General features: G+C 37.6%; 139 protein-coding genes, 4 tRNA genes, 1 other RNA gene and 21 pseudogenes. 92 read left to right on the forward strand and 73 right to left on the reverse strand.

Going from position 1 to position 230,686, the window contains the following annotated elements:
- Window positions 1–11: 11 nt before the first annotated feature.
- The 9 genes from dnaA to gpsA all read left to right on the forward strand — a co-directional run bounded on the left by dnaA (window position 12) and on the right by gpsA (window position 10,718).
- On the forward strand, window positions 12–1,583 hold the full coding sequence (dnaA, locus tag NMK50_RS00175) for a chromosomal replication initiator protein DnaA (RefSeq protein WP_254770407.1): 1,572 nt from the start codon (window positions 12–14) through the stop codon (window positions 1,581–1,583).
- A gap of 185 nt (window positions 1,584–1,768) precedes the next feature.
- On the forward strand, window positions 1,769–2,884 hold the full coding sequence (gene dnaN / locus NMK50_RS00180) for a DNA polymerase III subunit beta (RefSeq protein ID WP_254770408.1): 1,116 nt from the start codon (window positions 1,769–1,771) through the stop codon (window positions 2,882–2,884).
- 20 nt (window positions 2,885–2,904) lie between these two features.
- Window positions 2,905–4,038 (forward strand): DNA replication/repair protein RecF, encoded by a 1,134-nt coding sequence (gene recF, locus NMK50_RS00185; protein WP_254771245.1) that lies wholly within the window; start codon window positions 2,905–2,907, stop codon window positions 4,036–4,038.
- Window positions 4,039–4,089: 51 nt separating this feature from the next.
- Window positions 4,090–4,533, forward strand: coding sequence for a type II 3-dehydroquinate dehydratase (locus NMK50_RS00190; RefSeq protein ID WP_254770409.1), 444 nt, complete (start codon window positions 4,090–4,092; stop codon window positions 4,531–4,533).
- A gap of 146 nt (window positions 4,534–4,679) precedes the next feature.
- Window positions 4,680–5,651, forward strand: a complete 972-nt coding sequence (gene cyoA / locus NMK50_RS00195; RefSeq protein ID WP_254770410.1) for a ubiquinol oxidase subunit II — start codon at window positions 4,680–4,682, stop codon at window positions 5,649–5,651.
- Between the two features lie 73 nt (window positions 5,652–5,724).
- Complete coding sequence (gene cyoB, locus NMK50_RS00200; RefSeq protein WP_254770411.1) at window positions 5,725–7,743, forward strand: cytochrome o ubiquinol oxidase subunit I; 2,019 nt, start codon at window positions 5,725–5,727, stop codon at window positions 7,741–7,743.
- Window positions 7,740–8,405, forward strand: coding sequence for a cytochrome (ubi)quinol oxidase subunit III (locus tag NMK50_RS00205; RefSeq protein ID WP_254770412.1), 666 nt, complete (start codon window positions 7,740–7,742; stop codon window positions 8,403–8,405). Before cyoB ends, NMK50_RS00205 begins: the two co-directional genes overlap by 4 nt.
- Window positions 8,405–9,241: a cytochrome o ubiquinol oxidase subunit IV gene (gene cyoD / locus NMK50_RS00210; RefSeq protein ID WP_254770413.1), complete on the forward strand. Its 837-nt coding sequence runs from the start codon at window positions 8,405–8,407 to the stop codon at window positions 9,239–9,241. Before NMK50_RS00205 ends, cyoD begins: the two co-directional genes overlap by 1 nt.
- A gap of 454 nt (window positions 9,242–9,695) precedes the next feature.
- The gene (gpsA, locus tag NMK50_RS00215; protein ID WP_254770414.1) at window positions 9,696–10,718 is read left to right on the forward strand and encodes an NAD(P)H-dependent glycerol-3-phosphate dehydrogenase; all 1,023 of its coding nucleotides are present in this window, start codon (window positions 9,696–9,698) and stop codon (window positions 10,716–10,718) included.
- 258 nt (window positions 10,719–10,976) lie between these two features.
- On the opposite strand, the gene fabI is transcribed toward gpsA, so the two are convergent.
- Genes fabI through fabA form a run of 3 tightly spaced genes read right to left on the reverse strand, consistent with a single transcriptional unit; the run spans window position 10,977 to window position 13,617 of the window.
- Window positions 10,977–11,795, reverse strand: a complete 819-nt coding sequence (gene fabI, locus NMK50_RS00220) for an enoyl-ACP reductase FabI (protein ID WP_254770415.1) — start codon at window positions 11,793–11,795, stop codon at window positions 10,977–10,979.
- A gap of 51 nt (window positions 11,796–11,846) precedes the next feature.
- The gene (gene fabB / locus NMK50_RS00225; protein ID WP_254770416.1) at window positions 11,847–13,067 is read right to left on the reverse strand and encodes a beta-ketoacyl-ACP synthase I; all 1,221 of its coding nucleotides are present in this window, start codon (window positions 13,065–13,067) and stop codon (window positions 11,847–11,849) included.
- Between the two features lie 40 nt (window positions 13,068–13,107).
- Window positions 13,108–13,617 (reverse strand): 3-hydroxyacyl-[acyl-carrier-protein] dehydratase FabA, encoded by a 510-nt coding sequence (gene fabA / locus NMK50_RS00230; RefSeq protein WP_254770417.1) that lies wholly within the window; start codon window positions 13,615–13,617, stop codon window positions 13,108–13,110.
- Window positions 13,618–13,847: 230 nt separating this feature from the next.
- Here fabA and irrA point away from each other — a divergent pair, with 230 nt between their 5' ends.
- Window positions 13,848–14,342: an iron response transcriptional regulator IrrA gene (gene irrA / locus NMK50_RS00235; protein ID WP_309486017.1), complete on the forward strand. Its 495-nt coding sequence runs from the start codon at window positions 13,848–13,850 to the stop codon at window positions 14,340–14,342.
- Window positions 14,343–14,406: 64 nt separating this feature from the next.
- Here irrA and NMK50_RS00240 read toward each other — a convergent pair.
- The 4 genes and pseudogenes from NMK50_RS00240 to NMK50_RS00255 form a co-directional block, all read right to left on the reverse strand.
- A pseudogene (locus NMK50_RS00240) lies at window positions 14,407–14,933 on the reverse strand (SH3 domain-containing protein).
- A 1,869-nt stretch (window positions 14,934–16,802) separates the two neighbouring features.
- A complete protein-coding gene (rpsU, locus tag NMK50_RS00245) occupies window positions 16,803–17,027 on the reverse strand; it encodes a 30S ribosomal protein S21 (protein ID WP_254770418.1) in 225 nt (74 codons plus the stop codon).
- A 196-nt stretch (window positions 17,028–17,223) separates the two neighbouring features.
- Window positions 17,224–18,897: a formate--tetrahydrofolate ligase gene (locus NMK50_RS00250; RefSeq protein ID WP_254770419.1), complete on the reverse strand. Its 1,674-nt coding sequence runs from the start codon at window positions 18,895–18,897 to the stop codon at window positions 17,224–17,226.
- 685 nt (window positions 18,898–19,582) lie between these two features.
- Entirely contained in the window at window positions 19,583–19,837 is a 255-nt protein-coding gene (locus tag NMK50_RS00255) for a hypothetical protein (protein WP_254770420.1), read from the reverse strand.
- Between the two features lie 122 nt (window positions 19,838–19,959).
- Between NMK50_RS00255 and NMK50_RS00260 the strand changes: the two genes are divergently transcribed.
- The 3 genes and pseudogenes from NMK50_RS00260 to NMK50_RS00270 form a co-directional block, all read left to right on the forward strand.
- A complete protein-coding gene (locus NMK50_RS00260) occupies window positions 19,960–20,124 on the forward strand; it encodes a hypothetical protein (protein ID WP_254770421.1) in 165 nt (54 codons plus the stop codon).
- Window positions 20,121–20,426, forward strand: a complete 306-nt coding sequence (locus NMK50_RS00265) for a GNAT family N-acetyltransferase (protein ID WP_256481586.1) — start codon at window positions 20,121–20,123, stop codon at window positions 20,424–20,426. Before NMK50_RS00260 ends, NMK50_RS00265 begins: the two co-directional genes overlap by 4 nt.
- A gap of 659 nt (window positions 20,427–21,085) precedes the next feature.
- Window positions 21,086–21,338 (forward strand): annotated as a pseudogene (locus NMK50_RS00270) (integrase); the annotation flags it as partial.
- A gap of 577 nt (window positions 21,339–21,915) precedes the next feature.
- Here NMK50_RS00270 and NMK50_RS00275 read toward each other — a convergent pair.
- Window positions 21,916–21,992, reverse strand: a tRNA-Arg gene (locus NMK50_RS00275).
- A gap of 370 nt (window positions 21,993–22,362) precedes the next feature.
- Between NMK50_RS00275 and NMK50_RS00280 the strand changes: the two genes are divergently transcribed.
- The 3 genes from NMK50_RS00280 (at window position 22,363) to pgi (ending at window position 28,497) form a co-directional block, all read left to right on the forward strand.
- Window positions 22,363–23,505 carry an efflux RND transporter periplasmic adaptor subunit gene (locus NMK50_RS00280; protein ID WP_254770423.1) on the forward strand — a complete coding sequence of 381 codons (1,143 nt, stop codon included), beginning with the start codon at window positions 22,363–22,365 and terminating at the stop codon, window positions 23,503–23,505.
- Complete coding sequence (locus tag NMK50_RS00285) at window positions 23,502–26,636, forward strand: efflux RND transporter permease subunit (RefSeq protein WP_254770424.1); 3,135 nt, start codon at window positions 23,502–23,504, stop codon at window positions 26,634–26,636. The genes NMK50_RS00280 and NMK50_RS00285 overlap by 4 nt, the downstream gene beginning before the upstream one ends.
- Window positions 26,637–26,832: 196 nt before the next feature.
- Window positions 26,833–28,497, forward strand: coding sequence for a glucose-6-phosphate isomerase (gene pgi / locus NMK50_RS00290; protein WP_254770425.1), 1,665 nt, complete (start codon window positions 26,833–26,835; stop codon window positions 28,495–28,497).
- Between the two features lie 32 nt (window positions 28,498–28,529).
- Here pgi and NMK50_RS00295 read toward each other — a convergent pair.
- Window positions 28,530–28,619, reverse strand: a tRNA-Ser gene (locus tag NMK50_RS00295).
- A 288-nt stretch (window positions 28,620–28,907) separates the two neighbouring features.
- Between NMK50_RS00295 and rplU the strand changes: the two genes are divergently transcribed.
- The 5 genes from rplU (at window position 28,908) to NMK50_RS00320 (ending at window position 35,103) form a co-directional block, all read left to right on the forward strand.
- Window positions 28,908–29,399 (forward strand): 50S ribosomal protein L21, encoded by a 492-nt coding sequence (rplU, locus tag NMK50_RS00300; protein WP_254770426.1) that lies wholly within the window; start codon window positions 28,908–28,910, stop codon window positions 29,397–29,399.
- Window positions 29,400–29,411: 12 nt separating this feature from the next.
- Complete coding sequence (gene rpmA, locus NMK50_RS00305) at window positions 29,412–29,681, forward strand: 50S ribosomal protein L27 (RefSeq protein WP_254770427.1); 270 nt, start codon at window positions 29,412–29,414, stop codon at window positions 29,679–29,681.
- Window positions 29,682–30,990: 1,309 nt separating this feature from the next.
- Window positions 30,991–33,504, forward strand: a complete 2,514-nt coding sequence (ptsP, locus tag NMK50_RS00310; protein ID WP_254771247.1) for a phosphoenolpyruvate--protein phosphotransferase — start codon at window positions 30,991–30,993, stop codon at window positions 33,502–33,504.
- Window positions 33,505–33,821: 317 nt separating this feature from the next.
- Window positions 33,822–33,911 (forward strand) — tRNA-Ser (locus NMK50_RS00315).
- Between the two features lie 214 nt (window positions 33,912–34,125).
- Window positions 34,126–35,103, forward strand: a complete 978-nt coding sequence (locus NMK50_RS00320) for an MFS transporter (protein ID WP_254770428.1) — start codon at window positions 34,126–34,128, stop codon at window positions 35,101–35,103.
- A 329-nt stretch (window positions 35,104–35,432) separates the two neighbouring features.
- Here NMK50_RS00320 and NMK50_RS00325 read toward each other — a convergent pair whose 3' ends face one another.
- On the reverse strand, window positions 35,433–35,702 hold the full coding sequence (locus NMK50_RS00325; RefSeq protein WP_254770429.1) for a hypothetical protein: 270 nt from the start codon (window positions 35,700–35,702) through the stop codon (window positions 35,433–35,435).
- Window positions 35,703–36,943: 1,241 nt separating this feature from the next.
- Here NMK50_RS00325 and NMK50_RS00330 point away from each other — a divergent pair.
- Window positions 36,944–37,108, forward strand: coding sequence for a hypothetical protein (locus tag NMK50_RS00330; RefSeq protein WP_254770430.1), 165 nt, complete (start codon window positions 36,944–36,946; stop codon window positions 37,106–37,108).
- Window positions 37,109–37,484: 376 nt separating this feature from the next.
- Here NMK50_RS00330 and rimL read toward each other — a convergent pair whose 3' ends face one another.
- Window positions 37,485–39,260 (reverse strand): 50S ribosomal protein L7/L12-serine acetyltransferase, encoded by a 1,776-nt coding sequence (rimL, locus tag NMK50_RS00335; protein ID WP_254770431.1) that lies wholly within the window; start codon window positions 39,258–39,260, stop codon window positions 37,485–37,487.
- A 791-nt stretch (window positions 39,261–40,051) separates the two neighbouring features.
- Here rimL and NMK50_RS00340 point away from each other — a divergent pair.
- From NMK50_RS00340 to NMK50_RS00450, 24 genes and pseudogenes are all read left to right on the forward strand, one after another.
- Window positions 40,052–45,526: a Vomp family autotransporter gene (locus tag NMK50_RS00340; protein ID WP_254770432.1), complete on the forward strand. Its 5,475-nt coding sequence runs from the start codon at window positions 40,052–40,054 to the stop codon at window positions 45,524–45,526.
- 405 nt (window positions 45,527–45,931) lie between these two features.
- Complete coding sequence (locus NMK50_RS00345) at window positions 45,932–50,035, forward strand: Vomp family autotransporter (RefSeq protein ID WP_254770433.1); 4,104 nt, start codon at window positions 45,932–45,934, stop codon at window positions 50,033–50,035.
- Window positions 50,036–51,531: 1,496 nt separating this feature from the next.
- Entirely contained in the window at window positions 51,532–59,466 is a 7,935-nt protein-coding gene (locus NMK50_RS00350) for a Vomp family autotransporter (RefSeq protein WP_254770434.1), read from the forward strand.
- A 1,293-nt stretch (window positions 59,467–60,759) separates the two neighbouring features.
- Window positions 60,760–63,225, forward strand: a pseudogene (locus NMK50_RS00355) (hypothetical protein); the annotation flags it as partial.
- Window positions 63,226–63,600: 375 nt separating this feature from the next.
- Window positions 63,601–64,092 (forward strand): annotated as a pseudogene (locus NMK50_RS10680) (YadA-like family protein); the annotation flags it as partial.
- A 1,079-nt stretch (window positions 64,093–65,171) separates the two neighbouring features.
- Window positions 65,172–77,687 (forward strand): Vomp family autotransporter, encoded by a 12,516-nt coding sequence (locus NMK50_RS00360; RefSeq protein WP_254770436.1) that lies wholly within the window; start codon window positions 65,172–65,174, stop codon window positions 77,685–77,687.
- 1,390 nt (window positions 77,688–79,077) lie between these two features.
- The gene (locus NMK50_RS00365; RefSeq protein ID WP_254770437.1) at window positions 79,078–79,260 is read left to right on the forward strand and encodes a hypothetical protein; all 183 of its coding nucleotides are present in this window, start codon (window positions 79,078–79,080) and stop codon (window positions 79,258–79,260) included.
- A 3,263-nt stretch (window positions 79,261–82,523) separates the two neighbouring features.
- Window positions 82,524–91,463, forward strand: coding sequence for a hypothetical protein (locus NMK50_RS00370; RefSeq protein WP_254770438.1), 8,940 nt, complete (start codon window positions 82,524–82,526; stop codon window positions 91,461–91,463).
- Window positions 91,436–96,241, forward strand: a complete 4,806-nt coding sequence (locus NMK50_RS00375; RefSeq protein ID WP_505531713.1) for a Vomp family autotransporter — start codon at window positions 91,436–91,438, stop codon at window positions 96,239–96,241. Before NMK50_RS00370 ends, NMK50_RS00375 begins: the two co-directional genes overlap by 28 nt.
- Window positions 96,238–96,834, forward strand: a complete 597-nt coding sequence (locus NMK50_RS00380; protein ID WP_254770440.1) for an invasion associated locus B family protein — start codon at window positions 96,238–96,240, stop codon at window positions 96,832–96,834. The genes NMK50_RS00375 and NMK50_RS00380 overlap by 4 nt, the downstream gene beginning before the upstream one ends.
- An 847-nt stretch (window positions 96,835–97,681) precedes the next feature.
- The gene (locus NMK50_RS00385) at window positions 97,682–98,986 is read left to right on the forward strand and encodes a Ppx/GppA phosphatase family protein (protein ID WP_254770441.1); all 1,305 of its coding nucleotides are present in this window, start codon (window positions 97,682–97,684) and stop codon (window positions 98,984–98,986) included.
- A 32-nt stretch (window positions 98,987–99,018) separates the two neighbouring features.
- Window positions 99,019–99,747 carry an RlmE family RNA methyltransferase gene (locus NMK50_RS00390; protein WP_254770442.1) on the forward strand — a complete coding sequence of 243 codons (729 nt, stop codon included), beginning with the start codon at window positions 99,019–99,021 and terminating at the stop codon, window positions 99,745–99,747.
- A gap of 173 nt (window positions 99,748–99,920) precedes the next feature.
- On the forward strand, window positions 99,921–100,943 hold the full coding sequence (gene obgE, locus NMK50_RS00395) for a GTPase ObgE (RefSeq protein ID WP_254770443.1): 1,023 nt from the start codon (window positions 99,921–99,923) through the stop codon (window positions 100,941–100,943).
- Window positions 100,943–102,088, forward strand: coding sequence for a glutamate 5-kinase (proB, locus tag NMK50_RS00400; protein ID WP_254770444.1), 1,146 nt, complete (start codon window positions 100,943–100,945; stop codon window positions 102,086–102,088). Before obgE ends, proB begins: the two co-directional genes overlap by 1 nt.
- A gap of 49 nt (window positions 102,089–102,137) precedes the next feature.
- Entirely contained in the window at window positions 102,138–103,394 is a 1,257-nt protein-coding gene (locus NMK50_RS00405; protein WP_254770445.1) for a glutamate-5-semialdehyde dehydrogenase, read from the forward strand.
- A gap of 29 nt (window positions 103,395–103,423) precedes the next feature.
- Complete coding sequence (locus tag NMK50_RS00410) at window positions 103,424–104,017, forward strand: nicotinate-nucleotide adenylyltransferase (RefSeq protein WP_254771248.1); 594 nt, start codon at window positions 103,424–103,426, stop codon at window positions 104,015–104,017.
- Window positions 104,018–104,058: 41 nt separating this feature from the next.
- Window positions 104,059–104,502, forward strand: coding sequence for a ribosome silencing factor (rsfS, locus tag NMK50_RS00415; protein ID WP_254770446.1), 444 nt, complete (start codon window positions 104,059–104,061; stop codon window positions 104,500–104,502).
- A gap of 1 nt (window position 104,503) precedes the next feature.
- On the forward strand, window positions 104,504–104,986 hold the full coding sequence (rlmH, locus tag NMK50_RS00420; RefSeq protein WP_254770447.1) for a 23S rRNA (pseudouridine(1915)-N(3))-methyltransferase RlmH: 483 nt from the start codon (window positions 104,504–104,506) through the stop codon (window positions 104,984–104,986).
- Window positions 104,987–105,082: 96 nt separating this feature from the next.
- Window positions 105,083–106,366: pseudogene (locus NMK50_RS00425) on the forward strand (murein hydrolase activator EnvC family protein).
- Window positions 106,356–107,666 carry a S41 family peptidase gene (locus tag NMK50_RS00430; RefSeq protein WP_254770448.1) on the forward strand — a complete coding sequence of 437 codons (1,311 nt, stop codon included), beginning with the start codon at window positions 106,356–106,358 and terminating at the stop codon, window positions 107,664–107,666. Before NMK50_RS00425 ends, NMK50_RS00430 begins: the two are co-directional and overlap by 11 nt.
- 31 nt (window positions 107,667–107,697) lie before the next feature.
- On the forward strand, window positions 107,698–108,222 hold the full coding sequence (locus NMK50_RS00435; protein ID WP_254770449.1) for an RNA pyrophosphohydrolase: 525 nt from the start codon (window positions 107,698–107,700) through the stop codon (window positions 108,220–108,222).
- A gap of 110 nt (window positions 108,223–108,332) precedes the next feature.
- On the forward strand, window positions 108,333–108,893 hold the full coding sequence (locus NMK50_RS00440; protein WP_254770450.1) for an invasion associated locus B family protein: 561 nt from the start codon (window positions 108,333–108,335) through the stop codon (window positions 108,891–108,893).
- 353 nt (window positions 108,894–109,246) lie between these two features.
- Window positions 109,247–109,540 (forward strand): YggT family protein, encoded by a 294-nt coding sequence (locus tag NMK50_RS00445; RefSeq protein WP_254770451.1) that lies wholly within the window; start codon window positions 109,247–109,249, stop codon window positions 109,538–109,540.
- Window positions 109,541–109,564: 24 nt separating this feature from the next.
- The gene (locus tag NMK50_RS00450; RefSeq protein WP_254770452.1) at window positions 109,565–109,885 is read left to right on the forward strand and encodes a DUF167 domain-containing protein; all 321 of its coding nucleotides are present in this window, start codon (window positions 109,565–109,567) and stop codon (window positions 109,883–109,885) included.
- Between the two features lie 40 nt (window positions 109,886–109,925).
- On the opposite strand, the gene ppa is transcribed toward NMK50_RS00450, so the two are convergent.
- The 3 genes from ppa to mgtE all read right to left on the reverse strand — a co-directional run bounded on the left by ppa (window position 109,926) and on the right by mgtE (window position 114,581).
- Complete coding sequence (ppa, locus tag NMK50_RS00455) at window positions 109,926–110,456, reverse strand: inorganic diphosphatase (RefSeq protein ID WP_254770453.1); 531 nt, start codon at window positions 110,454–110,456, stop codon at window positions 109,926–109,928.
- A 66-nt stretch (window positions 110,457–110,522) separates the two neighbouring features.
- Window positions 110,523–112,349, reverse strand: coding sequence for a translational GTPase TypA (gene typA, locus NMK50_RS00460; protein ID WP_254770454.1), 1,827 nt, complete (start codon window positions 112,347–112,349; stop codon window positions 110,523–110,525).
- Window positions 112,350–113,204: 855 nt separating this feature from the next.
- The gene (mgtE, locus tag NMK50_RS00465) at window positions 113,205–114,581 is read right to left on the reverse strand and encodes a magnesium transporter (RefSeq protein WP_254770455.1); all 1,377 of its coding nucleotides are present in this window, start codon (window positions 114,579–114,581) and stop codon (window positions 113,205–113,207) included.
- 346 nt (window positions 114,582–114,927) lie between these two features.
- On the opposite strand from mgtE, the gene NMK50_RS00470 reads away from it, so the two are divergent.
- The 3 genes from NMK50_RS00470 (at window position 114,928) to NMK50_RS00480 (ending at window position 117,879) form a co-directional block, all read left to right on the forward strand.
- Entirely contained in the window at window positions 114,928–116,952 is a 2,025-nt protein-coding gene (locus NMK50_RS00470; protein ID WP_254770456.1) for a M3 family metallopeptidase, read from the forward strand.
- A gap of 324 nt (window positions 116,953–117,276) precedes the next feature.
- Entirely contained in the window at window positions 117,277–117,534 is a 258-nt protein-coding gene (locus NMK50_RS00475) for a hypothetical protein (RefSeq protein WP_254770457.1), read from the forward strand.
- 24 nt (window positions 117,535–117,558) lie between these two features.
- On the forward strand, window positions 117,559–117,879 hold the full coding sequence (locus tag NMK50_RS00480; protein ID WP_254770458.1) for a hypothetical protein: 321 nt from the start codon (window positions 117,559–117,561) through the stop codon (window positions 117,877–117,879).
- A 30-nt stretch (window positions 117,880–117,909) separates the two neighbouring features.
- On the opposite strand, the gene NMK50_RS00485 is transcribed toward NMK50_RS00480, so the two are convergent.
- A complete protein-coding gene (locus tag NMK50_RS00485) occupies window positions 117,910–118,965 on the reverse strand; it encodes an SGNH/GDSL hydrolase family protein (protein ID WP_254770459.1) in 1,056 nt (351 codons plus the stop codon).
- Window positions 118,966–118,980: 15 nt separating this feature from the next.
- Entirely contained in the window at window positions 118,981–120,237 is a 1,257-nt protein-coding gene (locus NMK50_RS00490; RefSeq protein ID WP_254770460.1) for a lytic murein transglycosylase, read from the reverse strand.
- A gap of 275 nt (window positions 120,238–120,512) precedes the next feature.
- Here NMK50_RS00490 and galU point away from each other — a divergent pair, with 275 nt between their 5' ends.
- Window positions 120,513–121,403, forward strand: a complete 891-nt coding sequence (galU, locus tag NMK50_RS00495) for a UTP--glucose-1-phosphate uridylyltransferase GalU (RefSeq protein WP_254770461.1) — start codon at window positions 120,513–120,515, stop codon at window positions 121,401–121,403.
- A gap of 40 nt (window positions 121,404–121,443) precedes the next feature.
- On the forward strand, window positions 121,444–122,436 hold the full coding sequence (locus tag NMK50_RS00500; RefSeq protein WP_254770462.1) for a KpsF/GutQ family sugar-phosphate isomerase: 993 nt from the start codon (window positions 121,444–121,446) through the stop codon (window positions 122,434–122,436).
- 261 nt (window positions 122,437–122,697) lie between these two features.
- Here NMK50_RS00500 and omp10 read toward each other — a convergent pair whose 3' ends face one another.
- Window positions 122,698–123,060 (reverse strand): outer membrane lipoprotein Omp10, encoded by a 363-nt coding sequence (gene omp10 / locus NMK50_RS00505; protein ID WP_254770463.1) that lies wholly within the window; start codon window positions 123,058–123,060, stop codon window positions 122,698–122,700.
- Between the two features lie 255 nt (window positions 123,061–123,315).
- Between omp10 and NMK50_RS00510 the strand changes: the two genes are divergently transcribed.
- From NMK50_RS00510 to guaB, 3 genes are all read left to right on the forward strand, one after another.
- A complete protein-coding gene (locus NMK50_RS00510) occupies window positions 123,316–124,713 on the forward strand; it encodes a sigma-54-dependent transcriptional regulator (protein ID WP_254770464.1) in 1,398 nt (465 codons plus the stop codon).
- Window positions 124,714–125,126: 413 nt separating this feature from the next.
- Window positions 125,127–126,698: a phospholipase D family protein gene (locus tag NMK50_RS00515; RefSeq protein WP_254770465.1), complete on the forward strand. Its 1,572-nt coding sequence runs from the start codon at window positions 125,127–125,129 to the stop codon at window positions 126,696–126,698.
- A 149-nt stretch (window positions 126,699–126,847) separates the two neighbouring features.
- Window positions 126,848–128,347 (forward strand): IMP dehydrogenase, encoded by a 1,500-nt coding sequence (guaB, locus tag NMK50_RS00520; protein WP_254770466.1) that lies wholly within the window; start codon window positions 126,848–126,850, stop codon window positions 128,345–128,347.
- A 598-nt stretch (window positions 128,348–128,945) separates the two neighbouring features.
- On the opposite strand, the gene NMK50_RS10410 is transcribed toward guaB, so the two are convergent.
- Complete coding sequence (locus tag NMK50_RS10410) at window positions 128,946–129,077, reverse strand: hypothetical protein (RefSeq protein WP_256481479.1); 132 nt, start codon at window positions 129,075–129,077, stop codon at window positions 128,946–128,948.
- 345 nt (window positions 129,078–129,422) lie between these two features.
- Here NMK50_RS10410 and NMK50_RS00525 point away from each other — a divergent pair, with 345 nt between their 5' ends.
- The 3 genes from NMK50_RS00525 to NMK50_RS00535 all read left to right on the forward strand — a co-directional run bounded on the left by NMK50_RS00525 (window position 129,423) and on the right by NMK50_RS00535 (window position 133,297).
- Window positions 129,423–130,709, forward strand: coding sequence for an RsmB/NOP family class I SAM-dependent RNA methyltransferase (locus NMK50_RS00525; RefSeq protein WP_254770467.1), 1,287 nt, complete (start codon window positions 129,423–129,425; stop codon window positions 130,707–130,709).
- A 133-nt stretch (window positions 130,710–130,842) separates the two neighbouring features.
- Window positions 130,843–132,396, forward strand: a complete 1,554-nt coding sequence (gene guaA / locus NMK50_RS00530; protein WP_254770468.1) for a glutamine-hydrolyzing GMP synthase — start codon at window positions 130,843–130,845, stop codon at window positions 132,394–132,396.
- 178 nt (window positions 132,397–132,574) lie between these two features.
- Window positions 132,575–133,297: a glycerophosphodiester phosphodiesterase gene (locus NMK50_RS00535; protein ID WP_254770469.1), complete on the forward strand. Its 723-nt coding sequence runs from the start codon at window positions 132,575–132,577 to the stop codon at window positions 133,295–133,297.
- A gap of 102 nt (window positions 133,298–133,399) precedes the next feature.
- On the opposite strand, the gene NMK50_RS00540 is transcribed toward NMK50_RS00535, so the two are convergent.
- The 7 genes from NMK50_RS00540 to NMK50_RS00570 form a co-directional block, all read right to left on the reverse strand.
- Complete coding sequence (locus NMK50_RS00540; RefSeq protein WP_254770470.1) at window positions 133,400–134,446, reverse strand: sn-glycerol-3-phosphate import ATP-binding protein UgpC; 1,047 nt, start codon at window positions 134,444–134,446, stop codon at window positions 133,400–133,402.
- A gap of 2 nt (window positions 134,447–134,448) precedes the next feature.
- Window positions 134,449–135,300, reverse strand: a complete 852-nt coding sequence (gene ugpE / locus NMK50_RS00545; RefSeq protein ID WP_254770471.1) for a sn-glycerol-3-phosphate ABC transporter permease UgpE — start codon at window positions 135,298–135,300, stop codon at window positions 134,449–134,451.
- A gap of 10 nt (window positions 135,301–135,310) precedes the next feature.
- A complete protein-coding gene (gene ugpA, locus NMK50_RS00550) occupies window positions 135,311–136,195 on the reverse strand; it encodes a sn-glycerol-3-phosphate ABC transporter permease UgpA (protein WP_254770472.1) in 885 nt (294 codons plus the stop codon).
- A 101-nt stretch (window positions 136,196–136,296) separates the two neighbouring features.
- Window positions 136,297–137,628, reverse strand: a complete 1,332-nt coding sequence (gene ugpB / locus NMK50_RS00555; protein WP_254770473.1) for a sn-glycerol-3-phosphate ABC transporter substrate-binding protein UgpB — start codon at window positions 137,626–137,628, stop codon at window positions 136,297–136,299.
- 511 nt (window positions 137,629–138,139) lie between these two features.
- Window positions 138,140–139,066 (reverse strand): metal ABC transporter solute-binding protein, Zn/Mn family, encoded by a 927-nt coding sequence (locus NMK50_RS00560; RefSeq protein ID WP_254770474.1) that lies wholly within the window; start codon window positions 139,064–139,066, stop codon window positions 138,140–138,142.
- A 1-nt stretch (window position 139,067) separates the two neighbouring features.
- Window positions 139,068–139,949: a metal ABC transporter permease gene (locus NMK50_RS00565; protein ID WP_254770475.1), complete on the reverse strand. Its 882-nt coding sequence runs from the start codon at window positions 139,947–139,949 to the stop codon at window positions 139,068–139,070.
- Window positions 139,950–139,952: 3 nt separating this feature from the next.
- The gene (locus NMK50_RS00570; RefSeq protein WP_254770476.1) at window positions 139,953–140,705 is read right to left on the reverse strand and encodes an ABC transporter ATP-binding protein; all 753 of its coding nucleotides are present in this window, start codon (window positions 140,703–140,705) and stop codon (window positions 139,953–139,955) included.
- 690 nt (window positions 140,706–141,395) lie between these two features.
- Here NMK50_RS00570 and nrdH point away from each other — a divergent pair.
- The 4 genes and pseudogenes from nrdH (at window position 141,396) to nrdF (ending at window position 145,137) form a co-directional block, all read left to right on the forward strand.
- Complete coding sequence (gene nrdH, locus NMK50_RS00575) at window positions 141,396–141,620, forward strand: glutaredoxin-like protein NrdH (RefSeq protein WP_241438092.1); 225 nt, start codon at window positions 141,396–141,398, stop codon at window positions 141,618–141,620.
- Window positions 141,620–142,018 carry a class Ib ribonucleoside-diphosphate reductase assembly flavoprotein NrdI gene (gene nrdI / locus NMK50_RS00580; RefSeq protein WP_254770477.1) on the forward strand — a complete coding sequence of 133 codons (399 nt, stop codon included), beginning with the start codon at window positions 141,620–141,622 and terminating at the stop codon, window positions 142,016–142,018. Before nrdH ends, nrdI begins: the two co-directional genes overlap by 1 nt.
- The gene (nrdE, locus tag NMK50_RS00585; RefSeq protein ID WP_254770478.1) at window positions 142,000–144,150 is read left to right on the forward strand and encodes a class 1b ribonucleoside-diphosphate reductase subunit alpha; all 2,151 of its coding nucleotides are present in this window, start codon (window positions 142,000–142,002) and stop codon (window positions 144,148–144,150) included. The genes nrdI and nrdE overlap by 19 nt, the downstream gene beginning before the upstream one ends.
- An 11-nt stretch (window positions 144,151–144,161) precedes the next feature.
- Window positions 144,162–145,137: pseudogene (gene nrdF / locus NMK50_RS00590) on the forward strand (class 1b ribonucleoside-diphosphate reductase subunit beta).
- On the opposite strand, the pseudogene prmC reads toward nrdF, so the two are convergent.
- The 4 genes and pseudogenes from prmC to secA form a co-directional block, all read right to left on the reverse strand.
- Window positions 145,134–145,999, reverse strand: a pseudogene (gene prmC, locus NMK50_RS00595) (peptide chain release factor N(5)-glutamine methyltransferase). The pseudogenes nrdF and prmC sit on opposite strands and share 4 nt — an antisense overlap.
- Window positions 145,996–147,075, reverse strand: a complete 1,080-nt coding sequence (prfA, locus tag NMK50_RS00600; RefSeq protein WP_254770479.1) for a peptide chain release factor 1 — start codon at window positions 147,073–147,075, stop codon at window positions 145,996–145,998. The pseudogene prmC and the gene prfA overlap by 4 nt, the downstream one beginning before the upstream one ends.
- Before the next feature lie 181 nt (window positions 147,076–147,256).
- Window positions 147,257–147,750 (reverse strand): annotated as a pseudogene (locus tag NMK50_RS00605) (Fur family transcriptional regulator).
- Window positions 147,689–150,406 (reverse strand): preprotein translocase subunit SecA, encoded by a 2,718-nt coding sequence (secA, locus tag NMK50_RS00610; protein ID WP_254770481.1) that lies wholly within the window; start codon window positions 150,404–150,406, stop codon window positions 147,689–147,691. Before secA ends, NMK50_RS00605 begins: the two are co-directional and overlap by 62 nt.
- Window positions 150,407–150,834: 428 nt before the next feature.
- Between secA and NMK50_RS00615 the strand changes: the two genes are divergently transcribed.
- From NMK50_RS00615 to NMK50_RS00625, 3 genes are all read left to right on the forward strand, one after another.
- A complete protein-coding gene (locus NMK50_RS00615) occupies window positions 150,835–151,788 on the forward strand; it encodes a peptidylprolyl isomerase (protein ID WP_254770482.1) in 954 nt (317 codons plus the stop codon).
- 142 nt (window positions 151,789–151,930) lie between these two features.
- Entirely contained in the window at window positions 151,931–153,163 is a 1,233-nt protein-coding gene (gene argJ / locus NMK50_RS00620; protein WP_254770483.1) for a bifunctional glutamate N-acetyltransferase/amino-acid acetyltransferase ArgJ, read from the forward strand.
- 131 nt (window positions 153,164–153,294) lie between these two features.
- Entirely contained in the window at window positions 153,295–153,720 is a 426-nt protein-coding gene (locus NMK50_RS00625; RefSeq protein ID WP_254770484.1) for a (deoxy)nucleoside triphosphate pyrophosphohydrolase, read from the forward strand.
- A 1,396-nt stretch (window positions 153,721–155,116) separates the two neighbouring features.
- On the opposite strand, the pseudogene NMK50_RS00630 reads toward NMK50_RS00625, so the two are convergent.
- From NMK50_RS00630 to NMK50_RS00645, 4 genes and pseudogenes are all read right to left on the reverse strand, one after another.
- Window positions 155,117–155,968, reverse strand: a pseudogene (locus NMK50_RS00630) (C40 family peptidase).
- A gap of 150 nt (window positions 155,969–156,118) precedes the next feature.
- The gene (locus NMK50_RS00635) at window positions 156,119–157,492 is read right to left on the reverse strand and encodes a leucyl aminopeptidase family protein (protein ID WP_254771249.1); all 1,374 of its coding nucleotides are present in this window, start codon (window positions 157,490–157,492) and stop codon (window positions 156,119–156,121) included.
- 13 nt (window positions 157,493–157,505) lie between these two features.
- Window positions 157,506–158,450 (reverse strand): type I pantothenate kinase, encoded by a 945-nt coding sequence (coaA, locus tag NMK50_RS00640; RefSeq protein WP_254771250.1) that lies wholly within the window; start codon window positions 158,448–158,450, stop codon window positions 157,506–157,508.
- A gap of 147 nt (window positions 158,451–158,597) precedes the next feature.
- A complete protein-coding gene (locus tag NMK50_RS00645) occupies window positions 158,598–159,590 on the reverse strand; it encodes an asparaginase (protein ID WP_254770485.1) in 993 nt (330 codons plus the stop codon).
- Window positions 159,591–159,810: 220 nt separating this feature from the next.
- On the opposite strand from NMK50_RS00645, the gene hslV reads away from it, so the two are divergent.
- Both hslV and hslU read left to right on the forward strand, forming a co-directional pair.
- Window positions 159,811–160,392, forward strand: coding sequence for an ATP-dependent protease subunit HslV (gene hslV, locus NMK50_RS00650; RefSeq protein ID WP_254771251.1), 582 nt, complete (start codon window positions 159,811–159,813; stop codon window positions 160,390–160,392).
- Window positions 160,393–161,703: an ATP-dependent protease ATPase subunit HslU gene (gene hslU / locus NMK50_RS00655; protein WP_254770486.1), complete on the forward strand. Its 1,311-nt coding sequence runs from the start codon at window positions 160,393–160,395 to the stop codon at window positions 161,701–161,703. It begins immediately after the preceding gene.
- 17 nt (window positions 161,704–161,720) lie between these two features.
- Here the strand turns inward: hslU and NMK50_RS00660 are convergent, their stop codons facing one another.
- From NMK50_RS00660 to rpsO, 3 genes are all read right to left on the reverse strand, one after another.
- Window positions 161,721–162,719, reverse strand: a complete 999-nt coding sequence (locus NMK50_RS00660; RefSeq protein WP_254770487.1) for a class I SAM-dependent methyltransferase — start codon at window positions 162,717–162,719, stop codon at window positions 161,721–161,723.
- Window positions 162,720–162,792: 73 nt separating this feature from the next.
- Window positions 162,793–164,928, reverse strand: a complete 2,136-nt coding sequence (gene pnp, locus NMK50_RS00665; protein WP_254770488.1) for a polyribonucleotide nucleotidyltransferase — start codon at window positions 164,926–164,928, stop codon at window positions 162,793–162,795.
- A gap of 256 nt (window positions 164,929–165,184) precedes the next feature.
- A complete protein-coding gene (rpsO, locus tag NMK50_RS00670) occupies window positions 165,185–165,454 on the reverse strand; it encodes a 30S ribosomal protein S15 (RefSeq protein ID WP_019219947.1) in 270 nt (89 codons plus the stop codon).
- Window positions 165,455–165,774: 320 nt separating this feature from the next.
- Here rpsO and NMK50_RS00675 point away from each other — a divergent pair, with 320 nt between their 5' ends.
- Complete coding sequence (locus tag NMK50_RS00675; RefSeq protein WP_254770489.1) at window positions 165,775–167,403, forward strand: MFS transporter; 1,629 nt, start codon at window positions 165,775–165,777, stop codon at window positions 167,401–167,403.
- A 249-nt stretch (window positions 167,404–167,652) separates the two neighbouring features.
- Here NMK50_RS00675 and NMK50_RS00680 read toward each other — a convergent pair whose 3' ends face one another.
- From NMK50_RS00680 to NMK50_RS00805, 26 genes and pseudogenes are all read right to left on the reverse strand, one after another.
- A complete protein-coding gene (locus tag NMK50_RS00680) occupies window positions 167,653–167,820 on the reverse strand; it encodes a helix-turn-helix transcriptional regulator (RefSeq protein WP_254770490.1) in 168 nt (55 codons plus the stop codon).
- A 242-nt stretch (window positions 167,821–168,062) separates the two neighbouring features.
- A pseudogene (locus NMK50_RS00685) lies at window positions 168,063–169,199 on the reverse strand (tyrosine-type recombinase/integrase); the annotation flags it as partial.
- 402 nt (window positions 169,200–169,601) lie between these two features.
- Window positions 169,602–170,561 (reverse strand): tRNA pseudouridine(55) synthase TruB, encoded by a 960-nt coding sequence (gene truB, locus NMK50_RS00690; RefSeq protein WP_254771252.1) that lies wholly within the window; start codon window positions 170,559–170,561, stop codon window positions 169,602–169,604.
- A gap of 4 nt (window positions 170,562–170,565) precedes the next feature.
- Complete coding sequence (gene rbfA, locus NMK50_RS00695; protein ID WP_254770491.1) at window positions 170,566–170,973, reverse strand: 30S ribosome-binding factor RbfA; 408 nt, start codon at window positions 170,971–170,973, stop codon at window positions 170,566–170,568.
- A 125-nt stretch (window positions 170,974–171,098) separates the two neighbouring features.
- Window positions 171,099–173,615: a translation initiation factor IF-2 gene (gene infB / locus NMK50_RS00700; protein WP_254770492.1), complete on the reverse strand. Its 2,517-nt coding sequence runs from the start codon at window positions 173,613–173,615 to the stop codon at window positions 171,099–171,101.
- Window positions 173,612–174,247 (reverse strand): RNA-binding protein, encoded by a 636-nt coding sequence (locus NMK50_RS00705; RefSeq protein WP_254770493.1) that lies wholly within the window; start codon window positions 174,245–174,247, stop codon window positions 173,612–173,614. The genes infB and NMK50_RS00705 overlap by 4 nt, the downstream gene beginning before the upstream one ends.
- A pseudogene (nusA, locus tag NMK50_RS00710) lies at window positions 174,248–175,877 on the reverse strand (transcription termination factor NusA). It lies immediately after the preceding gene.
- Between the two features lie 67 nt (window positions 175,878–175,944).
- On the reverse strand, window positions 175,945–176,571 hold the full coding sequence (rimP, locus tag NMK50_RS00715; protein ID WP_254770495.1) for a ribosome maturation factor RimP: 627 nt from the start codon (window positions 176,569–176,571) through the stop codon (window positions 175,945–175,947).
- Window positions 176,572–176,722: 151 nt separating this feature from the next.
- On the reverse strand, window positions 176,723–177,424 hold the full coding sequence (locus NMK50_RS00720; RefSeq protein ID WP_254770496.1) for a tRNA (guanine(46)-N(7))-methyltransferase TrmB: 702 nt from the start codon (window positions 177,422–177,424) through the stop codon (window positions 176,723–176,725).
- Window positions 177,417–178,688, reverse strand: coding sequence for a methionine adenosyltransferase (gene metK, locus NMK50_RS00725; protein WP_254770497.1), 1,272 nt, complete (start codon window positions 178,686–178,688; stop codon window positions 177,417–177,419). The genes NMK50_RS00720 and metK overlap by 8 nt, the downstream gene beginning before the upstream one ends.
- Before the next feature lie 130 nt (window positions 178,689–178,818).
- Window positions 178,819–179,232 (reverse strand): helix-turn-helix domain-containing protein, encoded by a 414-nt coding sequence (locus NMK50_RS00730; RefSeq protein WP_254770498.1) that lies wholly within the window; start codon window positions 179,230–179,232, stop codon window positions 178,819–178,821.
- A gap of 146 nt (window positions 179,233–179,378) precedes the next feature.
- Window positions 179,379–180,995: an apolipoprotein N-acyltransferase gene (gene lnt / locus NMK50_RS00735; protein ID WP_254771253.1), complete on the reverse strand. Its 1,617-nt coding sequence runs from the start codon at window positions 180,993–180,995 to the stop codon at window positions 179,379–179,381.
- Window positions 180,976–181,998: a hemolysin family protein gene (locus NMK50_RS00740; protein ID WP_254770499.1), complete on the reverse strand. Its 1,023-nt coding sequence runs from the start codon at window positions 181,996–181,998 to the stop codon at window positions 180,976–180,978. Before NMK50_RS00740 ends, lnt begins: the two co-directional genes overlap by 20 nt.
- An 81-nt stretch (window positions 181,999–182,079) precedes the next feature.
- Complete coding sequence (gene ybeY / locus NMK50_RS00745; protein ID WP_254770500.1) at window positions 182,080–182,565, reverse strand: rRNA maturation RNase YbeY; 486 nt, start codon at window positions 182,563–182,565, stop codon at window positions 182,080–182,082.
- Between the two features lie 12 nt (window positions 182,566–182,577).
- Window positions 182,578–183,687, reverse strand: a complete 1,110-nt coding sequence (locus tag NMK50_RS00750) for a PhoH family protein (protein ID WP_254770501.1) — start codon at window positions 183,685–183,687, stop codon at window positions 182,578–182,580.
- A gap of 162 nt (window positions 183,688–183,849) precedes the next feature.
- Window positions 183,850–185,226, reverse strand: coding sequence for a tRNA (N6-isopentenyl adenosine(37)-C2)-methylthiotransferase MiaB (gene miaB, locus NMK50_RS00755; RefSeq protein WP_254770502.1), 1,377 nt, complete (start codon window positions 185,224–185,226; stop codon window positions 183,850–183,852).
- Between the two features lie 31 nt (window positions 185,227–185,257).
- The gene (rimI, locus tag NMK50_RS00760; RefSeq protein WP_254770503.1) at window positions 185,258–185,749 is read right to left on the reverse strand and encodes a ribosomal protein S18-alanine N-acetyltransferase; all 492 of its coding nucleotides are present in this window, start codon (window positions 185,747–185,749) and stop codon (window positions 185,258–185,260) included.
- Window positions 185,749–186,432 carry a tRNA (adenosine(37)-N6)-threonylcarbamoyltransferase complex dimerization subunit type 1 TsaB gene (gene tsaB, locus NMK50_RS00765; RefSeq protein WP_254770504.1) on the reverse strand — a complete coding sequence of 228 codons (684 nt, stop codon included), beginning with the start codon at window positions 186,430–186,432 and terminating at the stop codon, window positions 185,749–185,751. The genes rimI and tsaB overlap by 1 nt, the downstream gene beginning before the upstream one ends.
- A gap of 527 nt (window positions 186,433–186,959) precedes the next feature.
- On the reverse strand, window positions 186,960–187,988 hold the full coding sequence (locus NMK50_RS00770; protein WP_254770505.1) for a YeiH family protein: 1,029 nt from the start codon (window positions 187,986–187,988) through the stop codon (window positions 186,960–186,962).
- 60 nt (window positions 187,989–188,048) lie between these two features.
- Window positions 188,049–188,654 carry a recombination mediator RecR gene (gene recR, locus NMK50_RS00775; RefSeq protein WP_254770506.1) on the reverse strand — a complete coding sequence of 202 codons (606 nt, stop codon included), beginning with the start codon at window positions 188,652–188,654 and terminating at the stop codon, window positions 188,049–188,051.
- Window positions 188,655–188,690: 36 nt separating this feature from the next.
- Window positions 188,691–189,014 (reverse strand): YbaB/EbfC family nucleoid-associated protein, encoded by a 324-nt coding sequence (locus NMK50_RS00780; RefSeq protein ID WP_254770507.1) that lies wholly within the window; start codon window positions 189,012–189,014, stop codon window positions 188,691–188,693.
- A 14-nt stretch (window positions 189,015–189,028) separates the two neighbouring features.
- Window positions 189,029–190,951 carry a DNA polymerase III subunit gamma/tau gene (locus NMK50_RS00785; protein ID WP_254770508.1) on the reverse strand — a complete coding sequence of 641 codons (1,923 nt, stop codon included), beginning with the start codon at window positions 190,949–190,951 and terminating at the stop codon, window positions 189,029–189,031.
- Window positions 190,952–191,177: 226 nt separating this feature from the next.
- Window positions 191,178–191,275: signal recognition particle sRNA small type (gene ffs, locus NMK50_RS00790), an RNA gene on the reverse strand.
- A gap of 705 nt (window positions 191,276–191,980) precedes the next feature.
- Complete coding sequence (locus NMK50_RS00795) at window positions 191,981–192,388, reverse strand: hypothetical protein (protein WP_254770509.1); 408 nt, start codon at window positions 192,386–192,388, stop codon at window positions 191,981–191,983.
- A 376-nt stretch (window positions 192,389–192,764) separates the two neighbouring features.
- Complete coding sequence (locus NMK50_RS00800; RefSeq protein ID WP_254770510.1) at window positions 192,765–193,640, reverse strand: prephenate dehydratase; 876 nt, start codon at window positions 193,638–193,640, stop codon at window positions 192,765–192,767.
- On the reverse strand, window positions 193,637–194,368 hold the full coding sequence (locus NMK50_RS00805) for a 3-deoxy-manno-octulosonate cytidylyltransferase (protein WP_254770511.1): 732 nt from the start codon (window positions 194,366–194,368) through the stop codon (window positions 193,637–193,639). The genes NMK50_RS00800 and NMK50_RS00805 overlap by 4 nt, the downstream gene beginning before the upstream one ends.
- A gap of 104 nt (window positions 194,369–194,472) precedes the next feature.
- Here NMK50_RS00805 and NMK50_RS00810 point away from each other — a divergent pair, with 104 nt between their 5' ends.
- From NMK50_RS00810 to NMK50_RS00825, 4 genes are all read left to right on the forward strand, one after another.
- Window positions 194,473–195,060 carry a c-type cytochrome gene (locus tag NMK50_RS00810; RefSeq protein WP_254770512.1) on the forward strand — a complete coding sequence of 196 codons (588 nt, stop codon included), beginning with the start codon at window positions 194,473–194,475 and terminating at the stop codon, window positions 195,058–195,060.
- Between the two features lie 1,212 nt (window positions 195,061–196,272).
- Window positions 196,273–197,049 carry a ThiF family adenylyltransferase gene (locus NMK50_RS00815; protein ID WP_254770513.1) on the forward strand — a complete coding sequence of 259 codons (777 nt, stop codon included), beginning with the start codon at window positions 196,273–196,275 and terminating at the stop codon, window positions 197,047–197,049.
- Window positions 197,046–198,281, forward strand: a complete 1,236-nt coding sequence (locus NMK50_RS00820) for an MFS transporter (protein WP_254770514.1) — start codon at window positions 197,046–197,048, stop codon at window positions 198,279–198,281. The genes NMK50_RS00815 and NMK50_RS00820 overlap by 4 nt, the downstream gene beginning before the upstream one ends.
- 729 nt (window positions 198,282–199,010) lie before the next feature.
- Window positions 199,011–199,163 (forward strand): hypothetical protein, encoded by a 153-nt coding sequence (locus tag NMK50_RS00825; protein ID WP_254770515.1) that lies wholly within the window; start codon window positions 199,011–199,013, stop codon window positions 199,161–199,163.
- Between the two features lie 405 nt (window positions 199,164–199,568).
- Here NMK50_RS00825 and NMK50_RS00830 read toward each other — a convergent pair whose 3' ends face one another.
- Complete coding sequence (locus tag NMK50_RS00830; RefSeq protein WP_254770516.1) at window positions 199,569–200,357, reverse strand: molybdopterin-synthase adenylyltransferase MoeB; 789 nt, start codon at window positions 200,355–200,357, stop codon at window positions 199,569–199,571.
- 87 nt (window positions 200,358–200,444) lie between these two features.
- Here NMK50_RS00830 and gshB point away from each other — a divergent pair, with 87 nt between their 5' ends.
- The 6 genes from gshB (at window position 200,445) to phoU (ending at window position 206,947) form a co-directional block, all read left to right on the forward strand.
- On the forward strand, window positions 200,445–201,383 hold the full coding sequence (gene gshB, locus NMK50_RS00835) for a glutathione synthase (RefSeq protein WP_254770517.1): 939 nt from the start codon (window positions 200,445–200,447) through the stop codon (window positions 201,381–201,383).
- Window positions 201,384–201,528: 145 nt separating this feature from the next.
- A complete protein-coding gene (locus NMK50_RS00840; RefSeq protein WP_254770518.1) occupies window positions 201,529–202,572 on the forward strand; it encodes a substrate-binding domain-containing protein in 1,044 nt (347 codons plus the stop codon).
- Between the two features lie 63 nt (window positions 202,573–202,635).
- A complete protein-coding gene (gene pstC, locus NMK50_RS00845) occupies window positions 202,636–204,096 on the forward strand; it encodes a phosphate ABC transporter permease subunit PstC (protein ID WP_254770519.1) in 1,461 nt (486 codons plus the stop codon).
- Window positions 204,093–205,385 carry a phosphate ABC transporter permease PstA gene (pstA, locus tag NMK50_RS00850; protein ID WP_254770520.1) on the forward strand — a complete coding sequence of 431 codons (1,293 nt, stop codon included), beginning with the start codon at window positions 204,093–204,095 and terminating at the stop codon, window positions 205,383–205,385. Before pstC ends, pstA begins: the two co-directional genes overlap by 4 nt.
- A gap of 59 nt (window positions 205,386–205,444) precedes the next feature.
- On the forward strand, window positions 205,445–206,203 hold the full coding sequence (pstB, locus tag NMK50_RS00855; RefSeq protein WP_254770521.1) for a phosphate ABC transporter ATP-binding protein PstB: 759 nt from the start codon (window positions 205,445–205,447) through the stop codon (window positions 206,201–206,203).
- 21 nt (window positions 206,204–206,224) lie between these two features.
- The gene (gene phoU, locus NMK50_RS00860; protein ID WP_254770522.1) at window positions 206,225–206,947 is read left to right on the forward strand and encodes a phosphate signaling complex protein PhoU; all 723 of its coding nucleotides are present in this window, start codon (window positions 206,225–206,227) and stop codon (window positions 206,945–206,947) included.
- A 225-nt stretch (window positions 206,948–207,172) separates the two neighbouring features.
- Here the strand turns inward: phoU and NMK50_RS00865 are convergent.
- Window positions 207,173–207,465, reverse strand: a pseudogene (locus NMK50_RS00865) (tyrosine-type recombinase/integrase); the annotation flags it as partial.
- A 1,383-nt stretch (window positions 207,466–208,848) separates the two neighbouring features.
- On the opposite strand from NMK50_RS00865, the gene NMK50_RS00870 reads away from it, so the two are divergent.
- Window positions 208,849–209,250, forward strand: coding sequence for a hypothetical protein (locus NMK50_RS00870; RefSeq protein WP_254770523.1), 402 nt, complete (start codon window positions 208,849–208,851; stop codon window positions 209,248–209,250).
- A 234-nt stretch (window positions 209,251–209,484) separates the two neighbouring features.
- On the opposite strand, the gene NMK50_RS00875 is transcribed toward NMK50_RS00870, so the two are convergent.
- Together NMK50_RS00875 and NMK50_RS00880 are read right to left on the reverse strand one after the other, a co-directional pair.
- Window positions 209,485–209,688 carry a helix-turn-helix transcriptional regulator gene (locus NMK50_RS00875; protein WP_254770524.1) on the reverse strand — a complete coding sequence of 68 codons (204 nt, stop codon included), beginning with the start codon at window positions 209,686–209,688 and terminating at the stop codon, window positions 209,485–209,487.
- A gap of 217 nt (window positions 209,689–209,905) precedes the next feature.
- A pseudogene (locus tag NMK50_RS00880) lies at window positions 209,906–211,074 on the reverse strand (tyrosine-type recombinase/integrase).
- A gap of 181 nt (window positions 211,075–211,255) precedes the next feature.
- On the opposite strand from NMK50_RS00880, the pseudogene NMK50_RS00885 reads away from it, so the two are divergent.
- The 7 genes and pseudogenes from NMK50_RS00885 to ttcA all read left to right on the forward strand — a co-directional run.
- Window positions 211,256–211,588 (forward strand): annotated as a pseudogene (locus tag NMK50_RS00885) (hypothetical protein); the annotation flags it as partial.
- Between the two features lie 86 nt (window positions 211,589–211,674).
- Window positions 211,675–211,890 (forward strand): phage capsid family protein, encoded by a 216-nt coding sequence (locus NMK50_RS10480; protein ID WP_309486018.1) that lies wholly within the window; start codon window positions 211,675–211,677, stop codon window positions 211,888–211,890.
- Window positions 211,839–212,072 carry a phage capsid family protein gene (locus NMK50_RS10550; protein WP_254770525.1) on the forward strand — a complete coding sequence of 78 codons (234 nt, stop codon included), beginning with the start codon at window positions 211,839–211,841 and terminating at the stop codon, window positions 212,070–212,072. Before NMK50_RS10480 ends, NMK50_RS10550 begins: the two co-directional genes overlap by 52 nt.
- Window positions 212,069–212,371: a hypothetical protein gene (locus NMK50_RS10555; protein WP_254770526.1), complete on the forward strand. Its 303-nt coding sequence runs from the start codon at window positions 212,069–212,071 to the stop codon at window positions 212,369–212,371. The genes NMK50_RS10550 and NMK50_RS10555 overlap by 4 nt, the downstream gene beginning before the upstream one ends.
- Window positions 212,368–212,578: pseudogene (locus NMK50_RS10560) on the forward strand (hypothetical protein). The gene NMK50_RS10555 and the pseudogene NMK50_RS10560 overlap by 4 nt, the downstream one beginning before the upstream one ends.
- 143 nt (window positions 212,579–212,721) lie before the next feature.
- Window positions 212,722–213,119: pseudogene (locus tag NMK50_RS10565) on the forward strand (XRE family transcriptional regulator).
- A gap of 346 nt (window positions 213,120–213,465) precedes the next feature.
- Entirely contained in the window at window positions 213,466–214,344 is an 879-nt protein-coding gene (ttcA, locus tag NMK50_RS00905; RefSeq protein WP_254771142.1) for a tRNA 2-thiocytidine(32) synthetase TtcA, read from the forward strand.
- A gap of 38 nt (window positions 214,345–214,382) precedes the next feature.
- Here the strand turns inward: ttcA and rimO are convergent, their stop codons facing one another.
- Both rimO and lexA read right to left on the reverse strand, forming a co-directional pair.
- Window positions 214,383–215,696 carry a 30S ribosomal protein S12 methylthiotransferase RimO gene (gene rimO, locus NMK50_RS00910; protein WP_254770527.1) on the reverse strand — a complete coding sequence of 438 codons (1,314 nt, stop codon included), beginning with the start codon at window positions 215,694–215,696 and terminating at the stop codon, window positions 214,383–214,385.
- A gap of 163 nt (window positions 215,697–215,859) precedes the next feature.
- A complete protein-coding gene (gene lexA / locus NMK50_RS00915; RefSeq protein ID WP_254770528.1) occupies window positions 215,860–216,573 on the reverse strand; it encodes a transcriptional repressor LexA in 714 nt (237 codons plus the stop codon).
- A gap of 932 nt (window positions 216,574–217,505) precedes the next feature.
- Here lexA and NMK50_RS00920 point away from each other — a divergent pair.
- A tRNA-Lys gene (locus NMK50_RS00920) sits at window positions 217,506–217,581 on the forward strand.
- 75 nt (window positions 217,582–217,656) lie between these two features.
- Here NMK50_RS00920 and NMK50_RS00925 read toward each other — a convergent pair.
- Window positions 217,657–218,501, reverse strand: a pseudogene (locus tag NMK50_RS00925) (tyrosine-type recombinase/integrase); the annotation flags it as partial.
- 33 nt (window positions 218,502–218,534) lie between these two features.
- On the opposite strand from NMK50_RS00925, the gene ssb reads away from it, so the two are divergent.
- The 4 genes and pseudogenes from ssb (at window position 218,535) to NMK50_RS00945 (ending at window position 220,124) form a co-directional block, all read left to right on the forward strand.
- The gene (ssb, locus tag NMK50_RS00930; protein ID WP_254770529.1) at window positions 218,535–218,939 is read left to right on the forward strand and encodes a single-stranded DNA-binding protein; all 405 of its coding nucleotides are present in this window, start codon (window positions 218,535–218,537) and stop codon (window positions 218,937–218,939) included.
- A 53-nt stretch (window positions 218,940–218,992) separates the two neighbouring features.
- A pseudogene (locus NMK50_RS00935) lies at window positions 218,993–219,505 on the forward strand (hypothetical protein).
- 38 nt (window positions 219,506–219,543) lie between these two features.
- Window positions 219,544–219,801 (forward strand): AbrB/MazE/SpoVT family DNA-binding domain-containing protein, encoded by a 258-nt coding sequence (locus tag NMK50_RS00940; RefSeq protein ID WP_254770530.1) that lies wholly within the window; start codon window positions 219,544–219,546, stop codon window positions 219,799–219,801.
- A complete protein-coding gene (locus tag NMK50_RS00945; RefSeq protein WP_254770531.1) occupies window positions 219,798–220,124 on the forward strand; it encodes a type II toxin-antitoxin system PemK/MazF family toxin in 327 nt (108 codons plus the stop codon). Before NMK50_RS00940 ends, NMK50_RS00945 begins: the two co-directional genes overlap by 4 nt.
- 90 nt (window positions 220,125–220,214) lie before the next feature.
- Here NMK50_RS00945 and NMK50_RS00950 read toward each other — a convergent pair whose 3' ends face one another.
- Window positions 220,215–220,793, reverse strand: a complete 579-nt coding sequence (locus tag NMK50_RS00950) for a hypothetical protein (protein WP_254770532.1) — start codon at window positions 220,791–220,793, stop codon at window positions 220,215–220,217.
- Between the two features lie 783 nt (window positions 220,794–221,576).
- On the opposite strand from NMK50_RS00950, the pseudogene NMK50_RS00955 reads away from it, so the two are divergent.
- Together NMK50_RS00955 and NMK50_RS00960 are read left to right on the forward strand one after the other, a co-directional pair.
- Window positions 221,577–221,891, forward strand: a pseudogene (locus NMK50_RS00955) (hypothetical protein).
- A pseudogene (locus NMK50_RS00960) lies at window positions 221,872–222,042 on the forward strand (PBSX family phage terminase large subunit); the annotation flags it as partial. The pseudogenes NMK50_RS00955 and NMK50_RS00960, both read left to right, overlap by 20 nt.
- A gap of 678 nt (window positions 222,043–222,720) precedes the next feature.
- Here NMK50_RS00960 and NMK50_RS00965 read toward each other — a convergent pair.
- From NMK50_RS00965 to NMK50_RS00975, 3 genes and pseudogenes are all read right to left on the reverse strand, one after another.
- Entirely contained in the window at window positions 222,721–223,377 is a 657-nt protein-coding gene (locus NMK50_RS00965; RefSeq protein ID WP_254770533.1) for a hypothetical protein, read from the reverse strand.
- An 84-nt stretch (window positions 223,378–223,461) separates the two neighbouring features.
- Window positions 223,462–224,187: a hypothetical protein gene (locus tag NMK50_RS00970; RefSeq protein ID WP_254770534.1), complete on the reverse strand. Its 726-nt coding sequence runs from the start codon at window positions 224,185–224,187 to the stop codon at window positions 223,462–223,464.
- A 1,437-nt stretch (window positions 224,188–225,624) separates the two neighbouring features.
- Window positions 225,625–230,593 (reverse strand): annotated as a pseudogene (locus NMK50_RS00975) (DEAD/DEAH box helicase).
- Between the last annotated feature and the right edge of the window lie 93 nt (window positions 230,594–230,686).

The raw sequence follows: 230,686 nt of genomic DNA on the forward strand, positions 1-230,686 counted from the left end.
CAGGATGAAAGATGGTGGATAAGTTGAACTCTAAAGCTAGTTCCTTTAAAAGGGTTGCGGTGAATATCCTGTCGGCAGAAAAAGTAATAAAGAGTCATATGACGGATAGTGGTAGGGCAGTGAGCAATAATGCTCCTGTTAATTATCCTGTTGTATCAGAGGAGGAAGGCACAGCGGCTTTTACGCGTGTGATGGCGCAATTAAAAGCACAGGTTGGTATTGAGGCTTATACGAGTTGGTTTGGGCGTGTAAAGCTTGCGGAATATAGCCGTAATCTTGTAAAGCTTTCTGTCCCTACAGCGTTTTTGCGGTCATGGATTAATAATCATTATGGCTCTCTTTTGACCAATTTATGGAAGCAAGAGAATTCAGCGATTCTTCGTGTTGAAGTTATCGTTCGTGGTATGAAGCGTGTTTCAAGAGGTATCGTTTGTAAGACAAATGTCGCTCCTGTCGTTTTAGAAGAGCAGGTGGCACCATCTTTTGTTGAGACTTACCCAGAGCATTCAGTAAAGAGTGTTCAAACAGGTGTTTTGGGTTCACCACTTGATTCTCGTTATACTTTTGAGAGTTTTGTGGAGGGTTCTTCTAATCGTGTCGCTTTGGCTGCTGCACGTTCGATTGCAGAAGGACACAAAAGTGCTTTAAGGTTTAATCCTCTTTTTATTCATGCATCTGTTGGCTTAGGAAAGACGCATTTACTCCAAGCGATTGCGGCTGCAGCGTTGCAGCGTTTAATGTCTGCGCGGGTTATTTATTTGACTGCTGAATATTTCATGTGGCGTTTTGCGACGGCTATTCGTGATAATGACGCTCTTTCTTTTAAAGAACAGCTTCGTGATATTGATCTTCTCATTATTGATGATATGCAATTTTTGCAAGGAAAGTCGATACAGCATGAATTTTGTCATTTGCTTAATATGTTGCTAGATAGTGCCAAGCAAGTTGTTGTGGCTGCGGATCGTCCACCAGCAGAATTAGAATCGCTAGATCTTCGGGTTCGATCTCGTCTTCAGGGAGGAGTCGCCCTTGAAATTGAATCACCAGATTATGAAATGCGTTTGAAAATGTTACGTCAACGGTTAAAGTTGGTGCAACGAGATGATAGTATGGTTTCAATTTCTGATGATATTCTGGATTATATTGCGAGAACAGTTTTAGGATCAGGACGTGATATTGAAGGAGCATTTAATCAGTTATTGTTCCGTCAGTCTTTTGAATCTGATTTATCTTTAGAACGGATCGATGAATTGTTAGGTCATTTGACACGTTCCGGCGAGCCTAAGCGCATTCGCATTGAAGAAATTCAACGCACAGTTGCGCGTCATTATAATGTTTCTAAGCAGGATTTGTTGTCTAACCGTCGGACACGTACAGTTGTGAAGCCGCGACAAGTTGCAATGTATTTAGCCAAGATGTTGACACCCCGTTCATTACCAGAAATTGGCCGTCGTTTTGGTGGACGTGATCATACAACGGTTTTACACGCTGTACGAAAAATTGAAGATTTGCTTTGTGGTGATCAAACATTGGCCAAAGAGCTTGAATTGCTTAAGCGGTTGATTGGAGAGCAGACAGCGTAATGGTTTTGCTTCTCTTTAAAGAAGTATCATAGAGAAGTTAATAACAAAAACTATTTTTTTCTTGTACAGGGGGCACTTGCCGTCGTAAAAGAGGTTGAAGAGAATTCAGTAGATGATTCTTAAAGAAATAGGTTTTTTAAACTGAAAGAGTTTATGTAGTTTTGGTAATTTGTAACGGAGATTTTATGCGTATTACAGTTGATCGCAGTCAATTCCTTAAATCTCTAGGACGTGTTCACCGTGTGGTAGAACGTCGTAATACTGTTCCTATTCTATCGAATGTATTGATTGATGCAGACAATGATAGTGTACAATTAAAAGCAACAGATCTTGATTTAGAAATTACGGAATCTTTTAAAGTCAATGTTAAACAAACTGGTGCAATAACTGTTCCAGCACATTTGTTGTATGATATCGTTCGAAAATTTGCTGATAGGAGTGAAATTACATTATCAGTTGATGAGAATCAAGCAAATACGATGTCTGTTGTTTCCGGTTGTGCGCACTTTCAGCTTCAGTGTCTTCCGAAAGTCGATTTTCCAGAGTCGCTTCCAGGGCAGTTTGGTTATCGCTTTTCTTTACCGGCATCAGGATTGAAACATTTACTTGATTGTACGCAATTCGCTATTTCTACGGAAGAGACCCGTTATTATCTTAATGGTATTTATTTTCATGTTATTAATGATGGTGTTTTGAAGCTGCGTTTGGTTGCAACCGATGGCCATCGTTTGGCACAAGTTGATATGGAGGCACCCTCAGGTGTTGATGGTATGCTAGGTGTCATTATTCCTCGTAAAACTGTAGGAGAGTTGCAAAAGCTTCTTTCAGAAGAAATGGATGGTGATGTATGTGTCGAACTCTCAGAGACAAAGATTCGTTTTTCTGTAGGTTCTGTGGTTTTGATATCGAAGTTGATTGATGGAACATTTCCAGATTATCAGCGTGTTATTCCTCTTGGGAATGATAAGAAGTTGGTTGTCAATAGGCAGGATTTTTCTTCTGCGGTTGATCGTGTTTCAACAGTTTCAAGTGATCGTGGTCGTGCGGTAAAGTTAACGATTGAACAGGGGCAATTGAAGCTTGTCGTTAATAATCCCGATTCAGGGCGTGCGGAAGATCAATTATCCGTAACTTATTCATCTGATCCGCTTGAGATAGGTTTTAATTCACGTTATCTTTTGGACATTGCGGGACAACTTTCGAATGATGAAATGGTTTTTATGTTGTCCGATTCTGTAGCTCCAGCGCTGATTCGTGATAATGCAGATGCGCTTTATGTGCTGATGCCCATTCGCGTTTAGGGGCGATTATTTTGCAAGACATAGCTTGTCATGTGCACAAAGTGGCAGTGAGACAGCTAAAGCTTGTACGTTACCGCAATTATCCTTCTTTTAATCTTCATTTTTCAGGTCAGCATGTGGTTTTTACGGGCTATAATGGTGCTGGTAAGACAAATCTTTTAGAAGCGTTATCTTTTCTTTCTCCTGGTCGTGGTTTACGGCGTGCGGCTTATTCTGATATTAGCCTTAAAGATGGTGGTGGTGGAGGGTTTGTTGTTTTTGCGCGTCTTAAATGTGCCCTTTATGATGAAGTGAATATTGGTACAGCTTTTGAAGTTGGTGGTAACAGCCGAAAAGTTCATATTAATGGTGTAAATGAGACAGGTGATTGCCTAACAGATTATTGTCATATGAGTATTCTAACGCCTTCTATGGATAGTCTTTTTACAGGACCTTCAGTTGAACGCCGTCGTTTTTTGGATCGTATGGTTTTAGCTATTGATCCTTTGCATAGTCGCCGCATAGTAGATTATGATAAAGTTATGCGCGCACGTAATCGTTTATTTTTAGATGGAAATGAAGATGATGTTTGGTTTGATTCTTTAGAAAAGCAAATGGCGGAGTTGGCGACAGCTATTGCAGCGGCGCGTATCGATGTTATACGTCTTTTAAATGACATGTTTGCACAAACACCATCACAGATACCTTTTCCACGTGCTTTTTTACAAATTGATGGTTTTTTAGAAACAGCTTTGAGGACACAGTCAGCGGTTGAAGTTGAAGAGCAATTTTGTAATCGGTTACGACATAACCGTGCAATAGATCGCGCTGCTGGTCGGACATTAGAAGGACCGCATCGCACAGATTTACAGGTTTTTTATGCTGATAAAAACGTGGTGGCAACATCTTGTTCAACAGGTGAGCAGAAGGCGCTTTTGATAGGTTTGGTTTTGTGTCATGCGCGTTTAACAGGCATGATGTCAGAGAGAGCTCCTATCCTTCTTCTTGATGAAATGGTTGCACATCTTGATCTTCATCGGCGTACGGCTTTATTTGATATTCTTGATGATTTAGGTGGACAAACATTTATGACAGGAACGGATCGCGTTTTATTTGATTCCTTAAAAGGACGAGCGGAGTTTTTTGAGATTAGGGATGGAGCTTTATTGCGATAAAAAACATGCTAAATTTTTTATAAAGCAATAGTTATACAGAAGGGGTTTATTATGTCTGCAATTATAACGATTTTAAATGGCCCTAATTTAAATTTTCTGGGTCAACGAGAGGCGGAAATTTATGGAACTGAGACTCTAGAAGAGATCGAAAAATTTTGCAAGGAATGGGCAACAAGGGCTGGTATAATCATTCATTTTCATCAAAGTAATTTTGAAGGCCAATTGGTAGAATGGATACAGGCGGCTATTGGCGAGAGTGCTGGATTGATCATCAATCCAGCTGCTTATAGCCACACATCTGTTGCAATTCTTGATGCCTTAAAAATGTTTACAGGGATAAAAGTAGAAGTTCATTTGTCTCACATTTATCAGCGTGAAGTTTTTCGCCATCATTCTTATACGTCGACAGGTGTGGATGCGATCATTGCTGGTTGTGGGAGTGATGGATATTGGCTTGCGCTTGAATATGTTGCTAAAAGGATTAAATTGGCATAAAAGGGTCAAAAGTTGTATAATGTTGTATAATATTGATGTGGGGATTTGAATTGACTTGATAATTCTTTCTAAATAGGTAAGCATAATATTAAAATTTTGTCATTTTTGGATGATAACTTCTATCATGTATGGATGGGGCAGGTGGAATGAGAAACTTTGTTAAACATATAAAGATGTTCGTAATTTTAGGGGTGGTGTTGCTTTTATCTGGCTGTAAGTTTGATGTTCTTCATCCAGCAGGGTATGTTGCACGGCAACAGCTTATTTTAATTGTTATTTGTGTTGCTGTTATGCTTTGTGTTGTGATTCCAGTTATGGTGAGTGTGGTGTTTTTTGCCATTAAGTACCGTGCCTCGAACACTGCGGCAGAATATTTACCTGAGTGGGGGCATTCAAATAAGATTGAAGCATTCATGTGGGGTATTCCAATTGTTATTGTAATGGTTTTAGGTGCGTTGACAGCTTATTACACCTACCAACTTGAACCAGAGAATCCTCTTCCAATAGAGGTTGTTGGTGAAGGAAAACCGTTACAAATAGATGTGGTGGCTACTGATTGGAAATGGGTCTTTTTTTATCCTCAATATGGTATTGCATCGATCAATGAAATTTATGCACCTAAAGATCGTCAAGTTTTGTTGCAGTTGACATCAGAGAATTCTGTGAATGCCTTTTGGGTAGCGAGGCTAGGAACGGTTCTTTACGCTATGCCGCAGATGAATTCTAAGTTGCATTTGGTAGCGGATGAGTACGGAATATTCGAAGGATCTTCGGCAAATTACAGTGGTGATGGTTTTGCACAGATGCGCTTTAAATGGCATTCTGTGTCTCAGCAAGATTTTGATAATTGGATTGCTAAAGCTCGATCTCATGGACAAGCTCTTGATCGTGCATCTTATCGTCAGCTTTCTATTGCGCCTCGTATGGGTGATATTGCTGCGAAGGAAAAAGATGCTGAGGTACGTTATTTTGCACCCGTTGAAGAGCGGCTTTATTACCGGATTGTAAATCGATGTGTTGATGAAAATACGGTATGTAATGAGAACTTAATGAAGCGTGCTGCGGCTCAGACGCTTTGGGGTGCACTTTGTTCTGTTTTTGATCCTGATGTTCTTTAGAACATCAATCGAGAAAGAAATCTTTTAAAAGCAGATTTCTTTTAACTGAAATTCATTTGATATGGGTTGAGAAATGTTTGGAAGACTTACAGATCCTACGGCAGGTGCTTTTCATGCACTTGCACATGAGCCGATCGTTTTATACACATGTATTGCGATTGTTTTAGGTGGTTTAGCTGCTGTTATTGCTTTAACAGTCCTTCGATGGTGGGGAGTTTTATGGCGAAATTGGATTACAACAGTTGACCATAAACGCATTGGTATTATGTATATTGTTCTTGGTATTATCATGCTTGTTCGTGGTTTTGCTGATGCGATTATGATGCGAACACATCAGGCTATGGCGCTTGGGAGCGAAACGGCGGGGTATTTACCACCTGATCATTTTGATCAGATTTTTTCGGCTCATGGCACTATTATGATTTTCTTCATGGCTACGCCTATTTTATTTGGTCTTTTCAATTATCTGATACCACTTCAAATTGGCGCGCGTGATGTTGCCTTTCCCTTTGCGAATAATTTAGGGTTTTGGATTACTGCTGCGGGAGCAATATTGATTAACATATCCCTAGGTGTTGGTAATTTTGGTCGTGGTGGTTGGTTGATGTATCCACCTTTTACCGAATTGCAAGGAAGTCCAGATACAGGGGTCGATTATTATTTATGGTCACTTCAGCTTTCTGGTATTGCGACGACGATGGGGTCAATCAATTTTGTTGCAACCCTTATTAAAATGCGTGCTCCTGGGATGACATTGATGAAAATGCCTGTTTTTTGTTGGAGCGCTTTTGTTAGCAATGTCCTTATTCTAGTGATTTATCCTGTTTTGGCTATCGCTTTTGCGCTTTTGGCATGTGATCGTTATTTAGGTATGAATTTTTTTACCAATGTTGGTGGTGGAAATCCGATGGTATGGATTAACTATGTTTGGATTTTTGGTCATCCTGAAGTTTATGTTTTGGTTGTGCCTGCTTTTGGGATTGTTTCTGAGGTTGTCTCGACTTTTTCTTCAAAGCGCCTCTTTGGTTATACTTCAATGGTATGGGCAATGTTGGTTATTTTGATTCTTTCCCTTTTGGTTTGGGGACATCATTTCTTTACAATGGGTGGAGGTGAGGCTGTCAATACCTTCTTTGGTATTGCAACGATGATCATCGCGGTTCCAACAGGTGTTAAAGTTTTTAATTGGTTGCTGACAATGTACAAAGGCCGGATTCGTTTTGAGCCTCCAATGCTTTGGTGTATGGGAATGATCTTTACGTTTGTTGGTGGTGGATTAACGGGTGTTTTGCTCTCTATTGTGCCTGCTGATTGGCAGTTTCATAATTCGCTCTTTTTGGTAGCGCATTTTCACCATACAATTATTGGTGGTGTTGTTTTTGCATATTTAGCTGGGATTGCTTTTTGGTTTCCAAAGGTTTTTGGTTATAAACCGAATCGCGTATTAGGTATTGCATCTTTTTGGTGTTGGTTCATTGGTTTTTATCTTGCATTTTTTCCAGTGTATGCGCTTGGGCTCATGGGAGCAACGCGTCGTCTTCAACATTATATGGAACCGAGTTGGCAACCAATGTTTATCATTGCCGCATTGGGTGCCTTTATTATTTTGCTTGGTATTCTTTGCTTTGTATTGCAAGTTGTTTTAGCAATTTGGTACGGTATTAAGCATAAGGGGCACTTACCAGTAACGCTCAATGATTCTTGGGGTGATGGACGAACACTTGAGTGGTCTATCTCTTCGCCACCTCCTTCTTACAATTTTGCAATAATTCCAGAAGTGCAAACTGACGATGCTTATTGGAATATGAAGAAGAATGGTTATAAACGTCCAATAAATGGGTTTTCAAGAATTCATATGCCTTCAAATACAGCAGCAGGGATTATTGCCGGATTCTTTTCGTTAGTTGTTAGTTTTGCGCTTGTTTGGCATATTTGGTGGCTCGTTGCTCTTGGATTAATTGGTTTTATTGCAACGATTGTGTGTCACTCTTTAACGGGTGATCATCATGGTTATTATATTCCAGCTGAAGAAGTTCAAAAAACAGAAGATGCTTTTACAGCTGTTCTTAAAGAACAAGGAGCAACAGTATGAGTACAATGGCAATGAATAATATGCACATTGATGGGCATCATCACGATAGTAGTTCAGTAATGACATTTGGTTTTTGGGTCTATATTCTTTCAGATTTGATCCTATTTTCGACACTTTTTTCAACTTTTGCTGTTTTTTCTGCTTCTTATGGGGGAGGAAAAGCAGGCAATGAGTTTATTGATTTAAAGTTTGTTTTGGTTGAAACTGCCATTTTATTACTGTCATCAATTACTTATGGATTTGCCATGGTGCAAGTCCATAAACGTAATCTCAGTAGTGTGCGTTTCTGGATGGCTTTTACCTTTGTTCTTGGGAGCTGCTTTATTGGAATGGAAATTTACGAGTTTCATGAGCTTTTAGGTGAGGTCTTTTATTACGATCCTGGTGCTTATGCTGGTATTGATCCTACAACAGGTTTACAGCTTTTTGGAAAAGAAGTTTTGTCTGCTTATTGGTCAGCGTTTTTTGCTTTGGTTGGTACCCATGGTCTTCATGTGAGTGTTGGTCTCCTCTGGATGATCGTGATGTTTTTTCATCTTCATCGGAATGGCTTGGATGAGGACAATAAGACGCGTTTGACATGCCTTTCAATTTTTTGGCATTTGCTTGATATCGTATGGGTTGGTGTTTTCACTATGGTTTATCTATTAGGAGCATTGTAATGAGTGTGCATAACGAAACACATGGTCCCAGTACTGGTTCCTATTTAATCGGTTTCATTTTAGCTGTATTTTTCACGATGGGTTCTTTTATTCCTGTGATGTATGGAATGATGGAAAGTTGGGCAATTAGCACAAAGGTCGTCTATCTTATTGGGATGGCAATTATTCAGATTATCGTGCAAATTGTTTTCTTTTTGCACTTGAACTCTGGTCCGGATGCCAAATGGAATTTAAGTGCTTTATGGTTTGCCGTTATCTGCGTTTTTATTATTATTGGGGGCACGTGGTGGGCTATTTCTCATTTGAATTATAATATGATGGGTGGTTCAGGACGTGTTATTGAGCCGGAAATATTAAGTAATTCTGTAACAGTGCCAGAGCAATTACCAGATACGAAAACACCTATGGAACAGCAGGCACCTATAGAGCAGGCACCAGGTGTGGAAATGCCTGTGGGGCAAACGCCTGTAGAACACGCACCAGGTGTGGAAATGCCTTTGGGACAAACACCTGTAGAGCAGACGCCGAGTGTGGAAATGCCTGTGGGGCAAACGCCTGTAGAACACGCACCAGGTGTGGAAATGCCTTTGGGACAAACACCTGTAGAGCAGACGCCGAGTATGGAAATGCCTTTGGGACAAACACCTGTAGAACAGACGCCGAGTGTGGAAATGCCTGTGGGACAAACACCTGTAGAGCAGACGCCGAGTATGGAAATGCCTTTGGAACAAACACCTGTAGAGCAGACGCCGAGTATGGAAATGCCTTTGGGACAAACACCTGTAGAACAGACACCAGGTGTGGAGATGCCTATGGAGAAAGAACAAAATATGTAAACTCCTGTAAGGTGGTGACAAAGAATAAAGAATTTGTGGGGCCAATACGAAAACATTGGCCCTTTTTATAAATGGCAACAAAAAATGCTTATAGGAAGTTAGATAAGATGTTGATACGAAGTATTAGTGGAACAATTGTTTAGGGGGATATTATAATTTTGAATGTACTTTTATTTTGCAATGAGCAATTTCATAGATAATATGGTGCTGCCTTAATTCTTGTTTGATACAAATATCTATTTATAGAATAGAATAGACAAGAACGACATTTATACAATTCAGTACGGAAAAAATATGAGGAACTTTAAAAGATCTCAGGTTTTATGAGACGAAGCCGTGAAGGAATAGAGTTTTCAAGTTCAGTGAATTTATATTAAAAATATTTCATTTTAGTATCTTTACAGCAATAGTGTACAATGAGAACTGAAGATTGAGAAAATAAGCAGAAAATTTAATGAAAGCAGTTTCAACGACAGTGATTGGTGCCGGTTCTTTTGGCACTGCTTTGGCTATAGCTCTTGCCCGTAACGGTCGTCGTGTTTTACTTTGGGGATATAATCCTCAACATATCGAAGAATTGCAGAAATACCGTTGTAATCGGGCATTTTTACCCGATATTCAATTTCCTGAAAATCTATTGCTTGAAGCTTCGCTTGAGACAGCAATAATGGCAAGTCGCAATATATTGATTGTTGTTCCAAGTCATGTATTTCGTCAAGTATTGTGTAATATCCACCCCTATTTGGATCAGAATTCACGTATTATTTGGGCAACCAAAGGCTTAGAACATGGTACAGGGCGTCTTTTGCAAGAAGTTGCTTGTGATGTTTTGGGTGATAAAATTCCTTTAGCCGTCTTTTCTGGACCAACTTTTGCTAGAGAACTTGCTATTGGCTTGCCTACGGCGATTACGGTAGCAGCCTCTGATGCTGAATTTAGTGAAGAACTACAGCAACTTTTCCATTGTAGCAAAAATTTTAGAGTTTATAAAAATTCAGATATGATCGGTGTTCAATTAGGTGGAGCAGTCAAAAATGTCATTGCTATTGGTGCAGGTATGTCAGATGGTATGGGATTTGGAGCAAATGCTCGTATCGCTCTTGTCACACGAGGATTAGCTGAAATTAGTCGTTTAGGTGTTGCTATGGGTGCTGAACTTTCCACATTTATGGGTATGACAGGGTTAGGGGATCTCGTTTTAACATGTACGGATAATCAGTCGCGTAATCGTCGTTTTGGAATGCTGCTTGGAAAAGGAATAAAGAGAGAAGCAGCAAAAAAACAGGTTGGTCAAGTTGTTGAAGGTTATTTAAATACGAAGGAAGTCCATACATTAGCACAACGTATCGGAGTGGAAATGCCAATTACAGAGCAAATTTATCAAGTTCTCTTTTGTGATAAAAGCGTAGTTGAAGCAGCCAATGCATTACTCAGCCGGACGTTTAAAAATGAGAGTGATGGTACAGTATATTTTTAATGATTCAAATAGACAAGATAATGCAATTACAAAAAAACTTAATAATGAATTGTATTGATCATTAACAAACCAATCATCTTAACGGATTATATGTGCATGAGGTCGTTTTTTGTATAGTATGAGCTGTTATCTTAGTCGTATATTCTAAAAACAAAGAATCTCTCATTATTTATAGCGTTTATGTTAGAAAAAGCATGCAATATACTTTTAAAACGTCATATACATGATGAGTTTTTACACTTTTAACAATGTTAATAGTCATTCTCCTTGCGTTTCTTCACTTTGTTTCAGTTCTTCAAGTGTTGGCATAGACATAATGTTATAACCTGAATCAACGTAATGAATTTCACCAGTAACGCCTGATGATAAATCAGAAAGTAGGTAAAGAGCAGATTTTCCAATTTCTTGAATGTTCACGGTACGGCGCAATGGTGCATTACGGCGTTGATAGGAGAAGATTGCACGTGCAGATGCGATACCATTCCCCGCTAATGTTCTCACAGGTCCCGCTGAAATTGCATTGACGCGAATATTCTGAGGGCCAAAATCCGCCGCTAAATAGCGTACCATAGCTTCTAAAGCCGCTTTAGCAACGCCCATAATATTATAATTAGGAACAACCTGCTGTGAAGCACCATAAGTGAGCGTTAAAAGTGCACCTCCATTGGGCATTAGTTTACCGGCACGTTGGGCAATTTCGGTAAAGGAATAAGCTGAAATAACCATTGTGCGTTTAAAATTTTCGCGCGTTGTGACATCAACGTAACGCCCTTTTAGTTGATTTTTATCTGAAAAACCAATGGCGTGAACAATGAAATCAAGAGTTCCCCATTCTTTTTCAAGATGTTCAAAGACATAATCAACATTTTCAATTTTTTCAACGTCGCATTCAAGCAACAATTTGCAACCGAGTTTTTTTGCTAGTGGTTGAACGCGTTTTCCAAAAGCCTCACCTTGATAGGTAAATGCCAATTCAGCACCGGCTTGTGCGAGTTGACAGGCAATCCCCCAAGCAATTGAATGGTCATTTGCAACCCCCATAATAAGGCCACGTTTGCCCTCCATCAAACTTTTCATATTATTCTCCATAAAACTATGCCTTTTTTCAATTCGCTAAAAACTCTTATGTTACACATAGCGTTGGAAAACGAGCGTTGCATTGGTACCACCAAAGCCAAATGTATTTGATAATACAGTATTAAGTTGTTGGTGATCACGACGTTTACGAACAATCGGCATATTGCTAAAAGCTGGATCCAGCTCTTCAATATGGGCACTCTCACAAATAAAATTATGATTCATCATTAACAGTGTATAGATTGCTTCTTGAACACCAGCAGCTCCCAAAGAATGACCAGTCAAAGATTTTGTAGCAGAAATTGGAGGACATTGATCACCTTCTCCAAAGACACGGCGGATTGCTTCTATTTCGGGAGGATCACCAACAGGTGTTGCTGTTGCATGGGGGTTGATATAATCAATTTTATTATTTACCGTTGCAAGGGCCATGCGCATGCATCGTTCTGCTCCTTCGCCAGAGGGAGCCACCATATCATGTCCATCGGATGTCGCGCCATATCCAACAATTTCTCCATAGATTTTTGCACCGCGTGCTTTAGCAAGTTCTAATTCCTCAAGAACCAAAACACCCGCTCCACCAGCAATAACAAATCCATCACGATTGATATCATAGGCACGTGAAGCTTTTTGGGGTGTGTCATTATATTTGCTGGACATGGCACCCATAGCATCGAATAAAACAGATAACGTCCAGTCTAGATCTTCGCAACCACCAGCAAAGATACGATCTTGCTTGCCATATTGTATTAATTCGTAAGCATTGCCAATACAATGATTGGAAGTAGCACACGCTGAAGAGATTGAATAGTTCACACCTTTAATTTTAAAAAAAGTTGCGAGTGTTGCGGATGCTGTCGAACTCATTGCTTTAGGTACAACAAAGGGACCAATACGCTTTGGACCTTTTTGGCGCGTAATATCAGCGGCTGCGACGATAGATTGAGTTGAAGGTCCTCCAGAACCCATAATAATACCTGTGCGTTCACCGGAAACTTCATGAAGTTCTAAACCCGCATCAATGATTGCCTGATCCATGGCGATATGATTCCAAGCTGTACCACGTCCATGAAAACGCAAAGCACGCCGATCAACCAATTCTTCTATATTAATATCAGGTTTTCCATAAACTCTGCTACGAAAGCCTAATTCGGCATATTGTGGTGCGTAAGAAATTCCAGATTTTGCTTCATACAAACTGGTTAAAACAGCTTTAGGGTTATTTCCAATTGCGGAGACAATTCCCATTCCAGTTACAACAACTCGACGCATTCATACCTCCTTGTTTATGTCTCTTCTAATGGAAATAGTTTCAGTCTTCTTTAAATAAAGCAACACGTAAATCACTTGCTTTATAGATGGCTTCTCCATCTGCTTTTACCCACCCATCTGCTATTCCTAAGACCAGATTTCCACGTCGGATACGTTTAAAATCTATCCCATATTCAAGAAGTTTAGTTTGCGGGGTTACCATACCTGATAATTTTACTTCTCCTGTTGAGATAGCTCTTCCTTTTCCTGGTTCTCCTAACCAACCGAGAAAAAAACCTGTTAATTGCCACATACCATCTAAACCGAGACATCCTGGCATAACTGGGTCACCTATAAAGTGACAGTCAAAAAACCATAGGTCTGAAGTAACGTCAAATTCGGCACGAACCATTCCTTTATTGTATTCACCACCCGTTTCACTAATTTGAGTGATTCGATGAATCATTAACATAGGTGGTGCAGGTAATTGTGCATTACCCTTACCAAACATTTCGCCGCGAGCGCAGCTTAGAAGTTCTTCATAAGTGTAGCGAGACTTTTGTTCAGTCATTATTACTCCATTTATTTGCGTATATTTTTACTTCTGCGCTTTTCCCAATATACTTTTAGAGCAAATTTTAAAGAGAGGGAAATGATTTTATATCATTTTTAATGACAAAAGCCCTTTTTTATGTATCCTGCGTAGATGGTTATTTAAAAAGTGAAGTAAAAATTATACCAGCTTGTTCCTATTTTTTGTATTTTAACCTTCTTTGAATGAAAAGACAGTGTGGTTTTAACATGACAGTGAGCGCAGATAATGTGAGTTTGAATGAAGGGCAACAGTCTGTAAAAGATTGTGAGAAGGTTGTGGGTTATTATTCTATGCTTATGCTAGAAAGATGTTTGCGTCAAAATGGTTTACGGCCAACACGCCAGCGATTGCAACTTGCGAATATGATTTTTTCTCAAGGGAATCGCCATATTGCTGCTGAAGAGCTCTATGAAGAGGCAATAGCGTTGGGTGTGCCTGTGTCTTTAGCAACGGTTTATAATACGCTTCATCAATTTACGGAGGCGGGGTTATTACGGATTATTGCTGTAGAAGGTTCAAAAACTTGGTTTGATACCAATACATCTGATCATTATCATTTTTATATAGAAGGCGAAAACCGTATTCTTGATATTCCTTGCAATTTGGAGGAGGCTCCGATCATTGCAAATTTGCCTCAACCGCCTGAAGGTATGGAAATTTCTCATGTTGATCTGATTGTTCGGTTAAAACCAAAAAATTAACCTAATGATGACAGTGAAAGTGCAACAAGCAGTGAGATTTAAACGTATTAGATTTGAAGATTCATCAATTTTTTAGTTGTTCATCAGGATAGATTCCCCATAACTGGGCTTGATGAAGCCATCCGCGGATATTATTAATGCTCAGTTCACACCAATGTCCATCACATTGGCGAATATTGACAATGACGTTGGGTTCTACTTCTGCGACAAGTTCTGCGTCGTCTGCTGGATTTTTGCGTAACATGAGTCTTTTCGTTTTATCTTTTTGCCATGGAACAGTTATAGCGGTTCGTTTGCCTGATAAGAGTGATTGATATACCCACCCCTCATCACCTTCGGCATCACGAATTTTTCGCCATTGATCATATTCTTGGATGATTTCAATCGGCAAACCCTTTTTTTATAGGTAAACATGATAGAGTAATTGCTCCCTGGCCCGATGCGTACATTAACACGGGTAGGTTTAATGGAAGCAAACCGCGGAAGTGGTAAACCACTTGGCCCTAAATTTTGATTAAGTGTTTGGGCATGCAAAAAATGGGATGAATTGAATACAAAAACGCCTGCTATTAGAACATATAATGCAAGCATTAAAGATCGAAACAAACGAAGATGTTGCACACTTAAACCTATTTATCTTTTCGTTTTATATATTGGTAATCTAGGAATCGAAAGATAAGATCGAGAATTGATTAAAGCTATGACATACGGCTGGTTAAAGAGATCTAAACAACAAAGAAATTGTTACAAAAATTATGGGATAAGGAATATAAAAACGTGCACTTTTTTAATGCAGATTTTTTTATGAAAGATAGCTTTACATCAACGTCTAATGCTCATGGAGGTGTATGCTTGAGCTAAATATTGATTATTGACGGTTAAATATCTTGTAAGCTGTATTATCTTTTGTATGATAGATAAAAATATTGTCTCACATTTTTCGTTTTTACATTCTTTAACGACGTTATCTTCTTCACGAAACAAACAATATTATTATGCTATCATTTCGTACGTATTTCACAAAGCTATTCCTCATTGTTGACAGACTTATTTTACTACAACATCTATGAATGTTACAATACGAAATCAATTGGGGACTGCTATATAAGGTATAAACGCGTATTATCGTTTTATTTATCCGCTCATAATATGGCGAACTGCTCTTATATTAAATAATTACATGAGAAACATATTCATTTCTTTTTTTAATAGTTTTATTAACTTATTATAAGAAAGTTTGAAACACACACACTTCTTGAGAGCAAGCCAATGTAATGAACGAGTTTATAATTCCACAGATCGTAAAGATGGTGGTTTTCGGTGTCAATGTTTTGTAGAAGCTTTATAGCTTGGGTAGTACTACGATTTGATGAATTAAAAATGCTATAATATGCTAAACAAAGAAATTATGCTATGGGGGTATGTATAAATTTCGGTTCATAATCGCGGCAAAACCAGAGCACATTGTCCTACAGTATGGTGATATAATATACCATCTATGTATATTAAAAATATAATGGCCGTTTATGCCTAATTTCGGTTTTTTGTACCAACAAGATAGAGAAATATGAAATTCAACGAAAGATTCTGTACAGAACTTGCTCATAAAATCTATAAAATGAATTATAGAAGTGATCAGCAGAAAAAACTTATTTTTAAGAAAAATCAATCTATTAATTAGACTCGTGGTGGTTAGGAATCTTTATTCTTTAAAATAGGGGGGACATAATAAGCCAGAATATCATTATATTTACTAGCTCTCAAGGTTGCGATAATTCTCGCATTTAGACGGTTTATAAGAGTTATTTTCATTATTTTTTAAGAATTTTTGCCCATACACTACTCAACTTGGAAGCTACAAAGGAATTGCTTTTTTTGATTCAACATGATTTGAAATGAGAGAAGCTTACGATATTCGATGGGTTAATTGAAGTTGCAAAACAGTAAAATATCATTTTAGACCAATATGTTATTTTAAAAAAGCCGCAAGTTTTATCGCTTCACTGAACAAGTGAAAGGAAGAAGATTGTTTATTTTTTATAAAGCAATGACATACTATGAGAATAATTTATATTTCGTAGTCTAATAGGTTCAAGAAATGTAAAAGATGCTGCATATCTGATGTCCATAAACAAATCTTACAAGATTTGTTCGTAAGGAAAAATGATATTGAGAAATATTGCTCCACACTCGATGTATTCTAACACCAACGACCTTTAACAATCTTAAAAAACACTTATATCTTATCACTTAAAAAGACAAGCGCTCGTGAGATTCTTATTGCAAGAAAACTATTGCTTCTAAAAGAATCTCTAACCTATCTCTATTGAGAAAATAAACAAAAAACAACAAGAAGAGTAAAAATTACCGCTCACACCAGCAGAACACTCCTGAGATGTTACACAGATACCATTGCAGATGCAATTTTAAGAACGTTTAAACAAAAACATACTATTTTATTTAAGCATTCCGACCGTTAGTGATCAAACCTTCTCTTTGCGCACGTTTACGAGCAAGCTTACGTGTACGACGAACAGCTTCAGCTTTTTCACGAGCACGCTTTTCAGATGGTTTTTCATAATACCCACGCATCTTCATTTCTCGGAAAATGCCTTCACGCTGCATTTTTTTCTTCAACGCACGCAGCGCTTGATCAACATTGTTATCACGAACGAGTACTTGCACGATCTATCCTGCTTTGTTTCATTGTCACAAATAATAGGTAAAAACCCAGCCCTTTTTAAAGTCATTCTTAAAAGGACATACGCTGAAAAACATATATCACATAAATAAGGTACTTGTCTACATTGCTTTTTAAAATTCTATTCTTCTCACTAGGAAATGTTGTTTATAATACATGATTAAGTTTACAAATATATGCTTATGAAAGTCCCTGTATCTGATCATTTTTGTCAAGATGAATTTTTTCAGCGGCAGGAAAATGTGGTAAACCAGGCATGGTCATGATATCTCCGCAAATGACAACAATAAAGCCAGCGCCTGCTAAGAGGCGGACTTCTCGTATAGGAATTTCAAAATCAACAGGAGCACCGTATTGAGAGGGATCAGAAGAAAAGGAATAGGGTGTTTTTGCCATACAAATAGGGTATGTGCCATACCCTTCTTTTTCCCAGGATTCTAACTGTTTGAGAATAGGAGCAGGGATGATAGCGCTACGTCCACCATAGAGTTTTGTGATAATGCAATTAATTTTCTCAACAAACGGTAGATCATCTTGATACAGAACTTTGAAATGGGAATTTTTTTCTTCAATCAATGTAACGAGTTCTTGTGCGAGTTCTAGAGCGCCTTTTCCCCCTTTTTCCCAATGTTTGCAAACAATAGCCTTATGTCCAGTTGTCGCAACTATTTTTTGTAATGTATTTATTTCAGCATCGCTATCGGTATTAAAATGATTAAGGGCAACAATACAAGGAATGCCATAATGTTCCATATTTTTGATATGCCGTAAAAGATTAGCTGCTCCCTTTTGTAGGGCAGGAATATTTTCTTGTGACAGATTATTTTTGTCCACACCACCATTCATTTTTAATGCGCGAATTGTTGCAACAATCACTGTAGAATCTGGTACAATATTGGCTTGTCGACATTTAATATTGAAGAATTTTTCTGCTCCAAGATCAGCTCCAAATCCTGCTTCTGTGACAACATAATCTGCGAGTTTTAAAGCAGTTTTTGTTGCTATAACTGAATTACAGCCATGAGCAATGTTGGCAAAAGGCCCTCCGTGAACAAGAACAGGGTTATTTTCAATTGTTTGTACGAGATTGGGTTGCATGGCATCTTTAAGAAGAGCGGTCATTGCACCTGCTGCATTGAGATCAGCAGCTGTCACGGGTGTTTTATCATAACGATAGGCGACAATAATTTTTTTAAGTCTTTGCGAAAGATCTTCCAAATTTTGAGCAAGACAAAAAACAGCCATAATTTCTGATGCAACAGTAATATCGAAACCTGTTTGACGTGGAAAACCGTTTGTGATTCCACCCAATGAAATAACAATATCACGCAACGCGCGATCATTCATATCGAGAACACGTTTCCAAACAATGCGACGTGGATCAATATTCAGAGTGTTCCCCCAGTAGATATGATTATCGATCATTGCGGCAAGAAGATTATGGGCAGCTGTAATGGCATGGAAATCACCAGTAAAATGTAAATTCAGATCATCCATCGGTACAATTTGAGCATAACCGCCTCCAGCAGCACCACCTTTTATACCAAAACAGGGACCTAGAGACGGTTCTCTCAAAGCAGCGATTGTTTTTTTTCCGATGAGATTGAGGGCATCGTTGAGCCCAACAGTTGTTGTTGTTTTTCCCTCTCCAGCAGGCGTTGGATTAATAGCCGTGACGAGAATAAGTTTACCATCCGGATTTTCATTGAGTGATTTTATATAGGTAGAAGAAATTTTAGCTTTGTCATGTCCATAAGGAATGAGATTTTCGTGCGCGATACCAATTTTTTGTGCAATTTCTGTAATATGTTGTTTCTGAGCAGCGCGAGCAATTTCAATATCTGTTTTAGGCATGGAAAAGTTCTTTACTTAAGTTTTGTTGACATGAAGATTTGTACTGTAATCGGATGAGAGAACCTATAGCATAGATGGGGAAGATAGGGTATTATAAAAGTTGACAGACTGTGCAAGAGAGAGTGCTCTGTTGAGTTTTTTGATTCTCTAAACAGTTTATTTTATTGAGATTTTCTATATTTTGCTAAGAAGGAATGTTAGAGCTCTAACCATTTTATGGTAGAGGTTTTTGTTAAACTAATAAAGATTTTTCAGAAGAAAATATTTTTTGCATTTTAAGAGGTGAAAAAGATCTTCAAAGATTGCCCTTTAAAGGAGTAAGTACGTACGCCTTAGATATCAGATGCATCTAAACAATATCTTGGAGAGAAGTTCTGATTCGTAATCAGAAGAAGCAAGTACAGTGCCATCTAGCAACGCTACGAAGTATATAATTGCGTATCAAGAGAGATTCTGATCTGTGTTTTTCCGTCACAAATTGATTTATTGCTATTTTTAATGGGTAGGAGGCTTTTCATAAGGTTCAAAAAATTGAGGAGAAACAATAACAATATTGTCTTCGAAGATAATTTTTTACTATGGGCGGTGGATTTCTTCGGACTTGCAGATTATAGAGGCTTCTTTAAAAGGATTTGGTATTATTTTTGATCTGACGAATTTTTTTTACAGCCCCAGTATTAAAAGATCAATTTAATATGATGAGCAATGATAAGAAAAAATAAATGTTAAATAAATCAAAAATTGACGTATCATTAGAGAATAATTTTTTTTCAAAGGTGTGTTTTTTACCAAAACTGTGTTCCAAAATGAAGGTTGTTGATTTTTCAAATGGGGTGTCTTCTGTTAATTCAACATTTTCTTCAGATATATTCAATATTACATCTACTATATCTACTAAAAATTTACAAGAAACTATACCTGTAGACCAAGCAAAGTCCATAATTGATTCCTTTAATGTACAGAAACTACCTTTAGTTTGGTGGGTTGGACCTTGTTCGTCTCATTATAACGTCGATGAAGTTCTCTTATCGATCGGCTTAGCATGTTGAGACAAAGGTGAGAATGGCGGCTTTAGCTCAAGATATAGACGCACGTATTCCTTTTATGCTGGATAATTTCAAAATTAAGGAAGTTGAATCACTTCAAGATTTTAGAGATTATGGAAATGTTATGGCATCAATATTTGAGCCTTTTGATGAGAAGGCGATAATATTTATGAAACAATAGGTGGCTGTTATAAAAAAGATTCTAATGTAGGTATGTTCGTTGGTTATATAAATAATAATCCTGTGGCAATATGTTTTTGTATTAAAGTGGATGGAGTTGGTAGGGTCTATGATATTGTCACCAATCCAGATTTTCAGAAAAGAGGGGTTGGGACATTCATGACAAAAATTGCTATTGAGCATTTAAAATGTCACGTTATTGGCATGCAAGCCTCTAATGAGGGAATTGGCATTTATAAAAAACTGGGTTTTAGAAACTTTGGTGAATGCAAAGTTTATTCCAATAAACATATGGTAGTTTAGCTATGGACTCTTTTTTTGCTCATTTATATGATTTTTAGCAGAACTTAAATAGAGTCGACCAATCCATACAATTAAGGAAACTTGGCCAATTCCTTTTAATACTGATATAGAAAACGAAAATCAGTTATTACAAATATAATTGTTTCAAATGACTCGCTAAGATTTTTTATGATTTTTCAATCATTGTCTCAAAAAAAGGTATCTATCGTAGATCCAATTTGGACAAGTGAAAATTTTTTTTGATGTAATTGATAATTTACGGTTTATTGCTGGTCTTTATGAAGAGCTAGAAAGAAAATATTTAACACGACAGTTTCATCATAGTGTATTAGAGAGTTGTCCTGTTAGTAAATTTATAAACAAGATATTGATTTATAAAGATTAATAATTGTTTTCCCACTTGTATCATAATCCAAAACATTGTAAAATTTTCTCATCTCATCTCATCTCATCTCATCTCATCTCATCTCATCTCATCTCATCTCATCTCATCTCATCTCATCTCATCTCATCTCATCTCATCTCATCTCATCTCATCTCATCTCATCTCATCTCATCTCATCTCAAATCCCCTTATGTTGAACCAAGTGAAATTATGTTTCTGCACATCATAAGCGGGGTTGGAGTATGGGGTGAAAACTGTTTAGAAAGGAGAAAAAATGCCTTTAATGAATCGTCTCAATACCAAGGGCTGTTGCAACATTGGGGGCTGGCAAAGAGTATGATGGCGCCAGCTTGCACCTTCATAAGCGTAAAGATGGTGATGCTCAACGGCTTTTACGTCATATCATTCACGGGCGGCGTCGTGAAATGGGCTTGGGTGCTCTTTAAGAGATGTCTCTTTAAAACAAGCCTGTGAATGTGCAACTGGGTGGCGTTCTGTTTTATGTGATGATCGTGACTCCATTATACACAATAACCCAGCTGTTAACCCAGTTCTTGAAGACATTATATACGATGAGCCTATGTTTTTCTCTTCAAATAAAAAGCATATCAAAACCGCTGTTTTTTATCTTAAGAATAGTCATCAAAATTTTGCTTACACTCGCCAGCTCATTTGAATAAACGAAAAAAAGCTCACTCATATTATGAAATATGCGCGTTTAAATAAAGTAAGTTTATTCTCTATTTTAATTTATAGAGTTAATTAATTCATTCAAGTTTTTTACAATCTAGATGGTATAGATTTTGCTATACCACTTTCCTCAAGAACCACTGACAATTTAGAAAAGTAAGAATGCTTATTTGACACGCAGTTATTATCATTAAACACAAGCCGAGATAATATTTCACCATCAATCGTTCAAAACTTTTTATTAGAATGATGAAAAACGCCTAAATCATGAAACGATTATCATAACACTCCAAAAAAATTGTATTGGGGCTAAATGATCAAAAAACTACAAAAAAGTTCAGGATAGATAAAAAATAAGCTCAAAGAATCAAAATTCCTGAACTTTTAGAGAGCCTATTTACTTTAACTGATATATGGCGCACCCGAAGAGATTCGAACTCCTGACCCCCAGATTCGTAGTCTGGTGCTCTATCCAGCTGAGCTACGGGTGCATAATTTATCATTAAGATAAGGGGTTTCCTAATCGTTTCCTTAAGGAATTGCAAGTGAAACTTGGTGAAAATAGAAATTTTGTCTTTATGTTTTTATACACTTTAAAAAAGGTTGTAGTATCTTTCTGATTTCAGATGGTTTTGTGTAGGATTCTTTTTGTTCTGTAAATAGGATCATTCAATATGGATGATAGTTAACTTGACGCTTTAAGTTACACAAGATAATCAGATGCGGGTAAGATATGTTTTTCGCGGTGGGGAGCAAGTTACACTGCCTGCAATTCGGTTTTTATTTTCAAACTCGAATGTGACTGTTGAAAACTGTTTTGGACAAATTTACGCATTATAATGATACAGTAAGGGTAGATGTATGGAGTTGTCAAAAAAGATTTTTCCACTGGCGTTTTTCATTGTCGTTTTGATGGTTACTTATTGGGTAGGAAAACAGAGTTCAAAACACCCCATTCCTATAGTGGATAAAACAACAACTACATCGAATAAAACTTTAAAAGCATCAATGGGAAGGCCACCAACAAAGGTTGTTGTTGATCTTGTAAAAGTTCAAGGTTTTTATGAACAGTTGAATGCACTTGGAAGTGGAAAAGCATTCGCTGCGGTAGAGTTAACCCCTTGGTCATCAGGCGTTATTGATAAGTTTTTTGTACCAGCTGGTACAAAAGTACAAGAGGGTGATGCAATTGCGAAACTTGATTCTAAAAAAGAGGAAATAACAGTTGAAAAAGCAAAAGTTCAACGTGATAATAGTGCATTAACATTTTCGCGTATTCTTAAATTACGCTCCAGCAAGACAGCAACAGAAGTTCAAGAAATTACGGCACGCTTGGAGTTGGATAACGCAAATTTGGTTTTGCGCGATGCGACTTTAGCACTTGATCGGCGAACAATTCGCGCACCAATCAGCGGCGTTGTTGGTATTTGGCTTGTTGATAGAGGGAATGCTGTTACTTCTAACACGATAATAGGCCGTATTGAAAACAGAGAACGTATTTTAGTCGATATATGGGTTCCTGAACGGTATACATCGCATATTCATAAAGGAGATGAAGTAAAAGCAACATTAACGGCACAGCCCGATAAAACGTTTGTTGGTCATATTTATGCAATTGATAATGTCATTGATCCAGAAAGCCGCACACTTCATGTTCAGGTTGAAATCAAGAATGAAAAAGATACGCTCCTTTCAGGCATGTCTTTTTCTGTTGCCTTTCAATTCTACGGTGGTGCTTTTCCTGTCGTTAACCCTCTTGCGGTTCAGTGGAACAGTAAAGGGTCATTTGTTTGGTGTGTGAGAGAAGGAACAGTAGAAGCGATTCCAGTATCCATTATTCAGCATAAAGCAGATCAGGTGTTTGTGAAAGCGCCTTTAAAGAATGGTGATCAAGTTGTTATTCAGGGAGTACAGATGCTTCATCCGGGGAGTAGGGTTACTTTTGATGATTTAAAGTCCCATCAACAGCAATTATCAGTGCTTCATGGGCAGGATGTACAATGAGTCAGGAATTGAGCACGAAGCAACCTATGACACAGGTAGAGCAAGGCGGTTTCATTGCCTTATTTATTCGCAGGCCGGTTTTTACCTTTGTTGTAAATGCCATGATCATGATTGCGGGGTTTTCTGCTTGGTTGAACGTTGATGTCCGCGAATTGCCAGATGTTGATATTCCTGTGCTAACAATTATGACGATTTTTTCTGGTGCATCAGCAGAAACAATTGATCGTGAAGTTACAAAAAATATCGAAGATGCTGTTTCTCGTGTTTCAGGTGTTAAAACAATTTCTTCAAGTTCTTCTTTTGGTCGTTCCCGTGTAGAGATTAATTTTAATGTCGGTATTGATTTGAATGTTGCAGCATCTGATATTCGCGATGCCCTTTCTCGTATTGCTTATTCTTTACCCAAAAACGCCGATACCCCTTTGATTATTAAAGCAGACTCGAATGCTGCTGCAATGATGTATTTAGTTGTCACTTCACCAACGATGAGTATTGATGATTTAACAGAAGTTGTAAACGATCAAATTGTTAATGCGCTTTCTGCTGTTGATGGTGTTGGTGACGTGCAGGTTGATAGTGCACGCACGAAGATTTTTCAAATTGATGTCGATCAAGCAAAGCTTGCCAGCTATGGATTAACTGTAGCGGATATTTCACGTGTTCTTGCGGATATGACAACGGATGTACCAGTAGGGTCATTACGCAATTCTAAGCAAACTTTAATTGTACGTGCTACTGCGCGTTTAACAACACCAGAATCTTTTGAGGAAGTTGTTTTAAAACCGAATGTGCATCTTGGTGATGTTGCGCATGTTACTTTATCACCCGATGTGGAAACGGTTATTCTTCGTGTCAATGGAAAGACAGGAATCGGGTTGGGAATTGTGCGTAAAGCACAATCCAACACCCTTAATATTTCTCAAGGAGTTCGAGAAGTTGTTAGTCACCTCAAAAGTATTGTTCCTTCTTCTGTTCATATGGATATCATTAGTGATGATGCAGTTTTTATTAAAAGTGCACTTCATGAGGTTGAGGTAGCATTGGTTATTGCTATTCTCAGCGTTATTTTGGTTATTTTTCTTTTTTTAAGAGATATGCGTGTAACGCTCATCCCCGCATTATCTATTCCTGTCGCTTTAATTGGTACAATTGCTGCTATCTACCTTGTTGGATTTTCGTTAAATATTCTCACATTTTTAGGTCTTGTTTTGGCAACAGGGCTTGTGGTGGATGACGCGATTGTGGTTCTTGAGAATATTGTTCGGAGGCGTAATATGGGCTTAGGTCCTAGAGCAGCAGCGGTTCTAGGAACACGAGAAGTTTTTTTTGCTGTTGTAGCAACAACATTGACTTTAGTTGCTGTTTTTGTGCCTATTTCTTTTCTTCCTGGGCAAGTGGGAGGACTATTTAGAGAATTTGGTTTTGTATTGGCAATTTCTATTCTTCTTTCTTCTATTGTTGCTTTAACACTTTGCCCTATGTTGGCTTCGCGTTTTCTCAAAGGACATGTGGAAAGCGAGAGGGAAGGGGCGCATTATCTTACTTTTTTGCATAAGTTAGGTTCTTTTTTTAGCAAAGGATATGCTTATAGTTTGCATAAGTGTTTGCAAAGACCTTGGGCTGTTATTTTGGCTTCGTTGATTTTTGCAGGTCTTTGTCTTGGAGGCTATACAAAATTACAACAGGAGTTGACGCCAGCAGAAGATAGAGCGTTGATCTTTTTGGTTATTACTGGACCACAAGGTATTTCAACACAATATTTAAATGAGCAAGTGAAGCAGATTGAAACGCGTTTACAGCCATTACGTGATTCTGGAGAGATTGCGAATAGTTATTCTATTGCCGGCATTGGTGGTTCATCAAATACAGCTTTTTTGGTTTTGTTGCTTTCTTCTTGGGATAAGCGCGTGCGCTCTCAACAAGAGATTGTAGAGGATGTTAATGCAAAGGTGAGACAGTTTCCAGCCGTTTTTGTGTTTGCTGTGCAGGGAAATTCTTTAGGCGTTAGAGGAACGGGACAAGGTTTACAATTTGCAATTCTTGGCAATGACTATACCAAATTACAGCCGATAGCTAATAAGCTTGTGAGTGCTTTGCAAGCTGATCCGCATTTTATTCGCCCACGGCTTACTGTTGATGAAACACAACCACAGTTTTTTATTGAAATTAACAGGGAAAAAGCCTCTGATTTAGGGATTGATATCACCAATTTAGGCAATAAATTGCAAGCAATGTTGGATGGTAAAAAAATTGGTTCCGTTTATGTCAATGACCATTCTTATGATGTAAAACTAACTTCGCGTCACAATCCACTTAACAATCCTCACGATTTGGAAAATATTTTTTTAAAAACCAAGAGCAATAAATACGTTCCTTTATCAGTTATTGCACATTTACAGGAAAAGGCCATTGCACCTCAACTAAAACGAGAAAAACGCATGAGTGCTGTTATTTTAAGCGCAAATCTTGCTCCAGGTGTCGTTTTAGGGGACGCTTATCAGACTGTACAAAAAATTGCTACTCCTTTATTATCAGGGGAAAATTATATTGTTCCTTTAGGGGAAGCCGCTACCCTTGGTGAAACATCCTCCAATTTTGTGATTGTCTTTGGAATAGCCTTTGTAATTATTTTATTGGTCTTAGCTGCTCAATTTGAGAGTTTTATTTCAGGATTTATTATCATGGCGACTGTACCACTAGGGATTGGTTGTGCGGTCATTGCTATGCTTTTGAGTGGAGTGAGTCTGAATATTTACAGTCAAATTGGTTTAATTTTGTTGGTGGGGGTTATGGCTAAAAATGGTATTCTTATTGTCGAGTTTGCAGATCAGTTACGTGATCAAGGAAGAAATGTGCGTGAAGCTATCGAAGAAGCGGCAAATATTCGTCTGCGTCCAGTTTGTATGACGATGATTTGTGCTCTTTTAGGGGGTATTCCTTTGGTTTTAGCCAAAGGTGCTGGAGCAGAGGCACGTGTTGCTTTAGGTTGGGTTATTGTTGGTGGTTTGGGCTTAGCAACTATTTTTACGCTTTATGTCACACCAGTTGTTTATCTTTTTCTCGGACGTTTTGTAAGACAAAAAGCAGAAGAAGCTGTACGCTTAACAAAAGAACTCAGCCAAGTTGAATGATGTATCTGGTAAAGAAACGTTTGGAAGTTTTCAATTTTTGTTTTAAAAATGCCATTATCGAATTTTACCTTCCTGCTTTCATATCCCTTTATTTTGCAAATGAATAGTAAAAATAGGTTAATAATAAAGGATCTCCCCGCTGTTTCATTATTTTTTGGGGAAGAGTGCGGTATCAATAATTATATGAGATGCGTTCATGGAAGATAGTGTTCCACTTCGAAATGAAAAAGCTTTTGAGCGAACTTTGAAAGCTTTAAGGAAGCATGCAATAAGGGATAGGGTCTATGATATTCGCCGGCATTTTGAAGGAGATGAGCAGCGTTTTTGCCATTTTTCTTTGAGGCTTGATGACCTTCTTTTTGATTTTTCAAAATGTGGTGTAACATTTAAAACATTGCAACTTTTAGATAATTTAGCAATTGCGGCAGATGTATTAGGCAGGCGTGAGGCAATGTTTTTAGGTCAGGCTATTAATACAACAGAAAAGCGTGCTGCTCTTCATATTGCGTTACGTTTGCCTGCTGACGAAGTTTTTATGTTAAATGGTCATGATGTTATTCAGGACATTCAGGCTATTCTCAATGATATGGAAAGATTTTCTGAAAGTGTGCGAGATGGTAGCTATAAGGGAAAAAATGGTGAGAAGATAACCGATATTGTCAATATTGGTATTGGCGGTTCTGATCTTGGACCGGCAATGGTTACATATGCTTTAAAACCTTATCATGATGGTCCGCATTGCCATTTTATTTCTAATGCTGACAGTGCACATATTTCTGATATTCTCTCTGTTTTGAATCCAGCAAAGACGCTGTTTATTATTGCCTCTAAAACCTTTACAACGACTGAAACAATGGTAAATGCTCAAGTTGCTCGTCAATGGATTTGTTCACATTTAGGGGAAGAAGCTGTTTGCACCCATTTTATTGCTGTTTCAAGTGCGCTTGATAAGGTAGCAGAATTTGGCATAGATTTTTCAAGAGTATTTGGATTTTGGAATTGGGTTGGAGGGCGCTATTCGATTTGGTCTGCTATTGGTCTTGTTGTTATGTTGGCAATAGGTGGTCAGAATTTTCGCCAGTTTCTTAACGGCGCTTTGCAGATGGATCAACATTTTAGAGCAGCGCCTTTAAATAAGAATATTCCTATTCGATTTGCGCTTTTAGGTTTTTGGCATCGCGTCATTTGTGGTTATTCATCGCGTGCTGTTATTCCTTATGAACAGCGTTTAGCGCAATTTCCAGCTTATTTGCAACAACTTGATATGGAATCGAATGGTAAGCAGGTTTCATTGAGTGGTAAGCCATTAACTTTTTCAAGTGGTCCGGTTGTTTGGGGTGATGCAGGGACAAATGGTCAACATGCTTTTTTTCAGCTTTTGCACCAAGGAACAGATGTTATTCCCGTGGAATTTATTTTATTTATCAAAGGGCATGAACGTAATTTACATCATATGCATGACATGTTGGTAGCGAATTGCTTGGCGCAATCAAAGGCCTTAATGAAAGGACGTAGTGTTGAAGACACTTGGCGTATTCTTGTAAAAAATGGAATTGATGAAGGTGAAGCAGAGAATTTAGCATGTCATAGAAGTTTTGAGGGAAATCGCCCTAGTATTATGTTGGTTCAGGATTTACTAACACCTTTTTCACTTGGTCGCCTCATTGCACTTTATGAGCATCGTATTTTTGTTGAAGGCATTTTGATGAACATTAATTCATTTGATCAATGGGGTGTTGAACTTGGTAAAGAATTAGCCAATGAATTGTTAGCAATACTTCGTGGAGAAAAAAAAGTTGATAGACGCGATAGTTCAACATTGGGATTATTGGCACATATTCAAGCAAAACGTGCAGAATAAGGTGTTCTCATGAAGTTCACTTCAAGAGAATTTGGCGGAGAGAGAGGGATTTGAACCCCCGATAGAGTTGCCCCTATGCCGCATTTCGAGTGCGGTGCTTTCAACCACTCAGCCATCTCTCCATAGAAAAGTACGATAAATTTCATACTCTTTAAGTATATGGCGGGTAGATAACCTTCAATTGCTTTTAGTACAACTCTTTTTTGCTTTTTTATAGGACTTTATTGACAGAGAATAGAAATTCCGTCATATACGAAAATGCAAGCGTGGAAAGGTCTGCGCCTATTTGTGTTGGAGAAGGGTGTTTATCCTTCTTTTTAAGTGAATTACGACTGATAAAAAGCAGCCTATTTCCCTTATTGATTAAGGAAAAAATGAAATAAGAGCTGGAATGAACGGAAGGATAAGAAATGTTCGCAGTCATTAAAACCGGTGGTAAGCAATACCGCGTTGTTGCTAACCAAGTGGTGAAAGTGGAAAAAATTATTGGCAATGCGGGTGATGTTGTTGAATTCAATGATATATTAATGACTGAGCAAGAGGGTAATACCATTATTGGTGCGCCTACTATTGTTGATGCTTTGGTTACTGCTGAGATTATAGAGCAAGTCCGTGGGCGTAAGGTTATCGCGTTTAAGAAGCGTCGTCGTCAAAATTCGAAACGTACACGGGGTCATCGCCAAGAGCTGACAACCGTTCGTATTTTAGAAATTTTAATGGGTGGTGCAAAGCCTAAAAAAGCAGTTGCAAAACCAATTAAAGAAAAAGCAGCTGTATTAAAAGAGCAAACAAAAGAAACGGAAGCAGCTGCTTCTGTTAAGAAAACGGTTAAAAAAACTGCTGAGAAAAAGACTGCACCGAAAAAGAAAGCGGCTGTAGCAGTAGAGAGTAAAAAAGATTAAAGGAGAACGTCCATGGCACATAAAAAAGCTGGTGGTTCCTCACGGAATGGTCGCGATTCAGAATCGAAACGTCTTGGTGTTAAAAAATTTGGCGGTGAGGCTGTTATCGCTGGAAATATTATTGTTCGCCAACGCGGTACGCGCTGGCATCCTGGTGACAATGTTGGTATTGGAAAAGACCACACCCTTTTTGCGTTATCAAATGGAACGGTTTCTTTTCAAAGGAAAGCGAGTAATCGTTCCTATGTCTCGGTCATTCCCATTGTAGAGACACAAAAGTAATATAGTATTCTACCAATAAGCCGTTGTTTCGTTGGATTTCGGTTGTGAGGTTATGGATTTTAGAAAGGGAAGATAGGAACGCTATCTTTCCTTTTTTTGTGTTGATCGATATAATAATTTGGCGGTACGCGAACAATGAAAAAACCGAATCTAGGATAATCTTTCTCTTAAATAACCCCAAAATTGATGTTATACTTCATTTGCACTGAAAATATACCTTATGAAGGAGTCTACCGCGCATTTTGTTGACGATGAGGGAGTTTATGGTTGTTTGTGATAGTTATCATATTCTTTAAATGATTATGGAGTTTCGTGAGACTATTCGATTAGATGAGAAAGAATATGTAAAAAGGCTGTAGAAGTTTTTATCAAAATTATTGTGAAGTATGTGTATTGAGGGATTTTAGTTGCTAGAGTAGAATTTATACCTGTTGAGAGGATTTAGTTTGATAAAGTAAAATGACTGATTTGCAAACAACGATGTTAAGAGTTTTTGACCTACTCTTTTATGAAGCATTATGAAAACAAACTTATAATTATAAGATCAGAATTTTGTTTAAGATAAAAGCACTTCTCACTTTACATTTTTATTAATTTTGTTTTTCAAAATCTTTAGAAATGAGGGTTGCATATGGGGATTTATTTGATTTTCTTTCTCAAGAGAGAATATTGTTTTTAGATGTACATATTGGATGAACGATCAAAGAAAGAAAATTTTATGGTTAAAATATTCATTAAAAAAGAACGCTATAATGGAGTCAAAGTCGTATCTTGAGAATTTTATGTTGTGAGATATTTATCACCCTGTAATCTTAAAAAGGGGGGCTAGATTTGTTCATTGGTGATCATTTAATGTGTAGAGGAAAGAAAGTAGAGGTTGCTCAATCTTTAGGGAGGTTTAAAAATGAGATAAAGTTGAAGGTATTGGCGATATTCTGTTTTCTTATATAAGTGGTAATAACAAGTTATACCGGATAACTTAAGAAGGTAGGGTTCTTTTAAAAATAGTTTTTCAAGCGATTTGGTGTGCAAAAATTAGGCTATTTCTCTTTGTGAAATCAAAGAGGGGGAGTCAGATTGACTATGGTACTTTTAGGAATTTGATAGACGCGTGATATCCAAATTATTTACTGGGTCACATAGGAGAGACATGCCGTTCAATTGTCTTTTGTATAACAAACAAAAGTTTCAGTGTTATTTATATGTTGTATATTGGAAAATACAGCGTTGAAATAGAGTTTCTCAAAAATATTCATGCTCAAACGTGAGGGAGTTTAAGTTCATCATGAGATGTGAGGAAGTAGAAGCAATGAATACAGATTTTAACGAGGATGCAATCTTGTCTGTAAAATCTGTACAACTGGCTGCTGCTTTTGATCATAAAGATGATGTCATTCGTGCTGCTGTTGAATTGCTTGTACAGGTTGGTGCAGTTGATAAACGGTATCTGGCAAGTATGCTTCAACATGAGGTCATCATGAATACTTGGCTTGGAAATGGTATAGCAATTCCCCATGGAATGGTTGAAAATAGTCATTTGATTATGAGAGATGCTGTTGCGGTTATACAGATTCCGGCTGGTGTTGAGTGGAGGAAGGGAAAGAAGGCGCATTTGGTTATTGCCATTGCTGCTTGTCCAGATCGATATAGAGAGATTTGCAGACAATTAACGCTTCTTTTATTTGATAAGGAACGGCTTGAAGCACTTTCAACAACGACAGATAAACAACAGATTGTTACAACTCTATTTGGTCAGGATATAAAGATGGGGAAGACTTTTATTGGTGATCTTTCAGTTTGCCAAGAATGGACTTTAGATTATCCAAGTGGTCTTCATGCTCGACCAGCTTCTCTTTGGGCTGATTTTGCAAAAAAAGCTCAGAGCTCTATTAGAGTCCGCCATGGCCAGTATGCTGTTGAAATGAAAAATTTAGTTGGTTTATTGCAGTTAGGAGCAAAAAACGGTGATGTTCTGATTTTTTCGACGGATGCTGTGGAGGGGGCGCAACTTCTTAACGATGCAATTTCTGTTGCGAAAAAAGTAAGCATAAGTGAAAAGTGTATGATGAGAGAAATAGAATCTCAATCTAAGATTTTTCATAGTTGGTATCCATGTTCTGGTCAAAAAGGTATTTCTGGTGTTGGGGCAAGTTCAGGATTAGCGCTTGGTAAGATTTTTGTTGTAAGGCAAAATAATATTTCCATAACAGATCAGCCAGTTGATTTTGCAATTGGAACTGCGTGTCTTGAAAATGCTCTTACAAAAACAAAACATAAAATGGCATCAGTTATTACTGATATTACAACGCGTATGGGAGCAGATTCTGCCGCGATTTTTTCTGCACAAATGGTTTTGCTTGAAGATGAAAACCTGATAGCGCAAGCTTTTCGTTTCATCGCAGAAGGTCATGGTGTTGCTTGGTCTTGGGATAGAGCGGTTCGACAGTTTGCAGATATGTTTTCTAAGGTAGATAACGCTTTATTAGCGGCGCGTGCTATGAATTTAATTGACGTTGGCCGTCGTGTTCTAGGCGAAATTAACCCATCATATAGAACATTTTATTTAAATGATATTCCACGTGGTATTATCCTTGTTACAGATGATCTGTCTCCTTCTGATGTCGCTCAGCTTGATTGTACAAAAGTGCAAGGGTTAGCAACGGTATGGGGAGGTCCTCTGTCTCATACAGCTATTTTAGCGCGCACTCTTGGTCTTCCAATGATTGTTGCTATGGGTGCTGATGTTTTATCACTTGAATGTGATGTTCAGGCTATTATTGATGGTGATAACGGGTTCATTTACCTTAACCCTGTTCCTGAAGATGTTGAAGATGTTCAAAGGCAAATGAGCATTGTTACGCAAAAGCGTGATAGTGAGAAACGCGTATGGAGATTACCAGTGCAAACGACAGATGGCCAAAGGATTCGTATCATGGCTAATGTCAATTATGCACATCAGGTTCCCTTTGCCTTGGATTTAGGAGCAGAAGGTGTTGGCCTTATGCGTACAGAATTTTTGTTTTTAGAGAGTCCACATATTCCAAGTGAAGAAGCACAATTTGATGTGTATAGAGCAATGATTGCAGCGGTAGGAGATAAGCCGTTGATTATCCGTGCGCTTGATATCGGTGGGGATAAACAGGTTACGCATTTGCATTTATCGAAAGAGGACAATCCTTTTTTAGGTGTTCGGGGAACGCGACTTTTATTACGTCGACGTGATCTTTTGGTTCCTCAGTTACGTGCTTTGTATCGAGCAGCAAAAGAGGGTGGAGATTTATGGATTTTGTTTCCGATGGTTATGTCTGTTTCAGAGATTTTTGCGATGAAAAAGATTATGGAAGAAATTCGCAATGATATTGGTGCACCAAAATTAAAGCTTGGTATTATGATAGAGGTTCCGGCAGCAGCCATTATGGCAGATATTTTGAGCGCTCACGTTGATTTTTTCTCAATTGGAACGAACGACTTAACGCAGTATACAATGGCGGTTGATCGACAAAATCCTTATCTTGTATCTGAAGCTGATAGTCTTGATCCAGCAGTTTTACGCATGATACATTACACTATTCAGGGTGCAGAAAAAAACAATTGCTGGGTTAGTGTTTGTGGCGGTATGGCTGGAGATCCTTTTGCCGCGATGATTTTAACGGGATTGGGAATTAATGAACTTTCTATGATATCCAGTGATATTTTTTCAGTAAAATCGTGTTTGCAAACCCATAGTTTTGCAGACATGAAGATTTTAGCAAAAAAGGCATTACAGTGTGAAACTGTACACGCTGTACGTGCCCTTAGTAATGATATAGAAACTTTAAGGTGAGGAGAGTTAATCCATTCTTCAATTTATAAAGAATTTATTGACATCCATTTTATTATCTTCATGAAACGCGATGTCATATTGATTGACAGAAAGGTTTATATGATTGCTCATCCTGCTGACTATTGAATATCAGAAGGAATAAGAGGTTAATGATAAAGTCGCCTATCCACGAAAAGAAATTGCTTCTTAAAGAGAGAATGTATTTATTATTCAATCATTGTCTTACCTTGTTTTGATCAATAAAGTTGTTTTTTTTGAATTTTGAGTATGAGTTTAAGCTTGCACGTTATTTCTTTCTGGGTATAGTGCGAACTTCTGGAGAGGTGGCCGAGTGGTTGAAGGCGCACGCCTGGAACGCGTGTATATGGGAAACCATATCGAGGGTTCGAATCCCTCTCTCTCCGCCATTTTCATTAAAATCAATAGGTTATAGAGAAGTTAGGGAATTTTGAATCCTTTGTTCAATTGTTTCATTTTTGACTTATCCCGAATCTTTCTTATTACTTTTGTTGCTAGTCGTTTTCTATCGGTAGCTTTAATGTAGAGCGATGCTATTTTATCTTCTGTTCAGCCAAAAAGCGTGTTCATTTACAAAACTTTAAGATCTACATTGATTGTATCGTGCGTAAAATACAAATTATTATTTCAAATTTTGGCAGAGGGTTACTCATCGTGGGTTGGGTGATACTTTGGCAATTTGGCATAAAAATTGAGTTGATATTCTTATCTGCTCTTTTGGGTGTTTTGATTTCTTTTTATATGCCATCAGTAGTGCCCTTGATTCAAAGTGTTGTTCCGAAAGAACAACTGCTCAATGCAAATGCAACCATTGATATGGTTTATGAACTTGGCACTATCTTTGGTATGGGATTAAGTGGATTTATACTGACCTATACAGGAATAAAAGGAACTCTTCTGATAGGTGGCATATTATTTATTATTGCTGGTTTGTTTAATTTTGCCATGAAGGTCCCAAAAATCCAAAGATCTAACAGTTCAAATCAGCAAAATTGGTGGAAAAATTATACATCATCACTGCATTATTTTAAGCAGAATCCAGTTCTTTTTATGCCATATATAAGCCAGATGATCATTTTGACTCTTTTAATGACTATCCCTGTTATTCTGATTCCTTATACACAAGAAATTTTGAATGCGGATAGCAGTATCTTTGCAATATTTGAAACGCTTTATTCATTAGGCGTTTTTACTGGGGCGTTTCTTTCTCCACTTTTATGTAAAGTTCTATCAATAAGAAAAACACTAGCACTTTTATTAGCTTTTATGGCGATCGGTCTTATCATATTGTCTGTTAATACGCATACTTTTATTGTTTTCCCTGTTTATTTCATAATCGGATTTGGGCTTGCGAGTTGGGCTCTTTCAGTTTCTTTGTCACAACTCCACTGTGATCCTGAATATCAGGGAAGATTGCAGGCAAGTTTTAATGGTATCTCTGGATGTTTTATTCTTGGAATCTATCTATTTATGGCAAGAGATACCGCAGGCTTTTCATCTCAGTTCATATACTTTCTTCAAAGTATCATTGCGGTTGCTGGAATGTTCATTGTTCTGTTTTACAAAAATGAGAAAAAATAATTCGCATCTAAATTCTTTAAGATCTATGTGATTCTATCAATATTACGATGCATGATATAATATGCTGTTTTAAAAGGTAGATGCGTGAAGATTCAGGTTAAAGTTCCTAATAACTAAAGCATAAATCTGATATGCGCTATAAAATGCTCGTTTTGTTATGATAAATTCACGCGAAAATGTTGATGTGTTCCTGCTTGTAACCTCATTCTTGTAAGAGGCTAATAACATACAGTATTTGTAGACTTTTTAAAAGTCCTTTATTTCATATTTAAGCAAAGCAGGGCATAAAGCAATAAGACAATCCCTTATCATAGAGAGGCTGTATTCCGTTATTTGCGTTCTTCAAAATCCATATGCATAACGGTATTTGCTTCTTCTTCATTGGAAAGAGGCATTCTGTGACGATGTAAAGTCTGTACGATTTCTTTTTTCAAAACTGCATCTGCTTCGCTTAAACGGTGAATACTCAATTCTAATTCAAGAGATAACGCTAAATCCACACATAATTTAAGTTGTTCTCCAATATCAAAACCGCGTTGATAGTCGTCATAAAGACCAACAAGCGTATCGGATAATTCTTTATCGCATAAAGGGGGCATACCAATGTCTCCACATCACGGTTTTTCATACAGCTTTGGTAGGTACTCTTTCATTATCATCATCAAAAATTATTACGCATATCAATATCATAGTTTTATAAATTTTGGCAAAAAACACTAACTTTTAAGCCAATATCTGTAAACGTTATTGTTCCAAAGCGTTTAATTTCCTCATTGTCTATGCGTATTGCACTATTTTTACTATAAGGTCTACGATATTTAAAACGCCTTTTTGCCAAAAGGCTTTTAATTTTTGTGTAAGATGGGCTATTTTGATGATAAAATGCCTTACAATTTCATCATTATCAACCAAATCCAAACCTTATTAATATCAATGAAGTGATATAATTGCTTCATTGGTGCGTTTAATAATGAGCAGCTTCTCCTTTTTATCCGCTTTCTTTTATTATCGATGGTGTGGATTGAAAGAGCTTGTAAACATTTCACCTTTGGATTAGTAATCCCATTTTTTGTAGAAAAATCATGCATTTTATTCATTTCATATTGATTTTTAGATATTGATAGACTTTTATCATTATGCAAATGAGAAAGCTATAGCAAATGCGTTTAACACGCATATCCTGCGGTTTAAGCAATGCTATCGCATAGCATAGAATAAACAATATAAACCGTATGAAGCTTCTTACGACCTTGATAATGTAGAGGTAACTTTAGAGAGAGCAGTCCACAAAAGTCTGTGTAACGGGTAAGTCAACAAATCAACAGTGATGTGTTTAGTTTTTATTGGTCCATGTTCAGATGTTTTTGACACTGGATGATGGTATTTGGTAGCCTTTTATGAATTATACCAAGATTATATTCCTGTGGTATGGTTCGAAAAAATACTATTACAATCGCATGTTTGTGTGGTTGTCATAACTTCCACTTCCACTTCCACTTCCACTTAAACGGATACTGTAACATCTCTTTGGTATGGGATTTTATGTATAATAACTGCCTTTTAAAGGGGTGTAAGAGGTGTGTTTCAAGTATTACAAGTATATCAATGCAATATTTGTATTCATTATTGTAGTCGTTTAGCAAAAAAAGAAATTGAACCAGAAACAGAATAGGCGAAATGGCTACATTCGATACGAAAAAGTTTACAAATTCATTGTGATCAGAGTGCTACTCGTTTATGTATTAATAACGCAATTTATGACTACGCTGAAAGAGGCACAATTTTCCTAATATAGGATTTTTAGCTGTTTTATCGCAGAAATTAAAGGTTGACTTGGCTAATGACAGGTGATGGTAGAATATTGACGGATATGGTAAAAGCCAAAGCAGTGGCTTTTACACCACAAGCTCTTCCTGCTGGGCTGATGAAAAAGCTTATATATTTGGTGTATACACCCTATTGTGAGAAAAAGATAACAATTCTTCCTGAAGATATAGCAGAATGAGTGATAGGACTTTATAGAAAGTTGCGGAGCTTATTCATCACAACCAAAGGAATGTGAAGCAGTTTGACCACTTTATAAAATTGCATTTAAAACATCAAGTTGAAACTGAAAAAGCATAACGAGCGACTACACAAGGTTCTGATGAGCAGTTTTCTAAAATGAAAGTATTGTTTGATTTTCTATTGTGAAAACCTCATTGATACAACAGCACACACATCTCTTTTGCTTTGTCCCATTGAGTACAAAAATGAATGTCAAACAATCATTTTGATTTACTTAATTTATTTTTGTCTCTTGGGCATATTTTTATAGTTTTTGGATGCAGAAAAAGGTTTGCACAACACACAGAGTCATGTACATAGTTGCGACGTATGCATTAGTTATCAGACGAAATCCAGCTATAAATATTCTGATCATGAAAAACACTATTTAAATATTCGGCTTGTTTAAGTGTGCCTTCGAGTTCGAAGCCGCAACGCTTGGCAACAGCATTACTCTTCTGGTTAGCCGTAGCACATTTGATGACAAATCGTTTGAGAAGATGATGTGAAGAGTAATGCTTCACAAGAGCTTTTATCGCTCGTGTAATAATACCATTACCTTGCGCTTTTCTATCAAGCCAGTATCCAATATATCCGGTTTTATTTTCATGATCGATGTTATTGAAAGAAAGTAAACCTACAGGATTTTCCTTAAACAAAATAACATAAGTTTTTCCTTCGTCCTTTTGATGTGCCAGAAAACAGGAGTCAAGAAAATTGGCTGTATCATTTTCATGGTTAACAAAACGTGGCCATGCCATAAATTGGCTGAAGTATTCTCTGTTGCAATGAATGCTTTCATAGAGAGCAGGAGCAAATTTTCTTGATGGTGTTGTAAGCCGGATATTATCATCGACATAAAGATTTTCTTCTTTGTGCAGTAAATCTTTGGAAAGAGCGGATAAAGCGGAGGAAGGCATTCTCGCTGTGAGTACATTTCCTTTTAACCAGACGTAGATTGGCAGTCTTTTGCATAACCATTCGTTAGCAGTTTGCATATCATAAGAACGACATCCCTTTATTAAAAAATGCTGACCTTCTTTTAAACCATGATTTTTTTCTAAACACAGATAGTTATTTTCACAACAGCTAAATCTGGTCAGAATTTGTTCATTATCACTTGGATTTTTATTCAAATCATCCAACAATGTGAGAGAAGGAGGCAGATTATGTAGTGAAGGGATCTGGTTGATGTTGAGATTAGTCTGTATGACTTGAACACCTTCATGGCGCTTATAGCCAATGGTTTTTCCCACGACATAACTATTTTTTTCGCTCAAGGAGCACCTTGATTTAAAAATCAACTTCCATTTTTTAAGCAGATCTGGATCATAACTCTTCAGTACATCATGAATATTACAGAACATAGATTCTGTATTGCAGACTTCATGTTCTGGAGCAGATGTAACACAATCAGAAAGCAAATCGTTATTTATATAGAGATATCCTGATAGTGGCATATATTCGACAAGAAAGGAAAGCCAATCCCTCAGAGGATTCAAGCTTATTGCAGAATGTTCCAAGTTGGAGCCAATGCGAATTTGAAATACTTTCAGATCAAGATGCTCAGATTTGGATAACAAAGGCAAAATATCTCTGATATATTCTTCTTTTGTGATCCCAAAACAAGGGCTTTTATCCTCTCGGTAAGAATGAGAGAGTTTAATACTAACACCATAGCATTTACCCTTTCGTGCAGCCAAGGTCATAAGTTTGTGAAACGCGTTGACGCTCTCTACATGAATGGGTGCGTTTTTTTCCAATGCAAGAGCCATATCTTCAGTCGTTTTGAAGGAGTCATCTAAAATAATGTGATCATCGGGAAACCCTACCGCTGAGGCGATTTTCCATTCATCAGCAGAGCAAACTTCAACGTTCAATCTTTTTTCTGCCAACAATCGGCAAAAAATTCCAAGTGAACAGGATTGCAGAGAGATAACAATGCTAGCACTCGCAAAGTATTTTTTACTGGCTAAGATGATTTTTTCCATTTGCACTAAAGCATTGTCGGCATCAAAAAGAAAAAAAGGAATATCACGGTGCTCTGGACGATTGATAATTTCTTTTGCAGATTGAATGATATGTTTTGAAATTATTTTTTGTGTCGTCATTAAACGATTCCCCCTGAAAACGACGTTCACTATTCATCAACAAATAAAAACCACTCGCACAATACATTATATGTAACAATAGTTTATTGAATAGATAAATACGTGCTACTTCTGATAGAGATAAGACTACTCGTCTTTAGAATATGTATCAAGCATTCTTATTCAAAAAAGTAACGGCATCTCACATGCTAAAATTGTATAGATCTTATAAGAAAAAGTTATACATTTTTCCACAATCTATTCGATAAACTTTAAAAAAATACAATATTTTTTTCATACTTTATCTTTTTTAAGAAAATTCAAAATTTGTATTTATTAAAGAAAATTTAGGAATATAGCATTCCATGAAATTATACATGTCATTTTATTTATATCAAAATGTATTTTTCTATTTTATTAAATATCATTTTTTAAAATCAATAAAAAATATTTAATTTTACTCTTGCCATTTTGTTTGTGCGCTTTATCTGAAAAATAGATTGTTCTTTAATTAAGAGCCCGTTTTTTACAAAAAGCGAATATGCTATTTATTGATGGAGGTTACACCGTAGTTTACCAGTAGAGTGCCATTTTGGGTTTGAATTCCTTTTTACAGGGGGGCATCCAACATCTATCTTTTCAAAGATTTTGAGACGACACTGAGATCATTCTGAGTGTTGAGGTGATATCTTTTGTTTTTTTAATTTTTTAGCGCGCAAAGGTGATTTTGCGAAGTGTTTTTTATTGCCTGTTGTGGCGGAGCTGAACTCTGTTTTGGCATTTAAAGTATTCTCTATATCAAGGGGTTTTTTATGAAAAAATATTCAACACCAAATTTGGTTAAAGCTGTTTCTTTAGGAACAGCAATAGCGGCATTGTTATCTAGTGTTTCTCCTGTTTTTGCTGCGGGTGTTTCCACGACAGGAGCCGTTGTTAGAAATTCAAGTGGGGCAGATGTTCCTTACCCATATGGTAGTCATGGCAGTATTGTCTTTGCCGGTGATGATGATTATTGTGGTGTGGATAATGTTAAAGATCGTGGTGGTACACAGCAGGCGTCAGTTACCACTCGAATAACTGCAAAAGAGCAATATAAGAGGTTTGTTGAAAATAAAGCGTTTGGGGGGCGTAATCCTTATGGCATAACATCTCAGAAAGTTACTTGGATTTCTGAAGGTTTGACGACTAACAACGGCGCTTATATGGGGATACAGACTGGTGGTGTTGCAAATGCCATGCCTGAGGCTTATGGTATTCATTCTTTTGCTACGGGTTGTGGTTCTGCTGCAATGGGTAATTATTCAACAGCTTTTGGTGCAGGGGCGACTACAAGAGCTGGAGGGGCGCAAGCTTATGGTGTTTCTGCACTTGCAAATGGGCGAGCAAGTATTGCTATGGGTATAGGCTCTGAAGCATGGGACATATCTGCAGTTGCTGTTGGTGGGCTTGCCAATGCAAATGGTAAAAAGAGTATTGCTTTAGGTGCTGAAGCAATAGCACAGAAAGATTATGCGGTTGCTTTAGGTGCAGAGACTTTAGCTTGGGGTGATGGTTCTATAGCAATAGGGAGTAAGGCGCAAAGTACTAAAGAAGGTCCAGGTGCTCCAAATAAAAATGGAGCAAGAGCGTATGCTAAAAATGCAATTGCTATAGGAGCTCAATCTTATGTTCAAAACGATGCTAACAATGCAGTTGCTGTTGGTCAAAATGCACAAGTACTGGTATTAGATGGTGTTGCTTTAGGTAGAGGAGCTCTCGTTGTGTCAGCTGCTAATGCCGCAGTTGCTATTGGTGCGGGTTCGCGGGTAAAGGTTAGTGATGGTGTTGCTTTGGGTGCTGCATCTATTGCTGGTACTGTAGCGAGTGTTGCTGGGTATGATCCTAAAACTGGTCAGAATAAACAAGATGGCGACTATATATGGGAAAGTACAAAAGGAGCTATTAGCGTTGGTGATACTACGAATAATATAACACGCCAGATTACAGGTATTTCTGCTGGAACTCAAGATACTGATGCAGTGAATGTTGCACAGCTAAAGTCTTTGAAAGAATTGGCGGAAGAAGGTTGGAAGCTTTCTGTTGATGGCGGAGATGCTTCTCCTATTGGTTTAGGAGATACAGTTAATTTTGTTTCTGTTGAAAAAACAGATAATTCTGGTGCAACAACAAAAAACATCAAGATTGTAAAAAGTGATCAGAATGATGTAAAATTCGATCTGGCTGATAATCTTAAAGTGACGAGTGTTACTACAGGAAGAAGCGTTTTGAGTGATGATGGTTTTATATTCACTAATGGGGCAAGAATAACTGTAGACGGTATTGATGCTGGTAATCAAAAGATTACAGGAGTAGCGACTGGTGAGCAAAATAACGATGCAGTCAACTTTGCGCAGTTAAAAGAGGTAAAAGGCTTAATATCAGCAGCAGGAGGTTGGAAGCTTTCTGTTAATAGCGGTAATGCCACAGATGTTAATCCTGGTAGTGTTGTAGATTTTGTAGGTATTAATGCAGAGGATGGTAATGATGAAAGTAAAAATATAAAAATTACCAAAGGCGAGAACAACACTGTGGAATTTGCTTTGAATGATATTATTAGAGTTAAACGTGTCATAGCAGGTAAAGCGAATGTAAGTGATAATGGTTTTGTGATTACTGATGGTCCTAATATGACGACTGGTGGTATTAATGCTGGCAATAAACAAATTAAGGGAGTGGCAGAGGGTACTTTAGATGAAGACGCAGTCAACCTTGCACAGTTAAAAGAGGTAAAAGGATTAATATCACAAGCAGGAAGTTGGAAGCTGTCTGTTGAGGAGGAGGATGCTACAGATGTTAAAGCAGGTAGTACTGTTAATTTTTCTGCAGTTACAGGGGAAGATAACCATAAGAACATTAAAGTTCAGAAAGATGATGAAAATAATGTAAAATTTGATTTAGCTGATAATCTTAAAGTAACGAGTGTTACTGCAGGAAGGAGCGTTTTGAGTGATGATGGTTTTATATTCACTAATGGGGCAAAAATAACTGTAGACGGTATTGATGCTGGTAATCAAAAGATTACAGGAGTAGCGACTGGTGAGCAAAATAACGATGCAGTCAATTATGCACAATTGAAGGAGTTAGGGAAAACGATAACAGATAATAGTCTTGTTAAGCAGGAAGAAGGGAATTCTCTTATCACTATTGGTAAGGCAACAGGTGGAACTGAGGTCAGTGTTGTCAATAATGAAAATGAAGATCGGATAATTTCTGGTGTAAAAGATGCTGTAAATGATAATGAAGCTGTCAATAAAAAGCAACTTGATATCCACATTGCAGATATTAACAGTGTTATTAACAATATTAAGATAAAGAACGCTTTTGCTGTTCTTTATGATAAAAATTCAGATGGTAACGTTAATTATAACAGTGTGACTTTGGGTGGTGAAAAGAATAAAGAGCCAGTTGCACTTCATAATGTTAGAGATGGTACAATTTCTGAGGATTCGCACGATGCCATCAATGGCAGCCAAATTAATAAGATATCACAAGATGTCGCAAGCTATTTTGGTGGTGGTACTACATTTAGAGATGGTGAGTTTGTAGGGCCACAATATAATTTATCTTTTGTTTCTGCAGATGGTACAGTTCAACAAAAAATTTTTAAAGATGTTGGCTCAGCTTTGACAGGGCTTGATGCAAACGTAAAGAATGTAAATAGCCGCCTAACATATGTATCCAATGATTTTACTCAGAAAATTGGTGATCTCTCTAAAGATGCCTTATTGTGGAGTGAAAAGGAACAAGCATTTGTTGCACTTCATGGAGCAAATGGAGAGAAGGCAAACAGCAAGCTCACCTTTCTTGAGGATGGAGAAATTGATGTTAATTCAACTGATGCCATAAATGGTTCCCAGCTTTTCAAGGTTGCTCAAAATATATCGAAATATTTTGGCGGTGATGCGGATGTGTTAAAAGAGAAAGCACCAACTTATATAATCAATGGAAAAGAACATCATGACGTTGGTTCTGCTTTTAGTGAAGTTGATGCTTCTATTACGAATATTTCTAATCAGATTAATAATGTAACGGGTAATATTCTTGTTAAGCAGGAGAATGATTCTGAAGGTATTATTACTGTCGGTAAAGCAACAGGTGGTTCTGAAATTAATATTGCAAACCAATCAGGTGAAGACAGGACAATTTCTGGTGTGAAGGACGGGAAAATCTCTAGAACATCAACTGAAGCTATAAATGGTTCCCAGCTCTTTACTATTAATGAAAATGTTAACACTGTTACCAATAATTTGAATACAGTTGCTCAAAATACATCGAAATATTTTGGTGGTGGTGCAGATGTACTTGAAGGTATAGAGCCAAGCTTTGTTATTGGTAAAGAAACGTACAAGAATGTTGGTGATGCTTTCACTGGTGTCAATATTTCTATTAAAAATATTGATGATAAGATTATTGAAATGAAAGAAAATAATCTTGTGCAGCAAGAGAGAGGGAACACAGGCATTATCACCATTGGTGCGAAAACGGCTGGTACTGAAATCAATATTGCGGGTGTTGGTGGTTTAGGACGCAAGATTTCTGGTGTGCAAAAAGCAGAGAATGGTGATGAAGCTGTTAACAAAGACCAACTTGATGAAAGCATAGAAAAAATTTCTAAAGATATTGAAACAGCGAGTGCTGCAGCAGTTCTTTATGATAAAAGTGAAGATGGGGTCGTTAATTATAATAGTGTGACTTTAGGTGGTGATAAGACTACGGCACCAGTTGCTCTCCATAATGTACAAGCTGGTACAATTGCTAAAAATTCGTATGATGCGATCAATGGCAGTCAGATTAATAAAATATCTGAAGATGTAGCGGCCATTTTTGGTGGTGATGCAGAATTTAGCGACGGTATCTTGTTTGGTCCGCACTATCATTTGTTAAAAATTTCTGAGGATGGGACATCAGAAACTCTTGACGCTTATGATGTTGGTTCGGCTTTGTCAGGGCTTAATAATAATGTCAAAAATGTAAATAATCGTCTGACAAATGTCACCAATGAATTCAATCAGAAAATTGATGGTATTTCTAAAGATGCTTTACTTTGGAGTGAAGATGAACAGGCATTTGTTGCACTTCACAAAAAAGACGGAGAGAAGACGAAGAGCAAGCTTAAATTCCTTTTGGATGGAGATATTGCTGAGGATTCAACAGATGCCATTACGGGTAATCAACTCTATCTTATGAGCAACCAATTGGCTGCCTATTTTGGTGGTGGTGCTAAATATGAGAATGGTACATGGACAGCACCAAGTTTTAAGATTTCTCAAATTGATGCTGATGGAGCTGTTAAAGAGCAAACACATCATAATGTTGCAGATGCTTTGGGTGATCTTAATGGCGGTATGGTCAACATCAATAACCGGATTGATGAAATTAAGGACAAAGTTACTTCGGATGTGATACATTGGAATAAGGATGAAAATGCTTATGATGCTAGTCATGATGGTCAACCAGGTAAGATTATCAATGTAGCCGATGGTAAGATTGCACAAGGCTCGAAAGATGCGGTCAATGGTGGGCAACTTTGGGAGACCAATGAACGTATTGACGGTGTTGAAAAACATATGAATCATATTGAAAACAGAGTTGATAATATTTCCACTACAGTTACGAATATTGGTGAAACGGTTAACAATATTGACAATAAAGTTGATCACATCGATAATAAGGTTAACGATCTTGTTGATGGAGTTGTTCTCTATGACAGAGATGAAAATGGCAAAAAAAACAATAAAGTCACTTTGGTAGGTGGCAATGAGAGTGAACCTGTTACGATTGATAATGTTGCGGATGGTCGCATTGAGAAAGGTTCGAAAGAAGCGATTAATGGTGGACAATTGCATGATTACACTAAAGAACAAATGAAAATCATTCTTGATCAATCAAAGAACTATACAGATCAACGCGTAAATAATATTGTTATAGATGCTATTGATGATGCTGTTGAACGTGCGAACAATTACACCAACATGAAGTTTGAGGCTTTAAACTATAGCATTGAAAATGTTCGTAAAGAGGCAAGACAAGCGGCAGCTATTGGGTTGGCAGTGTCTAATTTACGCTACAATGATACACCTGGAAAATTAAGTGTTGCATTTGGTAGCGGTTTGTGGCGGAGCCAATCAGCCTTTGCTTTTGGTGCTGGTTATACGTCTGAAAAAGGAAACATTCGTTCTAATTTATCGGTAACGAGTTCAGGTGGGCATTGGGGTATCGGTGCAGGATTTAACATGACACTGAACTGATAAAAAATTTTCTTAAACATGCTCCTTGCCCCTGCTTAATCAAAGCAGGGGCATTTTAGTAAAAAGCTTTTAAAAATTCTCCTCGGTGGAAATAAATATCTTCTTTGAAGGATCATAAAAACATAAAAATGAGATCAATTTTAAATACGTCAAAGTTAAAAATCATAGACCATTATGAATAAAAAAAGCCGGAACTGTTCTCATAATGAGATACAATTTTTTTTATGTTCCTCAAATTGACTTTCTTAAAGCTGCCCCTAATTACCCCTTCAAAGCATGCAGCGATAACAGCTTATATCTTGTTTTATTTATGATTTAAAAGCACTGACACATAAAAGAAAATAAGAAAGTTGTACAACATTACGTTGTGCTTGTTTGGTATTTTTTATTAGAAGGGAGGGGTATATGAAAAAGTTATATACTACACTGGCGATGCGTAATGTGCGTTTTTTTCATTCACTTTATCGAGTGTCGTTTTTAAAAGTAGCTTCGCTGGGAACTGCGGTCGTTTTATTTTTGTCAAATACTTTTCCTGTTTTTTCAGCAAATCTCGATTTAACAAAAGTGTCTCTTGGAAGTATGAAGAACGCTGCTGTAGTTTATCAGCAAAGTACTATTTTTGAGTATAATGATTATACCAGTGGTATGGGTGGTTATCACTCTGTAATAAATGTTTTAACTGCTGACAAAAGGTCTGTAGGGGAAGATATGCAAAATATCTTCACAGCGAGTGGCGCAGCCGTTTCTGATTCAGGGAGAGAAAAGAGTGCTGAAAACGTAGTTATTTCAGATTCAAAGAAATATACGGCAAAAGAGAAAAGTGTTGCTAAAGGTTTTATGATTAGCGCTTTAGGATTAGACAATATTGCGATAGGCTCTGAATATGATAACCAAAAAAACATTGAGGAATATATATCCGCAAAAGGTTATGATTCAGAAATAATGCCTTATGGTAATGAAGCTATTATTAGAGATAAGAAAGCTGAAACACGGCTTGAGAACAATATTATTCTTGGGGAAGATTCTGGAACTGAGGCAGCTGTTGGTAATAGAGATCATGATTCTATCGCATTAAGCAATCAAGATAAAGAAAGTGCGACATGGAAAAGTATTGCGAAGGCAGCAGCGGCAATTGGTTATAATCAAAAAAAGGTCATGCGCCAACTTGAAGGGGAGGTCGCTGATACTGACTCTTCTGATGCCATTAATGTTGCACAGCTAACAGCTTTACAATCATATGTAGAGAAAGGTTGGATGCTGTCCGTTGGAGGTAAAAGTACCACAATAATTGGTACAACGAGCGTAGTAGATTTGTCAGCAGCAAGTGACAATTTGAAGATTACAAAAGACAATGGAGACAACAATGTAAAATTTGACCTAGCCGATAATGTTAAGGTAACAAGTATCATTGCAGGAAACAGTTCTATGAGTGGTGATGGTTTTTTTATTAATGAGGGGCCAAGAATAACTTTAGATGGTATTGATGCTGGCAATGAAAAGATTACAGGAGTTGCAGAGGGGACTGAAGATACTGATGCGGTCAATTTTGCCCAGTTACAAGCTGTAAAAGAGGCAACAAAAACAAGTTGGCAGCTTGCTGTTAATAGTGGAGATGCTACAGCTATTGGCCAAAATGGCACAGTAAATTTACAAGCAGCCGGCAGTGAAAATAAAAAGAATATCAAAATTGAAAAAGATGAAAATCACAATGTAATATTTGATCTAACCGATGATATTCATGTGACAAGTGTCACTGCTGGTCAAAGTGTTATGAATGGTGAGGGTTTTCATTTTGCGAAAGGGGGGCCAGAGGTAACTTTAGATGGTATTGATGCTGGCAATAAAAGGATTAGAGGAGTTGCAAAGGGGATTAAAGAGACTGATGCAGTCAATTTTGCGCAGTTGAAAGAAATAGGAAATCAAATAGCAGTAAGCAGCCTTGTTCAGCAAGAAGCAGGCAATAATCTTATCACTATTGGTAAAGCAGTAGGTGGTACTGAAATCAGTCTTTCAAATAATGATGGTGAAGATCGTAGAATTTCTGGTGTGAAAGCTGCGCAGGAGGATACGGATGCTGTTAATAAAAAACAACTTGAAGATAGTATAGCAGATATTACCGATAGCATTGAGAATAATATCCTTGTCAAACAAAATAAAGGAGAGAATGCTTCTATTACTGTTGGTAAAGCTACTGGTGGTTTTGAGATTAATATTGCAAACAAATCGGGTGAAACGCGTACAATTTCTGGTGTGAAAGCTGCTACGAAGAATAATGAAGCTGTTAATAAAGAACAATTGGATGGTGAAATTGCGGATATCACAGACAGTATTAATGTTATAAAAGAAGCAAATAACTTTTCGGTTCTCTATGATAAAAAGAATGATAATTCTGTTAATTATGAGAGTATCACTTTAGGAGGGGATAAAACGACGGCACAAGTTGCGCTCCATAATGTAAAAGCGGGTACAATTGCAGAAGATTCGCATGATGCAATCAATGGCAGCCAGATTAATAAAATATCTGAAGATGTAGCAGCTATTTTTGGTGGTAATGCAGAATTTAAAGACGGTATCTTATTTGGTCCGTATTATCATTTGTCACAAATTTTTGAGGACGGGACATCGAAAAATCTTGCTTCTTATGACGTTGGTTCAGCGTTGACAGGGCTTGATAAGAATATCAACAATGTGAATAACCGCTTAACACATGTAACGAATGAGTTTACTCAAAAAATAGATGGGGTTTCTAAAGATTCTTTGTTGTGGAGTGATCAGGAAAAGGCATTTGTTGCTCTTCATGGGGAAGGGAAAAAAGAAAATAGCAAACTTACATTTCTTGCGGATGGAGAGATTTCTGTTGACTCCACTGATGCTATAAATGGTACACAGCTCTTCAAGCTTGCTCAAAATACATCGAAGTATTTTGGTGGCAGTGCAGATGTACTTGAAGGTATAGAACCAACCTTCGTTATTCAAGGGAAGAAACATCATAATGTTACGGATGCTTTCACTAGTGTAAATATTTCTATTAAGAATATTGATGATAAGATTATTGAAATGAAAGCAAATAATCTTGTGCAGCAAGGGGGAGGGATAACAGGCATTATCACGATCGGTAAGGAAACAGCTGGTACTGAAATCCGCATTGCAGGCGTTGGTGGTGTAGGACGTACTATTTCTGGTTTAAAAGAAGCAGAAAGGGATGATGAAGCTGTTAACAAAAGTCAACTTGATAAAAGCATAGAAAGGATTTCTCAAGATATTGAAACAGCAAGTGCTGCGGTGGTTCTTTATGATAAAAATGATGATAACACCATTAATTATAACAGTGTAACATTAGGTGGTAAGAAGAGCCTTGGACCCGTTGCTCTTCTAAATATCAAAGATGGTAAAATTGCTGCGAATTCAACAGATGCCATTACAGGCAATCAACTTTATCTCATGAGTAATCAGCTTGCTGCATATTTTGGTGGTGGTGCTGGCTATAAGGATGGAATTTGGGCTGCTCCTCATTTCAAAGTTGCGCAACTCAATGCTGATGGCACTGTTGGTAAAGAGAAAAGCTACGATAATGTTGCTGAAGCGCTTGGTGGTGTTAATAATAATATAGTGAGTATGAACAATCGTATTGATCATGTCATCAGCAAGGTAGATTCTGATGCTTTAAAGTGGAATGATCGGAAGAAAGCTTATGATGCTGATCATGATGATCAGCCAAATAAGATTATCAATGTCGCTGATGGTAAAATCGGACAAGATTCAAAAGATGCGATTAATGGTGGACAACTTTGGAAAACCAACGAGCGTGTTACAAATGTTGAAAAAGATATTAAGCATATCAAAAACAGGGTTGATAATATTTCAAATACGATTGGAGATATTGGTAATACAGTTCTCAATATTGAAAACAAAGTTGATAATATTGAGAACACGGTTCATAACCTTTCTGATGGGGTTGTTAATTATGACAAAACTGAAGATGGCAAGAAAAGCAATAAGATCACTCTAAAAGGTGGGAATGAAAGTGAACCTGTTGTGATTGATAATCTCGCTGATGGTCGTATTGAAAAGGGCTCGAAAGAGGCGATTAATGGTGGGCAATTGCGTAGTTATACAGAGCAGCAGATGAAGATTGTTCTCGATGATGCCAAAAACTACACAGATCAACGGGTAAATAATATTGTTATTAATGTCATTGATGATGCTGTTGAACAGGCTAATCAATATACAGATATGAAATTTAATATTCTAAATTACGGCATTAAGAGTGTACGCAAAGAGGCAAGACAAGCGGTAGCTGTTGGTTTAGCGGTCTCTAACCTACGTTATTTTGATACACCGGGCTCTTTGAGCGTCTCATTTGGTAGTGGTGCGTGGCGTGGACAGTCTGCATTTGCTCTTGGTGCTGGTTATACATCTGAGAATGGCAAAATCCGTTCTAATCTCTCTGCGACAAGTGCTGGTGGTCACTGGGGGGTAGGTGGTGCAATAACCTTAAAAATAAAATAATGCAAAAACTATAACTGAATAGAATTTTCGCTTTTGTTTGAAGCAAGGGCGAAAATTTTATAAATCAAAACGGTATGATGGTTAAAGTATAAACTTCACCAAAGCATGCTTCAATAAATATTGAAGTATGCTTTTTATTCGCAGAGCTAAGAAAGTTCATTTTTTGTTATTTTCTATTGTTCTGTAGCTAATAGATTGCGTAATAAGACTGCTGATAGTAAAAGCGAAGCAAATTTACCCTTCACAAGAGCACATAATTATTGAAGAGAGTTTCATGTTTTTGGTTGAGAGGTTAAATGAAAGCAATATTAACTTTTTTAAGGATACGATTTTATTAACAGTTAAGGGAATCTGAGTTCTTTTTAAAAAAGATTGTATTAGTTTTACAAAATAAAAGAATAATGAATATACGAAATTTTGTTTGAAAATTTTTAGCAGGTTAACTTTTTTCGAACTGAATATGTTCTCAAATATACAAACTGAGTCTTAATTTTAAAAAAGATAATCCCTCTATTTGATAAGAGCGTTTAAATATGTCTTTATCAACCTTCATTCTCTAGGGGGGGTATACGTTTCAAAGTGGTAGCTTTTTTTCTAAAATTTTGGCATTTCAATTTATCTTTAGGATCGGGAGAGTTGCAGAATTTGTGTGCAGTATCTCATAAAGTATTGAATCGATTCTGAAAACCAAATAGTTTAATGAAATTCTTAAACACTCTGATTTTGTTAGGGAAGTTTGTAAGTTTTATAGATAAAACAATATTTATTGAAACATAAATCAGTATAACACTTAAATCAGCTATAAACTTCGCTGTTCCATAGGAGTATTATTAATCTGTTGAAAAAATAACACACTATAGATTAAAGAATAACTTTATTAAGAAAAGATTTACTTTTTTCTTGCTATTATAATAGAGGTTTTATAGATCTACAAAAGGTGCATTAGTAAGAATCATTTTGTTCAATAGAGATCTCAATTGAAGAGATCTCTATTGATAAATCGAGATATAACAAAGCGGGGTAAATGTGATTAATCTAAAAAAAGAAACAGCACAAAACCAAAATACAGCTTCATTGTTATTGTTAACAAAAAACATTACGAGAGAAAGACTCTCAGAAAGCTCTGTTCATATCAAAACTTATAACATCTCAGTTTACTGATTATTAAGGCACACAATCTTAACAAAGAAAAATTTAACAGTAAGCAAAATAGATTGACGGTACCAAATCAAAACGTTTTATCAAGCAAATTAATCCACCTAAAGAAAACCTTTCTACCACTTAAAATGTACATTTAAAAACACCACCCACACCCCTTACGAGAATCTAAATATGTCATTTACAAAGCCCATTAATATGTTTCTCAATTTTTTTGTAAAGCGCATTATAAAAAGCACACGTAAAACAACATTAAATCACAATCAGACACTCTCCACAACATCTAATGCAGAAATGTGTCTTTTTTATGTTTTTATTTTTTCATTGGAGAATTTGTTATGAAAAAATTCTATCCCACACGAGCCGCGAGTAATTTAAGTTATTCTCGTTTGTCTGATCAGCGGCCTTTTGTAAGAACGCTTTCATTGGCTGGAATGGTTGTATTTTTATCGAATATATTTCCAGTAAGCGCTGGGGTAGCAGGGAATTCTTCAGATGGAAAGCCTCATACTGTTGAAACAGCATCCATAGCAGCAAATAATGATCCCACAACATCACCCATTAATGTGACTGAAAGTCATGTTAGTGGAGGAGAGCCATTTTCAAGATTTGCTGTATCTACGATGCAGCCAGTGTTGGTCTCAGCGTTGGAGAGCAACCCAGCAGCGTTGAGAGTGGATGTATCGGCACACACTGAAACTCTAGCAGAAAATAATGTTAAGCAAAGTCCTCGATTAAGAAGCTTCTCTCTACCTGACCTTAGGCAGGTTTCGGCATTAGAGAGTGATCCCTCGGCATTGAATGGAGACATATCAGCAGAGGATGAAACTCTAGGAGCAAATACTGTCAATAAAAGAGCTCTTTCGAGAAGTTTCTCTATGCCTGACTTGAATCAACCAATGGCAAGAGGCTTTACGCCCTTTAGTGCAAGGGTGGGTGAAACAGGAATTACATTAGGCTCTAAAGCAAAAGCTCCAAGACCGGGAAGTATTGCGATAGGGCAGGAGACTACACTCCCTGATGATACTTCTAAGTTCTGGAACGCTGCAGAAACAAAAGCAATATTGTCAATAGCTATAGGGACAAGTGCTAGCATTCAAGAAGATGCTGAACGTGGAGTGGCTATTGGTCCTTTTGCAAAAGCAGTGGTTAAAGGTGGTATTGCTTTAGGTAGTAATAGTTTTGCTATAATTGCAGGTAAAATTGTAGGTTATAGCCCTAAACTTGGCGCAAATTCAACATTAGAAGATGTCACATGGAAATCTGGTGAATTTGGTGCAATGAGTATTGGTGTGTTTGATAAAGGTAAGCCTTGGGCTACACGACAGCTTGTAGGTCTTGCTGCTGGAACTGAAGATACCGATGCGGTCAATGTTGCGCAGTTAAAAGAATTAAGAGAAATGGTAGTAGGAGGTTGGAACTTCACTATTGACGGTGAAAATTCCACGAGCGTTAGCTTAAACTCAGAAAATACGATAGATCTTTCTGCTGGAAGTAAAAATTTCAAAATTGCAAAAGGAGAAAAAGGCAATAAAGTCACATTTGATCTAGCGAAGGATCTTACGCTTGATAGCATAAAATTAGGGGCAAGTGTTCTAGATGCCACAGGTCTTATAGTTACTGATGGCCCAAAGGTAACGAAGGATGGCATCTCAGCTGGAAATAAAAAAATTACAGATGTGGCAACCGGAACTGCAGATACCGATGCTGTAAATGTTGCGCAGTTAAAAGCAGTACAAGAGGCAGTAGCTATAAAAGGTTTAAAAATTAACACCACTGGTAAAGATTTTGCAGATGCTATAGCTGCTGCAGAAAATTCAATTGCTATTGGTAGCAAAGCTAGCATTAGTGAATTATCCAAAGGCGCGATTGCTTTTGGCCATGGTGCATCTGTAAAGGATCAGACTAAAGATTTAGGGTCATTCGGTGCAATTGCCTTAGGTGAAAATGCAACAGCATCAGTTTATGATGGTATTGCTTTGGGTTCTAATTCCATAGCTGATGTTGCCGCTGGTGTTTCAGGTTACGATCCTAGTATTAGAGAAAACGCAAATAGGCAGGATAATACATGGATAGGCGGTCTTGGTGCACTCAGCATTGGTGATGCTAAGAAAGGAAAAACCAGACAGATTGTAGGTGTTGCTGCTGGAACTGAAGATACCGATGCGGTCAATGTTGCGCAGTTAAAAGCTCTACAAGACTCTATAACCCCAAGTTGGGATCTTTCTGTTAATGGTAAAAATAAAACGAATGTTAATTCAACCAATCCAATGGATTTAGCAGCTGGAAGTACAAATATTACGCTTACAAAAGGAGAGAAAGACAATAAGGTAAAATTTGATCTAGCGAAAGATCTTACGCTGGAGAGTGTAAAAACAGGAAATACCACCTTAGATGCAACTGGTTTAGTGATTACCGGTGGTCCGAAAATAACCACTCATGGTATTGATGCTGACAGTAGAAAGATAACAGGAGTTGCAGAAGGTAGCGATAATACAGATGCTGTAAATTTTTCTCAGTTGAATAAAGTAAAAAAAGAGGTTGAACAACAAGTAGTAGCTAATAGTTTTGTAAAACAAGATGCCAAGACCCAGCATATCACGATTGGTAAGGACACTGGTGGTGATAAAATCAATATTGCCAATAAGGATGAAGAAAAGCGTACGCTTACTGGTATAAAAGATGGTGCACTCTCAGCAGATTCCGGTGATGCGGTAACAGGTTCACAGCTTTTTACAACGAACACTAATGTAACCCAAAATATAAATGATATTAAAGAAGCTAATAGTAAGATTACGAAGAACACTACTGATATAACAGAAGCAAACAATAATATATCCTCTCTCGATGGTAATATATCGCAATATTTAGGTGGTGATGCTGATGTTCTTAAAAGCAAAGCACCAACCTACACAGTTCAGAAAAAAATATATCATGATGTTGCTAGTGCATTTGCGGGTGTGGATAGTACTTTCACGGATGTTAAGAATGATATTACCAAGGTCAATGATTCTGTTAAAGATATTAATAATAAGATTACCGAGGTGAATAATTCTGTCACGAATATTCATAACGAGATAGGGCAAAAGGTTGATAAAAATGCACTGTTGTGGAGTGATGAAGCGCAAGCCTTTGTAGCGCGTCATGAAAAGAAGAAAAAAGAAAAAAGTGAAGCTACAGCGACACCAGAAAACAGCAAGATTACATTTCTTCAGAATGGGGATATTTCCAAAGATTCAACAGATGCTATAAATGGTTCACAGCTTTATTCTGTGGGCAATGCTCTTGCAACTTATTTAGGTGGTGGTGCTGAATATAAGGATGGAAGTTGGACCGCTCCCAAATTCACAGTGAAGACTGTCCAAAATGATGGCAATGTTTCTGATTCTACCTATAAAGATGTCGCAGCTGCCTTCACGGGTGTAGGTAATTCATTCAATAATGTTAAGAATGAAATTACGAATGTTCAGAAGACATTGACGGAACAGGTTAATAATGTAGTGAACAAAGTGGAAAGCGAAAGTTTTGTTCAACAAGACAAAACAACGCATCGTCTTACTATTGGTGCGAAAGAAGCAGGTAGTGAAATCAATATTGCCAATAAGGATGAAGAAAAGCGTACGCTTACTGGTATAAAAGATGGTGCACTCTCAGCAGATTCCGGTGATGCGGTAACAGGTTCACAGCTTTTTACAACGAACACTAATGTAACCCAAAATATAAATGATATTAAAGAAGCTAATAGTAAGATTACGAAGAACACTACTGATATAACAAAAGCGAACAGTGATATATCTTCTCTTGATAAGAATATCGCAAAATACTTGGGAGGTGAAGCAAATGTGCTTCAAGGTAAAGAACCAACCTATAATTTATCTTCTATTACAGCCGATGGTAAAATCAACAGCGCTTCTTACAATGATGTCGGTTCAGCTTTTGAGGGACTTGATACGAATATAAAGAATGTCAACACGCACGTAGAAAAAGTAGCTAAGGACGTTCAAACACAAATTAAAGAAGCTGTTCAAAACATTAATACACAGATTACGAATGTTACAGAAAACAACCTTGTACAGCATGATGAAAAAACAGGTAAAATTACCATTGGTGCGAAAGAAAATGGTACTGAAATCAGTATTTTGAATAAGGACGGTAATAAACGAACCATTAGTGGTGTTAAGGCGGCAGTAAAAGGTGATGAAGCTGTTAATAAAACACAGTTTGATGAAGGCCTAAAGAATCTTTCTGATGCTCTTCAGTCTGATGAATCAGCAGTTGTTCACTATGATAAAGGTGATAAAAATGGTACTGTTAATTATGCGAGTGTGACTTTAGGTGGTAAAGATAAAGCCTCAGTTGCCTTGCATAATGTTGCTGATGGGAAAATTGAAAAAGATTCTCATGATGCAATTACGGGTGGCCAGATTAATACAGTTGGCAATGAGATTGCCCAACTCTTGGGTGGTAATACATCCTTTAAAGATGGTTCTTTTACAGGAACAACTTATAATTTGTCGAATATTAATGAAAAGGGTGAGATAACAGCCAAGACTTTCTCTGATGTTGGCTCAGCTTTCACAGGACTTAATACAAATATTGATAATGTCAATAAACGTATTAAAGAAGTTTCTCAAAGTGTTGCGCAAGATTCTTTGAACTGGAGTACAAAAGATAATGCCTTTGTTGCAACGCATGGCGAGGGAGAAGCAAAAACCAATAGCAAGATTACGCATCTTTCAGATGGCAATATTGCGTCTGACTCTGTGGATGCAGTAACAGGTTCACAGCTGTATTCAGTGGGCAATGCACTTGCAGCTTATTTAGGTGGTAATGCTAAGTATGAGAATGGTCAATGGACTGCTCCAACATTTAAACTTAAAATGCCTAATAATGATGGTACCACTGAAGATAAGAATTATAAGAGTGTAGCAGAAGCTTTTGAAGGTGTTGGTGCTTCTATCACGAATGTTAAAAAGGAAATTACCAACCAGATTAATAAGGAAATTACCAAAGTTGAAGGTGAGAGCCTTGTTAAGTGGGATGACAAGAGTCAACTAATAAAAATTGGTGCAGAAAAACACGGTAATAAAGTTACTATTGCCGATCAGGAAGGTAAGGATAGAACCCTTTCTGGTTTGAAAGCGGCAACACAAGCTAATGAAGCTGTCAATAAAGAACAGCTTGATGAAAGTTTAAAGAAACTTTCTAATACACTTCAATCTGAAGATTCCGCTGTAGTACTTTATGATAAAAATAAAAATGGTGATACTGATTATAATAGTATAACTTTTGGAAAAGGTGGGGATAGTAAACCAGTTGCTCTCCATAATGTTGCCGATGGACTAATTTCTACAGGCTCACATGATGCAGTGAATGGTGGTCAGATTGATACAATAAATCAAGATGTAGCAAAGTTCTTAGGTGGAAATGCAAAATTTAGTCATGGTGCTTTTACCGAACCAACATATAAGTTATCAAGTGTTGATGCTGATGGTAAAGAGAAAGATAGCTCCTTTAACGATGTAGGCTCAGCCTTTGTAGGTCTTGATACGAATATCAAGAATGTGAACAAGCGTATTAAGGAAGTTTCTGAGGGAGTTGCACAGGATTCTTTATCGTGGAGCAAGTCTGACAATGCCTTTGTAGCGCTTCATGGAGAGGGAGATAAAAAGACCAACAGCAAAATTAAATTTCTTCAGAATGGTGATGTTTCAGCAACTTCCAGTGATGCAGTCAACGGTTCGCAGCTTTTTGCAGCAGAAGATAACGTATCGAAATATTTAGGAGGTGAAGCGAATGTTCTTGAAGGCAAAATGCCCACTTATAAAGTATCTAAGGTTAATGCGAAAGGCAAGATGGAAGAGGCAACCTATAATGATGTAGGTTCAGCATTTGCAGGTGTGGATAGTTCCCTTAGCGATCTTTATGGGAAGCTTTCAGGAGGCAGTGAAGATGGAGCACTTCTTATAGAGTATCATAAAGGAGAAACTTCAGAAAAAGGGAAAGCTGGCTATATCACGATTGGTAAGGATGTTGATGCTGCTTCCATCAGCATAGCTTCTAAGGACAGTAAGCAACGTATACTCTCAGGTTTGCAGGGTGGAGAAGTTTCAGAAAAATCCACGGATGCGATCACTGGTTCCCAGCTTTATTCAATGGGCGATATGGTTGCGACCTATTTTGGCGGTGGAGCTAAATACGAGAATGGTAAATGGGACAAGCCTAATTTCAAGGTTAAGATTGTCGATAAGGACGGCACTGAAGTTAAAGAACATGGCTATGAGAGTGTAGCGGATGCGTTTGCTGGTGTAGGGAGCTCTTTTGAGAATCTTCAAAAAGAGTTTACTCAAAGTAATACGGCAGTTACTGAAAATATTAAGCAGAATGCATTGTTGTGGAGTGATGAAGAGAATGCCTTTGTTGCGCAGCATGGAAAAGATGATGCAAAAACGAATAGTAAGATCACCTCTCTTGCTGATGGTAACATTGTGGAAGATTCAACGGATGCGGTGAATGGCTCACAGCTTTATGCTTTGGGTGGCGATATTGCAAAGTTTTTTGGTGGTAATGCTAAGTACGATAACGGCGCATGGGCTGCTCCTACATTCACGGTTAAGAGTTTCAAAGAAGAAGGCAAGGTTTCTGATGAAACCTATCATGATGTAGCAACAGCCTTTGCCGGCGTAGGTAGTTCATTTGCAAATGTGAATAATACTATCACGCATGTTAAAGAAGAGATCACAAAACAAATGAATAATGAAATTGCCAATGTTCAAGGTGATGCGTTGTTATGGAGCAAATCTGATAATGCGTTTATCGCAACGCATGGTGAAGCAGGCAAAAAGACTAACAGTAAGATTAAGTTCCTTGCTAATGGAGAGATTTCTGCCAACTCCACGGATGCTGTAGCGGGTAATCAGCTTTATTCATTGAATAAGACATTAGCGACCTATTTTGGTGGTGATGCTCAGTTTGAAGATGGTAAATGGACAGCACCAAGTTTCAAAGTTTTGACCTTTAATGATGATGGCAGTTCAAAAGAACAGAGCTATCCAGATATTGTCTCTGCCTTTGCGGGTGTAAGCAGTTCCTTCAAGAAGCTTCATAATGATCTTTCTGACAATTCTGATCATCTTGAGCAGAATGCGTTGTTGTGGAGTGATGAAGAGAGTGCCTTTGTAGCGCTTCATGGAAAAGAAGAGAAAAGAAGCAAGAGCAAACTGAAGTCCCTTTTAGATGGTGATATTTCTGCGGGATCCACGGAAGCGATCACAGGTAATCAGCTTTATTCTCTGCATACGACCCTTGCTCAATATTTTGGTGGAGGAGCGAAGTATGAGAATGGTGTGTGGACGGCACCTAGTTTCAATGTTGCACAATTTTCTTCTGATGGGAGTTTCTCGACAAAGGAGAGCCATGATGTAGCTGGTGCCTTTGAAGCTGTCAGTGAGAGTATGACGCATATCAACGACCGTATTAAGGATGTTTCTGATAATATAGATAAGAATAGTTTGCATTGGAATGAGGAGCAAGGAGCGTATGACGCAAGTCATAATGGTGAAGCGTCTCATATTACCAATGTAGCGAATGGAGAGATAAAAGAAGGTTCGCAAGATGCTGTGAATGGAGGTCAGTTATGGGAAACGAATGATAGGGTTACGAAGGTTGAGAACAGGGTAGATACGATTGATAAACATGTGCAAGATATTGCAACTGCGGTTACGGATGGAGCAGTTAACTATGACAAAGATGATAATGGTAAAAAGACCAATAGCATTACGTTAGTAGGTGGAAATGAGAGTGATCCCGTTTTGATAGATAATGTAGCGGATGGCAAGATTGAAACAGGCTCTAAGCAAGCAGTAACTGGTGGTCAGTTACATGATTACACTAAGGATCAGATGAAGATAGTTCTTGATGATGCGAAGAAATATACTGATGAGCAAGTGAGCAGTTTTGTCAATAATGGTGTTAATGAAGCAAAGTCCTATACAGATATGAAGTTTGAAACGTTAAGTTATGCTGTTGAGGATGTTCGCAAAGAGGCAAGGCAAGCAGCGGCTATTGGTTTGGCGGTCTCTAACTTAAGTTACGATGAGACACCTGGAAAGCTAAGCATTTCATTTGGTAGCGGTTTATGGCATAGTCAGTCTGCGATTGCTTTTGGTGCTGGTTATACCTCTGAAGATGGAAAAATCCGTTCTAATGTATCTGCGACGAGTGCTGGAGGTCATTGGGGCGTAGGTGCTGGATTGAGGATAACGCTTAACTAACAGTAAAAAATACATTCGCCTTTGTCTTAGCGGACAAAGGCGAAAATTTTATATTTAGAGAAGTAATATTTTATACAGAAAGTTATAGAGTAGTGCACTATAAGGTTCATAACAGCGTATCTTCTGTAACAATCTTAGTGAACCTGTTTTTATTTAAATGGAAGTATTTTCATTACAATTTACAAATGCCAAAAATATTTTCATATAAATGAATAATATGCATAATCACACAGCATTAAAAGTGTACGTTTTATAACCGCATTAATAAAAATATTTATTAGAGAATATAATTTAAAAATCCTGTTTTTACGAATCTATTTATTATTATTTGTATGTAGTAGCAACAATGATTAAGTAAAACACATTGTAATCGAAATGAGGGCATCTAAAAAAGATAACCATACATCAATATTTCTCTACAAAGCCTACAGAGCGAACAATGATTTTATGAATTTGGCACTCATTCATGAATAAAAATGAAGAATTGTTTAAAGATATTAAAATTAAGTTAATTTTTCTCTTGCTTTTCTTTTTAAGAGGTTATAGGATTAAACGAGTTTTTAAGTTTCAATAAAAGACGTTTTTGCAAAGCGGGGGAAGTGGGTTATGAAAAAATCACAAAACTGCTATTATTTTGTCTCAGAACACATCAACGGGCGCAAGCCTAAAACTCAAATGTGTTCCGCTTGTTTTTACAAAAAAGACACAACAACCTAGCACACAAACCCCTAAATTATTTAGCAAACAACTGAACTCTCTATTGCAATAAACACCTTATTGCATCCTAACTACTACACTTAATAACGGTGCACAAAGATGTCCTCTTTCTTTCCCATTTCTTTTCAGTCACAAATCAAAGAGCCCTTCTTCAAAAAGTTCCCCCTTAAACGGAAAAAAACGAAAACTTTATGAACCGGATTATCGATTAATGCAAACCATTTAATCCCTTAAATAGTCCCTTTTCCCATTATGGCAACCCTAATTTTTGTAAAAAAATATTCTGTTATCACTAACATCAGAATGTGTCTTTTTAATGTTTTTAATATGTTTTTCTTAATTGGAGAATTTGTTATGAAAAAAATATATACCACAAAGCAAACAGCGGCGATGAGTGATTTTAAAAGTTCTTTTTCGCCTTATCGATTACCTTTTATGAAAACGGTTTCATTGGTTTCAGTAGCTGTTTTTTTATCAAATGCTTCTCCTGTTTCTGCTTGTGAAGATCTTGTTAGAACAGGGCCAGGAGGGATTATTACAGTTGCTGCGAAAAAAGGGGGCACTATAATAACTCTTATGAATAAAGATGGGCAACCGCGACTTATTGATGCTCTTGCTGATGGTGTGATTAGTATGGCATCAAAACAAGCAATCAATGGTTCTCAGCTTTACACATTGGGTAACATGGTTGCAGCTACTTTTGGTAGTGATGGTCGTAATGGTGGATATAATGAACATGGCGTTTGGATGCCACCTAGTTTTACGGTTAATGTTGTTGATCAGAATGGTAATGGGACTAAGAAAAAGTATAGTAATGTTGCGGATGCACTTACTGGCGTAAGTAGTTCTTTTGTAAATCTTGATAAAAAGATTAACTATGTAATGACCAATATGGCGGGTAATGATCTTGTTAAAGTAGGGGCTGGAGCGGTTATTACAGTTGCTGCGCAAAAAGGGGGTTCTATAGTAGACTTTGCAAATGCTGCTCGTCAATCGCGGCTTCTTATTGGTGTTCATAATGGTATAGTTAGTCCAACATCAGATCAGGCAATCAATGGTTCCCAGCTTTATACTTTGGGAACACATGTCGCAAAGTTTTTTGGTGGTGATGCTGAATTCAATGATTATGATTGCAATGGAGGATGGGTGCCTCCTACTTTTACGGTTAAAGTCTTTGATGAAAATGGGAATGTGACGAAAGCAACATATGGTAATGTCGCGGATGCATTTACTGGCGTAAGTAGTTCTTTTACAAATATTGATAAAAGGATTGAAAATGTAGTGACCAGTGTGGCGGGCAATGGTCTTATTAAGCAAGATGGTACAGGACTTATTACCATTGGTGGAAAAGTAAATGGAACGAAGATAAGTATCGCAAATGTTGGTAATGCAGAACGGATTCTTTCAGGTGTTGGTGCTGGTTCAATTACAGCAACATCAACGGATGTGATAAATGGTTCTCAATTTTATTCCATGGGTAATGTCGTTGCTAGCTATTTTGGCGGTAATGCTGAATATACAAATGGCAACTGGAAAGCTCCTACTTTTACAGTTAAAGGCGTTGATCAGAATGGTAATGAGACGAAAGCAACATATGGTAATGTCGCGGATGCACTTGCTGGTGTAAGCAGTTCTTTTACGAATATTGATAAAAGGATTGAAAATGTAGTGACCAACGTAGCGGGTAATGATCTTATTAAGCAAGATGCGACAGGACTTATTACCATTGGTGGAAAAACAAATGGAACGAAGGTAAGTATTGCAAACATTGATAATGCGTTGCGGACTCTTTCAGGTGTTGGTGCTGGTTCGATTACAAAAACATCAACGGATGCGATAAATGGTGCTCAAATTTATTCGATAAGCAATTTAGTTGCTGGCTATTTTGATGATAATGCTGGATATGATGCAAATGGTAACTGGAAAGCTCCTACTTTTACAGTTAAAGTCTTTAATAAGGATGGTAAGAGAGTTAAAAGGGACTATACGAATATTGCGGATGCCTTTAATGGTGTAAGTAATTCTTTCACGAATGTTGATAAAAAGATTGAAAATATGGCTGCTAATGTGACAGGTGATGGTCTTGTTAAGCAGGATGATACAGGACTTATTAGCATTGGTGGAAAAGTAAATGGAACGAAGGTAAGTATTGCAAACATCGATAATACAGCACGGATTCTTTCAGGTGTTGGTGCTGGTTCGATTACAGCAACATCAACGGATGCGATAAATGGTGCTCAACTTTATTCCATGAGCAATGTCGTTGCTAGCTATTTTGGCGGTAATGCTGAATATAAAAATGGTAACTGGAGTGCTCCTAATTTTACAGTTAAAGTCGTTGATCAGAATGGTAATGGAGTTGAACAGCATTATACAAATGTTGCAGATGCACTTTCTGGTGTAAGCAGTTCCTTTACGAATATCGATAAAAAGATTGAAAATATGGTTGTTAATGCGACAGGTGATGGTCTTATTAAGCAGGATGATACAGGACTTATTACCATTGGTGGAAAAGTAAATGGAACGAAGATAAGTATTGCAAGTTTTGGTAATGCAGAACGGGTTCTTTCAGGTGTTGGTGCTGGTTCGATTACAGCAACATCAACGGATGCGATAAATGGTTCTCAATTTTATTCGATAACCAATGCCGTTGCTAACTATTTCAGTGGTGATGCTGGATATGATGAAAATGGCAACTGGACAGCTCCTACTTTTACAATGAAGATCTTTGATGATAATGGTTATGGAGTTGAACAGCACTATACGAATGTTGCAGATGCACTTTCTGGTGTAAGCAATTCCTTTGCAAATATTGATAAAAAGATCGAAGGTGTGACAGGTAGCAATTTTATTAAGCAAAATAGCGCTGGGCTTATTACGATTGGTGGCAGCAAAGGTGGCGATAGAATAGATATTGCAAACAGTAGTGGTGCCCCACGAGTTCTTACTGGTATTAAGGGTGGTGACCTGACACCAACATCGACTGACGCAGTAAATGGTGTCCAAATGTATTGGATGTCTCAAGCATTTGCAAATTATTTTGGCGGTAATGCTGGATATGATAAACATGGCAAATGGACAGCTCCTAGTTTTACAGTTATAACCCTTGATAAGGATGGTAATGAGATTAATAACAACTATAGTAGTGTTGCGGATGCATTTGCTGGTGTTAATAGTGCTGTCAAAACTTTGAATAATCAGATTAGTGAGATAAAAAATAACCCTAGTGGTGGTACAACAAAAGACAAAGAATCTGAAGATGAAAATGGAAACGGTCTTATTTCAGAGGGCTTTCCTTTTATGAGTAGAATGCTACCTATGGAAAGACTCACTCGTTCTCTAGATGATGTAGACGATGAAAGTGATATTGAACTTTTAGAAGCGCAAAGTGATCCAGAAATGAATTTAGGAGGTAGGAGTTTAGTAGGTGGTGATGAGAGTGACCCAGTTATAATAGAAGTAGCGGATGGCGAGATTGCAACAGGCTCTAAGCAAGCAGTAACTGGTGGTCAGTTGCATGATTACACTGAGGATCAGATGAAGATGGTTCTTAAGAGTGCGAAGGAATATACGGATGAGAAAGTGGGTAATCTTGTCAATGATAGTGTTAACAAAGCAAATGCCTATACAGATATGAAGTTTGAGGCGTTAAGTTATGCTGTTGAGGATGTTCGCAAAGAGGCAAGACAAGCAGCGGCTATTGGTTTGGCAGTCTCTAACTTACGTTACTTCGACGATCCAGGATCTTTAAGTGTTTCATTTGGTGGTGGTCTATGGCGTGGTCAATCTGCATTTGCTTTTGGTGCGGGTTATACCTCTGAAGATGGCAAGATTCGTTCTAATCTATCAGCAACCAGTGCCGGAGGTCATTGGGGAGTTGGTGGTGGAATAACTCTGAAGTTAAAATAACACCAGATAATACAAAAAACGACAATTTAACCAAATTTTCGCCCTTGTCTTATAAGGCAAGGGCGAAAATTTATATGATAGATAAAGCAATATTTTTCATAGAAAATGATAGAGTAGTATATAGAAAACTCCATAACAATGTATTCTATAGGAATAATTTTTATGGGAATGATTTTAGTGAGAAATATGAAGCACTTTAATAAAAATTTTAGAAATATAAAGTAATCTCTCTAAGCAAAACGGGTAGAATACGTTATCCGATCACAATTTAAAGGCATGCATTTTATAATGTCTTTGGTAGAAAATATCCATTGGGGGATACGGTCAAAAAACAAAAATCCTATTTTATTATTTTCTTTGTACAAAGCTGCACAAATCATAAGGTGCAGAGTCGCCATAATTGTTAATAAGACTCATTTTGACCAAAATGAGCTTCAAAAAATGATAAAACAAAAACCTCTCTATAATCCTATAGCATATGCAATAAAGCGATAAATTTCAAAATTATAGCGATATTTCACGGTTACATAAATTGAAAAGACTCATTATGTAAAAATAATTAAATTCATTTTCTTCTTGCTTTTCTTCTTAAGAACCTATAAATGTTCTTAAATAAGACTCATTTTGATAAAAAAACAAAAAATTTATCGCAAGGGGAGGTGCGAATTATCATGAAAAATCATACAGCTTATCTTAATCGCTTCAAAAAAATAATCCAAAAATACCCAAGGTTATTATCTGTCTTTACGATAAAAGCACACTAAACCCACGATAAGCACTTTATCCCCCTAATCATACAAAACGATATCCTACTTTAAAGATTATGAAGCACAAATTTAACAAACAAAGACACTTTTCTCGTGTTCATCTCATTTTTCACTATCGACCACCCCAAAAACACCCCAGTTTAAGACGGAAAAATAAAAGTCTTACAGAACCTTTAATTTATCCTTTCTACTTCCACAATAAACCTAAACTTGACAGAGAACAAGCAAAACACACACCACTAAACGAATTTTAGCGCTGAAATGTGTTTTTTTAATGTTCTAAAATATATTTTCTTACTTGGAGAATTTGTTATGAAAAAAATATATACCACACCAAAAGCGCCAGTGGTAAGAGATTTTCAAAATTCTTGCTTGCTTAATCGATTGCCTTTTATTAAAGCACTCGCATTGGCTTTAGTGATTATCTTTTTATCAAATATTTCTCCTGTTTCTGCGAATACTCAAGTTTTTAATAACATATCAAACGATTTTAGTGGCGGCACAAATGTGCTTAAAGGTATTTCACCAGTCGATACAGTTGGCAGTAAATTGCGTAGGGATGTTGACTCTGTATTTATGGGGGATCAAGATTCCGTCGAAAACTTAAGATCTAATAATAAATTTCAAACTCAAGTTGCTCTTAATACTGCGTTTGCGGGTAAAAAAGATTTTCAGAATATTACGGATACATTTTCTGCTGTTAATAATGTTTTTCAAGGGAATAATTTGCATGAGAATACAGGCAATTTTCCCCTTATGAGAAGTTTCTCTCGTAGCACATCTCCTATGGATCAGGGGCATACGATAGTTCTTTTTCCTAAATCAGAATTAGTTAGACTAAGTATTCAAAATAGTGAAGGTAAAACACGACTTCTTTTTGATATTACTCCTGGTACTATCTCAGAAGAGTCAACCGAGGCGATTACAGGACAACAGATTTATTCACTTAATCAGACGCTAGCAACATATTTAGGTGGTGGCGCAGAATTTAAATTTGATCGATCTGAATTACATGACGAAGAAGTTTGGATACCTCCAACTTATACTCTCTCTCATATTGCTGAAGATGGTACAGTAGGTAAGACGAGCTACAATGATGTTGGGAGTGCGTTGGCCGGTCTTGATATAAATGTCAAGAATGTGAATACGCATTTATCGAAAGTAATCAATGATTTTAATAAAAAGTTTGATGATATTTCTCAAGGAACAAACAGCGATTCATTGAATTGGAGTACAACTGCGAATGCCTTCGTTGCAACGCATGGTGACAAGGGCGGTGAAAAAACCAACAGCAAGATAACGTCCCTTGAGAATGGTGCCATTAATGCGAACTCCACGGATGCAGTTGCGGGTCAACAGCTCCATCAATTGGGCAATAAGGTTGCGTCCTATTTTGGTGGAAATGCTAAATATGAAGGTGGCCAATGGACAGCACCAAAATTCACGCTTAAGAAATTTAATTCAGCAGACGAGGTTACAGATGCGTCTTACGATGATGTTGCTTCAGCCTTTGCTGGTGTTGGTGAATCCTTTGATAAAGTGAAAGATTCCTTCAAGGAAGTTAAGGATGATCTTGATAAAAAGATTGACGACATTACCATAGCTCAAAATGATGCATTGTTGTGGGATAAGAAGCAGAACGCCTTCGTTGCAACGCATGGTGACAAGGGCGGTGAAAAAACCAACAGCAAGATAACGTCCCTTAAGAATGGTGATATTTCCAAAGATTCAACGGATGCAGTTGCGGGTCAACAGCTCCATCAATTGGGCAATAAGGTTGCATCCTATTTTGGTGGTGGAGCGAAGTATGAAGGTGGCCAATGGACAGCACCAAAATTCACGCTTAAGAGTCTTAAAGAAGATGGAAAAACGGAAGATAAAGAGTATCCTGATGTTTCCTCAGCGTTTGTTGATGTTGGCAATTCCTTTACCAATGTTAATAAGACGCTCACGGATGTCAAAAATGAGATTGCTGATAGCAAGAATGACTCATTGAACTGGAGCAAAACTGCGAATGCCTTTGTCGCAACGCATGGTGACAAGGGCGGTGCAAAAACCAACAGTAAGATAACGTCACTTGAGAATGGAGCAATTAATGCGGACTCCACGGATGCTATAGCGGGTCAACAGCTTCATAAATTTGGCAATGATGTTGCGACCTATTTTGGTGGTGGAGCGAAGTATGAAGGTGGCCAATGGACAGCACCTACATTTACGCTTAAGAAATTTAATTCAGCAGACGAGGTTACAGATGCGTCTTACGATGATGTTGCTTCAGCCTTTGCTGGTGTAGGTGAATCCTTTGATAATGTGAAAGATTCCTTCAAGGAAGTTAAGGATGATCTTGATAAAAAGATTGACGACATTACCATAGCTCAAAATGATGCATTGTTGTGGGATAAGAAGCAGAACGCCTTCGTTGCAACGCATGGTGACAAGGGCGGTGCAAAAACCAACAGCAAGATAACGTCCCTTAAGAATGGTGATATTTCCAAAGATTCAACGGATGCAGTTGCGGGTCAACAGCTTCATAAATTTGGCAATGATGTTGCGACCTATTTTGGTGGTGGAGCGAAGTATGAAGGTGGCAAATGGACAGCACCAAAATTTACGCTTAAGAAATTTAATTCAGCAGATGATGTTTCTGCAGCGTCTTATCCTGATGTTGCTTCAGCCTTTGCTGGTGTTGGCGATTCCTTTGATAAAGTGAAAGATTCCTTCAAGGAAGTTAAGGATGAGTTTAATCAAAAGATTGACAACATTACCACGGTTCAAAATGATGCCTTGTTGTGGGATAAGGAGAAAGGTGCGTTTGTCGCAACGCATGGCGAAGCAGGCAAAAAAACCAACAGCAAGATAACGTCACTTGAGAATGGCGCAATTAATGCGGACTCCACGGATGCAATCGCAGGTAAACAGCTTCATAAATTTGGCAATGAAGTTGCGACCTATTTTGGTGGTGGAGCGAAGTATGAAGGTGGCAAATGGACAGCACCAAAATTCACGCTTAAGAAATTTAATTCAGCAGACGAGGTTACAGATGCGTCTTACGATGATGTTGCTTCAGCCTTTGCTGGTGTTGGTGAATCCTTTGATAAAGTGAAAGATTCCTTCAAGGAAGTTAAGGATGATCTTGATAAAAAGATTGACGACATTACCATAGCTCAAAATGATGCCTTGTTGTGGGATAAGGAGAAAGGTGCGTTTGTCGCAACGCATGGCGAAGCAGGCAAAAAAACCAACAGCAAGATAACGTCACTTGAGAATGGCGCAATTAATGCGGACTCCACGGATGCAATCGCAGGTAAACAGCTTCATAAATTTGGCAATGAAGTTGCGACCTATTTTGGTGGTGGAGCGAAGTATGAAGGTGGCAAATGGACAGCACCAAAATTTACGCTTAAGAAATTTAATTCAGCAGATGATGTTTCTGCAGCGTCTTATGATGATGTTGCTTCAGCCTTTGCTGGTGTTGGCGATTCCTTTGATAAAGTGAAAGATTCCTTCAAGGAAGTTAAGGATGAGTTTAATCAAAAGATTGACAACATTACCATAGCTCAAAATGATGCCTTGTTGTGGGATAAGGAGAAAGGTGCGTTTGTCGCAACGCATGGTGACAAGGGCGGTGAAAAAACCAACAGCAAGATAACGTCCCTTGAGAATGGCGCAATTAATGCGGACTCCACGGATGCTGTAGCAGGTCAACAGCTCCATCAATTGGGCAATAAGGTTGCGTCCTATTTTGGTGGAAATGCTAAATATGAAGGTGGTCAATGGACAGCACCAAAATTCACGCTTAAGAAATTTAATTCAGCAGACGAGGTTACAGATACGTCTTACGATGATGTTGCTTCAGCCTTTGCTGGTGTAGGTGAATCCTTTGATAAAGTGAAAGATTCCTTCAAGGAAGTTAAGGATGATCTTGATAAAAAGATTGACGACATTACCATAGCTCAAAATGATGCCTTGTTGTGGGATAAGGAGAAAGGTGCGTTTGTCGCAACGCATGGCGAAGCAGGCAAAAAAACCAACAGCAAGATAACGTCCCTTAAGAATGGTGATATTTCCAAAGATTCAACGGATGCAGTTGCGGGTCAACAGCTCCATCAATTGGGCAATAAGGTTGCATCCTATTTTGGTGGTGGAGCGAAGTATGAAGGTGGCCAATGGACAGCACCAAAATTCACGCTTAAGAGTCTTAAAGAAGATGGAAAAACGGAAGATAAAGAGTATCCTGATGTTTCCTCAGCGTTTGTTGATGTTGGCAATTCCTTTACCAATGTTAATAAGACGCTCACGGATGTCAAAAATGAGATTGCTGATAGCAAGAATGACTCATTGAACTGGAGCAAAACTGCGAATGCGTTTGTCGCAACGCATGGTGACAAGGGCGGTGAAAAAACCAACAGCAAGATAACGTCCCTTGAGAATGGTGCCATTAATGCGAACTCCACGGATGCTATAGCGGGTCAACAGCTTCATAAATTTGGTAATGATGTTGCGACCTATTTTGGTGGTGGAGCTAAGTATGAAGGTGGCCAATGGACAGCACCAAAATTTAAGCTTAAGAAGTTTAATTCAGCAGATGATGTTTCTGCAGCGTCTTATCATGATGTTGCTTCAGCCTTTGCTGGTGTTGGCGATTCCTTTGATAAAGTGAAAGATTCCTTCAAGGATGTTAAGGATGAGTTTAATCAAAAGATTGACAACATTACCACGGTTCAAAATGATGCCTTGTTGTGGGATAAGGAGAAAGGTGCGTTTGTCGCAACGCATGGCGAAGCAGGCAAAAAAACCAACAGCAAGATAACGTCACTTGAGAATGGCGCAATTAATGCGGACTCCACGGATGCAATCGCAGGTAAACAGCTTCATAAATTTGGCAATGAAGTTGCGACCTATTTTGGTGGTGGAGCGAAGTATGAAGGTGGTAAATGGACAGCACCAAAATTTACGCTTAAGAAATTTAATTCAGCAGATGATGTTTCTGCAGCGTCTTATGATGATGTTGCTTCAGCCTTTGCTGGTGTTGGCGATTCCTTTGATAAAGTGAAAGATTCCTTCAAGGAAGTTAAGGATGAGTTTAATCAAAAGATTGACAACATTACCATAGCTCAAAATGATGCCTTGTTGTGGGATAAGGAGAAAGGTGCGTTTGTCGCAACGCATGGTGACAAGGGCGGTGAAAAAACCAACAGCAAGATAACGTCCCTTGAGAATGGAGCAATTAATGCGAACTCCACGGATGCTATAGCGGGTCAACAGCTTCATAAATTTGGTAATGATGTTGCGACCTATTTTGGTGGTGGAGCGAAGTATGAAGGTGGCCAATGGACAGCACCAAAATTCACGCTTAAGAAATTTAATTCAGCAGACGAGGTTACAGATGCGTCTTACGATGATGTTGCTTCAGCCTTTGCTGGTGTTGGTGAATCCTTTGATAAAGTGAAAGATTCCTTCAAGGAAGTTAAGGATGATCTTGATAAAAAGATTGACGACATTACCATAGCTCAAAATGATGCCTTGTTGTGGGATAAGGAGAAAGGTGCGTTTGTCGCAACGCATGGCGAAGCAGGCAAAAAAACCAACAGCAAGATAACGTCCCTTAAGAATGGTGATATTTCCAAAGATTCAACGGATGCAGTTGCGGGTCAACAGCTCCATCAATTGGGCAATAAGGTTGCATCCTATTTTGGTGGTGGAGCGAAGTATGAAGGTGGCCAATGGACAGCACCAAAATTCACGCTTAAGAGTCTTAAAGAAGATGGAAAAACGGAAGATAAAGAGTATCCTGATGTTTCCTCAGCGTTTGTTGATGTTGGCAATTCCTTTACCAATGTTAATAAGACGCTCACGGATGTCAAAAATGAGATTGCTGATAGCAAGAATGACTCATTGAACTGGAGCAAAACTGCGAATGCGTTTGTCGCAACGCATGGTGACAAGGGCGGTGAAAAAACCAACAGCAAGATAACGTCCCTTGAGAATGGTGCCATTAATGCGAACTCCACGGATGCTATAGCGGGTCAACAGCTTCATAAATTTGGTAATGATGTTGCGACCTATTTTGGTGGTGGAGCTAAGTATGAAGGTGGCCAATGGACAGCACCAAAATTTAAGCTTAAGAAGTTTAATTCAGCAGATGATGTTTCTGCAGCGTCTTATCATGATGTTGCTTCAGCCTTTGCTGGTGTTGGCGATTCCTTTGATAAAGTGAAAGATTCCTTCAAGGATGTTAAGGATGAGTTTAATCAAAAGATTGACAACATTACCACGGTTCAAAATGATGCCTTGTTGTGGGATAAGGAGAAAGGTGCGTTTGTCGCAACGCATGGCGAAGCAGGCAAAAAAACCAACAGCAAGATAACGTCACTTGAGAATGGCGCAATTAATGCGGACTCCACGGATGCAATCGCAGGTAAACAGCTTCATAAATTTGGCAATGAAGTTGCGACCTATTTTGGTGGTGGAGCGAAGTATGAAGGTGGTAAATGGACAGCACCAAAATTTACGCTTAAGAAATTTAATTCAGCAGATGATGTTTCTGCAGCGTCTTATGATGATGTTGCTTCAGCCTTTGCTGGTGTTGGCGATTCCTTTGATAAAGTGAAAGATTCCTTCAAGGAAGTTAAGGATGAGTTTAATCAAAAGATTGACAACATTACCATAGCTCAAAATGATGCCTTGTTGTGGGATAAGGAGAAAGGTGCGTTTGTCGCAACGCATGGTGACAAGGGCGGTGAAAAAACCAACAGCAAGATAACGTCCCTTGAGAATGGAGCAATTAATGCGAACTCCACGGATGCTATAGCGGGTCAACAGCTTCATAAATTTGGTAATGATGTTGCGACCTATTTTGGTGGTGGAGCGAAGTATGAAGGTGGCCAATGGACAGCACCAAAATTCACGCTTAAGAAATTTAATTCAGCAGACGAGGTTACAGATGCGTCTTACGATGATGTTGCTTCAGCCTTTGCTGGTGTTGGTGAATCCTTTGATAAAGTGAAAGATTCCTTCAAGGAAGTTAAGGATGATCTTGATAAAAAGATTGACGACATTACCATAGCTCAAAATGATGCCTTGTTGTGGGATAAGGAGAAAGGTGCGTTTGTCGCAACGCATGGCGAAGCAGGCAAAAAAACCAACAGCAAGATAACGTCCCTTAAGAATGGTGATATTTCCAAAGATTCAACGGATGCAGTTGCGGGTCAACAGCTCCATCAATTGGGCAATAAGGTTGCATCCTATTTTGGTGGTGGAGCGAAGTATGAAGGTGGCCAATGGACAGCACCAAAATTCACGCTTAAGAGTCTTAAAGAAGATGGAAAAACGGAAGATAAAGAGTATCCTGATGTTTCCTCAGCGTTTGTTGATGTTGGCAATTCCTTTACCAATGTTAATAAGACGCTCACGGATGTCAAAAATGAGATTGCTGATAGCAAGAATGACTCATTGAACTGGAGCAAAACTGCGAATGCGTTTGTCGCAACGCATGGTGACAAGGGCGGTGAAAAAACCAACAGCAAGATAACGTCCCTTGAGAATGGTGCCATTAATGCGAACTCCACGGATGCTATAGCGGGTCAACAGCTTCATAAATTTGGTAATGATGTTGCGACCTATTTTGGTGGTGGAGCTAAGTATGAAGGTGGCCAATGGACAGCACCAAAATTTAAGCTTAAGAAGTTTAATTCAGCAGATGATGTTTCTGCAGCGTCTTATCATGATGTTGCTTCAGCCTTTGCTGGTGTTGGCGATTCCTTTGATAAAGTGAAAGATTCCTTCAAGGATGTTAAGGATGAGTTTAATCAAAAGATTGACAACATTACCACGGTTCAAAATGATGCCTTGTTGTGGGATAAGGAGAAAGGTGCGTTTGTCGCAACGCATGGCGAAGCAGGCAAAAAAACCAACAGCAAGATAACGTCACTTGAGAATGGCGCAATTAATGCGGACTCCACGGATGCAATCGCAGGTAAACAGCTTCATAAATTTGGCAATGAAGTTGCGACCTATTTTGGTGGTGGAGCGAAGTATGAAGGTGGTAAATGGACAGCACCAAAATTCACGCTTAAGAAATTTAATTCAGCAGACGATGTTTCTGCAGCGTCTTATGATGATGTTGCTTCAGCCTTTGCTGGTGTTGGCGATTCCTTTGATAAAGTGAAAGATTCCTTCAAGGAAGTTAAGGATGAGTTTAATCAAAAGATTGACAACATTACCATAGCTCAAAATGATGCCTTGTTGTGGGATAAGGAGAAAGGTGCGTTTGTCGCAACGCATGGTGACAAGGGCGGTGAAAAAACCAACAGCAAGATAACGTCCCTTGAGAATGGAGCAATTAATGCGAACTCCACGGATGCTATAGCGGGTCAACAGCTTCATAAATTTGGTAATGATGTTGCGACCTATTTTGGTGGTGGAGCGAAGTATGAAGGTGGCCAATGGACAGCACCAAAATTCACGCTTAAGAAATTTAATTCAGCAGACGAGGTTACAGATGCGTCTTACGATGATGTTGCTTCAGCCTTTGCTGGTGTTGGTGAATCCTTTGATAAAGTGAAAGATTCCTTCAAGGAAGTTAAGGATGATCTTGATAAAAAGATTGACGACATTACCATAGCTCAAAATGATGCCTTGTTGTGGGATAAGGAGAAAGGTGCGTTTGTCGCAACGCATGGCGAAGCAGGCAAAAAAACCAACAGCAAGATAACGTCCCTTAAGAATGGTGATATTTCCAAAGATTCAACGGATGCAGTTGCGGGTCAACAGCTCCATCAATTGGGCAATAAGGTTGCATCCTATTTTGGTGGTGGAGCGAAGTATGAAGGTGGCCAATGGACAGCACCAAAATTCACGCTTAAGAGTCTTAAAGAAGATGGAAAAACGGAAGATAAAGAGTATCCTGATGTTTCCTCAGCGTTTGTTGATGTTGGCAATTCCTTTACCAATGTTAATAAGACGCTCACGGATGTCAAAAATGAGATTGCTGATAGCAAGAATGACTCATTGAACTGGAGCAAAACTGCGAATGCGTTTGTCGCAACGCATGGTGACAAGGGCGGTGAAAAAACCAACAGCAAGATAACGTCCCTTGAGAATGGTGCCATTAATGCGAACTCCACGGATGCTATAGCGGGTCAACAGCTTCATAAATTTGGTAATGATGTTGCGACCTATTTTGGTGGTGGAGCTAAGTATGAAGGTGGCCAATGGACAGCACCAAAATTTAAGCTTAAGAAGTTTAATTCAGCAGATGATGTTTCTGCAGCGTCTTATCATGATGTTGCTTCAGCCTTTGCTGGTGTTGGCGATTCCTTTGATAAAGTGAAAGATTCCTTCAAGGATGTTAAGGATGAGTTTAATCAAAAGATTGACAACATTACCACGGTTCAAAATGATGCCTTGTTGTGGGATAAGGAGAAAGGTGCTTTTGTCGCAACGCATGGCGAAGCAGGCAAAAAAACCAACAGCAAGATAACGTCACTTGAGAATGGCGCAATTAATGCGGACTCCACGGATGCAATCGCAGGTAAACAGCTTCATAAATTTGGCAATGAAGTTGCGACCTATTTTGGTGGTGGAGCGAAGTATGAAGGTGGCCAATGGACAGCACCAAAATTCACGCTTAAGAAATTTAATTCAGCAGACGATGTTTCTGCAGTGTCTTATCCTGATGTTTCTTCAGCCTTTGCTGGTGTAGGTGAATCTTTTGATAATGTGAAAGATTCCTTCAAGGAAGTTAAGGATGAGTTTAATCAAAAGATTGACGACATTACCATAGCTCAAAATGATGCCTTGTTGTGGGATAAGGAGAAAGGTGCTTTTGTCGCAACGCATGGCGAAGCAGGCAAAAAAACCAACAGCAAGATAACGTCACTTGAGAATGGCGCAATTAATGCGGACTCCACGGATGCAATCGCAGGTAAACAGCTTCATAAATTTGGCAATGAAGTTGCGACCTATTTTGGTGGTGGAGCGAAGTATGAAGGTGGCAAATGGACAGCACCAAAATTTACGCTTAAGAAATTTAATTCAGCAGATGATGTTTCTGCAGCGTCTTATCCTGATGTTGCTTCAGCCTTTGCTGGTGTTGGCGATTCCTTTGATAAAGTGAAAGATTCCTTCAAGGAAGTTAAGGATGAGTTTAATCAAAAGATTGACAACATTACCACGGTTCAAAATGATGCCTTGTTGTGGGATAAGGAGAAAGGTGCGTTTGTCGCAACGCATGGCGAAGCAGGCAAAAAAACCAACAGCAAGATAACGTCACTTGAGAATGGCGCAATTAATGCGGACTCCACGGATGCAATCGCAGGTAAACAGCTTCATAAATTTGGCAATGAAGTTGCGACCTATTTTGGTGGTGGAGCGAAGTATGAAGGTGGCAAATGGACAGCACCAAAATTCACGCTTAAGAAATTTAATTCAGCAGACGAGGTTACAGATGCGTCTTACGATGATGTTGCTTCAGCCTTTGCTGGTGTTGGTGAATCCTTTGATAAAGTGAAAGATTCCTTCAAGGAAGTTAAGGATGATCTTGATAAAAAGATTGACGACATTACCATAGCTCAAAATGATGCCTTGTTGTGGGATAAGGAGAAAGGTGCGTTTGTCGCAACGCATGGCGAAGCAGGCAAAAAAACCAACAGCAAGATAACGTCACTTGAGAATGGCGCAATTAATGCGGACTCCACGGATGCAGTTGCGGGTCAACAGCTCCATCAATTGGGCAATAAGGTTGCGTCCTATTTTGGTGGAAATGCTAAATATGAAGGTGGTCAATGGACAGCACCAAAATTCACGCTTAAGAAATTTAATTCAGCAAACGAGGTTACAGATGCGTCTTATGATGATGTTGCTTCAGCCTTTGCTGGTGTTGGTGAATCCTTTGATAAAGTGAAAGATTCCTTCAAGGAAGTTAAGGATGATCTTGATAAAAAGATTGACGACATTACCATAGCTCAAAATGATGCCTTGTTGTGGGATAAGGAGAAAGGTGCGTTTGTCGCAACGCATGGCGAAGCAGGCAAAAAAACCAACAGCAAGATAACGTCCCTTAAGAATGGTGATATTTCCAAAGATTCAACGGATGCAGTTGCGGGTCAACAGCTTCATAAATTTGGTAATGATGTTGCGACCTATTTTGGTGGTGGAGCAACCTTCAATGAAGGTGTATTTACAGAGCCTACCTATAATTTATCTAAGGTTTCTAAAGATGGTAATGTAGAAAAGAATATATTTAAAAATATTGGTTCAGCCTTTTCAGGACTTGATGAGAACATCAAGAATGTAAATGATCGGATTAAGGATGTTTCTGAAAGTGTTGCACAGGATTCTTTGAACTGGAACGAGGAAGAAGGAGCGTTTATCGCAACGCATGGTGAAGCAGGCAAAAAGACTAACAGTAAGATTAAGTTCCTTGCTAATGGAGAGATTTCTGCCAACTCCACGGATGCTGTAGCGGGTAATCAGCTTTATTCATTGAATAAGACATTAGCGACCTATTTTGGTGGTGATGCTCAGTTTGAAGATGGTAAATGGACAGCACCAAGTTTCAAAGTTTTGACCTTTAATGATGATGGCAGTTCAAAAGAACAGAGCTATCCAGATATTGTCTCTGCCTTTGCGGGTGTAAGCAGTTCCTTCAAGAAGCTTCATAATGATCTTTCTGACAATTCTGATCATCTTGAGCAGAATGCGTTGTTGTGGAGTGATGAAGAGAGTGCCTTTGTAGCGCTTCATGGAAAAGAAGAGAAAAGAAGCAAGAGCAAACTGAAGTCCCTTTTAGATGGTGATATTTCTGCGGGATCCACGGAAGCGATCACAGGTAATCAGCTTTATTCTCTGCATACGACCCTTGCTCAATATTTTGGTGGAGGAGCGAAGTATGAGAATGGTGTGTGGACGGCACCTAGTTTCAATGTTGCACAATTTTCTTCTGATGGGAGTTTCTCGACAAAGGAGAGCCATGATGTAGCTGGTGCCTTTGAAGCTGTCAGTGAGAGTATGACGCATATCAACGACCGTATTAAGGATGTTTCTGATAATATAGATAAGAATAGTTTGCATTGGAATGAGGAGCAAGGAGCGTATGACGCAAGTCATAATGGTGAAGCGTCTCATATTACCAATGTAGCGAATGGAGAGATAAAAGAAGGTTCGCAAGATGCTGTGAATGGAGGTCAGTTATGGGAAACGAATGATAGGGTTACGAAGGTTGAGAACAGGGTAGATACGATTGATAAACATGTGCAAGATATTGCAACTGCGGTTACGGATGGAGCAGTTAACTATGACAAAGATGATAATGGTAAAAAGACCAATAGCATTACGTTAGTAGGTGGAAATGAGAGTGATCCCGTTTTGATAGATAATGTAGCGGATGGCAAGATTGAAACAGGCTCTAAGCAAGCAGTAACTGGTGGTCAGTTGCATGATTACACTAAGGATCAGATGAAGATAGTTCTTGATGATGCGAAGAAATATACTGATGAGCAAGTGAGCAGTTTTGTCAATAATGGTGTTAATGAAGCAAAGTCCTATACAGATATGAAGTTTGAAACGTTAAGTTATGCTGTTGAGGATGTTCGCAAAGAGGCAAGGCAAGCAGCGGCTATTGGTTTGGCGGTCTCTAGCTTACGCTATAATGACAACCCTGGGAAATTTAGTGTTTCATTTGGTAGTGGTATATGGCATAGTCAATCTGCTTTCTCTTTTGGTGCTGGTTATACCTCTGAAGATGGAAAAATCCGTTCTAACATAGCTGCTACCAGCGCTGGAGGTCATTGGGGAGTAGGTATTGGACTTAATCTAACTTTAAATTAATTCTTTTTATAATCTTATTTGCCCTTGTTTTAATGAAGCAAGGGCAAGACGCCTTTGGCGTTATAAAACGAAAAAATGCAATTATATTACAGAAGACGCATGAAAAACTTCATGATAAGGCACAACCCACACATTCACTATAATTTAGGAAAAAAATGCATTTTTTATTTGTCATTTTCTGTTCATCTATATGATGATAAGTATCAATAAATTTCAAAAATGCTTATAGAGAAAAAATAATCCACTTTTCTCTTTATAAAAGATAGAAGGAAAGAATCTAATACACTCTTTACTTCTATTTGTCTAAAATCTTATTGTGAAAAAGTGTATAGTACGAAAGAAAACAACCTAAAAAAAATTGTAACAACCATAATAATAAATACATAGCAAAATTCTAGCAGTAAAATATATTTTTATGCCTTAATATATTGTTTTACTTAGGGAATATGACATAAAAAATTATATACCGCCCTCATGCGCAATGATATAAATTATCCTCCTTTTCCTTATTTATAGTCTTTGATTAACGGTGTTTCGTTTACTATTAATGATTGCATTTTTATCCAATTTTTCTTAGTTTTTCGGCAAATTTTGATTTAATAAAAGCACTTTTTAAAAGTGGTAGAGATATTGTAGTTGGCTTATCCCCAAAGCATTATTTCTGCGTATATGATGGTGATAAGAAAAATTATTTAATAACGCTGAATGTTGCTTTGATCTCTAAGAGAAATGTTTCTGATAACTATGCAATTTTTTTAACTAAAATTCTTTCTAGTGTGAGTGACTATAGTCTTATAGTAAAAGTTTATTACTAAGAACCCTAATACAGGGGGGAAGCAATATAAAAACTCTTCCTCATTAGTCTACAGCCATTCGTGATTGATAGCGTTAAAGGTCTACAAGCGCGAATAATATTATAATGAAGGAGGATTATTTGTACCTGTAAATAAAGAATGCCATCGGTTTATCATTCAACGGAATTAATGATGAGGGAGATATCAAGATCTGTAACAAATATACTCTCAGTTTCTCAAGGAGAAAACTATAATGAGAGTCATGTTATGTTGTTGTTTATCAAACGAAGAAACAAAGCAAGAATGTTGTTATTATAGTTTTATGGGTTGAGATTGAGGGGAATGATAGTATTTCTATAATAGGTAAATTGGTGACATGCTTCAAATTATGGTGGTATTGCAATATACATGTTGGCGATAGTGTCACTACTTTGGTGTTTGGTAAATAGTCAGGGGTCTTGTTTTTATTGCTCAAGCTCAAGTTTATTATCACTCTTGGAGATCATGTATTGGTGGGGATGAAAAGTATTATTGTCTATTGGTAGATTAGTAAAAACGGTGTTAGAAAAGAGTATCATTATAGGTTTTGAGTTGTCTTGGTATTAGCTAGAAGTCTTGCTATAGGAAGAAATTCTTTTGTTAGTATTGCTGGTTTTAGTCCTTTGCTTAAAGAAGCGATAACTGATACAGAGTGGAAAACGATGCTCAGTGTTGTGAATGTTGGTTATGGTAGTCAAAAAAACACGTTAAATTATAGGATTAGCAGCTGGTATTGGTAGATACTGATGGAGCAAATATAGCGCAGTTAATAATATTAGCAAAGGCTATAGGAGGAGGTTAGAAACTTTCTATTGAGGCTGCGAATACTACAACGGTTGATACAGATAAAATAGTAAATGTAACAACTTCAAGTAATAATATAAATATTACGAAAGGAAAGGACGACAGGAGAGTAAAATTTGATTTAGCCTGTAAGATTACACACAAGAGCATAAAAGCAGGAAGCAACTTCTACAATGCAAGAGATTTATGAATTAATAATAGTTCGCAAATAACGAAAAGCTGGTATTCATGTAGAAAATAAAAAAATCATAGGCTTAGAAAAGGGTAGGGAGGGCACCAGCACAGTTAATTTTTCTACAGTTACAGGAAGTTAAACAATAAGGAGTTGGGAGTATTCTTATTAAGTAAGATAAAAAGGGAAAACATATTACTATCTGTAAGTCCGAATAAGGGAGTGAAAGCAGTATTGCAAACAATAAACCAAGGGTTAGATATTTTCTCTGGTGTGAAAGTGGCGCAGAATGGCTATAAGACCATTAATAAATTCCAGTTTGAGGAAAGTTTAACGCTATTTCTAAAAAAGTTGAATTCATAAGTTCTTGTGCCATTTTCTATGACAAAAATTCAGATGAAAATAATAGCGTTAATTCACGGACTTGTTTTAAAGAGACATTTCTCGGTGCACTCAAATCCATTTTACGACGCTGCCCGTGGATGGTATAGAGTAAAATCTACTGAGCACCTCTTTACGCTTATGAAGGTACAAGCCGGCATCATCATACTCTTGACCAGCTCCCTATATTGCGACAGCCCTTTCTATTGAAACGATTCATGAAAGGTATTTTTACGCTTTTCTTTTCTCTTTTTTATCCACACGATAATCCCACTTGTTATGTGCAAGGGGGTGGTTTTGTTTGATTCAACATAAAGCAAGTTTGAAATGAGAGAATTTTAGGACATTCGTATCTCTCATTCAATATGCAAAACAATGAATTATCGTTATAAATCAATGTCATGTTAATTATAATAGCATAATTTTAAAGGCAAAGAACGGCAGCACCATTTGCTTTGTATAATGTTATAGGTAGTTCAATTATTGAGTGATCACATGATGCGATCAATGGCAGTTACCTTGAAATATAACGCAAGGCATTGCAAAAATTTTTGACGATGATGCCGCGTTTTGCAGCAGTTCGTTTGAGAGACAGATCTATAAATTATCTCACGTTAATACAGAGGGAAAGATAGAACAAAAATCTTATAAAGGTGTTCGTATAGTTTTTGAGGTGATAGAGACAAATATCAAGAATGTAAATCAGGAGATAAAAAATATTTCAATAATATGTTGAACCGGATTCTATTGTGAGGAACAAGGATAAAAAGGCTTTTAGTTACAAAGCATGGAGAAGAATAAGAGAGGAAAAATAGTAAAATGGCCTCTCTTAAGGCAAGTGAACTTTCAGAAGAAACAACCGATGACATGAATATTTCACAACTCTATTTTACAAATATTAGATTTGCGGAATATTTTAGTAATGATGCTCAATATGATGGGAGAAATAAGCAAAATCTGATTTCAAAGTTGTACAATTTGCGACCGAGGGGACTGAAGCTGAGGAGAAGACGCAATAATATTGCAGACATTTTTTGAAGATGTTAAAAGCAGTATAGTAAATATAAGGATTCATATTGAGAAGATGAACAAGCACCATATTGATACAGATATTTTACATTGGCGTAATAAGAACAAAGCGTATTAAGCTGGTTATAGGGGGCGGCTAGCAGGATTATCAATGTAGCGAGTGGGAAGATTTAGCAAAATTTCATTAATATAGTAAATGGAATACAGTTTTGGAAGAACACAAAAAAGATTACCAAAGTTAAAAATAAAGTAGCGAGTATTGAGAAATAAGTAGGTGCTCTTGAAAATATAGTTGGTAAGAAGGCTAATGGAGTGGTTAACTGTAATAAAGATACTGATGAAAAAATAAGAAATCACTTTCAAAGAGAGCGATGAAAGTGAATCTGTTCTAATTGATAATGTACTAGCTATCTTGAGAAAGATATTCGAATGAGGCTGAGAATGGCCAACAATGACATGATTATACAGAGCAATAAATGAAGTTCGATCAATCGAAAGATCTACGGATGAAGATTTAAGTGACATCATTAATGTTACTATTTGTGAGATAAATGACTGTACTGAAAAAATACCGATATGAAATTGGACATTTTAAATTATAGCATTGACAGTGCGTGCAAAGAAACAAACAAAGGGCAGCTATAGGTTTAGCAATTTTTCACTTGCTTTATAGTGCTGTACTTAGAAAGTTACGTATTTGATTTGCTTTTGGTGCTGATTATAGATTTGAAAAAGGAAATATCTGTTTGAACTGGTCGGTAACGAGCTGAGGGAGACATTTGGGGAGAGGTGCAGGATTTAATATGACATTGAATGAATAAAAATTTCCCAATATTTTAATTTTTTCCATTCTTGTTTGATAATGAGGACGGGATTTTGATATGGGACTTATGAAAAAGCCATATTAGAACCAAAAATTGCGCTGTAATTTAAAATGTAAACCCACCAAAAGATTCTTTTTATTTTTATAGTTAATTTTTGTTAAATACTGATTGAATCCCTCTTTAAACGCTTTCTCGAAGTGTATTGCAGAAAAAAACGGTTGGAATTGGTGTTATTTTTCTCTTGCTATTTTGTCAATATGTTCTATAAAATGAGAAAATTCGTGTAAATAAGACTCATTATGATACAACGAAAGCATATTGTTCTAATAAGCAGGGGGAAGCGACAACATTGAAACAGTCATACTATTTATGCACGGTGATAAGAGGCTGCCAGTCTACGATAAATAGCCTCACTAAACCACCACAACATTAACAGGTAACCTCACGCTCAACAACAAAACAACCCATGCTTAAAACCTTTGTCTGAAAAAATTTCTCTTCACATAAAGACTCAGAATGCAGTTTTATCTTTATTAAGAAAATCTACAATTTCTGATATTTAACACAGAGATATACCCTTACTTTAATTGTAAACATACCTCCTGTTGCAAAAGTTTATCAGACAAAAACATCCTCAAAAACGGATAATGAACAAAAGTTAAGTAACAAAATATTAATAAATAAAACCGTATCACAGAAAGAAAAACCTTCTGCATAGAAGAACAAATAGAATTTAGGATATAACTGACACTAAAATATGTCTTTTTTATGTCTTTTCCTTTGTGGAGAATTGATGATGAAAAAAATACAAAAAATATCAGCGAAGAATGATTTTAATATTTCTCATTCTTTTTATCAGCGGCCTTTTGTGAGAACGCTTTCATTGGCTGGAATGGTTGTATTTTTATCGAATATACTTCCAGTAAGCGCTGGGGTAGCGGGGAATTCTTCAGATGGAAAGCCTAATACTTTTGAAACAGCATCTATAGCAGCAAATAATGATCCAACAACATCACACATTGATGTGACTGAAAGTCATGTTAGTGGAGGAGAGCCATTTTCAAGATTTGCTGTATCTGCGCAGCCAGTGTCTGTATCAGCATTGGAGAGCGACCCAGCAGCGTTGACAGTGGATGTATCGGCACACACTGAAGCTCCAGAAGAAGATACAGTTAAGAAAGGTCCTCGATTAAGAAGCTTCTCTCTACCTGACCTTAGGCAGATTTCGGCATTAGAGAGCGATCCCTCAGCATTGAATGGAGACATATCAGCAGAAGATGAAACTCTAGAATCGAATACTATTAGTAAACGAACTCTTTCGAGAGCCTTCTCTATGCCTGAATTGAATCAACCAATGGCTAGAGGATTTACAAGCTTTAGTGCAAGGATGGCTAAGGCAGGCCTTGCATTAGGTGACGGGGCATACGCTCCAGGGGTAGCAAGTATAGCGATAGGACAGGACACTACGCTTCCTAATGATACTAGTAGGTACTGGCACGCTCCAACAGCGGAGGGGAAAATGTCAATAGCTATAGGGTTATCGGCAAAGTCACCAGCGGCCGAATCAATAGCTATAGGTTCAGACGCTGTAGTGAAGGTAAAAGATGCTGAAAGGGCTGTAATTATAGGTGAGAGTACAACTGCGAGTGTTGCGACGGGTGTTGCTTTGGGCGCTAGTTCTGATGCTGTAACTGCAAGTGACATTGTAGGTTATAGTCCTAAGACAGGGATAGCTTCAACATTAGACGATGATGTCGCATGGAAATCTGGGTATGGTGCAGTGAGTATTGCTGCGTATGATAATGGTAATGTTGCTAAGACACGGCAGATAGTAGGTCTTTCTGCTGGAACTGAAGATACCGATGCGGTAAATGTTGCGCAGTTAAAAGAATTAAGAGAAATGGTAGTAGAAGGTTGGAAGTTCACTATTGGCGGTGAAAATTCCACGAGCGTTAGCTTAGATACAGAAAATACGATAGATTTTTCTTCTGGAAGTAAAAATTTCAAAATTGCAAAAGGAGAGAAAGACAATAAGGTCACATTTGATTTAGCCAAGGAGCTTGAGCTCAATAGCATTAAAATAAATGATGATATAAAATTAGGTGCAAGTAGTTTAAGTGCAGCAGGTCTCATAGTTGCTGACGGTCCAGAGATGACGAAAGATGGCATCTCAGCTGGAAGTAAAAAAATTACAAATGTGGCAACAGGAACTGCAGATACCGATGCGGTAAATGTTGCGCAGTTAAAAGCAGTACAAGAGGCAGTAGCTATAAAAGGTTTAAAAATTAACACCGCTGGTAAAGATTTTGCAGATGCCGTGGCTGCTGCAGAAAATTCAATTGCTATTGGTAGTAAAGCTAACGTTGATGCATTATCCACAGGCGCGATTGCTTTTGGCCATGGCGCATCTGTAAAGAATCTGACTGAAAAAAGAGGATCAGATGGTGCAATTGCCCTAGGTGAAAATGCAACAGTATCAGTTGATAATGGTATTGCTTTGGGTTCTAAGTCCATAGCTGATGTTGCGGCTGGTGTTGGAGGTTATGATCCTAGTATTAGAGAAAACGCAGATAGGCAGGATAATACATGGATAGGCGGTCTTGGTGCACTCAGCATTGGTGATGCTAAGAAAGGAAAAACCAGACAGATTGTAGGTGTTGCTGCTGGAACTCAAGATACCGATGCGGTCAATGTTGCGCAGTTAAAAGCTCTACAAGACTCTATAACCCCAAGTTGGGATCTTTCTGTTAATGGTAAAAATAAAACGAATGTTAATTCAACCAATCCAATGGATTTAGCAGCCGGAAGTACAAATATTACGCTTACAAAAGGAGAGAAAGACAATAATGTAAAATTTGATCTAGCGAAAGATCTTACGCTGGAGAGTGTAAAAACAGGAAATACCACCTTAGATGCAACTGGTTTAGTGATTACCGGTGGTCCGAAAATAACCACTTCTGGCATTGATGCTGGCAGTAAAAAGATAACGGGAGTAGCAGAAGGTAGCAATAATACAGATGCTGTAAATTTTTCTCAGTTGAATAAAGTAAAAAAAGAGGTTGAACAACAAGTAGCAGCCAATAGTTTTGTAAAACAAGATGCCAAGACCCAGCATATCACGATTGGTAAGGACACTGGTGGTGATAGAATTAATATTGCCAATAATAAAGGAGAAACACGTACACTTACTGGTGTGAAAGATGGCAATATTTCCAAAGATTCAACGGATGCAGTAAATGGTTCTCAGCTTTTCGCAACGAACACTAATGTAACCAAAAATGCCAAGGATATTACACAAGCTCAGGGTGACATTGCTAAGAATTCTCTTGATATAACAGAAGCAAAAAATAATATATCCACTCTTGATGACAATATCTCGAAATATTTGGGTGGTGGTGCAAATGTTCTAAAAGGTACAGAGCCCACCTATACTGTACAAAAGGGAACTTATCACAATGTTGCCGATGCATTTGCAGGTGTGGACAGTTCTTTTACGAATGTTAACAATAAAATTACGAAGGTAGAAAATGCTGTCACGAATATTCATAACGAGATAGCGCAAAAAATTGATCAAAATGCTTTGTCATGGAATGAAAAAGAACAGGCTTTTGTCGCAACACATGGCGAAGAAGACAGCAAAACAAATAGCAAGATTACCTCTCTTCAGAATGGGGCTGTTTCCAAAGATTCAACGGATGCTATAAATGGTTCTCAGCTTTTTGATACGAATGAGAAGGTTGCAGCCTATTTTGGTGGTGATGCGAGCTACAAGGATGGCAGTTGGACTGCTCCAACATTTAAATTTAAAACCATCAAGGATGATGGCACTGAAGAAGATGGTACCTATTATAATGTAGCAGCTGCCTTTGCCGGTGTTGGTACTTCTATCACGAATGTTAAAAAGGAAATTACCAACCTTAATAATGAGATTACCAAAGTTGAAAGTGAGAGTATTGTTAAGTGGGATGAGACAACAAAGTCTATTAATATTGGTAAAGAAAAAGATGGCACTATAATCAATCTTCAAAACAAGGATAACGAGAACCGAACGATTGCAGGTGTTATAGGTGGAAAAATCTCTAAAGATTCAAACGAGGCAGTGAATGGTTCTCAGCTTTTTGATACGAATGAGAAGGTTGCAGCCTATTTTGGTGGTGATGCTAGCTACAAGGATGGTAGTTGGACTGCTCCTAAATTTGTGGTTAAGAAGTTTAATTCTCAAAACAGCGTTACTGATGCGACTTATGGTAATGTCACAGCTGCCTTTGCTGGTGTTGGTGAATCATTTGAGAAAGTAAAGGATTCCTTCAAGGAAATTAAGGATGAAATTACCAAAAAGATTCAAAAAGAAATTACCACTGTTCAAGGTGACGCCTTGTTGTGGGATAAGGCAAAAAGCGCCTTTGTCGCCACGCATGGTGAAAAAGAAGGCAAAAAAAGCAATAGCAAGATTACCTTTCTTCAGAATGGAGATATCTCTGAAGGTTCTACGGATGCCGTAACGGGTTCTCAGCTTTATTCTCTAAACAACGATATTGCGCATTATTTTGATAAGAATGCTGGTTATAATGGAGATGGGACTTGGAAAGCACCGACATTTAAGCTTAAAGCTGTTAAGGATGATGGTAACTCTGAAGAGAAAACTTATGATACTGTAGCAGAAGCTTTTGAAGATGTTGGTACTTCTATCACGAATGTTCAGAATAAAGTCACAGAACAAGTTAACAACGCGATTGAAAACATTAATACACAGATCACAAACGTTACAGAAAACAACCTTGTACAGCATGATAGCAAAACGGGAAAAATTACCATTGGTGCGAAAGAAAATGGCAATTTAATTGATGTTACTAATAATAAAGGAGAAACACGTACTATTACTGGTGTGAAGGGTGGTACTCTTTCAGCAAGTTCAAATGAGGCAGTAACAGGTTCGCAGCTTTTCGCAACGAACAGTAATGTAACCAAAAATACCAATGATATTAACAAGGCAACTGATAAGATTACGAAGAATTCTACTGATATAACAGTATTAAATAGTGAAGTTTCCAATATTCAAGGAGATGCCTTATTATGGAGCAAAGATGCAGGTGCTTTTGTAGCAACGCATGGAGAAAAAGGAAGCAAAAAAACCAACAGCAGGATTACCTCTCTTTTAGGTGGAGAGATTTCTGCTAACTCTACGGATGCGGTAACAGGTTCACAGCTTTATTTTCTAGGCAGTGAAGTTACAAAATCTCTTGGTGGTAATGCTAAGTATGAGAATGGTACATGGACTGCTCCTAAGTTTACAGTTAAGACCTTTCAAGCAGATGGCGGTGTTATTGACTCGACTTATGATAATGTAGCAGCGGCTTTTTCTGGTGTAGGTACCTCTTTTGCGAATGTTAATAACAATATAACGAATAAGTTTAATGAACTTACTCAAAATATCACAAATATTACGCAAGAAGTTCAAGGGGATGCGTTGTTGTGGGGCAAAGATGAAAATGCCTTTGTAGCGCAACATGGAGCAAAAGGAAGCAAAAAAACCAACAGTAAAATTACCTCTCTAAAGGATGGGGTTATTAGTAGTCTCTCAACAGATGCCGTAAATGGCTCTCAGCTTTATTCATTGAATAAGCAGTTTGCAGCCTATTTTGGTGGTGGAGCCGGCTATAATGCGAAAGGAGAGTGGACCGCACCTACATTTAAGGTTAAAGGCGTCAAGGAAAATGGGCAAACGGAAGATCAAGACTATACTGATGTAGCGGCGGCTTTTGCTGGAGTAGGTACTTCATTTAAGAATGTTGCAAAAAAGATTAACAAAGAGATTTCTGATGCAAAGAGTGACTCTTTAAACTGGAATAAAACTGCGAATGCCTTTGTTGCAACGCATGGCGAAAAAGAAGGAGATGCAAAATCCAACAGCAAGATTACCTCTCTTCAGAATGGAGCAATTAATGAGAATTCCACGGATGCTGTAGCAGGTCAACAGCTTCATCAATTGGGAACACAGGTTGCGAAATTCTTAGGTGGTAATGCGGCATTTAAAGATGGTGCATTTACAGAACCTACCTATAATCTATCTCAGATTTCTAAAGAAGGTGAGATAAAAGATGCTGAATTTAAAGATGTTGGTAAAGCATTTACGGGACTTGATGAAAGTATCAAGAATGTAAATAATCGGATTAAGGAAGTATCCCAAGGTGTTGCACAAGATTCTCTAAACTGGAGTGCAAAGGATAAGGCTTTTGTGGCGCAACATGGAGAAGGAGATGCAAAATCCAACAGCAAGATTACCTCTCTTCAGAATGGAACAATTAATGAGGAGTCCACGGATGCTGTAGCAGGCCAACAGCTTCATCAATTGGGCACTGGAATTGCTACTTATTTAGGTGGTGGTGCTAAGTATGAGAATGGTGCATGGACTGCTCCTAAGTTTACAGTTAAGACTGTCAAGGCTGATGGTAGTGATGTTGAAGATAAAGACTATAGTAGTGTTTCTGCAGCTTTTGCTGGTGTAGGTACCTCTTTCACGAATATTCATAAAGAGCTTAAGAAGGAGATTAGCCAAGTAGTCAGTGATAGTCTTGTTAAGTGGGATGAGACAACAAAGTCTATTAATATCGGTAAAGAAAAAGATGGTACAGCAATCAACATTGCTAATAAGGATAAAGGGGATAGAATCCTTTCTGGTGTGAAAGCGGGGCAGAATGATAATGAAGCTGTTAATAAAGGGCAACTTGATAAAAGTTTGGAGAAGCTTTCCAACAGTCTTCAGTCTGATGAATCAGCTGTTGTTCATTATGATAAAAAAGATGATGACAATAGCAGCATTAATTATGCGAGTGTGACTTTAGGAAAAGGTAAGGGGTCTGCACCTGTTGGTCTTCATAATGTTGCAGATGGTCAGATTGCCAAGGATTCACATGACGCAATTACCGGTGGTCAGATTAATACAATCGGTAGTGATGTTGCGAAATTCTTAGGTGGTAATGCGGCATTTAAAGATGGTGCATTTACAGAACCAACTTATAATTTATCTCAGATTTCTAAAGAAGGTGAGATAAAAGATGCTGAATTTAAAGATGTTGGTAAAGCATTTACGGGACTTGATGAAAGTATCAAGAATGTAAATGATCGGATTAAGGAAGTATCCCAAGGTGTTGCACAAGATTCTCTAAACTGGAGTGCAAAGGATAAGGCTTTTGTGGCGCAACATGGAGAAGGAGATGCAAAATCCAACAGCAAGATTACCTCTCTTCAGAATGGAGCAATTAATGAGAATTCCACGGATGCTGTAGCAGGTCAACAGCTTCATCAATTGGGAACACAGGTTGCGAAGTCTCTTGGTGGTAATGCGGCATTTAAAGATGGTGCATTTACAGAACCTACCTATAATCTATCTCAGATTTCTAAAGAAGGTGAGATAAAAGATGCTGAATTTAAAGATGTTGGTAAAGCATTTACGGGACTTGATGAAAGTATCAAGAATGTAAATGATCGGATTAAGGAAGTATCCCAAGGTGTTGCACAAGATTCTCTAAACTGGAGTGCAAAGGATAAGGCTTTTGTGGCGCAACATGGAGAAGGAGATGCAAAATCTAACAGCAAGATTACCTCTCTTCAGAATGGAACAATTAATGAGAATTCCACGGATGCTGTAGCAGGTCAACAGCTTCATCAATTGGGCACTGGAATTGCTACTTATTTAGGTGGTGGTGCTAAGTATGAAGGTGGCGAATGGACAGCACCAAGCTTCAAGGTTAAGACATTCTCTTCTGATGGTAATACAAAAGATGAAAATTATACAAGTGTATCTGCCGCTTTTGAAGGTGTAGGTACCTCTTTTGCAAATGTTAATAACAATATAACGAATAAGTTTAATGAACTTACTGAAAATATCACAAATATTACGCAAGAAGTTCAAGGTGATGCATTGTTGTGGGATAAGGCAAAAAGCGCCTTTGTTGCAACGCATGGTGAAAAAGAAGGAGATGCAAAATCCAACAGCAAGATTACCTCTCTTCAGAATGGAGCAATTAATGAGAATTCCACGGATGCTGTAGCAGGTCAACAGCTTCATCAATTGGGCACTGGAATTGCTACTTATTTAGGTGGTGGTGCTAAGTATGAGAATGGTGCATGGACTGCTCCTAAGTTTACAGTTAAGACTTTCAAGGCTGATGGTAGTGATGTTGAAGATAAAGACTATAGTAGTGTTTCTGCAGCTTTTGCTGGTGTAGGTACCTCTTTCACGAATATTCATAAAGAGCTTAAGAAGGAGATTAGCCAAGTAGTCAGTGATAGTCTTGTTAAGTGGGATGAGACAACAAAGTCTATTAATATCGGTAAAGAAAAAGATGGTACAGCAATCAACATTGCTAATAAGGATAAAGGGGACAGAACCCTTTCTGGTGTGAAGGCGGCAACACAAAATAATCAAGCTGTTAACAAGGAACAGTTTGATAAAGGTTTGAAAGATCTTTCTCTCAGTCTTCAGTCTGATGAATCAGCTGTTGTTCATTATGATAAAAAAGATGATGACAATAGCAGCATTAATTATGCGAGTGTGACTTTAGGAAAAGGTAAGGGGTCTGCACCTGTTGGTCTTCATAATGTTGCAGATGGTCAGATTGCCAAGGATTCACATGACGCAATTACCGGTGGTCAGATTAATACAATCGGTAGTGATGTTGCAAAATTCTTAGGTGGTAATGCGGCATTTAAAGATGGTGCATTTACAGAACCAACTTATAATTTATCTCAGATTTCTAAAGAAGGTGAGATAAAAGATGCTGAATTTAAAGATGTTGGTAAAGCATTTACGGGACTTGATGAAAGTATCAAGAATGTAAATGATCGGATTAAGGAAGTATCCCAAGGTGTTGCACAAGATTCTCTAAACTGGAGTGCAAAGGATAAGGCTTTTGTGGCGCAACATGGAGAAGGAGATGCAAAATCCAACAGCAAGATTACCTCTCTTCAGAATGGAGCAATTAATGAGAATTCCACGGATGCTGTAGCAGGTCAACAGCTTCATCAATTGGGAACACAGGTTGCGAAGTCTCTTGGTGGTAATGCGGCATTTAAAGATGGTGCATTTACAGAACCTACCTATAATCTATCTCAGATTTCTAAAGAAGGTGAGATAAAAGATGCTGAATTTAAAGATGTTGGTAAAGCATTTACGGGACTTGATGAAAGTATCAAGAATGTAAATGATCGGATTAAGGAAGTATCCCAAGGTGTTGCACAAGATTCTCTAAACTGGAGTGCAAAGGATAAGGCTTTTGTGGCGCAACATGGAGAAGGAGATGCAAAATCCAACAGCAAGATTACCTCTCTTCAGAATGGAGCAATTAATGAGAATTCCACGGATGCTGTAGCAGGTCAACAGCTTCATCAATTGGGAACACAGGTTGCGAAGTCTCTTGGTGGTAATGCGGCATTTAAAGATGGTGCATTTACAGAACCTACCTATAATCTATCTCAGATTTCTAAAGAAGGTGAGATAAAAGATGCTGAATTTAAAGATGTTGGTAAAGCATTTACGGGACTTGATGAAAGTATCAAGAATGTAAATGATCGGATTAAGGAAGTATCCCAAGGTGTTGCACAAGATTCTCTAAACTGGAGTGCAAAGGATAAGGCTTTTGTGGCGCAACATGGAGAAGGAGATGCAAAATCAACAGCAAGATTACCTCTCTTCAGAATGGAACAATTAATGAGAATTCCACGGATGCTGTAGCAGGTCAACAGCTTCATCAATTGGGCACTGGAATTGCTACTTATTTAGGTGGTGGTGCTAAGTATGAAGGTGGCGAATGGACAGCACCAAGCTTCAAGGTTAAGACATTCTCTTCTGATGGTAATACAAAAGATGAAAATTATACAAGTGTATCTGCCGCTTTTGAAGGTGTAGGTACCTCTTTTGCAAATGTTAATAACAATATAACGAATAAGTTTAATGAACTTACTGAAAATATCACAAATATTACGCAAGAAGTTCAAGGTGATGCATTGTTGTGGGATAAGGCAAAAAGCGCCTTTGTTGCAACGCATGGTGAAAAAGAAGGAGATGCAAAATCCAACAGCAAGATTACCTCTCTTCAGAATGGAGCAATTAATGAGAATTCCACGGATGCTGTAGCAGGTCAACAGCTTCATCAATTGGGCACTGGAATTGCTACTTATTTAGGTGGTGGTGCTAAGTATGAGAATGGTGCATGGACTGCTCCTAAGTTTACAGTTAAGACTTTCAAGGCTGATGGTAGTGATGTTGAAGATAAAGACTATAGTAGTGTTTCTGCAGCTTTTGCTGGTGTAGGTACCTCTTTCACGAATATTCATAAAGAGCTTAAGAAGGAGATTAGCCAAGTAGTCAGTGATAGTCTTGTTAAGTGGGATGAGACAACAAAGTCTATTAATATCGGTAAAGAAAAAGATGGTACAGCAATCAACATTGCTAATAAGGATAAAGGGGACAGAACCCTTTCTGGTGTGAAGGCGGCAACACAAAATAATCAAGCTGTTAACAAGGAACAGTTTGATAAAGGTTTGAAAGATCTTTCTCTCAGTCTTCAGTCTGATGAATCAGCTGTTGTTCATTATGATAAAAAAGATGATGACAATAGCAGCATTAATTATGCGAGTGTGACTTTAGGAAAAGGTAAGGGGTCTGCACCTGTTGGTCTTCATAATGTTGCAGATGGTCAGATTGCCAAGGATTCACATGACGCAATTACCGGTGGTCAGATTAATACAATCGGTAGTGATGTTGCAAAATTCTTAGGTGGTGATGCGGCATTTAAAGATGGTGCATTTACAGAACCTACCTATAATCTATCTCAGATTTCTAAAGAAGGTGAGATAAAAGATGCTGAATTTAAAGATGTTGGTAAAGCATTTACGGGACTTGATGAAAGTATCAAGAATGTAAATGATCGGATTAAGGAAGTATCCCAAGGTGTTGCACAAGATTCTCTAAACTGGAGTGCAAAGGATAAGGCTTTTGTGGCGCAACATGGAGAAGGAGATGCAAAATCCAACAGCAAGATTACCTCTCTTCAGAATGGAGCAATTAATGAGAATTCCACGGATGCTGTAGCAGGTCAACAGCTTCATCAATTGGGCACTGGAATTGCTACTTATTTAGGTGGTGGTGCTAAGTATGAGAATGGTGCATGGACTGCTCCTAAGTTTACAGTTAAGACTGTCAAGGCTGATGGTAGTGATGTTGAAGATAAAGACTATAGTAGTGTTTCTGCAGCATTTGCTGGTGTAGGTACCTCTTTCACGAATATTCATAAAGAGCTTAAGAAGGAGATTAGCCAAGTAGTCAGTGATAGTCTTGTTAAGCAGAAGAAAGAAGGCGATCCTATTACTATTGGAGCGGAAACAGATGGCACTATAATTAATCTTCAAAACAAGAAAAATGAAAACCGAGTTATTTCCGGTGTGACGGGCGGGACAATCTCTAAAGATTCAATTGAGGCGATCAATGGTTCTCAGCTTCATTCGTTTGGTGACAAAATTGCATCCTATTTAGGTGGTGGTTCTAAGTATGAGAATGGTGTATGGACTGCTCCTAAGTTTACAGTTAAGACTGTCAATGAAGAGGGCAAAGTTTCTGATGCAACCTATGATGATGTAACAACTGCATTTGCTGGTGTAGGTACCTCTTTTGCAAATGTTAATAACAATATAACGAATAAGTTTAATGAACTTACTGAAAATATCACAAATATTACGCAAGAAGTTCAAGGTGATGCATTGTTGTGGGATAAGGCAAAAAGCGCCTTTGTTGCAACGCATGGTGAAAAAGAAGGAGATGCAAAATCCAACAGCAAGATTACCTCTCTTCAGAATGGAACAATTAATGAGAATTCCACGGATGCTGTAGCAGGTCAACAGCTTCATCAATTGGGCACTGGAATTGCTACTTATTTAGGTGGTGGTGCTAAGTATGAGAATGGTGCATGGACTGCTCCTAAGTTTACAGTTAAGACTGTCAAGGCTGATGGTAGTGATGTTGAAGATAAAGACTATAGTAGTGTTTCTGCAGCATTTGCTGGTGTAGGTACCTCTTTCACGAATATTCATAAAGAGCTTAAGAAGGAGATTAACCAAGTAGTCAGTGATAGTCTTGTTAAGCAGAAGAAAGAAGGCGATCCTATTACTATTGGAGCGGAAACAGATGGCACTATAATTAATCTTCAAAACAAGAAAAATGAAAACCGAGTTATTTCCGGTGTGACGGGCGGGACAATCTCTAAAGATTCAATTGAGGCGATCAATGGTTCTCAGCTTCATTCGTTTGGTGACAAAATTGCAACCTATTTAGGTGGTGGCGCTAAGTATGAGGATGGTGCATGGACAGCACCTAAATTTATGCTTAAGAGCTTCAAAGAAGATGGCGTCATTGCTGATGCGACCTATGATGATGTTGCAGCTGCTTTTGCTGGTGTGGGAAATTCATTCACGAAAATTCAAGATTCATTTACAAATGTTAAGAATGAGATTGAAAAAGAAATTGCCACTGTTCAGGGTGACGCTTTGTTGTGGAGCGGTGATAAAAAGGCATTTGTAGCCGAGCATGGAGAAGGTAAAGAAAGAGCTAATAGCAAAATTACATCGCTTTCTAATGGTACCATTGCGGCAGGTTCTACAGATGCGGTAAATGGCTCTCAGCTTTTTGAAACCAATAAGAATGTTACGACCTATTTAGGTGGTGGAGCTGGATATGCGAATGGTGAATGGCACAAACCTGATTTCAAGGTTAATATTGTCAAAGAAGATGGCAGTGCAGTTGAAGAGAAGAGCTATCAGACTGTAGCGGAAGCATTTGCTGGTGTAGGGAGTTCATTCACGAATATTCATAAAGAGCTTAAGACTGAGATTAACAAAGTTGTTGGAGATAGCCTTGTTAAGCAGAATGAAGAGACACATGTTATTAGTATAGGAGGTGAAAAGAGTGGTACTGAAGTTAAGCTTGCGAGTATTGATGGGGCATCGCGGACTTTGTCTGGTGTGAAATCTGGTGTGCTTTCGAAAGAATCGACGGAAGCAGTGAATGGTAGTCAGCTTTTTGTGACCAATCAAAATGTAAGCACTGTCTCTAACAATCTTGAAACAGCCGCTACGAATATAGCTAAATCCTTTGGTGGTGGTGCTAAGTACGAGAATAGCACATGGACTGCTCCTACATTCACGGTTAAGAGCTTTGAAGAAGATGGGAAAACGGAAGATAAAGAGTATCTTGATGTTGCCTCAGCCTTTGTTGGAGTAGGTAATTCATTCACCAATGTTAATAATAGAATTACAAATGTTAAGGATGAGATTAGCAAAAAGATTAGCCAAGTAGTCAGTGATAGTCTTGTTAAGCAAGATGAAGAAACCAAGGTTATCAAAATTGGTGCGGAGAAAGAAGGGACAGCAATTACAATTGCAAATAGTAATGGTGATGCACGTAGTCTCTCTGGCGTGAAAGCAGCAATTCTCTCTGAAGGATCGACAGAAGCAGTAAATGGTGGCCAGCTTTATTCTCTGCATACGACCCTTGCTCAATATTTTGGTGGAGGAGCGAAGTATGAGAATGGTGTGTGGACGGCACCTAGTTTCAATGTTGCACAATTTTCTTCTGATGGGAGTTTCTCGACAAAGGAGAGCCATGATGTAGCTGGTGCCTTTGAAGCTGTCAGTGAGAGTATGACGCATATCAACGACCGTATTAAGGATGTTTCTGATAATATAGATAAGAATAATTTGCATTGGAATGAGGAGCAAGGAGCGTATGACGCAAGTCATAATGGTGAAGCGTCTCATATTACCAATGTAGCGAATGGAGAGATAAAAGAAGGTTCGCAAGATGCTGTGAATGGAGGTCAGTTATGGGAAACGAATGATAGGGTTACGAAGGTTGAGAACAGGGTAGATACGATTGATAAACATGTGCAAGATATTGCAACTGCGGTTACGGATGGAGCAGTTAACTATGACAAAGATGATAATGGTAAAAAGACCAATAGCATTACGTTAGTAGGTGGAAATGAGAGTGATCCCGTTTTGATAGATAATGTAGCGGATGGCAAGATTGAAACAGGCTCTAAGCAAGCAGTAACTGGTGGTCAGTTGCATGATTACACTAAGGATCAGATGAAGATAGTTCTTGATGATGCGAAGAAATATACTGATGAGCAAGTGAGCAGTTTTGTCAATAATGGTGTTAATGAAGCAAAGTCCTATACAGATATGAAGTTTGAAACGTTAAGTTATGCTGTTGAGGATGTTCGCAAAGAGGCAAGGCAAGCAGCGGCTATTGGTTTGGCGGTCTCTAACTTACGTTACTATGATATACCAGGATCTTTAAGTGTTTCATTTGGTAGTGGTGTGTGGCGTAGCCAGTCCGCGTTTGCTATTGGTGCTGGTTATACCTCTGAAGATGGTAATATACGCTCTAATTTATCAGTCACAAGTGCTGGGGGGCATTTCGGGATAGGTGCAGGTATTACTCTAAGACTGAGATGATGATGAAAAAAATGAATATTACTATAAAGAAGAAAAATATTTTTGTAATTATTCTGTTTGTCCTTGCCTTTATAGGCAAGGGCGAAAGCTTTGCTAATGAGAAAAAGGATGTTTATACAGTGCATCCACCACAATTATCTATTCCCAAAGGAGAACCTGGTGAAACGCGTCGCATTATTATGCAATTTGATTATTGGACATTAATTTGTGATGAAAAACAAAAACTTAAGCAAGGGATATGTAATGTAACGCAGACGGTTCATGATCAGAATGATAATACCATTTTTAGTTGGTCTCTTGTTTCTACCAAAAAAGGTCAAGCAGTAATGCTGTTCAGAACATTACCCAATACTGATATAAAGACTCCTATTCGAATTTTTTTAGAAGGTGTTAAAAAGCCTATCCTTGTTCGTTATACGCAGTGTAATGAAACCATCTGTTTGGCCCAATCGCTTGTAGGACCAGTTTTAAGCAAACAAATAGAACAAAACAAAAAAATACGTATTTCCTATAAGATTAAAGAAGGAAAGGTATTTTCTTTTACTGTACCATTTGAAGGGTTAAGTGCAGCACTTAATTCTTTACAACGATAACCTGTATAGAGCAATTTTAGAAGAGTTTATTTGTCCATAAATTATTGTTTTGTATTTTTAGATCTAAAGAAAAAATGCAGTAACTTAGTAATTTGTATAGTATAATAGGGAAATGCCTTAAATTATTCATCTATAACAGCAAATAAAGAATAAAAGTTAGAGTTTTTCCACGGGGCTAAAAATAGCAATATAATTCCTTTGAACAAGGAATAGTTAGTTTTATCTTTGTAAAAAATTCATACCAATTTAGTGCTGATAAAGAAAAATAACCCGCTTCTCTTTTTATAAAAAATAAAAGGAAATACTCTAACGCACTCTTCACTGCTATTTGTCTAAAATCTTATTGCGAAAAAGTGTTTAGTCTCCTTTGATATCAATAACGTTCAATGAAAATATTGTCATACTTTTTATGGTTATGGGGTTTGATGATTGCGATACTAAGAGTTTAATCACTCTGTAAAATGCAATTACAGTATTATTATATCGTGAATATAAAAGAGCAATGATAATCAAACATGCTTTAAGGGCACAGATTTACCTTTTTACAATAGAGATATATCTCGATGGGAGTGATTAAAAAGAGGTTAGTCACTTACAAAAATGAGTATAAACGTCAATGATGAATTTATAGTTTCAAACTTTATAAAGAGAAAGTCGATTTTGTAGAAACAGCCGAAAAGTATTCAGAAAGCTAAGTGACACGAGTGTAAACAATTCTGATGAGAGAAAAGTAAGGAATGTTTTCTTGATATTTGTAATTTAATGCCGCATTGTTACTTTATTTAGTTATAAAAATAAAGAGTTTTGCGTTTATTAATTGGGGAAAAGCGCTCAAGGGATAAGGAAAATGGCCCCATTAGATTATGATTCAAAAGAATCAAAGCAAGGAAGAGCGTATAATATCAGAGCCAAGAAATTATATGATTATAGCGTTGGTCATCAAAATAATCATTCTGCCTTGTTACAGATAGGAAGAGATTCTCTTTCCGGTGATATAAAGCACAAACAACGAAAGAGGTGTCGTCAACAGAAACTTATTCAATCGGATACAACTTTTGAATTTAATAGTCGAGCAATTGTAGATGTTAAAAAAGCGAAAGGCTCAAAAACGCCTTTTCATCCACAGTTTTCTCAATTGAAATCTCCACCTCTTTATGCAGCACTTGATTTGGGAACGAATAATTGTCGTCTTCTTATCGCATCTCCCAGTAAACCTGGGTATTTTCGTGTTGTTGATGCTTTTTCACGTATTGTACGATTAGGAGAAGGCTTAGTAAATAACGGTTTTCTTAATACGCAAGCAATGGATCGTACGATTGAAGCATTAAAGATTTGTCATTTCAAGCTAAAACAGAGGCGTATTAAACGTTATCGTTTAGTTGCAACGGAAGCTTGCCGTTTGGCAAAAAATGGGAAATATTTTATTCAACGTGTTTTGGATGAAACTGGTCTTGAATTAGAGATTGTTGATCAGGAAACCGAAGCACGTTTTGCTGTTTCAGGTTGTGGTACGCTTGTTGAGCCGAACACCGATGCAATTGTGCTTTTTGATATTGGAGGAGGATCATCAGAAATTGTACTCCTTGATGTTTCCAAAAAGCGTTCTTTACGTTTAACGGAACAGATTACGGCATGGACTTCTCTTCCTGTTGGTGTTGTCACACTTGCTGAGCGCTTTGGAGGAAGTGCTATTAGTTTAGATGATTTTGAACAGATGAAAAGTTATGTGCGAAATTTGTTAAATAATTTTTCAGAACGTCATCAATTGGGGACTCTCGCTCAAGGATCAAAGTTTCATCTTTTGGGAACTTCTGGAACAATTACAACTTTAGCAGGAATGCACCTTAATTTAGAACGCTATGATCGAAGACGAGTTGATGGTATCTGGATGAATGATGCAGACATTACACTTATGATGAAACGTGTATTGTCATGGGACATAAAAAAACGTGCAACTAATCCTTGTATTGGACGCGAAAGAGCAGATTTAATTTTGGCTGGTTGTGCAATTTTAGATGTTATTCGAGAAGTTTGGCCCAGTCGACGATTAAGAGTTGCTGATCGTGGTTTGAGAGAAGGAATCTTGATAGAGTTGATGTTACGCGATGGTGTATGGTGTCGATATAGGAAGGGAAAACGTTTCAGACGTTAGCAGTTATTAAAAGACGGAGACAATGAATAACGATGAAAAAAACGATAAAAACACCAGCAGGCGGATACGGTGGAGCAGGATCACATGAATTATATCAACGTGTAAAGAAGAAAGCAGGAACCATTAAAGCGTCGTCACGGCGGTGGTTAGAGAGGCATCTAAATGATCCTTATGTTCATCAGTCGAAAGTGGATGGTTATCGGTCGCGTGCGGCTTATAAATTAATTGAAATTAATGAGCGCTATAAGTTTCTCAAAAAAGGTCAAAAGATTATTGACTTAGGTGCTGCTCCGGGAGGATGGTGTCAGGTCGCTGTACGTGTAATCGGTTCCAGTGATAAAAAAGCAAGTGTTGTGGGCATTGATTATTTGCCTGTTGATCCATTACCTGGAGTTGTGATGTTGCAAATGGATTTTTTGCATGCAGATGCACCGCAGAAATTAACTGATGCCTTAGGGACAAAGCCGGATGTGGTACTTTCTGATATGGCAGCACCAACAACAGGTCATCGTCAGACTGATCATTTAAGGACGATACACTTGTGTGAAGTCGCTGCTGATTTTGCTCTTTCAGTTCTTAAGCCTGGAGGACATTTTTTAGCAAAAGCCTTTCAAGGTGGAGCGGAAAACACCCTTCTCACGACATTAAAACAGAATTTTAAAACAGTTCATCATGTCAAACCACCGGCAAGCCGATCAGAATCCGTAGAGCTTTACCTTTTAGCTTTAAATTTTAAGAGCAAAACAGAAGTGCAACAATAGCTGTTTTTTTTCAGAAGATTGAAGTGTATTGATATATTAAGAATGTAAGGGTATTTGCGAATAGTTGTTGATGACATTATGGGCATTTTTTCTGTTGTCAATAATGAAAGACTGGTAAAACTGGTACGTTACCTATAGAGGTAAAGGGATTGATTCCTCAGTGAGTATTTCCAATGAAATTTCTTGATCAAGCTAAAGTCTATATTTGTTCTGGTAATGGGGGGGCAGGGGCAGTCTCCTTTCGTCGTGAAAAATTTATTGAATTTGGCGGTCCTGATGGAGGGAATGGAGGACGCGGTGGTGATGTTTGGGCTGTTGTTGTTGATGGCCTCAACACGCTGATCGATTATCGCTATCAGCAGCATTTTAGAGCAAAAACAGGAGGACATGGTAAGGGACGTAATATGTCGGGTGAAAAGGGTGGTGATATCATTCTTAGAGTACCGGTTGGGACACAAATTTTTGAAGAAGATAATGAAACGCTAATCTGTGATTTAACACAAGTGGGACAACGTTACCGTCTTGCAAAAGGAGGGAACGGTGGTTTTGGGAATCTTCATTTTACGACCTCTACGAATCGGGCACCTCGTCGTGCAAATCCAGGTTTAGCTGGTGAAGAGCGCACATTGTGGCTTCGTTTGAAGTTAATTGCTGATGGTGGAATTGTTGGTTTGCCGAATGCTGGAAAGTCAACTTTTTTAGCATCAGTAACAGCTGCAAAACCAAAAATTGCCAATTATCCTTTTACCACCCTCCACCCTCATCTTGGTGTTGCATGCATTGATGCGCGTGAATTTGTTTTAGCTGATATTCCTGGTCTCATTGAAGGGGCCCATGAAGGTGTAGGAATTGGAGACCGTTTTTTAGGGCATGTCGAACGCTGTGGTGTTTTACTCCATTTGGTTTCTGCTCAAGAAGAAGATGTGGCAAAAGCGTACCAGATTGTGCGTAAGGAATTAGAGGCATATGGGAATAACTTAAGTGATAAGACAGAAGTTATAGCTTTAAGTCAGATAGATACTCTTACTATTGAAGAGCGAAAAGCCAAACAAGAGATTTTGCAAAAGGTAACGGGTAAATCTGTGATGATGTTTTCTGCGGTCAGTCGTGAAGGTTTAGAAAATGTTCTCCGTGCTGTCGCACATATTATTGAAATGGCGCGCAAAAAGGATGATGACAGAGAAGAGCAGGATTGATGAAGAGGGCAGTTGGATTGCAAAAACTTGCGCACTATAAACGCATTGTGATCAAAGTTGGATCTGCGCTTTTGGTTGATCCTCAGACAGGTTTACGGGCTGAATGGCTCAATAGTTTGGTAAGTGATGTTGCCAAGTTACGTCAAAAAGGTGTTGAGATTTTATTGGTGTCTTCAGGTGCGATTGCTTTAGGAAGAACATTGCTCCAGCTCCCTAAGGGAGCTTTGAAATTAGAAGAGAGTCAAGCATGTGCTGCTTTGGGACAAATTGAATTATCTAAAACATATGGTGATGCACTTGCTCAGTATGGATTAAAGACGGGTCAAATTTTACTCACTCTCTTCGATACAGAAGAGCGACGACGTTATCTCAATGCACGTGCTACGATTAATGTCCTTTTGCGTTTTGGAGCTGTGCCGGTTATCAATGAGAATGATACTGTAGCAACAAGTGAAATTCGTTATGGTGATAATGATCGTTTAGCGGCACGGGTAGCAACAATGATGGGTTCAGATCTTTTGATACTTTTATCAGATATTGATGGCCTTTATACGAAATCTCCCCATCGTGATCCCACGGCTGAATTTATACCTTTTGTTGCATCAATCACGAGTGATATCGAAAAAATGGCAGATGGAGCTGCTTCAGAGCTTTCTCGTGGGGGAATGAAAACCAAATTAGATGCTGGGAAAATAGCAAATTCTGCTGGAACGGCAATGGTTATTACTTCAGGTAAGCGTATGAATCCTCTTTCGGCACTTGATAGGGGGGAGCGCAGAAGTTTTTTTGCTGCGAGTGAAAAGCCTGTTAATGCTTGGAAAATTTGGATTTCTGGTCATTTAGATCCATCTGGTATTTTAACGATTGATAAGGGAGCAGTTAAGGCTCTTAAATCGGGAAAATCATTATTAGCAGCAGGAGTTATTGCTGTTGAAGGAAAATTCAATCGCGGAGATACGGTTGCGATTGTTGATATAAATGGAGTTGAGATTGCTCGTGGGCTTGTAAGTTATGGCAAAGATGAAGTTGTCCGCATTATGGGGTGTAAAAGCGAAGAAATCGCATTGCTTCTTGGATATGAAGCGCGCTCTGCTATGGTACATCGTAATGATATGGTCTTACGCTGCTTGACCGATTCTGCTTAAAAAAGTTATCTTTTACTTTGTTTATTGTTTTTGCAAAATGGATGACACTATGGCTTTAAAAGAACAAATGAAAGACATGGGGCAAAAAGCGCGCCATGCTGCGGCGGCACTAGCTATTATGTCTTCTGAACAAAAGAACAATGCTTTAGAAATGATAGCTTTAAGTTTAGAGGATCAAACAGCTGAAATCTTACGGGCTAATCGTCAAGATTTAGCGAACGCTGTTCAGAATAATTTAAATGCAGCCATGATTGATCGGCTCAAGTTAGATGAATTGCGTTTGGATGCAATCATAAAGAGTGTGCGTCAAATTGCTTCTTTACCTGATCCAGTTGGACAGGTGATGAGTGAATGGACACGTCCAAATGGGCTTCATATTAGCCGTGTCCGTACACCTCTTGGTGTCATTGGCATCATTTATGAAAGCCGACCAAATGTTACAGTGGATGCAAGCGCTTTATGTTTAAAGGCTGGAAATGCTGCAATTTTACGTGGTGGGTCGGATAGTTTTCATTCCGCTTATGCGTTCCATTGTGCATTGGTGAGAGGATTGGAAAAAGCTAATTTTCCTAAAGATGCGATTCAAATGGTAGGGACGACAGATCGGAATGCTGTTGGAGAAATGCTTAAAGGGTTGGATGGTATGATTGATGTTATTATACCTCGTGGCGGAAAAAGCCTCGTTGCACGGGTACAGTCTGATGCACGTGTTCCAACCTTTGCCCATTTAGAAGGGCTCTGTCATATCTACATTGATCAATCAGCAGATTTAGATATGGCGTGTAAGATTGTTATAAATGCAAAGTTGCGCAGAACCGGTATATGTGGCGCTGTTGAGACACTTCTCATTGATCGCCAAGCATTAAAAAAGTTTCTTCCTGTTCTCATTGTTTTACAAGAGAAGGGGTGTGAAATTCGTGCAACAGAGGATATTGTTTCTTTCATACCAGATGTTAAATTAGCCTCAGAGGAAGATTGGTCGCACGAATATCTTGATGCAATTCTTTCTGTCAAAACAGTTCAAGGTATTGAAGGAGCCATTGCGCACATTCAACGTTATTCCTCGGGGCACACAGAATCGATTATTGCTGAGGATATGAGGGTGGTAAAAATATTTTTTAATCGTTTGGATTCAGCTATTTTACTTCATAATGCATCTACACAATTTTCTGATGGAGGTGAATTTGGTTTTGGAGCAGAAATTGGTATTGCAACAGGAAAAATGCATGCGCGTGGTCCAATAGGTGTTGAGCAGCTGACATCATTTCAGTACCATATTAAAGGAAATGGACAGGTTAGGCCTTGAAAAATCCATTTTTTCCTTGGAAAGATCGTATGCCACATGTTGAAAAGTCCAATATTGTTGGTCTTTTTGGTGGGTCTTTTAATCCACCCCATGCTGGTCATCTTCTTGTTGCAAAAAGCGCAATTCGGCGTTTACATCTTGATCAATTATGGTGGATGGTAACTCCAGGAAACCCCTTAAAGGATTGTACACATTTACCTTCTTTAGATGAGAGAATGCGGCTCAGTATTAAACTCGTTGATCATCCGAAGATTCGTGTAACGGGTTTTGAACAGGCAATAGGTAGTAAAGTATCAATAGATACGATTTCTCATATTCTCACACATTGTCGTGGAGTCCATTTTGTGTGGGTGATGGGTGCAGATAGTTTTGCAACGATACATCATTGGTATCGATGGCGTGCTATTGTATCGATGCTTCCTATTGCGATTGTTGATCGTCCTTTTGCGCATATGTCAGCATTCTCTTCTCCTATGGCACATATTTACCGTTCTTTTCGTGTAGATGAGAGAGAAAGTATACGATTACCTTTTATGAAACCACCGGCTTGGACTTATTTACATGGTCCTTTATCTTTTCAGTCTTCAACGAATCTTCGTTTAAAGGAGAATAATTTTTCTTGAATATTTTGTAAGATTCTGCTTCTCTTTTCTCTATGTTTTAAATGATAAGAAAGGATATTGGCCTGAAAAACATTTCACAAAAATACTCTTACAGTATTGCATCTGCTACAGAAAAAAGAATTTTTTCTGTGAGTGATGGTCTTGAAATTATTCTCAAAAGTTTAGAGGATACAAAAGCAGAAGATATCGTTTCCATAGATATTCGGGGTAAATCATCTTTGGCTGATTACATGGTTATAGCTTCAGCGCATTCACAACGCCATGTTACTGCTATTGCTGATCATTTGTTATGTACTTGGAAAGACAGCGGATACGGTCTTGTAAGTGTAGAAGGGTTAGCGACGGGTGATTGGATATTGATTGATACAGGTGATATCATCGTTCATCTTTTTCGTCCAGAAATTCGTCTCTTTTATAATTTAGAAAAAATGTGGCTTGCTCCTGATGTAAACAATACAAAATCGGTTCTCTTTGGAGATCATTAACATGCAAATTTCTATTTTTGCTGTTGGCCGCATGAAGATGGGTGCAGAACACACATTGTTTCACCATTATTTGGATCGTTTTTCTAAAAGTTCTGGAACTTTGGGATTTCATTTCAAAAAATTACAAGAGATATCAGAAAGTCGTGCGCAAACAGCATGTCAGCGTATGGAAGAGGAGGGAAGAAAGCTTATCGGATTTTTGCCTGACAAGTGTCGGTTAATCGTGTTGGATGAACGTGGAAAGTCGATTTCATCATCTACTTTTGCTGAAAAGTTAGAATTTTATCGTGATGAAGGTATCCGTGATTTGATAATTGCTTTAGGGGGACCAGATGGGCATAATGAACAGATAAGAAGCCGTGCTGACTTTCTTTTGTCTTTTGGTTTTATGACATGGCCGCATCAAATTGCACGTATACTTCTTGCCGAACAGCTTTATCGTGCTGTAACGATCGCCAGTAACCACCCTTATCATCGTGTTTAATATTTTTAGACAATTTTTAGCACTTATTTGTGTATTTATTAATATTGTTTTAGTTGACGTCATTTAAAGCATCACTCATTTATGTGATGATGCTTAATGGTTGGGCAAATGGAACGGCTTCTTCATAGAAAGATGCAACATTTATATGAAGAATTTATGCTATTTTTCGTGTTGTTCTTGAGTATAGTTTTTTGTTTTTCTGTATCACATGCTGAAGGTACAGTAAGGAGTGTAGAAGAAGTACACAAAGCGTTAGCAGAGATTCACCAAAATATTTCACTTTCGCGTGAGCGGGTTGCTTTCCTTGAGCGTCAAGTTGAAGGTTTAAAAAAAGATCAACGTACTTTAAGTGATGCACTTATAAAGGTTGCTAAAGAAGAACGTGCAGTAGCAAATGATATTGCTGAAAGAGAAGAAAAGCTAAAAAAATGATAAAAAAGCGGGTGCAAGTTCAACAAAATCTAAAAAATCGACGTGCTGAATTTGCGGAAGTTCTTGCCATTTTAGAACGTATGGGGTTAAATCCCGCTCCTGCTCTTTTAGTGCGACCTGAAGATGTATTAACTTCTGTCCGTAGTTCTGTTTTATTAGGGGCTGTTGTCCCTCAAATGCAAGAGAAAACACGCGCTTTAACAGAAAGTCTGAAGGAGTTGACCAATTTAACCAATTCAATTACCATGGAGTATACAGCGTTAAAGGCTAAAATGCAAAAGCAAGCAGAACAGAAAAAGCATTTAGAGCTTTTATTAGGGAAAAAAGCTAAATTACAACAAAGATCAGAAGAAGAGCTTACAGAGCAACAACAAAAGAACATTGTACTTGCTAAACAAGCGCGCTCTTTAGAGGAGTTAATTTTAGAGCTTGATCGTCAATCAAAACTGAGTTTTGATGCATCAATACAGGTACAGAAAAATTTACAATTGTTAGAGCAGTCGAATTTTGAAAGTCGAAAAGGTTCTTTATTTTTGCCTGTTTTAGGAAAAAGAGTGCGGCATTCGCATAATAGTTCGCAGATGACGCGCTTTGGTGAAGTGATTGAAACAGAAGCATCCGCTGTTGTTATATCTCCTGCTGATGCTCTTGTTGCTTTTGCTGGGCCATTTCGTTCTTATGGACAATTAATTATTCTCAATGTTGGCAATGGTTATCATATCATTCTTATTGGGGTGTCGAAAATCAACGTAAGTCAGGGACAGTTTGTTCTTGCCGGTGAACCACTTGGAACGATGGGGATGCAATTTGTTGCGAACAGTGTTGCATTGGATATAGGAAAAACTGCTCCAATGCTTTACATTGAGTTTCGAAAGCAGGGGAAGCCTGTGAATCCGACTCCTTGGTGGCGGACTGAAAAAAACGAGAAGGAACCAAAATGATTCGTAAAGTTGTTCTTTTGGTCGCTGGGGTATTGCTCGGCGCATGTTCAATGATAATGGTGCAGTCTGTTGCTGCCAATAATGAAAATGATGTTTATAAAGAGCTGGCTCTATTTGGCGATATTTTTGAACGCGTCCGTATGCAATATGTGACGGTTCCAGATGATAAAAAGCTTATTGAAAATGCTGTCAATGGGATGCTCACATCACTTGATCCCCATTCATCTTATATGAATGCGCAAGAAGCTAAGGAGATGCGGGATTCTACGAAGGGAGAATTCGGAGGTCTTGGTATTGAAGTTACCATGGAGAAAGGCTTAATTAAAGTTGTTTCTCCAATGGATGATACACCTGCTTCAAAAGCGGGTATTTTAGCAGGGGATCTCATTTCAAAAATTGATGGTGTAGAGACGAATGGTCAAACATTGAGTGAAGCTGTTAATAAGATGCGGGGAGCTCCTAGAACACCAATTATGTTGACAGTTATTCGTTCTGGTGTTGATAAGCCTCTCGAAATTAAGGTTGTTCGTGATATCATCAAAATAAAAGCGGTAAAATATCGCGTTGAGGGTGATATTGGATATGTAAGAATTATTCAGTTTTCCGAGCAGACCTTTGGCAATCTTCAGGCCGCAATTAAAGATATTCAGTCTAAAATTCCTCAAGATAAGTTGAAGGGATATGTTCTTGATTTACGGCTTAATCCTGGTGGTCTTTTAGATCAAGCTGTGAGTGTTTCGAGTGCCTTTCTCAATAAAGGTGAAATTGTCTCGACCCGTGGGCGGAAGAAAAGTGATGTGACGAGATTTGATGCTAAGCCAGGAGATATCATCAATGAAAAGCCTCTCATCGTACTCATTAACGGTGGTTCGGCAAGTGCTTCTGAAATTGTTGCAGGCGCACTACAAGATCATCGTCGTGCTACGATTTTAGGGACGCAATCTTTTGGCAAGGGATCTGTTCAAACGATTATCCCCTTAGGTGAAAATGGTGCCTTGCGCTTAACAACTGCGCTTTATTACACACCGTCTGGTACTTCAATTCAAGGGACTGGAATTACACCTGATATTATTGTAGAGCAACCGCTTCCTGAAAAATATAAAGGCTACGATGTAAAAATTGGTGAATCGACATTAAAAGGGCATATCAAAGGGAAGCGAGAAAGTAAGAAAGGATCTGGTTCAGCTGCTTTTGTTCCACAAGACCCTAAAGATGATGTTCAATTGCATGAAGCTTATAAGTTGTTACGGGGTGAAATGGCGCATGCAGCATTTCCACCAGATCCCAATAAGGATATTTTAAAGTGAGAAAGGGAGTATACAGTTTGAGGATTATTGCATGAATAATGCAGAGGTTAATTTGAATGCCCTTCCTTATCGCAGATGCGTTGGAATTGCTGTCTTTAATCATGCAGGTAAAGTTTGGGTTGGGCGTCGTTTAATGACGTCCGATCATCCTATTACCGAAATGTCTCATCGTTGGCAGCTTCCTCAAGGAGGAATTGATGAGAATGAAGAGCCATTAGATGCAGCATGTCGTGAACTTTACGAAGAAACGGGTATTCGATCTATAAAGTTGATTAAGGAAGCAAAAGATTGGTTTACTTATGATTTTCCACAAGAACTTATTGGATGCAAATTAAGCAATAAATATCGAGGACAGATACAAAAATGGTTTGCTTTTCAATTTACGGGAGATCTTTCTGAAATCGCGACTAATCCTCCGCCGAATGGTCATAAAGCGGAATTCGACCAGTGGAAATGGATTGATCTAGAAACTCTTCCTTCGATTGTTATTTCTTTTAAAAAGCATGTTTATAGGAAAGTTGTTAATGAATTTCGAGGTAGCCTCAAACGATTATAAAAGCTATACAATTGTAGAAAGCTCTTTTTTATTAAGATGTTTTTATATATGTGTAATTATTAAAAGATAATGAGTATGTTTCTCTTTTATGTAAAGAACTGGAATATAAAATGAAAAAGTTATTGAATTTACTTATATTTTTTACTCTCTTGAGTATTTCTTCTGTAGCATTTGCATCAGATTCAAAACCTGCTGCAACCAAACCCGCAGCAGCTACATTACCAAACGGTGCCTCTTCTTTGTCTGAAACTTTCGGCTTGTGGACTGTTAATTGTGTTATACAAGAGGGAAAAAAGATTTGTTTTATGTACCGCCAAGAAGTAAATGATCAGGGCCGTGTTGTTGTGACTATGAATGTCCTTCTTAATGCTGATGGTGTAGTATCTGGCAATCTAACGATTCCTTTTGGTGTTTTAGTCTCTAAGCCTGTTCGCTTACAAGTTGATGAGGGAAAGGCTGTGATCGAAACCAGTGTTCGGACGTGTACATCAGCAGGTTGCATTGTTCCAATAGTTTTTGATAAAAGTCATGTGACAGCTTTACGTGCTGGAAAGCATTTGAAAATGGCTATGACAATTGCCGCTCCAGGTGAACCGCCTTTGAATGATTTATTTGTTCAGTTGAATGGTTTTAGCAATGCCCTTAATCGTTTAATTGCTTTGCAGAAATAATTTTAAAAAATAATAAAGACGACCTTTAAAGGTCGTCTTTAATTTAAGCGTTTTTTGTAAAAGACTTACAGTTAAAATGATGAGATTATTATGTAAGGAGCTTTTAGAGTTTTTTTTAAGATTCTCAGGTTATTCACTGTTTTTTCTGTTTTAATGAGTTCTTTTTTCTCATATTTTTTACGAGGTTTCTCATCATTGTAATAGAGAATAGAGATGAAGAATTTTAGTCTTTAGATTTTCTATTTATGGAAAAAGGAGCATTGAAGTGCAACACCATTGTTCCATAAAGAGATTAATTTTAATGAAAGTTTCTATACGCTCTTTTGTTTCTTTGATAAAAAGAGGAATAAAACATGGTTTATGCCTTGCTTCAAGTGATAGATCTCATTTTCAGTATTTATATAGATATTTTAATCGTAAGTGTCATTTTCTCTTGGTTGTATGTCTTTAATATCATAAATCCACGCAATCGCTTTGTTGTTTTGATAGGAAGCTTTTTATATCGGTTGACAGAGCCAATTCTAAGTCGTATCCGGCAGATTTTACCAAATTTGGGAACAATTGATATTTCACCTATTGTCGTTTTTATCATTATTTATTTTATTCGTACTTTCATGTGGCGTGCTTATGCAGGCATGTATTGGTAAAAATACTGCATGAGGTGCATGAAGATGTTTTATAAAATTGATGATAACCATGGCGTGAGTCTGTTTGTACACCTCACTCCAAAGGCTGCCGTTGATAGAATAATAGGAATTGAATGTAGGGATGACGGAAAGCAATATTTGGTTATACGCCTTCGCGCTGTTCCTGAAGATGGAAAGGCAAATAAAGCTCTCATTCAGTTTTTATCGAAGCAATGGAAAATTCCATCTTCTTGTATTTTCCTCAAAAGTGGAGCAACATCTCGCTACAAGCAGCTTTATTTTTTAACACATTTGGAAAAGTTAAAGAAAGTATGGCGATCTTTAGAAGATGATCTTACAAAGTAAAAAAGCCCATTTAAAAAATAGGCTTTATTTTTTGTAGTGGTTAGATTTTTTTGTTGCGCTCAATCGCTTGCTTAATGAGTTCACGGGAAAAATTTTTATCCCGCCAACCTTCTATTTTAGCCCATTTCCCAGGCTCGAGATCTTTATAATGTTCAAAGAAGTGTTCAATTTGCTTAAGAGTGATTTCAGGAAGATCTGTATAGTCATGAATGTTGATATAGCGTTTTGTTAATTTTGGGGTAGGAACAGCAATAATTTTTTCATCTTTGCCACCATCATCTTCCATTATGAGGGCACCGATAGGGCAAACATTAATAACACAACCAGGGATCAGTGGACGGGTATTACAGATAAGCACATCAATAGGATCACCATCATCCGAAAGTGTATGCGGAACAAAGCCATAATTTCCTGGATAAACCATTGATGTATGAAGAAAACGATCAACAAACAATGCTTCTGACTTTTTGTCCATCTCATATTTTATTGGTTGACCACCAAGAGAGACTTCTACAATAACATTGACATCTTCTGGTGGATTTTTACCAACGGGGATTTCTTTAATATTCACGGTAACATCCTTTCTGGAGTGATGAAACTAAATACAATAAAATATTCGACGGAGAAAGCTATAAAATTAGCTTGAAATTGATGCACGTGTTTTTTCAAAACGTTTACGTTCATTGGGATCTAAATAGAGTTTACGTAAACGAATATTTTTAGGCGTTACTTCTACAAGTTCATCATCTTGTATCCAGGCTAGAGCACGTTCTAACGTCATTTTAAGCGGGGGAGTTAATTTTACGGCTTCATCTTTTCCAGACGCACGCATATTGGTCAGCTTTTTTCCTTTTAAAACATTTACTTCTAAATCGTTATCACGTGAGTGTATACCAATAATCATGCCTTGATAGACTTTAACACCAGCATCGATCACCATAGGTCCGCGATCTTCAAGATTAAAGAGAGCATAAGCGACAGATTCACCGTTATCATTTGAAATCATAACACCATTAACGCGACCGCTAATATCTCCTTTATAAGGCTCATAGGCGTGGAAAAGGCGATTCATAATGGCTGTACCACGTGTATCAGTTAAAAGCTCGGATTGATAACCAATGAGTCCTCGCGTTGGTGCATAAAAGACAAGACGGACACGGTTGCCTCCAGAAGGGCGCAATTCAACCATTTCACCTTTACGTTCGGACATTTTTTGCACAACAGTTCCAGAATATTCTTCATCAACATCGATGACAACTTCTTCGATTGGTTCAAGGGTTGTTCCGTTTTCATCTTTTTGCATCACAACGCGTGGCCGTGAAACACTAAGCTCAAATCCTTCACGGCGCATATTTTCAATAAGAACGGCAAGTTGTAATTCTCCTCGTCCTGAAACATAGAAAGAATCTTTATCAGCTGATTCTTCAATTTTAAGGGCGACATTGCCTTCAGCTTCTTTGAACAAACGATCACGGATAACACGGCTTGTTACTTTATCGCCTTCGGTTCCGGCAAGGGGGCTATCATTGACGAGAAAGCTCATAGTAACAGTAGGAGGATCAATTGGTTGAGCGGTGAGAGGTTCATTAACTGTAGGATCACAGAAAGTATCGGCAACGGTACCTTTTTGTAGACCGGCAATTGCTACAATATCGCCGGCAACACTTTCTTCAATAGGTTGTCTTTCCAACCCACGAAATGCCAAAATTTTTGAAATACGCCCAGTTTCGAGAAGTTTTCCATCTTGCCCAAGCACTTTAACACTTTGATTGGGTTTTATAGAGCCCGAATGAATGCGCCCTGTAATAATTCGCCCAAGAAAGGGATCTGCCTCAAGAATAGTTCCGATCATACGAAATGGCCCCTCTGCGACATGAGGGGAAGGGACATGGCGGGTGACAAGATCAAACAAAGGAGTAAGTCCTTGATCTTTCGGACCTTCAGGAGTTTCAGCCATCCATCCATCCCGACCCGATCCATAAAGAATGGGAAAATCAAGTTGTTCATCGGTTGCATCAAGAGCAGCAAAAAGATCAAAAACCTCATTGATGACTTCATCAGCGCGTGCATCAGCGCGATCAATTTTATTGATAGCAACAATTGGACGTAAACCTACTTTTAATGCTTTTCCAACGACAAATTTTGTTTGCGGCATTGGACCCTCAGCAGCATCAACAAGCACAATTGCACCGTCAACCATGTTCAAAATACGTTCAACCTCTCCACCAAAATCAGCGTGACCTGGTGTATCAACAATGTTAATTCTGGTATCTTTCCAAATAACAGAGGTGACTTTTGCTAGAATTGTAATTCCGCGTTCTTTTTCGATGTCATTTGAATCCATCATACGTTCGCTGGTACGCTGATTATCACGAAAGTTCCCTGATTGTTTGAGAAGCTCGTCTACAAGTGTTGTTTTGCCATGGTCAACATGGGCAATGATGGCGATATTACGCAATTGCATAAATTTTCTTCTTTTCGTTTAATGAAATCTCATTTGAGGCAACGCCTTTGCGTTCCTTACCTTATTCTTACACAACCTTTTACATGTTTTTTTATAATTTTGGAAGAGGGATAAGAAAAACAATTCAATCAATTACTGTGTCTTACAGTAAAGAATTGAGTGATTATTGATTTCATTATATTTTTTGAAGTGTTATCTTTAGTTTCGGGGATTTTTAATCGATTCTAGAACACGTTTTTAAAGATCTGCAGTTTTATATAAAAGTTTTTTGATGTTCTGTTTATTTGAAGAACTTTTCCAAAAACCTTTGAATGTGTAAGCATTTCAAATGAGGTATGCACTAGAAAACAAATACTGTAATTTGCTCGTTTATAATATCGTTGTTCTTTTCTTATTATGTTGGAATGTTCAATACATAAAATAGTTTCCCATTTTATTATGCATTAAAAAAATATTTATTTTCAGGTTATGAAGAGGGGGAATTTTGTATGAATAAATGAGGTCTGAGAAAGGACGTGATATGCCTTTCATGAACGGTCTTAATGCAAGAGCATTTATAAAATTAGATGTTAGCAAATAGAATTCTAATGTTTATTTTTCTTTATGTTAACTTCGTTTTTTCTTTAGAGAGTACGTTAACATACATTCACTTTACTCTCATTTTTTTGACTCTTCATTGAATATTTTATGTTTCTTCATAAGTGAAGCATTTTAAATAATGAACTATGACAACATTAAAAGAATTTATTTAAAATGTATGGTGCTTTTTTATATTTTAAAAAACAAGGTTTTGTTCACACACTGCTTATAGAGCAAAGATTTTAAGTTGTATGAGGTGTATTTTTGCTTTCCATATTAGAGCAGAGTTCCAGATAAGATAAAGGAAGCAACAGAAAAATAGATCACGATTCCCATGACATCCACTAAAGTTGCGACAAGAGGAGCTGAAGCACTTGCTGGATCAAATCCAAAACGTTTAAGAATAAAGGGAAGCATAGAGCCGGATAAAGAACCAAAGGTGACAATTCCAACTAAAGCTGCACCCACTGTTATAGCAATAAAAATCCAATGTTCACCATAATTGTAAATACCAAGTTCTTGCCAAAGAGCAATACGCATCATTCCAATAAGTCCAAGTAAAAGGCCAAGAGATATCCCAGCTGGAATTTCACGGAGGATAATTTTCCACCAATCTTTGAGTGTGAGCTCACGTAAAGCTAAAGCACGAATAATAAGGGATGTTGCTTGCGAACCCGAGTTTCCTCCCGAACTCATAATGAGAGGGATAAACAGAGTGAGAGTGATGACTTTTTCAAGTTCTGTTTCGAAATATTGCATAGCGCTTGCAGTGAGCATTTCACCAAGAAAAAGTAATGCGAGCCAACCGCCACGTTTTTTCATCATTCCTAGAAAATTGATTTGCATGTAGGGCTTATCAAGAGCTTCCATACCCCCAAATTTATAAGCATCTTCACTCATTTCCTCAACCATTGTATCAAGTACGTCATCGACTGTCACAATACCAATGACATGATTACTATCATCAATAACTGGTACAGAGAGAAGATCATGGCGTTGAAAAAGACGAGCGATGTCTTCATGATGTGTAAAGGGAGATATTGTAATAGGTGTGTCATGTGTAGAGATATTGAGAATTTGATCATCAGGTGAGGCAAGGATAAGGCTACGCAGTGAAACAGCCTTGAGAAGAGTGCCTGTTTTAGGATCGATAACATAGCTCGTGTAAACTGTTTCGCGTGTTCGTTCAACATCACGAATGTAATCCAGAGTTCTTTTTACGGTCCAGTTTGCGGGGATCGCTATAAACTCTGTAGTCATTAGCGCACCCGCTGTATGATCAGGGTAACTGGTTAGTTTTTTTAGTTCAGCGCGCGTTAAAGGTTTGAGCAATGCATAAAGCTTTTTGCAGGTTTCCTGATCCATTTCTTGAAAGACATCTGCGGCAGCATCAGCGGACATACCATCAAGAATTTCAACTGAATGATTCACAGGGAGAAGTTCAAGAATAGCTGCTGGTTGTTCAAGCTCTGGTTTGTCAAACAGTTCAATGGCGTAATCAAGAGGCAAAAGGCTAAGAACAGCTACACGCTGCATGATATCGAGATCATTGATAATATCAATCGAGTCAGCAAAATGAAGATTTTTTAATTTCTCGGCGAGAACTTCAGGTGAAGAATTTTTGAAGTCGAAGGTCGTTTTAATTTCAGTCATAACAAAGTACCTTCCGAAGGATTGGAGAATAATAAATTTATATCATGGATAGGTATACAAAAGTTATGGAAGATTTTAGAAAACCTCCCCAATTGTGGTTATTCAATTGTTAATATTTGAAGAAAAGTCAAGGATAGATTACGGATTATAAACAATTTCATGAATAAGATATATAGAAATTTTCATTTTTTTATCTTCTTATAAGAAAAATAGTCTTGATGTTTGCTTTTAAAAGAGAAATCTGAAAAGCATTTTTGCAACGCACACAATAATTTTAGTATATTATTAATTTGTGTCGTAAAGGTAATTATTATACATCAAACTCATAATGGAGAGAGAAAATATTATGACAAAAGAAGCAGTGTTGGACTGGAAAGGATTTTCAGGGCTTCCTGATTTTTCTTCAATAAGCGATGAAGATTTTAGACCCGCTTTTGAACAGGCTCTTCAAGAAGCAGAACAAGAACTAGAGACAATTGCAACAGTTCAAGAACCAGCGACACTCGAGAGTTTTTTACAACCTTTTGAGCTTTCTGGCAAAGCGCTTGATCGTGTTTGTTCAATCTTTTTCTTGCGTTCGAGTGCAGATAGTAATGCATTGATTCAGAAGTTAGAACAAGAGTTTGTTGTAAAACTTTCTCGCTATTCTTCTAAAATTATGATGGATGCACGAATATTTACGAAAATAGATGCACTATATAAACAGTCACAACAAGGCATGTATGATAGTGAAACAACACGTGTTCTTGAATTATGGTGGAAAAAGTTTGTTTGTAACGGTGCAAGGCTTAATGAAGAGGATAAAAAACGGCTTGTTGAAATTAATGAGAAGCTTGCTTTTTTTAATGCTACTTTTGGTCAGCATGTTTTAAAAGATGAAGCTGAATGGGTTTTATTTCTAGAACAAACAGATTTGTCTGGTTTGCCTGATGATCTTATTGCTTCAATGAAGGAAGTTGCGCGTGAAAGAGGACATGAGGGATCCTATGCATTAACATTGGCACGCTCAATGGTTGATCCTTTTTTAAGATTTTCTCGTCGCCGTGATTTACGTGAAAGAGCATTTCAAGCTTGGTCCAAACGTGGTGAAAATGATAACGAGAATGACAATCGGCCGATTATTTTAGAGATTGTTGCACTTCGTGATGAGAAGGCTAAATTATTAGGATATAAGTCATTTGCAGATTTGAAACTTGATAATACCATGGCAAAAAGTGTTGATGCTGTTATGGATTTGCTCACACCTGTATGGGAGCGTGCAAGAGCTAAAGCTTCTAGTGAACAAATTGAATTGCAAAATTTTGCACATGATCAGGGAAGCAATGAGACTTTAGAAGCTTGGGATTGGCGTTATTACGCTGAAAAACTTCGCACTGAAAAATTCTCTTTCGATGGATCTGAAATTAAATGTTATTTTCAGCTTGATCGTATCATTAAAGCAGCTTTTGGGGTAGCAGAAAAGCTCTTTGGTATTACATTTGAAGAAAAGAATGCTATTACGCTTTGGCATCCTGATGCACGTTTGTGGGAAGTAAGGCAATCTGATGGAAGCCTGCTAGGGCATTTTATCGGTGATTATTTTGCACGCTCTTCAAAAAGATCTGGTGCATGGATGAGTAGTTTACAATCGCAACATAAATTGGATGGCGAACAAAAACCTATTATCTATAATGTTTGTAATTTTGCTAAGCCACCCAAAGAAGAGATTGCACTTTTATCGCTTGATGATGCGCGTACATTGTTTCATGAATTTGGTCATGCATTACATGGTTTGCTTTCTAATGTGACATGGCCATCTGTAGCTGGAACATCTGTTTCGCGTGATTTTGTTGAACTTCCTTCTCAACTTTATGAACATTGGTTAACCGTACCAGAGATTTTAAAATCGTATGCTACGCATGTAAAAACAGGGCTTCCTATGCCACAAACATTGATGGATAAAGTCTTATCTGCACAGAAATTTAATGCTGGTTTTGCTGCGGTTGAATTTACCTCATCGGCTCTCGTGGATATGGCTTTTCATCAGGGAAAAACAGTAACCAATCCAACACTATTTGAACGCCAAGAATTAGAAAAGTTACAAATGCCCAAAACAATTATCATGCGTCATCGTCCTGCACATTTTACGCATATATTTTCAGGAGATGGTTATGCCGCTGGTTACTATTCTTATATGTGGTCGGAAGTCCTTGATGCTGATGCTTTTCAAGCTTTTGAAGAAACAGGGAATGTTTTTGATTCAGAACTTTCTGATCGCTTAAAGCGTTTTATCTATTCTGCTGGGGGAAGTCATGATCCAGAGGAACTCTATAAAGCGTTTCGGGGACGGTTGCCATCACCAGAAGCCATGATAAAAAAACGTGGATTGTAAGAAATAACATATTGATTTTAAAGATAATTTATCGTTTTCCATGTTGAATAGGAGACACAGTATCCTAAGTTCTATCATTTCAATCCTGCTGATTTTAAATCAATCATAACTATCTCTTTGCACATTACAAGTGGGATTATCGTGTGGTAAAAACCTGTGAGGAAAGGCATAAAAATGCTTTTAATGAATCGTTTAAATGTAAGGGCTGTCGCAACATTGGTGGTTAGTAAAGAGAATAATGGTACAGGCTTGTTTCTTGATAATTGTAAAGATGGTGGTGCTCAATAAATTTATCAGTATACCATTTATAGGTGGTGGTGTGAAATGGGGTTGAGTGTTTTAAGAAAGGTTGATTTCTTTAAAAAAGCCGGTGAATATGTAGCACAATGGTATTTTGGTTTGTATGCGGGTTATGTGACTCCATCATTAACGAACGTGACAAATAAAAGCGTGAGGCAATTTGCGTATCTCTATTATCTAAAAGACATTGCTGTGGACACTTTTGGAAGTCGTAAAGCTGAACTAAAAATGATGCTAAAGATGGATGTTGGTTTTCTTTTAAAACTTCATATCTTCTCTTAATGAAGTTGTCTCGCCATTTCAGAAATGACACTAACAGATATACGCAATACGCTTGCACCCATTTGGCATACAAAAGCTAGGACAGCTAAAAAAGTACTAAATCGCCTTAATCTTTTTCTTAAACATGTTGCTACTTTAGGATTGGATGTTGATTTACAAGCAACAGAAAAAGTACGTGCGTTTTTAGGGAAACAAAGGCATAAAACCATTAAGAGTCCACCAATGGATGAGAAGGGGAGAATGGTATGGTGCGAGGTCATACCGTTGTTGTGTTCTTTCCTGCGGTTGAATTTTATGCAAAGTGCTACTCCATTACGGGTATATAAACACAATCTTCATTTGTAGAGAAAATGAAGATTGTGTGTTTTAAAGATATTAGGGAAAAGAAAAATTATCAGCGCGGTCTTTTTGATGACCATTTGCCGGAAGCCATGACTTTTTTATAAAGTTTTGATCTATTTTATTGAGTAATCCAGTATTTTGTTGTGCCATGTCATGAAGGCTTATTGGAGCTTGATGTTCAATATTCTGTATTTCTTGCGGAATATTTGACGTGTTGATATTGATCAAAAGTGAATTTTTATGAGCAAGTGTATGAAAATTTAAAATATTTTCCAATTTTTTTTCTATATAAGAAGCAAGTTTTCTCTTTCCTTCAAAGGTAAAACCGATACCATCGTGGGTGCGTAATCTTACGACTTTTCCATTTATATCATAACCTGAAAAAGAAAATTGCCCTTTTTCATCAATAAAACCATCCCAAACATCGATAAAATATCCTCCAGCCCTTTCTGTTTCTTGCTTGTAGAGCTCATTGAGAATTTTCATTTTTTGTGTCAAATTCTCATCTCCAAAAGCAGGTTGTCCCATCCATATCCATGGTTTTCCTGAAGTATGAAGGACTTCAGCAATTTCAAAAACTCTTTGCTTGTAGAGACTGAACCATTCTGCCTGCATTGTACTGAATATGCCATGAGACGTTGTTATTGATTGATTATCATTGGCACCAATCACCACGATAATGGCGTCAGGTCTATCATTCTCGATGAATTTGGAAATATTATTTTTCCAAGTGGTTTGATCGGTGCGGACCAAACCAGAATTTGATATTGTATGATTTACGACGATAAGATCATCCTTATCCATAAAAAGCTTTTTAAGCGCTTTAGCAACAGCAGAAGCGACAAAGTCCCCTATGACGAGAATACGTTTTGCATTTTCTTCTTTTCGCTTTTGTATTATAATCCTTTTTTGTGGTTTGTATCTCTTTTGTTCTATAATTTGTGGATGTTGTTGTGGTTTCTCTTGTTTGTTATGTTCTAACAACCACTTAAAAAAATTTGTCGCTTGACTTGGAGAGGGTTGTATAACACTCACAAAAAAGAGAGAGAAAAACAGGCAGATTAAATATATTTGGCGTAAATAAAACAATCACTTTACCCCAAATTATTGTTTTCTAACAAGAAAGAGGACTTCATGGGTTGGATATCCATTTGTCGTTAAGCCATGCTGCATTTGAAAAGCTTTCAGCGCTTTGTGAGAGGCTGCGCCGATTTTGCCATCAATTTCTCCTTTATAATAGCCAAGCGCCATTAAGCGCGATTGCAGTTCTTTGCGCTCATGAAAAGTAAGAGGTTTGAATGGCCGTTGCCAATCCTGAATGAGTCCAGGTTTTCTAGCAATACGGTTAGCAAGAAGGGCGACCGCTAAAACATAGCGATCGGCATTATTATAACGTTTAAGCACAAAGAAATTTTTTGTTACTAAGAATATAGGCCCCTTTAGCCCATCGGGATATTTTAATATTGCTTGTTCCGATGATAAAGGTAAAGGCTGTCCATTTGCGTTTTTTACGCTTAGCTTTGCCCACTGCTCAAAGGAATGCCAATCTTCAGGAAGATTTTTGCCTTTTGGCAATTTAACTTCTACGCCCCAAAGGAGGTTAGATTGCCAACCATTCATGTGGAGCAGGTTAGCAGAAGTTGCGAGGGCATCTGGAACAGAATTCCAGATATCACGTCGTCCATCCCCATCCATATCAATAGCATAAGCGAGATAACTGCTTGGAATAAATTGCGTATGCCCCATTGCTCCGGCCCAAGATCCAGTAAGTTGAGCGCGTTTAATTTCACCACGTTGGAGAATTTTCATTGCAGCAATGAGTTGCGCGCGCGCGTATTTTACACGTTTTTGGTCAGCATAGGCTAGGGTTGCGAGTGAACGAATGGTATCACACATAACAGTTTTATTTGCTAAAATTTTTCCATAATTGCTTTCCATTGACCAAATAGCGAGGAGAATATTACGGTCAACACCAAAACGTTTCTCAATTTGATGAAGCCAGTTTTTCCATTTTTGAGCTTGACGCCGCCCTTCTAAAATTGCAAAATTATGAATACGATTATCAAAATACTTCCATGGATGATCAACAAATTCTGGTTGGTATGCAGCTTTTTCTAAAACGTTTGGATCTATTACTGTGACGGTTTTAAAAGCTATATCAAACGTAGCAGGTGAGATTTTATTGGCGATGGCTATTTTTTTAAACTCTTTAATCCAATGTTTAAAACCACTGTCAGCCTGTAAAAATGATGTAAAAAACATTAAAAAGGCTGAAAGAAGAGCGGCTAAACCTATAATAAAAGTTTTCCAATTTATCGATTTTTCGAGAGAAAAGAAAGTGTTAGGTTTTGTCTTTTGCATTTTTAAATCCCCCCTCAATATTTAAGTGTTTTTATACGTAAGAGTTTCATTCTTTTATTTGGTGTTATCGATGATATTATCAAATGAATAAGAAAGGCTAAAACGGATTGTTTGTTTTGAAGAAAGATTCCCAATTAGTTATCATATTCTTTACATCTCTTTATATTGGATATTGGCAATCAAAAACAATAAGAGATCTTTTTTTACCATTTAATAAAAACTATGTTAACTGAGAACAGGAAATGATACGATAAATAAGAAGGGGCAAGGTGAAAGTGGGTAAAATCCGGAAAGCAGTATTTCCTGTGGCTGGTCTTGGGACACGTTTTCTTCCAGCAACAAAAACAATTCCTAAAGAAATGCTGACAGTTGTTGATAAGCCAGTGATTCAATATGTTGTAGATGAGGCGCGTGAAGCTGGTATTGAGCATTTTATTTTTGTTACTGGACGCAATAAAGCTGTTATTGAAGATTATTTTGATGCCCAAGTTGAGTTATATACAACTCTTGCTAAACGTGAAAAAAAAGAAGAGCTTGAGCATTTACACAGTTTACAGCCACCACCAGGAACGACTTCCTTTACGCGGCAACAGCAGCCTTTGGGGCTAGGGCATGCTGTTTGGTGCGCGCGTGAATTGGTTGGGAATGAACCTTTTGCTTTATTGTTACCGGATATGCTTATACAAGCTAAAAAAGGCTGCCTTTCTGAGATGATCAATCTTTATGAGGAAACCGGTGGAGGAAATATTGTTGCTGTTCAAGAGTGTGATCCTAGAGAGGCATATAAATATGGTATTGTTGGACGAGGAAAACAGATTGCAAACGGTTTTAAAATTACGAAAATGGTAGAAAAACCAACAAAAGAAACAGCCCCATCGAATTTATACATTAATGGACGCTATATCCTGCAACCAGAAATTTTTGATATTCTCTCCAATCAAGAACGCGGAGCAGGAAATGAGATTCAATTAACAGATGCAATGGTAAGGCTCTCAAATGAACAGGACTTTTTTGGCTTCCAGTTAGAAGGGCTGACCTTTGATTGTGGTTCTAAAGCTGGTTTCATCGAAGCCAATGTTGCATTTTCTTTATCACGAGCTGATATGCATAGCCAAGTTTCTGCTTCATTGAAAAATTTACTAAAAATCATTAAAATTGCAAAATGATTGTAGATCTTTCATTTAATTTCATTTATCAAATTTGATTATGGCAAGAAAATTTCCTCATATAGCTTTGCAGGATGCTGTTACATCAGCACTAAAAACACTTGCGAGTGAAAAGCAAGGGATAAAAGCTCTTGAAGCAGCTCTTTTGGGAAGTCTTTCTTCCTCTTTTGCAACGGCTGTTCAAACGATTAGAAATGCGAATGGTCATGTGGTGATTACAGGTCTTGGGAAGAGCGGCCACATAGGAACAAAAATTGCTGCAACCTTAGCTTCAACGGGAACACCAGCTTTTTTTGTTCACGCTGCAGAAGCCAATCACGGTGATCTTGGTATGATTGGATCTGATGATGTCATCCTTGCCTTATCGTGGTCAGGTGAAACTTTGGAATTGAGTGGTATTATTAACCATGCTGCGCGTTTTCGCACCCCACTTATTGCTATGACATCGGGTGAGCACTCTGTATTAGGACGACAAGCTGATATCGTACTTTTGTTGCCAAAGATAGAGGAGGCTTGTCCACACGGACTTGCTCCCACAACTTCAACAATTATGCAATTAGCGATGGGGGATGCATTAGCTGTTGCTCTTTTAGAAATGCGTGGCTTTACGGCAACAGATTTCAAAACGTATCATCCTAGTGGTTCGCTTGGTGCAAACTTGAAATATGTGCGTGATATTATGCATGAAGGTGATCGTATTCCTTTAGTGATACAGGGAACCAAAATGACTGAAGCGATGAATGTTTTGGTTGAAAAACATTTTGGTTGTGTTGGCGTTGTGAATCAAAAAGGTGAGTTAATTGGGATTGTGACTGATGGTGATCTTGCACGCAACATGCACTTTAACTTATCAAAATTTAATGTTGATGAGGTGATGACAAAAAATCCTAAAATTTTGGAACCAAAGACACTGGTCGGAGCAGCAACAGCTTTTATTAATGATCATCACATTGGTGCTTTTTTTGTGGTTGAGAATAAGAAACCGGTAGGAATTGTTCATTTTCATGATCTTTTGCGCATTGGTGCAGCATAAGTTGTAGTATGTACATCAAAGAAAGTTTTTGAGAATAATAGAGATTCAGCAATAAAAGAACAAAACTTTGTTGTACAACAACAGAAGATGCTTCTCAGAAAAAAGAGTGATCCATATCTTCCATAATGTTTGCAGGTTTTGTTATCAAAGTGCGGTATCAGTTTTTTTTGTATTTTAGAGAAAACTTTTCATCAGGAGGAGAGTTTATACCTCCTGAGTATGTGTATGCATACTGTCTTTTTAAGAGTCACTTGAGTTTTTTTATCTAAAATTTCTCTTAAGAGAAAATTGTGATCCTATCTGTGGTGTGCAGAAAAGGTGTGTTGCATCGGATGATATCATACAATTGACTTTAGATATTGTTCCACGGAGAATAGAGCGTATTTCAATCTCTATCTGTTGGAGATTAACATAATTATATGTACCTTCTGACAATTTTTCTTCTGTATCCGCTGCACGTGTTTCAAAAACGCCGTTGCGAAAAGAAGAAATAATACCGTTTTCATCAACCCATTTTCCATCAATTTTAGCTGGTATATTTTGCCCGTAATAATGTGAAGAACCACAGGCACTTAACACTAAAGTGATGATCATAAGATATAAAATATGGCAGGTATGTTTCATTTATTATACTCTATTTGTATTACTTGGTTCTTTATCTTCTATAACACTATTAAATTATTCTATGAGTCAACATAAAAAAATTGATGAAAATCAATGAAAAACAAAAAAAAATAGAAAAAAATGCCTTAATGTTGTATTTAATTAACAGCTTGATGAAATATCGTAGATAAAACACAAGAGGCTAAATATTTCTTATGGTTTACAACAATTTTTACATTGAGCCGTTTAGTAGTCTCAAAGGAGATTATTAAAATTATGGTTGGTCCTATTCTTGTTGCGAGTGAAGATTATGGAAAACGTATAGAGCTTTCTGCAATGCTTCGAGGTTTTGGTCACCGAGTTATTGAAGCAGAAAATGGTTTACGTACGATTGATCTTTTACACAGGCGTAGAAATATTGTGCTTGCACTCCTTGATGTTGCCATGAGTGATTTGGGTGTAGGTGATTTGATTAAAATGATTAGGGTTGCTGGTGTTTCTGTCCCTATTGTTGTGATAGCACAACAAGAGAATCAAAATATACTCCAGAAAGCTTTAACAGCTGGAGCTATTGATTATTGGATTTATCCAGTGACGTCATTACGATTGAGAGTTACTTTAGATATTCTTGCTCTTATTTCTGCATTGAAGCGTGAGGTTTCTTATATTCGGCGAAAAAATGAGGATCATTTGCGTTTTTCTGATCTCTTTGTGAAAAGCAGACCAATGCAGATCGTTCTAGAACAATCGAGGAAAGCAGCGGGTTCTTTACAGAATCTTTTGATAGAAGGTGAAAGTGGAACTGATCGCGAAATATTAGCGCGCATTATTCATCATGAGGGTTTGTCATCGGAGGGGGATTTTATTCGCTTCCAATGTTCAGCTATTGTTGATCCGGAAGAAGAAAATCGTCAGTGGTTTAAAGAATTTCTACCATTGGTCTCTTCTCTTGAGAAAGGAACACTTTGTCTTTGTGATGTTGATAGACTTGAGCCCATACAGCAAAAACGCTTGGCAAATTATCTTCAAGAGAGGGAAAAGGCAGCAAAGAATAATCTTCCTTCTTTTCGTATTATAGCTATTTCAACATCGCGGCTTTCAGATTTAGTGAAAGAAGATTATTTTTCGCACAGTTTGTTTGAACAGCTTTCCCAATTATCGATCAGTGTTCCTGCTTTGCGGGAATTAAGGGATGATTTTCCAGAGCTTACGCAACATTTGATTGATCGCATTATTATGGAAACAGGGCGATCACATGTTCATGGTTTAGCAGGATCAGCTCTTTCATTACTTATGCAGTATGATTGGCCTGGTAATCGGGCTGAACTTGAGAATTGTTTATTTCGTGCGGTTTTGTTAAGCGAGGGGCCATTGTTAACGGTTCGTGATTTTCCTCAATTAATAGGGGATCCATCAATGAGTGTTCCAAATATTGTTGAGAATGATGGTGAAAAACATCATGAACAGGAAACGATACAATTTTTAAATGCTGAGGGGCATGTTCGAACTTTTGCAGAGATGGAGCATGATATTATTGAGAAAGCGGTTGAACATTATAAAGGGCATATGAGTGAGATTGCTCGGCGTCTTCATATTGGTCGCTCTACGCTTTATCGAAAGATAGAGGAATCGAAAACAATAAAAAGTCGAGAACGGAAACAAAATCTACGATGAATTTTTATTTATAAGAGGCATGATTTTCAGAAAAAGTATAGTAGTTTTTCATAAAGACAGGGGTGGTATTTTTGCCTTTAAAAGAAATAGTGTTGATTGTAGATTTAGGTATAGAGGAGAATTTTGAAGACTTAATAAGTATTGATTTTATTTGATTTAATTATTTTAAATTCTCTTTTTTGTTTCAGTTTTTACAATTTTAGATAAGTTTGTCTTCATTAAAGCTAAAAGATAGTTTTTACATTTTTTATTACTGGAACGAAAATTCTATAATTATTGATAGTGAGTTTATATTCTCTTAAGCAAGAGGTGGCATTCTTTTTGTTGTCTGATTAAGATAGGATGATTGATTTTAATATTATAGTTCGTATCGGTGATGGTGCGCTGGCTTAAAAATGGAAAGTTGATGTTCTTTGACTCTGTTACAGATTGTTATCGGTTTTACCACATTTTTTTTTATTGCGTCTATGTTGGCAATTTACACATATGGACGTTTTGTTAAAAACGCTAAGGGGGAATGTTCTTATGCGTTGACTGTTAAGAAAGATGAAACTAAGTTTGATCGTATAGTGAGTAAATTAGCAGAAGAAACAGATGGATTAGGAGTTGAGAAAGATGCTCTTTCACTCATCATCAGTAATCTGGATGCTTTTTGTATTCGTGCGATAGGAGCTGCACAAGCGGGGCGTAGCCTTGATCTGATGTATTATATTTGGGACGATGATTTAACAGGGCGCTTATTACTAAGCGAAATAGTAGAGGCAGCTGATCGTGGTGTTCGGGTGCGTCTTCTTTTAGATGATATTAATGCGCAAGCGCGAGATCCAGCTTATATTGCTCTAGATAAACATCCCCATATTGAGGTAAGAATGTTTAATCCAGGGCGATCACGTAAGGGTGGTTTACGTCGTGGTTTAGAGATTATATTGCGGGCAATCACTGTTACACGTAGAATGCATAATAAGGCTTTTATTGTAGATGGTCGGGTAGCTTTTGTAGGAGGACGCAATCTTGCGGATTCTTATTTTGATGCTGGTGAAGAATCGCATTTTCGAGATTTAGATTTGATGCTTATCGGTCCCTCGGTTAAAAAGGTAGAAAATATCTTTGATGATTTTTGGAATAGTGCTGTCGTTTTACCAATTCATACTTTGGTTTTTCCTAAAAGTGCAAGCGACTTTGGCTATTGGAAGAATAAATTACGAGAGTTTCGCGATTCTAAAGTTGCAAAAGTTTATTTAGATTATGTCAAGGAGCATATTAATTTTGACAGTTTTATCCAAGCAGGAAAGCGATTATTTTTAGCAGATAAAGTTGTCGTTCTTTCTGATCCTCCAGAAAAGGCCTTACGCAAAAAAGCAGGCAATTGGCTCATGAAGGCGCTTGCACAAGTTATAGGTGAGGCTAAAAAAACAGTTCAGATTACATCACCTTATTTTGTTCCTGGTAAGTTAGGTACGCAGCATTTTAGCAAATTGGTTTCCAAGGGTGTTGATGTCAAAATTCTTACGAATTCCTTAGCGGCCACTGATGTGGCTCTGGTGCATGGTGGTTATGTACCATATCGTAAAGCATTATTGAAAAATGGTGTTAAGCTTTATGAATTAAAACCGGATAGCAATACGCGAGGATTGCGTCTTTTTCGATCCAGTAAGGCAAGTTTACACACCAAAGCTTTTTTAGTTGATCGTAAGACTGCTTTTATTGGCTCTTTAAATTTTGACCCTAGATCAGCTGCGTTGAATACGGAAATGGGCATCCTTTTTGAATGTGCACCGATTACAGCGAGGTTGGATATGCTTTTTTCTGAAGAAACAACAGGCGAAATGAGTTATCATCTGCGTCTTGGTGAGAATAACCGTATTTATTGGGATTTTATTGAAAACGAAAAACAATATAGTGTTGATTCTGAACCAGAAAGCAATTTTGGGCGCCGTATGTTTGCTAAAATAATAAGTTGGTTACCTATTGAATCACAATTGTAGATTTTATAAACTATAATAAGAAGATTATTTTAATTTTTCTTTTCATTTTTTTTGTCGCATGGCATAATTTTTTGCCAATTCGCAACGTGTGAGAACCGCAATTGTATTGAAACAGCTTGCGGTGTTTTTGTTATAAAAGGAATTTGGCTATGGCAAAGATTGTTGAAACAGGAACGGGTGCATTGGCACTGACTTTTGATGATGTGCTTTTACAGCCAGGTTATTCTCTTGTTATGCCTAGCCAAGTCGATCTTAGAACGCGTGTTGCTGCTGATATTACGCTCAATTTGCCGTTACTTTCTGCTGCAATGGATACTGTAACAGAATCGCGTTTAGCAATCGCTATGGCACAAGCTGGTGGTCTTGGTGTTATTCATCGTAATATGTCTCCTGCAGAGCAGGCTGAAGAAGTTCGTCAGGTCAAGAAGTTTGAGTCTGGTATGGTTGTTAACCCAGTAACAATTGGGCCAGATGCAACACTTGAAAAAGCAAAAGATTTGATGCGCTCTTATGGCATTTCGGGTATTCCAGTTGTTGAAAATGACGTTAAAGGTGAGATGGCTGGACGGCTAGTTGGCATTTTAACGAATAGGGATGTGCGTTTTGCATCGGATCCAAAACAGAAAATCTATGAATTAATGACCCATGAAAATTTAATTACGGTACGTGAAAATGTTCAACTGAGTGAAGCAAAGTATCTTTTACATCATCACCGTATTGAAAAATTATTGGTTGTAGATGAACAAAATCGTTGTGTTGGTTTGATAACCGTTAAGGATATTGAAAAAGCACAATTAAATCCAAATGCAGCCAAGGATTTCCAAGGTCGTTTACGTGTTGGAGCTGCTAGCAGTGTGGGGCGTGATGGGATTGAGCGAGCGGAACGGCTTATTGACGCAGGTGTCGATGTGTTGGTGATTGATACAGCGCACGGGCATTCTCAACGTGTGCTAGAAACTGTTGAACGAATTAAAAAGATGGCGTGTTCTACAGCGGTTATTGCTGGTAATGTAGCGACTTCTGAGGCAACGCAAGCGTTAATTGATAATGGTGCAGATGCCGTAAAGGTTGGTATTGGTCCTGGTTCTATTTGCACAACACGAATTGTTGCAGGTGTTGGTGTTCCTCAACTTGCAGCTATTATGAGTGCTGCAGAAGTTGCTGAAAAAGCGGGTATCCCCATCATTGCTGATGGTGGCATTAAAGCTTCAGGTGATTTTGCTAAAGCATTAGCAGGTGGAGCGTGTGCTGCTATGATTGGTTCCCTTTTAGCCGGTACAGATGAAAGTCCAGGCGAAGTTTATCTGTATCAAGGGCGGTCTTTTAAAGCCTATCGTGGTATGGGATCAGTTGGTGCTATGGCAAGGGGATCGGCAGATCGTTATTTTCAAGACGAAGTGCGTGATGAACTTAAATTGGTTCCTGAAGGTGTGGAGGGTCAAGTAGCTTATAAAGGTTCGATAGCTTCGGTTTTACATCAGCTTGCTGGTGGATTACGTGCTTCGATGGGATATGTTGGAGCAAAAGATCTCGCAGAATTTCGTGAAAAAGCAACATTTGTTCGTATCACAAATGCTGGACTCCATGAAAGTCATACACATGATGTTGCTATCACACGAGAGAGCCCAAATTACCGGGGCCCTGTTTGAGATGTAAGACTTTAGAGCTCTGTTGGGGCGTAAAAGTCTTTTGAGAAAATACAGAGAGGCTGCAATTTTTTCTTTTTATGATTTGGTATAAAGAATCCCAAAAAGAAAGAACTGGAGGTTTATGTTCCAATTCTTTCCAAAGGTTATATAAAATGAAGGGAATTAGCTTTTTGTAGTCTTCCGCTCCGTCTTTGACGCGCGTTGGCGAGTGTTCGCCTGATCACTTGGCACGGATTTCTTTCCAGTGTTTGAGGGCATTGTATTGTGACGGCTTTTAGATGAAGTTGTTTTTCCATTATTATAAGTATTCATAGTTTTCTCCTTTTAGATTATCTGGCTTAAAGCCATTACAGTAAAAACGGTCTTACTAAATAGAGGTTCCAAGCGTTTTTTAAAAAGTTAATATTTTGCTAGGAATAATGGGCGTGCTGGTTTTTTAAGAGAAGTATTTTTTCTGATTTTCAGAAAGGGAGCATTTTCAAGAGAGGAGATATTTTGTTACGTGTTTTTTATAGCAGTGCTATGAAAAATCAATTTTGCAAATCATAAAGCTTTGATGATTTTTGTATATGCATATTGGAAAAAAGAATTTAAGAACTTACACTGTTTTGTAGTAACAAACTGGCACCATCAGACTCTTTGCCGGCCCCCAATGTTGCGAAAGCTCTTGGTATTTAGACGATTCATGAAAGGCATTTTTACGCCTTTCTTTAGAGTTTTTTACCCACACGACAGCCCCGCTTATGACGTGCAGAAACATAGTTTAGGTTGATTCAATTAAGAGGATTTAAAATGGGGGAATCTTACAAGGCTTGGGGAGTCTCATTCAAAATACAAAACAGTAAATTATCATTATAAATCAATTCTTTGCAGTATAAAAGAAGTACATATATTTAAGTGACAAGAATGTGAATAATAAGTATATGAAATAAAGAATTTGAAATGCTATAAAATGATAATCGGAATCACTAATCTTTCAATGACAATTGTATATTTTTTTGAAAAAAATTAAAGTTTATAAAGGTAATTTTCCATATTATTTAAAGACTTATAAGAATTCAAATCGGAGAAATGAATGCGCTTAGGTGGGCGTTTGCGTGCGGCAATGGATATTTTACAAGAGTTAGAAACGCAGCATTGCTCTGTAGGGGAAGTATTAAAATCTTGGGGACTTTCGCATCGTTTTGCTGGAGCAAATGATCGTGCAGCAATTGGTACAATTGTTTATGATGTTTTAAGACGACGTTATTCTTTACAATGGCGCATGGAGAGTGATGATGTGAGGGATATTGTTTTCGGTACCTTATTAGATACTGGAAAAATGACCATTGAACAAATTGATAGTGAATTAGAAGGAGATCGATTTGCACCGCAACCCTTAGGGGTTAGACAGCGTCAATCATGGCAAAAACGACAATTAGTTGATGCACCGGATTATATTCGTGGTGATATTCCTCAATGGTGTCAAGCGCATCTTCTTCCTTTATGTCCAGATGATTGGGTCATTGAAGCTGCTGCATTAGCAACGCGTCCTTCTTTAGATTTACGCGTGAATAGCTTAAAGGCAACGCCGGAGAAGGTGCTTAAGGAATTAGCAAAAAACAAATTTCAAGCAATCTCATGGTTTCCGCAAGCTTTAAGAATTGCGCCAATAGAAAAGTTTGACCGTCATCCCAATGTTCAAGTTGAGCATGCTTTTCAAAGGGGAGACTTTGAAATACAGGATTTGGGGTCTCAGATTGTTGCTTATCTTGTCGAAGCAAAAGCAGGTATGCAGATATTAGATTATTGTGCTGGGGCTGGTGGTAAAACGTTGGCTTTGGCGGCCAGTATGCAGAATCAGGGGCAAATTTATGCTTATGATTCAAGTAAAGTCCGTTTAGCTCCTATCTTTGATCGTCTACGGCGCGCTGGTGTTTGTAATGTACAGCCACGAGGTTATGTAACGGAATTAAAGCCGTTAATAGGTTGCATGGATAGAGTTTTACTAGATGCACCATGCAGCGGAACAGGAACATGGCGGCGGCGGCCAAATACGAAATGGCGTTTGACATTAGAAAAAGTAAGACAACGCCAAACGGAACAGAAAGCTATTTTGAAGGAGGCTATCGATTATCTTAAACCAAATGGGCGTTTAGTTTATATTACATGTTCTCTTTTTATAGATGAAAATGAGGAACAAATTTCTCATTTTCTTCAACAGAATTCTAATTTTGATTGCGTAAATATGCGTGCACTTTGGCAGAAACATTTTCGTTTTTCACCGGTGCAGCCGATCTTTTCAAATTATGGTCTCACCTTATCTCCAGCAACAACAAAAACGGACGGTTTCTTTTTGTCTGTGTTGCAAAAAAAACATTGATATATGTTTTTCGCATTTTTTCTCTTAAATTTTATAAGAAAAATATTTTTCTCAAGTAGATAGGCTTGTGAAAAGAGAAAGATTGAATAATAAGTCTTACTGGTTCTCTTTATAATGATTGATTGGTTTTTTTATGAGCGTATCACATCCAGACACTGTTCTTATTATTGATTTTGGTTCACAAGTGACACAACTTATTGCTCGACGGGTGCGAGCAATGGGTGTCTACTGTGAAATTGTTCCTTTTCAGTCCGCTTTAGAAGGCATTAAGCGGAAACCTAAAGCTGTTATTTTATCAGGGAGTCCTTATTCCGTTGTTGATGTTGGTTCACCACGTGTTCCGATAGAAATTTTTGAAATCTCTGTTCCAATTCTTGGTATTTGTTATGGTGAACAAGTGATGTGTATCCAGCTGGGAGGAAAAGTTGAAGTTGGCGATGAGCGTGAATTTGGACGCGCTTTTTTGGAAGTAAAAGAAGAGAGTGCACTTTTTGAAGGTGTATGGGAAAAAGGCTCTTCTTATCAAGTATGGATGAGCCATGGTGATTGTGTAACGGCTTTACCAGAGGGTTTTCATGTCATAGGCACGTCAAAAGGTGCTCCCTATGCAGCTATTGCTGATGAAAAAAGACGCTTTTACGCAGTGCAGTTTCATCCTGAAGTTGTTCACACACCGGATGGTGCAAAGCTTTTGCAAAATTTTGTTTATAAAATCTCTGGTCTTAAAAGTAATTGGTCAATGGCCTCTTATCGTGAGCAGGCAATTGCTGCGATACGGAAAAAAGTTGGCAAAAGCCGTGTAATCTGTGGTCTTTCCGGTGGTGTGGATTCATCCGTTGTGGCTGTGCTTCTTCATGAAGCAATAGGAGATCAACTGACATGTATTTTTGTCGATCATGGGTTGATGCGCAAGAATGAGGCTGAAGAAGTTCTTACATTATTCCGAGATCATTATAATATAGAGCTTATTCACGTTAATGCCGCCAATATGTTTATCAATGCTCTAGAAGGTGAAACAGATCCAGAGAAAAAGCGCAAAACGATTGGCCGCCTTTTTATTGAAGTTTTTGAAGAGGAGACGAAAAAGATTGGAGGCGCAGAATTTTTAGCGCAGGGTACGCTTTATCCAGATGTCATTGAGAGTGTTTCAGCAATTGGTGAGTCAGTAACCATTAAAAGTCATCATAATGTAGGTGGATTACCAGAACAGATGCAGATGAAACTTGTAGAGCCCTTGCGTGAGCTTTTTAAGGATGAAGTTCGTTCGCTAGGGCGAGAATTAGGGTTACCTGAGCAGTTTATTGGTCGTCATCCTTTTCCAGGTCCCGGTCTCGCGATTCGGTGTCTAGGTGCAGTAACGCGTGAAAAATTAGAAATTTTACGTGAGGCAGATGCTATTTATCTTGATGAGATCCGTAAAGCTGGTCTTTATGATGAAATTTGGCAGGCTTTTGCTGTTCTCCTTCCTGTGCAGACAGTTGGTGTGATGGGTGATGGACGCACGTATGAATTTGTTTGCGCTCTTCGTGCTGTAACATCTGTAGACGGAATGACTGCTGACTTTTATCCCTATAGTATGGAGTTTTTAAGCAAAACAGCAGCACGCATTATTAACGAAGTGAGAGGTATTAACCGTGTCGTATATGATGTAACCTCAAAGCCTCCTGGTACTATTGAATGGGAATGATTAAAATAAAGTCTAAAGCTTTTAAAAAGAGAGCATTGTTAAAAATTTGATATTCAAGTGGAATAATCAGGAAAAGAGAATTTTTAAAAGATTGTTATTTATCTGGGATGATTTAAAAAAAACATTACCTGATTATAAATCGACTAATGATTGAAATTTGAGAAGAGTGAAGTTTTGCATGTCTGAAAAAAAAATTGTTGCACATCGTGGTGGAGCGCATCTTTATCCTGAAAATACTCTTTCAGCGTTTCGTCATGCAATTGCATTGGGAGTGGATGAAGTTGAATGCGATGTTCATCTGCTTAAAAGTGGTGAAGTGGTTGTCTTTCATGATTTTCATTTAGAACAATTGGTTGGCAAAGCAGGGTATATTCACGATATTGATAATGAAACGCGCAAGCAACTTTGTGTAAAAGGAAGTAGTGAATATCCTCCTTTATTAGAAGAACTGCTTGATCTTTTAGCATCAACCAATATTGCACTACATCTTGAAATTAAAACATGTGGTGAAGTTGAACGTGAAGCGATTTTATCCCAAAAAGCACTTGCATTGATAAAAAGCCGAAATTTAGAAGATCGGGTTTCGGCAATTAGTTTTGATCCTGTAAGCCTTCGTCCCTTTATTGAAGCCGGAATACCATCTGGCCCATGCATTGATAGCTTTGAAGGTGATATGTATCATCATTTTTCTGAGTGGAAACAATTGGGATATTCTGATCTGAGCTTAAATGGCTCCATTGTTTCACAGCACTTTGTTGAATCAGCGCTTGATGCTGGTTTTACGGTAGGGGTGTGGACAATTAACGGAAGAGCGCGGTTATCGCATTGGCTTGATATGCCTGTACATTACATCACAACAGATCAACCTGATTTAGCTTTACAATTGCGTACAAAGAGATAAAAAACACATCTATAATACGAAAGATTATCTCTCTTTAAAAATAGAATTACATGGAAGAATTATTTACGGATATTGCTTATACGATCAAAATTTCTAATCTCTTTATTTAATATTTGTACGTTTTCCATTGGTTTTATTAAAAGTGTGAAAATTTTGATGGGCAACGGTGAAACTGAGTTTTTTGCCATAATCGCTTGTAAGTCGCTCTTTTATTTCAATGGTAAAAATATTATTATTCCAACGCGTTAAGACATGGCATCCTGTCCCAACAGGTTTGATAAGTTCAATTTCTGTATGAAAGACAGGTCCTTTATCTGGATATTCTCCCAATAAGATGACTTCTGGTCTGAAGGCCAACAGATCAGTTTTTTCATTGTAAGGTAATGAATGACCTAAGTATTGTTCTAAGGTTTGGCGATCAAGAAAATTCATAGGGGGAGAGCCAATAAAATCAGCAACAAATATTGTTGCTGGGAAATCATAAATTTCCATTGGTGTTCCAATTTGCTCGATAGCGCCATTATTCATGACAACGATTCTATCGGCTAGAGTCATGGCTTCTAGTTGATCATGGGTAACATACAGGCTCGTTGTTTCCAGTGAACGCTGTAGAGTTTTAATCTCAATACACATTTGTGCTCGCAATTTTGCATCGAGATTTGAGAGAGGTTCATCAAAGAGAAAAACCCGTGGTTGGCGAACAATCACACGCCCCATTGCAACACGTTGGCGCTGTCCTCCTGATAATTGTCGTGGTTTACGGTTAAGGAATGGCTCTATTTGTAAAAGTTTTGCAGCATGCGTGATACGTCTATTTATTTCATCTTTAGGTGTTTTACGATTTTTAAGACCATATTCTAAGTTTCCACGCACTGTCATATGGGGATAAAGGGCATAATTTTGAAAAACCATAGCAATATCACGATCAGCGGGTTCTCGATCATTGATACGCTCGTTATCAATATAGAGTTCACCTGAAGTGACTTGTTCTAGCCCTGCAATGATACGTAACAAAGTTGATTTTCCACATCCTGAAGGACCGACAAGAACAAGAAGCTCGCTATCAGCAACTGTTAAGTTTAAATCATCGATGACCAGAATGCCGTTTTCATATTGTTTTTTTATATTTGATAACTGGATTATGGCCACAGTTATTTCTCCGTTTCAATAAGGCCTTTGATAAAAAGCCGTTGCATGCAGATAACAACAAGAACGGGCGGTACCATGGCAACGACCGATACTGCCATAAGGATATTCCATTGAGGATCATGTTGAATTGATTCTACGACAAGTTGCTTTAGAATAATAAGAATAGTTTGATGATTTTGATCCGTTGTTACGATAAGAGGCCAGAGATACTGTATCCACCCATAAATGAACATAATAATAAATAAAGCAGCGATATTGCTTTTGCTGAGCGGAAGGAGAATATCTTTAAAAAATTTAAATGGTCCTGCACCATCAACACGAGCAGCCTCTAAGAGTTCATCAGGAACAGTTAAAAAAAACTGTCGAAATAAAAATGTAGCAGTTGCAGATGCAATGAGCGGAATAATCATACCACCATAGGTGTTTATCATGCCTAATTGTGCGACAACTGCATATGTTGGAATAATACGAACTTCGACGGGAAGCATTAGAGTGATAAAAATAAGGGCAAAAGCAGTTTTTCGCAAAGGAAAGCGCATGTAAACAATTGCATAAGCAGAAAAGAGCGAAATAATAATTTTTCCAATGCTAATACCAAGCGCCATAATGAGTGAGTTGATTAAAAGTGGCCATAGCTTTGGCAGGCCAAGTTGTGCAAGACCATCACCAAAGATCGTTTTATAGTTTTCCAGAGTGTGCTTTCCCGGTAAAAGAGGGAGTATTCCTGAGCTAAATGCAGTTGAACTATGAGTCGATGCAATAATAGCAACATAAACTGGAAAGCAAATAATAAGAATACCAACAATGAGAATGAGGTGAGTGAGAAATTTTAGAATAGGGCGATTTTCAACCATAATTCGCTTCCTAATACTGTACGCGACGTTCAATCAAGCGAAACTGAATAAACGTTAAAACAATAACCATCAACATTAATATTGTTGATTGTGCTGCTGATGCGCCTATTATTTGATTTTTAAAACCATCATCATACACTTTGTAGACGAGAGTACTTGTTGCACGTGCAGGACCACCAGAGGTTATGTTATCAATGATACCAAATGTATCAAACATAACATAATTAATATTAACGATAAGAAGAAAAAAAGTCGTTGGTGAAATCTGTGGAAAAACCACAGTCCAAAATCGTTTAAAAGGGTTCGCACCATCAATTGCTGCTGCTTCTATTTGAGAACGTGGAATAGATTGAAGCCCTGCAAGAAAAAAAAGAAAATTATAGGAAATTTGTTTCCAGCAGGCGGCAACCACAATAAGGATCATTGCGTGAGTGCCATTGATACGATAATTCCATACGATGCCGATTTTCTCCAAAAGAAAAGGGATAACTCCAATAGTTGGATGAAAGATAAATAACCATAAAATACCTGCTAATACTGGAGCAACAGCATAAGGCCAGAGTAAAAGCGTTGTGTAAGCTCTTTTTGTGTGGATGACACGATCAACGCAGACAGCAAAAAGAAGCGATAGCGACATTGAAACGACAGTAACCGAAAGAGAAAAGACTGCAGTTGTAAAAAGTGATTTTAGATAAGCTGGATCAGAGAGAACTGTTACATAATTTTCAAAACCAATAAAAGTTGTCGCAAATCCAAAAGGGTCTTCACGCTCGAAAGACGATTTTATTGCTTGAGCAGCAGGCCAAAAGAAAAACAAAAAAGTCACAATGAGTTGAGGTAAAAGTAGCCAATAGGAAAGCAAACTATTTTTGAAATATACTTGTTTTTCTTGCATTCATAAGGATCTTTAATACAGAGACTTTAGAAGGGCGAATAAAAAAGAACGAAAGAGGCTTAACTATTTGGTTTTTTGATATTTACGACAATAATTAAACATTAATGATTGGCTTTTTCAAATTCACGTAAGAGTTTATTACCACGTTTAACGGCTTCATCTAATCCATCTTTTGGTGTTTTCGAACCACTAAGGACAGCTTCTAATTCTTGATCAAGAATAGAACGAATTTGTGGTAAGTTACCAAATCTTATACCCTTTGAATGAGGAGTTGGTGGGTTAAGATTGATCTGTTTAATAGCAATATCTGCACCAGCATTTTTATCGTAGTAATGCTGTTTTTTGCTCAATTCATAAGCAGCCTTTGTTGTTGGAAGGTAACCTGTTATCTGGTGCCACTTAGCTTGGTTATCTGCTCTTGAGAGATATTTAAGGAAAGCGGCTGCACCTGCATATTCTTTAGAGGTATGTCCTTTTAAAACCCAAATAGAAGCACCCCCAATAATTGAATTTTGAGGTGCACCTTTTACATCATCATAGTAAGGCAGCAGACCAAATCCGACATCGAATTGTGCTTCTGAAAGAATTCCAGCACGAGACCCTGAAGATTGCATAAAGATGGCACAATTTTGCGTCATAAACATTGGTGTTGAATCTAATGCGCCGGCAGGACCACCATAACGAAAAATGCCTTGATCAGACCATTTTTTAAGGTCGGTCCACATGCGCACTTGTAAAGGCCCATTAAAGGTAAGCTTTGAATCGAGCCCACCAAAACCATTCTCTTTTGTTCCAAAAGAAACATTATGCAAAGCTGAAAAATTTTCTATGCCAAGCCACTGAGAGGCATAAGACATTGTAAAACCACAATTTGCCGCCTTAGTCTCAAGAATTTTTTTGGAAAATTTTTCTATATCTTGCCATGTTTTAGGGGGAGTGTCTGGATCAAGTCCTGCTTTTTTAAAGATATCTTTATTATAATAAAGAATTGGTGTTGAAGCATTAAATGGCATAGAAAGCATTCGCCCCTGAACATCAGAATAATAACCACTGATAGCAGGTAAATAGCCAGTAGGATCGAATTCTTGTTTTGTATCAGCCATAAGTTGATAAATGGGATAAACAGCGCCTTTTGCAGCCATCATTGTTCCGGTACCAACTTCATAAATTTGGGCAAGAACGGGTTGCTGTTTTCCACGAAATGCTGCGATGAGTGAAACCATGCCTTCTTCATATTCACCACGAAATGAAGGAACAACTTTGTAATCAGACTGACTGGCATTAAAGTCGTTAATGAGACGTTCAGTTTGTTTTCCTAACTCACCACTCATGGAATGCCAAAAACTAACTGTTGTTTGTGTTTGCGCAAAACTCGCTGTTACCATGCTGATAGCAACTGTAAATGCGGCTAGAGAAAGATAAAAACGATTCACGTATCCCCCTTGCTGAGGTGATGAAATACAGGGTTTTCCCAAATTTATAGTATTACACATGAACATGCCATTATAGTTTCGTTTCAGAAATATGTTAGTTCATTTAAACAGGAACCACCAAAAGGTCAAACAAATTTGTTTAAACAGATAATTTTTCCTTCGTTAAGAGTTATTGTGTATTCACGTGATACGATTCTGTAACGATCGAATAAAAAGACGAAATGATTTAAATGGCAAAGCAAAAGAGAAAATTAAAGATACAAACTGTAAATATCATTGAGAGAAGGCTATTGTAGTTTTTGAATTTATTTCTTTCTAAAAAGAGTGTATTTTTTAGGCTCGACATAAACAAAAAAATATCCATAATTTCCTTTATTTAACCATCTCTTATCATGCTTCTATTCAATAAATTATTTCAGTACGGAACACCCTTTATACTATTATTGGTAAGATTTTAAGTTATATCCACTATGAGTTTACACCTTTTTATTCGCTCCTTTGTAGACTCGTTTTAGTTTTTTGTTATCGCATCAATAATAGTTTTAACATTATGTTCCATCATCTCGAGATATGTTGCAGCAGGACCGTTTTCGTCCGACAATGCATCGGAATATAAAGTTCCACCAATTTTTAAACCTGTTTCTTTTGAAATCTGTTTTATGAGGCGGGGATTAGAGATGTTTTCAACGAATAGGGCGGTTGCTTTATTCGCTTTAATTTGTTTGATAAGTTGGGCTACATCGGCTGCTGTTGCTTCAGTTTCCGTTGAAGCACCTTGGGGTGCAAGGATGGTGAAACCATATTCTTGTGCAAAATAGCCAAAGGCGTCGTGAGATGTGATAATGATACGCTTCTCTGTTGGGATAGTCGCAATCTTTTTGGTAAGTGCTTCTTGTGTTGCTTGAAGCTTTTGGATGTAGATGTTGGAATTTTTTTGGTAGCTCGCGCAGGATTGTTGATCGATTTTACATAAAGCAGCAGCAATATTTTTGGTATAAATTTCAACATTAGGAAGGGTTTGCCAAGCATGTGGATCAATATCACTGTGATGGTGGTGTTGATGGGAAGTGTGTTCTTGCGTTTGAATTTTAAGGGGAGAGATGTTAGTACTCACTTCGACAAGCAGTGCTTTTGTTCCGCTTGCTGTGATGAGACGATCCATGAAACCTTCTAAATGCAGTCCGTTGATGAAAATAATGTGAGCATTTCTAAGAGTTTTAGCATCACTGGGACTAGGTTCATAAGTATGGGTATTCGCATTAGGGCCGATTAGGGTCGTTATAGAAATATGATCGCCTCCTACATTTTTTACTAAATCTGCAAGAATGGAAAAGCTTACAACAACTTTAATTTTGTTGTGCGCAGAAGTAGAAAATGGAAAAAAGACAAACAATAAAAGAGTTCCAAGTAGAACAAATTGTTGTATAAATTTAGGCATATTATTTCCTTAGGGTAGGGAGGGATGTATAAAAGAGACGAGGAAACCATGTTACAATAAAGCCACGTGGACTTATGAGGCAAGAAAGAAGATAAATAAATCCTCCGGCAATAATAATAGCAGGACCGGAGGGAAGCGACAGATGAAAAGAAAGCAGGAGTCCACAGATGCTTGCAATGATTCCCAAGAAAATAGAGAGTATGCAGATAGAGCCCAAATGTGAAAGCCAAAAGCGGGCGGTAATGGCTGGAATCATCATAATGCCAACAGAAAGCAATGTGCCTAGTGATTGAAAGCCACCAACCAAATTCAATACGACAAGGATAAGCAGTGATATATGAACATATTTACTCAGTGGAGAGAGTGATTTAAAAAAGAGGGGATCAAAGCTTTCTAATACCAGTGCGCGCCAGAAAATATAAAGACTGCATATTGTGATTAGCATTATAGCGGTAATGAGTAAAAGAGCTTGTGTATCCAGTGCAAGTACTGAGCCAAATAAGAGATGAAGCAGATCAATCGTTGAGTTTTTAAGAGAAACAATGATGACACCTGCTGCGAGTGCAATAAGATAAAAGACTGTCATTGATGCATCTTCTTTTTGAAAGCTATTTCGTGAAATCAAGGCTGTTGCTAAAGCAACAATAATACCAGCTAAGATACCACCAAGTGTCATAGAGAGGAGCGAAAATCCACAAAGGAGAAAAGCAATCGCAACACCAGGAAGGATAGCATGGGATATAGCATCTCCTGTTAAACTCATTCCACGCAGCATCAAAAATACACCAACAGGACAGGCACTGATGGACAGTAAAACTGAACCGATAAGGGCGCTTTGCATAAAATGGAAATCAATAAAGGGAGCAAGAAAAAATGCGTACACGTATTATAACCTCATAGAACGAGAATCATCGAGGGGGAAATATTGTTTTAATGTGTTGATATCGAAAGAAGGTGATGTGAAAGATGGCATAACGTGATGAATGTTGTTATGGAAAAACTGTTGTGTTTCTTCATAAAAGGCATTTTTTCTATCAATTTGAATTATATGGGGGAAATATTCTTGCACGACAACAGGATCATGGAGAGCGGTAAGAACTGTTCGTCCTTGTTGTTGCCAGTGTGTGATCAACGCAAGAAGATCCCTTTGGGTATTACGATCTACACCATTGAAAGGTTCATCAAGCAAAATAATATCGGCATCTTGTACAATAATACGTGCAAAAAGGGCGCGCTGTAATTGGCCACTTGAGAGCGTATCAAGTGAACGCGTAGCCAGTGCTGTAAGGCCAACCATTTCGAGTGCATTCTGAATTTTAGGGTAATAAGAGCGATGACTTTTCCATAATCCACAAAAAGACCATAATCCTGTTTTTATAAGCGATTGTACATCAATGGGAAATGTTTGATCTATATCACATTGCTGGGCAAGATAAGCAATTCGGCTTTTTTTCGGTTTTGTAATTTTACCATTGAGAGGTTTAATCAATCCCGCCACGGCTTTTAGCAGCGTAGATTTTCCCGCGCCATTATCGCCTATTATTGCTACCAACGATCCAGCTTTTAATTTTGCTGAAAAGCTCTTGATAGCTATCCTATTTACATAGCCTAATGTTGCATTGTTGAAATGCAGCCTCATAATTCCACCTTAAATTATTGATCTCAAAAAGTTATGTTATAATATAACGTTTGTCAATAAAAATGTTATATTATTACATATGTGTTGAGAGTTAAAAATATCAGTGAGAAGATCGTGGACAATTCAAAATAATAATTGAATTTTCCTTGACGAAAAAAAGAGCGTGTATACTATATATAGTATCAGAATGATTGTTGATTCTAAATAAGCACAAGTGAGGGTAAAGTGTGTTTCGTTTGGTGTCTAAGTTATTTCCGTAATATAATCATTAAAGATTTTATTCAAAAAGGAGAGTCTTATCTCTATAGGAGTATTTCTCTCAAAGGAATCTCCTTTTGTTTTCGTCATTGGTTTTTGTCTTGAAAGAGTAAAACTAAGCTACGGTAAGTAGTTGCGGGGGTGTTCCTTTTTCAGACAGTAGGAGGGAATTGTAATGCAAGCAAAAGATTGTTGTAAACTTAAGGAAATTTGCCATTTAAGTTATAGAATAATTGTTTATTTTCATCATAATTTTTGAATTATTTGATGGGGATTGCTTTTGTGTTCAGGAGGCTATGTGCTATTGACAAGAGGTATAGCCCCTACGTGTTTGTGTACGATTCCTATTTTTTGTTATCCTTGAGTATTTATGAAGTTATCAGAATAAACCCTTTAAGGGTTGATTTGTTAGAATTTTGAAAGTTGAAGAAAATGCCGGTCACTATTTATAGCAAACCATCTTGTGTTCAATGTGATGCTACGCGTCGTGCCTTTGATGCTAAAGGTATTCATTATCGTGTAGTCGATATTTCTCGTGATGAACAAGCATATACTTTTGTTCAATCTCTTGGATATCGTCAGGTTCCTGTGGTTGTTTGTGGTGAAAATCATTGGTCTGGTTTTAGACCAGATATGATTAGTGGTCTTTGTGTTTAATGGAACTTATTGTTTATTATTCGAGTGCAACGGGTAATACTGAACATTTTGTTTCTCAGCTTGGCCAACGACTTTTCAAGATCGATAAGAAAAACCCGTCTGTGTTAGTTAATGAGCCTTATGTATTAGTTGTTCCTACCTATGCAGATGGTGAAGGGAGAGGAGCTGTTCCCAAAGCAGTTATCCGTTTTCTCAATGAGGTAGAAAATCGCAAATTGATTCGTGGTGTTATTGGTGGTGGGAATCGCAATTTTGGTCGCTATTATAGTTTAGCGAGTAAGATCATTGCTGAAAAATGTTTCGTACCTTGTCTTTATCGTTTTGAGTTACGTGGAACGGATGAAGATGTTATTTGTGTAAAGAAGGGATTGGAAAGATTTTGGAAACAATCGGTATAGAACAATCACAAAAATCAGGTCAGATTATGGATTATCATGCGTTGAATGCAATGCTTAATCTTTATGATGAAAATGGTCATATTCAATTTGATATGGACCGACTTGCTGCACGACAATATTTTCTCCAGCATGTTAATCAAAACACGGTTTTTTTTCATAACTTGAAGGAAAAAATAGATTACCTGATAGAAGAAGGTTATTATGAAAACGCTTTGTTTGAGCTTTATGATTTCTCTTTTATAAAAAAACTTTTTAAGCGTGCTTATGCATTTAGGTTTCGTTTTCCTACTTTTTTGGGTGCATTTAAATATTATACCAGCTATACATTGAAAACTTTTGATGGAAAACGCTATCTTGAGCGTTATGAAGACCGTGTTTGCCTTGTGGCGTTATATTTAGCACAAGGAAATAAAATGCTTGCTGAAATTTTGGTAGATGAGATTATTACAGGCCGGTTCCAACCGGCAACACCAACGTTTTTAAATGCGGGGAAAAAACAACGTGGCGAATTGGTTTCATGTTTTTTGTTGCGTGTTGAAGACAATATGGAATCGATAGGGCGTTCGGTTAATTCAGCTTTACAACTCTCAAAACGTGGTGGAGGTGTAGCACTTTGTTTGACCAATTTGCGGGAAGCAGGGGCACCAATCAAGCAAATAGAAAACCAATCTTCAGGTGTATTACCTGTGATGAAACTTTTGGAAGATTCTTTCTCTTATGCCAATCAACTTGGTGCACGGCAAGGGGCTGGTGCTGTTTATTTACATGCGCATCATTTAGATATTATGAAATTTTTGGATACAAAGCGTGAGAATGCTGATGAGAAAGTCAGAATCAAAACACTTTCGCTTGGTGTGGTGATTCCTGATATTACTTTTGAGCTTGCACGTAATAATGAGGATATGTACCTATTCTCACCCTATGATATCGAGCGTGTTACAGAAAAACCTTTTAGTGATATTTCTTTGACAGAGCATTATCGATCTTTTGTTGATAATGCCAAGATTCGTAAAAAGAAAATAAATGCACGTGTTTTTTTTCAGACATTAGCTGAGATTCAGTTTGAATCAGGTTACCCTTATATTTTATTTGAGGATACAGCCAACCGCGCCAATCCAATAGCCGGACGAATAAGTATGAGCAATTTATGTTCAGAAATTTTGCAGGTAAGTGAGGCCAGTGAACTGGAGACAGATTTAACTTATCGCACTATTGGAAGTGATATATCCTGTAACCTTGGTTCGATGAATATTGCAAAAGCAATGGAAAGTCGTGATTTTGGGCAGACGGTAGAAGCGGCTGTTCGTGCTCTTACGGCTGTTTCCGATATGAGCAATATTGACTGTGTCCCTTCGATTGCGAAGGGCAATGCTGAGAGCCATGCGATTGGTTTGGGACAAATGAATTTGCATGGTTTTTTAGCGCGTGAACAGATCTATTATGGATCTCCAGAAGCGATTGATTTTACCAATATCTATTTTTATATTGTAACGTATCATGCAATACGTGCATCCAATTTAATTGCACGCGAACGCCAAAAAGTCTTTGCAGGGTTTGACAAATCAGCTTATGCGGATGGTCGTTTTTTTGCAAAATATCTTGAAAAAGAATGGAAACCACAGTTTGCACTTGTACAAGAGCTTTTTGCACGAAATAATATCGTTATACCAAACCAAAAAGATTGGCAGGAACTCAAGAATTTAGTTGTTGAGTACGGGCTGTATAATCGCAATCTACAGGCTGTTCCCCCCACAGGATCTATTTCCTATATTAATCATGCAACATCTTCCATTCACCCAATAGCTTCAAAGATTGAGATTCGCAAAGAGGGAAAAATTGGGCGCGTTTATTATCCCGCTCCTTACATGGATAATACGAATTTGAATTTCTACCAGGATGCTTATGAGATAGGTCCTGAAAAAATTATTGATACCTATGCAGCTGCTACACAGCATGTTGATCAAGGTCTTTCATTAACATTATTTTTTCCGGATACAGCCACCACGCGTGATATTAACCGCGCGCAAATTTATGCTTGGAAAAAGGGTATAAAGAGTATTTATTATGTACGGTTGCGGCAAGTTGCGTTGAGTGGAACAGAGGTGGATGGCTGTGTTTCGTGTAGTCTATAGGAGATAATCATATGACAAAAATTACAACAAAGGATTCTGTTGTTTGCGCTGTCAATTGGAATAGATTGCATGATGAGAAAGATCTTGAAGTATGGAATCGCTTAACTGGAAACTTTTGGTTGCCTGAAAAGGTTCCGCTTTCTAATGATATCCCTTCGTGGGCAAGTTTGACTGAGGAGGAACGTCAACTAACAATTCGTGTTTTTACGGGGTTAACGCTCCTAGATACGATTCAAAATACCGTAGGAGCCATTTCACTATTAGCTGATGCGATAACAGAGCATGAGGAGGCAGTGTTAACAAATATTGCCTTCATGGAAGCGGTTCATGCACGTTCTTATTCTTCTATTTTTTCAACGTTGTGTTCAACAGTGGAAGTTGATGATGCTTTTAGATGGTCAGAAGAAAATATTCATTTGCAAAAAAAAAGCGAGATTAGTGCTTGAACGATATGAAGCAAATGATCCGCTAAAGAAGAAGATCGCTTCAACTTTATTGGAGAGTTTTTTATTTTATTCTGGTTTTTATTTACCCATGTATTGGGCAAGTCGCGCTAAATTAACAAATACAGCAGATCTCATTCGACTTATCATTCGTGATGAAGCTGTCCATGGTTATTATATAGGCTATAAATTTCAATTGGGGTTTGCAAAACTTGATGAAGCTGCAAGGCAAGAAATGAAAGATTTTGCTTTTAATTTGCTTTTTGATCTTTACAATATTGAATGCAAATATACGGAAGATCTTTATGATGCACTTGGATTGACAGAAGATGTTAAAATTTTTCTTCATTATAATGCAAACAAAGCTCTCATGAATATAGGTTTTGAAGCTCTTTTTCCTCCTGAGGTTTGCCGCGTTAATCCTGCTATCTTAGCGGCGTTGTCACCAAATTCTGATGAAAATCATGACTTTTTTTCAGGCGCCGGTTCTTCTTATGTCATTGGCAAGGCAATTGCTACCACGGATGATGATTGGGAATTTTAAGAACTACATGCAAAAAGAAGTGTGCGAGGTATGTCGTTAAGATCTTTGCGCATTTCTAGGCACTTGAAGCCATTTTTTTCAAACAAGCCGCAAACTTCTTTTTCTTGAGAGTAGCCTATTTCGACAGCGACAAAACCTTTTGCGTTTAAGTGGTTTTTTGCCTTATGAGCGAGTTTTCGATAACAATCAAGACCATCTTTCCCACCATTCAAAGCGCGTAATGGATCATATAGCCGCACTTCTTTTGCAAGATTTTGGATCTCTTTTTCTGGAATATAAGGTGGATTGGAAACGATAAGATCGAATTGACCTGTTACAGAATCAAACCAATCGCTAAGAAGAGGCATAAAACGATTTATAACATCAGCATTCTCCGCATTTTGTGTCGCTGTTTTGAGAGCATCTTCGGAAATATCGACAGCCACTGCGTAGGAGTGGGGAATGTGTTTAAGAATCGCAACAGCAATCACACCACTTCCTGTTCCCATATCAAGCAATGTTATTTTTTTTGATTTTTCACCACGTTTTTTGAGGAGTGGTAAGACAAGATCTACGAGCGTTTCTGTATCAGGGCGTGGTTCTAAGGTACCTTGAGAGAGTGCGAAAGATATACCATAAAATTCTCGTTTTCCAATAATACGATAGACTGGTTTTCCAGAAAGGCGTCGTTGTACAGCATGTTCTAATTGTGCAATTTGCTCACAAGAGAGGCATAGATCTGGTTGGGAAATTCTATCAAAGGCATTTGTACCTGTTATCCATTCAACAAGTATTTTTGCCTCAAGATTAGCTTCAGAAATTCCTTGATTGTGTAATTTTTTTGTGTTTTTCGGATAGCATCATTAAGAGTGTATACGTTCATTCATCGTTATCCATTTCCATAAGAAGTGCTGTCTGGTGATCGGAGATGAGTGCATGAATAATTTCATCAAGATCTCCTTCTAGGACGCGGTCAAGCTTATACAGAGTAAGATTAATACGGTGATCTGTGATACGTCCTTGAGGGAAGTTATAGGTACGAATACGTTCCGAGCGATCACCAGAGCCAACTTGGTTTTTACGCGAAGCTGAACGTTCATTTTCTGCTTTTTGTCGTTCGATATCAAATAAGCGCGCACGTAAAATTTGCATTGCACGTGCCCGATTTTGGTGTTGTGATTTTTCTGCTTGCACAACCATAATTCCTGTTGGAATATGCGTGATACGAACAGCTGAGTCAGTTGTGTTGACATGCTGTCCTCCTGCTCCAGATGCACGCATTGTATCGATACGAATGTCTTCTGGACGGATTTCGATATCAATTTCCTCAGCTTCTGGAAGTACTGCAACAGTAGCAGCAGATGTATGAATACGTCCACCTGTTTCCGTTTCAGGAATGCGTTGCACACGATGAACACCTGATTCAAATTTCAGTTTAGAAAAAACACCTTTGCCTGAAATGGTTGCAATAATCTCTTTATATCCACCAACCTCCCCTTCATTGAGGGAAACGACTTCAACTTTCCAGTTATGCATATTGGCATAACGTTCATACATGCGAAAAAGATTACCGGCAAAAAGTGCTGCTTCTGACCCACCTGTTCCTGCTCGAATTTCAATAATAGCACTTTTTTCATCAGCGACATCTTTGGGTAAAAGAAGAATCTGGAGCTCTTTTTCAAGTTGTTCCATCTTTTGATATAATAATGCTAGCTCTTCTTGAGCAAGATTACGCATCTCTATATCTGTTAGTTTATCACTGATGAGGGCCTCCAGTTCTGTACTCTCTTTATAAAGAGCATTTAAGGCATGTATGGAGGTAACGATTGGTTGCAATTCTGCATATTCAGAAGCGAGTTTTACATATGTTTCAGCATTGGGATTTTCAGCCATTTGGCTTTCAATTATTTCAAAGCGTTTTTCAAGCTGTCGCATACGATCTTGTGGCAAAGAAACCATGACAATATTAGCCTAATTTGTTAATAATACTAACGATTGATTGTTTTATAGTATCCTATAAAAAGGAGTAATAAAGCAGAAAAATTGCTCTGCCAATGAAAACTATAAATCATGAAGGTAAACTTGTATAAAGACCCATTTTCATGAAGTTTTCTTTGGCGATATATATAAAATCATTAATTTAAGAATTGCGTTTTTTTCCATAAAGTTCGAGACGATGGTAAATAATATCATAACCAAGGGATTTTGCGATTTTTTCTTGCATTTTTTCAATGATATCAGACTGAAATTCAATAACTTGTCCTGTCTCTACATCGATGAGATGATCATGGTGTTGCTCATCTGCTTGCTCAAAACGAGAGGGGCCACCACTAAAGGTATGGCGATGAATTGTTCCATTTCCTTCTAATGTTTTCATGGTTCGGTAAACAGTTGAGAGTGAAATACTAGCGTCTATTTTATGAGCACGCTGAAAAATTTCAAACGCGTTCGGATGATCATCTGTATCCGTCAAAATATCGAGAATAATACGCCTTTGACGAGTGACTCTTAAACCCGCGGTGCGTAATTCTTGCTCATAGTTTCGCTTTTTATTCATATTGTTTACTGTTTTTTAAACGAAGGATCCATGACAGTGTTTATATTTTTTCTCTGAACCACAAGGGCAACGCTCATTACGTCCAACTTTCCCCCATGTGGTGACATCGTTTGGATCTCGGTCTTTAGGGTTAACAATTTTATTTTCTTGTGTTCGTGCCCACAAAGTAGAAATATTTTCTTCTCCTTGATCATTTGAAACAGAGCTATCAGTATCTGTTTGCAAAGATGTGAGGGGATCTGTAGATTGCTGAATGATTTCAAAACGCATGAGCTTAGAAGTAACAATTCTGCGCAAATTTCTAAGCATAGACTGAAAGAGTTCAAAAGCCTCTGTTTTATATTCGTTGAGTGGATCGCGTTGTGCATAACCACGAAAACCAACAACAGAACGTAAATGATCTAAACTTACCAAATGTTCACGCCATAAAGTGTCAATGGTTTCAAGTAATATGGCTTTATGGAAATAAGCCATGACTTCTGGAGAAGTGCGTTCAGTCCGTTCATTGTCAAGTTTTGTAATAGCATCTGATATGCGCTGTAAAATTTGCTCTTCAGCAATTCCATCTTCTTTTGCCCATTCTTCTACTGGAAGCCCAAGATTGAAAAGTTGATGAATTTCCTCTTGTAGAGCCTTCACATTCCATTTTTCAGAATATGTTCCCAATGGGATATAAGCTTCTACCAGATCTTCAATGACTTCATTGCGCATTTCAAGAATCGTATCTGTTAGATCCTCTGCATTCATGACTTCCATACGCTGTTCAAAAATGACCTTTCGTTGGTCATTCATAACGTCGTCATATTTTAATAAATTTTTACGAATTTCGAAGTTTCGTGCTTCGACTTTTTTTTGTGCTTTTTCAAGAGCTTTATTAATCCACGGATGGGTAATAGCTTCATTTTCTTTTAATCCAAGTTTTTGCAACATACCATCCATACGGTTAGAACCGAAGATACGCATGAGGTCATCTTGAAGAGAGAGAAAGAATTTTGAGCGACCCGGATCTCCTTGGCGACCAGAACGACCACGTAGCTGGTTATCAATACGACGGCTTTCATGGCGTTCCGTAGCAATAACATAAAGACCACCAGCAGCTAATGCTTTTTCTTTGAGGCGTTTAACATCTTTTTTAATTTCTTCAATTTTAGCTGCTCGTTCTTCTCCATCAGGCATATCCTGTAATTCTTGTCGAATACGCATTTCAACATTACCACCAAGCTGTATATCAGTTCCACGACCCGCCATGTTGGTTGCGATGGTTAAAGCTCCAGGAACTCCAGCTTGCGCAATAATATATGCTTCTTGTTCATGATAGCGGGCATTTAAGACTCTAAAGTCGGAAATACCTTCTTTTCGCAAGCGCTCTGCCAATTGCTCTGATTTTTCAATAGATGTTGTTCCAACAAGAATAGGCTGTTCCTTTTCATGTGCTTGACGGATATCACTTACAATAGCACGGTATTTTTCTTCTGCTGTTCGGTAAATTTCATCATCTTCATCAAGACGCTGTATTGGTAAGTTTGTAGGAATTTCTACAACTTCGAGACCATAAATATTATTGAATTCTTCAGCTTCTGTTGTTGCGGTTCCAGTCATTCCAGACAATTTTCTATACATACGGAAGTAATTTTGAAAAGTGATGGAAGCAAGTGTCTGATTTTCTGGTTGGATCGCAACATGCTCTTTGGCTTCAAGGGCTTGATGAAGTCCTTCAGAATAACGCCGTCCTGGCATCATACGACCTGTAAATTCATCAATAATAACAATTTCATTATTGCGAACGATGTAATCTTTGTCACGGACAAACAGTTTATGGGCTTTTAGAGCGTTATTGACATGGTGGACGATAGCAACATTTTCTATATCATAAAGACTCTCACCTTTGAGATATCCGGCTTGTTCAAGCATTTTTTCAATTTTTTCAGTACCGACTTCAGTAAAGGTTGTTGTCTTTTGTTTTTCATCTATTTCATAATCTTCTGGAATCAAAGCAGGAATAAATGTATCAATAAGATTATAGAAGTCCGTACGATCTTCTAAAGGACCAGAAATGATAAGGGGAGTACGCGCTTCATCAATGAGGATCGAATCAACTTCATCAACAATTGCGTAATGGTGCCCACGTTGAACCATTTGACTACGATCAAAAGCCATATTATCGCGCAGATAATCAAATCCCAATTCATTGTTTGTTGCATAAGTAATATCACATGCATAAGCTGCTCTACGGGCATCATTATCAAGATCATGGAGAATCACACCTGTAGAGAGACCGAGAAACCCGAAGATTTTTCCCATTGTTTCAGCATCACGATTCGCAAGATAATCGTTTACCGTAACGACATGAACACCTTTACCTTCCAATGCATTGAGATAAATTGGCAGAGTTGCCATTAATGTTTTTCCTTCACCTGTACGCATTTCCGCAATGCCACAGTCATGAAGCACCATTCCACCAATGAGCTGAACATCAAAAGGGCGCATATCATAAACACGTTTTGCAACTTCACGAACAGTTGCAAAAGCTTCTAGTAGGAGCAAGTCAACGGTTTCACCTTCTCTGAGGCGTTTACGAAATTCATCAGTTTTTTGACAAAGTTGCGCATCGCTTAACTTCACGAACTGTTCTTCCAAAGCGTTAATTTGTATAACTTTTTGGCGAAGAACTTTGAGACGTCTCTCATGAGCGGAACCAAAAAATTTACGCGCAAAAACACCTAAACCGACCATCCCTGGTCCTTTCTTTTAATTGTTATTACTATCGTTGGGTAGAGTCATAGCTATCCCCACACTTCGCACCCTTCAAGCCATTTCCCTAAGCAATGAATATAAGATGCATATAGTACCATTATACTTGTTGATGTGCAATTTATCACTTTAATTATAAAGTAGAGATAAGAGGCTAAATGCACCGTGTCAACTTTAGTCATGCTATTTAATTGATACAATACAAAGTAATTTGGGATGTAATACGTCATTTTTTCATACTATCATATTTTCCATCAATATGAGATAGGATGCAATAAACTGAGATAAAAGGACAAGTTTATGCTTTTTAAAGTAAAATTACTGATTTATTTATCTCTATTTAGAGATTAAAATGTTATGGTAAAGAAAAGAGAATCTCGAACCAGCTTTTACTTTTAAGGAGTATATTTATGAAATTCAATTTTATCATGCTTTTATTAACATCAGCCCTGTTGGCAAACACGAGTTTAAGGGTGATAGCGCAAGAAAGTTTGAATTCATCATCGAATGATTTAAAGACTTTAGAGAAAGCTTCTGAAAAAACAGTCGCTCCCTCTCATATTATGGCAATTGTTGATGGAAAAAATATTACAGCAGGGCAATTGGATGAGTTAGCGCTTGAGATCAATCCTAATTTAGCACGTTTTCCTGATGAACAACGCCGTATAATGGTTTTAAAAGCTTATTTAGATATGCAAGCACTTGCTAAAGCAGCAATCAGTGAGGGCATAGATAAGACAGAAGCTTATGATAAACGTATGGCAGTTATGCGCGACAATGTTCTTCAGCAACTTTATTTTAAACAGACAATTGTTGATCAGATTTCAGATACTGATTTGGAGGCTCTTTATAATAAAGAAGTTGCTTCTTTACCGAAAGAGGATGAAGTTAAAGCGCGTCATATTTTGGTCAAAACGAAAAAAGAAGCGGAAGCGATCATTAAGCGTTTAAGTAAAGGAGAAAGTTTTGAAGAGATTGCAAAAAAAAGTTCAACAGATGGTTCTTCTGCTGTTGGGGGCGATCTTGGTTACTTTAGTCATGGCCAAATGGTCAAGCCTTTTGAGGATGCAGCATTTGGTTTGAAAGTTGGTGAATACACTAAAAAACCGGTTGAAAGTCCTTTTGGTTGGCATGTTATTAAGGTAGAAGATCGTCGCTTAAAGCAACCTCCTGTCTTTGATGATGTTAAAGAGATGTTGCGTACACAGTTGATAAAAGAGCGTTACCAAAAACTGATTGTTGATTTACGCAGCAAGTTAGATGTGAAATATCCTGATCCTAATGTTACAAAACTGATGGAATCGCTTAGTCAGAATGGAGCGTCACTTCCTAATGAAACATCGGATGAAGAAGACACAGAATAGCGAGAAAAAAGTGGATAATATTTTTGCTTGGTGATTTAAGAGATTTGTTCCGTTCAAAACTCTTAGTATCTGCCTGTTAGAGATTATTTGTTAGCAATCATGTGTTTGCACCTGCTTCGTTTGTTTTTATGGAAAATAGACTGTGACTTTAAAGACATCTCCTTTATCCCCCAAATACATACAAGAGCTTCCGCCATTATCTGGTGTGCGGATAGCAACAGCTGAAGCTGGAATTAAATATAAAGGTCGTACGGATCTTCTTTTTATCATATTTGATAAACCAGTAAGTGTAGCCGGTGTTTTTACACGTTCAAAATGTCCATCTGCCCCTGTGGAGCATTGCCGTGCCTCGCTTCCTCATGGGGTTGCTAGGGGTGTTGTTGTTAATTCGGGGAATGCAAATGCTTTTACGGGGCGCAGAGGGAGGCATACAACAAATGAAATCATGAGTGCAGCCGCGAGTGTTTTGGAAGCTAGCGAAAATGAAATTTTCATAGCCTCTACAGGTGTTATTGGTGAACCAATGGATGCATCGGGTATTGTAAGTCTTTTACCCACTATGGTGGAGACAGCAAAGGAAGGGCATTGGTTGGAAGCAGCAAAAGCTATTATGACGACGGATACATTTCCAAAACTTGCGACACGCAGATTTGAATGTGGTGGAGAGATTGTTACCATTAATGGGATTGCAAAAGGTGCTGGTATGATTGCACCAGATATGGCAACAATGCTCTCTTTTGTCATAAGTGATGCAGGTATTTCTTCGGAGATCCTTCAAGCCTTGTTATTAGAGGCTGTCCAGGGTTCTTTCAATTCAATTACTGTCGATAGTGATACCTCAACATCAGATACGCTCATGATGTTTGCGACAGGAAAAGAAAATTTTCCTTGCATTACATGTAAAACTGATCCACGTTATAAAGTGTTCTCAAAACATTTAAGCGCACTTTTACATGAACTTGCATTACAAGTTGTTTGTGATGGAGAAGGTGCACACCATTTAATTGAGGTCAATGTGATTGGTGCGACAACAGATAAAGCTGCTAAAACCATAGCCTTCTCAATTGCAAATTCACCACTTGTAAAAACAGCTGTTGCTGGTGAAGATGCTAATTGGGGGCGGGTGGTTATGGCGGTCGGCAAGGCAGGTGTTGAAGTAGACCGTGATCTTTTGACAATTTGGTTTGGTGAACATCGTTTAGCAGTTAATGGTGAGCGAGATCCTGAATATTGCGAAGAGACGATAGCGACGTATATGCGAGGTAAACACATCACAATTCGTGTTGATATCGGTTTAGGTGCTGGTAAAGCGGCAGTTTGGTCTTGTGATTTGACAAAAGAGTACGTCATGATTAATGGCGATTATAGAAGTTAATTGGTATACCATAAATTTGATATCGAAGATCTGTATATTTTTTAGAAAAGGTGCATTTTAGGTTCCTTTATCTTAAAGAAGAGGACATTATAAAAGATGTGATTATTTTACTATTTCTGCTGGAGAGTGATATGCGTGCAAAAAGTTCACTGCTTCTTGTTGTGGCGTGTGCATTGTTAGATCAAGATAAGCGTGTTTTGCTTACACAACGTCCTCAAGGAAAATCATTAGCTGGTTTATGGGAGTTTCCTGGTGGAAAGGTTGAGAAAGGTGAAACTCCAGAAGCATCATTGATTCGTGAGTTGGAGGAAGAGCTTGGAATCTATGTTCAGTTGAACGATTTATTCCCCTTAACATTTGCAAGCCATGCTTATGAAGCATTCCATCTCTTGATGCCGTTGTATCTTTGTTACCATTATGATGGTGTTGCACAAGGACGAGAAGAGCAAAGTTTAAAATGGGTTTCTATTGATGATCTTAATAAATACCCTATGCCTGATGCTGACAAGCCATTGGTCAAGCTGTTAAAAAAATTCCTTCCTTTAGTGGGTTCTTAAGAAAAAAATACTGCGTACAGAAGAGACATCTATTGCATAATACATTGATGACAGAAGATTTATTTCTTTTTGTATGATCAACAGCTTAATCATCACTGTGATAGATATTGATTTTATAAAAACAAATTACCATTCCAATGATCGATTATTTTCTTTAATGTCATATTGTTTTTGGGTTTTAAACACTCTTATCTCTCAATATTACCTATGAATACGTAATACAGAATCTGTGCATAGCACTATCTTTATGTTTATGAAGTCATAGGTTAGTTTTATCATTTTTGCTTTTCCTTCCATGTTGGTTTGCGCTTACATTGAAATATTTATTGAGTCATTTGTTTTTCAGTTTAAGATGGCTTTTCAAATCACATGGCAATTCTTAGTGTAACTGAACAATTTTAATAAATTTATTATTTAATATCAAAGTTTATCTGTAAAAGTCATTTGATGAGAACTATTCAGCAAGCTGGTTCACAGGCTTATATAATATCCCTATAATGCATAAATATTGATAAAGCTTTTTAAATGAATTCTGAATATGTGCTGTAAGTAAAAACCAATAATGAACCTCATTCAATAGAAATAATTTTATGACGGCGTTTCTGATCTCATCTCAAATAAGGAACGCATTCTGATTCATTTTATGATTTTTAAGGTTTCAAAATGAATTCATGGAAAAATGTAACAGCCGAGCTATTTTTTGAGTTGGAATCGTATAGGAGCATGTTTTTAAAAGACAACATATTGATTTATAATGATAAATCATTGCTTTTCAACTTGTATCATATCCCCAAATATTGTAAGATTCTCTCATCTCATCTTGAGTTACTCAAAATCATTTATTTGTACGTTATAAGCGGGGCTGGTGTGTGGATAAAAAACTCTAAAGCAAGGAGTAAAAGGCCTCTTATGAATCGTCTAAATACCAAGTGCTATCGCAACATTAGAAGTTGACAAATAGTATGATGGTGTCGGTTTGCACCTTCACAAGTATAAAGATGGTTGTGCTCAATCGCTTTATCGATTCATTCTCGGACGCTGTTATGAAACGGGTTTGGGTACTTTAAGAAATATTTTTTTAAGCATCCAAGCCCATCTCACGACAATACCCATGGATGGTATAACGTTAAAGCTATTGTGCATCACAATCTTTATGTTAGTGAAGAAAAAAGCCGGTACAATCATACTCTTTACCAGCCCCAATGTTGTGGCAGCCTTTGTATTAATAAGAGGTATTTTGTCTTTAGAGTTTTTTTACTTACACGTCAGCTCCGCTTATAACGTGCAGGCATATGAACTTTTTTCAAAAGGAAAGGATTTAAAATAAGAGAATCTTACAATGAGGGGTAAATTCAACAGGAAAAATATTAAATTATCATTATAAATCAATATAACATTAGCATGGGCGGCGTTTTTCTATAGGATATTGTTTTTTTCGAGCAATACGCTTAGTTGCTTCTTCCAATGGCTCGATCATAACGTCCATAGAGAAGCCATTTGCATGGATGATATTTTCATAATCAATCATAATGGCGACATGGCTTTTCCAAAAAATCAAATCACCTCGTTGAAGCTTATCACTGTCAGTAAGTTGTGTGCCTATAGTTTTCTGCTGCATATCAGTATCACGTAGAACTATTTGATTGGTCATGAATAGAGAGTTGGACAAGTCCTGAGCAATCAACGCCAAAACCACTAACACCACCTCAAAGGTAAGGCGTGTGTATAAATATTTCGGCAACGGCAACATAATCCTTATATATGCCGTCAATAGGACTGAGATGATGGGTAATAATTGCTTTTCCATTTTCAAGTATAGAATACATGGTGTCATGAAATTCAATTTCATCAACAACACTTACTCTGCTTCCCATGGGTAAGGCATACCCTCTTGGTCCACGTAAGTCAGCTTGTAAATATTGAAAAGTGGGTGGTATTGATACGACATGTGTTTGTTTACGGTTGATATACAAAGAGCTGCTGTATCAATATAACCGGCATAACCATCTTTAAGAGATTGTCCCCACGACATGGACTTTCCTTGTTCAAAGATGAGCAATTCTTCTCCAAATAAGCACTCTGTTTGTTTTTCGCTTTTTTTATTATTTTCTTTAAAAAGTTCAGCGACAGCTGTATTAACGCGCTTTTTTTTACCTTGAACAAAGCGTTGAGTTATCACTTTTGTTTCGAGACGTTGATCTGCTAGATTACCTCTAAATGCATATAATCTAGGATCTTTAAAGATCATCTGTTTACCTTTCATTTTTTATTTTTAAACAGAATGATGATCATTATATGGATAGGATTTTCATTCTCAAAATAAATGCTGACACAATTTAAAACGATAAACAATGATTTTTAAAACTTAAGAGTTATACATCTTTATGGATATTTTGTGTTAGGTTTTATTTTTAAAGAGATGATAAAGAGCTCGAATAACCTGCGCAGAACCACCAACAGGATAGCCTGGTTTTTCTTTTGGCACCCACCCGTAAAGATCAAAATGCGCAAAATGCTTGGTTTTTTCAACAAAAGAGTTAAGAAATAAAGCAGCGACTATGGAGCCAGCAAAGTTATTTCCACTTATGTTATTAAGATCAGCAATTGGTGATGATAACATTTCCTGATAGGGTTTCCAAAGCGGCATTTGCCAAAGAGGATCTGAAACAGAATAAGCAGAGTGAGAAATTTGTTGCGCCCAGAGTGAATCATTACAATAAAATGCAGGAAGATCTGGTCCTAATGCTATCCGCGCGGCTCCTGTTAAAGTCGCCATGCAAAGCATGAATTGTGGACTTTCTTCATCGCCATAGGTCAGTGCATCAGCAAGGACAAGCCGCCCTTCAGCATCTGTATTGCCAACTTCAACACTTAAGCCTTTACGACTTTGCAGAATATCGCCTGGCCTGTAAGCATTAGAAGAAATTGCATTTTCAACAGCTGGAATTAGAACACGCAGGCAAAAAGGCAATTTTGCATCCATGATAAGTTTCGCTAATCCTAAAACATGTGCACCACCACCCATATCTTTTTTCATGATTGACATATTATTTGCCGATTTAATATTAAATCCTCCCGTATCGAAAGTTACACCTTTTCCAACCAGCGTTATTTTAGGATGATTTTCTTGCCCCCAGCGTAGATCAATGAGTCGTGGTACAGCGCTACCGGCGCGTCCTACAGCATGGATCATCGGAAAATTATGTGTTAAAAGTTCATCTCCACAAATGCTTTTGACATCAGCACCATAAACTTTTCCGAGTTGGCGTGCTTCTTTCTCGAGGGTGTCAGGATTCATATCATTGGCAGGAATATTGATGAGATCACGAACAAGAAAGACAGTTTCATAAATGCGTTGAAGCTCATCGAGGTCAACCGTTTCGTTGACAGAGATCGATAACGATTTGGAGGAAGATTCTTGACGATAACGGTTAAATTGATAACTTCCAAATGCTAGTCCAAGATAGCTATTTATTTCATGGGACGCTGTCCCTTCTAAATGCCAATGTCCAGCAGGAAGATTGTTAGCAAGAATTCCTGTAATAAAAGGGTCATCACCATTGCCAATTCCAAAGAGAACTTTTTTTAAATGACCCGTTTCGTGAGGGATAAAGAGTATTTGTCCTGCTTTTCCAGTGAAATTGTTCACTTTCATCCATGCCGTTGTTGAAGCATCAAGCGATAAACCACCAAGATTTTCTTGGTTTACTAAGAGTATAGGACAACTATTCTCAACACGTGTTGAGCTGAAATAAATGTGATGTAAATGCATATTCATGAAATCCTCATAGTCGCCGAAGTGCGACATATTCAACCAAGTGGTTTTTTCCTTTACGTAGAATGAGATTAGAGCGTGGTCGTGTTGGCAAGATATTTTCTTGTAAATTTTTCAAATTAATCGTTTGCCAAAGCTCTTCAGCGATTTTTGAAGCTTCTTTCTCATTGAGATGTGCATAACGATGAAAGTAGGATTCAGGATTTTGAAAAGCTGTTTTACGCAAACGTTTGAAGCGTTCTAAGTACCAGCGACGAATGATTTCTGTTTCAGCATCTACATAGATTGAAAAATCAAAAAAATCTGAAACAAAAGGAATAACTTTCCCATCTTTAGGAAGATCACTGACCTGTAATACATTAATCCCTTCGACAATTAAGATATCCGGACGATCAATAATAATAGTTTGATTTTCTAGAACATCATAGATCATATGCGAATAAAGCGGGGCAGGAACATTACCAATACCGGCCTTTATAGCAGAAAGAAAACACAGTAATTTTTTAATATCATAAGAATCAGGAAATCCTTTACGATGCATACGATTTTTTTTCTGTAAAACAGCATTAGGATAAAGAAAGCCATCTGTTGTAATCAAATCAACTTTAAGACTGGATGTCCAACGTTTCAAAAGTTCCTGAAGAATACGCGCAGTTGTTGATTTTCCTACTGCAACAGAGCCAGCAATTCCAATGATAAAAGGAGTTTTTTTCGTTCCTTTTTGATGTAAAAATTGTTGACGCTTATGAAAAAGTTGCTGTACAGCTTCCACATGACAGGATAATAAACGCGATAAGGAAAGATAAATGCGTTGTACTTCTTCAAGATCAATTGGATCATCAATTGAACGTAAATTCTTAATCTCATCAAAAGTCAAGGTTAGTGGTGTGTCCGCACGGAATTGAGACCATTCTTGTGCAGTAAAGACTCGATAGGGTGAATATCGATCAGAAATAGATTTGACCAAATTATATTCTTGATCAATTTTTGAGGGAAGCGTGTCAATCATTTGTATTAGTCAAGAATTTTTTCTGTAATCGTTAATTAAGGATAAAGAAACAGGCTCTCTTGCATGTTTTCTTCTATAAAATAATAAAATCGTTCATTGGCTTATGGTCCAGTCATTCCATTGTGAATGAATTTGTGCCAATGATTGTCCTTGTGCCAAAAAAGCCCATAAAAGTAAACGTGCTTTTACGGCTGATAGATAACCAGACATGAGTGCACCAGAAGCAATCAGATCAACTTCTGAACCTTTATAGCCATAAGTTGTGCGTGTTGTTGAGCCAGTGCAGGTGCGGCTAGCGATAGTGATTGGTATTTTTTGTGTATATTGTCGTATAATGTCTGCTTCTTCAAAACTACAGTGTCCTGATCCAAAACCAGCAATGACAAGTCCAGCATAATGCCCACCTTCAAGACAGAATCGCATTAACTGTGTATCAGAGGATAAAGAGGAGTATAGGAGTGCCACTTGATGATTATAATTTTGGGGAAGATCAAATGTTTTTGGGAAAAAATTTCGATCATTAAAATAAACCACATTTCCTTCTAAAAGAGTGCCTAAAACACCTACCAAGCCTGATTGAAATGTTTCAATTTTAACAGTATGGCTTTTTTGGACCCAATAAGGTGAGTGAATGGTATCATTGATGACAACTAAAACGCCTCTGTTTCGACTTTGTGGATGAGCAGCGACACGTGTTGCTGCTAAAATATTTGCTGGTCCATCAGCACCTGCTTCACAGGGGATGCGCATAGCACCAGTTATAATGAGCGGTTCCGCTTTATCCCAATAAAGAGAAAGAAAAAAAGCAGTTTCCTCGATTGTATCAGTCCCTTGAGTTAGAACAATGCCTTCTGCACCAGCTTTTATTTGTTGTTTTGCCCACTCTATGATTTCAAAAAGAATTTTAAAGGATAAAGATCCACTCGGTAATTGTGTTAATGTTTGCGCGTGAATATCAGCAACTTTATTTAAATCAGGAACATTTTTTATGAGAACATCTGAGGTTAATGTTGGCTGCATTTTGCCAAAATTATCAGCAGCCATGGCAATTGTTCCTCCCAGTGTTCCTACAGCTATTTTTTTCATACTTTTTCCTTTAAAAGATACAAACTGTTTACTAAAACTATTTAGCAACAATTTGCATTGATAACAATGATATCATTTTTTTATTTAAATAAATTGAATTGTGTTAGATCATTGTGTTTTACAGTGTATGTTCTTAAATAAAGGTAATAGTAATTGGATGTTACATTTTATGAAAAGAAAACAATATTAAAAATAGAGGTCAATATTAATGAATTTTCTTATGGCAGAACATAAGCCAAACATAATGTATGGTACAACGATTATTACTGTACGAAAAGGTGGTAAAGTTGTAATGGCTGGTGATGGTCAGGTTTCACTCGGGCAGACGATTATGAAAGGCAATGCACGCAAAGTTCGTCGTCTTGGCAAGGGTGGAGCAGTTATAGCTGGTTTTGCAGGTGCGACAGCAGATGCTTTTACGTTGCTGGAAAGATTAGAAACAAAGCTTGAGCAATATCCTGATCAACTCATGCGTGCTTGTGTAGAACTTGCAAAAGACTGGCGCACAGACCGTTATTTACGTCGTCTTGAAGCAATGATGCTTGTCGCTGATAAGAAAGTAACATTAGCTTTAACAGGACTTGGTGATGTCTTAGAACCAGAAGATGGGGTTATGGCTATTGGTTCTGGAGGCAATTTTGCTTTTTCAGCGGCTCGGGCACTCATGGATGTGGATTTGGATGCAGAAACTATTGCACGTAAAGCTATGGACATTGCCGCTAAAATTTGTGTTTACACCAATGATCATTTTACCATTGAAACATTGGATGCAGAATTATCTTCTTTAGAGAAAGCTATTTGAATGTGTGTTGTATTTTCCCCTCGTGAGACTGTTTCTGAACTGGATCGTTTTATTATTGGTCAAAATGATGCCAAACGTTCTGTTGCTATTGCACTGCGTAATCGGTGGCGTAGGCAACAGCTTGATGGACCAATGCGTGAAGAGGTTATGCCAAAAAATATTTTGATGATAGGGCCAACAGGTGTTGGTAAAACAGGTATAGCGCGTCGATTAGCAAAACTTGCTGGAGCACCTTTTGTTAAAGTAGAAGCGACGAAATTCACTGAAGTTGGTTATGTAGGACGTGATGTCGAGCAAATTATTCGTGACCTTGTTGAGATTGCTATTTCTCTTGTGCGTGAAAAAAAACGAGATGAAGTCAAAGTAAAAGCTCACATGAATGCTGAAGAGCGCGTTTTAGATGCCCTTGTTGGTAAGACAGCAAGTCCCATGACTCGCGATAGTTTTCGTAAAAAATTGCGCGAAGGTGAATTGGATGAAAAAGAAATTGAAATTGAAGTGGCTGATAATAACGGTAATAGCGCTTCAACTTTTGATATTCCTGGTATACCTGGTGCACAAATGGGAATTATGAATTTGTCAGATATTTTTGGCAAAATAGGCAGTCGTACAAAGGTTCGCAAAATAACAGTAAAAGATGCTTTTAAGCCTCTTATTGATGATGAATCTGAAAAGCTCCTTGACCAAGATCAGATTATTCAAGAAGCACTTCGTGTTACTGAAAATGACGGGATTGTTTTTATCGATGAAATTGATAAAATTGCAACGAGGGATGGTAGTGCAGGTGCTACTGTTTCACGTGAAGGTGTGCAACGGGATCTTTTGCCTTTGGTTGAGGGGACAACAGTTTCCACAAAATATGGTCAAGTCAAAACAGATCATATTCTTTTTATTGCCTCGGGTGCATTTCATGTTGCTAAACCATCTGATTTATTGCCAGAATTGCAAGGGCGTCTGCCCATTCGTGTGGAATTGAATGCTCTCACAAGGGAAGATTTACGACGTATTTTAACCGAACCTGAAGCCAGTTTGATTAAGCAATATATTGCTTTAATGGAAACGGAAGAGGTTCATTTAGAAATTACCGATGATGCGATTGATGCTTTGGCGGATATTGCTGTGGACTTAAACGCAAGAATTGAAAATATAGGGGCACGTCGGTTGCAAACGGTGATGGAGCGTGTTTTGGATGAGATTTCTTTTACAGCACCCGATAAAGCGGGAACATCATTTAAAGTTGACGCTGCTTATGTCAAACAATCTATAGGTGAACTTGCTTCTGATATCGATCTTTCACGTTTCATTCTTTAGAGTCACCCTTTTTTCGTCTAGCGGTATGCTTCAATAACTTTAAAGCCGTCAGTTTTCTCGTGTATTAAGACTGTACGAAACATGTCTTTTAACACTTTTTCATAAGGGAGGTGTCGGTTTGCAACAAGAAGCAATTTTCCGCTAGGCTTTAGGCATTTTGCGGCGTTTATAATAAAATATTGTCCTAATGAAATATCTGTTGTTTGTTGCATGTGAAACGGTGGATTTGAAATGATTGTATCATAAAGACTTGTAATCGGTTCATGTACAAGATCATGCCAGTAAAAATGAATGGGACAAGAAGCTTTTATATCTTTAAGGTGTTTTTGGGCTGCTTTCAAAGCATTATAATCTGCTTCATAAAGATCAAGAGTTGTTATTTTGTCATTTCTTTCAAGGGCAGAATAAGAAAGAAACCCCCAACCAGCACCAAAATCTGCAGTTTTTCCAGAAACAATTTTGTTCATATGGCATGCAAGAGCAGCAGATCCAGGATCAATACGACCGTGTGAGAACATTCCAGAACAAGTCTGAAATTTATTTTCAAAAGTGAGGGGAGGTGAACGCAATTGTTCAATCTTCTGTTTATCTCTTTGTTGTGGAACTTGAAGCCAGAAGACCAACCCATGATTTTTGGATAATTTATCAGTGAGAGGAACGAGAGTTTTAACCCATTTCATCATTGAAGCAGCTCCAGCAGTTTTATTTCCACCGATAACAATCCATCCACCAGGTTGAACACATTCTAATAAATCAAGAAAACAATTCTGGTTGAAACCACGATATTTGCTTAAGTGCAAAAATGCTCCATCATAATTAAGAGTTTTATTTATTTGAGGAGAGCAATAAAACTGAGCATTGGTGAATTTTAAAAAGTCTTGGCGCCAAGGCGTTATGATTTTTAGATTTTTCTTCCATTCTAGAGCAGGAATTTCCGTTAAACCAAAACTCACCCAAAATTGGCTAGAGTGGGGAGGGGGGAGGTTGTGGTTTTCAAAAGGTAAAAACAGTAACACATATGTCTCTTTCAAAGAAAAAATGCCATTCTAAAAGGAGGATGGCATTTTATTTTATGAGAAGAGGGAAAAGTCATTCTTCTTTTATCGATCTCTCATTTGTAATTTCTTCACCGGTTTTTTGATCAATGATTTTCATTGATAACCGAACTTTTCCACGTTCATCAAAGCCCATTAATTTAACCCAAACTTTATCGCCTTCTTTAACAACATCTGTTGTTTTTGTGACGCGTTCTGATGCGAGCTGAGAGATATGGACGAGTCCATCTCGCGAACCAAAAAAGTTTACAAATGCACCGAACTCTGCGGTTTTTACAACCGTTCCTTGATAGATAGCACCAACTTCAGGTTCATCAACAATGGAATGAATCCAGCGCTTTGCAGCTTCAATGGTTTTAGCATCGGCAGAAGCAATTTTAATTGTTCCATCATCTTCAATATTGATTTTTGCTCCAGTTTGCTCAACAATCTCTCGAATAACTTTACCACCAGAACCAATAACATCACGAATTTTATCAACAGGAATATTCATCACTTCGATGCGTGGAGAAAATTCGCTGAGCTCAGCACGGGCACTGGTTAAAGCTTTAGCCATTTCGTTAAGGATATGGATTCGACCACCCTTAGCTTGCTCGAGTGCGATTTTCATAATTTCTTCTGTAATACCATCAATTTTGATATCCATTTGTAAGGCGGTAATACCATTTTCTGTTCCCGCTACTTTAAAATCCATATCTCCAAGATGATCTTCATCTCCTAAAATATCGGACAGAACAGCAAAGCGCTCCCCTTCTTTAATCAAGCCCATGGCAATACCTGCGACAGGGCGTGCTAGAGGAACACCAGCATCCATAAGAGCAAGTGAAGTGCCGCAAACCGTTGCCATGGAGGAAGATCCATTCGATTCAGTAATTTCTGAGACAGCACGAATAGTATAGGGAAAAGATTCCTTCGTTGGCAACATAGGATGAATTGCACGCCACGCTAATTTTCCATGTCCAATTTCACGACGCCCAGGAGAACCAAGACGCCCTGTTTCTCCTACGGAAAATGGTGGAAAATTGTAATGGAGGAGAAATGTTTCCTTATACATACCTGTTAAGGAGTCAACATACTGCTCATCCTCACCCGTTCCTAGTGTTGCAACAACAATTGCTTGTGTTTCTCCACGCGTAAAGAGTGCTGATCCATGTGTGCGAGGTAAAATACTTACTTCTGATTGGATAGGTCGTACTGTTGAAAGATTGCGTCCATCAATACGTTTTTCCGTATCCAAAATATTCCAGCGAACAATTTTTGCTTGCAACTGTTTGAAAACGGTTGCAATTTGATCTGCACTAAATTTACAGTCTTCCTCCGTTTCGGGCATAAATTTATGAACAACTTCGGTTTTAATCGCATCAATTGCAGCGTACCGCTCTTGTTTATCAGTAATTGTGTAAGCTTCCCGTATATCTTTTTCAGCCATTTCTAGCATAGATTTTTCAAGATTAGAAAGATCTTCAGGAGTAAAATCGCGTGGATCTTTTGCCGCAACTTCAGCAAGTTTGATGATGGCATCAAGAACAGGTTGCAAGCCTTTGTGCCCAAACATAACGGCTCCCAACATGATGTCTTCCGGCAATTCTTGTGCTTCTGATTCAACCATCAACACAGCACTTTCTGTTCCAGCAACAACAAGATCAAGTTTTGATTCAGGCATTTCATCGATATGAGGATTGAGAACATATTGGCCATTACAATAGCCGACACGAGCACCAGCAATAGGCCCCATAAAAGGAACACCTGACAAAGTTAATGCGGCAGAAGATGCAATCATTGCAAGAATATCGGGATTATTCTCAAGATCATGCTGTAGAACGGAAACAATGACTTGCGTATCATTTTTATAACCATCGGCGAAGAGGGGACGAATAGGACGATCAATCAAACGTGAAATCAAAGTTTCATTTTCGGTTGGCCGACTTTCACGTTTTAAATAACCACCAGGGATTCTACCAACAGCATAGGACTTTTCTTGATAATTAACAGTAAGTGGAAAAAAGTCTTGGTCTGGTTTTGGAATTTTTGCCGATACAACGGTTGCTAAGACAATAGTTTCCCCATAGGTAGCAATGACTGCACCATCAGCTTGACGAGCTATTTTCCCTGTTTCGATGGTGAGTGGTCGTCCAGCCCATTCAATTTCTATCTTATGCGTTTTGAACATTTTTTATCCTTAATGATCAGTGTTCATATTTTAAAGTGTTCATGTTTCGGTTTTGCGTAGCATATTTAGAAGCTATGGGCAGGACAACAAGATACTTCTGTCTTTTTGCAAGAAGAGAGGAGTAAATCGCAATTTAAACGCGAAACAACGAGCAATCCTGCTCCATGATAATGATTCATAAATTTTTAAGTTTTCAACGAAAAGCAGCAAACTGAAAAAATGGATGGTTTTTTTAGAAAAACCACCCACCCATTTCTTAGCGCCGTAAACCTAACTTTTTGATAAGTGCTTGATAACGATTTTGGTCAATTCCTTTCAGGTAATCAAGAAGCCGACGACGTTGAGACACCATCTTCAAAAGACCACGACGAGAATGATTATCTTTTTTATGAGATTTAAAATGGTTTGTTAAATTAGAAATACGTTCAGAAAGTACCGCTACTTGTACCTCTGGTGATCCTGTATCACCAACTTTATTTGCATATTCTGCGATAAGAGCTTGTTTACGTTCAGCTGTAATCGACATCGTATTATCCTTTCAAAAAACGAAGAAACTAAAGCCACCCATAGCCGAGATGTCGTCCAGCAAGGGTCTGTGAAAAAACAAGAAGAGTTTAAGAATCTTACTTGCTTTGGGGATTATATAGGAAAGAAGGTAAAAATACTAGTCCTTAAAAGTATCTTGAAAACCTTCTTTCAATAAAGGATTTTGTTTTTAAAATATTGATTTTAACAGAGCTTTATGAGAATTCTTTTAAAGAATTATGCATCCTTTTGATACAAAGATGACTGCTTTAGAGAATGAGTGTGATAAAAAAGCAATGAATATCGATTGGGAGGCAAAAGATGCAAAGCATTTCAACATTAGAACTTTTTCGTAATTCGGTATTTCGAAATTTGTGGTCGTCCACGCTCATTTCCAATTTAGGAGGGCTTATACAGGGTGTAGGAGCAGGGTGGTTAATGGCGTTGATTAGTTCTTCGCATTCCATGGTTAGTCTTGTTCAAAGTGCCACGACATTACCACTTGTTATGTTTTCTTTAATGGCAGGAGCGTTAGCAGACAATTTTAATCGTCGCCAAATTATGTTGTGCGCGCAGATTATGATGATGGTTATATCAATTATTTTGGCTATTTTAGCTTATCTAGGTGTTGTAACACCTTGGCTTTTGTTATGCTTTACCTTTTTGATTGGATGTGGAACAGCTTTTTATAATCCTCCTTGGCAAGCAACAATAGGAGATATTGTGAGCAGGGAAAATATACCTGCTGCTGTTAGCTTGAACAGTGTTGGCTTCAACTTGATGCGCAGTGTTGGTCCCGCTATTGGTGGTGCTATCGTTGCAGCCCTGGGGGCATCCACAGCTTTTTTGTTTAATGCGATAAGTTATATTCCTTTAATTGGTGTTTTATTTTTCTGGAAACCAAACTATGAAAACAATAGGTTGCCACGGGAAAGGCTTTTAGGAGCCGTTTCAGATGGTTTGCGTTATGTTGCAATGTCGCCCAACCTCCTGAGTATTATGGTGAGGGCGTTTCTTTTTGGTATTGGTGCAATTTCGATTTTGGCACTTTTGCCAATTGTCGTGCATAAAATTCTTGGGGGGAGTGCTCTTCTTTATGGAACGTTACTTGGTTGTTTTGGTCTTGGCGCTATGACAGCTGGTATGATTAATTCATCTGTACGGCATTATTTTCGTTTAGAGACAATAATTGCCGGTGCATTTATCGGTTTTGCCTTTTCTTGCTTTTTCTTAGCAATAAGCCGTTCATTGATTGTAAGCCATATCGCTTTGTTTCCTGCGGGCTTATGTTGGGTCTTGGCGTTATCACTGTTTAATACATCTGTACAGCTTTCTACACCGCGTTGGGTTGTTGCACGTGCTTTAGCGCTTTATCAAACCGCATCTTATGGGGGGATGGCCGTTGGAAGTGTGATTTGGGGTGTTTTGGCTGATGGTTATTCTCCAACAGTTGCTTTGAGTGTTTGTTCTCTCTTTTTGATTTTTGGCGCTCTTGCAGGGATAAAATTTAGAATTCAGGAAATTCCTCAGATAGATCTCGATCCCCTTGATCATTTTAGAGAACCAGAGCTTTTACTTGATTTAAAAGCACGAAGTGGTCCGATCATGATTATGATTGATTATCAAATTCATGAAAATGATCTCGAAGAATTTCTCACAGTGATGACACGTCGTCGCCATATTCGTTTACGTGATGGCGCTCGCCAATGGGTTCTCTTACGCGACCTTGAAAGACCTGAGTATTGGACAGAGGCTTATCACATGCCAACATGGATAGATTATTTACGTCATAATCACCGCCGTATAAAAGCAGATGCTGAGGTAAATAAGCTTTTGCGTCGCTTAAATCGCGCGCCTGATGGTATAAGGGTGCACCGGATGATTGAACGTCAAACAATACCCCATGCTGGTGAGATGCATTTAAAGCCTTCTGCTGATCAATTGCCTTAATGACACGAGAATTAAAAACGGTTTTTTATCAACTATTCAACCTATGCAATTTATTTTTAGGAAATAAATTATGTGAGTATGAAGAAAACAGAAGAAAAGTGAGATATTGTAATTTGTACTTTAACACTATTGGCAAATTGAGGATAAATGCTGCTGAAAAAGCAATTTGAGATCATAAATATTATGATTTTTAAAAGTGAAAGCCTACAGTTCCTATTCTAGGACGTCGTTGCCACGTTGATTTTGAACCTACTCGATTACATCATGAAGGTCTGATGCTAACCAACGGGATAAAGCACCAATTTTTAAAGGTTTTGGTATCGTTGCATCAGCAACACGCTGCCAAAGTGTTGTAACGCTTATACTAAGTAGTTTTACACTCTCACGAGCTGTGAGAAGCGTTTCATTTAGATTCATGGATTCTCCATCTATTTAATAGACATTTAAATGATCAAATCACCATTTAGTAAACACATATAAATAGCAATTCGTAGCAAACGTTTCCAGAGAAAACGTAAATTCTTTTCATAAAAAAACAATATATTGTGATATTGCGTTTTTTACTTCATAGTAAGCGATAGTTTGTGATTGCTATTATTCATTATGGACACAGTAAAGGCAGAGCTATAGAGTAATTCATAATTTGTATGATTTGGGACTGTGACATAAGCTGCCCATTTATTCCATAAAAACGCGATGCTTTTCTAAATGGTCCGTATGATGTGATAGGCACGCTTTACTTTGGCTCCCGACTGTATGACCTAGAATGATTTCCGCTATCTCATAAGGAGCATTGGTTGTCTCTGTTAGCTAATCCCTTAAACGAGAGCGAAAACTATTCGGGCGGACTTCAAGCCCAGTTTATTTGATATATTTTGCTATATTATTTCCACCAAGGGGCCACGACTGGTTGCAGAAAAAAAGATCATTACGTGATAGAAAGCGCGCTTGTTTCAAAATTTCTAATGCTTCCGATGATAAAGGCACGCGAAACTCTGCGGTAGCATCACGCTTTCCTTTTATATTATCAGCAGGAATAGTCCATATATCATCTTCAATCTGATCGAGTGTGATACAAAGGATATGTACGAATGCTTGTCAAAATAAACAACTGCAAAGCCAATTGTGGTATGGTTGTTGTTTTGCAAAGTGTTTTATAAAAAAGCCGGTATATCTTTCCAATCCATTGCTGGCCTATTTTGCGTTTTATGGCGTTGTTTACCTAACAAAGCTTTTTCTTTTGCTGTTGCTTGTAAATCAACATCCAATCCCAATGCAGTATGTTTGAAACAAATATTAAGGCGGTTTAGTGTTTTTTAGTTATATGCCAAATCGGTGCAAGTGTATTGTGTATATCTGTTTGTGTAATCTCTAAAATGGTTAGACAACTTAATTTTGGGGGGATATAGAGACGTAAACCAATCCCTAGCTTCACCATCTTCTTTTAATTCTGCATTACGATTTTCGAAAGTATCCAAAATAATATCTTTTAAATAATGCAGATTACGCATTGCTTCACGCTTTTGTTTTTCACGTTTTTGAAGAGGGTCATGCCCCTCATGCAAAACAGAACGCCATTGGGTTGCACATTCACAATCACGAGCTTTTTTTTAAAAGAAACCTTTCTTAAGGCACACAACTCCATCTCACGACGGCGCCCGTAAATGGTACACCGATAAAACTATTGAGCACTACCATCTTTATGCTTGTGAAAGTGCAAGCCGTACCATCCATATTCTTTGCCAGCCCTCAATGTCGCGACAGTCCTTGGTATTTAGACGATTCATAACAGGCATTTTTACTCCTTTCTTTAGAGTTTTTACCCACACGCTAGCCCCGCTCATGACGTGCAGAAACATGGTTTTACTTGATTCAACATAAGAGGATTTGAGATGAGAAAACCTTAGGATATTCGGATTTCTCATTCAACATGTAAAAATAAATTATCTTTATAAATCAATATGTTGTCATTTTAAAAAATCTTTGTAATGATAGCTATACGTGTATCTAGTAAAGATCAGAGAGAGGATCGAAAACAACAAAAACAGAGGCTTGTTCTTTATGGTGTAAGTTAAGATGGGCTTATGAACATATTGCTCATTTAGGTTATAATACGAAATATCGTAAAAAGGTGAGGGTAGAGCAATATCGATATAAAAAATCTCTTTTTCCAGAAGACTATTGTAAGACAGAATAGATCAAATTGTAAAGATACGTTTTGGCTTGAACAAGCTTTTATCGAGGGAGCCTATAGCAAGGAGTTGATCTTTATAAAGGACACAAATTTCATTTTCATCAGGAGGTGCATCGTGATTACAAAGAGATACTGGATTGCCCATCATGACACGCTGAGCTTGGGTTTTGTTAAGGGTATAATGAGTGAGGCAATCGAGAGCAGCACTTGTTTCAATTAAAAGTGCATCAAGTTTTGAAAAGTTTCTTTTGGAAGGGATATCATTTTCACTTGTCGCATTTTTATCCAATTCTACCGCTTTGAGTTCGTCCCATGTAATGAGATCATCTTCATAAAAAGGTGCTACTGCGATACGTCTTAAATCAGCAATATAACCATAACAACCAAGATCACGCCCTATATCACGCGCTAAGGAACGCACGTAGGTTCCTTTTCCACAGGTTATTTCAAAGAGTGTGCGCTCTTTAGTAATATTTTCTATTAATTTAAAAGTTTCTATTTCTACTTGGCGTGGTGGAATTTCAACAATTTCACCGTCACGTGCTAAATCATAGGCTCGATGACCAGCAATTTTAATTGCAGAAAATTGTGGGGGTGTTTGCAAAATAACACCTGTATATTGTGGGAGAAGAGCAAGTATTTCTTCTTGCGTTGGACGCTTAAGCGATGTCTTCGTTATTTCACCCTCTAGATCGTCTGTTGAACGTTCCTCACCCCAAACAATATGAAAACGGTAGGTCTTTATACCTTGCATAACATAAGGAACAGTTTTGGTTGCTTCACCCAATGCAATTGGTAGGAGGCCAGAAGCGAGAGGATCGAGTGTTCCGGCATGTCCTGCTTTTTGTGCATGAAAAAGCCTTTTGATTTGTGAGACAGCTTCTGTTGATCTCATCCCTTTTGGTTTATCAAATATGATCCATCCAGAAACAGAGCGACCTTTTTTTTTGCGTTGCCGTGACATATTTTTAGTTCTCAAGTTCATCACTATGGTGAAGGTCACGTGCTACTTCAGGCAAACGAAGCAAAGCGTCAATTTTTGAAAAATTATCAAAACTACTATCAAGACGAAAACGCAGTTCAGGCATATATTTCATCTGTCGTAACGCATGACTGATTTCTCCACGGATAAAACGGCTATGTTTATTGAGGATATCAACGACATCAATATGAGATGCATTTTTAACAGTAGTGAGAGGAGAAACAAAGCAGGTAGCAATTTTTAAATCTGCTGACATGCGTACTTCAGAGACAGAAACCACAATGTTCTTCAAGGTATCATCGAGTAAAATATTGCGCTGTAGCATATGCGCTAACGCATGACGCACTTGTTCTCCTACTCTTAGTTGCCGTTGTGATGGCCCTGCATTTTTCATCGAAGTGTTATCCTTATTACAATTATTTTTCTTTTAATCATCTGAAAAAATTAAAAAAGAATAGAAACATTGCATATAGATTCAATATTTTCTCGCTTTATAGAGAGTAAAGTCATGGGATTATTTTATAACGTACGACTGACATGTTCGATGCGGAAGGTTTCAATAATATCTCCTGCACGGATATCTTCATAATTTTCAAATGCTATCCCACATTCTTGACCACTTTGTACTTCATTAACCTCATCTTTAAAGCGCTTGAGTGTTTTAAGTTTTCCTTCGTGAATGACAATATTATCACGGATAAGGCGAACACCAGCCCCCCGTTCTATCTTCCCTTCTGTAACACGACAACCAGCAACTTTTCCGATTTTTGTAATGTTGAAGACTTCTAGAATCTCAGCATTACCAAGGAAAGTTTCACGCTGCTCTGGTGAGAGTAGCCCTGACATAGCGGCTTTTATGTCGTCAACCAGATCATAGATGATATTATAATAGCGAATTTCAATTCCTTGCGTTTTGGCATAATCACGTGCTTGTTTATTGGCTCGAACATTAAAGCCAATGACAGCTGAGTGAGAAGCTTCAGCAAGAGAAATATCACTTTCAGTGATCCCTCCAGCACCAGAATGCACAACACGCGCACGGACTTCTTCATTCCCTAGCTTTTCTAATGCTGAAGCGATTGCCTCAATTGATCCCTGTACATCTCCTTTAATAATAAGGGGAAATTCTTTAATACCCGTGGTTTGTAATCTGGTCATCATCTGCTCGAGAGAACCACGAGAACCAGTTTGTCGAGCTACAGCTTTATCACGTGCTAACCGCTGACGATATTCAGAAATTTCACGTGCTTTTGCTTCATGCGTGACAACAGCAAAACGGTCACCAGCTTGTGGCGTACCTTGCATCCCTAAAATTTCAATGGGTGTAGAAGGAACAGCTTCTTTAATATGATGACCATGGTCGTCAATCAAAGCGCGTACGCGTCCCCATTCATTACCAGCAACAATAATATCAGAAGGATGCAATGTCCCTTTTTGCACAAGAACTGTTGCAATGGATCCACGCCCCCGATCCAGTTTTGCTTCAATGACAACACCTTCTGCTGTTCTTTGCGGATCTGCTTTTAGATCGAGAATTTCAGCTTGAAGAAGAATAGCTTCGAGGAGTTTATCAAGATTTTGACCAGTTTTAGCAGAAACTTCGACTTCCAAAGTTTCTCCACCCATTGTTTCAACAAACACTTCATGTTGTAGAAGTTCTGTACGCACTTTTTGCGCATTAGCAGCTGGTTTATCAATTTTGTTGATAGCAACAATAATAGGTACGCCCGCTGCTTTAGCATGATTAATGGATTCAATCGTTTGCGGCATGACACTATCATCTGCGGCTACGACAAGAACAGCAATATCCGTAACACGGGCTCCACGGGCACGCATAGCTGTAAAGGCAGCATGCCCTGGTGTATCAATAAAGGTGATTTTTTGACCATTTTTCTCCACTTGATAAGCACCAATATGCTGTGTAATACCACCGGCTTCACCAGAAACAACATTTGCTTTGCGAAGAGCGTCGAGAAGAGAAGTTTTTCCGTGATCAACATGTCCCATAATTGTTACGACAGGTGGGCGTTGGCACATTTTTTGTGGATTATCAACGACATTAAAGATGCCTTCTTCTACGTCAGATTCTAAAACACGTTTAACAGTATGACCGAATTCAACAGCAATGAGTTCAGCAACATCCGCATCAATAACATCACCAGGTTTCATCATTTGTCCCTGTTTCATCAAAAACTTAATGACATCAACAGAGCGTTCAGTCATACGTTGTGCAAGTTCTTGAATCGTAATGGTTTCAGGAAGAACAACTTCGCGAGAAATTTTTTCTCTTGGCTCTTGATTTTGTGCCCGCTTAAATTTCTCCTGCCTACGGCGCATCGCAGCCATTGAACGCCCACGTGCACTCCCTTCTTCATCCAAAGCACTAGTAAGGGTTATCTTTCCACGGCGTCGTTCATCAGCCCCTTTTACAACTTTTGGTGCACGTGCTTCTGATTTAGAAAGGTTAGCGCGCCGACTGTATCGATCCTCTTCTTTGTTTTCATCTGCTTTGCGTTTTTCAATAACAGGTGTATTTTTAGGTGTGATAGGAATATCTATCGGTTCTATGACAGAAGTAGAGGAGGGAAGAGAGGGCTCTACAGGTAGATTTTCTTCTTCTTGATATTTTTTTGTTTCTTGAGTTTTTTGCCGCAAAATTTCTTCATGTTCTTTGATACGCCTTGCTTCTTCCTCAGCACGTTCACGCATTATTTTTTCTTGAATATGTGCTTCTTCTAAGGCACGAATCCTTGCTTCCATTTCAGCAGATGAGAGATTGCTTTTAGTGATAGGTTCACGAGGGGCTGCTTCTTCGAATCGCGGCTTAGAGCGTTGGGAAGCGACATGTGGTTTTGTAATTGGCTGTTGTACCTTAGTTTCGTCAGGGCGTGTCACTTTACGCCGTTTAGTTTCGACAACGACCGCTTTTGTGCGACCATGGCTAAAATTTTGTTTGACTGTGCTCGTTTCTAGAACTGACCGTTTTAAGGTTAAAGTCCTTTTGGCTGTCGTTTTGTCGTTATTATTTTCACTCATTGTACTTCCTTCACGGCTTGTGCCGTCATCTCACCAAGCTTACAGTGCTTGTCATCACGATAGGCGAGCAGTTTGTATATTGCTTTGAGAAATCCTGTAGCAGCTTTGGTATCCAATAAGGCTGCATGCATTACGGGATTAGCACCAAAAGCCGCGTGCATTTCATCACTTGTGAATAAAGATATGGTTTTTATCTTCCGATTTGTTTGTTGTTGTATTGTATGAATAGCTTGTGCAATTTTTCGTTTTCCATCTTCTTTAGTTTCTTTGGCATGAAGTACAAGAAGAGCTTGACCAGAGCGGATAGCTGCATCAACTTTTGTTGCCCCCATAACAATGGCACCAGCTTTTCGCGCCATGGAAAGGCTTGAAAGAGCAGTTTTTAATAAAAGTGCATCAACAATATGCGCAAGATTTGGTGAAACCTCAACATCTGTTTTAAAATTTTTCTTAAAAGCTTTCTGTTTTATTGCTGTTTCAATAGCAGAATGGCAAGCAGAAATCCAAACACCACGCCCCGGCAAATTAGATTTAAGATCAGGAACAATTTGATTATTAGGACCAATAACAAAACGGATCAGCGTTTCAGCTGAAGCATTTTTTCTTGTCACAATACAGGTCCGTTCTTTCATTTAAAGTTCATCCACGTTCAAATTAGTCTTTTTCATCTTTTACAGAGTTTTCACTTTCTGTGGGTATTTCGGCCACAAGATCAGCTTGGTCTATCCAGCCTGCTTGCACCCGTGCTGCTAAAACCATAGCTTCTGCATCAGCACGTGTAATATCAAAAGGGGTCAGAATACCAGAAAAACTCTGTGTTTGACCTTCTTTACGTTCTCTCCAACCAATCAAATCGTCGACTGCATAGCCAGCAAAGTCTTCCATTGTTTTTACACCATCTTCACCAATAGCAACCAGCATAGCACTTGTCACTCCAGGCAGTGTACGTAATTCGTCAGAAACACCAAGTTTTTTACGTTTTTCATCGAGCTCTTTTTCTTTATGTTCGAGATATTCGCGCGCACGGTTTTGAACTTCAGCAGCAGTTTCATGATCAAAACCCTCAATGGAAGCGATTTCTTCAAGATTAATATAAGCAATTTCATCAATGGAAGAAAAGCCTTCCGAGGCCATAACTTGCCCAATCATTTCGTCAACGTCTAAGGATTCCATAAACATTTTACTGCGTTCAGTAAATTCCTTTTGACGATTTTCAGATTCCTCCTGTTCTGTTAAAATATCAATATTCCACCCTGTTAATTGTGAAGCTAAACGGACATTTTGCCCACGCCGACCAATAGCAAGACTGAGTTGGTCATCAGGCACAATGACTTCGATACGTTCTGCATCTTCATCGAGAACGACTTTAGAAACTTCAGCAGGTTGTAATGCATTGACGATAAATGTTGCAGCATCAGGGGACCAAGGGATGATATCAATTTTTTCGCCTTGTAATTCTGCAACGACAGCCTGTACACGACTTCCTCGCATTCCAACACATGCCCCAACAGGATCAATGGAACCATCCCGTGAAATAACAGCAATTTTAGCACGAGAACCAGGATCACGGGCAACAGATTTAATTTCTATAATACCATCATAGATTTCTGGTACTTCCATCGTAAAAAGTTTTACCATAAATTGAGGATGTGTGCGTGAAAGGAAAATTTGCGGGCCACGCGTTTCACGGTGCACATCATTGACAAACGCACGAATACGGTCTCCATAGCGGAAAGATTCACGTGGAATTAATTCATCACGGCGCACAATAGCTTCACCACGTCCTAGATCAACGATAACATTGCCATACTCTACACGTTTGACTGTACCAGAAATAATCTCACCAATTTTATTTTTGAACTCTTCGTATTGCTGATCACGCTCTGCATCGCGGACTTTTTGCACAATGACCTGTTTAGCAGATTGTGCTGCGATACGTCCGAAATCCATAGGAGGTAAAAGATCTGCAAAAAAATCACCAATTTTCGCATCCGCTTGGCGTTTGAGTGCGTCGGATAAAGTAATTTCAGTTGTATAATCTTCAATGACATCAACAATTTTAAGCAGGCGTTGTAATTTAATTTCACCTGTTTTGGAATTGATGTCAGCACGGATATTGGTTTCTTGACCGTAACGAGAACGCGCTGCTTTCTGAATAGCATCGGCCATCGCAGAAATGACAATTTCACGGTCAATTGATTTTTCACGTGCAACAGCATCTGCAATTTGCAGAATTTCAAGCCTGTTAGCGCTTGTAGCCATCAATTTTCTCCTTCTTTGTGCTACACGATGGGCATTTCCCAGTGATATTAATTCTTATAAAGTGATATTAGCTCTTATAATTTGACGTTTTTGCCGAAACATGAGGACTATCTTCGGAAATGCATTGTTGACTTAAATCTTTATTTTTTTTCAACGCATCGCGAATGAGTTCATCTGTAAGGACCAAATGTGCATTTATGATATCACAAAAGGAAATAGAGGTATAGATGGCTTCTCCATAAGCGGCTTTATCAGTGTTTAAAATAAATCCATCTTGGGTGATATTTGTAAGTGTTCCACGAAATTTTCGGCGCCCATCAATTGTTATTTTTGTTTCAATTTTTGCGAGATGCCCTTGCCAATGAAAAAAATCAGATTTTCTTACCAATGGACGGTCAATTCCAGGAGATGAAATTTCTAAATGATATTTACGTTCAATAACATTTTGCACATCAAGAAGAGGAGAAACAGTACGACTAACAGTTTCACAATCTTCTATAGACATAGAGCCATCTGCGCGTTCAACCATAATCTGAAGTGTTAAGCCATTCAAACCAAGAAGCTTTATACGAACTAAACGAAAGCTCAACGGCTTAAGCAAGGGTATAATAAGGGCAGCAACACGAGCTTCAATACCATCTTCTTTAAACAAACGAGGTTCATCAAGGTCGCTTATTTTTTCAGTTTCGTTCATACACTTTATCCAAGTCATTTTCAGAAGTTTTATGACATTAAAAAAGAGCGGGTCCAACGGCCCACTCCTCATCATAAGACCAAGAATTTAGCTACTGATACTCCGTAATTCAAAATTTTTCAAGTTGTTTATAAGAAAAGCGTTTCAACATTTATTTCTTGATAAAGGTAAGATAAGCAGGTGTTCTTCCTTCGCGTAGAGCTTTTGCTTCATAGCGGGTACTTTGCCATAGAGGATAAGGCGTTTTCCAATTTTTAGGATTTTCAGCTTTCCATTCAAAACTTTGATGTTGTGCACAATGGTAGAGGGTCCAGTTTACATAACTGTCTATATCACTAACAAAGCGGAATTTTTTACCTGTTTTGAGAACGCGTGCAAAACGATTAAGGTTTTTTATGTTAATGAAACGGCGTTTCCAATGCTTTTTTTTAGGCCACGGATCTGGGTAGAAGAGGTCTATTCCGTCAAGTGACACATTTGGAAGCCAGTCAAGGAGGCGCGTGGCATCATCATCATAAAGGCGAATATGACTTTGATACTCTTTATGTTGTTCAAGAGACAACAACATTTTTGCTATACCATTAATAAAGGGCTCTATGCCGATAAAACCCGTTTGTGGAAAATGTTCCATTTCATAAAGCAAATGTTCCCCTCCACCAAAACCAATTTCAAGTCGAACTTCTGTTACTTTACCGAAAAATAAAGATGTTAAGTTTAAAGGTGGAGGAGACTTTAAATCAATATTAAAAGTTGGAAGAAGCGTTTTTATACGCGCAAGCTGACTGTCGCGTAACCGTTTTCCCTGTCGTCGGCCAAAAAATGCTTCACGTATACGTGTATTGTTATCAATCATGATCTTGAGTCATTGTTTGAAGTGTTTTAATGAGATCGGTTTTTTCCCATGAAAATGAACCGTCATCTTCTGGTCTACGTCCAAAATGACCATAAGCAGCTGTTTTTGTATAAATAGGTTTATTGAGATTAAGATGTTTTCGGATGCCTGTTGGTGAAAGGTCCATTATTTTGCGGATAGCTTCTTCAAGAACTTTTTCATCAACTTTTCCTGTTCCATGGAGATTAAGATAAATAGATAAGGGTTGTGCAATGCCAATTGCATAGGAAAGTTGAATGGTGCAGCGTTCTGCTAAATTCGCTGCAACAATATTTTTAGCAAGATAGCGCGCAGCATAAGCTGCTGAACGATCAACTTTTGTCGTATCTTTTCCTGAAAAAGCTCCTCCGCCATGGGGTGCTGCGCCTCCATAAGTGTCAACAATAATTTTGCGTCCTGTTAACCCAGCATCGCTTTGAGGACCACCAATAACAAATTTCCCGGTTGGGTTAATATACCAACGACATTGATCAGAAATGGGAATATCATGCAAAGCCTGACGAATATAGGGCTCGACCACTGTACGAACTTTATGGGAATCCCAACTCTCATCCAAGTGTTGTGTTGAAAGAACGATAGATGTTACTTCTATAGGCTTTCCATTTTGATACCGTATTGTTATTTGGCTTTTGGCGTCTGGTCCTAATTTTCCGGTTTCTCCTTCATTTTTATGGCGGGCCGCAGCAAGGAGCTTGAGAATTTTATGCGCATAATAAATGGGCGCAGGCATGAGTGCAGGCGTTTCACGGCAAGCATATCCAAACATGATACCTTGATCACCGGCCCCTTCTTCACCATGTCGATCTGTAGCATTATCAACGCCGCATGCAATATCCGTTGATTGTGGGCGTAAAAGAACATCAATTTTAACAGTTTTCCAATGGAACCCTGCTTGTTCATAACCAATGGCACGAATAGCACGGCGCGCTACTTTACGAAAAGGGGTAGGATTAATGAGAGGAGCTCCCATTTCATCGTAAATAAATTGCTTATTTTTATTTCTTTTTAAGAGTGTATCAGGAACACGCACTTCACCGGCGATAACGATACGGTTTACACTGACGAGAGTCTCACAAGCGATGCGCACGAGCCATGGATCTGTACCGTTTTTTTGAGCTTCTTTATAAATCATATCAACGATTTCATCGGAAATACGATCACAAATTTTATCAGGATGCCCCTCCGATACCGACTCACTCGTAAAAAAATAATCTTGATGCGGCATAGGAACTCCTTCAAAAAAGAAAACCGACAGTTCATTCATTGTTTCTTAAAGCCGCTTCTATTTGCCAACACCATGGCAAATCGTCAATGCTGATTTATAAGACAAGGAAAGAAAAGATGTAATTTTTATTTTATAACTTGGTTGTTATATCTTCTTCTGAAAGTGCTTTTGCTAAGTCAATGATTTTTCGACGCACTTTAGCATCAGAGATATTAGTAAAGGCACGCATGAGCTGGATTCCTTCATTACTGGAACAAAAATCCATAAAATCACTGTCACTTTCAGCAAAACCTTCTACTTGTTGTGTATGAATACCTTTGTCAAAAAAGTAAGAGACAGGAACATCCATAATTTCTGCAATTGCTTGAAGGCGGCTCGCACCAATACGATTGATACCTTTTTCATATTTTTGAATTTGCTGGAAAGTAATGCCTAACTTTTCACCTAATTTCTCTTGAGTAAGTCCTAAGATATTACGACGCAAGCGTATACGAGTTCCAACATAAACATCTATAGGATCAGGTTTTTTTCTAGTTTCAGTCATAATGCAACTCTTTATTTCCAGCACTTTACTTTTAAACCAACATCAAATTTATGTGAGGTTGATTTATCATATAATTAAAACAATATGTAATACTTTTTCCCAATATTACGGGTATACACAACACAAAACCGTATATGGGCATCTGATCATTTAAATTGTTTTGTAGAACCAAAACCAATACGGCACAATAGCATAAGAATAAATAAGATGAAAGTAGAGAATGTTCTATCTTCATTGCTTCCTATGGGAGTAATGGGTGATGGAATCGGTGAATCAATAACGCCAACAACATTTTGTTGGAGAGCTACAACGATTCGTCCATAAGAATCAATAACAGCCGATATTCCATTATTAGCTGCTCGTATGAGGGGAATTCCCAGTTCAATGGCACGAAGTTGTGCTTGTTGAAGATGTTGATATGGGCCGGGTGTGACACCAAACCACGCATCATTTGTGACATTAATGATTGCTTGAGGTGGTGGGCTTTTAAAAGTCATTTCATTGGGAAAGATAGCTTCATAACAAATCAGCGGAAGGTAAACAAAACCATTTGGCATGGTGACAGTTTTGCGTACGCTGCCAGCGCTATATCCACCAATGTTATCGGCTAGGATATGTAATCCAATTTTTTTTAAGAAATTTTCATAAGGAAGATACTCACCAAAAGGAACTAAGTGAAGCTTATCAGAAATATTGAGAATATTCCCTTTAGCATTAATAGCTGCAATGGTATTAAAATACTTTGTTTGTGCATAATGTGGATCATCAATGGCGCGTATAGCACCAATAATAGCCCATTGTTTGGGTTTTAGAAGAGAGCCAATGCGCATTGTCGTAAGAGAGTTGTCATAAAGAAGGTAAGGAATCGAGGCTTCAGGCCATACAATAAAGTCGGGTTCTGGATTGTGACCGGCTGTTGGTGTTGCACTCAAGCGCATATGGTCTGCAAATATTGCCTCTCGTGTATTATCACTCAATTTTACATTTTGTGGAATAGAGGGTTGAACAATGCGCACCCAATAACTGTTTTTTTGGTCATTAGCTGTATTTGCTATGGTATTAAGGCGGTAAAACCCAAAACCACTATGAAGGAATATAAGCGATAAGCAAAGAGAAAGTGCAGTTTTCTTTTTTTCATTCGTTAATAAAACAGTTGGTAAACTGTAGACTAAGACAGCAAGAATATTCATTCCGTAAAGTCCAACGATTGCATCAGATTGCATGAACAGTGGGGTTGGCATAGCTGTATAACCAAGAGAGTTCCACGGAAATCCTGTGAATAAAAATGAACGTAACCACTCTGCCAATCCTAGGGCAAAGGCTAAGACAAAGAAGCGTGCTATCCCTTTTGTCCATAATAAACCAATGATGAAACCAGAAAAAAACCAATAAAGCGAAAGATAGAAAGGAGGGACTAAAATGGCAAATGGCACCGCCCAACCCAAAGAAACCGAATCTGTTAACAAAGCATTACACAACCACCACAGGCTGCAAATAAAATAACTAAAGCCAAAGGTTCCACAACTTAGAGCGTAGGTGAGAAAGCGCTTTTTGTTGTTTTTGATAGTTCGTATTGTATCAAGAAGAACAATAAAGATGGGAAAAGTTAAAAAGCAGAGTGGTGTTAAATAAAAGGGTGGAAGTGCAAAAGAAGTCGCAGCTCCACACAAAAACACCCCCATTTGTCGTTTCCAACCGGTAACAGCAAACAAGAAAAATATGAAATGACTTAAAAAAGTTTGATTATTCTTTAGAGATGGCATTATTTTCAAAATTGTTATTTTCTGGAATGCGCAAAATGCGCAATCGTTTAATCCGGCGTTTATCAGCTTCTAAAATACGAAATTGATAGCCAAGTACAGCTTCAACGACTTCACCTTTTTCAGGAATACGATCAAGAATGGAGACGATCAAACCTCCAATGGTATCGACTTCATCACCATATTCGCCTACGATAAAATCAGGACCAAGGGCTTTTTCTACATCTTTTAGTTCGGTTTTTGCATCAACAAGCCATTTATTATTTTGTTCATAGACGATAGCATTGTCGACGTTATCATGCTCATCTTCGATATCACCAACAACCAATTCAACAATATCTTCCATCGAAACCAAACCGTCTGTGCCACCATGTTCATCAATAACCAAAGCCATTTGTGTTCGTGTGGTTTGCATACGTGTTAATAATTTGTTTGCCAGCATGGAACTCGGCACAAAGAGAACTGTTCGAATCAAATCCAATGCACCGATTGGAGTGTGTAGATCTTTATGGTTTAACTGAAATGAATTGGATTTCTGCTCGGTTTGGTTTGAATCGAGAATAAAGCGAGTCATATAATTAAGGATATCGTGGATATGGATCATTCCTCGTGGATCATCTAAAGTTTCGGCATAAACAGGTATGCGAGAATGTCCAATTTTTGCAAAACATTTAAGGGCTTCCCCAAGAGGGGTGTTTATTTCCAATGCTTCAATTTCAGAACGTGGAATCATAACATCTTCTACGCGTGCTTCACGCAAACGTAAGATATTATGCAGCATAGCACGTTCTTCAGGTGCAAAGAAAGTTGTGTCTTTTTCATTGTCAGTATTGAGTGCAACAGTGAGATCATCCCGCAAAGATGTGTAATGACGGCCACGTAAAAATGAAAACAAATGATTTAGCAGGGAAGTTTTTTCTGTATGATGAGCCTGTTGAGAGGTGTCTTCTTCAATATTGGAAGATATTTGACTATTATTATTTGGTGCATTTATTTTGTTTGCCATAATTTTAAAATCTTCAAACTTTTTTATTATAATAGAGCTATAAATTGTATGGTAGTGATTAAGAAGGTTCATTTTATCATTTTAAGACATTTCAAGAGTATCAATATAGGGGTTGTTTATGGAAAGCTTTTGCAGAATTTCTCTTTCAAGTTTTTCCATTTGATGCGTTTCTTCATCTGTTTCGTGATTATAGCCAAGAAGGTGAAGAACACCATGAACGATCATATGTGTCAAATGATCCTGAAATGATTTCCTTTCTTTTTTTGCTTCAAGCGCAACAGTTTCTTGTGCAATAACGATATCACCGAGTATTGGACCGGGCTTCTGTCCGATTTCAAGTGGAAAAGCAGGAAAGGATAAAACATTGGTGGGTTTATTCTTATTGCGCCATTTTGCGTTGATTTGTGCCATATGTTTGTCATCTGTAAAGAGCAAACTGACTTCACTTACAACATTTTCCAAGGAAAGATGATGCATTGTTGTTGTTAATACTTTTTCAGTAATATTATAAAGTATTTGTTTATCATTCCACTCAGAGCTTTTGACCATTATATCAATAGTAATCATAAGAAATCAAACTCAGTTTTTTGATGAAGCGCTTGAAGATGGCGTTTCTTGGATTTGTGTACCAGCATCATAATCATAGGCACGGACGATCGCGGTAACAAGGGGATGACGCACAACATCATTTTCATTAAAACGAATAATTTCAATTTCTTTTACCTGTGAGAGAATGCGTACGGCTTCGATTAAACCTGATTTTTGTCCGCTAGGCAAATCAATTTGGCTTACATCACCGGTGACAATCATACGTGTTCCTTCTCCAAGCCGTGTGAGGAACATTTTCATTTGCATGGGTGTGGTATTTTGCGCCTCATCAAGAATAACAGCTGCATGAGCAAGTGTTCGTCCGCGCATGAAAGCAAGAGGAGCAATTTCTATGACACCAGACGCCAAAATACGCTCTACTTTTTCGGCGGGTATCATATCATAAAGGGCATCATAAAGTGGACGTAAATAAGGGTCGACTTTTTCTTTCAGATCACCAGGAAGAAAGCCAAGATGCTCTCCAGCTTCGACGGCGGGACGTGAGAGGATGATTCGTTCAATGATACCACGCTCTAAAAGCATTGCAGCGTGAGCAACAGCAAGATATGTCTTCCCTGTTCCGGCTGGTCCCACACCAAAAACAAGTTCACTACGCTCCATTGCATGTATATAAGCATCCTGTGTTGGAGTTCTGGCATGAATTGTTTTTTTATGCGTACTTAATCGTGCAGGAATATGTTTTTTTACAGATTGGATTCTTGTTGGAGCTTCTTGCCGTTCCTGTAATAAATCTGCCATGGCAATCGCTCCTTCTGTATCGGATAAAGTGAGTTCTTGATGTCTTTTGGCACGTTCATAAAGCTGCTGTAATATATATTGTGCACGTTTTATAGCTGCGATATTTCCATGGATGAGAACTTCATTTCCACGTGGATGAATATCAATTCCAAGTTTTTGTTCGATATAAGCAAGATTTTCATCGAGTTTACCAAAAACCGCTTTTGCATATTGATTATTTTCAAAAATCAAAACAACATGATGAACATCTGGCGGACTTGCTTGTTCCAAGAGACCAGTATTTTTAGGGTAAGCTGTTACTTTTTCTTTAACGCGTTTTATTTTTTCGGTTGAAGTTTTCAACCTAGACTCCCTTATTTACATAAGTGTTATACACTTTTTTGAGAAAACTTTATAAAAGACAATCTATCTTTCATACAGCACGATTTCTAAATGTAATCATTTTTTTCAAAAATAAAAGAGCCTTTTAAAATCTATTTTGTAATTAAGATATCCGAGATATCTTCACCCATTTACCATTTCGCCAACAAAACTGTTTGAGCTCGCATTTTTAATATGGACGGCCATCACAGCCCCTGTAGAGGCTTCTGTATCTACAACCACAGGTAAAAGCCAAGGTGAACGACCTACCATTTGTCCCGAATGACGTCCAGCCTTCTCGATGAGGACATCGGTTATTTGACCAACTTTAGAATGCAAAAATGCGTTTTGTTGTTCAAGGAGAAGCACCTGTAAATGTTGAAGTCGAGCGTCTTTCACAGTCTCGTCAATATGATTCTTCATTGTTGCACTAACGGTTCCAGGTCTCGGTGAATACTTGAAAGAATAGGCCGAACTATATTGTACTTGTTGAATGAGTTTAAGTGTCTCTTCAAAGTCTTCCTCTGTTTCTCCTGGAAATCCTACAATAAAATCACCTGAAAAAGCAATATCAGGTCGCACATTACGAATTTTTTCGATAAGCTGAAGATAATGAATACTCTTATGTTGGCGGTTCATTGCTTTTAAAATACGATCTGAACCAGACTGTACAGGAAGATGCAGGTAAGGCATCAAGATATCAAGATCGCGATGTGCGGCAATAAGGCTGTCATCCATATCTCGTGGATGGCTGGTTGTATAACGCAGACGTTTTAAACCATCCAGTTTGGCAAGATGATGAAGAAGGTCGCCAAGACGCCAAGTTTTGCCATTCGCACTTTGTCCGTGCCAACCATTGACATTTTGACCAAGCAGTGTAATTTCTTTGACACCTGCTTCAATGAGTTGACGTGCTTCTTCGGTAATTTGCTCGACAGATCGTGATATTTCAGCACCACGTGTGTAGGGAACAACACAAAAAGTGCAAAATTTGTCACAGCCTTCCTGTACTGTTAAAAATGCACTAACGCCCCGCTTTCTTACAGCGCGTTTATTATGCGCCGGTAAGGATGCAAATTTATCTTCAACAGCATAGTCTGTTTCAATAATTTTTTCCCCCCGTTTGGCTTTTTCTAATAAATCTGGCAGACGATGATACATTTGCGGACCAATGACCAGATCAACTGTTGGAGCACGACGCAAAATTTCACTTCCCTCAGCTTGTGCAACACAACCAGTTACACCAACCATTAAAGGTTTGTCAGGAGCACGTTCTTGACGCATTATGCGCAAACGTCCAAGATCAGAATAGAGTTTTTCTGCTGCTTTTTCACGAATATGACAGGTATTAACGAGAATAAGATCAGCATCATTTGGGGTTTGTGTTGTAACATAACCTTGCGCGCTGAGACTGTCAGTCATTCGTTGACTGTCATAAACATTCATTTGGCACCCATAGGTTTTGATAAAAACCTTTTTAGGAGAGACAGGAGGCATATTTTTAGGATTTACTTTATTCATAATGCATGTCTAAATGTTTTTAATATAAATCTCAATCTATTTGCTTAAAAGTTTTTTGCATAACGATTGCATCTGTACGACTGTTTTGTGATTGGTAGTAGGCAAGACGTTTGGCAATTTTTTCAAATTTAAAACGTTGGTAAAGCTTCAAAGCAGAAAGATTTGTTTCTTCCACTTCCAAGAAGAGTTTTATAGCTCCTTTATGGTGAAGATGACAAAATATGCTATCAATAAGTAAGGTGCCAATTCCTTGTCGACGGTAATGAGGGGAAACCGCAATTGTGATGATTTCTGCTTCATCAAGAATAAGACGGCAGAGGCAAAAGCCTAAATTTTTTTTTGGTTCACTCATAAGAAAGGCTTTATATCCAAAGATAGAGTGATCTGTTAAAAAATCATCAAAAGCTTGTTTTTTCCAAGCAGGGGTAAAACAATTCTGATAAATTTGATGAAGAGAAACACTATCATCAGTTTGGAGTGGAGCAATTGCAAAATGCTTATTTGTTGATGAAAATTGAGACATTATTTTTTTCGTGGTAAAGTAAAACTGGTTTGCTGTTTTGCATCCGCATTGCGTAAATAGAGTGGACAGGGTGGGTGTTGCGGTTTTTTATTCGCGGCAAGATAAGCATAGTTTACAACATCAGCTGCTTCGCAGAAGATTTGATCGCGCACAACGTTTTTGTTTATCTTATTATTTTCAATATAAAGTCCAACGACACCAGCTGCTGGACCGGTTAATATCGTTTGCTGCGGTAAATCTTTGATGATACTTTCAATTGTTTTTAATCCCGGTGTTCCTAAAGGAGTAAGATCCTCATTGAAATTTTGATGATAGAACATATCCCTTCCTGCTTCAATAACAACAGTGATTGCCGATGTCGTATTTTTATTTTTTATCTGTGCAGCTAACGCTTCAAGTGCGCTTACTCCAATAGCGGGTATTTCGAGCGCTAATGCCAAAGCACGTGCTGTTGAAACACCCACACGCACACCGGTAAATGACCCAGGCCCCCTATTGACAGCAATGCGATCAACTTGATGAAGAGTAAGATGAGCTTGGTTTGTTATTTGTGCAATATGTCCAATGAGTTTTTCGGCATGCCCTTTATTGATGCGCTCGCTGATGCGGGCAATAACAGATTTATGACGAACAAGCGCAACAGCGCAATAAATTGAAGCCGTATCTATAGCAAGAATAAGCATAAAAACTTTAGTTAAATAAGAGGAGAAACAAAAGGTACACCATGTTTTTTAGTTTTTTCATTTTGTTCGCCTATTCTGGAACAATTGAAGAATATTGCTTATACCAATAAGAAACAATATCCTTTCTCTTAAAGAGTGACTTGATTATCATTCGTATTCTCTGCACCATACCGTGAGTAAAAGCAATTTGAAAGAAGAAATTTTGAAGTTATATTTGTTTTTTTCTAATAAGAATATCTTCTTGTAAGTCTTGTATAAAACTTGATTGTGATGAGCATAAATAAAGTAAAAGGCAGTATTTTTTATAAAATATCTCTTTTGTACTCTTTATAGTTGCAAAAAATTATGTGCTGAAAAGAAGTGCAAAACATGCACCTGATATCAAAAATGCGTTTAATTTTTCCTCTAAAAAATAAGGAAGTTTTTGTAATTTTCACTCAGTTTTATAAAAGAATTTCCCAATATGAATAAGCCTTTGGGATGATCACATGAGGTAGAAAAAGCAAAAATATTTGAGAATACACATTTCAAAATGTTATCTGTTTTAAATCATTCAGTTGTATCATGATAAGGCTACAAACACCGAGGATAAAGATGGAACAGGTTGAAGCCAAAATAACACGCCATCCTGCTTTTTTTAATGATCGGACATCAACGCCTAATCCCAAAGCTGCCATTGAAGTGACAGTAAACAACTGAGCAATAAATCGAATGGGGGGGAGCGCGGTTTCAGGAATAAGATTGCTGGAGCGGATCAACATCATGAGAATAAAACCAATGATGAACCATGGGACAAGAGTGTGCCAACGCAAACGCCTTTGTGCCGATCTATGGTAAATAATTGATAAGGCAAAAATAAGAGGGCCCAACATAAGAACGCGCACCAATTTAACAACTGTTGCAATTTGAACACTTATAAAAGAGACAGATGCTGTTGCTGCTAAAACCTGTGGTACGGCATAAACCACCATACCGGCAAGAACACCATATTGGCTAAAGGACAAATTGAGGAGTGGATGTAAAAAAGGGAGAAATAAAATAATAAGGATACCCAAAAGGGCGGTAAAAGCAATTGATGCTGCTATCTCTTCATGTTTTGCTTTAATAACAGGAGCAACGGCAACGATAGCTGAATTACCACAAATAGCATTTCCACAAGCAACGAGCATTGCTAAATGTGAAGAAAGCCCAAAAATTCGGCCGATAGAAAAACTCATAAGGATAGTAATGAATATAACGAATATGATACTAGCAAGTAAATTCCAACCAGCTGAAAAAACGGCGTATATGCTAATGCTTGCTCCTAGAAGAACAATAGCAAATTCAAGAAGTGTTTTGGCACAAAAAGTTATACCTCTTTGAAAATATGTTGGCAAAGCAAAGCAACTACGGATAATCGATCCTAAGAGAATTGCTAAAACAAGATTTTCGAGCCATGCTTGTCCCAAAAGTTGTTTTTCTACAACTTCTATACCATACGCTAAGACTGATATCAGTAAACATACCAAGATACCAGGAGCAAAGTCATTTAAAAGTGAGAGATTTTTCTTTATCAATCTAAGATTTTCCCCCTAAAGGAATGATAGCAAAAAAAGAGAAGAGCGAAGAGAAAAAAATTATAGATTTGTTCTCGCTTGTAAGGCTGCTGCTAAAGTCCCATCATCAAGATAATCTAATTCACCTCCTACAGGCACTCCATGGGCAAGCCGGGTTACTTTAATTGGAAAGTTAGAAAGCTGATCGGTGATATAGTGAGCTGTTGTTTGTCCTTCAACAGTGGCATTAACAGCTAAAATAATTTCCGCAATTGAGCTTTTTACAACACGCTGTATTAAGGGGGCAATATTGAGTTCATCTGGACCTATTCCATCTAAGGGAGAGAGCCGTCCACCTAAGACATGATAACGGGCTGCTAAAGTTTTCGCGCGCTCGAGAGCCCACAGATCAGCAATATCCTCAACAACAATAATTGTTGTATCATCGCGGCGGGGATCTGTACAAATGGAACAGGGGTCAGTTGTATCGACATTTCCACAAACAGAGCAAATACCGACGGTATCTACAGCTGCTTGTATCGCTGCTCCTAAAGGTTCCAATAAGGATTCCTTTTTTTTAATCAGATGAAGTGCCGCACGGCGTGCCGAACGTGGGCCAAGACCTGGTATTCGTGCTAAAAGTTGAATGAGACGTTCAATTTCAGGTCCAGCAATGTATTTAGACATATTTCTATTCCACGGGATTTCATAAAATCCGGTACATTAGAGTGGAAGTTTTAAACCTGTTGGGAGCGGGAGTCCTGCTGTTATGCTTTTGGTTTTTTCTTCTATAGCGATTTCAATTTTTATTTTAGCCTCATGATGTGCTGCTACAATGAGGTCTTCAAGAATTTCAGCTTCCTCAGGTTTGAGTAAGGAAGGATCAATGTGCAACGCTGTTATGGCGTTGTTACCATTTACAGTGACGCTTACAAGACCACCGCCTGCAAAGCCAACGGCTTGCATATTTGCCATTTCCTCTCGCATTTTTTGCATTTTTTCTTGCACTTCGTTGGCTTTTTTCATCATGTTCATCATTTTACGCATAGGGGTGGGTATCCTTATTCATCATTGATATCATTTTCATTTTTAATGGTATTGGAGAGTAAATCAAGATCGTTTTCTTGTTTATTCAGACGGATATCGACAATTTTTGCTTCTGGAAAATAGTCGAGTATTTTTGCAATGTCAGGATCTGCTTGTGCATTGGAAAAAAGAGTTTTTTGGAGAGCTAAACTTTCTTCTTGTAGGGTTGGTCCTCCTCCTTCATTAACAAAAGTTATCGTCCAACGTTTTTTTGTCCATTGGAGAAGAGTTTTTTCTATATCACGCGCAAGTGAAAGGGGAGAATTTTCAGCAAGCCTTAAGGTGATATGCCCTGGTTTAAAAGAAACAGGGTGAACAAATTCTTTAATAAGAAGTTTGAAAGGAACATCACTATGCTGTTCAGCTAATGTAACAATATCGTGCAAAGAATTGATGACTATGGATTGCGTTTCAGTTATCTCTTCTACTTCTTGCGTTGAGGAATGCGATAAATCTGCAATATCTTTAGAAAGATCAACAGATGGAGAAGTTTTAAAAGTTTTTGTTTTTTTAAGGGTGTTTGTGTTTTCAAGACTTGAAATTTTGACTGAATCTTTTTGTTGTAAAAAGTGGTCTAATGGGTTGCTCAACGGTGTTTTTATAGCGGATTGATTTTGTGATGTGTTTGCAATATCTGGAGCAGAAGAGGCATAAACAGCTGTTTCTTTTGTCAAATTATTTGTATTTGAGGTTTCTTGATGCGAAGCATTTGAAACAATTGTGAGGGGTGTTTTTTCTTGGGCAAGCTTTTTCAAAGCTTCATCAAGCGTTGGTAGATCAGCACTATGCGCAAGACGAATAAGGAGCATTTCAGCAGCTTGTAGGGGATGTGCGGTTTGACTCACTTCTTGTAAGCCTTTGAGCAACATTTGCCAGTTTCGAGACAAAATAGGGATGGAAAGTTTTTTTGAAAATTCTAGGCTTCTTAAACATTCGTCTTCAGCAAGCGAGAGATTTTCAGCTATCTCTGGAGTAAAACGGAGGCGTGTAACCAGATGATTAAAATCGGCCAATTCTGTCAATATAGTAAGAGGATCAGCGCCTGCATCATATTGGCTGCGGAATTCATGCAATGCTTCAACAACTTTGCCCTTCATGATGAATTCAAAGAGATCAATAATACGTGTTTGATCGGCTAATCCTAACATCGCGCGCATTGCAATGGCACTAACCTTGCCATGGCTATGCGCAATTGCTTGATCAAAAATAGACAGTGCATCACGTACAGAGCCTTCAGCAGCACGAGCGATCATAAAGAGCGCTTGCTCTTCCACTTCTACGTTTTCATATTTTGCAATTTGGCGCAAATGCGCAACTAACACTGCTGATTCAATGCGTCGAAGGTCAAAACGCTGGCAACGTGAAAGGATTGTAATAGGAACTTTGCGAATTTCTGTTGTTGCAAAAATAAATTTTACGTGTGCTGGTGGTTCTTCAAGTGTTTTCAACAAGCCGTTAAATGCTTGCGTTGAAAGCATATGCACTTCATCAATAATATAGACCTTATAGCGTGCAGAAACAGGACGGTAACGTATTTGTTCAATAATTTCGCGAATATCGTCAATACCTGTATGCGAAGCCGCATCCATTTCTATAACATCGATATGACGCCCTTCAATGATTTGCGTGCAATGTTCACCAAGCGTATTCAATACAGTTGTTGGTTGATGAATATCTTTTGTTTTATAATTGAGCGCACGTGCCAAAATACGCGCTGTTGTGGTTTTCCCCACTCCACGAATTCCTGTGAGCATCCACGCTTGTGCAATGCGCCCTGTTTCAAAGGCATTTGTGAGGGTACGCACCATAGCCTCTTGACCAATGAGGTCAGAGAAATTCTGAGGTCGATATTTGCGAGCAAGAACACGATAGGTCGTTTCTACCGGTGTATTTTCCATCAATGATTCCAATTTTGAAGCTCTTTATGCGTATGTTTTGATAACACAAAACTACAGATGACTACGGTACTTTAATATAAAAGGATTTTTTCTCAATCAAATTATTTTTTGAAGAAATGGGGTAATTTAAAAAAACAACCCACTCTCTTTATTTTTCACATCACACCATCACTTTGAAAAATAAAGACACTCCATGATTGATAAAAGTATAATTTACAGAACAAACAAAGGAGGCTGGTATAATGACCCGTACCAAAACTCGTTGGGGCTGCTTCTTTCCAGACCTGACCCAGTTGGCGAGTAGTTCGTCCACCACCAACCTCCCAATCTCATATTGTCGATTTAAAATGAAAAATCAAGCTAAGAAACAAAAAATATGCCAAGAATGATAAAGAAATTTTCTTTTGAGTTCAAATTTGTACCATAAATAATCGATAGGATGGGAATTCATTAACTTCTATTGTCAAAGAGCGCATCACATATTATTGGGTATGAACAAAAGTGTTTATATTGAAAATAAGGAGATGTTAATTAATGAAGATCTGTTTTGGAGTTTTTTGGTAGGAATATTCATTTTAGGGGAGTTGTTTAAAAATGATAGGAAGTTTTCAGCAACAAAAAGGAGAGATTTAACATACAGGTTGTTTACTAAGCTGAAATTAGAAAATTAATTGGAGGAAAATATTGTTACCAAGGAGTATATCCCCCATTATATTCGCTTTCTTTCGGTCAAGATCTGAAAAATAAAACCAAGTCCTTTTGATGCGATTTAACGGTTAAGGAGATCGGATATTTTTGTAAAAAATTGTTCTAATGCTCTGAGAATAAATATATAAAATCGAATTGGTTGCAAGAGTTGCTCAATGTTTAGTTTTCCGCAATTTAGTTTGAATAGTTTGATTTTGTTAAACGAAACACAAACGTTGCTTTAAAAAATGGGCAACGATAACTTACTCAGCCCGATGTTTAAAAGACCTACTTCAACAATCACAGTAATCTATATGCGTTTAAACATCCTTAGAAAGCTTATTAATCATAATCCCCTGTATCACAATTTCTTCCAATGATTCTTTTATTAGTAATATTCTTAAAGATATATTTTCCTGATGGAGGAAAGCTTACAGTAAGAGATTTTACACCTTTAAGCCTAAAGATTTGATGTTCTTTATCGTGTGTTATTTTTTTTTCATCATCAGCAACAATTTTTAATTTTTCTAAGTCAGCAGGAGAAGAATAAGATAAAGTAAAAGACACTTTCTTAGGATTAAATACTTTACAGGAGTATTCAACACCGTGATATATTACATCAGATGCACCAAATTTAACACTTTCATCTGGCGCAAAATCCCACTTTCTCTCACCAAATCCAGCAAGTGCAATACTAGAGTAAATAAGAATATTGGCAGCTAATAATCCTTGACTGAAAATTTTTTTCATTTTTTCCCTTTTATATAAAGTATAATTAATGATAAATCAGTTTTTGTAAATAGAAAAGGTCAAATCTAAAATAAAAAGCGGGGCACAACTGTACTTTGTAGCTTTATAAAAGTCATTTTGAGAATTTCCTGGGTCCAAAACAATTGAAAGCATTTTGATGTATTTTGAGAGAAATTAAAATTATTTTATGGCCTTATTTGGAAGATTTACAGTCATCACTTTAAAGTAAATGACACTAGAAGATCATGTCTTTTTTTCAAAGAGTTCTCTTTTGTATGAAGCAAATGGGGTGCCAAAGAAAATTGTAGATTGTTACTTAAGTTGTTTTTTGTCTATGCTTAGATTGTATCCTTTATTGTTCACAAGAACTAGACAATTAATTGTCCTTCACACATGTGCTGTTACGATCATTTTGAGCAGGATAAATACCAATAATGCGCAATTCAGCAGAGAAAAAAGCGAGCTCTTCTAGAGCGAGTTTCATCATAGGCTCTTCAGGATGTCCCTCAATATCAACGAAGAATTGTGTTGCATTGAAATTTCCCCCAATTTGGTAGCTTTCTAATTTTGTCATATTAATACCATTTGTGGCAAATCCTCCCAGAGTTTTATAAAGGGCAGCTGGTACATTGCGCACACGAAAAAGAAGACTCGTGATGATTTTTTTGCCATTTTGGGGTTTTGGTACATATTTTTGAAAACGCGAAAGAATGACAAAACGGGTAATATTATGAGGACTATCTTCAACATTTTTTTCAAGAATATCAAGTCCGTAGAGTTCTGCTGCGATTAGAGGAGCTAAGGCTGCCTGTGAGCGTTTTGCGTCGTTTTTAATCAATTTTGCGGCTCCAGCTGTATCCGCAGAGGTAACAGGTATCCAGCCATGATTGCGTATGATTTTACGGCATTGTGCAAGGGCATGTGTGTGGCTATGTACGGTTTTAATTTCTTCAAGCATAACACCGGGTAAAACCATGAGTTGGAAATGAATAGGCAAAAAATATTCACCAATAATATAAAGGGATGACTGCGGTAAAAGGTGATGAATATCCGCAACGCGTCCAGCAAGAGTATTTTCAATAGGAATCATAGCAAGATCAGCTTGTCCACTTTCTACAAAGTTGAGGGCATCTTCAAAAGTAGAAGAAGGTACAGCATCCATCTTGGGAAACAGTTTGGAGCAAGCGATATGAGAATTTGCACCATATTCTCCTTGAAAAGAGATTTTGTTGGTTTTTTTCAGTTTTTTCATGCTAAAATCTTACGGACTTTTTCAAGATCATATTGTGTATCGACGCTTAAGGGAATGGTATCAACTATTTCTACATCAATACGCATATTATGTTCTAATGCACGTAATTGTTCAAGTTTTTCACGTTTCTCAAGGGGAGAGGGTTTAAGCGCCACAAATTGCTCAAGTGCTTCGCGGCGATAGGCGTAGATTCCAATATGATGAAAAAGGGGGCCTTCTCCATAAGGTGCTGTTGCGCGAGTAAAATAAAGAGCACGAAGGCGATTTTGAGAAAGCGGTGTCCCAATAATTTTGACGACGTTTAGATCACTCTTTTCATTTTCTTCAATGATTTTGGCACCCAAAGTTGCAATATCAGTGAGACTGTTTTCTAGAGGACGTAAAGCACTGATAATTTGATGGGGCGTTATTGTTGGCAGATCACCTTGTAGATTCAAAATTGTCTTGTAGCGTTGTTCAGGATCAATACGTGTTAAAGCTTCATAAATGCGATCAGATCCCGATTTATGATCATGAGATGTCATAATACATTCATGCCCATAAGCTGTTACAGCTTTGGCGATATCATTATGATCTGTTGCGACAAGAGTCCGCCCTATTGGGGCTTTTTTTGCTTGTTCAACAACATGAACAATCATTGGTTTTCCAGTAATTTCAGCGAGAGCTTTTTGGGGTAGGCGGGTTGAGCCTATGCGAGCAGGAATAAGAATAATAGGTTCAAGAGCCATTGTAGCGTTCCAAATACCATGTGCAATGCATTTATAATATTGTATGTTATAAAGAAAAAGCTTAAAATGAAAGGGATAATGAAAAGATAAACATTTAAGTTTTTATGAATCGCTCGACAATTCTTTATTTTGTTTGTGCTTGTCTCTTTGCGCTGATTATATTGGTAGGAATTTCCACGCTCAGTGATATAATCTATGATAATTCTCCATCGGTTCAACATCCTCATACAGTTACCAAGAATGACGTATCCAAAGAGAAGCAGCAGGTCTCTGAGAGCTCTTTATCACTAAGAGATCGTCTTCAACAAGGCAATCTTGAAAATGGGCGTAAAATTTTTCACCAATGTACTATATGCCATACCTCTGGACGCAATGAATCTGGTCGTGTTGGCCCAGTGCTTTGGGATATAGTGAACCGCCCTTTAGCGGCGGCACCAAGTTTTGCTTATTCACGAGCATTGCGTACAAATTCTCATCAAAAATGGGATTTTATAACTTTAGATCGTTATATAAAATCACCTCGTAAAGCATTTCCAGGAACCATTATGTCTTTCCGTGGAATAAAAAATGCTCAAGATCGTGCCGATCTTTTGCTTTATTTACGCAGTTTGTCTGATCATCCTGTTCCTTTACCGATAGATAATAAAGAAAGCGAAAGAGATCAGCCTAAAGATAAATTATTTCAAGAATAAACTATTTTAGAAAGAGATGTGATTGTTTTTTAGACTTGCATTTATAATTATAGTTTCAATGTATTTTTTAGTCTATGCATCAATCTATTTTTTTGTGGATATTAGAATTCACGACATAACACAAAAATGTATAGATATTTGTTTAATGCGTTGGTTTATCATTGGCATATGATCGTTTCCTGTTATTAAAGAGTTTTCTATGAGAACTTTAAGATTTATGCAATTCATTTTTCTCAGAGAAGTGCCTTAATTTCCTTGTAACACATTGTCTATAAGAAAAATCTTCTTATCAAAAACAAAAGTATATGAGCAAAATTTATCCGGTAAAGAGGTGGAGGGAATGCGTTGAATCCGACATCCATTTAAAATTGTGACAAAGGTTCGGTTTGCATTCTCTCTCGATTATTGGAATGTAACAAAATATACTTATGGGTGATTAAATCACAATAATCCAAGCAAGGTTGGAAAATACAAATATCAGGCAAAGTTTCATTGAGAGTTTTGTTTAAAAATAAAATTGCTTTCATTTCTATCAAAGAAAGTAAATAAAGAGTTGTGTGGTGCTTCATTTGCATTTTGTTAAAGTTAGCCGATTAAAGATCATAGAAAATAAAGTACACCAAAAACAAGCTTTATTTATCGTTCTGAAGACAAAAGAGAGTTCTAATATGCATGGGGTGTTTTCTGTTTTTTTAGGGGCTTTATATGTATTTTTGTAAGAATTTTCACGCTAGGTCATATAAAGTGTATTGACAATAATGATATTTTAACAGAGATTTTTTCTTGTCACATGAATGATGAATCATAAAAACAGAGAAATTAATGGGAGCATTATGGATCGTATAGGTTTTAATTGATAAAAAGGCTTTTTTTCCTAGAATAAATTTTCAGGAAAAAGTTTATTTAGTGTATAAATAGAGGGGAAGAGTGGAACAGCAATATATTCAAGAAAATACACCTGTATTTTTATCCGTCAAAAGAATGCAATTTTGGGTGCCAGTTTAAAGAAGTTTGTTATCAACAAGAAGAAAGACTGCGAAGATTTTGTACCTCTCGTTGCATAATGGATCAAAAAAAGACAGTAGAAGCAGTTTATAATTTTCTATAGTCAATCATGTTAAGAGAAGATTGTAATTATGCGTTTGGCTTTCTTTTTTCAATCGTTTCCTTTTGTGAGTAGAGACATCAGATAAAATCTTTAATAATCGGTATTTGAGAAATCATCTTCATTATCAAAGTTACGGTACGGATCCAGAGTCCATTCAGCATATCCTTTCACAAAAAGTAGTAGTCATTTTAGGATGTGGGGGCATTGGTAATCAGGTATCAGCGATACTTGCATCCTCTGGTGTGGGAAAATTAATTCTTGTCGACAATGATGTCATCGAGATAACCAATTTGACCGAACAAATTCTTTTTGCTGAACAAGATATTGGACTTCCTAAGACAACAGTTCTTCGGCGTGAGTTAACACGGAGAAACAGTCGAATAGAGGTTAGTGAATTACAAATGTCGATTAATGTGAAAGAAGATATTAGCAAATTGCCTAAAGCCGATTTGTGGATCATTTCAGCTGATGAACCTGACCATTTAGTTCCATGGATAAATGAATGGTGTATAAAAAATAAACAAGCTTATATAAATTCCGGCACTGTCAATGACATTGCTGTATTTGGACCTTTTTATATACCTGGAAAAACCGGTTGCTATGCATGCAGCTCATCGCTAGGAAATCTTCCCGAAAAAAGTGAAGGTTTAATTTATGAGGCTTGCGCTGCTATTAATAATAATTTTAAAGTTGCGACGTTTCCTCCTGTGAATGCTCTTTCAGCGGCTATGTGTGCTAATGATGCTCTTAAATTTTTGGGTGGTTATGGTAAGCTCCTGTCCATTGATCGCCGTATAGGGATATGGAGCAGCAAATTTTTCACAGAAGAGCGTTGCCTAGAAAAGAATCCTCATTGCAAAGTTTGTGGAACCAAGCAATGAACAGACCTCGAATACTTGCTGTAACCTATGGATCTTACCATGCAATACGAATGCTCATAGGTGTTTATCACGCCATTTTTCTAATGTCTATGGGGGTTACTCTGTCCCAATTGGCTTTGCTGCAAATTGCCTTTTCGATAACTGTTTTGCTTCTTGATTTTCCTTGTGCTGTTTTATCTGACAGATATCGACGTAAATATTCCGTTACTGCTGGAGTTTTTATGACGGGAGTGTTTTATCTTCTCTGCCTTCAAGCCCCCAATATAACAGTGCTTATGATTGCACAAATCCTCTATGCAGCGGGAATTTGCCTCATTACCAGTGCCATTGATGGTTGGATTTACCATTCTCTAGGCCATAAACAAGATCGCTTTTCGTATTATGCACATCTCTCTCATCAGATAAACTCTTTTGGTAGCATTATCAGTGGTATGATAGGAATTATAACGATATATTATTCTGGGCAATATTTTATGGGATATATTATCTCAAGCCTGATGATGGGAATAATTTTCTTTATATTCCTTATTGTTCCTGAAGAAAAAATATTCATGAGTGAAGAAATAAAAACAAAAACTATCCTACAAAATGCGAGAGAAACACTCTGGATATTTCAAAACACTGTGGGAGGCGCATGGTTTCTTTTTCTGATGTGCTTGTTCAGCGCTGGCATTCAAGTTATTTATCACTTTTGGCAACCGATAATGCTCTCAGGTGGTAAAATCGACCATCTCAATAATTCGCAGTTATTGGTACTGATGTTCTGCCATATTGGCGCCTTTTCGGCTCAATATTTTTCCAATGCACTAATGTCTAAATATCATGTACTCGATAAAAAATATAAAAACTCGATAAAGTATTTCTCATTCTTTTCTGCTCTGATGTGTATGGCGCTTTATTTTTTTGTCCATAGCAGTCAAATTGCTGCGTCAGTTATTGCATTTTCGTTAATTCATGGCTTTATTTGTACTGTACCGATAGGAGCAAAGAGTTTGTTTTTTTCAGAGCTTAACCAACAACAAACGCGACATATTTCTAGCATTGTCGGTGCGACATCTTTTAGCGGAAGAATATTTGCAACAGTGGCATTAAGTGTTATTTCATTTCTTCCAGCAACAATTCCACCGTCTTATTACCTTGTATTACCAACTTTAACTTTTTTCATGTGTGGTTTGGTCATCATTAAGTGGATGTCATTCTCTGGTAAATCTATTTTGCAAAAAACTATATGAAAATACAGTTGAAAAAGTGATTGTTTTTGAAGTTTGATAGATCAGAAAAACGGTTATGATGGATGATACGAATGAAAGATTGATGAGCTGTTACTAAAAATTTCTATGTCGTAAATTATTGAATGAAGCATATTGAAATCATACAGAGTTTTACACCACTAAATCTGGTTTGTTCCATCTAACACAGCTTTTAAGATTTTTTGAAAAACGGCAACTTTGCTTTTATTCAAGAGCGTAGAAAAAAGAATTTTTTCAGAAGGAGTGAAGGATAATAAAAAAAAGAGATTATTGGTATATTGAAGCTTTTCTGAGATTGATGGTTCTTTTTTCCGCTATATTATCCACATGTTTCTTCTCGTTGACAGTGGCAGAGAATGACTCTCGCTCGCGCAATAATTTTCACACCACGCTTGATCACGATTGATGAACCGACATCTTCTTTTGGTGTCAGTATGCGGAGATACATCATTGATCTTTTGCATAAGATATAACAGATAAAATTTGATTTATAATGATAATTTATCATTTTACATGTTGAATTATCTCCTGAACATTGTCAGATGTTTTTATTTTAAATCCTCTCATTTTGAAGCAAATAAAATCATTTATTTGCACGTCATAGGTGGGGCTGGTGTGTGGATAAAAACTCTCAAGAAAAAAGTAAAAATGCCTTTAACAAATCGTCTTAATAAAAGGGACGTGTCGTAATATTGGAGGCTGGTAAATAGAATGATAGTGCCAGTTTGCTCCTTTATTAAGTGGAAAGAGGATGGTACTCAAAGGCTTTATCGCTATACTATCTACGAGCGTCATCGTGAAATGGGCTTGGGTGTCTTAGAAAGGTCTCTTAAAAGAAAGCCTGTGAATTTGGTAACACAATAGTGTTTTGTTTTATATGAAAGGCGTGTCCCCATCAAAGAACGTGATAAACAAAAGCGTAAAGAGATACACAATCTCGATTATATAAAAGACATTGCTTTTGAAAGCCATAAAGTTGAATTAAAACGATGATCACGATGAGAATAGATTTTCCCAACCTTTACAACTTCATATTCGTCCTAAATAAAGCTATTGATCTTTTTCAGAGATTATATAAACCGATATACGCAATGTGCCAGCCCCCATTTACATAAAAAAGCTGAACAACAGAAATGTCATTTAGTTTATTTGTTTATAAGCTATGATTTGAAAGATTATTAAAGTCTTGATACATAAAGTGATTGTTAAGTACGGTAGAAAGATGGTTGAGAATAGTTCTGCTGATTGTATTTTTTGTTCCCAAAATCCTTATATGCAAACCTTGTTGTTTGTTGTATTCTCTCTAGAATCTGATTGTTTATAGGTAATAACATTAAATTGGATTAAGAGCCCATTATAGAGGAGGATTTTTCCTACTAACGGCTCACCAATATTTGTGATAAGTTTAATAGCTTCCATAGCTTGGAGTGTTCCGATAACCCCTGGTATAATACCAATAATTCCATTTTCAGCACATGTCGGAAGAGTTCCTGGAGCTGGTGGATTGGGGAACAGATCTCGATAGTGAGGATTATTGTCTTTATACGGCATGAGCACTGTCAATGAACCATTGAAACGCTCTACAGCACCGCTTATTAACGGTTTTTCGCATTGGGCAGCATGATCAGCAAGAAGGTAATGTGTGGCAAAGTTATCACTGCCGTCAACAATGATGTCGTAAGCATTTAACAGTTTATCCACATTACTTTTATCTAAGCGTAGATTGTGTTTTTCAACCACAACATGAGGATTAATTTCTTTTAAAGTGGTTTTTGCACTCTCCGTTTTTTTTTGGTTAATCATGTTTGTTTTGTGTATTACTTGGCGTTGTAAATTGGAAAGCGAAACGATATCGTCATCGACAATACCAAGTGTACCAACGCCTGCAGCAGCCAAATAGATGAGAACAGGAGCACCAAGTCCGCCCGCTCCAACAACAAGAATGCGCGCAGCTTTCAGTTTTTGCTGCCCCGCACCACCAATTTCGGGCATAATGATGTGACGTGCATAGCGTTCGATTTCCTCATGGCTTAATTTTGTATCTGTTTTTTGCATCATGAGTTCTCTCTTGTCATCGTTCTTTTAATGTTTACTAAGTTTATAGCATATAGACTAGTCTCATTTTCGTATAGGGAGGTTTTATTTATGAAAATTGCCATTCAGATGGATCATATTTCGACGATTCAGATTCAAGGAGATACAACATTTGCACTTGCTTTAGCAGCGCAAGAACGTGGACATTCACTTTTCCATTATACACCAGACCATTTATCGATGCGCGATGGTTGTATAATTGCACGACTAGAGCCATTGATTGTCAATGATGAGGAAGGAAATCATTATGAATTAGGGGAGTCTGTACGCATAGAGTTAATGGATATGGATGTGGTTCTTTTACGTCAAGACCCACCCTTTGATCTCAATTATATTACCACGACGCATTTGTTAGAACGTATTCATTCTAAGACGCTTGTGGTGAATGATCCAGCATGGGTGCGCAATAGTCCAGAAAAGATTTTTGTTACTGAATTTCCTGATTTGATGCCAGAAACATTAATTACAAAAGATATTGAAGAAATAAGCGATTTTAGAGCGACATTTGGTGATATCATTCTTAAACCACTCTATGGCAATGGAGGAGCAGGTATTTTTCATTTAAAAAAAGATGATCGCAATTTAGCATCGCTTTTGGAAATGTTTGCACAAATTTATCGTGAACCTTTTATCGTTCAGCGTTATTTAGATGCAGTGAGAAAAGGGGATAAACGGATTATTTTGCTTGATGGTGTCCCTGTTGGGGCGATTAATCGTGTCCCGGTAGAAACAGATGCACGCTCTAATATGCATGTTGGAGGACGCGCGGAAAAGATTGATTTTACAAAACGTGATTATGAGATTTGCGAACGCATTGGTCCAGCTTTAAAGGAACGTGGTCTTCTTCTTGTAGGGATTGATGTGATTGGCGATTATATAACAGAAATTAATGTGACGTCTCCTACAGGTATTCGTGAAATCAAACGCTTTTGTGGTGCAGATGTTGCTCATCTTTTTTGGGATATTGTGGAATCCAAACGTTCAAATTAAATTTATTTCAAGAGAGAATATTATTTTTTTAGAAAAATTACGAATGTTTCTTTTTTATGTTTGTTATAATGCAAATGTGAATTACAATTGAGATATTATATAATTTGGGCAGAAGACTTTAATTTCTCTTCTAAGGAGTTTATAGATGAGCAAAGTGTTATTAGTTGGAATGGGATTGATTTTGGCAACTGTATTGACAAACGTTAGCAATGCGCGTGATCAAATACAGATAGCGGGTTCATCTACAGTTTTACCTTACCAAAAGATTGTTGCTGAGATATTTGGAGAAACCTATCCTCATTTTAAAGTCCCGGTTATTGAATCGGGTGGAACAGGGGCTGGTATTAAAGAGTTTTGCCGTGGTATTGGAGAAAATACAATTGATATCGTTAATGCTTCACGGCCGATGAAGCCAAGCGAATTGCAATCTTGTTTTGATGCTGGAGTAAAAGATGTAGAGGAAATACGCATTGGGTATGATGGTATTGTCTTTGCAACAGATATCAATGGTCCTGATTGGAAATTGCAGGCAGTGGATGTGTATAAGGCACTTGCTGCTCAGGTTTTTGTAGACGGAAAATTGCAGCCCAATAAGGTTTCGAAATGGGACGCAGTCAACAGTGCTCTTCCTGCGTGGACGATAGCAGCTTATATTCCTGGAGAAAAGCATGGAACACGTGAAGTTTTTGAAGAAAAATTACTTTTTGTAGGCTGTAAGGCCAGTGGAGCAGTTTATGCGATGAAATCTTTGGGAATGGATGATAAGGCAATTCATGCTGCTTGTGTTGCGGTACGTAAGGATGGAAAAGTCATTGATATTGATGGTGATTATTCTGAAACCTTTGCGCGTCTGACTTCTAATAGAACAGCGGTTGGGGTTTTTGGTTTGTCTTATTATGAAAATAATGCTGATAAGTTAAAGGTTGCCCATATTAATGGTTTTGCGCCAACCGTTGAAACGATTATACGTGGCGAATATCCAGTTTCGCGTCCACTTTTTTTCTACGTTAAGAAAGCACATCTAGATAACGTTTCAGGTTTGCGGGAATATATTGATTTTTTTCTTTCTGATCAAATGATTGGTCCAGATAGCCCTTTGGCTGAATATGGTTTGATTGTTGTTTCTGAAAAAGAGCGCCAAGCGCAGCGTTCTGCTTTTTCTGCTGGGAGAGTGATGCGTTTGAAATAATTTTCTAAATCCGCAGTGTAGAAGTTTTCTATGGTGTTTTTTTTGTAAAAATTGAAAGACAATATGCGCATTTCCGTCATTCTTTTTCTTCTATTTTTTCTTGGATTTGTTGGCTTTTGTATTTCTTATATGCGAGCTCGTTCTCTTGAATACGCACAATACAAGATGCATTCTCGTGCGTATTATCATGCGTGGTGGACATTTTTAATGACTGTGATTCCACCGCTTATTTTTTTAATTTTTTGGGATGGTGGGAGTACAATTTATTTAGAGTATAGCCTCTCTCGAGGAGTTGAGGCATATAGTTCCCATATAACGGGGCTTGTGAATCATGATCTTATTTTGGAGACTATTCGAAATTTGATCAAAATGATTTATCACTTTGATGGAGAGTTTGCGACTGCTTCATATGAAGAAGTGCGGACACAATTATTTGCGAAAGGATTTTTGTTACCTCATGGGTCATCAGAGGATCTGTTAAGAAGAGCGCAGTCCTGGGTTTCTTGTTCTGAAAAGCTACAGTTCATTGGTCATGGTTTTTGTTTTGTTATTGCATCCTTTGGTTTTATCTTTGGAATAATACAAATTGCTCCGCGTCAACGTGCGCGCAATAAGGTTGAATGTTTGATTGTTATTGGGTTGATTTGTGCATCTATAGTTGCGGTTTTAACAACAGCAGCTATAGCGCTTTCCATGTTTTTTCAAACGATCAGTTTTTTTCAATCTGTCCCCTTGTCCAATTTCTTTTTGGGAACGGTTTGGGATCCGCGTTTTTCAGCGAGCGGTTCGAGCAATACAGTAGGGCAATTTGGTCTTATACCCCTCCTTGCTGGTACGCTTTATATCGCGCTTGTGGCAATGCTTTTTGCTGTTCCTATAGGGTTGTTTTCGGCTCTTTATATGGCCGAATATGCTTCTACTCGATTACGATCAATAGTAAAGCCATTGTTAGAAGTGCTTGCTGGTATTCCAACCATTGTTTATGGTTTTTTTGCTTTGAAGGTGGTAGGGCCATTTTTACGTGATCTCTCTATGTCTCTCTCTGGTGGTGTTGGTTTTATTATGGCTCAAAGTGTTTTAACGGCTGGAGTTGTGATGGGAATTATGTTGATACCTTTTATCTCTTCTTTGTCGGATGATGTTATAACAGCTGTTCCACGCATTTTACGCGAAGGATCTTATGGTTTAGGAGCAACGCAATCTGAGACGATTAAGAAAGTGGTTATCCCGGCAGCGCTTCCAGGAATTATGGGAGCGATTTTATTGACAGCATCACGTGCAATTGGAGAGACAATGATTGTGGTTTTTGCAGCAGGTGTTGCAGCGAACTTAACGCTTAATCCATTTGAAGCAATGACCACGATGACGGTTAAGATTGTGAATCAATTAACAGGGGATTTTGAGTTTAATTCTCCACAAACTCTTGTCGCTTTTGCTTTAGGGATGACACTCTTTATTATGACTCTTTTGATGAATATTCTTGCTCTTTACATTGTGCGTAAATATCGGGAACAATATGAATGAATGAAGATTTTCTAGTTTCTCGTCGCAATATTGGACTCAAACGTCGATATTGGGCAGAACGTCGTTTCCGAGCGTATGGTTTGATTGCTATTTTTATTGGTCTCTTTTTTTTATTTGCACTTTTATGGTCTATCATCAGTCAGGGCTATACAGCTTTTTTTCAAAGTGAAATGGCCTTATCGATTTATTTGGATGAGCAGGTCATTGATCCCAATGGTCAGCGTGAGACAAATGCACAGGTCCTTATAACTGCCAATTATCCTCTTCTCGTACGGAATGCTTTGGTAAAAAAGCTTGATATAGATCAAAATGATCGGATTTCATTGCGAGATGTTAATCGTATGTTTTCAAATGGTGTCCGTGTTCAACTCCGTGAAATGGTGACAAAGAATCCAAAACTGATTGGAACAACGCAAAAAATCAAAGTTCTAGCGGCAGCAGATATTGATTCTGCTTATAAAGGACAAATTGATTTACATGTAGCAGAAAAAAACCGCAAAGTTTCTAATCGTCAAGTAGAATGGATAAAACGTTTAGCGCATGATGGGACACTTTATAAAACATTTAATTTTGGCCTTTTTACATTTGGTGCTTCAAGCCGCGCTGAAACTGCGGGGTTAGGAGTTGCGATAATTGGTTCTCTTTACATGATGGCTATAGTTCTAGTAATTTCTCTTCCAATAGGGATAGCAACGGCTCTTTATTTGGAAGAGTATGCACGCAAAAATAAATTCACAGATTTTATTGAGGTTAATATTAATAATCTCGCAGCTGTTCCTTCGATTGTTTTTGGTCTTTTAGGACTTGCTGTTTTTGTTAATTTTTTTGGTTTACCACGTTCAGCTTCTTTTGTTGGTGGGCTTATCTTGGCTCTTATGACTCTCCCCACCATTATTATTGCGACGCGTTCTGCTTTGCGGGCTGTTCCTCTTTCTATTCGCGCAGCAGCTTTAGGGTTGGGGGCATCAAAAACACAAATGGTTTTTCATCATGTTGTCCCTTTAGCAGCGCCTGGTATTTTGACAGGCACGATTATTGGTGTCGCTCAGGCTCTGGGTGAAACAGCCCCATTGCTTTTGATAGGCATGGTTGCTTTTGTTGTAAATATTCCTGCGACTCCCATGGATCCAGCAACGGCTTTGCCTGTTCAAATTTTTATGTGGGCAGGTGAAGCAGAGCGTGCTTTTGTAGAAAAGACCTCGGGTGCTATTATTGTATTAATGATTTTTCTTGCAGCCATGAATATTTCTGCTGTTTTTTTACGTCGACGATTTGAGCGGCGTAAGTAACTTCAATAAAGTAGTAACTTCGATAAAGTTTATGTTTTAAAGTAAGGTGAGCTTTTGTAATGAAAATTAAAATGCGTGGTCAGGATGTAAAAGTTTTTTATGGGGAGAAAGCAGCACTTCATGGCATTACTCTTGATATTCCTGAACATCAGGTTACAGCTTTGATAGGTCCTTCAGGTTGCGGCAAGTCAACTTTTTTGCGTTGCTTTAATCGTATGAATGATACGATTGAAGGAGCTAAAATAACGGGTCTTATTACCTTAGATGGAAAGAATATTTATGACCAGAGGATTGATGTTGTAGAATTGCGTGCTCGTGTTGGTATGGTTTTTCAAAAGCCTAGTCCTTTTCCAAAATCTATATTTGAGAATGTTGCCTATGGACCACGTATTCACGGTTTGGTTAAATCGCGTGCCGAATTGCATGATATTGTTGAAAGAAGTTTAAGGCAGGCAGGGTTATTTGAAGAAGTAAAAGATCGTCTTCATGAGGCAGGAACAAGTTTATCAGGAGGACAACAACAGCGTTTATGTATTGCGCGTGCCATTGCTGTGAGCCCTGAAGTTATTTTGATGGATGAGCCCTGTTCAGCTCTTGATCCAATTGCGACGGCGCGTATTGAAGAGCTGATTGATGCATTACGAAAAAATTATACCATTGTTATTGTGACACACTCTATGCAACAGGCAGCACGCGTTTCTCAATATACGGCCATGTTTCATTTGGGGCATTTGGTAGAAGTTGGTGCAACTGAAATGATTTTTACTTCGCCAAAAGAACAACGTACGCAAGATTATATCACGGGGCGTTTTGGATAGGCGAATTGAGGAGTATAAGATATGTCTAAGAACCATACTGTCCGTTCTTATGATGCAGAATTAAAATATTTGAAAGCAAGGATTACAGCTATGGGGAGCCATGCAGAACGAATGATTGAACGTTCTGTTGCATCAATTGTCTGTAGTGATCTTCAACTTGCGACGGCAGTTATTGCTGATGATTTGTTTTTAGATGAAGCAGAACGTGATATTGATGAAAAAGCAATTACCATTATTTGCAAACGCCAACCGATGGCTGTTGATCTACGTGAAATTATTGGTGCCATTCGTATTTCTTCTGATCTTGAGCGGATTGGGGATATGGCCAAAAACATTGCTAAGCGAACGGTTACACTTTCAGAAACACGTCAATCGGCTGCTTTTTATCATGGGCTTGAAACAATTACAGCTTTAGCTCTCAATCAGTTAAAGGAAGTATTGAGCGCTTACACGAGCCGTTTATTGGAACGTGTTGATGCGGTACGTGAGCGTGATGGTAAAATTGATGCTTTATATACGTCTCTTTTTCGTGAGCTTCTAACTTATATGATGGAAGATGCGCGCAATATTACAGTTTGTACGCATTTACTTTTTTGTTTAAAAAATATTGAACGGATTGGTGATCATGTTACCAATATTGCGGAAATGCTGCATTATATCATAACAGGTTACCATATGTCTTCTGATCGTCCTCGCGATGATCTTACCTATAAAGTTGGGGTGGGGGAGAAAAAAAGAGATTAAATTTTCTCTCAGGTTATTAAAATGAGTTTTTTTATGAAAGATAAAAACTATTGAGGCACTTTCTTGCAGTATGGCTGTAGGCAGAGTGTGAAAGACATATGATAGGTAAATGCAAGAAACAATGTGAAGATTTTTAGAGTCATATTGCGGGTTTTAAACCTTTCTTTTGAGGTTAAGAAAACATAAAAATCAATAAGTTATATTAGAAGTAAGGGATCGATCTGTTATTGATTCTCTTACGTTTTTTGTAGCTTTAGCAAAGCTAGCCAATTTGAGTTGTTAAAATATTGTTTAATCAGCCATGCAAATAAACCTTCAACCAGTTTTTCTGTCTCGGATTTAGGAAGGATAAGCCCTTGCAATTGGGCGAGTGCACTTTTGTAATTGTCAACAAATTTTTGTGTTCTATAGGTTCCTCATATTCTAATACGTTACCCATGACCAATACGCACATACCATACGATTTTATCATATTTGGTAATTTGTTTAACAGGATGAGGGGAGCGTGACTTTAGTATGAAAACACATCACGTAAAAAACTATAAAATCAATGTCTTATATCTCTATCTTATATGAATCCCCTTTAGAGTCCACACTTTTATACACGATTCGATTGACTACTTTTTATAAAAAATAACCATCTATAAAAAGAGTATAAAAAGTAAATCATGATGTGAATGTTATAATGCATGTAAGGATTTAAAGAAATGCAAAGCAATTATCATTCATGACAGCTCATAAATATTACAATACGTTTTTATCATATAAATCGCATTGTTAAAACGCAATCATTTGAAAATTGTTGATCAATATAAATTGTATAAGTTTAAAATCATATCTTGTTTTAAAAATTGGATTGATAGTGCATAATATATAACAAGATTTGCGAACGCCAAATTTGGCAAGCGCAAAATCAGATTATATTCTTAAAGGGAGGTAAAAAATTGCGTTATCATTATTTTAGAAATTAAGATTTTAAAACCTCGATATTTCTTTACCGGAATAGAAACTAGAATAGGGAATGAAAACCATCACATTATCTCTTATGAAATCTACATCCTTTTAATGATATCATGCAAAACACGTATCAAAAGCTGTTTTGATCATTACGGTTTAAAATAATAAAGCCCAATTTGAATTGACTAATTTTAGACACCTCAAAAATGAGGGGCTCTTTTTTCATAAGCAGAGAGAAGTTGGATATATCAAGATCATTAAACGCCATTGTTTAAAGAGAGCTCTACAAAGACACTCCCCTAAAAATTGGAGTGAGTAATTTTAACCAGTTCAAATTTGAGTTGGTTGATTAAAGAAAAACTTTTTTCCATTTTATGAGAGATTGCTTTAAAAATCAACGCTTGTTTTTGATTGGCTTGATATAACTTTACAAAGTGTTTTGATTTTAGAATGTAAATTATTTGAAATTTATTTAGCTCAAAAGTGCGCTTAGTATCTTAATACGTTTTAAAGAAGCTTTTTGAGAACATGCTTTATTTCAAATTAATCGCCTCAAATGTGATGATCTAACAGAACGCTTTCATAATCATTCCTTTATATTATTTTGGATAAGTTTTTATAAAGAGACTAGAGAGCTTACAATATAATACGTTTTGTATATATTTACTTGCTATCAATTTCTTTTATATGAGTTCCTTAATATATTCATCCATAAAGCCGTATCACATAAAAATGGCGCAACTTTCTTTTGAGATGACCTTAAACTAACGCCTCCCCCACGTTTGTTATTTATTCTTCAGTATCAACAATCTCTATAAGAATATCGCTCTTATTAACCTCCTTATTTTGGGGAATAACCTTTATCTTACTTTTGCTATGTGTAGATATAATTATGGCACATCCCATTTAGAACCAGTTCCTTCAAGAAAATCATGGAGGAAAAAATGAAACAAATTTTAAAATTATTAAGTACTATAATTCTGTTGAGTATAGTGGCATGTCAATTTAATAAAACTCCCACATCATCTCTAGCGGCATGGAAGAAGCCAGGAGCAGATTTTACTGAAGTAGCAAAAGCTTTGTTAGAATGTGGCATGCCAACTCCTTACGATGTCGATCCGGAAAATCAAAAGTTAAGTAACAATGCACTAGCAACAATTCATGCTTGTATGCTTCAGTCGGGATTTCGCTATAAAGATGAAGTAGGAACGTGGTGTGAGAATGTTCAGGGGAAGGATCTTCCGGCTTGTCGTCTAGGTGCTGTTATTCCGCAGCGCAGTGTCAAAAAGCGCTTAAATAGCCCTTTTTGTAATAGGTATAAAAACGCACCTGAATGCCAATCCTAAGTCTTACTTGTGATAATGAACAATCCTGCTCTTTTTGCTTTTGCTTGAAATGGCGGGATTGTTGTTTCAACTGCTAATTTCCTACACTATCTATCAAGCAATATGATTGTAGGGAGTTCTTTTGAGTATAAGTTCATATTCTCATCCTATGATATTGCATCACAGGACAGATTTTGCACCCTTAAATTTGCGATAATTTGAGAAAGTCTTGTCCGTCCTTACGTGACAAGTTTTTTATGCCACATCACTGAGATGTTGACGTTGCGTTTTGGCTTTTTCAATCACATTCAGCAGATCGGATTGTAACCAGCGCGATAAAGAACCAAATTTTAAGGATTTTGGTAAAGATCCATTGGTTACATGCCGACGGAATGTTGAAACGCTATGCAATAATTTTGCACTTTCACGGTCTGTAAGAAGAACATCATTTTCAGTCATAACTGATCCTTTCAATCTAAAAAATAGTAACAAGTCATAAGCGTTTGTTAACCATATTTTCTTAAATTGGAAAGTAAGTTTAATCATAAAAAACAGCACTTTATGATGTATTTTCTCATTTGATAATTTATGAGTCTTATTGAAACGGAATGAGAGAACGAAGAGAGAAAGTTATCCACAGATAATGAAATAAAAATGGGGTACAAGACTCCATCTTTTAAGATTTGCTCGTGACATAAGCCGCCCATTTATCCATATAAACACGGCGCTGCTCTAAATAGTCAGTACGACGGTAGGCACGCTCTACTTTACCCCCAACCGTATGACCTAGAATGGTTTCTGCGACCTCAAAAGGAGCATCAGTTGTTTCTGCGAGCCAATCTCGTAGACTAGAACGAAAACCATGCGGACAGGCATCAAGTTCAGTTTTTTTCATATATTGTGACATACAAGTTTCACCAAGGGGACCACGACCAGTTGCAGAGAAAAAGAAATCATTGCGAAAAAGCAAGTGTGCTTGTTTTAAAATTTCCAATGCTTCATTTGATAAAGGCATGCGAAACTCTGTTGTAGCATCACGCCTTCCTTTCATATTTTTAGCAGGGATGGTCCATATATTCCCATCAATTTGATCTTTATGGATATGACACAAGGGATTTGTACGAACCCCTGTCAGGATAAGCAGATGCAAAGCCAGTTGTGTTAGGGTTGTTGTTTTGCAGAGTGTTTTATAAAAAGCTGGTATCTCTTTCCAATCCATTGCTGGTCTATTTTTAACTTTATGGCGTTGTTTGCCTAACAAAGCTTTTGCTTTTTCTGTTGCTTGTAAATCAACATCTAAGCCCAATGCAACCGCATGTTTGAGATAGAGATTAAGGCGGTTTAGTGCTTTATAGGCAGTCCCAGCTTTTGTATGCCAAATCGGTGCGAGTGTATTGCGTATCTTTGTTTGTGTAATCTCTGAAACCGGTAAGCAACCTCATTTGGGGAGAATATGAAGTTGTAAAGATGAAAACCAATCTCCATTTTTACCATCATTTTTGAGTTCAGCTTTACGGCTTTCAAAAGCATCGAGAGCGATATCTTTTAAGTAATGCAGATTACGCATCGCTTCACGCTTTTGTTTCTCACGTTCTTTAATGGGGTTACAAGCCTCACGTAAAACAGAACGCCACCCAGTTGCCAATTCACGGGCTTGTTTTAAAGAGACATCTCTTAAAGCACCCAAGCCCATTTCACGCCGCCGCCCGTGAATGGTATAGCGATAAAGCCATTGAGCATCCCCCATCTTTACACTTATGAAGGTGCAAGCTGGCACCATCATACTATTTACCGGCCCCCAATGTTGCGACAGCCCTTGGTATTGAGACGATTCATAAGAGGCATTTTTGTTCCTTTCTAAACGGTTTTCACCCCACACACCAACCCCACTTGTGACGTGCAAAGGGATGGTTTTGATTGATTCAAGATAAGGGGATTTGAGATGAGAGAATCTTACAATATTCGGGTCTCTCATTCAATAGGCAAAACAATAAATTGTCTTTATAAATCAACTAGTTGACTGTGTAAAAGTGGCACGATCGATGCAATTATAGACAACAAATTACGCACGCTTGTAGCGACGTGTGCGCAAAAGGATATTAATCCGGCCGAAACGCTTTATGGGATAGCAAAAAACTCTTGTTATCAGAACAAAGCGACCCAAGCCAATAATCAGCTAGCTTTGCTTCAAAGTAGGCAGAATTCTGCGAGGACTCTAACGGCATCCGGAGGAGGCGGTAGTACAGAACCAATCACTTTACAAACCATTGGTGATATGTCCGATAAAGAGTTTGTAGAATGGTATAACCGACCAAACAATCAAGTTATTTTTAATAAACTCATGGGTTGGGATGGCTAATGATGGTTGAGACGTAACGATATAATCCATGTGTTTTTCGCCGGCTTTTAAGCCGGTTTTTTTTACAGCAAAGAAAGGTGAGATAAATGGCAATAACATATATTCCTATTAATGATGCGCAGGCGATTAAAGCTTGGTCAAAGAGGTTCAATTATGAAGCATCAAAAGCTCTTGATATTAATCGTTTAATGGGAGAAAGTTCCAATAGTATTATACAGGTCAAGAATGAACTTAGGAAAGAAGGGGGAGATTGTGTTATGTTTCGCTTACCTTACGTGCTCAGATTATGGGACGTGGTGTAAGCGAGGGCGAAACGCTTAAAGGGAACGAAAAAGCGCTTCAATTCCTCCATGATAAATTATATATCAATGAACTGAATCATGCTCTTGCAACGAAAAAAAGCACGATTGATCAACAACTATTTCATTTAGTTTACGTGATGAAGCGCACAAGGCATTGGTTGATTGGTATGCTAATCGCATGAGTTTGATGTTTTTTCTTCAAGTATGTGATTATACCGCACCTACCATTAAATTTGAAGAACGTGAAATTTATCTTGATGAATTGTATTACGGCTTTAATGCACCTTTGGCGCCAAGCAGTAAGCGCATTGTCCGCCCCGATGGCAAAACCAAAGATGAAGATGTCAAAGAGCTAGCAAAGCATGGCTTTAATCTTAAGTTGATTGATGAAGTCGTCAAAGTTGCGAAGTTGGCAAATCCGAAAGTCAGTCCTATACGTGTTGATAGTTTAAAGGGTCTATTTATGTGGTTGGAAAGATGAGCAGAAAGCGAAGAGAAAGAGCTCACAGAGAGAGAATAACGGCTACTTCATGAGATGATTAATACCTATCAGAGTATGAAGGTGATGTATCATTTTATGAAGAGGATTGCGTTCATTGTCTTTATGTTTGTTATCGATTTTGCCCGCCTTATGGATGCACTCGATAATATTTTCATGTATCTCAAAAGATGGATAAGCAAAAGTTAGAGACTCCAAAGCCTCTCAAAACGTACCTCAGCCTCTCAAAACGTACCTCGAAAAGAACTGTTGATTCGCAATAATTGAGAGAAAAATCTAAAAGTTTTTGCTGGAATCAGAGTGAATATTCATTTTTTCAATAGGATTTTTAGATAGTTACCCCCTTTGGTAAAAGCTTACGCAAACTTCGCATTGATCACTCTGAACGTCTTTTAGATATGGTAGAGAGATTAGACGTTTCTGTTTCATTTTTATCATCTGTAGAAATTAGCAAAAGATTTGGACCGGTTGGCATGGAAGAAAAAATCATTGAACTATACGCTTTAAGTCAAGAGACAGCCGCCCATTTCGTTTAAGGAAAAAATCGAATGCTTGTAGCGGTAGTTTTAGCGTCACATCTTCTGATCCGTTGTATCGTGAAGTTATTGGCATGTTTATTGGACTTTTAAAAGTTTTTTCGCAACAAGATTTAGAAACCTTCAAAGGAATATTAGAAGTGATTATAGAGGAGAAAAGCCAAAAAAATGCTCGTGTTGCGGAGAAATGTTAGAAAATCCTATTCCCATACATTTTTTTACTCATCTCGAATCTTGAAAATAATATAAAAAATCAATAAGTTATAGAGATAAAAAAGGTTATTATTTTAAAAAAGAGTATCACGCTTTCGTGTACTCAAAAATGTTACGTTGCTTTATAGTTTTTGAAGCTAACAGCTATTTTTTGTGAATGGTGCTATATCAAAATTTGTTATTATATTTTATAACAGCACGGTTTGTATGGCTTCATTTCTTTTTTATATATAAATAAATAGAGCATTTGTTTAAGTTGCGTTAAACTTGTTGCTGTTTCTGTTATTTTTGCAGAACAAGCTTTTTATTATGCAAAATTATGGTCTTATGAAGAATATTTCAGTCAAATATCAAACAATGAAAAAGAATATAAAAGAAAATGATTCTTTGACAAAGAAAACGGATGATTGTCATCCAATATTTCGATCTGCTCCTTCAACTGTGGAGTTTAATAAATTGCGTAAACGGCTTCTCCGTCATATGCGGCAAGCGTTAGACGATTTTTCTATGCTTTCTTCAGAAAAAAAATGGCTTGTTGCTTTGTCTGGCGGAAAGGATTCTTACGGACTATTAGCGCTTCTTCTTGATTTAAAATGGCGTGGACTTTTACCTGTTGAAATTCTCGCTTGTAACCTTGATCAAGGACAACCAGACTTTCCAAAGCATATTCTTCCAGATTTTTTAAATTCTTATCAAATTCCATATCGTATTGAATATCAGGATACTTATTCCATTGTTACAGATAAATTGGCAGATACGCAAACATATTGTTCACTTTGTTCTCGGTTGCGACGTGGTCATTTATACCGTATCGCACGTGAAGAGGGATGTTCTGCATTGGTTCTGGGACATCACCGTGATGATGTTTTAGAAACCTTTTTTATGAATTTATTTCATGGTGGTCGATTAGCAGCTATGCCTGGAAAGCTTATAAATGATGAAGGTGATCTTTTTGTTTTACGCCCTCTTGTTTACGCTGCTGAAGAAGATATGAAGAAATTTTCTCAAGCAATGAGCTTTCCTATTATTCCTTGTAATCTTTGTGGTAGTCAAGATGGGTTACAACGCAATGCAATGAAAGAAATGCTAAGAGATATTGAAAGAAGAATGCCTGGACGTAAAGATACTATGATTCGTGCCTTAACAAATGTTCGTCCAAGCCATTTGCTTGATAAAAATTTTTTTGATTTTGATAGTTTATTATAAAACTGACTTATTACGCATAATGCATTTCAATCTTATCTTTAAACTGCTATACCATAAAGATCATAAGCATCTGAGTGTTCAATTTTTACGGTAACAAATTCACCGACACGTAATGGTCGTCGTGATGATATATGGACAACACCATCTACTTCTGGAGCATCATATTGACTGCGACCTTTAGCAACTTTTCCTTGACTTTCATCGATGAGAACTTGAAGTCTTTTTCCAATTTTTTTCTTTAAAAGATGACTAGAAATTTGTTGTTGTTTAGCCATAAAGCGATGCCAACGGCTTTCTTTTATTTCTTTAGCAATGTTTTCTAATCCTAAATCATTTGCGGCAGCACCTTTTACCTCTTCATATTTAAAACAGCCGGCACGTTCAATTCTTACTTCTTCCAACCATTCGAGAAGTATATTAAAATCTTCATTCGTTTCACCTGGAAAACCTACAATAAATGTTGATCGTAAGGTGAGATCTGGACAAATTTCTCTCCACTTTTCAATTCTACGGTTTGTTTTTTCCATAAGAGCAGGACGTTTCATGTTACGTAAAACGGTTGGTGAAGCATGCTGAAAAGGGATATCTAAATAAGGGAGAATCTTTCTCTCTGCCATAAGTTCAATAACTTCATCAACATGAGGATAAGGATAAACATAATGCATGCGTATCCAAATACCCATATTCCCTAGTTCGCGACAAAGATCAAAAAATTTGGTTTTTATTGTGCGATCTTTCCAAAAACTTTCTAGATATTTTATATCCATACCATAAGCACTGGTATCTTGTGAGATAACCAAAAGCTCTTTTACACCGGCCTGTACAAGTTTTTCAGCTTCTCGAAGAACATCATCGATGGGACGTGAAATAAGATTACCACGCAGAGTGGGGATAATACAAAAGCTGCAGCGATTAGAACATCCTTCGGAAATTTTTAAGTAAGCATAATGGCGAGGTGTTAAGCGAATACCTTGCGGAGGAACTAAATCGACAAAGGGATCATGAACTGGAAGAATTACTGAATGAACAGCTTGTATAACACTTTCATAGTCTTGTGGTCCTGTAATGGCCAATACATTCGGGTGTGCTTGGCGAATAACATCAGGATCAGCACCTAGACATCCAGTTACAATAACTTTTCCATTTTCTTTGAGCGCTTCATCAATATTAGCTAATGATTCATTTCGAGCAGAATCAAGAAAACCACAGGTATTAACAATAACAACATCCGCACCTTGATGCTTACGTGAAATTTCATAACCTTCAGAGCGAAGTTTTGTAATAATTCGTTCAGAATCTACCAGTGCTTTTGGACATCCGAGAGAGACAAAACTAATACGAGGTGCTATCATAACACATCCTACAACTTTATGACGATTAAATTTTATTTATTATTTTTTATAAAATCTTAAGAGTAGAATATTTCATTATCGAGTGTGGTACAATACAAAAAATACCAAACAATTTTTTATTAAATCAATGTATGGAGTGTATTTAAGAAAATATTTTTATTTTTTAATATTTGCGAATAAGTCCGATAAGTTTACCTTGTATCTGTATACGGTCCGATCCATATATGCGTGTTTCGTAATGAGCATTTGCTGCTTCTAATGCAATGGAAGCTCCCTTACGTCGGTAACGTTTTAAAGTTGCTTCTTCTTTATCAATAAACGCCACAACAATTTCACCTGATGTGGCTGTATTTTGGCATTTTACAATTATAGTATCTTTATCAAGAATACCAGCTTCAATCATAGAATCATCTTTGACCTCTAAAGCATAGTGTTCACCCGAATGAATCATCTCTTTTGGTAAAGAAAGCGTGTTTGTCTGTTGCAATATAGCCGAGATAGGTACACTTGCAGCAATACGACCCATAATAGGAATAGTAACATTTTTTTTCTCTTCTCCCTTAAAATGATCACTATCACCGATTTTTTTCAATATTTTTCTTTTATTTTTTTCTATCATACTAGGAGAAATTTTACGCGCTAAAGAAAGATTAAATGTTATCTTTTCAGGGAGTCGAATCACTTCTATTGCGCGGGCACGATTTGGCAAACGGCGTATAAAACCTCGTTGTTCTAAGGCTACCATGAGTTTATGAATGCCAGACTTTGAAGAAATCTCCAATGCAATTTTCATTTCCTCGAAGGAGGGAGATACACCTGTTTCTTTTATATGATTATGAATAAACAAAAGTAGTTCATATTGTTTACATGTTAACATGCAATATTCCAGTTAAAAACATCAAAAATAAGAAAAAATAAAGTTAATATATATTAATCTATAAATATTGTACATTTTTTAGGAAAAATTCATCAAACAAAATTTAATTGTTTTTTATATTTTTATAAATATATGAAAACATTTTTATTATATTATTTTTATATATAAATATTAATGAATATCGTAATTTTAAAATATATTTTACTCTCTTAAATGAGGTGATTTGTTTTAAGATTAATTTTATATCTCATGGGAAAAGTTATCTATTTTTTCTTTAAAAGTATCTACATACGTTATAAATTCTATCACAAAGGGTTCAATTAAATAGTACTTTTCAAATTTGATAATGATGGTAACTTTTCATTACACATGGGGAATTATTTCATGTATCATTGCTCCTTTTCTATTTTTAGGAAGATTATATTTATAAATCTAATAAAAGAGTGAACGAGAATCTTTTTCTCGGCGTGACTGATATTTGTGATTATCATTTTAGTTATGCTAAAACTCTGTTTCAGATTTCCTTTATTTTTATATAAGAATAGGCCTCCCATACATCGACATTGTAACGTTACCAAGCCATGCTCATATTTGGAAGTTAAAAACCAAAAGATTTAAAGGTGGGTAAGCATAATTTGCGGCATTAATCTAACTATCTATAGATTACAATAAATATATTTTCTGCATTGCTGATAGGTTTAAAATATTCACTTTTTCGTATCTTGGATTCTATGAATCATTCTTGATTTTTAATTTTTTTTATTCAAATTTAGCAGAAAAAAAAGTTATACATTATAATGATGATGAATAGGAAAAACAGAAAAGTATTAATAACTAAACAAAATATAATATTTTTTTTCGAAAGGTGTTGACCAAATGAAAAGTCGACCGTATGTTTCATTCACTTTCTGCAAGCGATTTGGCTTGTGTGGGAGCGCGTAGCTCAGCTGGTAGAGCAACTGACTTTTAATCAGTAGGTCCAGGGTTCGAATCCCTGCGCGCTCACCAATATTAAGAGAAATCAAGAGGTTATAGAGAAGTTAGGGAGTTTTGATCCTTTGTTCTTTTAACTTATTTTCCTGTCTATCCCGAACCTTTTTGAAGCTTTTTGATGAATTCTATTGCTAATCGTTTTTTATCCGCCGTTTTCGTATAGAGCGAAGCCATACTATCTTCTGTCCAGCCAAAAAGCGCATTAAGTTGTGATACTGTAGCTCATGCATTAGCAGCACGCGTTGCTGCTAACTTTTTTAAGCTATGAGCTGATTTTTTTATTCCTGCTGCGTTACATGCCTCACGAAACAAGTTACCAAAACTTTCTTTGACAAGCTTATTTTCACTTTTTCCGCAAATAAATGTTTCATTTCCAATAGGTCCAATTTTAAGAGTTTCTGCGAGTTCTGGCAAAATGGGTAGAAAAACATCTATTTTAAATTGACTCTTTTCTGTTCTTAAGTGAATGATATTCTCTTTCACGTCTTTCCAACCAATTCGCACCGCATCACCACGACGCAAACCGGTGTACAGAAGAACATCAATCCAAACACGTTCATGCGTTCCTAGTTTCCAGCGATGATAGTATTTGTCAATATCTTCTTCTAACCATGGTGCTAATCCCTCTGTATTAAAAGATTTTGGTGCTTTAACACTCAATGCAGGATTTCTGTTTAAAAGAGCATTATCAACCGCCCAATTAAAAAGACCATTTAGAGCCGTTAAAAAATGCTTAGCCGCGGCTGGGGTCTCTCGTCTTCTGTCTACGGCATCAAGGATATGTTGTTTTTCTATACTTTTATAAGCGCGGTCGCCAATATGTTTAGAAACATTTTTCAGAATTCTATACTTAACTTTTTGGGTCGATTCTGATTGATTATGCCATTGCATGCTTTGTAATATTGATGTAACAACCAGTCACGAGACGATTTGCTGCTTCCGTTACTGTTAATCCCGAAAGCAAAACAATGAATAATGGCACTGAAGTGGTCAATTTTCGTATGGCAACTTCTGAAAGCTATACTGATAAGGCAACAAATCAAAGGGTCGACAAAACGGAATGGCATTCTATCGTCATTTTTAATCCACATCTGGCAAAAATTGCTCTTCAATACTTGAATAAAGGTTCAAAGGTTTATGTAGAAGGCAAGTTACAAACCCGTAAATGGCAAGATAAAAACGGTCGTGATCGTTATACGACAGAAATTGTCTTACCTCAGTTTAAAGGTCAATTGTTTCTCTTAGATGGGAAAAAAGAAAATCATGACAGTGATGAACTCTCTCCAGGCCCTCATACCTTATCACAGGATTATGCTGTTGCTTCAGGTGCTAGTGACTATGGCATATCTCTTCATGACAGCATGCCATTTTGATTGAAGAAATGTGATAAAAGAAAAAGTGTGGGCTCCTACAGATGAGGGGATGTATGAGAGAGAAAGATGCTTACATTTCACGGATGAGAGCACGTCAAGATCCTGTTGATCAATTAGCAATTGAAATGCGTGCTAAACGCTATGGTTTGTCTATAGAAGATGCCAAAAATCCGCTTGCTGGTACCTATATCGGGCGGCTTTGTTTGCGAGGCGTGCTTACTCAAGACCAGTATGATACTGCACAAAAATATCTACAGTTAAGAAATGACTATTTGTGTGCAAAAGGATTGCCGGCAGCAGTGTATGATGAGATGCCATCATCTTCTGATGATAAGGCAAGAGAGAAATGGGTAGAATTTGCAACCGAACAGTTTTTAAGTATGTAAGGAGTGATAAAAGAAGCACAAGCTTTAAATCAACAGCTTAATCTTCATGCGGCAATACAATATCTTGTTATAGAAGATCAAGGATTACCACATCTTGTAAGTTCATTACGTATTGTTCTTAATGCGCTACAGAAATATTTTACGCAAAAGCATAGCAAACCATTGAAAAATAGTCTTTAGAATGTTATATTTCTATATAATATTAGAGAGGGCGTTTTATGCACACAACAAAATTACGTAAAGTTGGAGGCTCAGTGATGCTTTCTATCCCGCCTGCATTGCTTGATGTTCTTCACTTGACTGAAAATACTGAGGTTGGTTTGGCTATTGATAATGGTCGTCTTGTTGTTGAACCATCAGTCCAGCCGCGCTACACGATGGCTGAGTTATTAGCTGCTTCTGATTATTCGCAGCCACAATCACCTGAAGACCGTGAGTGGGTTGATGCCTCTGCTGTGGGGGGTGAGATTATATGAGGCGTGGTGACGTCTATATGGTCGATTTGGAACCAATCCAAGGACGAGAACAGCGTGGGTATAGTCCTGTCGTCATTGTTTCTCCTGATGATTTTAATCAAGCAACAGGTTTGCCCGTTATTTTGCCGATCACAAGCGGTGGAAATTTTGCACGCCGTATTGGATTTGCGGTGCCGCTTATGGGTACAAGAACAAGGGGTGTTATTCGTTGTGATCAGCCCCGTGTTCTCGATTTGGTGGTGCGCAATGGGCGTAAAGTAGAAAGCTTGCCAACAGCTATTATGGATGAGGTATTGGCGAAGGTCGTTACGATCTTTAGTTAATCAATTACGTATGAGATCTAGTCTTTAAGATCAGATATAGTTTGTTGTTGAACATAGAAAAATATGTATACTTGCAACTGTTGGCCATATTTATGGCTCCATCATATAGTATACTCTTTGAATATCTGTACAAAATTGTGGTACCTTTTTAATAATTTTACTATAAGCGGGCATAGTAAGTGCTGCATTTATTGTAGACACGAGATCTGTTATTTGCGTTTCTGGGCTCATACCATCAGGAGAATTCAGAAATTTCTTTGCGTACTTAAACATTGGGTTCGTAAAATATTTGGACATATTTTGTGCCGAAATAAAAACATCTTCTTTCCAATTATAGTCATAGCTTAGCGTACGTATGTATGTTGGTAAGTTTGTCCATGACATCTCCTTATTATAATCACCCTGTAATAAGCTTGCGTAGCGCCCACACAAAGTAATAAGTATGTGGCGATGTCGTACCAAGTGAAATCTTGAAAAGAAATTATCATAACCACGAGAGTATATATATGCTGATGCTTTTTGCATCTTTTCAAAATGTTCAAAATTTTTATATTTTTCATTTGCATACTTGTTATAAAGTACATCGTATTGATTAAGATCATTTACGTTAGTACATCCAAACATTATTAAGGAAAATAATAAAACTATAAATTTGATTATACGTATCATAACAATCCACCCAAAAGGCTATTTTTATCAAAGTGTAGAGTATGTATTAAATATTATACGTTTTGTAACGGTTTGAAATACCAATAAAAATCGATTTGCCATGTATAGCAATTAGTATTGCAAAAAGAACCCATACAAGAGGTATTACAAGAATTACTAAACCGTGGGGTAGTGTGCCGTGGAGCTGGAGCCGTGGAGCTGGAGGTGGGGGGATATGGATAACCTCTGTTAAAATTATCAAGATATCGCCTACCATTTCTTAACGTTTCCCATCCTGATCTATATGGATCAGATTCCGCCATACCAGTTAAAAAAGCCTGAAGTCTTTGATAATACACCGATTGAACAACCTTTCCAGTTTGGCTATTAACTTGAGCAGATTATGTCTGAGTAGAATTCTCTGCACAACTGGAAAGCAATATTTCAATAATGACTATCGCTAATAGAGCTGCTTTTTTGAAAAATAACATTAATGCCCCCGCTTTTTGCTAATCGATAACTTTATTTTCGCATATATTTGATTCGATTAGATGATACAATTATGAATTGTTGGTTGTTGAGAACACTAGATTTAGATAAAAAATAAAAAAATATACAATATCGTGATTTTTTTTTGTTGACAATGTGTCAAAAGTCGTATTTAATGGTGCTGCTGTAGTTGGTCGAATTGCGTCTAAAATTACAGTGAAGGAGATATAACTTCTCTTAAAAATTATTATATGATTGTTCAGAGCCCTGCATTTGCGGGGTTTTTTGTTATCCTTTTCACAAAAAGAAATCCTCATGAACACTACTGAGAAACTCGCAAAAAGAACGCCCCCAAAGGCTGGTTAGGGGCGGGTAAAAGGCGTGCCAAACAAAACGACACGTATTCTGAAAGAGGCAGTGCTTAAAGCTGCAGAGCGTGCTGGTAAAAAATATGGTGATGATGGTTTGATTTCTTACCTTGAAAAGCAGGCAATCAAATGCCCCGCTGCTTATTTAGAATTGCTTGGCAAGGTGTTGCCTTTACAGGTTACTGGTGAGGATGGTGGAGCGATAAAGACGATAACGCGTGTAGAGATTGCTCCTTTGGTTGATGACGATAGCACAGATTAATATAGTACCAAAGCTGATACCAATCTTTTCAGGCAAGGCAGCAGTGCGTGCGGCTTGGGGAGGACGAGGGTCAGGCAAGACAAGATCTTTTGCCTTGATGGCAGCTTTAAAAGGCTATCAATTTGGTATGGGAGGAATATCAGGGACTATGAAAAATATTATAACAAAAAACACAATAAAATCAATAATTTGATTGTATTTATTTGATATGAATCCACTTAAGAATCCACACTTTTATGCACGATTCAATTGAACATTTTTGATAAACAATAGCCATTTATAAACAGAGCATAAAAAGCAAATCATGATACCAATGTTATAACACATGAGAGCATTCAAATGAAATACAACGCAGTTATCAGTCATAACATCTCATAAATTGTACAAGACGTTTTTATCATAATAAGTTGCATTGTTAAAACGCAATTGAATATGAGAGCTTGTTTAAATACAAATATTTGAAACGTTCTTTAAGAGGTTAATCCAAATTTGGATTGAGTGATTAAGGACTCCTCAAAAATGAGGGCACTGTTATGAATAGGTTTTAAATCATCACAGAGTTAATAGGCTTTTTTCATTCAAATGTGATGATCTAAAAGAACGCTTTCATAATCATTCCTTTATATTATTTTGGATAAGTTTTTATAAAGAGATTAGAGAGCTTGCAATATTAATACGTTTTGTATACATGTACTTATTCATTTGTTGATTTGTATTTTTTAGTTGTATCTCTTTCATAAAGCCGCGTCTGTAATAATGGAACGGCTTTCTTTTTTGCACTCTTGTCTTTTGAAAATGGCATGAAACCAACGCCCCCCGCATTTGGTATTTATTCTTCAGTATCAACAATCTCTATAAGAATATCGCTCTTATTAACTTCCTTATTTTCTGGAACCTCTCTTATCTCACTTTGTCGATTGAGTTTTGCACGCCCACAAACACGACCAAAGACCTTGATAGTATGATAAACCTGAGCTTTACCATAAACAGAGCCATAAATTTGCGCACAGCCACTCACTTTTGCATAGTCATAAACCTTGCCATAAATTTTTTCACGGCTATTAACAACAGCATAGCCATAAACATGCGCATAACTAAAAAGACAAGCAGAGCCTAACACCCTAGCATTGCCATAAAGCCTTGCATATTCAAAAAGATAACTATGATGAGAAAGATGCGCATTGCCATAAACATGGGCTTCAATTGAAACGCGACTATTGCCATAGACACGAGCTTTGCCATAAACAAAGCCAGCCACATGCGCATTGTCATAAACACGGGCATTTGCATAAACCAATGCATTATCAGCAACCCAGCAATTATCATCATGAGAGAGATTACTTTCATCTTCGATAAAACCACCCAATTGACCAGCTTTAATATCATCAAAATCTTTTAATGTTTTAATGCGATAAAGGGTATGATTATCAAAAACACGGGTTTCATTTGTTAATTCATATTTTTTAGATACAGTTATAGCGGTCATAGGGAGCTCCTAATCTAATAATCGATAAAATTTTGAATGAAATGTTCTTAAGAAGGGGTGCCCCCGCCGCGCCCACGGTGTTATTTACGCAGCATCTTTAAGAGACTGATCGTTAGTACAAATATCATCACGAATTTTTATATGGCTATTAACCACGGCATTGCCATAAATTTTTACATGATGATCGATATTTGATTTACCATAAACCTTTGCATTGCCATAGACACTTGCATAATCCTTAATCCAGGCATTGCAAAAGACATGGGCATTCCCAAAAACATAGCCACAAATATGTGCCCACTCATAAACCCGTGCATTATCATAAACCTTAGCACCATCGGCAATAGTAGCGTTATCACTTACAACGGCATTGCCATAGACATGACCACAGACCCTAGCGTTATCGTTAATTTTTGCATTTTCATAAACATGAGCTTTATAATCAAAAACCCATGCCTTTCCATTCACTATAGCATTTCCATAAACCTTGGCTTGTCTAAAAACTTTAGCTTCTTGATAAATTTTAGCATTCTCATAAAGCTTGGCATTCAAAAAAACCGCAGCATTATCATAAATCCAACAATTTCCATCATGAGAGAGATTATCTTCATTTTCAATAAAGCCGCCGAGTTGACCAGCTTTTACATCATCAAAATCTTTTAATGCGCGAATGCGGTGTAAAGTGATCCCATCAAAAGTGAAGTTTTCAGTTGTTAATTCATATTTTTTGGATGAGATAACGGGGGTATTTTTTCTATAGATTTCATTTGAAATTCTTTCTAATCGTAAATTGTTGTTATTGACACCCATAAGGGTGCCGGGTGCTAACAAACACGGCGATTAGTCCGTCGTTATGTTTTCCTCCATAAAGGAGTATTGTATGACATAACTACACCCGACATAATCCTCATATACTAATAAAAGCATAAAAGACAGTCAGTATTTTATAAGGTATGGGAAAGGCTGTTTCGTAACCTATCCGCTAATCGCAAGTGTTTGTTAAGTACTTGAGTATTTATATAACAAAATACGTATTTATTATCAATCATATTTTATTCTTTTTTGTGTTTTTTATAATTATTTTTTATGCCATTGTATATAAATATGCATCATATGCTTATGAATATTTTACGTTTTATTTCCTATATTTGACTCTATATTACGCAATTGCGTTATTTTCTCTTTTAAATATTATAATAAATAAAAACGCTCTTATGATGTTTATTTTTAACTTTATAATGCATCATTATTTTTATGAGATGCCTTGTGAGTATTTTTGTGAATTTCGTTGTCATTTTATAAAGAGACCGCGTTTTTATAACCAACGCTTTTGATTCAAATCTATGTTTTGATTCATTCTCTATAGCTACCGCATCATTCTCATAAAACAAACGATAATATGATCATGCGGTTTTGATTTGTTATGAAAACACTTTGAATTCTTATATCCTTATCAAAATATCTTTTAAGGGGCTTTTGTCTCTTGTCAGTTATTAGCAGTCATTTTACCCCCTCACTTTTAAAAAAACTTTTCGATAAAAATAAAAAACATTATATTTCAATTTGTTAGTGTGTTTTGAGAAATATTCAATGTTAATAAGATGATTTATATAGACAATTAATGAGATAAGTTGATTAAAGCTTGTCAGTATCTGTCTAAAAATTTAACAGACAACATTTATGATTTTAATGAATGATTAAACCATGTTTTATGAGAGGGCATATAACTCTTTAAGACTTTTAAAAGATAAGAGATGGTTATGAATCGTGTTATAAAGAGTAACTTATCAATTTAAAGGGGGTTTTGAGTTTTGAAACTTTTTGGTTTTAAGAAAAAAACACTAAAAAGATAAAAAGCATTATTTTTCAATATATTACGTTTTATCAATTGTTCAAAAAACAATCTCTATTGATAAATACAACCTATTAATACGCATAATTCTTTTTAAAGAGAGCTTTTGCAAGATATGAAAGGCATCATTTGAGATTGCGAGTTAATCTTTTAAAGGCAATGTAAAAAATCTCATTCTATTTAAGATAGGATTTCTTAAAAGCCTTAAAGCAATCCAAATGAGAGTATCTAAAAGTGCAAGGCTTCTCTTTTTAGAATAGCGCATGGTAAAGAATTTTCCTTTAAGATTGTACATAAGCAACATAACAAGAGGGGTATAGATTATGGTTATAAGATCTATACCCCTTATGAGATTGGCATGTTCATATGATAGGCATGCTTCATAAGTCTTAAATCTATTCAGTTTCTCTTAATTCCAAATTTGGTAGGTTTTTAACAATCTTCATTGTTTCTAAACTTACCGTAATAACCCTTTGGAACAATTTCAATGGATAAGCAGGGTTGCCAATGGTCTCAAGTGCATAGCGATTGGCATCATTAACAATGCCACTCTTTTTATCAGTTTTTACACATTGACGCCCCATAACCCATTCAAGAGCAGATTTACCATTTACGATATAGTCATAAGCTTTAAGAGGAATATCTGTTATTGTGATATTGCTATTGTAAATAACAGTGGTTTTATTCTTTTCCTTACCATTCCCAGCGAATTTTATTTCTGTAACGTAATAAAACTTTTCGGGGTTCTTGATATCTGTCAGTTTTGGATTGCCTTTTTTAAAGGTCACGAGATAAGGTTCTATGGTTTTATAATTAACGTGTAAATTTTCTAATTCACGACCAGCATTAACAAATTCCCAGAAATCTTCAGCACTCTTTACACAAGGGATGCGAGGGAGCTCTTTAGAGAGATTATCAGCATAACAAGCACGATAATCTTCTGAATGCAAGAGCTCGTAAACATAATAAAAGATATCTTCTTTAGTGATAATCTCATTAGGATAAGCTGTTTTAAAATGTGCTAATCCTTCATCAGTAATGGCATCACGACGTTGTAAACCAGTGATTGTGCTTTCCTCTGTAGAATTTATAAATAAATGAGGTTGTTTTTTATTTTTGTCTTTTGAAGAAGCGGCATATTCGTAAAGGTACAATGGAAAGCATTGGCTACCACCATCTATCATATTCAAATCAGGTAAATGTTTATTCATCAAAACAGAAAAACCACTTCGTGCTCCTACGCCTGTAACTTGAATCACTCTATTATCAACGGCTTTTCCCATTGGAAATATAAGCGGCATTTGGAAAACTATATGGTTAAAAATACGACTATAGTAAAGCCATTGCTGTATAAATGGACGATAAAGACTTTGAATCATGCAATCATTTTTAAATTCAGAACATTTGCCTCTTACAAACTCTTCTTTCAGACTACTACTCCAACAGATCTTTGTCGTATCAATGTTAACGAAATTGTCTACAGCCTTTGCACGTGTTTTATAGTCAGCATGTGGATATGTGTCATTAAAACGTTTTATTTTGTTATTATAAAAAGCAATCATATTTTTCATATTTTTTGCTAAAGATTCACGGCTTGAGTTGTATACCCAAGTATCACGGCTCGTCATAATACCACGAGAATAAGTCTCAAAAAGTTTTTTACCATGATCTTTTTTATTACATAAGGTTATAAACGTTTTAAAACTATCATCACGTTGATTTATCCAATCTCCGTGCTCGTCTGGTGTAATGATTTTCCAACCGCGATTACTCCGTGTAATGCCACCAATACTACTAAGGGACTCAAGAGTCGCAAGTTTACCTTCTATTGTAAGATTATTGCCAATATCATGATAGTAAATTTTACACTCTCCAGAAACATTGGGATTTTTGATAAATAACGTTACGGCAATACCGGTCATACTACCACTACCAAAAATATTTTCTCCTTCTTGAGCTCTACCACCGCTTAACATATTCTTACGAAAATCACCCCGTAGATTGAGCACATAAATACTGGTAAATTCCTTGGTTAAAGATTTTCGCAAACCATCCATGGCTGGTTTTTCTATGTAACCAGAACCAGAAACAAAACCGATGACCCCAGCATTTTCAATACGGTCACTTGCCAAGCGAATAGCACGAATATAACTATCATAAAGCGCCCGTATATTCGTTGCTTTTGATTGAACAGCATAGGTTTCACAAATACGGTTATCTAAGAGTGGATAAGGAGTATTCTTGGCATTATCATTTTCGCTTTTTTGTCCAACCGAATAAGGAGGGTTGCCAAAGATCACTTCAATATTGAGTTTTTTCTGAACTTCCAAATATTCACTGTTTTCTTTAAACAATGCTTGTAGCAGATTTTTTTCTTCAAGCATCTGAAACGTATCGGTTAAACCAATATGTTTAAAGGGAATATAATCTCCTTTCATAAGACTATGATAGGTCGATTCAATATTAATCGCTGCTATGTAATAAACTAAAAGAACAATCTCATTGGCATGGATATCATGACGGAACTTATATTCCATATCCTCTGCTTTAATGAGATTGGATTATAAAAAACGCGTGATAAAGGTACCTGTTCCCGTAAAGAGGTCAAGAATAGAAACACCCCGTGAACCGAAGCTCTTGCCAAATTCCTTGCGTAAAACATCATCAACAGGGCGAATAATAAAATCCACAACCTCAACAGGGGTATAAACAATACCAAGCTTATCGGTTGTACGTTTGAAAGCCTTGGCAAAAAAGCTTTCATAAAGCTTGATAATAAGATTTTGTCTTGCATAGGGTTCGGTAATCCCAGAGGCACGGAATTTGACACTGTCATAAAACTCTTTAAGTTCCCTCGAATCCTCTTCAATATTTGTCTTGTCTAATTCCTTTAAGATCTTTTCCATTGCTTGTGAGATGGCATTGTTTTGAACAAATTGATTGCCATCAAACAAAGCCTCAAAAACAGGACGCGTGGCAAGATGCTGTGCGAGCATCTCAATCGCTTCTTCTTGTTTAATATCACTGTTTAAATTGTTCTTTAATTCCTCGTGAAACGCATCAAACGCACGGCGTGCTTTACTCTTTTCATCAGCAAGCATATTTTGCAGGCGGTTGATATGATTTTGTGCAATCTCAGCAACATTGCCCGCCCAGTTTTCCCAATAATCGGTGATAGCAAATTTCTTAGCAAGGAGTGTTCTAAGGGCATTGGGAAACTCAATAAAAAAGGGTAATTTTCCTTGTACTTCAATGCTCTAAGAAGGTTCATAAGCAGGTATTCCAATTTTCAGTCCCGTACTTTCTGGTTTTTCATAGAGTAAGAGTTTTTCCTCAACCACAGTCATACTGTCTAAGGCGATAATCTCTAAGGTATGACTTACATCTTGCCCTAAATTCATTTGATTAAGGGTTTTGCTAAAATTCTCATCATGGGCAAGCAAAGCATTGAGAACTTGCCAAACAACACTGTATTTCTTATTGTTTTTTTAAAGCCAATTCGGGGGAGATCCCAGCAGGGACTCCAACCGGTAAAATGATATAGCCTCTTTTCTTATTGGGGGCCCGACGCATCACACGCCCCACCGCCTGTATCACATCCACTTGGCTTTTGCGCGGGTGTAAAAACATTACCGCATCAAGAGCAGGGACATCCACACCTTCTGAAAGACAACGGACATTGGTTAAAACACAGCAGGTATTTTTCCCCGCATCTTCTTTTAACCAATCAAGTTTTTTGTACGCTCTTTAGCGCTACAAGTTCCATCAATATGCTCAAATCTACAGTGAAGAGCAGGCGTTTTTTATGACTTTCATAAAGAGTACGTAATTCAGACTGAATTTCATCAGAATTAAAGGTATCACGAATGCGTTCAGAAGTTTTAATATCTTTACAAAAAGCCAAAGCACGGTGCATCGGATTTGGATCATCATTTAGATCAAGTTTAGATCGATTTTGCTAAGGGCTTGGTAACACCCTACGATTTTGGTCTTATCATCAAGAATAAGTTCATAATTATCATCGGTCATAAGATGTTGAATGGATTGGACTACCGCTTGTTCATTCACACCCAAGACAATAATCTTATAAGGCGTTAAGAGTTCATTCTTGACGGCATCGGAGAAACTATAAAAATACAGCTGTTTTCCATAGATTATCTCATTATCCATAGAAGCCAGCACGGCATCCAGTTCATTCGCACGCCTTTTCGCATGGTCACTAAAGATGCGCGGGGTTGCGGTCATGTAGAGACGTTTTTTGCCCTGAATAATGCTGTTATCATGAACCTTGATAAAATCAGATTCACTTTTATCAGTTCCCAAAGCCGCCCCCGTTGTACGGTGAGCTTCATCGCAAATGATCAGATCAAATTCAGGTAAATCATGATCCTTTTACGCATCGGCAATCACTTGGATTGATTGGTAAGTAGCAAAAACAACATTCATAACATGGGGAGAAACTTTGTTTCCTTTCTCTCCAAGCATTTGCGCATCGGTTGTGACAGGCAAGGCTAAATCCGAGGCACTCAGTTCAGCATCATCATCGTTATTGAGACGCCGCTTGCCTATTTGCTTATCAGAACAAACCGCAAAGGAACGTAATGGGACTTGTGCATCCGCTGTCCATTCGCGTATGGTTTGTGACATAAGAGCAAGAGAAGGCACCAAAAACAAAACACGCTTGCCTTGACCAGCAAGAGTTTCTGCTATTTTCAGACTCGTAAAGGTTTTACCTGTTCCACAAGCCATAATCAGCTTGCCACGGTCTGCTTCTTTTAAACCCTCACAGACAGCTTCAATGGCTTCTTTCTGATGGGTAAAAGGCAACTTTTGTTTCTTATCTTTAAGAACAATTTTCCCTTCTGTTTCAAAAATCCCCCAATCGATTGCACTGTCTTCCATATTAAAGAGATTAATGCGATAAACCGGAACCGCTTGTCCTACAATCATGGTATTGGCGTTTTCGCTTAATTCCCCTTGCGTGCTGTCAATAAGAAGGCGATATTTAAAACGATTTTTACCTGAGATGGCGATAAAGCTCTCAATATTCTCTTGTGTGATCTGATAATTTGTCTCATAAATTTACATTGAATGGCGACATATTCATTGCAATCACGTATTTTTGCCACCAGATCAATATCCGTATCTTCATCGCTTCCTTTCCATAAATGCACATCAGCCACGTCTCTATAGCTTTGGACCGTTTCATATTCTTGGCATTGGAGAGGGTTTTGCGTGAGATAAGCAATTACAAACTTTTCGAAAGCTTTTTGCTTCTCCTGTTCTGAGATTGGTTTTTCACGATAAGATTGTAAGAGAGCGTAAAGAGAATTGTTTATTATCAGAATTAATATTTTGAGACATTATTCAATAAACTCCATTGCCTTATGAGACTCAAAGAATTGCAATGGCGTTTTATAAATACATTTAGAACAAATATCGAGTGCCCAATAAACC

Origin of the sequence: Bartonella harrusi (assembly GCF_024297065.1) — a bacterium.
GTDB classification, from domain to species: domain Bacteria; phylum Pseudomonadota; class Alphaproteobacteria; order Rhizobiales; family Rhizobiaceae; genus Bartonella; species Bartonella harrusi.

What these genes read in the sequence shown, in the direction of transcription:
- dnaA (WP_254770407.1), top strand. Translation starts at nt 12, where the DNA reads ATGGTGGATAAGTTGAACTCTAAAGCTAGTTCCTTTAAAAGGGTTGCG.
- dnaN (WP_254770408.1), top strand. Translation starts at nt 1,769, where the DNA reads ATGCGTATTACAGTTGATCGCAGTCAATTCCTTAAATCTCTAGGACGT.
- NMK50_RS00190 (WP_254770409.1), top strand. Translation starts at nt 4,090, where the DNA reads ATGTCTGCAATTATAACGATTTTAAATGGCCCTAATTTAAATTTTCTG.
- cyoA (WP_254770410.1), top strand. Translation starts at nt 4,680, where the DNA reads ATGAGAAACTTTGTTAAACATATAAAGATGTTCGTAATTTTAGGGGTG.
- cyoB (WP_254770411.1), top strand. Translation starts at nt 5,725, where the DNA reads ATGTTTGGAAGACTTACAGATCCTACGGCAGGTGCTTTTCATGCACTT.
- NMK50_RS00205 (WP_254770412.1), top strand. Translation starts at nt 7,740, where the DNA reads ATGAGTACAATGGCAATGAATAATATGCACATTGATGGGCATCATCAC.
- cyoD (WP_254770413.1), top strand. Translation starts at nt 8,405, where the DNA reads ATGAGTGTGCATAACGAAACACATGGTCCCAGTACTGGTTCCTATTTA.
- gpsA (WP_254770414.1), top strand. Translation starts at nt 9,696, where the DNA reads ATGAAAGCAGTTTCAACGACAGTGATTGGTGCCGGTTCTTTTGGCACT.
- fabI (WP_254770415.1), bottom strand. Translation starts at nt 11,795, where the DNA reads ATGAAAAGTTTGATGGAGGGCAAACGTGGCCTTATTATGGGGGTTGCA.
- fabB (WP_254770416.1), bottom strand. Translation starts at nt 13,067, where the DNA reads ATGCGTCGAGTTGTTGTAACTGGAATGGGAATTGTCTCCGCAATTGGA.
- fabA (WP_254770417.1), bottom strand. Translation starts at nt 13,617, where the DNA reads ATGACTGAACAAAAGTCTCGCTACACTTATGAAGAACTTCTAAGCTGC.
- irrA (WP_309486017.1), top strand. Translation starts at nt 13,848, where the DNA reads ATGACAGTGAGCGCAGATAATGTGAGTTTGAATGAAGGGCAACAGTCT.
- NMK50_RS00250 (WP_254770419.1), bottom strand. Translation starts at nt 18,897, where the DNA reads ATGCCTAAAACAGATATTGAAATTGCTCGCGCTGCTCAGAAACAACAT.
- NMK50_RS00255 (WP_254770420.1), bottom strand. Translation starts at nt 19,837, where the DNA reads ATGGACTTTGCTTGGTCTACAGGTATAGTTTCTTGTAAATTTTTAGTA.
- NMK50_RS00260 (WP_254770421.1), top strand. Translation starts at nt 19,960, where the DNA reads ATGGCGGCTTTAGCTCAAGATATAGACGCACGTATTCCTTTTATGCTG.
- NMK50_RS00280 (WP_254770423.1), top strand. Translation starts at nt 22,363, where the DNA reads ATGGAGTTGTCAAAAAAGATTTTTCCACTGGCGTTTTTCATTGTCGTT.
- NMK50_RS00285 (WP_254770424.1), top strand. Translation starts at nt 23,502, where the DNA reads ATGAGTCAGGAATTGAGCACGAAGCAACCTATGACACAGGTAGAGCAA.
- pgi (WP_254770425.1), top strand. Translation starts at nt 26,833, where the DNA reads ATGGAAGATAGTGTTCCACTTCGAAATGAAAAAGCTTTTGAGCGAACT.
- rplU (WP_254770426.1), top strand. Translation starts at nt 28,908, where the DNA reads ATGTTCGCAGTCATTAAAACCGGTGGTAAGCAATACCGCGTTGTTGCT.
- rpmA (WP_254770427.1), top strand. Translation starts at nt 29,412, where the DNA reads ATGGCACATAAAAAAGCTGGTGGTTCCTCACGGAATGGTCGCGATTCA.
- ptsP (WP_254771247.1), top strand. Translation starts at nt 30,991, where the DNA reads ATGAATACAGATTTTAACGAGGATGCAATCTTGTCTGTAAAATCTGTA.
- NMK50_RS00325 (WP_254770429.1), bottom strand. Translation starts at nt 35,702, where the DNA reads ATGCCCCCTTTATGCGATAAAGAATTATCCGATACGCTTGTTGGTCTT.
- NMK50_RS00330 (WP_254770430.1), top strand. Translation starts at nt 36,944, where the DNA reads ATGACAGGTGATGGTAGAATATTGACGGATATGGTAAAAGCCAAAGCA.
- rimL (WP_254770431.1), bottom strand. Translation starts at nt 39,260, where the DNA reads ATGACGACACAAAAAATAATTTCAAAACATATCATTCAATCTGCAAAA.
- NMK50_RS00340 (WP_254770432.1), top strand. Translation starts at nt 40,052, where the DNA reads ATGAAAAAATATTCAACACCAAATTTGGTTAAAGCTGTTTCTTTAGGA.
- NMK50_RS00345 (WP_254770433.1), top strand. Translation starts at nt 45,932, where the DNA reads ATGAAAAAGTTATATACTACACTGGCGATGCGTAATGTGCGTTTTTTT.
- NMK50_RS00350 (WP_254770434.1), top strand. Translation starts at nt 51,532, where the DNA reads ATGAAAAAATTCTATCCCACACGAGCCGCGAGTAATTTAAGTTATTCT.
- NMK50_RS00360 (WP_254770436.1), top strand. Translation starts at nt 65,172, where the DNA reads ATGAAAAAAATATATACCACACCAAAAGCGCCAGTGGTAAGAGATTTT.
- NMK50_RS00370 (WP_254770438.1), top strand. Translation starts at nt 82,524, where the DNA reads ATGATGAAAAAAATACAAAAAATATCAGCGAAGAATGATTTTAATATT.
- NMK50_RS00380 (WP_254770440.1), top strand. Translation starts at nt 96,238, where the DNA reads ATGATGATGAAAAAAATGAATATTACTATAAAGAAGAAAAATATTTTT.
- NMK50_RS00385 (WP_254770441.1), top strand. Translation starts at nt 97,682, where the DNA reads ATGGCCCCATTAGATTATGATTCAAAAGAATCAAAGCAAGGAAGAGCG.
- NMK50_RS00390 (WP_254770442.1), top strand. Translation starts at nt 99,019, where the DNA reads ATGAAAAAAACGATAAAAACACCAGCAGGCGGATACGGTGGAGCAGGA.
- obgE (WP_254770443.1), top strand. Translation starts at nt 99,921, where the DNA reads ATGAAATTTCTTGATCAAGCTAAAGTCTATATTTGTTCTGGTAATGGG.
- proB (WP_254770444.1), top strand. Translation starts at nt 100,943, where the DNA reads ATGAAGAGGGCAGTTGGATTGCAAAAACTTGCGCACTATAAACGCATT.
- NMK50_RS00405 (WP_254770445.1), top strand. Translation starts at nt 102,138, where the DNA reads ATGGCTTTAAAAGAACAAATGAAAGACATGGGGCAAAAAGCGCGCCAT.
- NMK50_RS00410 (WP_254771248.1), top strand. Translation starts at nt 103,424, where the DNA reads ATGCCACATGTTGAAAAGTCCAATATTGTTGGTCTTTTTGGTGGGTCT.
- rsfS (WP_254770446.1), top strand. Translation starts at nt 104,059, where the DNA reads ATGATAAGAAAGGATATTGGCCTGAAAAACATTTCACAAAAATACTCT.
- rlmH (WP_254770447.1), top strand. Translation starts at nt 104,504, where the DNA reads ATGCAAATTTCTATTTTTGCTGTTGGCCGCATGAAGATGGGTGCAGAA.
- NMK50_RS00430 (WP_254770448.1), top strand. Translation starts at nt 106,356, where the DNA reads ATGATTCGTAAAGTTGTTCTTTTGGTCGCTGGGGTATTGCTCGGCGCA.
- NMK50_RS00435 (WP_254770449.1), top strand. Translation starts at nt 107,698, where the DNA reads ATGAATAATGCAGAGGTTAATTTGAATGCCCTTCCTTATCGCAGATGC.
- NMK50_RS00440 (WP_254770450.1), top strand. Translation starts at nt 108,333, where the DNA reads ATGAAAAAGTTATTGAATTTACTTATATTTTTTACTCTCTTGAGTATT.
- NMK50_RS00445 (WP_254770451.1), top strand. Translation starts at nt 109,247, where the DNA reads ATGGTTTATGCCTTGCTTCAAGTGATAGATCTCATTTTCAGTATTTAT.
- NMK50_RS00450 (WP_254770452.1), top strand. Translation starts at nt 109,565, where the DNA reads ATGTTTTATAAAATTGATGATAACCATGGCGTGAGTCTGTTTGTACAC.
- typA (WP_254770454.1), bottom strand. Translation starts at nt 112,349, where the DNA reads ATGCAATTGCGTAATATCGCCATCATTGCCCATGTTGACCATGGCAAA.
- mgtE (WP_254770455.1), bottom strand. Translation starts at nt 114,581, where the DNA reads ATGACTGAAATTAAAACGACCTTCGACTTCAAAAATTCTTCACCTGAA.
- NMK50_RS00470 (WP_254770456.1), top strand. Translation starts at nt 114,928, where the DNA reads ATGACAAAAGAAGCAGTGTTGGACTGGAAAGGATTTTCAGGGCTTCCT.
- NMK50_RS00475 (WP_254770457.1), top strand. Translation starts at nt 117,277, where the DNA reads ATGGGGTTGAGTGTTTTAAGAAAGGTTGATTTCTTTAAAAAAGCCGGT.
- NMK50_RS00480 (WP_254770458.1), top strand. Translation starts at nt 117,559, where the DNA reads ATGACACTAACAGATATACGCAATACGCTTGCACCCATTTGGCATACA.
- NMK50_RS00490 (WP_254770460.1), bottom strand. Translation starts at nt 120,237, where the DNA reads ATGCAAAAGACAAAACCTAACACTTTCTTTTCTCTCGAAAAATCGATA.
- NMK50_RS00500 (WP_254770462.1), top strand. Translation starts at nt 121,444, where the DNA reads ATGGCAAGAAAATTTCCTCATATAGCTTTGCAGGATGCTGTTACATCA.
- omp10 (WP_254770463.1), bottom strand. Translation starts at nt 123,060, where the DNA reads ATGAAACATACCTGCCATATTTTATATCTTATGATCATCACTTTAGTG.
- NMK50_RS00510 (WP_254770464.1), top strand. Translation starts at nt 123,316, where the DNA reads ATGGTTGGTCCTATTCTTGTTGCGAGTGAAGATTATGGAAAACGTATA.
- guaB (WP_254770466.1), top strand. Translation starts at nt 126,848, where the DNA reads ATGGCAAAGATTGTTGAAACAGGAACGGGTGCATTGGCACTGACTTTT.
- NMK50_RS00525 (WP_254770467.1), top strand. Translation starts at nt 129,423, where the DNA reads ATGCGCTTAGGTGGGCGTTTGCGTGCGGCAATGGATATTTTACAAGAG.
- guaA (WP_254770468.1), top strand. Translation starts at nt 130,843, where the DNA reads ATGAGCGTATCACATCCAGACACTGTTCTTATTATTGATTTTGGTTCA.
- NMK50_RS00535 (WP_254770469.1), top strand. Translation starts at nt 132,575, where the DNA reads ATGTCTGAAAAAAAAATTGTTGCACATCGTGGTGGAGCGCATCTTTAT.
- ugpE (WP_254770471.1), bottom strand. Translation starts at nt 135,300, where the DNA reads ATGGTTGAAAATCGCCCTATTCTAAAATTTCTCACTCACCTCATTCTC.
- ugpA (WP_254770472.1), bottom strand. Translation starts at nt 136,195, where the DNA reads ATGCAAGAAAAACAAGTATATTTCAAAAATAGTTTGCTTTCCTATTGG.
- NMK50_RS00560 (WP_254770474.1), bottom strand. Translation starts at nt 139,066, where the DNA reads ATGCCTAAATTTATACAACAATTTGTTCTACTTGGAACTCTTTTATTG.
- NMK50_RS00570 (WP_254770476.1), bottom strand. Translation starts at nt 140,705, where the DNA reads ATGAGGCTGCATTTCAACAATGCAACATTAGGCTATGTAAATAGGATA.
- nrdH (WP_241438092.1), top strand. Translation starts at nt 141,396, where the DNA reads ATGCCGGTCACTATTTATAGCAAACCATCTTGTGTTCAATGTGATGCT.
- nrdI (WP_254770477.1), top strand. Translation starts at nt 141,620, where the DNA reads ATGGAACTTATTGTTTATTATTCGAGTGCAACGGGTAATACTGAACAT.
- prfA (WP_254770479.1), bottom strand. Translation starts at nt 147,075, where the DNA reads ATGGTTTCTTTGCCACAAGATCGTATGCGACAGCTTGAAAAACGCTTT.
- secA (WP_254770481.1), bottom strand. Translation starts at nt 150,406, where the DNA reads ATGGTCGGTTTAGGTGTTTTTGCGCGTAAATTTTTTGGTTCCGCTCAT.
- NMK50_RS00615 (WP_254770482.1), top strand. Translation starts at nt 150,835, where the DNA reads ATGAAATTCAATTTTATCATGCTTTTATTAACATCAGCCCTGTTGGCA.
- NMK50_RS00625 (WP_254770484.1), top strand. Translation starts at nt 153,295, where the DNA reads ATGCGTGCAAAAAGTTCACTGCTTCTTGTTGTGGCGTGTGCATTGTTA.
- NMK50_RS00635 (WP_254771249.1), bottom strand. Translation starts at nt 157,492, where the DNA reads ATGCATTTACATCACATTTATTTCAGCTCAACACGTGTTGAGAATAGT.
- NMK50_RS00645 (WP_254770485.1), bottom strand. Translation starts at nt 159,590, where the DNA reads ATGAAAAAAATAGCTGTAGGAACACTGGGAGGAACAATTGCCATGGCT.
- hslV (WP_254771251.1), top strand. Translation starts at nt 159,811, where the DNA reads ATGGCAGAACATAAGCCAAACATAATGTATGGTACAACGATTATTACT.
- hslU (WP_254770486.1), top strand. Translation starts at nt 160,393, where the DNA reads ATGTGTGTTGTATTTTCCCCTCGTGAGACTGTTTCTGAACTGGATCGT.
- pnp (WP_254770488.1), bottom strand. Translation starts at nt 164,928, where the DNA reads ATGTTCAAAACGCATAAGATAGAAATTGAATGGGCTGGACGACCACTC.
- rpsO (WP_019219947.1), bottom strand. Translation starts at nt 165,454, where the DNA reads ATGTCGATTACAGCTGAACGTAAACAAGCTCTTATCGCAGAATATGCA.
- NMK50_RS00675 (WP_254770489.1), top strand. Translation starts at nt 165,775, where the DNA reads ATGCAAAGCATTTCAACATTAGAACTTTTTCGTAATTCGGTATTTCGA.
- NMK50_RS00680 (WP_254770490.1), bottom strand. Translation starts at nt 167,820, where the DNA reads ATGAATCTAAATGAAACGCTTCTCACAGCTCGTGAGAGTGTAAAACTA.
- truB (WP_254771252.1), bottom strand. Translation starts at nt 170,561, where the DNA reads ATGTCACGGCAACGCAAAAAAAAAGGTCGCTCTGTTTCTGGATGGATC.
- rbfA (WP_254770491.1), bottom strand. Translation starts at nt 170,973, where the DNA reads ATGAAAAATGCAGGGCCATCACAACGGCAACTAAGAGTAGGAGAACAA.
- infB (WP_254770492.1), bottom strand. Translation starts at nt 173,615, where the DNA reads ATGAGTGAAAATAATAACGACAAAACGACAGCCAAAAGGACTTTAACC.
- NMK50_RS00705 (WP_254770493.1), bottom strand. Translation starts at nt 174,247, where the DNA reads ATGAAAGAACGGACCTGTATTGTGACAAGAAAAAATGCTTCAGCTGAA.
- rimP (WP_254770495.1), bottom strand. Translation starts at nt 176,571, where the DNA reads ATGAACGAAACTGAAAAAATAAGCGACCTTGATGAACCTCGTTTGTTT.
- NMK50_RS00720 (WP_254770496.1), bottom strand. Translation starts at nt 177,424, where the DNA reads ATGATTGATAACAATACACGTATACGTGAAGCATTTTTTGGCCGACGA.
- metK (WP_254770497.1), bottom strand. Translation starts at nt 178,688, where the DNA reads ATGCCGCATCAAGATTATTTTTTTACGAGTGAGTCGGTATCGGAGGGG.
- NMK50_RS00730 (WP_254770498.1), bottom strand. Translation starts at nt 179,232, where the DNA reads ATGACTGAAACTAGAAAAAAACCTGATCCTATAGATGTTTATGTTGGA.
- lnt (WP_254771253.1), bottom strand. Translation starts at nt 180,995, where the DNA reads ATGCCATCTCTAAAGAATAATCAAACTTTTTTAAGTCATTTCATATTT.
- NMK50_RS00740 (WP_254770499.1), bottom strand. Translation starts at nt 181,998, where the DNA reads ATGGCAAACAAAATAAATGCACCAAATAATAATAGTCAAATATCTTCC.
- ybeY (WP_254770500.1), bottom strand. Translation starts at nt 182,565, where the DNA reads ATGATTACTATTGATATAATGGTCAAAAGCTCTGAGTGGAATGATAAA.
- miaB (WP_254770502.1), bottom strand. Translation starts at nt 185,226, where the DNA reads ATGAATAAAGTAAATCCTAAAAATATGCCTCCTGTCTCTCCTAAAAAG.
- rimI (WP_254770503.1), bottom strand. Translation starts at nt 185,749, where the DNA reads ATGTCTCAATTTTCATCAACAAATAAGCATTTTGCAATTGCTCCACTC.
- tsaB (WP_254770504.1), bottom strand. Translation starts at nt 186,432, where the DNA reads ATGCTTATTCTTGCTATAGATACGGCTTCAATTTATTGCGCTGTTGCG.
- recR (WP_254770506.1), bottom strand. Translation starts at nt 188,654, where the DNA reads ATGTCTAAATACATTGCTGGACCTGAAATTGAACGTCTCATTCAACTT.
- NMK50_RS00780 (WP_254770507.1), bottom strand. Translation starts at nt 189,014, where the DNA reads ATGCGTAAAATGATGAACATGATGAAAAAAGCCAACGAAGTGCAAGAA.
- NMK50_RS00785 (WP_254770508.1), bottom strand. Translation starts at nt 190,951, where the DNA reads ATGGAAAATACACCGGTAGAAACGACCTATCGTGTTCTTGCTCGCAAA.
- NMK50_RS00795 (WP_254770509.1), bottom strand. Translation starts at nt 192,388, where the DNA reads ATGAAAAAAATTTTCAGTCAAGGATTATTAGCTGCCAATATTCTTATT.
- NMK50_RS00800 (WP_254770510.1), bottom strand. Translation starts at nt 193,640, where the DNA reads ATGAAAAAACTGAAAAAAACCAACAAAATCTCTTTTCAAGGAGAATAT.
- NMK50_RS00805 (WP_254770511.1), bottom strand. Translation starts at nt 194,368, where the DNA reads ATGGCTCTTGAACCTATTATTCTTATTCCTGCTCGCATAGGCTCAACC.
- NMK50_RS00810 (WP_254770512.1), top strand. Translation starts at nt 194,473, where the DNA reads ATGAATCGCTCGACAATTCTTTATTTTGTTTGTGCTTGTCTCTTTGCG.
- NMK50_RS00820 (WP_254770514.1), top strand. Translation starts at nt 197,046, where the DNA reads ATGAACAGACCTCGAATACTTGCTGTAACCTATGGATCTTACCATGCA.
- NMK50_RS00825 (WP_254770515.1), top strand. Translation starts at nt 199,011, where the DNA reads ATGATAGTGCCAGTTTGCTCCTTTATTAAGTGGAAAGAGGATGGTACT.
- NMK50_RS00830 (WP_254770516.1), bottom strand. Translation starts at nt 200,357, where the DNA reads ATGATGCAAAAAACAGATACAAAATTAAGCCATGAGGAAATCGAACGC.
- gshB (WP_254770517.1), top strand. Translation starts at nt 200,445, where the DNA reads ATGAAAATTGCCATTCAGATGGATCATATTTCGACGATTCAGATTCAA.
- NMK50_RS00840 (WP_254770518.1), top strand. Translation starts at nt 201,529, where the DNA reads ATGAGCAAAGTGTTATTAGTTGGAATGGGATTGATTTTGGCAACTGTA.
- pstC (WP_254770519.1), top strand. Translation starts at nt 202,636, where the DNA reads ATGCGCATTTCCGTCATTCTTTTTCTTCTATTTTTTCTTGGATTTGTT.
- pstA (WP_254770520.1), top strand. Translation starts at nt 204,093, where the DNA reads ATGAATGAAGATTTTCTAGTTTCTCGTCGCAATATTGGACTCAAACGT.
- pstB (WP_254770521.1), top strand. Translation starts at nt 205,445, where the DNA reads ATGAAAATTAAAATGCGTGGTCAGGATGTAAAAGTTTTTTATGGGGAG.
- phoU (WP_254770522.1), top strand. Translation starts at nt 206,225, where the DNA reads ATGTCTAAGAACCATACTGTCCGTTCTTATGATGCAGAATTAAAATAT.
- NMK50_RS00870 (WP_254770523.1), top strand. Translation starts at nt 208,849, where the DNA reads ATGAAACAAATTTTAAAATTATTAAGTACTATAATTCTGTTGAGTATA.
- NMK50_RS00875 (WP_254770524.1), bottom strand. Translation starts at nt 209,688, where the DNA reads ATGACTGAAAATGATGTTCTTCTTACAGACCGTGAAAGTGCAAAATTA.
- NMK50_RS10480 (WP_309486018.1), top strand. Translation starts at nt 211,675, where the DNA reads ATGGCAATAACATATATTCCTATTAATGATGCGCAGGCGATTAAAGCT.
- NMK50_RS10555 (WP_254770526.1), top strand. Translation starts at nt 212,069, where the DNA reads ATGAGTTTGATGTTTTTTCTTCAAGTATGTGATTATACCGCACCTACC.
- ttcA (WP_254771142.1), top strand. Translation starts at nt 213,466, where the DNA reads ATGAAGAATATTTCAGTCAAATATCAAACAATGAAAAAGAATATAAAA.
- rimO (WP_254770527.1), bottom strand. Translation starts at nt 215,696, where the DNA reads ATGATAGCACCTCGTATTAGTTTTGTCTCTCTCGGATGTCCAAAAGCA.
- lexA (WP_254770528.1), bottom strand. Translation starts at nt 216,573, where the DNA reads ATGTTAACATGTAAACAATATGAACTACTTTTGTTTATTCATAATCAT.
- ssb (WP_254770529.1), top strand. Translation starts at nt 218,535, where the DNA reads ATGAATAATGGCACTGAAGTGGTCAATTTTCGTATGGCAACTTCTGAA.
- NMK50_RS00940 (WP_254770530.1), top strand. Translation starts at nt 219,544, where the DNA reads ATGCACACAACAAAATTACGTAAAGTTGGAGGCTCAGTGATGCTTTCT.
- NMK50_RS00945 (WP_254770531.1), top strand. Translation starts at nt 219,798, where the DNA reads ATGAGGCGTGGTGACGTCTATATGGTCGATTTGGAACCAATCCAAGGA.
- NMK50_RS00950 (WP_254770532.1), bottom strand. Translation starts at nt 220,793, where the DNA reads ATGATACGTATAATCAAATTTATAGTTTTATTATTTTCCTTAATAATG.
- NMK50_RS00965 (WP_254770533.1), bottom strand. Translation starts at nt 223,377, where the DNA reads ATGACCGCTATAACTGTATCTAAAAAATATGAATTAACAAATGAAACC.
- NMK50_RS00970 (WP_254770534.1), bottom strand. Translation starts at nt 224,187, where the DNA reads ATGGGTGTCAATAACAACAATTTACGATTAGAAAGAATTTCAAATGAA.